The sequence below is a fragment of the Hyphobacterium vulgare genome, assembly GCF_042643335.1.
GTDB lineage: Bacteria > Pseudomonadota > Alphaproteobacteria > Caulobacterales > Maricaulaceae > Hyphobacterium > Hyphobacterium vulgare.
This window is the reverse complement of record NZ_JBHRSV010000001.1, coordinates 221,703-442,045: the sequence shown is the minus strand read 5'-3', so window position 1 is coordinate 442,045 and position 220,343 is coordinate 221,703. Positions and strand designations below refer to the sequence as shown.

235 protein-coding genes and 4 tRNA genes (2 of these 239 cut by a window edge) are annotated in these 220,343 nt (G+C 64.7%); 160 read left to right on the top strand and 79 right to left on the bottom strand.

Annotated elements, in window-relative coordinates; all coding sequences use genetic code 11:
* Positions 1-81, bottom strand: partial view of a DUF1761 domain-containing protein gene (locus ACFOOR_RS02350; protein ID WP_343163825.1) — the 5' end (the start) only. Its footprint begins 324 nt before the window's first position; the window shows 81 of its 405 coding nt (coding positions 1-81); it begins with the start codon at positions 79-81; its stop codon lies off the left edge, out of view.
* Positions 82-199: 118 nt separating this feature from the next.
* Between ACFOOR_RS02350 and metG the strand changes: the two genes are divergently transcribed.
* Positions 200-1,909: a methionine--tRNA ligase gene (gene metG, locus ACFOOR_RS02345; protein ID WP_343163824.1), complete on the top strand. Its 1,710-nt coding sequence runs from the start codon at positions 200-202 to the stop codon at positions 1,907-1,909.
* 3 nt (positions 1,910-1,912) lie between these two features.
* On the opposite strand, the gene ACFOOR_RS02340 is transcribed toward metG, so the two are convergent.
* Entirely contained in the window at positions 1,913-2,638 is a 726-nt protein-coding gene (locus tag ACFOOR_RS02340) for an ABC transporter permease (RefSeq protein WP_343163823.1), read from the bottom strand.
* On the bottom strand, positions 2,635-3,555 hold the full coding sequence (locus tag ACFOOR_RS02335; protein WP_343163822.1) for an ABC transporter ATP-binding protein: 921 nt from the start codon (positions 3,553-3,555) through the stop codon (positions 2,635-2,637). The genes ACFOOR_RS02340 and ACFOOR_RS02335 overlap by 4 nt, the downstream gene beginning before the upstream one ends.
* A 129-nt stretch (positions 3,556-3,684) precedes the next feature.
* On the opposite strand from ACFOOR_RS02335, the gene ACFOOR_RS02330 reads away from it, so the two are divergent.
* Positions 3,685-5,025: a M20 metallopeptidase family protein gene (locus tag ACFOOR_RS02330; protein ID WP_343163821.1), complete on the top strand. Its 1,341-nt coding sequence runs from the start codon at positions 3,685-3,687 to the stop codon at positions 5,023-5,025.
* Complete coding sequence (locus ACFOOR_RS02325) at positions 5,022-5,417, top strand: RidA family protein (protein ID WP_343163820.1); 396 nt, start codon at positions 5,022-5,024, stop codon at positions 5,415-5,417. The genes ACFOOR_RS02330 and ACFOOR_RS02325 overlap by 4 nt, the downstream gene beginning before the upstream one ends.
* Here ACFOOR_RS02325 and ACFOOR_RS02320 read toward each other — a convergent pair.
* Entirely contained in the window at positions 5,414-5,605 is a 192-nt protein-coding gene (locus tag ACFOOR_RS02320) for a hypothetical protein (protein WP_343163819.1), read from the bottom strand. The genes ACFOOR_RS02325 and ACFOOR_RS02320 overlap by 4 nt on opposite strands.
* A 324-nt stretch (positions 5,606-5,929) precedes the next feature.
* Here ACFOOR_RS02320 and ACFOOR_RS02315 point away from each other — a divergent pair, with 324 nt between their 5' ends.
* The 3 genes from ACFOOR_RS02315 (at position 5,930) to ACFOOR_RS02305 (ending at position 8,056) form a co-directional block, all read left to right on the top strand.
* On the top strand, positions 5,930-6,319 hold the full coding sequence (locus ACFOOR_RS02315) for an avidin/streptavidin family protein (RefSeq protein ID WP_343163818.1): 390 nt from the start codon (positions 5,930-5,932) through the stop codon (positions 6,317-6,319).
* Positions 6,320-6,377: 58 nt separating this feature from the next.
* Positions 6,378-7,559 (top strand): DUF819 family protein, encoded by a 1,182-nt coding sequence (locus ACFOOR_RS02310; RefSeq protein ID WP_343163817.1) that lies wholly within the window; start codon positions 6,378-6,380, stop codon positions 7,557-7,559.
* A 77-nt stretch (positions 7,560-7,636) separates the two neighbouring features.
* Positions 7,637-8,056 carry a hypothetical protein gene (locus tag ACFOOR_RS02305; RefSeq protein ID WP_343163816.1) on the top strand — a complete coding sequence of 140 codons (420 nt, stop codon included), beginning with the start codon at positions 7,637-7,639 and terminating at the stop codon, positions 8,054-8,056.
* 3 nt (positions 8,057-8,059) lie between these two features.
* On the opposite strand, the gene ACFOOR_RS02300 is transcribed toward ACFOOR_RS02305, so the two are convergent.
* Both ACFOOR_RS02300 and ACFOOR_RS02295 read right to left on the bottom strand, forming a co-directional pair.
* Positions 8,060-9,421 carry a sodium:solute symporter family protein gene (locus tag ACFOOR_RS02300; RefSeq protein ID WP_343163815.1) on the bottom strand — a complete coding sequence of 454 codons (1,362 nt, stop codon included), beginning with the start codon at positions 9,419-9,421 and terminating at the stop codon, positions 8,060-8,062.
* Between the two features lies 1 nt (position 9,422).
* Complete coding sequence (locus ACFOOR_RS02295) at positions 9,423-9,785, bottom strand: GFA family protein (protein WP_343163814.1); 363 nt, start codon at positions 9,783-9,785, stop codon at positions 9,423-9,425.
* A gap of 116 nt (positions 9,786-9,901) precedes the next feature.
* Here ACFOOR_RS02295 and ACFOOR_RS02290 point away from each other — a divergent pair, with 116 nt between their 5' ends.
* A complete protein-coding gene (locus tag ACFOOR_RS02290) occupies positions 9,902-10,870 on the top strand; it encodes a GIN domain-containing protein (protein ID WP_343163813.1) in 969 nt (322 codons plus the stop codon).
* On the opposite strand, the gene ACFOOR_RS02285 is transcribed toward ACFOOR_RS02290, so the two are convergent.
* Positions 10,867-11,664 carry a TrmH family RNA methyltransferase gene (locus ACFOOR_RS02285; RefSeq protein ID WP_343163812.1) on the bottom strand — a complete coding sequence of 266 codons (798 nt, stop codon included), beginning with the start codon at positions 11,662-11,664 and terminating at the stop codon, positions 10,867-10,869. The two genes, ACFOOR_RS02290 and ACFOOR_RS02285, sit on opposite strands and share 4 nt — an antisense overlap.
* Before the next feature lie 141 nt (positions 11,665-11,805).
* On the opposite strand from ACFOOR_RS02285, the gene ACFOOR_RS02280 reads away from it, so the two are divergent.
* From ACFOOR_RS02280 to ACFOOR_RS02105, 36 genes are all read left to right on the top strand, one after another.
* Positions 11,806-11,890, top strand: a tRNA-Tyr gene (locus ACFOOR_RS02280).
* A gap of 120 nt (positions 11,891-12,010) precedes the next feature.
* Positions 12,011-12,084, top strand: a tRNA-Gly gene (locus ACFOOR_RS02275).
* Between the two features lie 48 nt (positions 12,085-12,132).
* Positions 12,133-12,519 carry a hypothetical protein gene (locus tag ACFOOR_RS02270; RefSeq protein WP_343163811.1) on the top strand — a complete coding sequence of 129 codons (387 nt, stop codon included), beginning with the start codon at positions 12,133-12,135 and terminating at the stop codon, positions 12,517-12,519.
* A gap of 130 nt (positions 12,520-12,649) precedes the next feature.
* Positions 12,650-13,825, top strand: coding sequence for an elongation factor Tu (gene tuf / locus ACFOOR_RS02265; protein ID WP_380213662.1), 1,176 nt, complete (start codon positions 12,650-12,652; stop codon positions 13,823-13,825).
* Between the two features lie 83 nt (positions 13,826-13,908).
* The gene (gene rpsJ, locus ACFOOR_RS02260) at positions 13,909-14,220 is read left to right on the top strand and encodes a 30S ribosomal protein S10 (RefSeq protein WP_039717925.1); all 312 of its coding nucleotides are present in this window, start codon (positions 13,909-13,911) and stop codon (positions 14,218-14,220) included.
* 4 nt (positions 14,221-14,224) lie between these two features.
* The gene (rplC, locus tag ACFOOR_RS02255) at positions 14,225-15,028 is read left to right on the top strand and encodes a 50S ribosomal protein L3 (RefSeq protein ID WP_343163379.1); all 804 of its coding nucleotides are present in this window, start codon (positions 14,225-14,227) and stop codon (positions 15,026-15,028) included.
* Positions 15,025-15,663 (top strand): 50S ribosomal protein L4, encoded by a 639-nt coding sequence (gene rplD, locus ACFOOR_RS02250; protein ID WP_343163380.1) that lies wholly within the window; start codon positions 15,025-15,027, stop codon positions 15,661-15,663. Before rplC ends, rplD begins: the two co-directional genes overlap by 4 nt.
* Complete coding sequence (locus tag ACFOOR_RS02245) at positions 15,663-15,971, top strand: 50S ribosomal protein L23 (protein ID WP_039717928.1); 309 nt, start codon at positions 15,663-15,665, stop codon at positions 15,969-15,971. The genes rplD and ACFOOR_RS02245 overlap by 1 nt, the downstream gene beginning before the upstream one ends.
* A 4-nt stretch (positions 15,972-15,975) precedes the next feature.
* Positions 15,976-16,812, top strand: a complete 837-nt coding sequence (gene rplB, locus ACFOOR_RS02240) for a 50S ribosomal protein L2 (RefSeq protein WP_343163381.1) — start codon at positions 15,976-15,978, stop codon at positions 16,810-16,812.
* Positions 16,813-16,823: 11 nt separating this feature from the next.
* The gene (rpsS, locus tag ACFOOR_RS02235; RefSeq protein ID WP_039717930.1) at positions 16,824-17,099 is read left to right on the top strand and encodes a 30S ribosomal protein S19; all 276 of its coding nucleotides are present in this window, start codon (positions 16,824-16,826) and stop codon (positions 17,097-17,099) included.
* Between the two features lie 4 nt (positions 17,100-17,103).
* Positions 17,104-17,484, top strand: coding sequence for a 50S ribosomal protein L22 (rplV, locus tag ACFOOR_RS02230; protein ID WP_343163382.1), 381 nt, complete (start codon positions 17,104-17,106; stop codon positions 17,482-17,484).
* Entirely contained in the window at positions 17,484-18,188 is a 705-nt protein-coding gene (gene rpsC / locus ACFOOR_RS02225) for a 30S ribosomal protein S3 (RefSeq protein WP_343163383.1), read from the top strand. The genes rplV and rpsC overlap by 1 nt, the downstream gene beginning before the upstream one ends.
* A 15-nt stretch (positions 18,189-18,203) precedes the next feature.
* Positions 18,204-18,617, top strand: a complete 414-nt coding sequence (gene rplP, locus ACFOOR_RS02220; RefSeq protein WP_343163384.1) for a 50S ribosomal protein L16 — start codon at positions 18,204-18,206, stop codon at positions 18,615-18,617.
* A 12-nt stretch (positions 18,618-18,629) separates the two neighbouring features.
* On the top strand, positions 18,630-18,836 hold the full coding sequence (rpmC, locus tag ACFOOR_RS02215; protein ID WP_343163385.1) for a 50S ribosomal protein L29: 207 nt from the start codon (positions 18,630-18,632) through the stop codon (positions 18,834-18,836).
* Between the two features lie 3 nt (positions 18,837-18,839).
* Entirely contained in the window at positions 18,840-19,076 is a 237-nt protein-coding gene (gene rpsQ, locus ACFOOR_RS02210; RefSeq protein WP_343163386.1) for a 30S ribosomal protein S17, read from the top strand.
* Positions 19,077-19,113: 37 nt separating this feature from the next.
* Positions 19,114-19,482, top strand: a complete 369-nt coding sequence (gene rplN, locus ACFOOR_RS02205) for a 50S ribosomal protein L14 (protein WP_039717936.1) — start codon at positions 19,114-19,116, stop codon at positions 19,480-19,482.
* 2 nt (positions 19,483-19,484) lie between these two features.
* The gene (gene rplX, locus ACFOOR_RS02200; protein WP_343163387.1) at positions 19,485-19,802 is read left to right on the top strand and encodes a 50S ribosomal protein L24; all 318 of its coding nucleotides are present in this window, start codon (positions 19,485-19,487) and stop codon (positions 19,800-19,802) included.
* Positions 19,795-20,355, top strand: a complete 561-nt coding sequence (gene rplE / locus ACFOOR_RS02195) for a 50S ribosomal protein L5 (RefSeq protein WP_343163388.1) — start codon at positions 19,795-19,797, stop codon at positions 20,353-20,355. Before rplX ends, rplE begins: the two co-directional genes overlap by 8 nt.
* 49 nt (positions 20,356-20,404) lie before the next feature.
* Positions 20,405-20,710 carry a 30S ribosomal protein S14 gene (gene rpsN / locus ACFOOR_RS02190; RefSeq protein WP_343163389.1) on the top strand — a complete coding sequence of 102 codons (306 nt, stop codon included), beginning with the start codon at positions 20,405-20,407 and terminating at the stop codon, positions 20,708-20,710.
* A 17-nt stretch (positions 20,711-20,727) separates the two neighbouring features.
* Positions 20,728-21,126 (top strand): 30S ribosomal protein S8, encoded by a 399-nt coding sequence (gene rpsH, locus ACFOOR_RS02185; RefSeq protein WP_343163390.1) that lies wholly within the window; start codon positions 20,728-20,730, stop codon positions 21,124-21,126.
* Between the two features lie 12 nt (positions 21,127-21,138).
* Entirely contained in the window at positions 21,139-21,672 is a 534-nt protein-coding gene (rplF, locus tag ACFOOR_RS02180; protein ID WP_343163391.1) for a 50S ribosomal protein L6, read from the top strand.
* A gap of 8 nt (positions 21,673-21,680) precedes the next feature.
* Positions 21,681-22,034: a 50S ribosomal protein L18 gene (gene rplR / locus ACFOOR_RS02175; RefSeq protein ID WP_039717942.1), complete on the top strand. Its 354-nt coding sequence runs from the start codon at positions 21,681-21,683 to the stop codon at positions 22,032-22,034.
* Between the two features lie 10 nt (positions 22,035-22,044).
* Positions 22,045-22,638, top strand: coding sequence for a 30S ribosomal protein S5 (gene rpsE / locus ACFOOR_RS02170; RefSeq protein ID WP_039717943.1), 594 nt, complete (start codon positions 22,045-22,047; stop codon positions 22,636-22,638).
* A 4-nt stretch (positions 22,639-22,642) separates the two neighbouring features.
* A complete protein-coding gene (gene rpmD, locus ACFOOR_RS02165) occupies positions 22,643-22,834 on the top strand; it encodes a 50S ribosomal protein L30 (RefSeq protein ID WP_343163392.1) in 192 nt (63 codons plus the stop codon).
* A gap of 39 nt (positions 22,835-22,873) precedes the next feature.
* Positions 22,874-23,356 carry a 50S ribosomal protein L15 gene (gene rplO / locus ACFOOR_RS02160; protein WP_343163393.1) on the top strand — a complete coding sequence of 161 codons (483 nt, stop codon included), beginning with the start codon at positions 22,874-22,876 and terminating at the stop codon, positions 23,354-23,356.
* A gap of 46 nt (positions 23,357-23,402) precedes the next feature.
* A complete protein-coding gene (gene secY, locus ACFOOR_RS02155) occupies positions 23,403-24,764 on the top strand; it encodes a preprotein translocase subunit SecY (RefSeq protein ID WP_343163394.1) in 1,362 nt (453 codons plus the stop codon).
* Positions 24,761-25,327, top strand: coding sequence for an adenylate kinase (locus ACFOOR_RS02150; protein WP_343163395.1), 567 nt, complete (start codon positions 24,761-24,763; stop codon positions 25,325-25,327). The genes secY and ACFOOR_RS02150 overlap by 4 nt, the downstream gene beginning before the upstream one ends.
* Positions 25,328-25,476: 149 nt before the next feature.
* Entirely contained in the window at positions 25,477-25,845 is a 369-nt protein-coding gene (gene rpsM, locus ACFOOR_RS02145; protein ID WP_343163396.1) for a 30S ribosomal protein S13, read from the top strand.
* 15 nt (positions 25,846-25,860) lie between these two features.
* Positions 25,861-26,250, top strand: coding sequence for a 30S ribosomal protein S11 (gene rpsK, locus ACFOOR_RS02140; protein WP_343163397.1), 390 nt, complete (start codon positions 25,861-25,863; stop codon positions 26,248-26,250).
* A gap of 100 nt (positions 26,251-26,350) precedes the next feature.
* Positions 26,351-27,370 (top strand): DNA-directed RNA polymerase subunit alpha, encoded by a 1,020-nt coding sequence (locus ACFOOR_RS02135; RefSeq protein ID WP_343163398.1) that lies wholly within the window; start codon positions 26,351-26,353, stop codon positions 27,368-27,370.
* 49 nt (positions 27,371-27,419) lie between these two features.
* Complete coding sequence (rplQ, locus tag ACFOOR_RS02130) at positions 27,420-27,839, top strand: 50S ribosomal protein L17 (RefSeq protein ID WP_343163399.1); 420 nt, start codon at positions 27,420-27,422, stop codon at positions 27,837-27,839.
* Between the two features lie 120 nt (positions 27,840-27,959).
* Positions 27,960-28,289 carry an ArsR/SmtB family transcription factor gene (locus ACFOOR_RS02125; RefSeq protein WP_343163400.1) on the top strand — a complete coding sequence of 110 codons (330 nt, stop codon included), beginning with the start codon at positions 27,960-27,962 and terminating at the stop codon, positions 28,287-28,289.
* A complete protein-coding gene (locus ACFOOR_RS02120; protein ID WP_343163401.1) occupies positions 28,286-28,774 on the top strand; it encodes an ArsI/CadI family heavy metal resistance metalloenzyme in 489 nt (162 codons plus the stop codon). Before ACFOOR_RS02125 ends, ACFOOR_RS02120 begins: the two co-directional genes overlap by 4 nt.
* A gap of 4 nt (positions 28,775-28,778) precedes the next feature.
* Positions 28,779-29,288 (top strand): arsenate reductase ArsC, encoded by a 510-nt coding sequence (locus ACFOOR_RS02115; RefSeq protein ID WP_343163402.1) that lies wholly within the window; start codon positions 28,779-28,781, stop codon positions 29,286-29,288.
* Complete coding sequence (gene arsB / locus ACFOOR_RS02110; protein ID WP_343163403.1) at positions 29,285-30,355, top strand: ACR3 family arsenite efflux transporter; 1,071 nt, start codon at positions 29,285-29,287, stop codon at positions 30,353-30,355. Before ACFOOR_RS02115 ends, arsB begins: the two co-directional genes overlap by 4 nt.
* Before the next feature lie 125 nt (positions 30,356-30,480).
* Positions 30,481-31,932, top strand: a complete 1,452-nt coding sequence (locus tag ACFOOR_RS02105; protein ID WP_343163404.1) for a Do family serine endopeptidase — start codon at positions 30,481-30,483, stop codon at positions 31,930-31,932.
* A gap of 61 nt (positions 31,933-31,993) precedes the next feature.
* Here ACFOOR_RS02105 and ACFOOR_RS02100 read toward each other — a convergent pair whose 3' ends face one another.
* Entirely contained in the window at positions 31,994-34,798 is a 2,805-nt protein-coding gene (locus tag ACFOOR_RS02100; RefSeq protein ID WP_343163405.1) for an Ig-like domain-containing protein, read from the bottom strand.
* A 119-nt stretch (positions 34,799-34,917) separates the two neighbouring features.
* Between ACFOOR_RS02100 and ACFOOR_RS02095 the strand changes: the two genes are divergently transcribed.
* The 12 genes from ACFOOR_RS02095 to ACFOOR_RS02040 all read left to right on the top strand — a co-directional run bounded on the left by ACFOOR_RS02095 (position 34,918) and on the right by ACFOOR_RS02040 (position 45,092).
* Positions 34,918-36,225: a replication-associated recombination protein A gene (locus ACFOOR_RS02095; protein WP_343163406.1), complete on the top strand. Its 1,308-nt coding sequence runs from the start codon at positions 34,918-34,920 to the stop codon at positions 36,223-36,225.
* A gap of 59 nt (positions 36,226-36,284) precedes the next feature.
* Complete coding sequence (locus tag ACFOOR_RS02090; RefSeq protein WP_343163407.1) at positions 36,285-36,929, top strand: hypothetical protein; 645 nt, start codon at positions 36,285-36,287, stop codon at positions 36,927-36,929.
* 117 nt (positions 36,930-37,046) lie between these two features.
* Positions 37,047-37,814, top strand: a complete 768-nt coding sequence (locus tag ACFOOR_RS02085; RefSeq protein ID WP_343163408.1) for a DUF3307 domain-containing protein — start codon at positions 37,047-37,049, stop codon at positions 37,812-37,814.
* Positions 37,815-37,940: 126 nt separating this feature from the next.
* Entirely contained in the window at positions 37,941-38,747 is an 807-nt protein-coding gene (locus tag ACFOOR_RS02080) for a PIG-L deacetylase family protein (RefSeq protein WP_343163409.1), read from the top strand.
* A 106-nt stretch (positions 38,748-38,853) separates the two neighbouring features.
* Positions 38,854-39,228 (top strand): TonB-dependent receptor, encoded by a 375-nt coding sequence (locus ACFOOR_RS02075; protein ID WP_343163410.1) that lies wholly within the window; start codon positions 38,854-38,856, stop codon positions 39,226-39,228.
* Positions 39,229-39,302: 74 nt separating this feature from the next.
* Entirely contained in the window at positions 39,303-39,686 is a 384-nt protein-coding gene (gene crcB / locus ACFOOR_RS02070) for a fluoride efflux transporter CrcB (RefSeq protein ID WP_343163411.1), read from the top strand.
* A complete protein-coding gene (locus tag ACFOOR_RS02065) occupies positions 39,683-40,669 on the top strand; it encodes an RluA family pseudouridine synthase (RefSeq protein ID WP_343163412.1) in 987 nt (328 codons plus the stop codon). Before crcB ends, ACFOOR_RS02065 begins: the two co-directional genes overlap by 4 nt.
* Positions 40,670-41,362 carry an HAD-IA family hydrolase gene (locus tag ACFOOR_RS02060; RefSeq protein WP_343163413.1) on the top strand — a complete coding sequence of 231 codons (693 nt, stop codon included), beginning with the start codon at positions 40,670-40,672 and terminating at the stop codon, positions 41,360-41,362. It begins immediately after the preceding gene.
* Entirely contained in the window at positions 41,359-42,105 is a 747-nt protein-coding gene (locus ACFOOR_RS02055) for an ATP12 family chaperone protein (RefSeq protein ID WP_343163414.1), read from the top strand. The genes ACFOOR_RS02060 and ACFOOR_RS02055 overlap by 4 nt, the downstream gene beginning before the upstream one ends.
* 50 nt (positions 42,106-42,155) lie before the next feature.
* Positions 42,156-42,800, top strand: a complete 645-nt coding sequence (locus ACFOOR_RS02050) for a 2OG-Fe(II) oxygenase (protein ID WP_343163415.1) — start codon at positions 42,156-42,158, stop codon at positions 42,798-42,800.
* A 199-nt stretch (positions 42,801-42,999) separates the two neighbouring features.
* Positions 43,000-44,532 (top strand): acyl-CoA carboxylase subunit beta, encoded by a 1,533-nt coding sequence (locus ACFOOR_RS02045; protein WP_343163416.1) that lies wholly within the window; start codon positions 43,000-43,002, stop codon positions 44,530-44,532.
* A 137-nt stretch (positions 44,533-44,669) separates the two neighbouring features.
* The gene (locus tag ACFOOR_RS02040; RefSeq protein WP_343163417.1) at positions 44,670-45,092 is read left to right on the top strand and encodes a hypothetical protein; all 423 of its coding nucleotides are present in this window, start codon (positions 44,670-44,672) and stop codon (positions 45,090-45,092) included.
* On the opposite strand, the gene ACFOOR_RS02035 is transcribed toward ACFOOR_RS02040, so the two are convergent.
* Together ACFOOR_RS02035 and ACFOOR_RS02030 are read right to left on the bottom strand one after the other, a co-directional pair.
* A complete protein-coding gene (locus ACFOOR_RS02035; protein ID WP_343163418.1) occupies positions 45,089-45,460 on the bottom strand; it encodes a VOC family protein in 372 nt (123 codons plus the stop codon). The genes ACFOOR_RS02040 and ACFOOR_RS02035 overlap by 4 nt on opposite strands.
* The gene (locus ACFOOR_RS02030; RefSeq protein WP_343163419.1) at positions 45,457-46,350 is read right to left on the bottom strand and encodes a fatty acid desaturase family protein; all 894 of its coding nucleotides are present in this window, start codon (positions 46,348-46,350) and stop codon (positions 45,457-45,459) included. The genes ACFOOR_RS02035 and ACFOOR_RS02030 overlap by 4 nt, the downstream gene beginning before the upstream one ends.
* A 232-nt stretch (positions 46,351-46,582) precedes the next feature.
* Here ACFOOR_RS02030 and ACFOOR_RS02025 point away from each other — a divergent pair, with 232 nt between their 5' ends.
* Positions 46,583-47,545 (top strand): YncE family protein, encoded by a 963-nt coding sequence (locus ACFOOR_RS02025; protein ID WP_343163420.1) that lies wholly within the window; start codon positions 46,583-46,585, stop codon positions 47,543-47,545.
* A gap of 170 nt (positions 47,546-47,715) precedes the next feature.
* Here ACFOOR_RS02025 and ACFOOR_RS02020 read toward each other — a convergent pair whose 3' ends face one another.
* Positions 47,716-48,564, bottom strand: coding sequence for a hypothetical protein (locus ACFOOR_RS02020; RefSeq protein ID WP_343163421.1), 849 nt, complete (start codon positions 48,562-48,564; stop codon positions 47,716-47,718).
* A gap of 75 nt (positions 48,565-48,639) precedes the next feature.
* Here ACFOOR_RS02020 and ACFOOR_RS02015 point away from each other — a divergent pair, with 75 nt between their 5' ends.
* From ACFOOR_RS02015 to ACFOOR_RS01990, 6 genes are all read left to right on the top strand, one after another.
* Positions 48,640-49,113, top strand: coding sequence for a potassium channel family protein (locus ACFOOR_RS02015; RefSeq protein ID WP_343163422.1), 474 nt, complete (start codon positions 48,640-48,642; stop codon positions 49,111-49,113).
* Positions 49,114-49,190: 77 nt separating this feature from the next.
* Positions 49,191-51,215, top strand: coding sequence for an acetyl/propionyl/methylcrotonyl-CoA carboxylase subunit alpha (locus ACFOOR_RS02010; RefSeq protein ID WP_343163423.1), 2,025 nt, complete (start codon positions 49,191-49,193; stop codon positions 51,213-51,215).
* A gap of 88 nt (positions 51,216-51,303) precedes the next feature.
* Positions 51,304-51,825 carry a hypothetical protein gene (locus ACFOOR_RS02005; protein WP_343163424.1) on the top strand — a complete coding sequence of 174 codons (522 nt, stop codon included), beginning with the start codon at positions 51,304-51,306 and terminating at the stop codon, positions 51,823-51,825.
* A 96-nt stretch (positions 51,826-51,921) separates the two neighbouring features.
* On the top strand, positions 51,922-52,434 hold the full coding sequence (locus ACFOOR_RS02000) for a DUF805 domain-containing protein (RefSeq protein ID WP_343163425.1): 513 nt from the start codon (positions 51,922-51,924) through the stop codon (positions 52,432-52,434).
* 50 nt (positions 52,435-52,484) lie between these two features.
* Positions 52,485-52,856, top strand: coding sequence for a DUF805 domain-containing protein (locus tag ACFOOR_RS01995; protein WP_343163426.1), 372 nt, complete (start codon positions 52,485-52,487; stop codon positions 52,854-52,856).
* A 77-nt stretch (positions 52,857-52,933) separates the two neighbouring features.
* Complete coding sequence (locus ACFOOR_RS01990; RefSeq protein WP_343163427.1) at positions 52,934-53,302, top strand: TM2 domain-containing protein; 369 nt, start codon at positions 52,934-52,936, stop codon at positions 53,300-53,302.
* 52 nt (positions 53,303-53,354) lie between these two features.
* Here the strand turns inward: ACFOOR_RS01990 and lipB are convergent, their stop codons facing one another.
* Entirely contained in the window at positions 53,355-54,041 is a 687-nt protein-coding gene (gene lipB, locus ACFOOR_RS01985) for a lipoyl(octanoyl) transferase LipB (protein ID WP_343163428.1), read from the bottom strand.
* 90 nt (positions 54,042-54,131) lie between these two features.
* Here lipB and ACFOOR_RS01980 point away from each other — a divergent pair, with 90 nt between their 5' ends.
* From ACFOOR_RS01980 to ACFOOR_RS01945, 8 genes are all read left to right on the top strand, one after another.
* A complete protein-coding gene (locus ACFOOR_RS01980; protein WP_039717971.1) occupies positions 54,132-54,380 on the top strand; it encodes a FliM/FliN family flagellar motor switch protein in 249 nt (82 codons plus the stop codon).
* Positions 54,381-54,459: 79 nt separating this feature from the next.
* Positions 54,460-54,546 (top strand) — tRNA-Leu (locus tag ACFOOR_RS01975).
* A gap of 107 nt (positions 54,547-54,653) precedes the next feature.
* Entirely contained in the window at positions 54,654-56,036 is a 1,383-nt protein-coding gene (gene mgtE, locus ACFOOR_RS01970; protein WP_343163429.1) for a magnesium transporter, read from the top strand.
* Positions 56,037-56,070: 34 nt separating this feature from the next.
* Positions 56,071-57,015, top strand: a complete 945-nt coding sequence (locus ACFOOR_RS01965; protein ID WP_343163430.1) for a Kelch repeat-containing protein — start codon at positions 56,071-56,073, stop codon at positions 57,013-57,015.
* A 63-nt stretch (positions 57,016-57,078) separates the two neighbouring features.
* Positions 57,079-58,422, top strand: coding sequence for a glycoside hydrolase family protein (locus ACFOOR_RS01960; protein ID WP_343163431.1), 1,344 nt, complete (start codon positions 57,079-57,081; stop codon positions 58,420-58,422).
* 57 nt (positions 58,423-58,479) lie between these two features.
* Positions 58,480-59,652 (top strand): isovaleryl-CoA dehydrogenase, encoded by a 1,173-nt coding sequence (locus ACFOOR_RS01955; RefSeq protein ID WP_343163801.1) that lies wholly within the window; start codon positions 58,480-58,482, stop codon positions 59,650-59,652.
* A gap of 71 nt (positions 59,653-59,723) precedes the next feature.
* Entirely contained in the window at positions 59,724-60,233 is a 510-nt protein-coding gene (locus ACFOOR_RS01950; RefSeq protein ID WP_343163432.1) for a hypothetical protein, read from the top strand.
* Positions 60,233-60,943 (top strand): flavodoxin family protein, encoded by a 711-nt coding sequence (locus ACFOOR_RS01945; RefSeq protein ID WP_343163433.1) that lies wholly within the window; start codon positions 60,233-60,235, stop codon positions 60,941-60,943. The genes ACFOOR_RS01950 and ACFOOR_RS01945 overlap by 1 nt, the downstream gene beginning before the upstream one ends.
* On the opposite strand, the gene ACFOOR_RS01940 is transcribed toward ACFOOR_RS01945, so the two are convergent.
* Positions 60,940-62,670, bottom strand: coding sequence for a patatin-like phospholipase family protein (locus tag ACFOOR_RS01940; protein WP_343163434.1), 1,731 nt, complete (start codon positions 62,668-62,670; stop codon positions 60,940-60,942). The two genes, ACFOOR_RS01945 and ACFOOR_RS01940, sit on opposite strands and share 4 nt — an antisense overlap.
* A gap of 275 nt (positions 62,671-62,945) precedes the next feature.
* Here ACFOOR_RS01940 and ACFOOR_RS01935 point away from each other — a divergent pair, with 275 nt between their 5' ends.
* The gene (locus ACFOOR_RS01935) at positions 62,946-63,902 is read left to right on the top strand and encodes a hypothetical protein (RefSeq protein WP_343163435.1); all 957 of its coding nucleotides are present in this window, start codon (positions 62,946-62,948) and stop codon (positions 63,900-63,902) included.
* Here the strand turns inward: ACFOOR_RS01935 and ACFOOR_RS01930 are convergent.
* A complete protein-coding gene (locus ACFOOR_RS01930) occupies positions 63,899-64,702 on the bottom strand; it encodes a DUF5694 domain-containing protein (protein ID WP_343163436.1) in 804 nt (267 codons plus the stop codon). The two genes, ACFOOR_RS01935 and ACFOOR_RS01930, sit on opposite strands and share 4 nt — an antisense overlap.
* Before the next feature lie 132 nt (positions 64,703-64,834).
* On the opposite strand from ACFOOR_RS01930, the gene ACFOOR_RS01925 reads away from it, so the two are divergent.
* From ACFOOR_RS01925 to ACFOOR_RS01880, 10 genes are all read left to right on the top strand, one after another.
* The gene (locus tag ACFOOR_RS01925; protein ID WP_343163437.1) at positions 64,835-66,442 is read left to right on the top strand and encodes a carboxyl transferase domain-containing protein; all 1,608 of its coding nucleotides are present in this window, start codon (positions 64,835-64,837) and stop codon (positions 66,440-66,442) included.
* Positions 66,443-66,508: 66 nt separating this feature from the next.
* Complete coding sequence (locus ACFOOR_RS01920) at positions 66,509-66,832, top strand: hypothetical protein (RefSeq protein ID WP_343163438.1); 324 nt, start codon at positions 66,509-66,511, stop codon at positions 66,830-66,832.
* A 230-nt stretch (positions 66,833-67,062) separates the two neighbouring features.
* Positions 67,063-67,455: a hypothetical protein gene (locus ACFOOR_RS01915; RefSeq protein WP_343163439.1), complete on the top strand. Its 393-nt coding sequence runs from the start codon at positions 67,063-67,065 to the stop codon at positions 67,453-67,455.
* A 73-nt stretch (positions 67,456-67,528) separates the two neighbouring features.
* Positions 67,529-67,897 (top strand): VOC family protein, encoded by a 369-nt coding sequence (locus tag ACFOOR_RS01910; protein ID WP_343163440.1) that lies wholly within the window; start codon positions 67,529-67,531, stop codon positions 67,895-67,897.
* Positions 67,898-67,927: 30 nt separating this feature from the next.
* Entirely contained in the window at positions 67,928-68,731 is an 804-nt protein-coding gene (locus ACFOOR_RS01905) for an enoyl-CoA hydratase-related protein (protein ID WP_343163441.1), read from the top strand.
* Positions 68,732-68,801: 70 nt separating this feature from the next.
* Positions 68,802-69,602, top strand: coding sequence for a DUF817 domain-containing protein (locus ACFOOR_RS01900; protein ID WP_343163442.1), 801 nt, complete (start codon positions 68,802-68,804; stop codon positions 69,600-69,602).
* A gap of 5 nt (positions 69,603-69,607) precedes the next feature.
* Entirely contained in the window at positions 69,608-71,599 is a 1,992-nt protein-coding gene (locus ACFOOR_RS01895) for an acetyl/propionyl/methylcrotonyl-CoA carboxylase subunit alpha (protein WP_343163443.1), read from the top strand.
* Between the two features lie 160 nt (positions 71,600-71,759).
* Complete coding sequence (locus ACFOOR_RS01890) at positions 71,760-72,710, top strand: hypothetical protein (protein ID WP_343163444.1); 951 nt, start codon at positions 71,760-71,762, stop codon at positions 72,708-72,710.
* Between the two features lie 68 nt (positions 72,711-72,778).
* On the top strand, positions 72,779-73,576 hold the full coding sequence (locus tag ACFOOR_RS01885) for a hypothetical protein (protein ID WP_343163445.1): 798 nt from the start codon (positions 72,779-72,781) through the stop codon (positions 73,574-73,576).
* Between the two features lie 206 nt (positions 73,577-73,782).
* Positions 73,783-74,217: a DUF1489 family protein gene (locus ACFOOR_RS01880; protein ID WP_343163446.1), complete on the top strand. Its 435-nt coding sequence runs from the start codon at positions 73,783-73,785 to the stop codon at positions 74,215-74,217.
* Between the two features lie 92 nt (positions 74,218-74,309).
* Here ACFOOR_RS01880 and panC read toward each other — a convergent pair whose 3' ends face one another.
* On the bottom strand, positions 74,310-75,176 hold the full coding sequence (gene panC, locus ACFOOR_RS01875; protein ID WP_343163447.1) for a pantoate--beta-alanine ligase: 867 nt from the start codon (positions 75,174-75,176) through the stop codon (positions 74,310-74,312).
* Here panC and ACFOOR_RS01870 point away from each other — a divergent pair.
* The 3 genes from ACFOOR_RS01870 (at position 75,175) to ACFOOR_RS01860 (ending at position 77,232) form a co-directional block, all read left to right on the top strand.
* Positions 75,175-75,807: an SPOR domain-containing protein gene (locus ACFOOR_RS01870; RefSeq protein ID WP_343163448.1), complete on the top strand. Its 633-nt coding sequence runs from the start codon at positions 75,175-75,177 to the stop codon at positions 75,805-75,807. The two genes, panC and ACFOOR_RS01870, sit on opposite strands and share 2 nt — an antisense overlap.
* Positions 75,808-75,887: 80 nt before the next feature.
* Entirely contained in the window at positions 75,888-76,772 is an 885-nt protein-coding gene (locus ACFOOR_RS01865; RefSeq protein WP_343163449.1) for a division plane positioning ATPase MipZ, read from the top strand.
* Between the two features lie 4 nt (positions 76,773-76,776).
* On the top strand, positions 76,777-77,232 hold the full coding sequence (locus ACFOOR_RS01860) for a DnaJ domain-containing protein (protein ID WP_343163450.1): 456 nt from the start codon (positions 76,777-76,779) through the stop codon (positions 77,230-77,232).
* A 7-nt stretch (positions 77,233-77,239) separates the two neighbouring features.
* On the opposite strand, the gene ACFOOR_RS01855 is transcribed toward ACFOOR_RS01860, so the two are convergent.
* The gene (locus tag ACFOOR_RS01855; RefSeq protein ID WP_343163451.1) at positions 77,240-78,559 is read right to left on the bottom strand and encodes a D-alanyl-D-alanine carboxypeptidase family protein; all 1,320 of its coding nucleotides are present in this window, start codon (positions 78,557-78,559) and stop codon (positions 77,240-77,242) included.
* 154 nt (positions 78,560-78,713) lie between these two features.
* Here ACFOOR_RS01855 and ACFOOR_RS01850 point away from each other — a divergent pair, with 154 nt between their 5' ends.
* From ACFOOR_RS01850 to clpA, 3 genes are all read left to right on the top strand, one after another.
* Positions 78,714-79,415, top strand: a complete 702-nt coding sequence (locus ACFOOR_RS01850; protein WP_343163452.1) for a phasin family protein — start codon at positions 78,714-78,716, stop codon at positions 79,413-79,415.
* A 169-nt stretch (positions 79,416-79,584) separates the two neighbouring features.
* On the top strand, positions 79,585-79,914 hold the full coding sequence (clpS, locus tag ACFOOR_RS01845; protein ID WP_343163453.1) for an ATP-dependent Clp protease adapter ClpS: 330 nt from the start codon (positions 79,585-79,587) through the stop codon (positions 79,912-79,914).
* Positions 79,915-79,918: 4 nt separating this feature from the next.
* Positions 79,919-82,252 (top strand): ATP-dependent Clp protease ATP-binding subunit ClpA, encoded by a 2,334-nt coding sequence (gene clpA / locus ACFOOR_RS01840; RefSeq protein ID WP_343163454.1) that lies wholly within the window; start codon positions 79,919-79,921, stop codon positions 82,250-82,252.
* Positions 82,253-82,255: 3 nt separating this feature from the next.
* On the opposite strand, the gene ACFOOR_RS01835 is transcribed toward clpA, so the two are convergent.
* From ACFOOR_RS01835 to ACFOOR_RS01820, 4 genes are read right to left on the bottom strand one after another with little or no spacing between them, the layout of a single operon-like run.
* Complete coding sequence (locus ACFOOR_RS01835) at positions 82,256-82,732, bottom strand: hypothetical protein (RefSeq protein ID WP_343163455.1); 477 nt, start codon at positions 82,730-82,732, stop codon at positions 82,256-82,258.
* Positions 82,732-83,166 carry an HIT family protein gene (locus ACFOOR_RS01830; RefSeq protein ID WP_343163456.1) on the bottom strand — a complete coding sequence of 145 codons (435 nt, stop codon included), beginning with the start codon at positions 83,164-83,166 and terminating at the stop codon, positions 82,732-82,734. The genes ACFOOR_RS01835 and ACFOOR_RS01830 overlap by 1 nt, the downstream gene beginning before the upstream one ends.
* Before the next feature lie 54 nt (positions 83,167-83,220).
* Positions 83,221-84,372: a GNAT family N-acetyltransferase gene (locus ACFOOR_RS01825; protein ID WP_343163457.1), complete on the bottom strand. Its 1,152-nt coding sequence runs from the start codon at positions 84,370-84,372 to the stop codon at positions 83,221-83,223.
* Positions 84,373-84,412: 40 nt separating this feature from the next.
* Complete coding sequence (locus ACFOOR_RS01820) at positions 84,413-84,877, bottom strand: RidA family protein (protein WP_343163458.1); 465 nt, start codon at positions 84,875-84,877, stop codon at positions 84,413-84,415.
* A 120-nt stretch (positions 84,878-84,997) separates the two neighbouring features.
* Between ACFOOR_RS01820 and ACFOOR_RS01815 the strand changes: the two genes are divergently transcribed.
* Complete coding sequence (locus ACFOOR_RS01815; protein ID WP_343163459.1) at positions 84,998-85,858, top strand: alpha/beta hydrolase family protein; 861 nt, start codon at positions 84,998-85,000, stop codon at positions 85,856-85,858.
* Positions 85,859-85,935: 77 nt separating this feature from the next.
* Positions 85,936-86,508 (top strand): hypothetical protein, encoded by a 573-nt coding sequence (locus ACFOOR_RS01810; protein ID WP_343163460.1) that lies wholly within the window; start codon positions 85,936-85,938, stop codon positions 86,506-86,508.
* Here ACFOOR_RS01810 and ACFOOR_RS01805 read toward each other — a convergent pair whose 3' ends face one another.
* Complete coding sequence (locus tag ACFOOR_RS01805) at positions 86,509-87,801, bottom strand: DNA polymerase IV (RefSeq protein WP_343163461.1); 1,293 nt, start codon at positions 87,799-87,801, stop codon at positions 86,509-86,511.
* Complete coding sequence (locus ACFOOR_RS01800; RefSeq protein ID WP_343163462.1) at positions 87,786-88,661, bottom strand: ROK family protein; 876 nt, start codon at positions 88,659-88,661, stop codon at positions 87,786-87,788. Before ACFOOR_RS01800 ends, ACFOOR_RS01805 begins: the two co-directional genes overlap by 16 nt.
* 185 nt (positions 88,662-88,846) lie before the next feature.
* Here ACFOOR_RS01800 and ACFOOR_RS01795 point away from each other — a divergent pair, with 185 nt between their 5' ends.
* Complete coding sequence (locus ACFOOR_RS01795; protein WP_343163802.1) at positions 88,847-89,212, top strand: response regulator; 366 nt, start codon at positions 88,847-88,849, stop codon at positions 89,210-89,212.
* A 12-nt stretch (positions 89,213-89,224) separates the two neighbouring features.
* Positions 89,225-90,592, top strand: a complete 1,368-nt coding sequence (locus ACFOOR_RS01790) for a PleD family two-component system response regulator (RefSeq protein ID WP_343163463.1) — start codon at positions 89,225-89,227, stop codon at positions 90,590-90,592.
* Between the two features lie 40 nt (positions 90,593-90,632).
* Here the strand turns inward: ACFOOR_RS01790 and rpmG are convergent, their stop codons facing one another.
* The 9 genes from rpmG to ACFOOR_RS01745 form a co-directional block, all read right to left on the bottom strand.
* Complete coding sequence (gene rpmG / locus ACFOOR_RS01785) at positions 90,633-90,800, bottom strand: 50S ribosomal protein L33 (RefSeq protein WP_039718003.1); 168 nt, start codon at positions 90,798-90,800, stop codon at positions 90,633-90,635.
* An 84-nt stretch (positions 90,801-90,884) separates the two neighbouring features.
* The gene (locus tag ACFOOR_RS01780) at positions 90,885-92,063 is read right to left on the bottom strand and encodes an MFS transporter (RefSeq protein WP_343163464.1); all 1,179 of its coding nucleotides are present in this window, start codon (positions 92,061-92,063) and stop codon (positions 90,885-90,887) included.
* Between the two features lie 39 nt (positions 92,064-92,102).
* On the bottom strand, positions 92,103-92,759 hold the full coding sequence (locus ACFOOR_RS01775; protein ID WP_343163465.1) for an NUDIX hydrolase: 657 nt from the start codon (positions 92,757-92,759) through the stop codon (positions 92,103-92,105).
* Positions 92,756-95,047, bottom strand: a complete 2,292-nt coding sequence (gene rnr / locus ACFOOR_RS01770; protein ID WP_343163466.1) for a ribonuclease R — start codon at positions 95,045-95,047, stop codon at positions 92,756-92,758. The genes ACFOOR_RS01775 and rnr overlap by 4 nt, the downstream gene beginning before the upstream one ends.
* A 9-nt stretch (positions 95,048-95,056) precedes the next feature.
* Entirely contained in the window at positions 95,057-97,639 is a 2,583-nt protein-coding gene (gene topA, locus ACFOOR_RS01765; RefSeq protein ID WP_343163467.1) for a type I DNA topoisomerase, read from the bottom strand.
* Between the two features lie 336 nt (positions 97,640-97,975).
* Entirely contained in the window at positions 97,976-99,073 is a 1,098-nt protein-coding gene (dprA, locus tag ACFOOR_RS01760) for a DNA-processing protein DprA (protein WP_343163468.1), read from the bottom strand.
* Positions 99,070-99,675, bottom strand: coding sequence for a glycerol-3-phosphate 1-O-acyltransferase PlsY (gene plsY / locus ACFOOR_RS01755; protein ID WP_343163469.1), 606 nt, complete (start codon positions 99,673-99,675; stop codon positions 99,070-99,072). Before plsY ends, dprA begins: the two co-directional genes overlap by 4 nt.
* Before the next feature lie 13 nt (positions 99,676-99,688).
* Complete coding sequence (locus tag ACFOOR_RS01750; RefSeq protein WP_343163470.1) at positions 99,689-100,978, bottom strand: amidohydrolase family protein; 1,290 nt, start codon at positions 100,976-100,978, stop codon at positions 99,689-99,691.
* A complete protein-coding gene (locus ACFOOR_RS01745) occupies positions 100,975-101,943 on the bottom strand; it encodes an aspartate carbamoyltransferase catalytic subunit (protein WP_343163471.1) in 969 nt (322 codons plus the stop codon). Before ACFOOR_RS01745 ends, ACFOOR_RS01750 begins: the two co-directional genes overlap by 4 nt.
* An 85-nt stretch (positions 101,944-102,028) precedes the next feature.
* Between ACFOOR_RS01745 and ACFOOR_RS01740 the strand changes: the two genes are divergently transcribed.
* The 3 genes from ACFOOR_RS01740 to ACFOOR_RS01730 all read left to right on the top strand — a co-directional run bounded on the left by ACFOOR_RS01740 (position 102,029) and on the right by ACFOOR_RS01730 (position 104,060).
* Positions 102,029-102,541, top strand: coding sequence for a GNAT family N-acetyltransferase (locus tag ACFOOR_RS01740; RefSeq protein WP_343163472.1), 513 nt, complete (start codon positions 102,029-102,031; stop codon positions 102,539-102,541).
* Positions 102,541-103,473 carry an MBL fold metallo-hydrolase gene (locus ACFOOR_RS01735; protein WP_343163473.1) on the top strand — a complete coding sequence of 311 codons (933 nt, stop codon included), beginning with the start codon at positions 102,541-102,543 and terminating at the stop codon, positions 103,471-103,473. The genes ACFOOR_RS01740 and ACFOOR_RS01735 overlap by 1 nt, the downstream gene beginning before the upstream one ends.
* A gap of 80 nt (positions 103,474-103,553) precedes the next feature.
* Positions 103,554-104,060, top strand: coding sequence for a DUF1993 domain-containing protein (locus tag ACFOOR_RS01730; protein ID WP_343163474.1), 507 nt, complete (start codon positions 103,554-103,556; stop codon positions 104,058-104,060).
* A 14-nt stretch (positions 104,061-104,074) separates the two neighbouring features.
* On the opposite strand, the gene ACFOOR_RS01725 is transcribed toward ACFOOR_RS01730, so the two are convergent.
* Both ACFOOR_RS01725 and ruvX read right to left on the bottom strand, forming a co-directional pair.
* Positions 104,075-105,001 carry an AEC family transporter gene (locus ACFOOR_RS01725; protein ID WP_343163475.1) on the bottom strand — a complete coding sequence of 309 codons (927 nt, stop codon included), beginning with the start codon at positions 104,999-105,001 and terminating at the stop codon, positions 104,075-104,077.
* Positions 104,998-105,447 carry a Holliday junction resolvase RuvX gene (gene ruvX / locus ACFOOR_RS01720; RefSeq protein ID WP_343163476.1) on the bottom strand — a complete coding sequence of 150 codons (450 nt, stop codon included), beginning with the start codon at positions 105,445-105,447 and terminating at the stop codon, positions 104,998-105,000. Before ruvX ends, ACFOOR_RS01725 begins: the two co-directional genes overlap by 4 nt.
* A 101-nt stretch (positions 105,448-105,548) precedes the next feature.
* Between ruvX and gatC the strand changes: the two genes are divergently transcribed.
* From gatC to gatB, 5 genes are read left to right on the top strand one after another with little or no spacing between them, the layout of a single operon-like run.
* Positions 105,549-105,836, top strand: a complete 288-nt coding sequence (gene gatC, locus ACFOOR_RS01715; protein WP_343163477.1) for an Asp-tRNA(Asn)/Glu-tRNA(Gln) amidotransferase subunit GatC — start codon at positions 105,549-105,551, stop codon at positions 105,834-105,836.
* Positions 105,836-106,318, top strand: a complete 483-nt coding sequence (locus tag ACFOOR_RS01710; protein WP_343163478.1) for a GNAT family N-acetyltransferase — start codon at positions 105,836-105,838, stop codon at positions 106,316-106,318. The genes gatC and ACFOOR_RS01710 overlap by 1 nt, the downstream gene beginning before the upstream one ends.
* A gap of 21 nt (positions 106,319-106,339) precedes the next feature.
* Entirely contained in the window at positions 106,340-107,797 is a 1,458-nt protein-coding gene (gene gatA, locus ACFOOR_RS01705) for an Asp-tRNA(Asn)/Glu-tRNA(Gln) amidotransferase subunit GatA (RefSeq protein ID WP_343163803.1), read from the top strand.
* A gap of 6 nt (positions 107,798-107,803) precedes the next feature.
* A complete protein-coding gene (locus ACFOOR_RS01700; protein WP_343163479.1) occupies positions 107,804-108,049 on the top strand; it encodes a hypothetical protein in 246 nt (81 codons plus the stop codon).
* Positions 108,046-109,539, top strand: coding sequence for an Asp-tRNA(Asn)/Glu-tRNA(Gln) amidotransferase subunit GatB (gene gatB / locus ACFOOR_RS01695; RefSeq protein ID WP_343163480.1), 1,494 nt, complete (start codon positions 108,046-108,048; stop codon positions 109,537-109,539). The genes ACFOOR_RS01700 and gatB overlap by 4 nt, the downstream gene beginning before the upstream one ends.
* Before the next feature lies 1 nt (position 109,540).
* On the opposite strand, the gene ACFOOR_RS01690 is transcribed toward gatB, so the two are convergent.
* Positions 109,541-110,272: a hypothetical protein gene (locus ACFOOR_RS01690; RefSeq protein WP_343163481.1), complete on the bottom strand. Its 732-nt coding sequence runs from the start codon at positions 110,270-110,272 to the stop codon at positions 109,541-109,543.
* Between the two features lie 38 nt (positions 110,273-110,310).
* On the opposite strand from ACFOOR_RS01690, the gene ACFOOR_RS01685 reads away from it, so the two are divergent.
* Entirely contained in the window at positions 110,311-110,460 is a 150-nt protein-coding gene (locus ACFOOR_RS01685; protein WP_343163482.1) for a hypothetical protein, read from the top strand.
* Here the strand turns inward: ACFOOR_RS01685 and ACFOOR_RS01680 are convergent.
* Positions 110,457-111,398 (bottom strand): isopenicillin N synthase family dioxygenase, encoded by a 942-nt coding sequence (locus ACFOOR_RS01680; protein ID WP_343163483.1) that lies wholly within the window; start codon positions 111,396-111,398, stop codon positions 110,457-110,459. The two genes, ACFOOR_RS01685 and ACFOOR_RS01680, sit on opposite strands and share 4 nt — an antisense overlap.
* A gap of 125 nt (positions 111,399-111,523) precedes the next feature.
* Positions 111,524-111,826: a hypothetical protein gene (locus tag ACFOOR_RS01675; protein WP_343163484.1), complete on the bottom strand. Its 303-nt coding sequence runs from the start codon at positions 111,824-111,826 to the stop codon at positions 111,524-111,526.
* A 221-nt stretch (positions 111,827-112,047) separates the two neighbouring features.
* Between ACFOOR_RS01675 and ACFOOR_RS01670 the strand changes: the two genes are divergently transcribed.
* Positions 112,048-112,776: a glutathione S-transferase family protein gene (locus ACFOOR_RS01670; RefSeq protein ID WP_343163485.1), complete on the top strand. Its 729-nt coding sequence runs from the start codon at positions 112,048-112,050 to the stop codon at positions 112,774-112,776.
* A gap of 294 nt (positions 112,777-113,070) precedes the next feature.
* Complete coding sequence (locus tag ACFOOR_RS01665) at positions 113,071-113,343, top strand: SEL1-like repeat protein (RefSeq protein WP_236954657.1); 273 nt, start codon at positions 113,071-113,073, stop codon at positions 113,341-113,343.
* A 15-nt stretch (positions 113,344-113,358) separates the two neighbouring features.
* On the opposite strand, the gene ACFOOR_RS01660 is transcribed toward ACFOOR_RS01665, so the two are convergent.
* Positions 113,359-114,078, bottom strand: a complete 720-nt coding sequence (locus ACFOOR_RS01660; protein WP_343163486.1) for a polysaccharide biosynthesis/export family protein — start codon at positions 114,076-114,078, stop codon at positions 113,359-113,361.
* Positions 114,079-114,168: 90 nt separating this feature from the next.
* On the opposite strand from ACFOOR_RS01660, the gene ACFOOR_RS01655 reads away from it, so the two are divergent.
* The 3 genes from ACFOOR_RS01655 to ACFOOR_RS01645 are packed head-to-tail and all read left to right on the top strand — an operon-like array spanning position 114,169 to position 117,624.
* On the top strand, positions 114,169-115,689 hold the full coding sequence (locus ACFOOR_RS01655; protein WP_343163487.1) for a GumC family protein: 1,521 nt from the start codon (positions 114,169-114,171) through the stop codon (positions 115,687-115,689).
* A 43-nt stretch (positions 115,690-115,732) separates the two neighbouring features.
* The gene (locus tag ACFOOR_RS01650) at positions 115,733-116,374 is read left to right on the top strand and encodes a hypothetical protein (RefSeq protein WP_343163488.1); all 642 of its coding nucleotides are present in this window, start codon (positions 115,733-115,735) and stop codon (positions 116,372-116,374) included.
* Entirely contained in the window at positions 116,371-117,624 is a 1,254-nt protein-coding gene (locus ACFOOR_RS01645) for an O-antigen ligase family protein (RefSeq protein ID WP_343163489.1), read from the top strand. Before ACFOOR_RS01650 ends, ACFOOR_RS01645 begins: the two co-directional genes overlap by 4 nt.
* Here the strand turns inward: ACFOOR_RS01645 and ACFOOR_RS01640 are convergent.
* The 3 genes from ACFOOR_RS01640 to ACFOOR_RS01630 are packed head-to-tail and all read right to left on the bottom strand — an operon-like array spanning position 117,621 to position 120,753.
* Positions 117,621-118,385, bottom strand: a complete 765-nt coding sequence (locus tag ACFOOR_RS01640; RefSeq protein WP_343163490.1) for a polysaccharide deacetylase family protein — start codon at positions 118,383-118,385, stop codon at positions 117,621-117,623. The genes ACFOOR_RS01645 and ACFOOR_RS01640 overlap by 4 nt on opposite strands.
* Positions 118,382-119,299, bottom strand: coding sequence for a glycosyltransferase family 2 protein (locus ACFOOR_RS01635; RefSeq protein ID WP_343163491.1), 918 nt, complete (start codon positions 119,297-119,299; stop codon positions 118,382-118,384). The genes ACFOOR_RS01640 and ACFOOR_RS01635 overlap by 4 nt, the downstream gene beginning before the upstream one ends.
* Entirely contained in the window at positions 119,296-120,753 is a 1,458-nt protein-coding gene (locus ACFOOR_RS01630) for a lipopolysaccharide biosynthesis protein (RefSeq protein ID WP_343163492.1), read from the bottom strand. The genes ACFOOR_RS01635 and ACFOOR_RS01630 overlap by 4 nt, the downstream gene beginning before the upstream one ends.
* 133 nt (positions 120,754-120,886) lie before the next feature.
* Between ACFOOR_RS01630 and ACFOOR_RS01625 the strand changes: the two genes are divergently transcribed.
* Both ACFOOR_RS01625 and ACFOOR_RS01620 read left to right on the top strand, forming a co-directional pair.
* Entirely contained in the window at positions 120,887-121,981 is a 1,095-nt protein-coding gene (locus tag ACFOOR_RS01625) for a GNAT family N-acetyltransferase (RefSeq protein ID WP_343163493.1), read from the top strand.
* A gap of 2 nt (positions 121,982-121,983) precedes the next feature.
* Positions 121,984-123,159: a cellulase family glycosylhydrolase gene (locus ACFOOR_RS01620; protein ID WP_380213608.1), complete on the top strand. Its 1,176-nt coding sequence runs from the start codon at positions 121,984-121,986 to the stop codon at positions 123,157-123,159.
* Here ACFOOR_RS01620 and ACFOOR_RS01615 read toward each other — a convergent pair.
* The 5 genes from ACFOOR_RS01615 to ACFOOR_RS01595 form a co-directional block, all read right to left on the bottom strand.
* Positions 123,156-124,658, bottom strand: coding sequence for an exopolysaccharide biosynthesis polyprenyl glycosylphosphotransferase (locus ACFOOR_RS01615; protein WP_343163495.1), 1,503 nt, complete (start codon positions 124,656-124,658; stop codon positions 123,156-123,158). The genes ACFOOR_RS01620 and ACFOOR_RS01615 overlap by 4 nt on opposite strands.
* A 94-nt stretch (positions 124,659-124,752) precedes the next feature.
* Positions 124,753-125,826, bottom strand: a complete 1,074-nt coding sequence (locus ACFOOR_RS01610; protein ID WP_343163496.1) for a diiron oxygenase — start codon at positions 125,824-125,826, stop codon at positions 124,753-124,755.
* Positions 125,827-125,937: 111 nt separating this feature from the next.
* Positions 125,938-126,882 (bottom strand): sterol desaturase family protein, encoded by a 945-nt coding sequence (locus ACFOOR_RS01605; protein ID WP_343163804.1) that lies wholly within the window; start codon positions 126,880-126,882, stop codon positions 125,938-125,940.
* 10 nt (positions 126,883-126,892) lie between these two features.
* Positions 126,893-127,306 (bottom strand): hypothetical protein, encoded by a 414-nt coding sequence (locus ACFOOR_RS01600; protein WP_343163497.1) that lies wholly within the window; start codon positions 127,304-127,306, stop codon positions 126,893-126,895.
* A gap of 72 nt (positions 127,307-127,378) precedes the next feature.
* Complete coding sequence (locus ACFOOR_RS01595) at positions 127,379-129,847, bottom strand: TonB-dependent receptor (RefSeq protein WP_343163498.1); 2,469 nt, start codon at positions 129,845-129,847, stop codon at positions 127,379-127,381.
* 192 nt (positions 129,848-130,039) lie between these two features.
* Between ACFOOR_RS01595 and ACFOOR_RS01590 the strand changes: the two genes are divergently transcribed.
* The 6 genes from ACFOOR_RS01590 (at position 130,040) to ACFOOR_RS01565 (ending at position 139,184) form a co-directional block, all read left to right on the top strand.
* Positions 130,040-131,257, top strand: coding sequence for a serine hydrolase domain-containing protein (locus tag ACFOOR_RS01590; protein ID WP_343163499.1), 1,218 nt, complete (start codon positions 130,040-130,042; stop codon positions 131,255-131,257).
* Entirely contained in the window at positions 131,244-132,851 is a 1,608-nt protein-coding gene (locus tag ACFOOR_RS01585) for a GMC family oxidoreductase (protein WP_449272385.1), read from the top strand. Before ACFOOR_RS01590 ends, ACFOOR_RS01585 begins: the two co-directional genes overlap by 14 nt.
* Positions 132,852-132,862: 11 nt before the next feature.
* Positions 132,863-134,278: a coniferyl aldehyde dehydrogenase gene (locus ACFOOR_RS01580; RefSeq protein ID WP_343163501.1), complete on the top strand. Its 1,416-nt coding sequence runs from the start codon at positions 132,863-132,865 to the stop codon at positions 134,276-134,278.
* A gap of 3 nt (positions 134,279-134,281) precedes the next feature.
* Positions 134,282-135,034, top strand: coding sequence for an SDR family NAD(P)-dependent oxidoreductase (locus ACFOOR_RS01575; RefSeq protein WP_343163502.1), 753 nt, complete (start codon positions 134,282-134,284; stop codon positions 135,032-135,034).
* Positions 135,035-135,117: 83 nt separating this feature from the next.
* The gene (locus tag ACFOOR_RS01570) at positions 135,118-137,442 is read left to right on the top strand and encodes a penicillin acylase family protein (protein WP_343163503.1); all 2,325 of its coding nucleotides are present in this window, start codon (positions 135,118-135,120) and stop codon (positions 137,440-137,442) included.
* A gap of 59 nt (positions 137,443-137,501) precedes the next feature.
* On the top strand, positions 137,502-139,184 hold the full coding sequence (locus ACFOOR_RS01565; protein WP_343163504.1) for an alkaline phosphatase D family protein: 1,683 nt from the start codon (positions 137,502-137,504) through the stop codon (positions 139,182-139,184).
* Between the two features lie 153 nt (positions 139,185-139,337).
* On the opposite strand, the gene ACFOOR_RS01560 is transcribed toward ACFOOR_RS01565, so the two are convergent.
* Positions 139,338-141,098, bottom strand: a complete 1,761-nt coding sequence (locus tag ACFOOR_RS01560; protein ID WP_343163505.1) for an N-acyl-D-amino-acid deacylase family protein — start codon at positions 141,096-141,098, stop codon at positions 139,338-139,340.
* On the bottom strand, positions 141,095-142,030 hold the full coding sequence (locus ACFOOR_RS01555) for a bile acid:sodium symporter family protein (RefSeq protein ID WP_343163506.1): 936 nt from the start codon (positions 142,028-142,030) through the stop codon (positions 141,095-141,097). Before ACFOOR_RS01555 ends, ACFOOR_RS01560 begins: the two co-directional genes overlap by 4 nt.
* 119 nt (positions 142,031-142,149) lie before the next feature.
* Between ACFOOR_RS01555 and ACFOOR_RS01550 the strand changes: the two genes are divergently transcribed.
* The 3 genes from ACFOOR_RS01550 (at position 142,150) to ACFOOR_RS01540 (ending at position 144,900) form a co-directional block, all read left to right on the top strand.
* Complete coding sequence (locus ACFOOR_RS01550) at positions 142,150-143,379, top strand: parallel beta-helix domain-containing protein (protein WP_343163507.1); 1,230 nt, start codon at positions 142,150-142,152, stop codon at positions 143,377-143,379.
* Positions 143,379-144,500 carry an SO2930 family diheme c-type cytochrome gene (locus ACFOOR_RS01545; RefSeq protein WP_343163508.1) on the top strand — a complete coding sequence of 374 codons (1,122 nt, stop codon included), beginning with the start codon at positions 143,379-143,381 and terminating at the stop codon, positions 144,498-144,500. Before ACFOOR_RS01550 ends, ACFOOR_RS01545 begins: the two co-directional genes overlap by 1 nt.
* Before the next feature lie 88 nt (positions 144,501-144,588).
* Positions 144,589-144,900 carry a hypothetical protein gene (locus ACFOOR_RS01540; RefSeq protein ID WP_343163509.1) on the top strand — a complete coding sequence of 104 codons (312 nt, stop codon included), beginning with the start codon at positions 144,589-144,591 and terminating at the stop codon, positions 144,898-144,900.
* Positions 144,901-144,949: 49 nt separating this feature from the next.
* Here the strand turns inward: ACFOOR_RS01540 and ACFOOR_RS01535 are convergent, their stop codons facing one another.
* The 4 genes from ACFOOR_RS01535 to ACFOOR_RS01520 all read right to left on the bottom strand — a co-directional run bounded on the left by ACFOOR_RS01535 (position 144,950) and on the right by ACFOOR_RS01520 (position 149,984).
* Positions 144,950-146,797 (bottom strand): ABC transporter ATP-binding protein, encoded by a 1,848-nt coding sequence (locus ACFOOR_RS01535; protein ID WP_343163510.1) that lies wholly within the window; start codon positions 146,795-146,797, stop codon positions 144,950-144,952.
* Positions 146,798-146,819: 22 nt separating this feature from the next.
* A complete protein-coding gene (locus ACFOOR_RS01530; protein ID WP_343163511.1) occupies positions 146,820-148,250 on the bottom strand; it encodes a sulfotransferase family protein in 1,431 nt (476 codons plus the stop codon).
* 5 nt (positions 148,251-148,255) lie between these two features.
* Positions 148,256-149,089, bottom strand: a complete 834-nt coding sequence (locus tag ACFOOR_RS01525; protein ID WP_343163512.1) for a sulfotransferase — start codon at positions 149,087-149,089, stop codon at positions 148,256-148,258.
* 109 nt (positions 149,090-149,198) lie between these two features.
* Entirely contained in the window at positions 149,199-149,984 is a 786-nt protein-coding gene (locus ACFOOR_RS01520; RefSeq protein WP_343163513.1) for an enoyl-CoA hydratase-related protein, read from the bottom strand.
* An 84-nt stretch (positions 149,985-150,068) separates the two neighbouring features.
* Between ACFOOR_RS01520 and ACFOOR_RS01515 the strand changes: the two genes are divergently transcribed.
* Positions 150,069-151,283, top strand: coding sequence for a TIGR03862 family flavoprotein (locus tag ACFOOR_RS01515; protein WP_343163514.1), 1,215 nt, complete (start codon positions 150,069-150,071; stop codon positions 151,281-151,283).
* Here ACFOOR_RS01515 and ACFOOR_RS01510 read toward each other — a convergent pair.
* The 7 genes from ACFOOR_RS01510 to ACFOOR_RS01480 all read right to left on the bottom strand — a co-directional run bounded on the left by ACFOOR_RS01510 (position 151,270) and on the right by ACFOOR_RS01480 (position 156,410).
* On the bottom strand, positions 151,270-151,821 hold the full coding sequence (locus tag ACFOOR_RS01510; protein ID WP_343163515.1) for a phosphoribosyltransferase: 552 nt from the start codon (positions 151,819-151,821) through the stop codon (positions 151,270-151,272). The two genes, ACFOOR_RS01515 and ACFOOR_RS01510, sit on opposite strands and share 14 nt — an antisense overlap.
* A gap of 42 nt (positions 151,822-151,863) precedes the next feature.
* Entirely contained in the window at positions 151,864-152,745 is an 882-nt protein-coding gene (locus ACFOOR_RS01505) for a helix-turn-helix domain-containing protein (RefSeq protein WP_343163516.1), read from the bottom strand.
* A gap of 218 nt (positions 152,746-152,963) precedes the next feature.
* Entirely contained in the window at positions 152,964-153,755 is a 792-nt protein-coding gene (locus ACFOOR_RS01500) for an SDR family NAD(P)-dependent oxidoreductase (protein ID WP_343163517.1), read from the bottom strand.
* A gap of 108 nt (positions 153,756-153,863) precedes the next feature.
* Positions 153,864-154,376, bottom strand: coding sequence for a curlin-associated protein (locus tag ACFOOR_RS01495; RefSeq protein ID WP_343163518.1), 513 nt, complete (start codon positions 154,374-154,376; stop codon positions 153,864-153,866).
* Positions 154,377-154,575: 199 nt separating this feature from the next.
* The gene (locus tag ACFOOR_RS01490) at positions 154,576-155,133 is read right to left on the bottom strand and encodes a hypothetical protein (RefSeq protein WP_343163519.1); all 558 of its coding nucleotides are present in this window, start codon (positions 155,131-155,133) and stop codon (positions 154,576-154,578) included.
* Positions 155,134-155,813: 680 nt separating this feature from the next.
* Positions 155,814-156,083, bottom strand: coding sequence for a hypothetical protein (locus ACFOOR_RS01485; RefSeq protein ID WP_343163520.1), 270 nt, complete (start codon positions 156,081-156,083; stop codon positions 155,814-155,816).
* Between the two features lie 234 nt (positions 156,084-156,317).
* Positions 156,318-156,410, bottom strand: a tRNA-Ser gene (locus tag ACFOOR_RS01480).
* Positions 156,411-156,614: 204 nt separating this feature from the next.
* Between ACFOOR_RS01480 and ACFOOR_RS01475 the strand changes: the two genes are divergently transcribed.
* The gene (locus ACFOOR_RS01475) at positions 156,615-157,814 is read left to right on the top strand and encodes a hypothetical protein (RefSeq protein ID WP_343163521.1); all 1,200 of its coding nucleotides are present in this window, start codon (positions 156,615-156,617) and stop codon (positions 157,812-157,814) included.
* An 82-nt stretch (positions 157,815-157,896) separates the two neighbouring features.
* Positions 157,897-159,726, top strand: a complete 1,830-nt coding sequence (typA, locus tag ACFOOR_RS01470; RefSeq protein WP_343163522.1) for a translational GTPase TypA — start codon at positions 157,897-157,899, stop codon at positions 159,724-159,726.
* Here the strand turns inward: typA and ACFOOR_RS01465 are convergent, their stop codons facing one another.
* The 4 genes from ACFOOR_RS01465 to acs all read right to left on the bottom strand — a co-directional run bounded on the left by ACFOOR_RS01465 (position 159,727) and on the right by acs (position 164,609).
* The gene (locus ACFOOR_RS01465; protein ID WP_343163523.1) at positions 159,727-160,098 is read right to left on the bottom strand and encodes a VOC family protein; all 372 of its coding nucleotides are present in this window, start codon (positions 160,096-160,098) and stop codon (positions 159,727-159,729) included.
* A gap of 12 nt (positions 160,099-160,110) precedes the next feature.
* The gene (locus ACFOOR_RS01460) at positions 160,111-161,970 is read right to left on the bottom strand and encodes a M28 family metallopeptidase (protein ID WP_343163524.1); all 1,860 of its coding nucleotides are present in this window, start codon (positions 161,968-161,970) and stop codon (positions 160,111-160,113) included.
* 101 nt (positions 161,971-162,071) lie between these two features.
* The gene (locus ACFOOR_RS01455) at positions 162,072-162,590 is read right to left on the bottom strand and encodes a hypothetical protein (protein WP_343163525.1); all 519 of its coding nucleotides are present in this window, start codon (positions 162,588-162,590) and stop codon (positions 162,072-162,074) included.
* A gap of 69 nt (positions 162,591-162,659) precedes the next feature.
* Complete coding sequence (acs, locus tag ACFOOR_RS01450) at positions 162,660-164,609, bottom strand: acetate--CoA ligase (RefSeq protein ID WP_343163526.1); 1,950 nt, start codon at positions 164,607-164,609, stop codon at positions 162,660-162,662.
* Between the two features lie 154 nt (positions 164,610-164,763).
* Between acs and ACFOOR_RS01445 the strand changes: the two genes are divergently transcribed.
* From ACFOOR_RS01445 to hisIE, 9 genes are all read left to right on the top strand, one after another.
* A complete protein-coding gene (locus tag ACFOOR_RS01445; protein WP_343163527.1) occupies positions 164,764-165,123 on the top strand; it encodes a rhodanese-like domain-containing protein in 360 nt (119 codons plus the stop codon).
* A gap of 101 nt (positions 165,124-165,224) precedes the next feature.
* A complete protein-coding gene (locus ACFOOR_RS01440) occupies positions 165,225-165,548 on the top strand; it encodes a YerC/YecD family TrpR-related protein (protein ID WP_343163528.1) in 324 nt (107 codons plus the stop codon).
* On the top strand, positions 165,545-166,432 hold the full coding sequence (gene hisG, locus ACFOOR_RS01435; RefSeq protein WP_343163529.1) for an ATP phosphoribosyltransferase: 888 nt from the start codon (positions 165,545-165,547) through the stop codon (positions 166,430-166,432). Before ACFOOR_RS01440 ends, hisG begins: the two co-directional genes overlap by 4 nt.
* A gap of 3 nt (positions 166,433-166,435) precedes the next feature.
* Positions 166,436-167,731 carry a histidinol dehydrogenase gene (hisD, locus tag ACFOOR_RS01430; protein WP_343163530.1) on the top strand — a complete coding sequence of 432 codons (1,296 nt, stop codon included), beginning with the start codon at positions 166,436-166,438 and terminating at the stop codon, positions 167,729-167,731.
* The gene (gene hisB / locus ACFOOR_RS01425) at positions 167,728-168,864 is read left to right on the top strand and encodes an imidazoleglycerol-phosphate dehydratase HisB (protein WP_343163531.1); all 1,137 of its coding nucleotides are present in this window, start codon (positions 167,728-167,730) and stop codon (positions 168,862-168,864) included. The genes hisD and hisB overlap by 4 nt, the downstream gene beginning before the upstream one ends.
* Before the next feature lie 4 nt (positions 168,865-168,868).
* Positions 168,869-169,483: an imidazole glycerol phosphate synthase subunit HisH gene (gene hisH, locus ACFOOR_RS01420; protein ID WP_343163532.1), complete on the top strand. Its 615-nt coding sequence runs from the start codon at positions 168,869-168,871 to the stop codon at positions 169,481-169,483.
* Positions 169,461-170,195, top strand: a complete 735-nt coding sequence (locus ACFOOR_RS01415; protein ID WP_343163533.1) for a 1-(5-phosphoribosyl)-5-[(5-phosphoribosylamino)methylideneamino]imidazole-4-carboxamide isomerase — start codon at positions 169,461-169,463, stop codon at positions 170,193-170,195. Before hisH ends, ACFOOR_RS01415 begins: the two co-directional genes overlap by 23 nt.
* Entirely contained in the window at positions 170,177-170,944 is a 768-nt protein-coding gene (gene hisF / locus ACFOOR_RS01410) for an imidazole glycerol phosphate synthase subunit HisF (RefSeq protein ID WP_343163534.1), read from the top strand. Before ACFOOR_RS01415 ends, hisF begins: the two co-directional genes overlap by 19 nt.
* Positions 170,941-171,570 (top strand): bifunctional phosphoribosyl-AMP cyclohydrolase/phosphoribosyl-ATP diphosphatase HisIE, encoded by a 630-nt coding sequence (gene hisIE, locus ACFOOR_RS01405; protein ID WP_343163535.1) that lies wholly within the window; start codon positions 170,941-170,943, stop codon positions 171,568-171,570. Before hisF ends, hisIE begins: the two co-directional genes overlap by 4 nt.
* Here the strand turns inward: hisIE and ACFOOR_RS01400 are convergent.
* Positions 171,537-172,892, bottom strand: a complete 1,356-nt coding sequence (locus tag ACFOOR_RS01400; protein ID WP_343163536.1) for a formimidoylglutamate deiminase — start codon at positions 172,890-172,892, stop codon at positions 171,537-171,539. The two genes, hisIE and ACFOOR_RS01400, sit on opposite strands and share 34 nt — an antisense overlap.
* Positions 172,893-172,947: 55 nt before the next feature.
* Between ACFOOR_RS01400 and hutI the strand changes: the two genes are divergently transcribed.
* The 5 genes from hutI to ACFOOR_RS01375 are packed head-to-tail and all read left to right on the top strand — an operon-like array spanning position 172,948 to position 178,807.
* Entirely contained in the window at positions 172,948-174,159 is a 1,212-nt protein-coding gene (hutI, locus tag ACFOOR_RS01395; protein WP_343163537.1) for an imidazolonepropionase, read from the top strand.
* Complete coding sequence (gene hutH, locus ACFOOR_RS01390) at positions 174,156-175,688, top strand: histidine ammonia-lyase (RefSeq protein WP_343163538.1); 1,533 nt, start codon at positions 174,156-174,158, stop codon at positions 175,686-175,688. Before hutI ends, hutH begins: the two co-directional genes overlap by 4 nt.
* Complete coding sequence (hutG, locus tag ACFOOR_RS01385) at positions 175,685-176,497, top strand: N-formylglutamate deformylase (RefSeq protein ID WP_343163539.1); 813 nt, start codon at positions 175,685-175,687, stop codon at positions 176,495-176,497. Before hutH ends, hutG begins: the two co-directional genes overlap by 4 nt.
* Positions 176,494-178,161, top strand: a complete 1,668-nt coding sequence (gene hutU / locus ACFOOR_RS01380) for a urocanate hydratase (RefSeq protein ID WP_343163540.1) — start codon at positions 176,494-176,496, stop codon at positions 178,159-178,161. Before hutG ends, hutU begins: the two co-directional genes overlap by 4 nt.
* Before the next feature lies 1 nt (position 178,162).
* Positions 178,163-178,807 carry a S1 family peptidase gene (locus ACFOOR_RS01375; RefSeq protein ID WP_343163541.1) on the top strand — a complete coding sequence of 215 codons (645 nt, stop codon included), beginning with the start codon at positions 178,163-178,165 and terminating at the stop codon, positions 178,805-178,807.
* A 161-nt stretch (positions 178,808-178,968) separates the two neighbouring features.
* Here ACFOOR_RS01375 and ACFOOR_RS01370 read toward each other — a convergent pair whose 3' ends face one another.
* From ACFOOR_RS01370 to ACFOOR_RS01360, 3 genes are read right to left on the bottom strand one after another with little or no spacing between them, the layout of a single operon-like run.
* Entirely contained in the window at positions 178,969-180,018 is a 1,050-nt protein-coding gene (locus ACFOOR_RS01370) for a 2-oxoacid:ferredoxin oxidoreductase subunit beta (protein WP_343163542.1), read from the bottom strand.
* A gap of 4 nt (positions 180,019-180,022) precedes the next feature.
* Positions 180,023-181,852, bottom strand: coding sequence for a 2-oxoacid:acceptor oxidoreductase subunit alpha (locus ACFOOR_RS01365; protein ID WP_343163543.1), 1,830 nt, complete (start codon positions 181,850-181,852; stop codon positions 180,023-180,025).
* Entirely contained in the window at positions 181,849-183,657 is a 1,809-nt protein-coding gene (locus ACFOOR_RS01360) for an FAD-dependent oxidoreductase (RefSeq protein ID WP_343163544.1), read from the bottom strand. Before ACFOOR_RS01360 ends, ACFOOR_RS01365 begins: the two co-directional genes overlap by 4 nt.
* A 148-nt stretch (positions 183,658-183,805) precedes the next feature.
* On the opposite strand from ACFOOR_RS01360, the gene ACFOOR_RS01355 reads away from it, so the two are divergent.
* From ACFOOR_RS01355 to ACFOOR_RS01325, 7 genes are all read left to right on the top strand, one after another.
* Positions 183,806-185,011: a glycine C-acetyltransferase gene (locus ACFOOR_RS01355; RefSeq protein WP_343163545.1), complete on the top strand. Its 1,206-nt coding sequence runs from the start codon at positions 183,806-183,808 to the stop codon at positions 185,009-185,011.
* Positions 185,012-185,147: 136 nt separating this feature from the next.
* Positions 185,148-185,831, top strand: coding sequence for a hypothetical protein (locus tag ACFOOR_RS01350; RefSeq protein ID WP_343163546.1), 684 nt, complete (start codon positions 185,148-185,150; stop codon positions 185,829-185,831).
* Positions 185,832-185,898: 67 nt separating this feature from the next.
* Positions 185,899-187,098: a hypothetical protein gene (locus tag ACFOOR_RS01345; protein ID WP_343163547.1), complete on the top strand. Its 1,200-nt coding sequence runs from the start codon at positions 185,899-185,901 to the stop codon at positions 187,096-187,098.
* Positions 187,099-187,180: 82 nt separating this feature from the next.
* Positions 187,181-188,215, top strand: coding sequence for an L-threonine 3-dehydrogenase (tdh, locus tag ACFOOR_RS01340; protein WP_343163548.1), 1,035 nt, complete (start codon positions 187,181-187,183; stop codon positions 188,213-188,215).
* Entirely contained in the window at positions 188,203-188,475 is a 273-nt protein-coding gene (locus tag ACFOOR_RS01335) for a hypothetical protein (RefSeq protein ID WP_343163549.1), read from the top strand. Before tdh ends, ACFOOR_RS01335 begins: the two co-directional genes overlap by 13 nt.
* Positions 188,462-189,160 (top strand): nitroreductase family protein, encoded by a 699-nt coding sequence (locus ACFOOR_RS01330; protein WP_380213581.1) that lies wholly within the window; start codon positions 188,462-188,464, stop codon positions 189,158-189,160. The genes ACFOOR_RS01335 and ACFOOR_RS01330 overlap by 14 nt, the downstream gene beginning before the upstream one ends.
* A 4-nt stretch (positions 189,161-189,164) precedes the next feature.
* Positions 189,165-189,611: a hypothetical protein gene (locus ACFOOR_RS01325; RefSeq protein ID WP_343163550.1), complete on the top strand. Its 447-nt coding sequence runs from the start codon at positions 189,165-189,167 to the stop codon at positions 189,609-189,611.
* Here the strand turns inward: ACFOOR_RS01325 and ACFOOR_RS01320 are convergent.
* On the bottom strand, positions 189,608-189,796 hold the full coding sequence (locus ACFOOR_RS01320) for a superinfection immunity protein (RefSeq protein WP_343163551.1): 189 nt from the start codon (positions 189,794-189,796) through the stop codon (positions 189,608-189,610). The two genes, ACFOOR_RS01325 and ACFOOR_RS01320, sit on opposite strands and share 4 nt — an antisense overlap.
* Before the next feature lie 276 nt (positions 189,797-190,072).
* Complete coding sequence (locus ACFOOR_RS01315; protein WP_343163552.1) at positions 190,073-191,719, bottom strand: long-chain-fatty-acid--CoA ligase; 1,647 nt, start codon at positions 191,717-191,719, stop codon at positions 190,073-190,075.
* Positions 191,720-191,835: 116 nt separating this feature from the next.
* On the opposite strand from ACFOOR_RS01315, the gene ACFOOR_RS01310 reads away from it, so the two are divergent.
* On the top strand, positions 191,836-192,834 hold the full coding sequence (locus tag ACFOOR_RS01310) for a threonine ammonia-lyase (RefSeq protein WP_343163553.1): 999 nt from the start codon (positions 191,836-191,838) through the stop codon (positions 192,832-192,834).
* A 1-nt stretch (position 192,835) separates the two neighbouring features.
* Here the strand turns inward: ACFOOR_RS01310 and ACFOOR_RS01305 are convergent, their stop codons facing one another.
* Positions 192,836-194,881, bottom strand: coding sequence for a lytic transglycosylase domain-containing protein (locus ACFOOR_RS01305; protein ID WP_343163554.1), 2,046 nt, complete (start codon positions 194,879-194,881; stop codon positions 192,836-192,838).
* Positions 194,882-195,026: 145 nt separating this feature from the next.
* Between ACFOOR_RS01305 and dapA the strand changes: the two genes are divergently transcribed.
* Both dapA and smpB read left to right on the top strand, forming a co-directional pair.
* The gene (dapA, locus tag ACFOOR_RS01300) at positions 195,027-195,899 is read left to right on the top strand and encodes a 4-hydroxy-tetrahydrodipicolinate synthase (protein WP_343163555.1); all 873 of its coding nucleotides are present in this window, start codon (positions 195,027-195,029) and stop codon (positions 195,897-195,899) included.
* Entirely contained in the window at positions 195,896-196,360 is a 465-nt protein-coding gene (smpB, locus tag ACFOOR_RS01295) for an SsrA-binding protein SmpB (protein WP_343163556.1), read from the top strand. The genes dapA and smpB overlap by 4 nt, the downstream gene beginning before the upstream one ends.
* Here smpB and ACFOOR_RS01290 read toward each other — a convergent pair.
* Together ACFOOR_RS01290 and ACFOOR_RS01285 are read right to left on the bottom strand one after the other, a co-directional pair.
* Positions 196,357-197,007, bottom strand: coding sequence for a uracil-DNA glycosylase (locus ACFOOR_RS01290; RefSeq protein WP_343163557.1), 651 nt, complete (start codon positions 197,005-197,007; stop codon positions 196,357-196,359). The genes smpB and ACFOOR_RS01290 overlap by 4 nt on opposite strands.
* A complete protein-coding gene (locus ACFOOR_RS01285; RefSeq protein WP_343163558.1) occupies positions 197,007-197,558 on the bottom strand; it encodes a LabA-like NYN domain-containing protein in 552 nt (183 codons plus the stop codon). The genes ACFOOR_RS01290 and ACFOOR_RS01285 overlap by 1 nt, the downstream gene beginning before the upstream one ends.
* On the opposite strand from ACFOOR_RS01285, the gene folK reads away from it, so the two are divergent.
* The 13 genes from folK to ACFOOR_RS01220 all read left to right on the top strand — a co-directional run bounded on the left by folK (position 197,557) and on the right by ACFOOR_RS01220 (position 209,359).
* Entirely contained in the window at positions 197,557-198,096 is a 540-nt protein-coding gene (gene folK / locus ACFOOR_RS01280; RefSeq protein ID WP_343163559.1) for a 2-amino-4-hydroxy-6-hydroxymethyldihydropteridine diphosphokinase, read from the top strand. The two genes, ACFOOR_RS01285 and folK, sit on opposite strands and share 2 nt — an antisense overlap.
* 104 nt (positions 198,097-198,200) lie before the next feature.
* Complete coding sequence (rpoZ, locus tag ACFOOR_RS01275) at positions 198,201-198,566, top strand: DNA-directed RNA polymerase subunit omega (protein WP_343163560.1); 366 nt, start codon at positions 198,201-198,203, stop codon at positions 198,564-198,566.
* A 5-nt stretch (positions 198,567-198,571) separates the two neighbouring features.
* A complete protein-coding gene (locus tag ACFOOR_RS01270) occupies positions 198,572-200,803 on the top strand; it encodes a RelA/SpoT family protein (protein WP_343163561.1) in 2,232 nt (743 codons plus the stop codon).
* The gene (gene pyrE, locus ACFOOR_RS01265) at positions 200,800-201,387 is read left to right on the top strand and encodes an orotate phosphoribosyltransferase (protein WP_343163562.1); all 588 of its coding nucleotides are present in this window, start codon (positions 200,800-200,802) and stop codon (positions 201,385-201,387) included. Before ACFOOR_RS01270 ends, pyrE begins: the two co-directional genes overlap by 4 nt.
* Positions 201,388-201,389: 2 nt before the next feature.
* Positions 201,390-202,136: a pyridoxine 5'-phosphate synthase gene (locus tag ACFOOR_RS01260; protein ID WP_343163563.1), complete on the top strand. Its 747-nt coding sequence runs from the start codon at positions 201,390-201,392 to the stop codon at positions 202,134-202,136.
* Positions 202,133-202,543, top strand: coding sequence for a holo-ACP synthase (gene acpS, locus ACFOOR_RS01255; RefSeq protein ID WP_343163564.1), 411 nt, complete (start codon positions 202,133-202,135; stop codon positions 202,541-202,543). The genes ACFOOR_RS01260 and acpS overlap by 4 nt, the downstream gene beginning before the upstream one ends.
* Positions 202,540-203,229, top strand: coding sequence for a ribonuclease III (gene rnc / locus ACFOOR_RS01250; protein ID WP_343163565.1), 690 nt, complete (start codon positions 202,540-202,542; stop codon positions 203,227-203,229). Before acpS ends, rnc begins: the two co-directional genes overlap by 4 nt.
* Positions 203,219-204,163, top strand: a complete 945-nt coding sequence (era, locus tag ACFOOR_RS01245; RefSeq protein ID WP_343163566.1) for a GTPase Era — start codon at positions 203,219-203,221, stop codon at positions 204,161-204,163. The genes rnc and era overlap by 11 nt, the downstream gene beginning before the upstream one ends.
* Before the next feature lie 17 nt (positions 204,164-204,180).
* Complete coding sequence (gene recO / locus ACFOOR_RS01240; RefSeq protein ID WP_343163567.1) at positions 204,181-204,912, top strand: DNA repair protein RecO; 732 nt, start codon at positions 204,181-204,183, stop codon at positions 204,910-204,912.
* A gap of 65 nt (positions 204,913-204,977) precedes the next feature.
* Entirely contained in the window at positions 204,978-207,251 is a 2,274-nt protein-coding gene (gene parC, locus ACFOOR_RS01235; RefSeq protein WP_343163568.1) for a DNA topoisomerase IV subunit A, read from the top strand.
* A 39-nt stretch (positions 207,252-207,290) separates the two neighbouring features.
* On the top strand, positions 207,291-207,839 hold the full coding sequence (locus ACFOOR_RS01230; RefSeq protein WP_343163569.1) for a LemA family protein: 549 nt from the start codon (positions 207,291-207,293) through the stop codon (positions 207,837-207,839).
* 10 nt (positions 207,840-207,849) lie between these two features.
* Positions 207,850-208,875, top strand: coding sequence for a M48 family metallopeptidase (locus ACFOOR_RS01225; protein WP_343163570.1), 1,026 nt, complete (start codon positions 207,850-207,852; stop codon positions 208,873-208,875).
* Positions 208,876-208,882: 7 nt separating this feature from the next.
* Positions 208,883-209,359 (top strand): hypothetical protein, encoded by a 477-nt coding sequence (locus ACFOOR_RS01220; RefSeq protein WP_343163571.1) that lies wholly within the window; start codon positions 208,883-208,885, stop codon positions 209,357-209,359.
* Here ACFOOR_RS01220 and ACFOOR_RS01215 read toward each other — a convergent pair.
* From ACFOOR_RS01215 to ACFOOR_RS01185, 7 genes are all read right to left on the bottom strand, one after another.
* A complete protein-coding gene (locus tag ACFOOR_RS01215; RefSeq protein ID WP_343163572.1) occupies positions 209,334-209,870 on the bottom strand; it encodes a GNAT family N-acetyltransferase in 537 nt (178 codons plus the stop codon). The two genes, ACFOOR_RS01220 and ACFOOR_RS01215, sit on opposite strands and share 26 nt — an antisense overlap.
* On the bottom strand, positions 209,863-211,455 hold the full coding sequence (locus ACFOOR_RS01210; RefSeq protein WP_343163573.1) for a TRAP transporter large permease: 1,593 nt from the start codon (positions 211,453-211,455) through the stop codon (positions 209,863-209,865). The genes ACFOOR_RS01215 and ACFOOR_RS01210 overlap by 8 nt, the downstream gene beginning before the upstream one ends.
* Positions 211,456-211,458: 3 nt before the next feature.
* Positions 211,459-212,238 carry a TRAP transporter small permease subunit gene (locus ACFOOR_RS01205; RefSeq protein ID WP_343163574.1) on the bottom strand — a complete coding sequence of 260 codons (780 nt, stop codon included), beginning with the start codon at positions 212,236-212,238 and terminating at the stop codon, positions 211,459-211,461.
* Between the two features lie 3 nt (positions 212,239-212,241).
* A complete protein-coding gene (locus ACFOOR_RS01200) occupies positions 212,242-213,363 on the bottom strand; it encodes a TRAP transporter substrate-binding protein (RefSeq protein ID WP_343163575.1) in 1,122 nt (373 codons plus the stop codon).
* The gene (locus ACFOOR_RS01195; protein ID WP_343163576.1) at positions 213,363-214,133 is read right to left on the bottom strand and encodes an arginyltransferase; all 771 of its coding nucleotides are present in this window, start codon (positions 214,131-214,133) and stop codon (positions 213,363-213,365) included. Before ACFOOR_RS01195 ends, ACFOOR_RS01200 begins: the two co-directional genes overlap by 1 nt.
* A gap of 33 nt (positions 214,134-214,166) precedes the next feature.
* Positions 214,167-216,023 (bottom strand): SLC13 family permease, encoded by a 1,857-nt coding sequence (locus tag ACFOOR_RS01190; protein WP_343163577.1) that lies wholly within the window; start codon positions 216,021-216,023, stop codon positions 214,167-214,169.
* Positions 216,024-216,116: 93 nt separating this feature from the next.
* On the bottom strand, positions 216,117-217,016 hold the full coding sequence (locus ACFOOR_RS01185; RefSeq protein ID WP_343163578.1) for a flagellar motor protein MotB: 900 nt from the start codon (positions 217,014-217,016) through the stop codon (positions 216,117-216,119).
* A gap of 87 nt (positions 217,017-217,103) precedes the next feature.
* On the opposite strand from ACFOOR_RS01185, the gene ACFOOR_RS01180 reads away from it, so the two are divergent.
* Genes ACFOOR_RS01180 through ACFOOR_RS01170 form a run of 3 tightly spaced genes read left to right on the top strand, consistent with a single transcriptional unit; the run spans position 217,104 to position 219,475 of the window.
* Positions 217,104-217,568: a flavin reductase family protein gene (locus ACFOOR_RS01180; protein WP_343163579.1), complete on the top strand. Its 465-nt coding sequence runs from the start codon at positions 217,104-217,106 to the stop codon at positions 217,566-217,568.
* An 11-nt stretch (positions 217,569-217,579) separates the two neighbouring features.
* Complete coding sequence (locus tag ACFOOR_RS01175; protein ID WP_343163580.1) at positions 217,580-218,449, top strand: NAD(P)-dependent oxidoreductase; 870 nt, start codon at positions 217,580-217,582, stop codon at positions 218,447-218,449.
* A 21-nt stretch (positions 218,450-218,470) separates the two neighbouring features.
* Positions 218,471-219,475, top strand: a complete 1,005-nt coding sequence (locus ACFOOR_RS01170; protein WP_343163581.1) for a TIGR00341 family protein — start codon at positions 218,471-218,473, stop codon at positions 219,473-219,475.
* A 59-nt stretch (positions 219,476-219,534) separates the two neighbouring features.
* Here the strand turns inward: ACFOOR_RS01170 and ACFOOR_RS01165 are convergent, their stop codons facing one another.
* Positions 219,535-219,864, bottom strand: a complete 330-nt coding sequence (locus tag ACFOOR_RS01165) for a hypothetical protein (protein WP_343163582.1) — start codon at positions 219,862-219,864, stop codon at positions 219,535-219,537.
* Positions 219,865-220,011: 147 nt separating this feature from the next.
* Here ACFOOR_RS01165 and ACFOOR_RS01160 point away from each other — a divergent pair, with 147 nt between their 5' ends.
* Positions 220,012-220,343 carry the 5' portion of a trimeric intracellular cation channel family protein gene (locus ACFOOR_RS01160; RefSeq protein WP_343163583.1) on the top strand. Its footprint extends 295 nt past the window's final position, so only the first 332 of its 627 coding nucleotides appear in the window; the start codon lies at positions 220,012-220,014; its stop codon lies beyond the right edge, outside the window.

Here is a 220,343-nt window from a genome sequence, read left to right as displayed (position 1 = left end):
TCCGTACCAGAGAAAGCCGACCACCATGAAGCCGAGCGCGGCGAGCAACGCGGCAATGATATTGATGCCATGGAATTCCATATGAATGTTCCCTCCCCAGCCGCGGGCAGGTAAGGAGACGCCCGCATCCTGTCACCGGCGTCTTTCGCGCCGGAGGCGAAAGGCTACACCCGACTCAATTCGTGGACGAAGAGAAATCATGGCCCGCTACCTGATCACGAGCGCACTGCCCTACATCAACGGCGTCAAGCATCTCGGCAATCTGGCCGGGTCGATGCTGCCGGCGGATGTCTATGCGCGCTATCTGCGCCTCAGGGGCCATGAGGTGCTCTATATCTGCGCGACCGACGAGCACGGCACGCCGGCCGAACTCGCCGCCGCGGAAGCCGGGCTGGACGTGCGGGCCTATTGCGACCGCGAACACGAGGTGCAGAAGAAGGCGGGCGAGGGATTCTCGCTGTCCTACGACTATTTCGGCCGCACCTCCTCGGCGCAGAATTATGCGCTGACCCAGCATTTCGCCGCCGTGCTGGAAGCCAACGGGCTGATCGAGGAGCGCAGCGATGAACAGGTCTTTTCCATCGATGACGACCGCTTCCTGCCGGACCGCTATGTCGAGGGCACGTGTCCGCATTGCGGGTTCGAGCGGGCGCGCGGCGACCAGTGCGACAATTGCGGGCGGCTGCTGGAACCGACCGATCTGATCGATCCCTATTCAAAGATTTCCGGCAGCCGGAATCTCGAAGTGCGCGAGACGAAGCATCTCTACCTGCTGCAGACGCAGATGGAGGAGACGCTGCGCGCCTGGGTCGATGCCGCCGAGGGCTGGCCGTCGCTGGCCAAGTCGATCGCCTATAAATGGCTCGACGAAGGACTGCGCGACCGGTCGATCACGCGCGACCTGAAATGGGGCGTGCCGGTCGCAGCGGACGGCAAGCCGCGTCCCGGTTTCGAGAGCAAGGTCTTCTATGTCTGGTTCGATGCGCCGATCGGCTATATCGGCGCGACAGCGGAATGGGCCGAGGCCCATGGCGGTGACTGGGAAAGCTGGTGGAAGACCGGCCAGGGCGCGGAGGACGTCACCTATGTCCAGTTCATGGGCAAGGACAATGTCGCCTTTCACACGGTCAGCTTCCCGGCGACCATCCTCGGATCGGGCGAGGACTGGAAGACGGTCGATCGGCTCAAGGCGTTCAACTGGCTCAACTGGTATGGCGGGAAATTCTCGACCAGCGAAAAGCGCGGCGTCTTCATGGACCAGGCGCTGGACCTTCTGCCGGGCGACTATTGGCGCTGGTATCTGACGGCGAATGCGCCGGAAGGATCCGACACGCAATTCACCTGGGAGCATTTCCAGTCGACGGTGAACAAGGATCTCGCCGACGTGCTGGGCAATTTCGTGAACCGTCTGCTGCGCTTCACGAACTCGCGCTTTGACGGACACGTGCCCGAAGGCGGGGAATGGGGTGAGGCTGAAGACTGGCTGGCAGGCGAGGTCGATACGCGCCTCAAGGCGATCGCCGCCCACTACGAGGCGATGGATTACCGCAAGGCGGCGGCGGAAACCCGTGCGCTCTGGGCTGCCGGGAACGAATATCTGACCCGCGCCGAACCGTGGACGCATTTCAAGGCCGACCGCGACAAGGCGGCGGTGGGCGTGCGCACGGGCATCGCGCTGGCCGCGATCATGGGCCGCGTGGCGCAGCCGATCATTCCCGAAGCCGCGGCGAAGATTCTCGATGCCGTGGGCGCGAGCGAACGCGATTGGCCGCAAGGTGATGCCAAGGATATGCTGACGGCGTTCGCGCCGGGCCATCCGATCACGCCGCCGGACGTCCTGTTCGCGAAGATCGCCGACGAACAGGTCGAGGAATGGTCGCAGCGTTTCGGGGGATCGCCGAAGGACTGACCGCTAGTGCCAGTCCCGCCTGGACAGGTAGAGCACGATCAGCGCCAGCAGGGCTGCGCCGCCCAGTCCTCCGAGCATCAGCGCGAATTCGGCGCGTTCCGGCTCGCTCGCCAGCATGTTCACGGGCAGAAGCCACGGGAAGAAGATCCCGTATTCCGACGAGGTCGCGGCGACCGCCACGAAGGTGCCGCCAATGCCGACCGAGACGGGCAGGGCGAAGCTGTTGAAGCGCAGCGCGACGCCGAGCTGGACCGCAATCAGCAGGAATGAGGCGAGATACATCTTGCCGAGCAGCTTGGCCGCGTCCCACCAGGGCGGACTGCCTTCGAGCGCTTCGGCCGGATTGATCCAGCCGGCGATGAATCCGGAGGCGAAGATCGAGCCGTAGATCAGCGCCGTGACGATCGCCATCAGGGCGAGCGCCATCACGATCTTGCCGGTGAAGACCTGCCATTTCGGGACCGGAGTGGCGAGGATTTGCGACCAGGTACCCGGACCATGTTCCATCTGGGCGAGGAGGGCGGTGAGGCCCGTCGCCGTCATCGGCAGGAGGAAATAGGCCCAGATGGCCGAGGTCGACATCATCTGGAAGGCCCAGATGCCCGGCGACTCGCCCGAAAGCTGGATCAGCACGGTCAGAATGAAGGTCATGACCGGTGCGACGCCCATCACGATGATGGCGAGGGAACGTCTGAGTTTCAGCGCCTCGGCGCGCATGACGCCGATCATTGCAGGTCTCCCGTGCTGCCGGTGCGTTCCAGGAAGATGGATTCCAGCGACGGTTTCACCGCGGTCAGTTCCGACACGGCGAATCCGGCCTCGACGAGATCGCGGTTGACTGCGGCGCACTCGGCCGGCGTGAAACGGCCGGGCAGGCGAACGCCGTCTTCGGCCTCCTGGGCATCGGCGTGAGTCGCGCGGATCCGGGACAGGGCTTCGGCGGGACGGTCGAGCCGGATCGTCAGCCCGCCGGGATGCGCGTCCATCAGGGCCGCGATCGTGTCCTGGAAAAGCAGCTTGCCGCGATGCATCAAGGCGACATGGTTTGCGGTCTGCTCGATCTCGCCCAGCAAGTGACTGGACACGAGTACGGTTGCGCCGAAACGCTCGGGTGCTTCGCGGATCAGGGTCCGCATCTCGTGAATTCCCGACGGGTCGAGTCCGTTGGTTGGTTCGTCGAGAATCAGGAGTTTCGGATTGCCGAGCAGGGCGCGAGCGAGGCCGAGGCGCTGGCGCATGCCGAGCGAGTAGCCCTTCACTCGCCGTTTCGCCGCGCCGCCGAGGCCCACGAGATCGAGCACCCGGTCGCGCTCGCGCCGGGGCAGGCCGGCCATGTGGCAGGCAATGTCGAGATTTTCCGCGCCGGTGAGGTGAGGGTAGTGGGCCGGGGTCTCGACCAGCGAGCCGACGCCGGTCAGCGCCTTGCGGCGTTCGCGATGTATGTCATGTCCGCCGAGCCGGATCGATCCGCCCTGCGGCCGGATCAGGCCCAGCAGCATGCGGATCGTCGTGGTCTTGCCGGCCCCGTTCGGGCCAAGAAATCCCGCGACCGCGCCTTGCGGCACGTGCAGGTCGAGGCGGTCAACGGCCTGTATGCTGCCAAAGCGGCGGCTGACGCCCTCGGTTTCGATCACCCAGTCATTCATGCGCACATCAGGCGCGTTTCAGGGAATTTCTCCTACCGGGAACGTTGCACAAAGCGTCCCTCCCGTTGACGGACGGGTGCGGCTCCTTTCGAATGGCCGCAATCTGTCTGACCGGGAAGGGGCCTTCCAATGCGTATCCGCTATCTCGCCGCCTGTGCGGCGCTCGTTTTCACCGCTCCGGCGTTCGCGCAGGACGATCTGCGCAGCTCGATCGCCGAGGACTATGACGCGAATCTCGAAGCGCTCTACCAGCACTTCCATGCCAATCCTGAACTGTCTTTCCGGGAGGTGGAGACCGCGGCCCGCCTCGCCGGGGAATTGCGCGCGCTCGGCTATGACGTGACCGAGAATGTCGGCCAGACCGGGATTGTCGCGGTGCTGGAAAACGGCGAGGGCCCGACATTGATGCTGCGGGCCGACATGGACGGTCTTCCCGTGGAGGAACAGACCGGGCTGGATTTTGCCTCGACGGTGACGGGAACCGACCTGCGCGGTCAGACCTCTCCGGTCATGCACGCCTGCGCCCACGACACCCACATGACGGCGCTGGTCGGAACGGCCCGCCAGTTGATGGACCGCCGCGACAGCTGGTCGGGAACGCTGGTGCTGATCGGGCAGCCCGCCGAAGAGATCGGCCTCGGTGCCCAGGCGATGCTGGAAGACGGTCTCTATGAGCGCTTCCCGACACCCGACGCCGTGATGTCTTTTCATACCTTTGCCGGCGTTCCATCGGGGCAGATCCACTACGCTCCGGGCTATGCGATGGCGAATGTCGATTCGGTCGACATCCTTGTTCACGGCGTCGGCGGTCACGGCGCCTATCCGCACACCACGAAGGATCCGGTCTATCTCTCCGCCCAGATCATCATGGCGCTGCAGTCTCTGGTATCGCGTGAAGTGTCCCCGCTCGAACCGGCGGTGATCACGGTCGGTGCCATTCACGGCGGCACGAAGCACAACATCATCTCTGACCAGGTGCACATGCAACTGACCGTGCGGTCCTATTCCGACGAGGTCCGCAATCATCTTCTGAACGGGATCGAGCGCATCGCCCATGCCCAGGCGCAATCCTATGGCCTGCCGGAAAGCCTGTGGCCGGAGGTGAGCTGGGAAGAGGAATATACCCCGTCGCTCTACAACGAGCCGGGCCTGGCCGAGGAAGCCGCCGGCCTGCTGCGCGAGCGCTTCGGCGCCACCGTCGTGCGAGAAGCTAGCCCGGTCATGGGCGGTGAGGACTTCGCCCGGTATCACCGGACTGACGAAAACGTCCCGGTCTTCATGTTCTGGGTCGGCGGGACACCGCAGGAAGTGCTCGACAGCTATCGCGAGCGCGGCGAGACACCGCCATCCAACCACTCACCCTTCTTCGCGCCGGATGCCGAAGCCTCGATCACGCTGGCGGCCGAGGCCATGACGGTGCTGGCGATGGATTATCTCGCCGCGGGTGACACCGGAGACGGCGCCGAGTGAGCGATTTCAGACGAGCGTTTTCGGGCGCGCCCTGGGAAGCCAAGGTCGGCTATTGCCGGGCGGTTCGTGCCGGTCCCCATGTCTGGGTGACCGGCACCGTCGCTCTGAATGACGACGGAAGCGTTCATGCGCCCGGCGATGCCGGCGCGCAGGCCGCGCGTTGCTTCGAGATCATCGGCAAGGCGCTCGAATCGGTGGGTGCCGGATTGTCGGATGTCGTGCGCACCCGCATGTTCGTCACCGACATTTCCCGCTGGGAAGAGATCGGCGCGGCGCACGGTGCCGTGTTTCGCGATCACCCGCCGGCGACGACAATGGTGGAGGTGTCACGCTTCATCGGGCCCGATTTTCTTGTCGAGATTGAAGCAGATGCGTTTGTCGCGGAAGGCTAGGCGCCTTCGGGAATGCCTTTGGGCGGAGTGCCGTATTTCAAACGGGCCTCGCCCCAGTGCCCCAGTGGCAAATGGCATTTCGAACAATCGATCGGGGTTGTGACCACGATGGCGTTCGACATCACCGAATTGATGGCGCCGCAGTCGGGACATTTGATCTTGTGAATGTCGAATTCGGGTGAAGTCATGGCTACGCCTCCTGACGTTCCAGGCGGGAGCAAGGACCTCTCTCTTTCCCTCAAGAAAAAGCGAACTGTCTCTCAGTCACCGGTATGCCTCCAGAACTCACCGGCGATGGTCTCATTCTAACATCGACGCGATATTGTTTGGCGTATCATATGATATCTACGCCTAACATTTCCTGTAACCGGATGAATTCCTTGCCGTACAAAAATAAGGAAATTTTGTGATCCCCCAAAACGAGCGGAAATTATCCCGCTGCTCCGTACACACTTCTGCTGACCGGAAGCCACCCCGGTCGCGACAAGCCCCATGAAGGACGAGGACGGATCATGACGTTGACGACGCTTTTGATGGCCCTGCAAACCGCCGCAGCCTTCCCGGCCGGCTCGGTCTGGGAGAATCAGGGCGGGTCGATCCTGCATATCGACGAGATGCTCGAGAACGGGCATTTCCACGGCCGCTACATCAACAATGCCGAAGGCTATCCCTGCAGCGGGGTGGAATACCGGGTCGTGGGTGATGTCTACGATCCGCTGATCCAGTTCTCCGTCGTCTGGCGCGCCGAGGAGGAGACCTGCCACTCGATCACAGGCTGGACCGGACGCATCGAGGAGGGCGAGATCGTCACCGAATGGCGGCTTGTGCGCTGGCGCGAGGACGGGTTTTCAGAATTCGCCGGCGAAAGCGTTTTCACGCGGATCGACGATCACGCGGAATAGACCTGCCGTGAACGCGAATCCCGTCTAGTCTGCGCGTCGACGACAAGGGGAGACGGACATGTTCGGAGACGGCAGCCTCATTCCGGCCGGGAATCATTTCGCCGCCATGGCGGGCCTTTTCGTGATCGCGGCGCTGGGCTTCCTGGCGGAAAAGACCCGCATCGGCGCGTTGGTGACCGGCGCTGTGGTCACCATCCTGCTTGCCATTGTGGCGGCCAATCTGAACATCATTCCCGGCGACGCACCGGCCTACGGCTTCGTCTTCAGCTATTTCGTGCCGATCCTGATCCCGCTCTTCCTGATGAAGGCGGACCTGAGGAAGGTGTTCTTCGAGACCGGGCGGCTGACGCTGGCCTTCATGCTCGCGGCCTTCGCGACCGTGGTCGGCGCGATCGTCGCGGTCGGCGTGCTCGACTTCGCCGGGCGCGACGCCGAAGTCGCGGGCGTGTTCACCGCGACCTATATCGGCGGCTCGGTCAATTTCGCGGCACTGCTCGACATCACCGGCTTGCGCCAGGATGCGAATTTCGTCTCGACCTCGGTGGCCGCCGACAATCTCGCCAGCGCGCTTTTCCTCGGACTGCTGGCCATCATGCCGGGCTGGCGCTGGCTGGCGAACCGCTTCCCGATGCGGGATCATTCACAGGGCGAGATCGAGGACGAGGCCGGAGGCAAGGCGACTGCTGCGACGCTCGCCTACACCATCACCTTTGCGCTGGTTGTTGTCGCGCTGGGCGATTTCCTGACGGCGCAACTGGCGAATCTGCTTGGCGCGATCGGGGTCGAGGACGCGGCCAACCAGGCCGGGAACTGGCGCTACGCCATCATCACCGTGCTTGCGGTCATACCGGCGACGGCCTTTCCGAAGACGATGGCAAAGCTGCATGGAGGCTACGAGCTCGGCCTCGGGCTGGCCTTCGTCTTCTTCGCGGCCATTGCCGCCGGGGCCGACATTCCCTCGCTGATCGAAACCGCGCCGATCCTGATGGCGCTGGTCATCATCCTCCTTTCGGTCCACGCCATTGTCCTGTTCGGCCTGGGATCGCTGTTCCGCTTCTCCCTGCCGGAGCTGATCACGGCCTCGAACGCGGCGGTGCTGGGCGCGACGACGGCTCCGGCGCTTGCCGCGGCCAAGGGCTGGAAGGATCTCGTCACGCCCGGCGTGATCGTCGGCGTGTTCGGCTATGCGCTGGGGACGATCGTCGCGACCGGCGTCTATCAGGTCTGGTCGCTGCTCTAGTCCGGCGGCACGATTTTTCGGCTTGAAGCCGAAAATTGATGTAATGTTCGCCTCGCGGGGGAATTCGGGAGGCAATCATGACACGACTTTTCCTGGTGATGGCGGCGCTGATGGCCGGCTTGATGAGCGTCGGAGTAGCCGATGCCCAACAACGCGCGATGGTACGCGCGCAGGTGCAGACCGACACGAGTTTCACGGACGAATTCCAGCAGGCGATGGAGAGCGGCAACTATGCCGCAGCGGCTGCAATGGTCCGTGAGGGCCGTGCGACCGGCATGGCCACCGGCCGCCGTCAACATTCTCCGGCTACTTCGGGGGGCGCGGCGACGAACCTTGCGGCCAATACGCCGCCGCCGGACACAGCCGATTACACCTGCAATTCCGGGAATTGCGCCTGTGCCGGTGCTTCGGACTGCGTCGCCATGGCGCCGATTTGTGCCGAGGGCACGATCGGGTGCAACGACTATGGCTGCACCTGCCAGGAAGCGACCGAATAACGCCTAGCGCGACCGGGTGATCAGGGCGGCGGTCATGTAGGCCGCCGCCGCCATCGCGATCGACAGCATGAAGCCGCCGGGGATCGCAAACACCCAGTCGGCCAGCAGGACGGTTACAAGTCCCGTGACCAGAGCGGCCAACGCCGCGATCTCTCCGCCGAGACGCAGGTAAAGCCCGGCCAGCACGCAGACGAGAATTCCGGCGCTGCCGAAGGACGAGGCGATCTCGACGAGGCCGTAAATGCTCTCGCCCGACAGGGCAATGGTCAGCGCGGTCAGGCCCGCAAGGGCGGTGATCGTGCGTGCGGCGATCAGGCGTTCGCGCGCTCCCGATTGCGGCCGGGCCCGGCGATAGAGGTTTTCCGTGGCCAGCGCCGAGACGGCGAGCAGGGCCGAATCCACGGTCGACAGCACGGCCGAGAACAGCGCACCAGCGAAGATCACGAACAGGGCAGACGGCAGCAGTTCGCGCGCCAGGGTCGGCAGGAAGAGGTCGCCGTCGCCGTGCGCGATCGGCAGGGACGGCGCCATCAGGCCGAAGGCAAGCGGGATCAGGCCGACGCCGAGATAGATTCCCGCCGCGAGCAGTCCGCCATTGCGCGCGGTTTTCGCGGATTTCGCACCGAGGAAGCGGGCAATCGGCTCCTGCGCGACGAGACTGCCGAGGACCGGGATCATCCAGACATCGATCCGCTCGATCCAGCTTTCGCCCGGACCGACAAGGCGGAGGCGTTCGGGGTCGATGCTCGCCAGAGCGGCCGAGGGTCCGCCGAGCGCCGCGACCATCACGACCAGAAGCACGACCAGGCCGATCAGCAGGATGCTGCCCTGAAGCATGTCGGTGATGACATCGCCGAGCAGGCCGCCCAGCAGGGTGTAGACGATGACCAGCGCTGTTGCGGCGACCAGCATGACCGCGACCGGAAACCCGGTAACGACGGCGAGCAGGCTGGCCATCGCCAGAAGCTGGGCGGCGGCCCAGAGCAGCGAGGTCGGAATGGCGACCAGCGCCGCGAGAAATTCGGCCCGGCCGCCGAACCGGTCGCGGAAGAAGTCGGCCAGCGTCATGTAGCCGCGCTTGCGGAACTGGCCGGCGATCAGCAGCGCCATGAAGAGGAGGGTGAGGGCGTAGCCGAACGGCTCGGCGCGCGCGCCGGCGAGGCCTTCCTCGGCGATCGTGGCGGTCGAACCGAGTACGGTCTCGCCGCCGAACCAGGTCGCGAAGACCGACAGGCCGACGGCGAAGACACCGAGCCGGCGGCCGGCAATCAGGTAGTCGGTGTCGCTGGCGGTGCGCCGTGCCGCCCACCAGGAAATACCGATCTGAAGCGCCACATAGGCCGCGAGCGCGGCGATCATCAGCATGTCAGGCGCGCGGTTTCGACCAGTCCAGCGCCTCCGCCGCAAAGGCGTCGCCCTTGGGCGTGAGTGCTGCGGGATCGTCCAGGCTGCCGAGCGTCAGATGGGTCTCGCCGGGCCATTTCTCGCCCTGATAGGACAGGGGTGTGCCGCACTTGGCGCAAAATCCCCGGCGGACGCCGGGCGAACTTTCGTGGAGTGAGCGATCGCCGGTCCATTCGACCTGATCGTCCCGGAATCCGGCCCAGGTCGAGAATGCCGCGCCGGTGTGATGCCGGCAGGATGCGCAATGGCAATTGGCCACGAATTTCGGATCTCCAACCGCGCGATAACGTACCGCGCCGCATCCGCACCCGCCTTCATACGCCATCGGTTCCGCCCCCGAATTCGAAGAATGACCCGGATTTAATCCGTCCTTTTGCATCCAGTCGAGCTAATGTGCGCATCGGAAGGGGTAGCCAATTCTGTCACGAAAGGGACCCACTCATGATGCGTTTCAAGATTGCCGCCTCCGCGCTCGTGCTCGCTGCGGCGCTCGCCCCGGCCGGCTCGGCCCAGTCGTTCGACGCGTCCGCACTGGACATCCGCAACTTCATCGGCCGGATCGAGATCCGCGAAGCGAACGGCCCGATCCTCGTCAATGTCGAAGGCGGCGCGTCCGACATCGAGGCCCCCGCGGTCAGCGAATCCGGCGGCATGGTCCGGGTCGATGGCGGCCATTCGATGCGGAACATGAACTGCAATGTGCGCAACGGAAACATCACCGTGCGCCAGGGCTGGCGCGGCGAACGCCGCCCGTTGGAGGACTATCCGACGCTGGTGATCAGCGCGCCGTCCTCGCTCGCCCTGCATATCGAGCGCACGCTCTTCGTCGGTGAGGCGGGTGATCTGGGTTCGCTCGATCTCGACTTCGATCATTGCGGCGGATTCACCGCCGGCGACATTGCCGGCGATGCCAGCGTCGATATCGACGGGTCGGGCGATGTCCGTATCGGCATGGTCGGCGGCATGGCGGATTTCGGGATCGACGGGTCGGGTGATCTCGTCAGCCTGGGGATCAGCCAGTCCGCCGTGCTCGGCATCGACGGTTCGGGCGACATCACGACCGGCGACATCGGCGGTTCGGTCGATATCGGGATTGACGGATCGGGCGATATCGAGACCGGCCGTGTCGGCGGCGCCGAGATCAATATCGACGGTTCGGGCAATACCGTGCTCGCTTCGGTCGCCGGCGGCGTCAATATCGGAATCGACGGATCGGGCGATGTCGTGATCGGCGCGGGCCGGGCGCAGCCCTTCCATGTCGAGATCGGCGGTTCGGGCGATGTCCGCTTCGACGGAGAAGCGGTCGACCTGAATGTCGAGATCGACGGTTCGGGCGATGTCCGCGTCCAACAGTCGAGCGGCAGCTATTACTGGCGCGAGCACGGCCGCGTCCGCCAGCACAACAATTAGTCGGCCTGGCCTTTCGTGACCCGCGCGCGGTGCGCTTCGTAAAGCGCGACCGCCGCGGCCACGGAGACGTTGAGGCTCTCCACCCGGTCGGTCATCGGGATGCGGGCGAGGGCATCGCAGCTGTCGGCCACGCGCGGGCGCAGCCCCTTGTCTTCCGAACCCATGACGATGACGAGGCCCGGCCCGCCATGCCGCGCGACGAGGTCGTGCAGATCGCCGTCGGCTTCGCCCGCGAGACCGATGGCGAAGCGTCCTGCCTCGCGCAGCTCCAGGATCGTGTCGGCGATGTTGGTGACGCGGATCACCGAAACCGTTTCCGCGGCGCCAACCGCGGCCTTGGCCAGCGCGCCGGACAGGGGCGGGGACTTGCGGTCCTGCATGATGACGGCGCGCACGCCGAAGGCGGCGGCCGAGCGCAGGATGGCTCCAGCATTGTGCGGGTCGGTCACCTGGTCGAGGACGAGCAGCAGGCCATGCGTCGGATCGGCGACGGCGCGCAACGGTTCGCTGTCGGGCTCGGCGCTCTGAAGCGCGAATCCCTGGTGAACGGCACCGGGCGGCAGAAGCCGGTCGATGACCGCCGGGTCCTCCATGTCGTGCTTAGTGCCTTCGGGCAGGTCGCGGGCGGCGTTGCGCGTGACCACGAGGCGTTCGATTTTCCGGCGCGGATTCGCGACCGCCGCGAGGACGGCGTGACGGCCCCAAAGCCAGCCCGGACCACCGGTCCCGGACTTGTCGGACTTGCCTTTGGCATAAGGCGATTTCGGGCGGTTGCGCCGCTCATTCTTCGTCATTATAGTCCGCGCTCCGTTTCACGACGGTCTTCCGGATATGACGGGTTGCGAACTGCAACGCAATGCGGCGTGACGGAGAGCTTTTGTTGCAATCGGGTTTTATCCGGGGATAAGACGCGCTTCGCACATCGTGTGGCCCCTGGAGGGGTGGGAGAGTGGTTAAATCCACCAGACTGTAAATCTGGCGCCTCAGGCTACGCTGGTTCGAATCCAGCCCCCTCCACCAGCCTACGCTCGCTAGCGCGAGCTTCGGCTTGGCGAGCCACCGAATTGCAGACCGGGCGATGGCATGTCCTGCGAGGCCTTGGCGAAGCGGGGCATCCGGCGTATCGCTTGAGGCAGAGTTGCGGGTATAGCTCAATGGTAGAGCAGCAGCCTTCCAAGCTGAATATGCGGGTTCGATTCCCGCTACCCGCTCCATTTGCCGGATGATAGGCAGGGCAGGCCACCCATCGAGGGCCGACGCCGATGCCGAGACTTCTTCTCCTGATTGCCGCGATTGCGACCGTTGCTGTTGCCTTCATGCATGTCGCGCTGGGCGGGCCGCTGGTGGTCGACGCCTTGCGTGCGGAGGGGGACCTGCCCGCTGTTGTCGTCTGGCTGAGCTACTTTACCTGGCATGACGGGACGGTGGCCTTGCTGGTTTGCGCGGCGGCCTTTGTCTACGCCGCCCTGAAACCGGGAAATCGCGCCCTTGGTGTCTTTGCCGGAGTCCTGGTTCTGGGAATCGGACTGCTCGGTCTCGCCACCGCCGTGTTCGGCAGCGGAGCGCTGTGGAGGACGCCGGCGCCCTATGCCTTCGGCGTGATCGGGCTTCTCGCATTGGCAGGAGCCCTGAGCCCATCACGGCGCTAGACAGAGCAGGCGCAAGTCTCTGCTGCCGCAGGGCTTGCCATACGGGCGAGCGGAGGCTATCCCGCGCCATCAAAATCCGGACGCATCCCCGCGTCCTCCCGTTATTGCCTTACGATGAGGACATTGCACGATGGGCAAGGAGAAGTTTCAGCGGACGAAGCCGCACGCGAATATCGGCACGATTGGTCACGTTGACCATGGCAAGACGACGCTGACGGCTGCGATCACGAAGTATTTCGGCGATTTCCGCGCGTACGACCAGATTGACGCGGCGCCGGAAGAGAAGGCGCGCGGGATCACGATCTCGACGGCTCACGTGGAGTATGAGACGGACGGTCGTCACTACGCGCACGTCGATTGCCCGGGTCACGCGGACTATGTGAAGAACATGATCACGGGCGCGGCGCAGATGGACGGCGGGATCCTGGTGGTTTCGGCGGCTGACGGCCCGATGCCGCAGACGCGCGAGCACATTCTTCTGGCGCGTCAGGTCGGTGTTCCGGCTCTGGTTGTGTTCCTGAACAAGGTCGACCAGGTGGACGATCCCGAGCTTCTGGAACTGGTTGAGATGGAAGTGCGCGAGCTTCTGTCGTCCTACGACTTCCCGGGCGACGACATTCCGATCATCGCGGGTTCGGCCCTGGCGGCTCTGGAAGGCAACAATCCGGAGATCGGCGAAGAGAAGATCAAGGAATTGATGGCGGCGGTTGACGCCTACATTCCGACGCCGGAGCGTCCGGTTGACCTTCCGTTCCTGATGCCGATCGAGGACGTGTTCTCGATCTCGGGCCGGGGCACGGTCGTGACGGGCCGGATCGAGCGCGGCATTGTGAAGGTTGGCGAGGAAATCGAGATCATCGGCATCCGCGACACGGTGAAGACGACGTGCACGGGCGTTGAAATGTTCCGCAAGCTGCTCGACCAGGGCCAGGCGGGGGACAATGTCGGCGTTCTTCTGCGCGGCATCGACCGTGCGGGCGTGGAGCGCGGCCAGGTTCTGGCCAAGCCGGGCTCGATCAAGCCGCACGCGAAGTTCGAGGCGGAAGCCTACATCCTGACGAAGGAAGAGGGTGGCCGTCACACGCCGTTCTTCACCAACTACCGCCCGCAATTCTACTTCCGCACGACGGACGTGACGGGTGTGGTGTCGCTGAAAGAGGGCACCGAGATGGTGATGCCGGGCGACAATGTCGAAATCCATGTCGAGCTGATCACTCCGATCGCCATGGACCAGGGCCTGCGCTTCGCCATCCGTGAGGGCGGCCGTACCGTCGGCGCCGGCGTCGTCGCGAAAATCATCGACTAGGCGGACACGTACAGGCGAGGGGGCGGCGCCGGCCTTAAATTGGCGCCGCCCTTTCGCATCTGAGGAAAGACCGGGATCGGACTATGGAACAGAGCATTCGCATCCGCCTGAAGGCATTTGATCATCGCGTCCTCGACAACTCGACGCGCGAGATCGTTTCAACGGCGAAGCGTACCGGTGCGACCGTGCGCGGCCCGATTCCGCTGCCGACGCGCATCGAGCGTTTCACCGTGAACCGCTCGCCGCACGTCGACAAGAAGTCGCGAGAGCAGTTCGAGATCCGCACGCACAAGCGGATGCTGGATATCGTTGACCCCACGCCGCAGACGGTGGACGCGCTGATGAAGCTCGACCTGTCCGCCGGTGTGGACGTCGAGATCAAGCTGGGAGCGTAGAGCCATGCGCACTGGCATTATTGCAAAGAAGATGGGCATGACCCGCGTGTTCGCCGAAGACGGCGCACACATTCCGGTGACCGTGCTCCACATGGACGGCTGTCAGGTCGTCGCGCAGCGTACGCAGGATCGTGACGGCTATGTCGCGCTGCAGCTGGGCGCCGGCACGGCCAAGGCAAAGCGCACCTCGAAGGCGATGCGCGGTCACTTCGCGAAGGCGCAGGTTGCGCCGCGCAAGAAGCTGATCGAGTTCCGCGTCTCGGAAGACAATCTGATCCCGGCCGGCGCCGAGCTGACCGCCGACCATTTTGTCCCGGGCCAGAAGGTGGACGTCGCTGCCAAGTCGATCGGCCGCGGGTTCACTGGCGCCATGCGGCGCTGGAATTTCGGCGGTCTGCGGGCGTCGCACGGCGTGTCGGTTTCGCACCGTTCGCACGGCTCCATCGGTCAGTGCCAGGACCCCGGCAAGGTGTTCAAGGGCAAGAAGATGGCCGGTCACTACGGTGTCGAACGCGTGACCACGCAGAACCTGGAAATCGTGCGTGTCGATGTCGAGCGCGGCGTGATCCTGGTTCGCGGTGCGGTCCCGGGCCCGAATGGCGGCTGGGTTGAAGTCCGCGACGCGGTCAAGGGCGTGAAGGCGGACGATCTGCCGCTTCCGGGCAAGTTCCGCACGCTCGACGAGAAGAATGCGCCGGCTCAGGAAGCCGCTCCGGAAACCGAAGCCCCGGCGGAAGCCGCAGCTCCGGCCGAGGAGGTGGCTGCCGAGGTCCAGGCCGATGCCGGTGAAGAGGAATCGAAGTCATGAAGGTCGAAGTGAAGACGCTCGCGGCCAAGGCGGCTGGTGATGTCGAGCTGGACGACGCGATCTTCGGGATCGCCGACGTCCGGGCCGACCTCCTTCAGCGCGTCGTCCGCTGGCAGCTTGCGCGCCGCCAGCAGGGCACGCACAAGGCCAAGGAGCGTGGTGAGGTCAACATCACCAAGAAGAAGTACGGCCGTCAGAAGGGTGGCGGCGGTGCACGCCACGGTGCGCGTTCCGCCCCGATCTTCGTCGGTGGCGGCAAGGCTCACGGCCCGCGCGTGCGCAGCCACGCCCACGACCTTCCCAAGAAGGTTCGCGCGCTGGCCCTGAAGCACGCCCTGTCGTCGAAGGCCGGTTCGAAGACGCTCTTCGTGATCGAAGATGCGGCGATGAAGGAAGCCAAGACGAAAGCCGTCCGCGAGGCGCTTGCCAAGCTCGGTCTGACCAATGCGCTGATCATCGACGGTGATGCGGTCGACGCGAATTTCTCGCTCGCGACCCGCAATGTCCCGAACGTTGACGTGCTGCCCGCCCAGGGCCTGAACGTCTACGACGTCCTGAAGCACGACCAGCTGGTCCTGACCAAGGCCGCGGTCGAGAAGATCCATGCGCGTCTCGGCGCAGGGGAGGCCGCGTAATGGCGACGAAGACGAAAGCGTCGGCGAAGCACTATGACGCCATCCTGGCGCCCGTGATCACCGAGAAGTCGACCCTCCTGTCGGAAGACGGGAAGGTGGTCTTCCACGTTCCGCTCTCGGCTACCAAGACCGAGATCAAGGACGCGGTCGAGGCGCTGTTCAATGTCAAGGTGACGGCGGTCAACACGCTCGTGACCAAGGGCAAGACGAAGCGCTTCCGCGGCATCAAGGGCCGCCGGAGCGACGAGAAGAAAGCGGTGATCACCCTCGCCGAGGGTGACTCCATCGATGTGACCACGGGGCTGTAAGACCATGGCGCTCAAGACATTCAAACCGACTTCGCCGGGCCGCCGCGCCCTGGTGCTGGTCGACCGGGCGGGCCTGCACAAGGGCGCGCCGGAAAAGAGCCTGACCGAAGGTCTGAACAAGACCGGTGGCCGGAACAACAAGGGCCGCATCACGTCCCGCCGCATGGGTGGCGGTGCCAAGAAGTCGTATCGCATCATCGACTTCAAGCGCCGCAAGCTCGATGTCGCGGCGACGGTCGTGCGCCTCGAGTACGATCCGAACCGCACCGCCTTCATCGCGCTCATCGAGTATGCGGACGGCGAGAAGAGCTACATTCTGGCTCCGCAGCGTCTGGCCGTCGGCGACGAAGTCATCGCGGGTGTCCGCGTCGACGTGAAGCCGGGCAATGCCATGATGCTGAAGTCGATGCCGGTCGGCACCATCATCCACAATGTGGAGATGAAGCCGGAGAAGGGTGGCCAGATCGCGCGTTCGGCGGGCTCCTATGCCCAGCTGGTCGGCCGCGATGCCGGTGTCGCCCAGGTCCGCCTCATGTCGGGTGAGCTTCGTGCAATCCCGGAAAACTGCTTTGCCACGGTCGGTGCGGTGTCCAACCCGGACCACATGAACCAGAATCTCGGCAAGGCCGGACGTAATCGTCACCTCGGCCGCCGTCCTTCGGTTCGCGGCGTGGTGATGAACCCGATCGACCACCCGCACGGCGGCGGCGAAGGCCGCACCTCGGGTGGCCGCCACCCGGTCACGCCGTGGGGCAAGCCCACCAAGGGCCGCAAGACCCGCCGCAACAAGGCGACCGATAAATTCATCATCCGCTCGCGTCACGAGCGGAAGAAACGGTAGGGAGCGCGAACATGCCGCGTTCAGTCTGGAAAGGTCCGTTTGTCGACGGATACCTCCTGAAGAAGGCCGAGGCGTCACACGCCGAAGGCCGCAAGAAGCCGATCAAGACCTGGTCGCGCCGCTCGACAATCATGCCGCAATTCGTGGGGCTGACCTTCCAGGTCCACAACGGCAACAAGTTCATCCCCGTGCTGGTGTCCGAAGAAATGGTCGGTCACAAGCTCGGCGAATTCGCGCCGACGCGGACCTATTACGGTCACGCGGCCGACAAGAAGTCGAAGAGGTAGCGAGATGGGCAAGACCGCCAATCCCCGCCGCGTCGCCGACACCGAGGCGCGTGCCAAGCTGACGATGATCCGGATCAGCCCGCAAAAGCTGAACCTGGTCGCCGCCATGATCCGCGGCAAGAAGGTCGAGAAGGCGCTGGCCGAGCTCGAATTCTCGCGCAAGCGCATCGCCGGCGATGTCCGCAAGGTTCTGCAGTCCGCGATCGCGAACGCGGAGAACAACCACAACCTCGACATCGACTCGCTGGTCGTTGCCGAGGCCTATGTCGGCAAGAATCTGGTGATGAAGCGCTGGCGCGCCCGCGCCCGTGGCCGCGCCGCCAAGATCATGAAGCCGTTCTCCGAACTCACCATCGTGGTTCGCGAAGTCGAGGAGGCCGCCTGATGGGTCAGAAGGTTAATCCGATCGGGCTTCGGCTCGGCATCAACCGCACCTGGGATTCGCGCTGGTATGCGAATACGGGCGAGTACGCCCAACTGCTGCATGAGGATCTCAAGATCCGCAAGCACCTGAAGGCCCGCCTGAAGAACGCCTCGGTCTCGAAGATCATCATCGAGCGCCCGCACAAGAAGTGCACGGTGACCGTTCACACCGCCCGTCCGGGCGTCGTGATCGGCAAGAAGGGCGCCGATATCGAGGTGCTTCGCAAGGAGCTCCAGAAGATCGTTGGTGGTGAGGTGTTCCTGAACCTCGTCGAGGTCCGCAAGCCGGAAATCGACGCCAACCTGGTCGCCGAGTCGATCGCGCAGCAGCTTGAGCGCCGGGTGGCTTTCCGCCGCGCGATGAAGCGTTCGATGCAGACCGCGATGCGCATGGGCGCGAAGGGCTGCAAGATCATCTGCGCCGGCCGTCTGGGCGGCGCCGAGATCGCGCGGACCGAGCAGTACAGCGAAGGTTCGGTGCCGCTGCACACGTTGCGCGCCGACATTGATTACGGAACGGCCGAAGCCGAAACGGCGATGGGCATCATCGGCATCAAGGTGTGGATCTACAAAGGCGAGATCCTCGACCACGACCCGATGGCCCAGGAACGCCGCCTGCAGGAATCCGGCGAGCAGCGTGCCCGTTCGGGCAGCCGCGCCGCGTAAGGGACAAGACACGTTATGTTGCAGCCGAAGCGCACAAAGTTCCGCAAGCAGCACAAGGGCCGGATCCACGGACTGGCCAAGGGTGGCTTTTCGCTGAACTTCGGCTCCTACGGCCTCAAGGCCATGGAACCCGAACGCGTCACCGCCCGTCAGATCGAAGCGGCCCGCCGCGCCGTGACCCGCCACATGAAGCGGGCCGGCCGGGTGTGGATCCGTATTTTCCCGGACGTGCCGGTTTCCAAGAAGCCGACCGAAGTCCGGATGGGTAAGGGCAAGGGCTCGCCCGAATTCTGGGTGGCCAGGGTCAAGCCGGGCCGGATCATGTTCGAGATCGATGGTGTGCCGGACAGCGTTGCGCGCGAAGCGCTGACGCTCGGCGCCGCCAAGTTGCCGGTCAAGACCAAGATCGTCTCCCGGATCGGCGAGTAAGGAGTGAGTTCGATGAATACCGCCGATATCCGCGGAATGACGGACGATCAGCTGAAGGACGAACTCCTGAAGCTGAAGAAGGAACAGTTCAACCTGCGCTTCCAGGGGGCCTCGGGCCAGTTGGAAAACACGGCGCGGATCCGTCAGGTGCGCCGCACGATCGCGCGCATCAAGACGGCCCAGACCGCGCGCACGGCGCAAGCGAAGAAAGGGAGCTAGGCGATGCCGAAGCGAATTCTGCAAGGCGTCGTGGTCAGCGACAAGGGCGACAAGACCGTGGTGGTCCGTATCGAGCGGACCTACCTGCACCCGCTTCTTCGCAAGACGGTGCGCCGGTCCAAGCGCTATCACGCGCACGACGAGAAAAACACGTTCAAGGTGGGCGACCGGGTCCAGATCCAGGAATGCCCCCCGAAGTCGAAGCTCAAGCGGTGGGAGGTCGTCGCCGCGGAAGCCTGAGGGCATTCGTGACGACGCTCCGTAAGGGAGAAACACAATGATCCAGATGCAGTCCAATCTGGACGTGGCCGACAATTCCGGCGCCCGCCGCGTGCAATGCATCAAAGTGCTTGGCGGTGCCAAGCGCCGTTATGCCCACGTCGGCGACACGATTGTCGTGTCCGTCAAGGAAGCGATCCCCCGGGGTCGCGTGAAGAAGGGCGAGGTCCGCAAGGCCATCGTCGTGCGCGTCCGCAAGGACATCAAGCGCAAGGACGGTTCGGTCATCCGCTTCGATTCGAATGCGGCGGTCCTGATCAACAACAATGGCGAGCCGGTCGGCACGCGCATCTTCGGCCCGGTTCCCCGCGAACTGCGTGCCAAGAAGCACATGAAGATCGTCTCGCTGGCTCCGGAGGTTCTGTAGTCATGGCTGCGAAGATCAAGAAGGGCGACAAGGTCGTCATTCTCACCGGCCGCGACAAGGGCAAGTCCGGTGAGGTCCTGAAGGTGATGACTGCGGAAAACCGCGTCCTCGTCTCCGGGGTCAATATGGTGAAGCGCCACAATCGTCCGACCCAGCAGTCGGCGGGTGGCATCGAAACGAAGGAATCCCCCATCCACGTCTCCAATGTGGCGCTGACCGACCCCAAGTCGGGCGAGCCCACGCGCGTCGGTTTCACGACGCTGAAGGACGGCAAGAAGGTGCGGGTGGCCCGGAAGTCCGGTGAGGTCATCGATGGCTGACGTCAAGGAATACACGCCGCGACTGCGCGAACGTTACAACGCGCAGATCGTCGAGCAGATGAAAGAGAAGTTCGGCTACAAGAACCCGATGGAAGTTCCGCGGGTGACCAAGATCGTCATCAATATGGGTGTCGGCGAGGCCACGCAGGATTCCAAGAAGATCCAGGGTGCGTTTGAAGACCTTCAGCGCATCGCGGGTCAGAAGCCGATCAAGACGATCGCCCGTACGTCCATCGCCGGCTTCAAGCTGCGTGAAGACATGGCGATCGGCGTCAAGGTCACGCTGCGGCAGGACCGCATGTGGGAATTCATGGATCGCCTGGTCACGATCGCGCTGCCGCGCGTTCGCGACTTCCGCGGCCTGAATGCAAAGAGCTTCGATGGCCGTGGCAACTTCGCCATGGGCCTGAAGGAACACATCGTTTTCCCGGAGATCGACTACGACAAGGTCGAGAAGGTCCGCGGGATGGATATCGTGGTCTGTACGACCGCGAAGACGGACGAAGAAGCGAAGGCCCTGTTGGCCGAGCTCGATTTCCCGTTTTCGAGCTAACGCAACAGGTGGGCGGGTCCGCGGTGGGCCCGCGCGCAGGAGGAATTAAATGGCGAAGACAAGTGCCATCGAACGTAACCGCAAGCGCCAGGCTCTCGCCAAGCGTTACGCGGCGAAACGTGCCGAACTGAAGGCGATTGCGCGTGATACCGACCGGCCGGTCGAGGAACGCTTTGCGGCCCAGCTGAAGCTGGCAGATCTGCCTCGCAACTCCGCCCCGAACCGGGTCCGGAATCGTTGCGAAGTGACGGGTCGTCCGCGTGCGTTCTATCGCAAGCTGAAGATGTCGCGTATCGCGCTGCGCGAACTGGCCAATAGCGGGATGATTCCCGGCATGGTCAAGTCGAGCTGGTAACCGGGAGAGATTGAGCCATGTCGATGAACGATCCTCTCGGCGATATGCTGACCCGTATCCGCAATGCGCTGATGCGCAACAAGCGGACGGTCGCCACGCCGGCGTCGGAATTGCGCCGCCGCGTGCTCGATGTGCTGAAGTCGGAAGGCTATATCCGCGGCTATGCTGCCGTGGAACATGCCGACGGCAAGCGCGAGTTCGAGATCGAGCTGAAGTATTTCGAAGGTGAGTCCGTGATCGGCGAAATCCGCCGCGTCTCCAAGCCGGGCCGCCGTGTGTATTCCAAGGTGAAGGACCTGCCGCTGGTTGCGAACGGGCTCGGCATCGCGATCGTCTCGACGCCCAAGGGCGTGATGAGTGACGCGACCGCGCGCGAACACAATGTCGGTGGCGAGATCCTCTGCCACATCAGCTAACGGGAGCCGGAAATGTCGCGTATCGGAAAACTGCCGGTTGCCATCCCGTCGGGCGTCGAGGTCAATCTGAACGGGCGGGACCTGTCCGTGAAGGGGCCGAAGGGCACGCTGGGTCTGACGCTGGTCGAGGACGTTTCTGCCTCCAAGGGCGATGACGGCATCTCGATCAAGCCGAAGGACGACTCCAAGCGCTCCCGCGCGATGTGGGGCATGAGCCGTGCGCTCGTCGCCAACATCGTTCAGGGAGTGACGGTCGGCTTCACCCGCACGCTCGAACTGGAAGGCGTGGGTTATCGCGCCGCCATGCAGGGCAATGATTTGAAGCTGTCGCTCGGTTTCAGCCACGACGTGATCTACAAGACGCCGCAAGGTATCCAGATCGCGACGCCGAAGCCGACCGAAATCACGATCACCGGGGCCGACAAGCAGCAAGTCGGTCAGGTTGCCGCGGAAATCCGCCGGTACCGTTCGCCGGAGCCCTACAAGGGCAAAGGCGTGCGTTACCAGGGCGAATACATCCGCCGCAAGGAAGGCAAGAAGAAGTAGGCCGGGCCATGAAGAGCACTCACCACCAGCACCTGCGCCGCGAGCAACGCAATCGCTCGCGTCTTCGCAAGGTCGCGAACGGTCGCCCGCGTCTGTCGGTCTTCCGTTCCTCGAAACACATCTACGCCCAGATCATCGACGATCTGGACGGCAAGACGCTGGCGTCTGCCTCCACCGTGGAGAAGGACAATTCCGCCAAGGGCGCGACGATCGACGGTGCGTCGGAAGTCGGCAAGCGTCTGGCCGAACGTGCGGTGAAAGCCGGCGTCAAGGACGTCGTCTTCGATCGCGGCGGCTACATCTTTCACGGGCGCGTCAAGGCGCTCGCCGATGCCGCTCGCGAGGGCGGTCTGAATTTCTAGGGAGCGACCAATGGCACGCAATGAAGAAAACCGCGGCCGTGGCGGCCGCAATCGCGGCCGGGATCGCGAGGAGCAGGCCGACGAACTCGTCGACAAGCTCGTCCACATCAACCGCGTCGCCAAGACCGTGAAGGGTGGCCGGAACTTCCAGTTCGCCGCGCTCGTCATCGTCGGTGACCAGAAGGGCCGCGTCGGCTTCGGTCAGGGCAAGGCCCGCGAAGTGCCGGAAGCGATCCGCAAGGCGACGGACGAAGCGAAGAAGTCGATGATCCGCGTGCCGCTGCGTGAGGGCCGTACCCTGCACCAGGACACGCCGGGCCATCACGGTGCCGGCAAGGTGATCCTGCGCGCTGCCCCTCCGGGCACGGGCGTGATCGCCGGCGGTCCGATGCGCGCCGTGCTCGAAACGCTCGGCGTCCAGGACGTCGTGGCGAAGTCGACCGGCACGTCGAACCCCTACAACATGATCCGGGCCACGTTCGACGCCCTGAAGCGTCAGCGCAGCCCGCGTTCGGTTGCCGCCAAGCGCGGCCTGAAGGTCGGCGACATCGTCGCCCGCCGCAATGACGGTGCTTCGGCGCCGGAAGCGATCGAGGCTCAGTAGGACCATGGCCGCGAAGAAAACCACGATCCGTGTGCGTCAGACGGGCAGCGCCACCCGCCGCCCCGACGTCCAGCGGAGGATCCTCACCGGTCTCGGCCTCGGCCGCATCGGCAAGGAAAAAGAACTCGAAGACACACCGGCCATCCGCGGCATGATCGCCAAGGTGGCCCACATGGTGACAGTGATCGAAGGATAGGACCCGGTTTCGGGTCCGCTTCCTTTGGAGGAAAACGATATGCGTCTCAATGATTTGCGCGACAACGAAGGCGCCACGAAGAACCGGATGCGCGTCGGACGCGGTATCGGTTCGGGCAAGGGCAAGACCGGTGGCCGCGGCGTGAAGGGTCAGAAGGCCCGTTCCGGCGTCGCGATCAAGGGTTTCGAGGGTGGTCAGATGCCGCTCCACATGCGCCTGCCGAAGCGCGGCTTCAACCAGCCGAACCGTCTGAAGTTCGCCGAGATCAATCTCGGTCGTCTCCAGAAGGCGATCGACGCCAAGAAGATCGATGCCAAGAAGGCGATCGACGCGGCGTCGCTGGTCGAGGCCGGCGTGCTGCGCCGTGCACATGACGGGCTGCGCCTCCTTGCGAAAGGCGAGCTGAAGACCAAAGTCCAGATCACCGTGTCGGGCGCCTCCAAGGCGGCGGTCGAAGCGGTCGAGAAGGCTGGCGGATCGGTGACGATCAACAAGCCGGCTCGGACCGAGGCCGCGGAGTAGGCCAAGGCCGGGTAACTGGGTCGAAGCCGCTTCCTGAGGGGACATCATGGCATCCGCTGCTGAACAGCTTGCGCAGAACATCAATCTCGGATCCTTCGCCAAGGCGAAGGAGCTGCAGAAGCGTATCCTGTTCACTCTGGGTATCCTGGTCGCCTACCGGATCGGCACGTACATCCCGGTTCCGGGTATCGATCCGGTTCAGTACGCGTCCGTCTTCCAGAACCAGCTCGGGGGTAATGACGGCATCCTCGGGATGGTGAACATCTTCGCGGGCGGTGCCGTGGAGCGCATGGCGATCTTTGCGCTCAACGTGATGCCCTACATCTCCGCGTCGATCATCATGCAGCTGATGGCGGCGACGATCCCGTCGCTGGAGAAGCTGAAGAAGGAAGGCGGCGAGGCGGGCCGCAAGCAGATCAACCAGTATTCGCGCTATCTTACCGTCTTCCTGGCGATGGCGCAGGGTCTGGCGATCGCGCTGTCGATGATCCGTCCGGATCCGTCGACCGGTGCCACGATCGCGCTGGAGCCGGGTCTGTTCTTCGTGGTCACGACGGTGACGACCTTTGTCGGCGGCACCATGCTCCTTCTGTGGATGGGCGAGCAGATCACCGCGCGCGGCGTCGGCAATGGCGTGTCGCTGATCATCTTCACCGGCATCATCACGATCCTGCCAGGGACGTTGTTCGGCCTGCTCCAGCAGGCGGAGCAGGGCGCGATCGGAGCCGGCACGGCCTTCCTGATCCTCGCGCTGATGATCGGAACCGTGATCTTCGTGGTCTTCATCGAACGTTCGCAGCGCCGGATCCTGGTGCAGTACCCGAAGCGCCAGATGGGCACGCGCATGGTCGGGGGCGAAACCTCCTTCCTGCCGCTGAAGCTCAACACGGCGGGCGTCATTCCGGCGATCTTCGCGACGTCACTGCTGCTGCTGCCGGCGACGATCGCGAGCTTTGCATCGCAAACCGATATCCAGTGGCTGCAGACGGCGGCGGCCGTGCTCGGCCGTGGTCAGCCGGCCTTCCTCATTCTCTATGCCGCGCTGATCATCTTCTTCACCTTCTTCTACACGTCGATCGTCTTCAATCCGGAAGACACGGCCGACAATCTGCGCAAATACGGCGGTTTCCTGCCGGGCATCCGTCCGGGCAAGCGCACCGCGGAATATCTCGATTACGTGCTGTCGCGACTGACGGTGATCGGCGCGATCTATCTGACCATCGTCTGCCTGGTGCCGGAATTCATTCGCGGCCCGGCGTCGGCCGTGACCTTCGCCCTTGGCGGCACCTCGATCCTGATTGTGGTGTCGGTGACGCTCGACACGGTTGGCCAGATCCAGTCGCACCTGCTGGCGCACCAGTATGAAGGCCTGATCAAGAAGACCAAGCTGCGGGGTCGCCGTCGATGAACCTGGTCCTGTTCGGTCCTCCGGGCTGCGGCAAGGGCACGCAGGCGAAGCGCATCGTCGCGGAGCGGGGCTGGGTCCAGCTCTCGACCGGCGACATGCTGCGCGCCGCCAAGTCTTCAGGTTCGGAACTCGGCCAGCGGGTTGCCGGCATCATGGATCGCGGCGAACTCGTTTCCGACGAGATCGTCATCGCGCTGATCGAGGAACGCCTTCCCGAGGCCGAGGCTGCGGGCGGGGCCATCTTCGACGGTTTCCCGCGCACGGTCGCCCAGGCCGAAGCGCTCGACCGGCTTCTGGAAAGCCGGGGCACTAAGGTGGATGTGGTCATCCGCCTGACGGTCGATGAGGACGAGCTGGTCCAGCGCGTGGTGCGCCGGGCCGAGCAGGAGAATCGCCCGGACGACACCCCCGAGGTGATCCGGACGCGGCTCGCCGTCTACAACAATCAGACCGCACCGCTCATCCCCTATTACGAAGCAAAAGGGATTGTGCGCGAGGTCAATGGAATGGGCACGATGGACGAGGTGGCAGCCGCCATTTCACGCGTGCTGGATAAAGGTTGAAAACTGACTGTCGTCCCGGTTGACGGGACGAGGGTCGAGACTATAGATAGCGCCCTTCGCGAAACGGGCGGCACGCGGCCGGCTCCCACCAGTGGGAACCGGGCAAGGGCCTGACCCGTGATTGGCGCGACCAAGGTAAGGAGAGCATCGTGGCCCGCATCGCCGGCGTCAATATTCCGACGAACAAGCGCGTGGAAATCGCCCTGCGCTATATCCACGGCATTGGTCCAGCCAAAGCGAAAGAGATCTGTGAAAAGGTCGGCATCGCCTCGGACCGCCGTGTCAACGACCTGACCGACGCGGAAGTGCTGCAGATCCGCGAAACCATCGACCGTGACTACATGGTCGAGGGCGATCTGCGCCGTGATGTCGCGGTCAACATCAAGCGGCTGATGGACCTGGGTAACTACCGGGGCCTGCGTCATCGCCGCGGTCTGCCAGTGCGCGGCCAGCGCACGCACACCAATGCGCGCACCCGCAAAGGTCCGGCGAAACCGATCGCCGGCAAGAAGAAGTAGGGGTGAAGGGCTGAGATGGCTAAAGAACCGCAAAAAGTCCGCAAGCGCGAACGGAAGAACATCATTTCCGGTGTTGCGCATGTGAACGCCAGCTTCAACAACACGATGATCACCATCGCGGATGCGCAGGGAAACACGATTTCCTGGTCGTCCGCCGGTGCCAACGGTTTCAAGGGTTCGCGCAAGTCGACCCCGTACGCCGCGCAGATCGCCGCAGAGCAGGCGGGCCGCAAGGCGATGGAACACGGCATGAAGACGCTGGAAGTGAACGTGTCCGGTCCGGGTTCGGGCCGCGAGTCGGCGCTGCGTGCGCTGCAGTCCATCGGGTTCACGCTGACGACGATTCGCGACGTCACGCCGATCCCGCACAATGGCTGCCGTCCGCCGAAGCGCCGCCGCGTCTAGTATCCCCGAGGGGCCGCGCCTGGCGCGGCCTGTCGGCGACCGGATTACATCGCGCGAACGGGCAGGGCCCGTCACCGCGCGCGAGAGAGAGGCAAGACCCGTGATCGAGAAGAATTGGCAAGAGCTGATCCGTCCGATGAAGCCCGAAGTGAAGTCGGGCCACAACCCGGAACGGAACGCGACGATCGTCGCGGAACCGCTGGAGCGCGGTTTCGGCATGACGCTCGGCAACGCGCTGCGCCGTGTGCTGCTGTCGTCGCTTCAGGGCGCGGCCGTGACCGCGATCCAGATCGACGGTGTGGTGCACGAATTCTCGTCGATCCCGGGCGTCCGTGAAGACGTCACGGACATCGTCCTGAACATCAAGCAGGTCGCCCTGCGCATGCATGGCGAAGGCCCCAAGCGCGTCGTTCTGCGCAAGTCGGGTCCGGGCGAAGTGACCGCCGGCGACATCGAAGAGACGGCCGACATCGAAGTGGTCAACAAGGACCACGTGATCTGCACGCTCGACGAGGGCGCGGAAGTCCGCTTCGTGCTGACAATCAATACCGGCAAGGGCTATGTCCCGGCCGAGCGCAACCGTCCGGAAGACGCGCCGATCGGCCTGATCGCCGTCGACTCGCTCTACAGCCCGGTCAAGCGCGTCGCCTACCGCGTGGAAAATACCCGCGAAGGCCAGGTGCTCGACTATGACAAGCTGATCCTGGACGTCGAAACCAACGGCACGATCAAGCCGGAAGACGCCGTGGCCTATGCCGCGCGCATCCTTCAGGACCAGTTCCAGATCTTCATCAACTTCGAGGAAGCCGTCGAGAAGCGGAGCGCCGAGGACGATCGTCCGGAGCTGGACTTCAACCCGGCGCTGCTGAAGAAGGTCGACGAGCTGGAATTGTCGGTCCGTTCGGCCAACTGCCTGAAGAACGACAACATCGTCTATATCGGCGACCTGATCCAGAAGTCCGAGGCGGAAATGCTCCGCACCCCGAATTTCGGCCGCAAGTCGCTCAACGAGATCAAGGAAGTTCTCGCCCAGATGGGTCTCCACCTGGGTATGGAAGCGCCGAACTGGCCGCCGGAGAACATCGAAGAGCTCGCCAAACGTTTTGAGGAACACGTCTGATCCCGCGTCCGCGAGGACCCGGTAATTCGGACCATCAGGAGTATTCGCCATGCGTCACGGCGTCGCCCATCGCAAGCTCGGCCGCACCACGTCTCACCGTCACGCCATGTTCGCCAACATGGCCGCGTCGCTGATCGAGCACGAACAGATCGTCACCACCTTGCCGAAGGCCAAGGAACTGAAGCCGATCATGGACAAGCTCATCACGCTCGCGAAGCGCGGTGACCTCCATGCGCGCCGCCAGGCCATTTCCAAGGTCCGTGACGTGAACCAGGTCGCCAAGCTGTTCGAAACGCTCGGCCCGCGTTATGCCGAGCGCAATGGCGGCTACACCCGCGTCCTGAAGGCCGGTTTCCGCCATGGCGACAACGCTGCCCTGGCCGTGATCGAACTGGTCGATCGTGACCCGGAAGCCCGCGGCGCCGCCGATCGCGCGCGCATGGCCGAAATGGGCGCTTCGGACGAATAGTCCCTGCCGTCCAATCGCATTGCCGCGTTCGCGCGGCCGTGAAACGCCCTTCCCGAAACCGGGGAGGGCGTTTTCGATTCCGGGCTTGCATTTTCCATTAACATCGATATATCGAGAAGTATGGAAACATTAGAGGCGATCGAGGCGCTTGGCGCCCTGGCCCAGGAAACCCGGCTGGAAGCCTTCCGCACGCTCGTCCAGCATGAGCCGGAGGGGCTGCCGGCTGGCGAGATCGCCCGCCATCTGTCCGTGCCGCAGAACACGATGTCCACCCACCTTGCCATTCTGGTGAATGCGGGGCTGGCGGACTCCCGCCGTGAAGGGCGCTCGGTCATCTACCGCGCCCGGCTGTCAGCGATGGAGGGGCTGATCGGCTACCTCCTGAAGGATTGTTGCCGCGGACAGGCCTGCCTCCCCGAAGCCGAAATCAATCAAGGACAATGCCCATGAAGCGCATGCACATGCACCTGTCGGTCGCGGACCTCGATCGCAGTGTCGCCTTCTACAGCGGGCTGTTCGGCACGGCACCGACCGTGCTGAAGGCCGACTATGCGAAATGGATGCTCGATGATCCTCGGGTCAACTTCGCCATTTCCGTTCACGAAGGCACCGCGAAGGGCATCGAGCACGTGGGGCTTCAGGTCGAGAGCGAAGACGAGCTTTCCGAAGTCTATGGCCGCATCAGGCAGGCAGGACAGCCCTTCCTCGAAGAAGGCAAGACGACCTGCTGCTATGCGAAGTCCGAAAAGGGCTGGGTCGCCGACCCCGACGGCGTGCTGTGGGAAGCCTTCCTGACGACCGGCGAGTCGACCGTCTATGGCGACCGCATCCAGGTGGCCCACGCGGCCGCGGCGATCCGGGACGACCAGGCGCCGCAGGGGGTTTGCTGTCCGGCAAAGACCGAGACCGCGCCGCCGGCGCCGTGCTGCGGGTAGAACCATGTCCGACGCGCGTGTGCGGAACGTTCTGTTCCTGTGTACCGGCAACTCGGCGCGCTCCGTGCTCGCCGAGGCCATCCTCAATGCCTCCGCCAAGGGACGTTTCCGGGCCTATAGCGCCGGGAGCCAGCCGAAGGGCGAGGTGCATCCCCTGACGCTCGACACGCTTCGGGTCCTGAAATACCCCGCCGAGGGGTATCGCTCGAAGAGCTGGGACGAATTCGCAGTCGAGGATGGCTCCCAATTCGACTTCGTCTTCACCGTCTGCGACAGCGCGGCAGCCGAAGTCTGTCCGATCTGGCCCGGTCAACCTATGACCGCGCATTGGGGCGTGCCCGATCCCGCCGCCGCCACGGGAAGCGAGGCCGAACGCCGCGCCGCCTTTCTCGAAGCCTTTCGCCAGCTCAACAACCGGATTTCGATCTTCCTGTCGCTGCCGATGGAGAGCATCGACCGGATGAGCCTGCAGCACCGGCTCGATGAAATCGGCCGGACGGGAGACGCGTCTTGACGACCGGTACGCCTGCGTCCGCAATCGCTACGCCGCTCGGCCCGTTCGAGAAATGGCTGTCGGTCTGGGTCGGCCTGTCGATCCTGTCCGGCGTGGTGCTCGGGAATGTGATCCCCGGTGTGTTCCGGTCGATCGCGGGGGTCGAATACGCCTCGGTGAACCTGGTCGTTGCGGTGCTGATCTGGGCGATGATCTATCCGATGATGGTGGCCGTCGATTTCGGCAGCCTCCGACAGGTCGGCGCGAAGCCCAAGGGCCTCATTCTGACCGTTGCCGTGAACTGGCTGATCAAGCCCTTCACCATGGCCGCGCTCGGCGTGCTGTTCTTCGAATTCCTGTTTGCGCCCTTCATCGCGCCTGCCGATGCGCAGCAATACATTGCGGGACTGATCCTGCTCGGTGCTGCCCCGTGTACCGCAATGGTGTTCGTCTGGTCGCAAATGACGAAGGGCGATCCGGCCTACACGCTGGTCCAGGTGTCGGTGAACGACATCATCATGGTGTTCGCCTTCGCGCCCATCGTCGCCTTGCTGCTCGGCGTGACCGACATCGTGATCCCGTGGGAGACCCTGCTGTTGTCGGTGGGGCTCTATGTGGTCGTGCCCCTGCTGGCAGGCGCGATCACCCGCATGGTCGTGCTTCGATCCGCGAACGGCGATGCCGGGGCCATCGACCGTTTCACCGCAAGGCTGAAGCCGGCCTCGGTCCTGGGACTTTTACTGACAGTCGTGCTGCTGTTCGGCTTCCAGGCCGGAACGATCGTGTCGCAGCCCCTGCTGATCGCGCTCATTGCCGCCCCGATCATCGTGCAGAGCTACGGCATTTTCGCGCTCGCCTATGGCGCGGCGTGGCTGTGGCGGGTGCCGCACCGGATCGCCGCGCCGTGCGCGCTGATCGGCACGTCGAATTTCTTCGAGCTGGCGGTCGCGGTGGCGATCAGCCTGTTCGGGCTGGGCAGCGGGGCGGCATTGGCGACCGTCGTCGGCGTGCTGGTCGAGGTGCCGGTCATGCTGTCGCTTGTCGCCATCGCAAACCGGACGCGGGGACGGTTCACGGCCGATTTGTGAGGACACGACTTTTCACACCCGTAATGCGCGTTTCATATTGAATTCATGCGAAAGGCGGCTTTCTTGATCGGAATGCCGCCTTTTCATGATTGAAACGGGCCATCGTCCGAAGGGGAGTCGACGAGATGAACCGCATCGCCATCCTTGCCATTGCGACCGTGATGTTTGCTGCCGCCTGCGGCGCGCAGGAACCGGTCGACGAGGCCCTGACCGGCGCGCCCCAGAGCGAGGCTTTGGGCGAGACCCTGGCCGATGCCGACTTCCGCGAGGTTCCGGCCAGCCAGGGGCAGATGATGCTGTCCTTCGCGCCGATCGTGCGCGAGGCGGCCCCCGCAGTGGTCAACGTCTATTCCACGCGCGTTACGCAGCGGCGCATGGATCCCTTCTTCGAACGCTTCTTCGGGCCGCAGGGACCGCAAAGCGACGTCCAGCAATCGCTCGGTTCGGGCGTGATCGTCGACCCGTCCGGCATCATCGTCACCAACAATCATGTCGTCGAACAGGCGACCGAGCTGCGCGTCGTCCTCAATGACCGCCGTGAGTTCGAGGCCGAAATCCTGCTCGCTGACGACCGCACCGACCTTGCCGTGCTGAGGGTCGTGACCGACGAGCCGCTGCCGACCCTGCCCTATGCCCAGCCCGGCGCGGCGCAGATCGGCGATCTGGTGCTGGCGATCGGCAATCCGTTCGGCGTCGGGCAGACCGTCACGTCCGGCATCGTCTCGGCGCTGGCGCGAACCGAAGTCGGGGTGACGGATTTTGCCTTCTTCATCCAGACCGATGCCGCGATCAATCCGGGCAATTCCGGCGGAGCCCTTGTGAACATGGACGGCCAGCTGATCGGCGTGAATTCGGCGATCTATTCGCGCTCGGGCGGCTCGAACGGGATCGGCTTCGCCATCCCGATCGAAATGGTGCGCCGGGTTGTCGACGCGGCCATGACAGACGGCGAGCTGATCCAGCCCTGGCTGGGTGCGCGGCTGCAGACCGTTACCGGCACGATCGCCGACAGTCTCGGACTCGACCGGCCGCAGGGCGCGCTGATCGCCGATCTCTATCCGGGCTCGGCGGCCGCCGCGGCCGGGCTGGAGCAGGGCGATATCGTCCTCGCCATCGACGGGGTCGATGTGAATGACGAGGCCGGTGCCAATTTCCGCTACGCCACACGCGCCATCGGCGAGGAGGCCGAATTCAGCGTGATGCGCGACGGCCGCCGGATCGATGTCGGCATCCCGGTGCGCATCGCCCCGGCCGATCCGGACCCGGACCGGCAGGTGATTGGCGGCCGCAATCCGCTCGCCGGAGCCGAGCTGGCGAACCTCTCGCCGGCCTTCAATGACGAGCTGGGAATTGACCCGTTCGCCCGCGGCGTGATTGTGCTGGCGGTGCAGCGCGGCAGTGCGGCGGACTATTTCGGCCTCAGGCCCGGCGACCGGGTGCTGATGCTGCAGGACCGCCGGATCGACCGCGTCGAGGACGTGACCGACGTGATTTCAGGCGAGAACGACAGCAAGTCGTCCTGGCCGATCGCGATCGAGCGCCGCGGCCAGCGCGTGGAGCGCACGCTGCGGCTTTAGGCGGTCGTGTCAGCGGCGCGCGGCCCGCATCCAGAGCCACGCGCCGCAGCACTGGGGTCTACTAGCGCGTGTAGGTTTCGCACTCATTCATCACGGCCTGGCCTTCCACCTTGCAGATCTGGACCGACGTGAAATCGGGCAGGTTCGGACCGCGGTAATTCACGACGTAGAAGGGAAGGGGACCGCGCGATTGTTCGGGGAACACGCCCATCGCGAGAGACCCGCCCTCGTTTTCGCCAAAGATGATGAAGTCGAGACGGTCCGTCACGGTCAGGCAGAGGTGGGTAATGATCGCCTCGGCCTCGGTCAACGAGACCGTTCCGGTGGCGTCGCCATTGAAGGTCGCCAGACGGCGCAGCATGCGGCTGTTCGTCGGCCGGTTCGGCATGCAGTTTGTGAACGGCTCCATTTCGACCGTGCCCGTTGCCGTTGACGAGTTGCCGGAGGCATTGACGGCCTGGAATTGGAAGCTCACCGACGCGCCGCTGTCGGGAAGGTCGATCTCGAGCATGCCTGTCAGATCGTTGAACGTGTAGGGCGCGGATGGCGGTGCGGTGAGCACGAAGCGTTCGATATCGCCCGACGCAAAGTCGTCGAGATCGACCCGGTAAGTCCCGTCGATATCGTCGGCTTCGGTAAAGTTCGACACGGTGGGCAGGGGCAAGGCCGTGACGGAGATATCCGCCGTGGCGGCTTCTGACGCACCTGAACTGTTCACCGCGCGGAAGGTGAAGCTGTCCGATCCGCCGATGGACGGCGCGGTGTAGGTGTATTCCCCCGTCGCGGTATTGAGCGTGACCGAGCCGAGCGTCGGCTGGGTGACAATCTCGAATGACGAGGCATAGCCGGTCAGATGATCGGCCAGGGAGCCGGTCAGCGTCTTCGTCGCCTCGACGCTGCCGCCAAAGCCGGAAACGGTCGGGGGTTGAAGACCCGCTTCGTCACGGATGGCGACCGAGGTGGAGCCGCGGACCACGCCGCCGACTTCCATCTGAACCTGGAAGCGATGGCGCGACACGAAGGGCGTCGGCCATGTGGTGCGGACGAAGACACCGAAGGTCGGGGTTTCGCCGGGGCCGACATTGAGTGTCACGCTCGCTGCAGGCGTGGCCATGCACGCGCCCGAAGTGTTCGTCTGACAAACCTCGCCGGTGGCGGGCAGGGCCGGGTCGAGCGAACGGGCGCTGACGGTCACTTCACCCGCGCCGCCGATATTCGCGGTGGCGACCGAGAAGACACCGCGGCGGCCGGCCGGCACGTCGACAATGCCATTGGCGTTGATGGTGGCGGCAAGGGCGACGAGGTCCGGGCCACCGGTCGCGTCGGATCCGAGATTGACGGTGTTCAGCCCCGCGGTGACCTCCGCCATCGGCACGTTGGCGCAGGATACGAACGGCGCGAAGGACACGCCGGACACGTCGGTCGACGGCGTCAGGGAGATCACAAAGGTCTGGAAGGCGCGCGCCGGAATGTCGACCGGCGTGTTCGGGTCGCCGATGGCGCCATTCGTGGCCGGGTCTGTGCGCTGGTAGGTGAAGGCGTTGCGGTCCGGACCGTGGTGCTGCACCCGGCAGGCTTCGGCGGTCACATCATTGGGGTTCACGACGGTCATGAAGACGGTGGCCGGCGATCCCGTCTGGACGAAGCGGCTGGTCGGCAGGACAGCCGACCGCATGCGATTGAGCGGTACAGCGGTCTGGCGATTGCCGCCCACACTGTATTCGCGTAGCGCCCGCGAGGCATCGGCTTCGTTCGGCTGACCAACCGGGATGCCGCAGACGCTGCCGCGTTCCGGGCAGGGACGTGTAGCATCCGAGAATTCCAGCTGTGGGAATTGGCCATACGACATGACCGAGCCATAAACTCCGCCGAGCGCGAAATCGTTGCTGATCATGTATCCGCGCGCCCAGTCGACTGGCAGGCCCGCCGTACCGTCGGTTTCCACACCGTGCGCGAGCCCGAGATTGTGACCGGTCTCGTGAGTGAGCACGTGACTGTTGTGGCAGACATTGTATTGCGGGGCGATACCGTACTCGAGCGTCGGGTCCAGCAGCAGCGCGATGCCGCAGAAGGTGTCGCGGCCGGGGACCTGGATCCGGTTGATCGAGTAGATGTCCGCCCCGAGCGTGTCCATCCGGTCGCCGAGACCCTCGAAGCCGTTGATCTGGTCGAAAATTTCACTGATCAGCGTAAAGCCGCCGCGATCAGCCGTCAGATCGACGAAGCCCATATCGGTGATCGAGGCGGACATCGGGACGTCGGAGTTTTCGAAGGCCGTGGTCGCGCGGCCAACATCGGCCGCCGCCAGATCGACCAGGCCCCAGCCATATTGGTCGATCATGGTCTGGTCGTAGGCGTAGAACATGTCCACGACGCCATTGCCGGCCTGGGGCGACGCCGTGGACGGACGTCCGGCGGATGCCGGCGGGAGGACATGGTCCGTTCCGAAGGCCGTGTCCGGCGCGGGCCGCAGTATGAGTTCGCCCTGAACCGGTCCTTCGACCTGCCAGGACTGTCCGTCAATCACGACCGAGCCGAAAACGGCGTTCAGACCGCGAACCAGATAGAGTTCGCCCTCGCCATCGGTGGCGTGGGCAAAGACGGACGTGCCGCCAGCGACGGTGGACTGAACCGCACCGATCCGCATCCGGGCGATTTCGCCGTCCGGCAGGGGAAGGACCAGTGTCCGCCCTGCGCGTTCGGCGAAGACCGCTTCGTTCAACCTGAGTGTGTGTGGCGGCGATTCCCCGGCGGCGGCATCGGCCGCCACGCCATCGGACCCGATCGTCCAAACGGCGATATCGTCTGCCATTGCTGTCGCGGAAACCGACAGCATACCCAACGCACACACAAATCCACGGATCATTTATCACTCCCCTTTGTGGTCTTATAGACCAGCAAAATCACAGACTTGCAACACTGCATGGTTAAAAGCTGCCGATATCCGTTTCAGCCAATGCCCGAACCCGCCTAGTCTCGTAGGCGATGAGCAATCTGTTCGAAGCGGCCGGTATGGATGACGGGGCGCCGCGGCCCCTGGCCGACCGGCTGCGCCCGCGAATGCTCGACGAGGTTGTGGGGCAGGATCATCTCCTGAAGGGCAAGGGACCGATCGCGCGGATGCGCGATCAGGGCCGGATCGCCTCGATGATATTGTGGGGCCCGCCGGGGGTCGGCAAGACCACGATCGCGCGCCTTCTGGCGCAGGATTCGGGCCTCGAATTCGAACCGCTCTCGGCGGTGTTTTCCGGCGTCGCGGACCTCAAGAAAGTGTTCGAACGCGCCCGCGCGCGGCGGCAGGCGGGCCGGGGCACGCTCCTCTTCGTCGACGAGATTCACCGCTTCAACCGGGCGCAGCAGGACGGCTTCCTGCCGGTCGTCGAGGAAGGCGTGATCACGCTCGTTGGCGCGACGACGGAAAACCCGTCCTTCGAACTCAACGCGGCCCTTCTGTCGCGCTGTCAGGTGCTGGTGCTGAAGCGGCTCGGTGATGAGGCGCTGGGTCAGTTGCTGGACCGGGCGGAGGCGGACTATGGCCGCGACCTGCCGGTCACACCCGAGGGCCGGGCAACGTTGACGGCGCTGGCGGACGGGGACGGGCGCTATCTCCTGAACCTCGCCGAGGAAGTGTTCGAGAGCGAACCGGACCACAAGCTCGAACCGCGTGAGATCGCCGAACTCCTGCAGAAGCGCGCCCCCGCCTACGACAAGGACCGGGAGGAGCACTACAATCTCATTTCCGCGCTGCACAAGGCGGTGCGCGGGTCGGACCCGAATGCGGCGCTCTACTGGCTGGCGCGCATGCTGGGGGCAGGGGAAGATCCGCTCTTCCTCGCGCGGCGGATCGTGCGGATGGCGAACGAGGATATCGGCCTGGCTGACCCGACCGCCATCCATGCCGCGCTCGCGGCCAAGGACGTCTACGATTTCCTGGGTTCGCCCGAAGGCGAGCTCGCGTTGGCGCAGGCGGTGGTGCACCTGGCCTGCGCGCCGAAGTCGAACGCGGTCTACACCGCCTGGAAGGGCGCGATGAAGACGGCGCGGGAAACCGGCAGCCTGATGCCGCCGAAACACATTCTCAACGCGCCGACCAAGCTGATGAAGTCGGAGGGCTATGGCTCGGGATACGAGTACGACAATGATGCCGAGGGCGGCGTCTCGGGGCAGGACTATTTCCCCGACGAGATGCGGGAGCGGCCGGTCTTCTACCGCCCGACCGACCGCGGACGGGAGGCGGTGATTGCCGAACGGCTCGAGCGCTGGCGGGCGCTGCGGAACAATCGGCGGGGCTAGACCTTGGGCGCGTTAGCGGAGATGAATGGGCTGTCGCAGTGCTTTGGCTAGGGTGATTTGTGACCGAACTTTGCGCAGTCCTGACCGGAGATCTCGTCGGTTCGAGTCAAGCCGATCCGCATCTGGTGTCGCGAGCCTTCGAGGCTCTGGCGTCAGCTGATGATGAAGTGCGATCCTGGTTTGGTGCTGCGTCTTCTTCCGCGCTTCAACGCCATCGCGGCGATGGGTGGCAGGCCTTCGTGCCACTATCCGTATACGCCCTGCGGGCAGCATGCGTTTACAGTGCTGCTGTAGCCGCGGTCGATAAGCGCATGGCCACTCGTATTTGCGTCGGTATAGGACGGATTGCCGAGCTGTCCGTTGACGGTTTGGGCGCGTCAAGCGGACGCGCGTTCGAACTTTCCGGGCGCGGTCTGGAGCAAATGGGAAAGTCCAGTCGCCTCTCCGCCCGCGCCGATGAGACGGTGCTTCACAGTGGGTGGATCGAAGCAGTGTTTGATCTTGCCGATGTGATCGTTTCAGGCTGGACGCCGCGTCAGGCGGTGGTTGCCCAACACCTTCTTGTCCGGAATGCACCGTCTCAGTCGGAGTTGGGGGATAGGCTGGGTATTTCTCAACAGGCCGTTCAGGACCATTTCAGCCGAGCCCACGGCATGGCGCTTTCCGCCGCGTGCGATCGGTTAGAGAGTGGCCTCAACAAGTGAAAAGGGTTGTATTTTTGACAAACAACACATTTCGCTTGTTGGTTCTGTCTCCACTCACCGAAAAAGCGGCTGTAATCGCTTCGAACAGCCAAAAAAGGTTGTTGAATGGATGACGTGATGGCCACCGTCATCGCCCTTTTTGCGGCCCATATGGTTGGAGACTTTCTGCTTCAGCCAAGCTGGATGGTGCGAAACAAGCATCGCTTGCATGTATTCACACTGCATATCGCGATCACTGCCATATTGACCGTATTTTTCCTGGGGGGCCTGTCCACCGCCCAAGTCTGGATTGCCGCATCAACCATTGTTCTGTCCCACGCTCTACTCGACGGGCTAAAGACCTTAGCGATGCTGAAGGGCTGGTTGGCACGGGAGCCAAGATCGGCGTTCATCGCATTTATTGCCGATCAGGCCGGGCACATCTTCTTCATTGTCTTGGCTGCGATCGTCGCGCCCGAAGCTTTCGCTTCGGGACTGTGGACAACGTCCGGCATGTTCCTTCCCGGGGCAGTGCTCAGCGTATTCGCCATCGGGGCCGGCGCCATAGCAGCGACGCGTGCAGGCGAATTCATGATCGCCCTTTTCATGCAGCGCTTTGTCTTGCCATCGATTGAGAAAAAGGATGCCACTGCAGACAACGGATTGGTGGCCGGAGGCGCTTGGATCGGTCTTCTTGAACGCAGTCTGATCTTCCTGCTGATCCTGATCGGTCAGTTTGAAGCCATCGGCTATCTGCTGGCAGCAAAGTCCATTCTGCGCTTCCAGTACGCGAAAGACCGCAGCCACAGTGAATACGTGATCATCGGAACGCTCGCCAGTTTCAGCTGGGCCATCGGGTTGGCACTGATCACACAAACTCTGCTGTCGCGCATTGCCGGCAACTAGGCCAACAGGCCTCGCCGTACATCCCGATCAGGCGTGCGCGGTAGTGTGCGCTCTTCCTCCGCGACTTACCGGTATCGTGACAACGTGAGCAGGGCCGTGGCAACCGGCCAAGTGGCGAGGCGCGTGATGAAACTGAACCCGTTCCATGTAATCAGCTCGGTTCTCGCCGGTGTGTTGGTGCTGACGCTCGCTGCGCTGGTCATCGGACGAATGATGTTCGCCGAGCCGGGCGTGCCGGAGATCCGCTCGGTGCGCAGCGCGCTGGAGGCGGACCGGATCCTGTTCGTCTTTGCGCACCCCGATGACGAGATCCTCGTCACAGAGCTGATTGCGCGGGCGGTGGATGAAGGCATCGAGGTCACGACACTGACCGCGACGCGCGGCGAGGCCGGGACGCAGTATCCGCCCGTGGTCGATCAGCAATATCTGGGCGTGGTGCGGGAAGCGGAGTTGCGGCGCCATGGTTTTGCACTCGGTGTCGCGCGCCAGATCGTGCTTGGCCTGCCCGATGGCGGCGTGCCGGAAACGCCGGACGCACAGCTGGCCGGCATGGTGCGCGCCGTGATCGACGAGGTTCAGCCGGACCTGATCGTCGGCTTTCATCCCGCCAGCGGGATTTCGATGCATCCCGATCACAGGGCGATGGGGCGGGCGGCGGAACTGGCGGCGGGCGAGATCCCGCTCCTTTACGTGCTGGGTCCGCGGCCCGGCTTCCGCCGCTTCGGCGGCGAGGCGCAGCACCAGGTCGCCGATCTCCAGCCCGATCCCGATTTCGCGATCGACGCCGATCCGCGCCTGAAGCTGCGAGCGTGGAATATCCACCAGTCGCAGACGCGCTACATCCAGGGCACGGCGGGCCTGCCCGCCTGGCTGCTCTATTCCTTGTGGCGGCAGGAATACTATGCCTGGGCGGCGCAACCGGGGACGCGCTGAACCGTCCGTCTTCCAGGAATGCCTCGCGTTCGCGATCCCGCTTGTGACGATTTCATGATAGAGCCAGAAACCGTGCGCGCAGGGGGCGCATCCTGGAGGGATTATCATGAAAATCGAACGCATTCACCTGACGCTGGGACTCGTCTGGCTGCTCGCCGGCATGGCGCTGGGCGAGCATATGGGCCGGACCGGCGATCACGGTCAGATGCCGACCCATGCGCACATCATGCTGCTCGGCGGCGTGCTGTCTCTGGCCTGGGCCATTCTGTACAAGGTGTTCAGCCTGCCGAAAGGCATTCTGGCGCTGATCCAGACCGCGGCGCACCACATCGGCGCAATCGTCATGATCGTGTCGCTCTATCTACTCTACGAGCAGATGGGCGATCCCGACGCGCTTGGTCCGATCCTCGGCGTCTCGGCGCTTCTGGTCATGCTGTCAGTGCTGCTGATGCTGATCCTCAGCTTCCGCGCCAAATCCTGAACGTGATGCAGGGGGCGGGGCGTTCAGCCTCGCCCCTTGCACCTCCGCGCGCCGGAGCGTATCCCGCGCGGGGCATGACCCAGCTTCTTCTCATCGGTCTCGGCGGCGCGATCGGCGCGGTGTCCCGGCATCTGTTCGGGCAATGGACGCTGCGCGCCATCGGGCCGGAATGGCCCTATGGCACGTTCGGCGTGAATGTGATCGGCGGGCTGGTCATGGGCCTGTTCATCGGCTGGCTGGCCGGGGCGGGCCGGGCCGATGCCAATGCCCTGCGCAGCTTCGTCGCGGTCGGCGTGCTGGGCGGGTTCACGACCTTTTCCGCCTTCTCGCTCGACCTCGTGGTGATGATCGAGCGCAAGGCCTATGCGGGCGCGCTGGGATATGCGCTCGCCAGCGTGATCGCCTCGGTGGTGGCGCTGTTTGTCGGACTTCTGATCGCGAGGCGGTTGATCGCATGAGCCAGGTACAGACGGTAACGGTCGGTCAGGGCGACGATGGCGCGCGGCTCGACCGCTGGTTCAAGAAGCGCTTCCCGCATGTCGGACACGGCCAGGTGCAGAAGCTGCTGCGCACCGGTCAGGTCCGCGTCGATGGCGGCCGGGCCAAGCCCGACACGCGCCTTGTGGCCGGCCAGGAAGTGCGCATCCCTCCCTTGCCCGAACCGACGGAGGCGAAGGTCAAGGACAGTATCAGCCGCGAGGACGCGGCCATGGTGCGCAGGATGGTGATCTACGAGGATGACGACCTGATTGCGTTCAACAAGCCGTATGGCCTTGCCGTTCAGGGCGGCACGAAGACGACGCAGCATCTCGACCGGCTGCTGACCGCCTTCGGCAAGGACGACATGAAGCCGCGCCTCGTTCACCGGCTCGACCGCGACACGTCCGGCGTGATCGTTGCCGCGAAATCGCTCGACAGCGCGTCGCGCCTCGCCAAGGCGTTCCAGAACAAGGCGGCGGAGAAGACCTACTGGTCGGTCGTTCTGGGCGTGCCACGTCCGAAGACCGGCGAGGTCAAGGGCTTCATCAAGAAGTCCTCGGCCGGCAAGGATGGGGCCGACCGCGAGGTCATGGTTCCGGCCGAGCATGGCGATCCCGACGCGCAATATGCGCGCACGCTTTACACCACGGCCGGCGAGGCGGGGCAGAAGGCGAGCCTCGTCGTGCTGCGCCCGGTCACCGGACGCACGCACCAGCTACGCGTCCACATGGCGGGCATTGGTCACGCCATTCTGGGCGACGGGAAGTACACGTGCGACCGGGAAACGCCGGGCGGTCTGGAGCGCAAGCTGCACCTGCATGCGCGCCGGCTCGTCCTGCCGCTGGGCAAGCGCAACCTGGTGCTGGAGGCGCCGCTGCCCGAACACATGCAGCGGACCTTCGAGCGGCTCGGCTTCGATCCCGACACGATCGACGAAAGCGCGATCGAGGACCTCCTGTAGATGCCGGCGCCGAAGCTTGCCCTGTTCGACCTCGACGGCACGCTGGTCGATTCCCGCCAGTTGATCCATGCCTCGATGGACGAGGCCTTCCGCACCTGCGGTCTCGGCGGCTGCGAGTACGACCATGTGCGCAAGATCGTCGGGATCGAACTGACGCAGGCGGTGCGCATGCTGCTGCCCGCAGATTATCCGGAGGAGGGCGCGACGAAGGTGACGCAGACCTTCCGCGAAAGCTTCGTGCGACTGCGCGCCGACGGCACGCATCTCGAAGGCCTGTATGACGGCGTGCTCGATCTGCTGGCGCATCTGCAGGCCGAGGACTGGACGCTGGGCGTGGCGACCGGAAAGCCGCGGCGCGGGCTCGACCACATCCTCGACACGCACGATCTGCACGGCTTCTTCGTGACGCTGCACACCAGTTGCACCGGACCGGGCAAGCCCGATCCGCGCATGGTGCTGGAGGCGATGGCGGCGACGAAGACGACGCCGGACCGGACCGCCATGATCGGGGATTCCACGCACGACATCACGATGGCGATCAATGCGGGAGTGCGGGCCAAGGGGGTCACCTGGGGCTTTCACACCGCCGAGGAATTGAGCGGCGCGGGCGCGCACGCGGTGTTCGACCGGTTCGAGGATCTGCGGACCGGGCTCGACCGGTTCGGAAGCGGAATCGGAGTGGCAGCGGAATGAGTGGTTTCGAGACCAAGCCCGGCGTGCGCATCCCGACGCAGAAGGATCATCTGCCGAAGCGCTTCTACAAGGCGGCGGGAGTGGCCGAAGGCGAGGGCGGGTTTGCCGTGACGCTGGACGGGCGGCCCGTGCGCACGCCCATGAAGCGCCCGCTGGCCTTCCCGACGGCCGCGCTGGCCGCCGATGTCGCCGCGGAATGGGAGGCGCAGGCCGAACGGATCAATCCCGTCACCATGCCGCTGACGCGTCTGGCGCATGGCGCGATCGACGCCGTGCCGGGTAACCGGGATGCGGTGGTCGCCGAAGTCCTGAAATACGCCGGCACTGATCTGACGCGGCACCGCGCCGATGAGCCTGCGGACCTCGTCGTGCGCCAGGCGCGCGCCTGGGACCCGGCGCTGCGCTTTGCGGAGGAGACGCTGGGCGCACACTTGCCGGCCGTGACGGGCATCCTGCCCGCCGCCACATCCCCCGCCGCGCTCGCGGCGCTGAAAGACCGGGCCGACGGGTATGACGACTGGCGGCTCGCCGTTCTGGGCCATGCAACAGCGGTGACCACCTCGGCTGTGCTGGGCTTCATGCTGTGCGAAGGCGTGCTGTCGGGCGAGGAGATCTTCGCCGCGAGCCGGGTCGACGAGATCTGGCAGGCCGAGCATTGGGGCGAGGACAGCGAGGCGGCCGAGCGCGCCGACGTGCTGCGCACCGAACTCGTCGCCTGCGCGCGACTTCTCGCCGCGCTTTGACGCGGCGCGGCAAGGCGCTATTGAGTCTGCGGACTTCAAGGGAGGCCGAGATGGCCAAGACCGGACCGGGCGGCATGCTCGATTTCGACGCGTTGCGTTCCGCCGACAAGCGCACCCAGCCGTTCAACTATTTCATCGCCAAGGGCGCCGTCACCGAGGACGAGGCCGAGGCGGTGCGCACCGACTATCCCGCGATCAACAAGCCGGGCTATCTGCCGCTGTCGAAGCTGGAAGCGTCCGGCGCGTTCAAGCGGCTGACCGACGATCTGAACAGTCCGGAACTGGCCGAGGTCCTGACCGAGAAATTCGGTGTCGATTTTACCGGCAAGCCGCGCATGATCACCGTGCGCCGCCTGTCGCAGAAATCGGACGGGCCGATCCACAACGATTCCAAGTCGAAAATCCTGACCATGCTGATCTATCTCAACAAGGAGTGGGACGGCACGGGCGCGGGCTGCATCCGGGCGCTGAACGGTCCGGACGATTTCGACGATTTCGCCGAGGAAGTGCCGCCGCTGTCGGGCTATGTCTTCGCCTTCCTGCGCGACGAGAATTCCTGGCACGGCCATCTGCCCTATGAGGGCGAGCGCTATGTGATCCAGACGACCTTCCTGACGAGCCAGGAAGAGCTGGACCGCAAGGAAAACCGCGGCGGTCTGCAATACTTCCTGAAGAAGCTGAACCCGTTTCAGTAGGGCGAGGTCATGGGGTCCCCATGAAAATGGGGACCTGAAGCATGCACCCTGTTTCGGATTCCCGCTTTCGCGGGAACCTCGTGGTGATGTGTATGCTTTCCCCGGAATGACGACACCGAAAAGCACCGGAAAATTGCCCCGCCGCCCCTGGCGGTGCTAACTGGCGTCGAAGCCGGAAACGCAGGGGCGATACATTCCGATGAAAGACATTCTCGAAGAGCTGGAACAGCGGCGCGAGCGCGCCCGGATGGGCGGCGGCGCGGACCGGATCGCCAAGCAGCACGAGAAGGGCAAGCTGTCCGCGCGCGAGCGGATCACGCTGCTGCTCGACGAAAACAGCTTCGAGGAATGGGACATGTTCGTGGAGCACCGCTGCACGGACTTCGGCATGGAAGGCAAGACCATCCCCGGCGACGGCGTGGTGACCGGCCATGGCACGATCAATGGCCGTCTGGTCTATGTCTTCTCCAAGGATTTCACCGTATTCGGCGGTTCGTTGTCGGAAACGCACGCGCAGAAGATCGTGAAGGTGCAGAAGGCCGCAGTGCAGAATGGCGCGCCGATCATCGGCATTTTCGACGCCGGCGGGGCGCGCATCCAGGAGGGTGTCGCCTCGCTGGGCGGTTATGCCGACATCTTCCTGCAGAACACGCTGGCCTCCGGCGTGGTGCCACAGATCTCGGTGATCATGGGGCCGTGCGCGGGCGGGGATGTCTATTCCCCGGCGATCACCGACTTCATCTTCATGGTCCGCGACACGTCCTACATGTATGTGACCGGCCCGGATGTGGTGAAGACCGTCACCAATGAAGAGGTGACGCACGAGGAACTGGGCGGGGCGTCGGTCCATGCCCGGAAATCCGGCGTCGTCGACGGCTCGTTCGAGAACGACCTCGAAGCGCTCGTGCAGATGCGCCGGCTGATCGATTTCCTGCCGCTGTCGAACCGGGAGGCCCCGCCGACGCGGCCGGTCTACGATCATCCTGACCGGTCCGAGCCCAGCCTCGACACGCTGGTGCCGAACAATCCCAACAAGCCCTATGACATCAAGGAGCTGATCGAGAAGGTCGCCGACGAGGGCGACTTCTTCGAGATCAGCCCGGAATTCGGCAAGAATATCGTCGTCGGCTTCGGGCGGCTGGAAGGCCAGCCGGTCGGTTTCGTCGCGAACCAGCCGATGAGCCTGGCTGGCGTGCTCGACATCGATGCCAGCCGCAAGGCGGCGCGCTTCGTGCGCTTCTGCGACGCCTTCAACATCCCGATCGTCACCTTCGTGGACGTGCCCGGCTTCCTGCCCGGCACGAAGCAGGAATATGGCGGCCTGATCAAGCACGGCGCGAAACTGCTCTTCGCCTATGCCGAGGCGACGGTGCCGAAGCTGACCGTGATCACGCGCAAGGCCTATGGCGGCGCCTACGACGTGATGAGCTCAAAGCACCTCAGGGGCGATGTGAACTATGCCTGGCCGACGGCTGAAATCGCGGTGATGGGCGCGAAGGGGGCGGCGGAGATCATCTTCCGCGCCGACGCGAACGACCCGGAGAAGATGGCCGAGCACGCGAAGAATTACGAAGACCGCTTCGCCAATCCCTTCGTGGCGGCGGGACGGGGCTATATCGACGACGTGATCCAGCCGCGCAATACGCGCCGCCGCCTGGTGCGCGCGCTCCGGACGCTGAAGCACAAGAAGGCGTCGAACCCCTGGAAGAAGCACGACAATATTCCGCTCTAACGGTCGTCACCCCGGCGGAAGCCGGGGTCCAGATTGGCGGTCGTTCTGGATTCCGGCGTTCGCCGGAATGACGGATTGAGCGCGCTGGCTAGGCCCCCGCTTCAATCCGGGGCAAAAGAGAGCGGGGAGGGGTTTGCATGACACCCTATGAAGCCGCATCGCTGTTCGTGGCGTTCGCCGAAGCCGCGCAGACCGGTTTCGCGAACTATATCGCCATTCTGTCGGGCATGCTGGCGGCGAGCTGGTTCTTCGCCCACCGGCTGACGCGGCTGATGGCGGCGATCCTGATCTTCATCTTCACCGTCGCGGCGGCCGGGTTCGGCAATGAGGTCTTCTCGATCTATTCCGATCTGGCGCGGCTCGGGGCCTATCTCCACGAGATCGGTCAGGCGCCGGAAGCAGGCCTCGGCTGGCTCGGTCCGGTGCGCGGACCGGCCGGGTCGATGGCGCCAATCCCCTATATCGTGCTGAGCCTGTGTCTGATGGGCTATGTCGCGGCACTGTGGTTTTTCTTCCACGTGCGCAAGATCCGGCGCGAAGAGGTGACGGAGAGCGCCTAGCGTTTGGGCAGGTCGTGCCCGATGCGCCAGAGGACGCCGGTGGGGTCGGAGATCGGGAAATCCCGCCTGCCCCACGGGCGATCGGCGGGCGGCTCTGCAAGAACGCCGAACCGGTCCGCCAGTTTCTGATCGACTACGCGGTGCCACCACGCGTCAGCGTCATCGACCGTCAGCGCCATCATCAGATGCCCGTCGGTATCAGAAGAATAGTAGCGCTGGAGAAGGAAAGCGGCGGGGCCGGCCTCGATGCGGGCCAGATCGCCGGACGACCAGGCGACGGTGAATCCCAGATCGGCGTAGAAGCGTTTCGAGCGCTCGAAATCCTTCGCGGGCAGAAAGAAAAGCGCCTCCTGCGCAGTGACGCTCACGCCGCCATCTCCGGCTGGCGAACCGCCTTGCGGATCACCGCCGCATAGCCGGGGCTGATGCAGTCATAGCCCTCGTAATAGCCGCGCTCGGAAAGCAGTCGATGCAGGCGGGGCAGGTGATAGGGCGGGACCGCCGCGAACATGTGGTGTTCGAGGTGGTAGTGGACGTGGTTCGGCGCGACGAGCAGACGTTCGAGCCAGCCCGCCCGCGTCGTGTGCGTGTTGCGCCGGGGCTCGGGATCGTAGCGGTCCATGGCGACGCCGTGCTCGCCGATATTCCTGAGGCGAATGATCGCCGGATAGACGAAGAGGCGCGCCGCCCACCACAGCGCCAGCGCCCAGGGCGCCTGCGCGGCGACCAGCGCGCCAAGCAGCACGAGCTGGAAGACGATGGGCGGGATGCGGCGCTCCCAGTCCGACTTCGTCCACAGGAAGATCATCTCCTTCACGCCGGTCTGGCCGGTGAAGTCGCGGATGAATTTGCGCCGCAGGCTGTCCTTCGTGACCGGATAATCCCTCACGAGGCCCTGATCGGGGTCCTTGTCGGTGCCGGCATATCTGTGGTGGTCGAGATGATAGGGGCGGTAGTCGCGCAGCGGCACGCCGACCGCCGCGCCGCCCAGCCAGTTGCCCGCGAAGTCGTTCATCCAGCGCGTACGGAAGAGCGAATGGTGCGCGCAGTCATGCATCACGATGGCGAGCGCCAGCTGGCGTCCCGCGAGGATGAAGACGCTGATGGGCGAGAACCAGGGATTCCAGATTGCCAACGCGAAGGCGGCGGCGATCAATGCGTAGTCCCCGGCGAGCATCAGCGCGCCGCGCCAGTTCTCTGCCTGGGAAAGGGCGCGCAATTCCTCGCGGGAGAGGGCGTCTGACAGCTTCATCGTCATGACGCGGAATCTAGCATGGGGCGGCGCGTTGCCAAACCGGCTTCCCCCTCACCCTGACGCGCGCCTCCTTCGGAGCCGCACGTCTTTCCCTCTCCCTCAAGGGAGAGGGAGGGGACCCGGCCTGAGCCGAAGGCGAAGGTTGGGGAGGGTGAGGGGTACCTTTCGCCGATTTCACTCCAAAGCGCGGCGCGCCGCGTTATCCTGGCCGGCGGAAACGCTGGGAGGCTTCATCATGAAAACGCTTCTGACCGGACTGTGCGCCGCCGCGCTGATCACGGGTGCGGCGCTGGCCGACGATCTCTTGCTGGTGGTCAACAAGGGCGAGGACACGCTGGCGCTGGTCGATCCTGAGACGCTGGAGGTCATCGCCACGGTGCCGACCGGCGACAATCCGCACGAGGTCTACACCTCGCCGGACGGGTCGATCGCCTATGTCTCGGACTATGGCGGGGCGCAGGGCACAACGGTGACGGTGGTCGACCTGGCCACGGCCAGCGCCGCCGCGACCTGGGACATCGCGCCCAATCGCGGACCGCATGGCATCTGGGTGTCGGGCGACGGATCGCTGGTCTGGGTGACGACCGAAACCAGCGGCACGGTCACCGAGATCGATGCGGCGACCGGCGAGATCACCCATGTCTGGGAGACCGGACAGGCGGTGAGCCACCAGCTGGTCCCCACGCCGGACGGGGCGAAGCTCTACATCGCCAATATCGGGTCGGGCTCGGTGACGGTGATCACGCGCGCGACAGGCGAGGTCGTGTCGATCCCGACCGGAGCGGGGGCGGAAGGCATCGACGTGTCCCCGGATGGTTCGGAAGTCTGGGTCACCAACCGCAGTGCCGACACGGTGTCGATCATCGATGTCGCGACCGATACCGTGTCGGCGACCATCCCGTCGGGCGGCGATTTCCCGATCCGCGCGCGATTCACGCCGGACGGCAGCGAGGTCTGGATCTCCAACGCGCAATCGGGTTCCGTCGCGGTGATCGACGCCGAGACGCATGAGGTGCTGGCGACGGTCGATACCGGCGCGGTGCCGATCGGTCTGCTGATGGACCCGGCGGGTGAGCGCGTCTTCGTGGCGAACACGCAGGACGATTTCGTCACGGTGATCGATCGGGCGAGCCGCGAAGTGACCGGGCGCGTCGAGACCGGTGACGAGCCCGACGGGCTCGCTTGGGTGACGCGCTAGCTGGATTGCATTTATTGCCCTCCCCCTTGAGGGGAGGGCCGGGAGGCTGCGCGTCAGCCAGCCGACCGGGGTGGGGGTATCAAGCGAGCCGTCACCCCACCCCGCTCCCGTCTTCCTGACGGAAGCCGCTCGCGTCCCTCCCCCTCAAGGGGAGGGGAATCCGATCGGGTTCAGATCTTCCGTTTCGGCATGGCACGGCCCTCAATCACGCCGGCGAGCGCGGCCCAGACGGGCAGGGTCGCGAACAGCATGGCCGGTCCGCCGAACAGGCTGGCGATCGCGCCGGCGAGCGCGAGCGCCATGCCGGCCTGGATGCGGCGCTTCTGCAGCTTTTCCTCGAGCCGGACGTCGCAGCATGATTGCGGCTCGGGCGTGGTGAAGATCATCAGCAGGAAGAGTCCGCCGGCAACCGTGGCGGCGACGAGCCAGCCGCGTTCGATCAGGACGACGTTCTCCGGATGCGGAGCGCCGTTCATGGCCATGGCGTATAGCCCGGCGATGAAGGCGACGCCGGCGGCCATGAGATTGTTGCCCTGGGTGCGGTCGAACACGGTGTCGATGGTCAGCGCCGCGGCAATCAGGAAGCAGGTCCACCACGGTGCGCCGAGGACAGCCAGGCCGATGGCGAACAGGCCCATCATGATCAGGTCGATCAGCTTCAGCGGATTGCCAACGGTCCGGTTGACGATGCGCACCGCGAACAGCACGGCGGCGATATTGAGAATGGACGTGTTGTATCCGAGCGCGATCGCGGCGAGGGCGAGGGCCATGGCGACAAAGGCCGACTGGTTGATGTCGGGGTCGAGTTCCCGGCCGAGTGCCCAGGCGAGGAAAGCGATGAACATCGCCTCGACCGCGAGGATCACCGCGTCGCCGATCCCCATGATGTTGGTCGTGTAGGCATAGAGCGCGACAGCGATTCCGCCGAGTGGCGCCAGCACGATGACCGCCAGATTCGTCCTGAATTTCGGGTCGAGCGGCCGCGCCAGCGACGAATAGCTGTAGACCTTGTGCGTCATCGGATTTCCCTCGCATGTATCGGCGACCAGACTAACCGTGTTCGGCGCGGTGAAAAGACCGGCTAGTGTGGGGTCATGATCGAGTCGGGTTCCGCCCATATTCTGCCGCCTCTTGCGCTCGCCACCGGCATGATCGTGGCGACGGTGATCATCCACATGATCGGGCTGATCGTGTTGATGGCCCTGCTGCAGTCGCGTTCGCACAATCTGAAACCGATGCAGAATGCGCTTCGGCAAGGCGTTTTCATCGTGCTGGTCGTACTGGGCCTGGTCGCGATCCACGCGGTCGAGATCTGGCTCTATGCGCTGGTCTATCTGGCGCTTGGCGAACTGCCGACCCTTGAAGCGGCGCTGTATTTCTCGACCACGACCTTCACCACGGTCGGCTATGGCGATGTCGTGCTGGACGAACGCTGGCGCATGGTCGCCGCGCTCGAAGGGTTCAACGGATTCCTGCTGATCGGCTGGTCGACCGCCTTCCTGGTCTCGGTCATCGGCAAGCTGCGCGCCGCGGAACTGGCCTGGCTCGACCGCATGCGCGACAGCTGAGACGCGTTCACACCTTGCCGCTGCGACACCACGCGGGCTAAACCGGCATATCGAATTGGGGCTCCCGAAGGGCTGGAATGTTCAAGAAAATCCTGATCGCAAATCGCGGCGAGATCGCTGTCCGCGTCATCAAGACCTGCCGCCGTCTGGGGATCCAGACCGTTGCGGTCTATTCCGAGGCCGACGCCGATTCCAAGGCCGTCGACATGGCCGACGAGGCCGTCTTCATCGGGCCGCCAGCGCCCGGCGAAAGCTATCTGCAGATCGACAAGATCGTGCAGGCCGCGAAGGATACCGGCGCGGAAGCGGTGCATCCCGGTTTCGGCTTCCTGTCGGAAAACCCGAAATTCCCGGCGGCGCTCGAAGCCGCGGGCATCGTCTTCATCGGGCCGAATGTGCACGCCATCGAGGCGATGGGCGACAAGATCACGTCGAAGAAATTCGCCGCAGAGGCAGGCGTGTCGACCGTGCCGGGGCATATGGGACTGATCGAGGATGCCGACGAGGCCGCGAAGATCGCCGCCGAGATCGGTTTCCCGGTTATGATCAAGGCGTCGGCCGGCGGCGGCGGCAAGGGCATGCGTATTGCCTGGGACGAGGCAGAAGCGCGCGACGGCTTCAAATCGGCGCGCAGCGAAGCCAAGTCGAGCTTTGGCGACGAACGCATCTTCATCGAGAAATTCGTGGTGCGGCCGCGCCATATCGAAATCCAGGTGCTGGGCGACAAGCACGGCAATATCATCCACCTGAACGAGCGCGAGTGTTCGGTCCAGCGCCGGAACCAGAAGGTTCTCGAAGAGGCGCCGTCGCCCTTCCTCGACAAGTCGACCCGCGAGGCGATGGGCGCGCAGGCCGTCGCGCTGGCCAAGGCCGTGGACTACGACAGCGCCGGCACGGTCGAATTCATCGTCGATGCCGAGCGGAATTTCTACTTCCTCGAAATGAATACCCGCCTGCAGGTCGAACACCCGGTCACCGAACTGACCGTCGGGCTCGACCTCGTGGAGCAGATGATCCGCGTCGCGGCCGGCGAGGAGCTGAAGCTTCGCCAGAAGGACGTGAAGATCAATGGCTGGGCGGTCGAGGCGCGTCTTTATGCCGAAGACCCGTATCGCGGTTTCCTGCCGTCGATCGGCCGGCTGAAACGCTACAAGGAGCCGGCGGAAGGCAAGCTGGGCGAGGGCATGCTGCGGATCGATTCCGGCGTGCGCGAGGGCGACGAGATATCGATGTTCTACGACCCGATGATCGCCAAGGTCATCGGTCATGGCGACACGCGGGAAGCGGCGATCGACACGCTGCTCGCCGGACTCGACCGCTACCATGTCGAGGGCGTCACCGCGAATGCGCCCTTCCTGGCCGCTTGCCTGGGCGAGAAGGATTTCCGCCGCGGCGACATTCATACCGGCTATATCGAGGAGCATTTCCCCGAAGGCTTCCACGGCACCGCACCGACCGAGGATCAGCTGCGCTATCTGACGGCGGCGGCGGCCTTCATCCATACGGTGAACATCCGTCGCGCGGCGCAGACCAGCGGCCGCATCACGCCGCCGCCGGTTGCCCACGCCCAGGAGTGGGATGTGCTGCTCGACGGCCGGCGCATTCCGGTCGAGATCGATCTGCCCGACGCGGCGATCGGCGGCGGGGGCGAGGCGACGCTCTGGATGCCGGAACTGGTCGGTGACCCGGTCACGCTGAAATCGGCCTGGCGGCCCGGCACCCACCTGTTCGAGGGTCGCCTCGGCGAGGAGCGTTTCGCGGTGTCCTTCTCCGACCGGACGGAAGGCTACTGGCTGCGTCATCGCGGCTTCACCTGCACGGCCATCGTCTGCACGCACACATCGGCGGACCTGCATGCCCTGCTGCCGGAAAAGCAACTTGGCGCTTCGGCGAAACTGGTGGAAAGCCCGATGCCGGGCCTCGTCGTGTCGATCGATGTCGCGGTCGGCCAGGAGGTCAAGGCGGGCGAGCCGCTGATGGTGATCGAGGCGATGAAGATGGAAAACGTGCTGCGCGCCGAAATCGACGGCACGATCAAGGCGCTTCACGCCAGACCGGGCCAGTCGGTCGCGGCCGACGAATTGCTGGCCGAGTTCGAATAGGGGGGATCGCGTCCCGGCGTTTTCCCGCTTGGCCTGCCGCCGTGCCGCGCTAGCTTCCGGCGCTGGATAACCCACCTGGGAGGGACACATGAATCCTGTAGCCTGGTTCGTACCCGGCGTTCGCGCCAACGGGGCGACATACTTTTTCGGACTGCTCGTCTTTCTGGCGGCCCACGCAGCCCTGACCGCCGTCCAGCTCTACACCGACATCGCTCTGCCGGACGGCGCTGGACTGATCTTCCTGATCGTTCTGTTGGTGTTGCTGGTTTTCGTTCACATCAACCGGCTTAACGATGCCGGCCGCAGCTGGACCTGGATCTTCCTGCCCATCCCGCTGGCGCTGCTCGCCTTCTTCATCGTGGTGATGATCTTCGGCACGATGTTCTTCTTCCAGCAGCTGGGCGTGTATGCCGAGGCCAACAGTCTCGACGCACAAACGGTCATGCAGGACCCCGCGCTGATGCAGGAGTTCCAGACCTGGATCGAGAACAGCGAAGCCGACCTCGGCGGCCTTCAACTGGTCGCGGCCTGGGGCAGCACGGGCGCCTTCTGGGCAGTGATTCTGCTGTTCGGCCTGTGGTTCCGCGGAATGCCCAGCCGCGAAGGCTGATCGGCCTGAAAGGCGAAATCGCCCCACCGGCGATTGACACCATGCAGATTCGCCCTCCACGGTAGCCCCATCGGGATAGCCGTGGAGGGCATCACCATGGATCAGTCAAAGGTTCAGGGATTTCAGGATCTCTTGTTGAAGTTCGAGGGGCGGATCGGCCCCAATTCGCTCTGGCAGGGCGCCATCCTCATTCTCGCGGTTGCGATTGTCCTGCAGGTGCTGACATTCCTGCTGGGCGCGCTCGGCATGATCTTCGGCCTGTTGAGTCTGGCGCTTCTGTATCCGTTGTTCTGCATCTACGCGAAACGGTTCCACGATGCCGGCAAGCCGGCGGTCTGGACGATCGCGGTTCTGGCGGGCATCTGGGTCGGCGCCTTCGTCCTCGGCCTGCTTCTCGCGCCGCTCTACATGGGCAACGCGATCGCGGCCGCTCAATCGGGCAATATCTACAGCTTCGGGCTAACAGCGATGCTGGTGAACATCGTCGTCGCGATCATTCTGCACCTGGGTGCGGCCTTCGTGGTGAACCAGGTCCTGAAGGCCGATCCCGGACCCAATGCCTATGGCGAGCCGGTTGCGGATGCCGCTTCGCCCAATCCGCTGGCCTGACACGCCAGCGGCAGACCAAGCTTCAACAAGGGGGGAATGCCATGGGGTTCATGGACGCCGTCAAATCGGTCTATTCGAACTACGCCAACTTCAACGGCCGCGCTCGCCGCAGCGAGTACTGGTTCTACGTCCTGTTCTACATGATCGCCTATACGGTCCTGTTTACGGTTGAAAGGGCGATCGGCGGATACGGGATCCTCGCGGGGCTGTTCGCGCTCGCGAACATCATCCCGATGCTCGCGGCCGCGGTTCGCCGTCTGCACGACACAGGCAAGAGTGGCTGGTGGGTTCTCATCAGCCTTGTTCCGCTCGTCGGCTTCATCGTACTGCTGATTTTTTACGTGAAGGACAGCGATCCGGGCGCCAATGCCTATGGTGCGAACCCGAAAGGGGTCGAGAGCGGCGCAACTGTCACGGGCTGATTGTCACATTCTTCGATCAAATTACGCTTTCCGTTCGGCGGGCCGGTCATGGCCCGCCGAATTCATAGGGGGACTGCATGAACCAGCGCGCCTACACACTCGAACTTCACTCGATCATCAACTCGATCCCGGAGGCCAACCGGAACAATTTCCTGACCGCTTTCCAGGCGTCGGAGAAAAATCCGGTCCTGCTGTTCGGTTTCAATATCTGGCTCGGTGCGCTCGGCATCGACCGCTTCCTGGTCGGCGATATCGTCGCCGGGGTTCTGAAGCTGATCACGCTGGGCGGTTTCGGTATCTGGCAGTTGATCGACTGCTTCCTGATCGGCGGCCGTGCCCGCGACAAGAACATCCAGCTCGCGCGTCAGATGCGCGACACCTACCGCACGCCGAGTGTCGCCGCGCCTGCAGCGCCGGCAGCCGAGCCGGCTCCGCCGTCGGCCTGAGGCCAGCGGTTCCAGTCCTGGAAAGGCCCGGCCGGTTGCGGCCGGGCCGTTTCTAGTCGGGCAGGTCGGGCGGCGCGGCGTCTTCAAGCTCGCCAAAGACTTCGGCGAAGGCGGCACGCATCGCTGCGGTGACGTCGTCCATCGAGGCGTTCACGCCGAGATCGGCGAGGCTGGTCACGCCGTATTTCCGCTCCGAAATTCCGCACGGCGTGATGCCGGAAAAGTGCGACAGGTCAGTCGTGACGTTCAGCGCGATGCCGTGAAACGACACCCAGCGTCTGAGCCGCACTCCAATGGCCGCGACCTTGTCCTCGTATCCCTCGCCCTTGTCGGGCCGGGCGACCCAGACGCCGACGCGTTCACAGCGGCGCTCGCCGGTGACCTCGAAGGCGGCGAGGGTGCGGATGATCCATTCCTCCAGCCCGCGCACAAATTTGCGCGCGTCGCGGCCGCGCTCGGTCAGGTCCAGCATGACATAGCCGACCCGCTGTCCGGGGCCGTGATAGGTGTATTCACCGCCGCGGCCGGTCTTGTGGACGGGGAAGCGGTCGGGCTGCAGCAGATCGCCCGAATCGGCGCTGGTGCCGCCGGTGTAGAGCGGGGGGTGTTCCAGCATCCAGACCATTTCGGGGGCCTCGCCCGCCGCGATCTTCGCGGCACGGTCTTCCATGAAGGCGACGGCCGGTTCGTAGGGAATATGGCCGGGCGAGACCGCCCACTGGGTTTTTGGCTGTGTCATTGTTATCGTGGTTAACCCGCCGGAAACGGCGTCTGGTCGAACATTGTACGTGACATGTCGAGTGGCAAGTGCCTGTGAGGGGGAAGTCCGTTGAGTCAGCTGGGTGCGGTGAAGGTGGAAGTGACGGTCGTTCTCGGGCGCTCGTCCATGCCGATTCAGCAATTCCTCCGGATGGGCCGTGGCGCGGTCATCCCGCTCGATGCCGAGGAAGACGACGAAGTCTGGATCCTCGCCAACAACCACCCGATCGCGCGCGGCGAGATCCAGATCCAGGGCGATCGGGTCACGGTCAACATCACCGGCCCGGCGGACGTCAACGCCTTCTATGCGGCGGCCTGACGCCGCGCCTGACTTTCCGCCGCATCGCGCACTTCACAAGCCGCATTTCCGCTGCTATCTCGCACGGCCCTGACACGATGCGGTCGTGGCGGAACTGGTAGACGCGCAGCGTTGAGGTCGCTGTGGGGTAAAACCCGTGGAAGTTCGAGTCTTCTCGACCGCACCATCATTCGGAAACGCCGCCCCCCGGGGCGGCGTTTTCGGTTTCAGACCTCTCGAAAACGCCGCACTTCATGGCTACTGTCGCCGCGCAGCCCCCGAGCAGGAGATTCCATGAGCGAAACCGCCGACATCCCGACGGAAGACACCCCGCAGGGTGAGGTCGACGTCTCGAAGGCGGTGGCGCTGGCAATCCTGATCGAGGAAGGCGATGGCGCGGGAATCGGCCGGCTTCTCGAAGGCCTCCATCCCGCCGACATCGCCGACCTGATCGAGCAGCTGAACAGCGAGCAGCAGGAAAAGCTGGCGCGGATCGCACCGGACGTGCTGACCGGCGACGTGCTCGCCAATCTGCAATGGGACACGCGCGAAGTCGTCGCGGCGGAACTCGACCCGGCGCACCTCGCGGCAGCGATCCAGGAACTCGATTCCGACGATGCGACGCTGCTGATCGAGGAACTCGACGACGCCCTGCGCCAGCAGGTGCTGGCCGAAGTGCCCGAGGAGAACCGGGCGGCGCTGGAATCGAGCCTTTCCTTCGACGAGGAGACGGCCGGCCGCCTGATGCAGCGCGAATTCGTCGCCGCGCCGGATTTCTGGACGGTCGGCCATACGATCGACCACATGCGCGCTGCCGGTGACGAACTGCCGGAACTGTTCTTCGACGTCTATGTCGTGAATACCGGTTTCGAACCGGTCGGCGCGGTGCCGGTCAGCCGGCTGATGCGCTCGCGCCGCGACGTGAAGCTGGCCGACATCATGGAAGAGGTGCGGATCCGCATCGAACCGGATACCGACCAGGAAGACGTCGCCTACTATTTCGAGAAATACCACCTGATTTCGGCGCCCGTGGTCGATGCATCGGGCCGGTTGTCCGGCATGCTGACCGTCGACGACATGGTCGAGGTCATCCAGGAAGAGAACAAGGAAGACCTGCTGGCGCTCGCCGGCGTGAACGAGGCGGGGCTGACCGACACCGTTTTCGAATCGGTGAAGTCGCGTGCGCCCTGGCTGCTGGTCAATCTGGGGACGGCTGTGCTGGCGTCGGGCGTGATCGCGCTGTTCGACGCGGCGATCACGCAACTCGTCGCACTGGCCGTGCTGATGCCGATTGTCGCGTCGATGGGCGGCAATGCCGGTACCCAGTCGCTTGCCGTTGCCGTGCGTGCGATCTCGTCGCGCGACCTGACCTCCGCCAACGCCCGCCGGGTGATCATCCGCGAGATGCTGACAGGCACGTTCAACGGGCTGATCTTTGCGGTGGTGATGGGGGTTGTGGCCGGGCTTTGGTTCCAGAACTGGGCCCTGGCGGCGGTGATCGCGATCGCCATGGTCATCAATCTCGCCTGCGCGGGGCTGGCGGGAATCCTCGTGCCGATGGGTCTGAAGCGATTCGGCGCCGACCCGGCCGTGTCGTCCTCGGTCTTCGTCACGACTGTCACCGATGTGGTCGGGTTCTTCGCCTTCCTCGGACTTGCCGCTATGGTGCTGCTCTAGCGGGGGTCTGTCAGTCAGATCGGGTGTTGAGAAAATGCGTCACTGGTTCGTTTCCGGCGTTGCTGCCGCCTTGTTCCTGCCTGCCGCGGCATTGGCCGAGGGACAATGGTCCGATGGTCCCCGCCTGCAGGATCCACGCTCCGGTCTTGCGGCGATCGAATATGAAGGCCGGATCTATGCGGCCGGCGGGGCGGGGCTGACCCAGCCGCGCGAGGAAGTCGAAGTGCTCGACCTGACGCTCGGGGAATGGCGCGACACGACGGCGCTTCCCGCGGGTCTGGAACGCTTCGGCCTGGCCGCCATCGGCGGACGCATCTACGCCGCCGGTGGCTACGCTGCACGCGAGGGCGTGCGTCCGATCGCCGACATGTGGTCGTTCGATCCTGCCGCCGGAATCTGGGCACGCGAGCCGGCCATGCCGGGCCCGAAAGCCTCTTTCCAGCTGGTGGCTGCGCACGACCGGCTGTTCGCCATCGGCGGTGAAACCGGCGCCAATGAAACCTATGTCTTCGATCCCGAAGACCAGTCCTGGGAAACGCTCGAAGCGCCCGAGGGGATCGCCCGCCGCGGCGCCGCGTCGGTCGTGGCCGATGGTCTGATCTACCTCATCGGTGGCGCGCGCGAAGGCGCGGCCAGCACGCGGGTGGATGTCTACGACCCCGAGGATGACAGCTGGTCGCAGCTGACCGACCTGCCGACTCCGCGGGCCGGGCATGCGGCTGCGATCCTGAATGGCCGCATTCACGTCTTCGGGGGACGCGGCGCGGACCTGAGCCAGACGCTCAACGACCACCTTGTCTACGACATTGCCGGCGACCGCTGGGACACCGCCGAAGGACTGCCGGCGCCGCGTACGGATGCGTCCGCCGCGGTGATCGACGGGCAGATATTCCTGATCGGCGGCGGCGCGGGCGGCGGCTTCTTTGCGCCGTTCACGGCGGTCGACGAAACCGACATTTACTCGGAAGCCGGCGAGTAAACGGCGTCCGGCTTGCAAGATGCTTCCGTGTCGCCCGCAAAGGCGTCCCGGATTGGAACATCGATGAAGCTGCGTCTGAAATCCACGCCCGCCGCGCGCGCCCTGGTCAGGGAGTACGAGCCGTTCCGCGGCTCGGCCGAACGCGATGCCAATGGCCGCTGGACCGTGGGCTATGGCCATCGCGCCGGTGCGCGCGAAGACACCACGGTGTCGCGCGACGATGCCGAACTTCTGATGATCTACGACGTGCTTCAGGCCGAGAAAGCCGTCGACGAAAGCCTCAATGATCCGCTGCAGGCGGCCCAGCGCGACGCGCTGGTGTCGTTTGCGCTGGGGATCGGGCTGACGGCGTTCCGCCAGAGCGCCGTGGTCCGACTGATCAACAAGGGCCGCTGGCGCGCAGCCGCCGATGCGATTGCCGCCTGGGGCGGGGGCGACAATCCGCGCCACGAGGCCGAGCGCGCCCTGTTCATGACTGACCTGCCGGCCGATATCAGCGGACGTCCGGTCGAACTCGTCATCGAGGTCGAGCATCCCGATTTCGACGAGGATGAAGACGGGTTCGCCCAGCCGGTCGAACCGGTCGCCGAGGAGCCCGCAACCGTCGAAGACGTTCCTGATGACGAAGTCGTCGTCGAGACGGCCGAAGCAGCGATCGAGGAACCGGTCGAGGATAACGCCGAGCCTGAAGAGCCGGTCATCGAGGAACCGGCCGCACCTGAACCCGCGTCGCGGCCGTCCATCATGCATTCCGCCCCCGTGCGCAGCGCCGTGGCCGAGCGTGTGATCGCTCGGATGCGCGACCAGCTGGCCATTCGCGAGGAAGCTCCGGTCGTCGCCCCGGTCGTCGAACCCGCACCACAACCGGTTTCCGGACCGGTGGGCTATGTGTTCGCCGAAGCTGCGGATCCTGCCGATGCCGATGCCGAAGACGCCGATGCGATCGAAGCCGTGGCCATCCGGCCTGTCGAGGACATGCCGCCGCTGACCGGCGTTGCGGCGAGCGCCGGGGCGAGCGGTGAAATCGGCGGGTCCGGCCAGCGAGATTCCGTCGAGGCCGAAACAGACTCCGAGAACAGCGCGATCGCGGCCGACGAGAGCTTGCCGCAACCCGAGGACATCGCGCCGGAATTCGAAGCAGGCGGTGTCGTGCCGAGGCGCAATGGCTGGACCAATGGCGACGATTCTCCCGCACCGGCCGCCGGCGGTTTCCCGGCTGGAACCGTGTCGGTGCTGGGCCTGGGCGTACTGGCCTTCGGCGTGGGCGTGTGGGACACGGCCTCGCGCTGGGAGGCCTACAGCGCCGGCGATCTCTGGCCCTTCGGTCCGGCGACTGCGGCCGCCGGATTCGTATTGACGGGTGCCGCAGCGATCGGGCTGATCAGCCGCGGCATGCGCAAAAACTGACGCAAACGTCACCTTCGTTTGCTTGACCCTCCTGGGGGAATGCGCCATGTCCCGCGCATGATCCCGAACCAATACCCCTCGATGAATTTCGACCTCGGCGACACCGCCGAGATGATCCGTGACACGGTCCGCAGCTTTGCTTCGGACGAATTGGCGCCGCGCGCGGCCGAAATCGACAAGTCGGATGTGTTTCCCGCCGACCTCTGGAAGAAGATGGGCGATCTCGGCCTGCTCGGCATCACGGTCGAGGAGGAGTGGGGCGGTACCGGGCTCGGCTATCTCGAGCATGTCATCGCGATGGAAGAGATTTCGCGCGGATCGGCCTCGGTCGGCCTGTCCTATGGCGCGCATTCCAATCTCTGCGTGAACCAAATCCGCCGCTGGGCCTCGAAGGAACAGAAGGAAAAATACCTTCCCGGCCTGATTTCCGGCGACAAGGTCGGCGCGCTGGCCATGTCCGAACCGGGCGCGGGCTCCGACGTGGTGTCGATGAAGCTGCGCGCCGACAAGCGAGGCGATCACTACGTCCTGAACGGCTCGAAGATGTGGATCACCAACGGTCCGTCGGCCGATTACCTGGTGGTCTATGCCAAGACCGATCCGGGCGCGCGCTCGCGCGGGATCACCGCCTTCCTGATCGAGAAGGGGATGAAGGGTTTCTCCGTCGCGCAAAAGCTGGACAAGCTCGGCATGCGCGGGTCGGAGACCGGCGAGCTGGTCTTCGAGGACTGCGAAGTGCCGGAAGACAATGTCATGGGCCCGGTGAATGACGGCGTCCGCGTTCTGATGAGCGGGCTCGACTATGAGCGCGCCGTCCTGTCCGCCGGACCGATCGGCATCATGCAGGCCTGCATGGATGTCGTGCTGCCCTATGTTCACGAGCGCCGCCAGTTCGACCAGCCGATCGGAAACTTCCAGCTGGTCCAGGGCAAGCTGGCCGACATGTATGTGCGGATGAATGCGGCGCGGGCCTATGTCTACGCCGTCGCCAAGGCCTGCGACCGGGGCGAGACGACCCGCAAGGACGCCGCCGGAGCCATCCTCTATGCCGCGGAAACCGCGACCCAGCTGGCGCTCGACGCGATCCAGCTGCTCGGCGGAAACGGCTATATCAACGAGTATCCGACCGGACGCCTTCTGCGCGACGCCAAGCTTTACGAGATCGGCGCGGGTACGAGCGAGATCCGCCGCTGGCTGATCGGCCGCGAGCTGTTCACCGAGACGCGGTAAAAAATTTCTCCGGACGGCGGAACCGATCCGCTAGCTTACCCCTTGAACAAGGAGTTCAAGGGGAGAAGCCCATGCGCAAGATTCTGATGCTCACCGCCGCCGGCCTGTTCGCCGTTGCGTGCAGCGAGTCCGACATGCCGTCCGGCGAGCAAATGGAAGCCGACGCCGAACAGGCGATGGACGAGACCGGCGAGGCGCTCGAAAATGCCGGTGACGCGATCCAGGAGGCAGCCGAAGACGCGGAAGCGGAAATGGACGAGATGGGCGAGGACATGCCCGTCCGCGACGTCAACGGCCGCTGGGGCATAGCCGAGATGGCCTGTCGCGAAGACAATGACATGCGCGACGGCGTGATCGTGATTTCCCGCTACACGGTCGATGTCGGCCTCGACACCTGTTCGATCCAGAGCGTCGACCAGACCAACGGCTATACGCATTTCGTGACGCAGTGCGAAAGCGGCGAGGGCGGCGATCCCTACATGCAGGAATTCCGCTTCATGGCGGACGGCGACACGCTGACCTGGGACAACCGCGACATGGCCCGCGAAGAGACCTATGTCCGCTGTGGTGATGCGGGCTGATGGCTTTTGACGATCTCAAAGCGGTTTTCGTCAATTGCACGCTCAAACGTTCGCCGGAGACCTCGAACACCGACGGGCTGATGGCGGTCGCGAAGGCGATCATGGACAATCAGGGCGTTCAGACCGAGATGATCCGGCTCGTCGATCACCCGGTCGCGCCCGGCGTCTATCCCGACATGACCGAGCATGGCTGGCCGGCCGACGCCTGGCCGGAACTGTGGACGCGAATACGGGCCGCCGACATCCTCGTTGTCGGCACGCCGATCTGGCTGGGTGAGGAAAGCTCGGTCTGCCGCGTGCTGATCGAGCGGCTCTACGGGCAATCCGGCGACACCAACGACAAGGGTCAGTACGGCTTTTACGGCAAGGTCGGCGGCTGTGTGGTGACCGGCAATGAGGACGGAATCAAGCATTGCAGCCAGACCGTGCTCTACGCGCTTCAGCATATCGGCTACACCATCCCGCCGCAGGCCGATTGCGGCTGGATCGGCGAGGCGGGGCCGGGGCCGTCCTATTGCGATGAAGGCAGCGGCGGTCCGGACAATGAATTCACCCAGCGCAACACCACCTTCATGGCGTGGAATCTCATGCACATGGCGCGGATGCTGAAGGACAATGGCGGCATCCCGAACGAGGGCAATTCGCGCGAGGCCTGGGACAAGGGCGAGCGCTTCGGCCACCCGAACCCGGAATACCGGTCGGGAAACTAGACGAAAATCTTCGCGCGGGTTTCCTCGTCGGCTTCGTCGAGGGCGCGCATGGCCGCGGCGTAGCCGGACTCGATCGTGTCCTCGAACCGCTTCCATTCCCTCAGATCGGTGTCGATTTCGGGCAGGGCGACGAGGTCGACGGCCTTGAGGTAGGATTCATGGCGGTCGACCATGGTCCCGGCCGTTGCCGCGCGCATCAGAAGCGAGGCGATGGGGGGCGGGTCGCCCAGGCCGTGCTTTCGCACCCAGCCGAAGAAGCTGGGCGGATCGACGAAATCCTTCGGGTCCACCCCGCGGGCGCGGGTCACGTCACAGCCGACATTCGCTCCGCGGTGGAAGGCACGCATCTGTTCCGACGGGAAGTTGGTGAATACCGCCCCGTCGACCAGCAATGCGTCGCCCTGAACGACCGGCGGCAATATGCCGGGCAGGGCGATCGAGGCGCGCAGCGCATGGCGCAGAATGCCGCGCCGGTGCACGAAGGGCTTGCCGTCCGACAGGTTGGACGAGACGCAGAAGAAAGGCCGGCGCATGTCGGCGATCTCGACTTCGCCAAAATGCTTTTCCAGACGCTTGTCGACCTTGTCGCCGCGCGCCAACGAGACGACGGGCAGATGCCAGTCCGACAGCGGATTGGAATCCACGAAGGCATCGCGCGTGCGCTCGACGATCTCCTCGTGCGTCCAGTCGAGCGCCTCGCTGGCGGCGAGGATCGCGCCCATCGATGCGCCGCCGAGGAAGTCGAACTGGAGACCTGCTTCCTCGAAGGCGCGCATCGCCCCGATATGGGCATAGGCGCGCGCGCCGCCGCCCGACAGGACCAGGCCCAGCGAACGCCCGGCGAGGGTGCGCGCGAGCCGCAGCACGTCGGCGGTCGAGCCCTGGCGCCAGTGAAACAGGCGGGCAGCCTCGACCGCGTCCATCCATTCCTGTGGCCGTGCGGCCTTCGCCACGCCTTCGTGATGAAGGAGGACGACGTCGATCAGTTTCAGGTTGGCGGCGGGCGACGGGTCCGGCGGTAGCAGCGGAATCGACGGCCGCGCATCGGACCGCGCGAACAGCCAGACCCGATCGGCGCGGCCCATGGCCCGGCGTGCCCAGAGCGGGTCACCCAGCTTGGCGGTCAGGAAAACGAGGTCGTGGGAGTGCTCGAACTCGTCGAGCTTGGTGCCCGGCATTTCGGCACATTCTTCGCCGCCGATCGCGACCGTGATGCCGAGATTTTCGAGCGCGTCCTTCAGGGCGCGCGCGCGGTATTCGAGATCGATGGTCGGCGAGGACGAGATCAGCGCGAAGACGCGCGGCTCGGACCCGCCGCGCTGCGGCCCGGAGCGCAGGCGGCGCAGCATCATCTTCGCGAGTTCGCGCATCAGCGACGGGTGCTTGTCGGCGATCCGGTCGAAGCTGGCGCGCGGCAGGCGGACGACCTCGCTGTCGCGCATGGCATAGACGCTGGCCGAATGCGGGCGTTCCTCGAGCATCGACATTTCGCCGACCGGCTCGCCCTGGCGGATATAGCCGAGCAGGTTGGGGCGACCGAGCGCGCCATTCCGGAACGCGGCCAGCGCGCCGGAACGCAGGAGGTAGAAGGCGTCGGCGGGCTCGCCTTCGCCGAACAGCATCGCACCGGCAGGCAGGCAGAACCATTCCACCTCGTGCTCGACGGCTTTCAGCGCCGCCTTGCCGATATCGTCGAAGAAGCCGAGGAAGGAGAGGGTGAGGGGCATGATCCGGATGTGAGTCTCGTACGTTGTTGCGACGCTAGCGCAGACGCGCGACAGGCGCCACGGGACTTGGCTTACATACCCGGGGTTCCCGCGATCCCCGCCGACACGGGGACAGGCATTGGGAACCTGAAGCTTGGTGCGGACTTCAGGTCCCCATTTTCATGGGGACCCTAGGCAATGGAGGGAGCGCTGCCACCGCGCCATTCTCACCAAAGCTTCAGTTGGCGCAAAGCCGGGCCGGTGCCAGTCTGCCCGAAACGACCGGGGAGAGTTTCATGCGCCTGTTTCTGACCGGACTGATGGCGTCTGCGGCGGCGGCCGCGTTTTCTGCAACGGCGGATGCAGCTGACTACGTCTTTGCCACGCCGGACGAGGCCTATGCCATCCTTTCCGCTGATGACGAGTTCACGCTGCGCCTGCAACCGATGGAGATCGGCCTGCGCCTCGCGGATAATGCGCAAACGTCGCGTGAAGCGCTGAACGCGCTCTATCGCGACTCGGTGCGGAACTTCACGGACGAGGAGCGCGCGCGGCTGGAGGCGCTGCTCGCCGAGGATGCCGCGCTGCTGGACAGCCTGTCGCCACTCCTGCCGGATGATGTCCTGTTCATCGCTACCAATGGCGGGCTCGATGGCGGATTTCCGCACACGCGCGGCAATGCGATCGTGTTCACGCCGGGTTGGCTGGCGGGCGGCGATGCCGGCTTCCGCCAGACCTTCTATCACGAGCTCTGGCACGTCTTGTCGCGTCACAACCGGGACCGCGCCGACGAGATTTTCGGGCTGATCGGTTTCGAGCCGTGCGAGGTGATCCTGCCCGAGAGCCTGTCGGAGCGCCGCCTGACCAATCCCGACGCGCCGTTCAATGCGCATTATGCGCCGCTGGAAATGGACCAGGCGGACGGCGTCGTGCCGGTCCTGTTCCTGCCGGAAGGCGGCTATGATCCCGCGCTTGAAGGCGGGTTCGGCGCGCATCTGGGCTTTGCGCTGATGGCGGTCGATGCCGTGGACGGGACGTGCCGGGCGGCCACGGACGCCGACGGCAATCCGATGCTGATCGCGCCGGGAAACCTGCCGCAATATCTCGACCTGATCGGGCGCAACACCGGCTACATCATCCACCCGGAAGAGACGCTGGCCGACAATTTCGTGCTGTGGGTCAATGGCGCCGAGGGCGTGCCGGACCCGGAGGTCGTGGAGCGGCTCGGCGCCTGGATCGAGGCGAACCGCTAGTCTTCGAGATAGTCGAGCGCATCCACCCATTCCATTTCGACCGCGTCCTGAATGAATTGATCGAACAGGAATTTGTGGCCCGACCCGTAGATCACGAGCACGCGTTCGCCTGGCTCGGCGATCCAGGAAATCTGCGCGAAAATCTGCAGATTGCGGCCCCACCAATTGGTCATTTCGCGCGCGCCGGCCGGGTCCTCGACACTGCCGAGCTGAGCCAGTGTCAAATAGATGTTGTGCAGTTCCAGAAAGTCCGGTGCGTTCGCCGCAATCAGGCGCTCTGTCACGCTGATTTCGGGCCGGTTCAGGCGCGCGTCCTCGGCCTCGATCGCGGCGCGGAGTTCGTCCATCCGGGCCATCAGGCGGTCCTGACCGTTTGCCTGTCCCGCCGCCATCATGGCGTCGAAGTCCATGCCGGACGAATAGTCGGCCGCGTAGAGCCGTTCATGGCCAAGGCGTGCAGCGAGCCGCATGCCGATCTGTTGACGCTCGTTGACGGTAAGAGTGTGTTCGCCGCGCCGGTAGGCGTCATATAGCGCATTGAACCGGTCTTCGGCCTCGGGATCGAGCTCGACCACAATGCGCGTCGGGTTGAATTCGGCGAGGCGTTCGACGACGGCCTCGATCTCGGCCTGGCGCGCCGGAGCGAGATAGTCGTCGACCTCCGGGTTCAAATAGTCCTGGCCGCCGCCGGTGAAGTGGAAGGTTCCGAGCACCATGACCTGTGCTGGTGGCTCGTCGTGCTGAGCGATTGCGGCGGAGGGGCTCAATAGAAGCGAAAGCGCGGCGAGTGTGAATTTCATGTCCAGTCTCCTTTGGGGTCTGCCCCAAAGGATGCCCGTTCGCGCCCGAATGGATGCAGCGCGTTGCCCGGACGGGCGTTTAGCGGCTAAGAGCGTGGGAGTATTCGACACCCACCCAAGAGTGATCCCCGCATGAGCCATCTGACCTCGCAGATCAATCCCGCTTCCGACGCCTTCAAGGCCAATCGCGACGCGATGGGAAAGCTGGTCGAGGAGTTGCGCGCCCGCACCGCCGAAGCAGCGATGGGCGGGCCGGAACGGGCGCGGGAAAAGCATGTCAGCCGGGGAAAGCTGTTGCCGCGCGAACGGGTCGAGCGCCTGCTCGATCCGGGTTCGCCCTTCCTCGAGATCGGCGCGCTGGCCGCGAACGGTATGTATGAGGGCGACATTCACGGCGCCGGCATGATTGCCGGCATCGGCCGGGTGTCGGGCCGCGAAGTGATGGTGGTGTGCAATGACGCCACGGTGAAGGGCGGCACCTATTATCCGATGACGGTGAAGAAGCATCTCCGCGCCCAGGAGATCGCGCGCGAGAACCGTCTGCCGTGCGTCTATCTGGTCGACAGCGGCGGGGCGAACCTGCCGCACCAGGCCGAGGTCTTCCCGGACCGCGAGCATTTCGGGCGCATCTTCTACAACCAGGCGCAGATGTCGTCCGCCGCCATCCCGCAGATCGCGGTGGTGATGGGCAGCTGCACCGCCGGCGGCGCCTATGTCCCGGCGATGTCGGACGAGACGATCATCGTGCGCCAGCAGGGCACGATCTTCCTCGGCGGACCGCCGCTGGTGAAGGCCGCAACCGGCGAAGTCATTTCCGCAGAGGACCTCGGGGGCGCAGATGTGCACGCCCGCAAGTCAGGCGTCGCGGACCACTATGCCGCCAATGACGACCACGCGCTGTTCCTGGCGCGCCGCAGCGTCGGCACGCTGAACACGCGCAAGCCGGAATGGCCGGATCTGGCCGAACCGGTCGCTCCTGCCTATTCGCCGGACGAGCTCAATGGCGTGGTGCCGACTGATCTGCGCACGCCCTACGATGTGCGCGAAGTGATCGCGCGGATCGTCGACGGTTCGGAATTCGACGAGTTCAAGAAACTCTATGGCGAGACGCTGGTGACGGGCTTTGCCCGCATCGAGGGCATGCCGGTCGGCATCATCGCCAACAACGGCATCCTGTTCTCGGAGAGCGCCCAGAAGGGCGCGCATTTCATCGAGCTTTGTGCGCAGCGGAAAATCCCGCTCGTCTTCCTGCAGAACATCACCGGCTTCATGGTCGGGTCGAAATACGAGGCTGGCGGCATCGCCAAGGACGGCGCCAAGCTGGTCACGGCCGTGTCCTGCTTCGCCGGACCGAAGGTCACGATCATCATCGGCGGGTCCTATGGCGCCGGCAATTACGGCATGTGCGGCCGGGCCTACTCTCCGCGCTTCCTTTTCATGTGGCCGAATGCCCGCATCTCGGTGATGGGCGGCGAGCAGGCGGCGAGCGTGCTCGCCACCGTCAAGCGCGACGGCATGGAAGCGCGCGGCGAAACGTGGTCAGCCGAGGACGAGGCGGCCTTCAAGGCGCCGATCCGCGAGACCTACGAGGCCGAGGGCTCGCCCTATTACTCGACGGCGCGGCTGTGGGATGACGGCATCATCGCCCCGGCGGATACGCGTACCGTGATCGCCCTGTCGCTGTCGGCGTCGCGCAATGCCGAATTCGGCGACACGAAATTCGGCGTTTTCCGGATGTAGAACAAAATCGTCCCTCAGCCGTTATGGTGAGGCGTTAACCTTGTTCCGGTGCCTGGGGAGGGCGGGATGATGGAAAGCTTCTTCAACGACGCGCTGGATTTCGCGCGGACGGGTTTTGCCGAGGTCAATGCGGTTCAGGGCCTGATCGTTGCGATCATCGCCGTGCTGTTCATGAGCCAGTGGAGCCGGTGGCTGGCGATCACCGCCGGGGCGGTCGTGGCGCATGTCGCGCTCGATATCCTCGCGCCGGTGTTCGCCGAAAGCGGGCCTTTCCGCCTGCCGCCGGTTCTGGAGGCCGGTTTCTGGCGCTATATCGGGTTGTTGCTGGTGGGATATTTCATTGTGATCGGCGTGCTGTTTCTTCTGAAGCGAACGCTGATCCGAAGCTGATGCCGTCCGGGAAGTCCGCGCGGAATCAACCGAATTTTGCGTCGGAGCTCAGGTTTGCAGCACTTTTGCAACAATCGCCCCTGCGCCAGCCGCAGGTAACGTCCTGAGCATGCGTGTTTTTCGCGTCACAGGAGAACACGCTTCACATCGGAAGCATTAACAAGAAGTTTTCGTTCCAAGCGCGTCTTGGGGTATGGTGGACGCAGCAGGCGAACTGAGGGGAAGACGCCATGGAAGATTTCATGAACACGCTTGAGGGCTGGTTTGCGCCGGTCTGGAACTGGTTCGAACCCGGACTGGTCACCTATGCCGGCAATGGGGAGGCGGTGTCGTGGATGCCGTTCCTCATCCAGCTCGGCGTGATTGCACTTGTGCTCGCCATTCTGATGCGCGGCGCCGGGGCGATCCTGATTTTCACGATCGTGGGCGTTGTGATCCACGTCGTGGTCGATCTCGTCATGCCGATGATCCGCGATGGCGCACAATTCGCCATGCCGCCGGTGATGGCCGAGGGCGGCGTCAACATGCTCTACATGCAGTATCTCGCGGCGCTGGCCGTGGGCTATCTGATCGCGATCATCATCTTCTCGATCATCAAGGGCATGATCTTCCGCGGCGACTGATGGTCAATTGCGGGACTGACATTTCGAGGGGCCGCCGGATCAACCGGCGGCCCTTTCGATTCGGGAGACCGACATGACGGAAGGCTTCAAGGTTCACCCGGTCTTGCCGGTTACGGACATGGCGCGTTCGCTCGCCTTCTGGAGCCGGCTGGGGTTTTCGGTGTCGTTTGCCGACGCGAAGCCGGCGGAGCGGGCACAGTATGCGGGCGTGGTGCGCGGCGATCTCGAACTGCACCTGCAGACCTTCACGCCCGGCCAGATCAAGACCACACAGACGATGGCGCTGCGGATTGAAACCGATGCGGTCGAGACGCTTTATCAGGACTGGAACGCTCTGGGCGTGATCACAGCGCCGCTGGAAGCCAAGCCCTGGGGCAATTACGAATTCGGCCTGCGCGATCCCGATGGAACGCCGTTTTTCTTTTACCGGGAGACGGGCTAGACACGACCGACAACACGAAAGGCTCTCTCCATGACCGACGCTGACACCAATCCCGTCCTGTTTCAGGTCACGCGCGGCCAGACAGCGGTCATCACGCTGAACCGACCCGAAAGGCACAATGCCTTCAATGCCGAGGTCATTTCCGGCCTGACCGAGATTTTCGACCTGCTGGCGAAGAACACCGATGAGGTGCGGTTCGTGATCCTGCGCGGGGCCGGCAAGAGCTTCTCCGCCGGGGGCGATCTCGAATGGATGAAGGACCAGAGCTACAACACGCTCGACGCCAACCGCGAGGATGCACAGGCGCTCGCCGACATGCTCTACAAACTCTACGCGCTGCCGCAGCTGACGGTCGCGCTGGTGCAGGGCGCGGCGATGGGCGGCGGGGCCGGCCTGGTCGCCGCCTGCGACGTCGCCGTCGCGGTGAAGGACACGAAGTTCAAATTCTCGGAAGTGAAGCTGGGCCTGACTCCGGCGACGATTTCGCCCTTCGTGATCCGCGCCATCGGGCCACGCTGGGCCCGGGCGCTGTTCGCGAGCGGCGAGGGTTTCGATGCGCAATTCGCGCACCAGATCGGTCTTGTCCAGTACGTGATCGGTTCGGCCGACGAATTCGCCGGCATGGAAGAACATCTGGCGTCGCTGGCCTTTGCCGCCGCGCCGGGCGCGGTCGAGGCTGCCAAGACGCTGGTGGATGACGTCGCCGGTGAGGAGATCAATCACGGGCTGATGAAGACGCTGGCCCACCGGATCGCCGACCGCCGCGCCAGCGACGAAGGCAAGGAGGGCCTGACCGCCTTCCTCGAAAAGCGCAAGCCGAGCTGGGCGGAGTAAGCGTCTGAGCCTGTTTCGCGACCCGCGCGCCTGGCTGCATGCGCGTCACGACGCTTGGCGTGCGGCCTTCGTGCGCGGGCCGGTGACGCAATTCGCGTTCGAATTCGTCAGCTTCGGGGTGAAGCAGGCCTGGGCCTGCCTGTTCGGCGGGTTGATGCTGGCCCTCTTGATGGGCACCTTCCTGTTCTACCCCGAGGATGCGCCGCTGGGGCGCTACGACTTCCTGACGCTGTCGGCACTGGCGATCCAGATCGGCATGCTGGCGACGAAGCTGGAGAGCTGGGAGGAGGCGCGGGTCATCCTCGTCTTCCACGTCGTCGGCACGGCGATGGAAATCTTCAAGACCCATGCGGGGTCGTGGATCTATCCGGAGGAGGCCTTCCTGCGGATCGGCGGCGTGCCGCTCTTCTCCGGCTTCATGTATGCCGCCGTCGGCAGCTATATCGCGCGGGTCTGGCGGATTTTCGACTTCCGCTTCGACCGCTTTCCGCCGCTCTGGCTGCAAGGCCTGCTCGCCGCGGCGGTCTATATCAACTTCTTCACCCACCACTACACGGTCGACATACGCTGGGGGCTTTATGCCGCGACGCTGGCGATCTACGGGCCGTGCGTGATCTGGTTCCGCCCCGACCTGAAGCACCGCTTCATGCCGCTGGTCGTGGGCCTGTTGCTGGTCGCGCTGTTCATCTGGTTTGCCGAGAATATCGGGACGTTCGCGCGGGCCTGGGCCTATCCGAACCAGAATGGGGAAACATGGCAGCCGGTGTCTTTGCACAAGCTCGGTTCGTGGTATCTCCTGATGATCATTTCCTTCGTGCTGGTGGCCGTTGTCCACAAGGCGAAGGGCTTGGAAAAGCCGGACGAAAGCTGAGCGCCATGTTCAAGAAAATCCTGATTGCCAACCGGGGCGAGATTGCCTGCCGCGTGATGCGCACCGCCCGGGACATGGGCATCCGGACGGTGGCGGTCTGTTCCGAGGCTGACGCGAAGGCGCCGCATGTGAAGATGGCGGATGAGGCGGTTCTGATCGGTCCGGCGCCCTCGTCCGAGAGCTATCTGAAGGGCGACAAGATCCTCGATGTCGCCAGGCAGACCGGCGCGGAGGCCATCCATCCGGGCTATGGCTTCCTGTCGGAGAATGCCGGTTTCGCCGAGGCTTGCGCCAAGGCCGGGATCGTCTTCATCGGGCCGTCGCCGGACGCGATCCGGGCGATGGGTCTGAAGGACCGGGCCAAGGCGCTGATGGAGAAGGCGGGCGTACCCGTCACCCCCGGCTATCACGGCGAGGACCAGGACCCGGAGCATCTGAAGGCGGAAGCGAACCGGATCGGCTATCCGGTGCTGATCAAGGCGGTCGCCGGCGGCGGCGGCAAGGGGATGCGCAAGGTCGACGCGGAGAAGGACTTCCTGTCGGCGCTGGAAAGCTGCCAGCGCGAAGCGTTGAAGAGCTTTGGCGATGACAATGTCCTGATCGAGAAATTCATCACCAGCCCGCGCCATATCGAGGTGCAGGTGTTCGGCGACAGCCACGGCAATGTCATCCACCTGTTCGAACGCGACTGCTCGCTGCAGCGCCGCCACCAGAAAGTGATCGAGGAAGCGCCTGCGCCCGGCATGACGGACGCGGTGCGCGCGGCGATGACGAAGGCTGCAGTCGATGCGGCGAAGGCGGTGAACTATTCCGGCGCGGGGACGGTGGAATTCATCGTCGATGGGTCCGGCGCGCTGAAGCCCGACGGCTTCTTCTTCATGGAGATGAATACGCGGCTTCAGGTCGAGCATCCGGTGACCGAAATGGTGACGGGGCTCGACCTCGTGAAGCTGCAGCTGGAAGTCGCCGCGGGCGGCAAGGTGCCGTCGCAGGACGCCGTCACGCTGACGGGTCACGCCATCGAGGCGCGGCTCTATGCCGAAGACCCTCAGAGCGGGTTTCTGCCGTCGACGGGACCGCTGACCCATCTGCGCCTGCCGTATAACGGCAAGGGCGTTCGGGTGGATACCGGTGTCGAGGAAGGCGGAGAAGTCTCGCTGCACTATGATCCGATGATCGCCAAGGTGATCGGCTATGGGGCGACCCGGGAAAAGGCCATCGATGCGCTGGCCGACGCCATCGAGGGCGGTGTCGCGGCCTGGCCGGTTCGCGCCAATGGGGGCTTTTTGCGCCGGGCCCTGCTGCATCCGGGCTTCGTTTCGGGAGACGTTTCGACCCATTTCATCGAGCAGAATCTCGAAGCGCTGGTCCCGGCCGGGGCGCGCCCGGAAGCCGTCGCGGCCGCGGCGCTGACAGTGCTGGCCGGCAAGGGGAGTGACCCCTGGAGCTCGCGCAGCGGCTGGCGCATGAATGCGGTTCCGCGCCGCCGCGCCGCCTTCGAGCTGGACGGTGAGCGCCTGGAAACCGGACTCCTGTCGGATGGCGACGTCACGACGGTCGCCTCGCCATGGGGTGACGCGATGCTGAGCCGGGCGCGGACCTCCGATCTCGGCGATTCCGTGAAGGTGAGCTGGTCGGCGGGTCATGAAACACATGGTGCCGAAGTGATCCGGCGCGCCGAAGGTCTGGTGGTTCTGTTCGGCGGCGAAGGCCGCCTGTTTGCCTGGCCGCGCCCCGATGCGCTCGCCGATGCGCTGGAAGCGGGCAATCTCGTGAAGGCGCCGATGCCGGGCAAGGTGCTGGCCGTGCATGTGAAACCGGGGCAGGCGGTGTCGAAGGGCGATCCGATGGTCGTGCTCGAAGCGATGAAGATGGAACACGCCCTGACCGCGCCGCGCGACGGCGTGGTCGACACCGTCACCGCCAGCGCCGGCGCGCAGGTCGGTGAGGGCGATGCCCTGATCACGCTGGCGGCTGAGGAAGACGCGGCGGCTTGATCCACCGTCGACATGGGGTTCCCATGAAAATGGGAACCTGAATTCGGACTCCCGCTTTCGCGGGAGCCCCGGTTCAATGGATTGATTTTGACGGGACGACGCTGAACGCGTCACTTGGCCCGATTCCTGCTCGCGTCAGACGCGAACCAGGGAGTTGGCCATGAACGGGACAGGCGAAACCCATACCAAAGTCGTGACCGAATGGAGCCCCGAGGCGAAGGCGGATTTCCGTCAGCGCGTTACGGTGGGACGTCACAATCTGCATGAACGTCCGGAATTTTCCGATGCAGCGCTGGCGCGCCTGATCGACCGGCATCCGCGTGAGCTGACTGACTTTTGCACAATGGGCGAACTTGCCGACGGCAAGGACAGCTGGCGTGCGGGCGATCCGGGCGACTTTGGCGGCGAGGAGCTGCTGGAGGCCGTGCGCCGCGGCAAGCTGTGGATCAATCTCCGCCGCGCGATGACCGACGACCCGGAACTCAACCCGCTCTTCGAGGGCATGATTTCCGACCTGCAGCGTCTCAAACCGGGATACCGGCCGCTGAATTTCGAGAGCGGCATCCTGATCTCTTCGCCCACGGCGCAGGTCTTCCTGCATTCCGACGTGTCGGAAACCGTGTTGTGGCACGTGCGCGGCAAGAAGCGGATCCGGATCTATCCGGCCACTGAACCTTATGTTTCCGACGCGCACATGGAAGCCATCCTGCACCATGAACAGACCGAGGATCTGCCCTTCGATCCGCGCTGGGACGCGGACTGCGAGGCGGTCGATCTGGAACCGGGCATGTTCACCTCCTGGCCGCTGCACGGCCCGCACCGGGTGCAGAATCTCGATGGCCTGAACGTGTCGGTGACGATGGAAGTCGTGACCACGGATTCGCTCGTCAAGAACAACGTCCTCTATGCGAATGGCGTGATGCGCCGGAAGTTCGGCTGGACTCCGAAGTCGGCGAAGACGACCGGGCCGGGCGCGCTGATGAAGCTCGGCCTGTCGAAACTCGCCAAGACGATGTGGAAAGAGGACAAGCCGATGCCGAAGAGCGAACGCACCTTCGACATCGATCCGGACGCGCCGACCGGCTTCCGCGAGCGCCGCAAGGCAGGTTGAACGCGGTAGACAGGCCGGACGCGGCTTCGTATCTCTCCGGCCACGCGGGGGCGTGACGGAGAGACATGATGCGTTCGATTATGCTTGCCGCGAGCCTCGCGCTTGCCCCGGTCATTCCCGCCTTTGCCGATAGCCCGGAAGTTCCGAATGACTGGCCGCCCCTGGTGCGCCAGGCCCTGACGGCCGCGCACGACGGTGGTGAGGACGATGTCTGGCGCTTCACGCTGCGCGCCGACTATGGCGATGCGGGTGAATTCACGGCGCGCTTCGACTCGACCCTGCCGGAAGGCGAACAGTGGACGCTGATCAGCCCGGCCTCGGCCTCGGCGATGAGCGCAGAGCTGCGCGATCAGTGGAACGACCTTTCGACGCCGGATGAGGACGAGGCGGAGGCGCCTGCCGAGGGCGAGGACGCCGAAGAGGAGACCGGGCAGTCCTTCGGCATCGGCGGTGACGGCAGCGGGCTGTTCTTCAGTGCCGATACGGCAGACCTGATTTCCGGCGAGGTGCGCGAACTGCGCCGCTCCGGGGGGCGGGCCGTTTTCGCCTTCGCGCCGAACATGAGTGACGGCGAGGATGATGCCGAGGCCGACGCCTTCGGCGAGCATCTGAGCGGGGAACTGACCGTGTCCGAAGGCGATGCCTTCGTGGAACGGATCCGAATCTACGCACCGGCCAGCTTCAAACCGCATCCGATCGCGCGCGTGCATGCGTTCGAGATGGTGATGGACTTCGCCCGCGAGGACGGCCTGCCCGGACCGATCGTGCGGAATTTCTCCACGCAGATCGACATCAGCGCCATGTTCCAGCGCCAGAGCCAGGATATTAGCTTCACCTTCTCGGACGTGGAATACGAGGCTCGCTAGGGGGCTATCCTCCACCGTCCTCCTTGAGGGGAGGGCCGGGAGGCTGCGCGTCAGCCAGCCGACCGGGGTGGGGGTGTCTTGCGGGAAAACTCACCCCACCCCGCTCCCGTCTTCCTGACGGAAACCGCTCGCGTCCCTCCCCTTCGAGGGGAGGGAATGAACTTTGTGACTTTGACCTTCCGGCGATTCCGCCCTAGCTCGACGTCATGCCGCTGCATCTGATCAAGCTTTGCGTCGGGGTCGACACGGTCGAGGAGCTGGAACGCTTCCGCGACATGCGCGTCGCCGAACGTGCCGCGCGCGGCGAGCCCGAAGTGTCGCGTCACGTCACCCGCATGGCGCCGAAGCGTGCCGAGGAAGTGCTCGACGGCGGCAGCCTCTACTGGGTGATCAAGCGGGTGATCCAGTGCCGCCAGCGCATCATCGGGCTCGACGAGGTGATCGATGCCGAGGGGACCAAGCGCTGCGCCATCGTGATGGATCCGGAAATCGTCCGGACCAATCCCTCGCCGAAGCGGCCCTTCCAGGGCTGGCGCTATCTGACCGACAGCGACGCGCCGGCCGACCTGACCGAAGCGACGGGCGGGGCGGACCTGCCCGACGAATTGCGGCGCAAGCTGATCGAGATCGGGGCGTGGTAGCTTGAATTTTGGGGTCCCCATGAAAATGGGGACCTGAAGTCAGCACCCGGTTTCGGATTCCCGCTTTCGCGGGAACCCCGTGTATTCACCTGCTAGGCCGGATTCGCCGCGACATTGTCGATGAGCCGCGTGGTGCCGAGCTTCACGGCCGCCAGCAAGCGGGCCGGGCGATCGAGCACCGGACCGGGCAGGGGGGCGAGGGTTTTCGCGCAGCGGACCTCGACATAATCGACCATGTCGAAGGCGCTCTCCGCGACCATGCGGGCGGTCTTCAGCGTGGCGGCGATCAACTCACCCTTTTCGAGCGCCTCGGCGCAGGCGAAGAGCAGGGCGTTGAGGCGCACCGCGCGCACGCGATCTTCCACAGACAGGTAGACATTGCGCGAGGACATGGCGAGGCCGTCGGCCTCGCGCATCACGGGACCGGGGATGATCTCGACACCGAGGTCGAGGTCGGCAGCGAGCCGCTTCACCACGAGCAATTGCTGATAGTCCTTCTCGCCGAACACGGCGATGTCAGGCCGGACCTGGGTGAAGAGTTTCGTCACCACGGTGGCGACACCGTCGAAGAAGTGCGACCGGAAATCGGTTTCGAGTCCTTCAGACGGGCCGCCGACATGAATGGTGGACGCGAAGCCGTCCGGGTACATTTCCGGACCGTTCGGTGCGTAGAGCAGGTCGCAGCCGGCCTCCGCCAGCTTCCGCGCATCGTCCGGCAGGGTCCGGGGATAGGCCCCGAAATCCTCACCCGGTGCGAACTGTTTCGGGTTCACGAAGACGCTGGCGACGGTTTTCGTGGCGCGGGTTTTCGCGATATCGATCAGCGAGACATGTCCGGCGTGCAGCGCGCCCATCGTCGGGACAAACCCCACAGTCTCGCCGGCCGCTTTCCAGCCGGAGACGATGGCGCGCAAATCGGCGACGGTGTGGGCGGTCGGGATCGGGAAGTCCTGGTTCATGGCCCGCCGTCTAGGCCGGACCAACGGGCGAGGCAAGCGCGCCGACTCGCGTTACAGGAGACACATGCATCGCTTCTTGATGATTCCTCTCGGTCTGCTGATGACCGCCTGTGCGACGACGGGCGCGCCGAATGTGCCGCCTGCCGGCTCCATGGTCGCGGATCACCCCGACGCCCGGCTGGCCGCGGCGCTCGCCGCCGAACTGGAGGCGCGGGCCGCCCATCCTTCGCAGGTCGCCCCGATCCGGCCCGAGATGGAGGCACTCGCCGCCGCGATCTGGGGGCAGCCGAGCCGCGAAGCTCCGCCATCCGGGACCGAGGAATCCGAGACAATTCCGCCCGGCCAGAGCCTGCTTCATGGCGTGCACATCGCCAGCTACCGCACGATGGATCACGTCGTTCAGGGCTGGGACACGATGCGGGCCATGTTGCCGGATGTGCTGGGCCCGCTGGAGGCGCGTGTCGAGGCGGCTGATCTCGGCGACCGGGGCGTCTATCTTCGGCTGAAGGCGGGGCCGTTTGCGACCCGGGCGGAGGCGCTTTCGGCCTGCGCCGAATTGAGCCAGAGCGCCATCTACTGCCAGGCGATGGCGTTTACCGGCGACCCGCTGGACGCGGACTCTGAAAATTAATCTCTGCGCCATCAGCTTTAACGCATTCGCGAATACCCTATCTTCCGCTGCGCCACCCGGCGTAGTGCCCGGAACCCATGATGAACGAAACGGCGAAACCCTTTGCGAGCGGTCTGAAACTGCCCGGACGCGGTGCGGGACAGCCGGCGCATATCATTGTGGTCGGCAATGAAAAGGGCGGTGCGGGCAAGTCGACCGTGGCCATGCATCTCGTCGTCGCCCTGATGCGGATGGGGCGGGTGGTCGGCGCGATCGATCTCGATGTCCGTCAACGCAGCTTCTCGCGCTATCTGGCCAACCGGAAACGCTGGTGCGAGACCTATCAGGCCGACCTGCCGTCACCCGTGGAAGAGATCATCGAACCGAGCGTGGAGCGCCATCTCGACCGCGCCGAGGCGGAAGAGGGCGAACGTTTCCGTGAGGCGATCACGCGGCTGAAGGGGCAGTGTGATTTCATCGTCATCGATGCGCCGGGCAGCGACACGCACTATTCCAGGCTCGCTCACGCTGCAGCCGACACGATCATCACGCCGGTCAATGACAGCTTTATCGACTTTGATCTCCTCGCCGAGATCGACCCCGATACCTTCCAGGTCGGACGGCCCAGCCTCTACGCCGAAATGGTCTGGGAGTGCCGCAAGAAGCGGGCGCAGCGTGAAAAGAAGTCGATCGACTGGGTGGTGATGCGCAACCGCGTCTCGATGCTGGACGCCCGCAACAAAAGGCGTGTGGGCGAGGGGCTGAAAAAGCTGTCGGAGCGGATCGGCTTCCGCCTGGCCCCCGGGTTTGCCGAGCGCGTGATCTACCGCGAACTCTTCCCGCTCGGGCTCACCCTGCTCGACCTGACCGAGGACGGGTCGACCGTGCCGTTCACGATGAGCCATGTCGCCGCGCGGCAGGAGCTTCGCGACCTGCTGATCATGCTGAAGCTGCCGAGCCTCGCCGGCGAACGCATTCCGTTCTGACGCGATGCCGTTTCTCCTCGCCGGCCTCCTTCTTCTTGTGCTCGCCTATTTCGGGCTGAAGGCGTTCGCCCGCATGAGGCCGAACGAAGCGAAAAAATGGAGCCGGGCCGTGCTCGGCGCCGGAGCCATCGCAGTGGGCGGCGTGATGACGCTTCGCGGGCTGGCGGTGCTCGGCATTCCGGTGATCGGCTTCGGCATGGGATTGATCGGCGTCGCCTTCGGGCTTCGCCCGAAACCCGGCGGCAATCGGGGTGAACCCGGTGGCAATGCACCGACCTCATCCGGGGCCATGACCCGGCGCGAGGCGCTGGAAATCCTCGGTCTTGAAGACGGGGCGGGGGAGGAGGACATCCGGGCCGCCTATCGCGCGCAGATGAAGCGGAACCACCCGGATATGGGCGGATCGCCGGCACTGGCGCGCCGCATCCAGGAAGCCCGGGATATTCTCCTGAGATCGTGAAACCGGCCTAGGCGCCGGGGGCGACAGCGAAGCAGGCTTCCCCTCGCTCGGCGAGGAGGCGGCAGACTGCGCGCGCAGTGTCCGCCGTTACCCCTTCGAACCGCGCGCGGAACAGGCGGCGGCCATTGGTGTCGACGGACGGTGTGGCGAGCGCGGCCGAAGACAGGTCCGACGCCAGCGTGCGAACGGTTTCCAGCCGGGCAAGGGCGGCGGCTTCGCCGGCATAGGCCCCGACCTGGATCGCCCACTGGCCGGACGGGGCGTCCGCCGCTGTGGTGCGGACCGTCGCGGGCAAGGCAGCCGGTTCGGACTGCCGCACAGCCGGTGTTACCGGTTCACGGGCCGGGGCCGGACTGTCATCGAGCACGACACGAAGCGCCGGCATGTTGTCGGCATCGCCCTGGGCGACCGGACCACGCAGGTCGAGCTGGGCGATCTCCACGGCGATCTGATCCTGCATGCGGATCGGGTTCATGCGCGGGGCGATGTCGTTTGCGGCCATCAGGATCTGTTCACGACGCTCGAACGAGCGAAAGGCCGCGTTGACGAGTTCCTCGGCGTGATTGTCCCGGGAGGCTGCAGACGGGCCGCCCATCACGACCGTCACGATGCGGTGACCGCCGCGTTCGGCGGTCACGGCGATGTTGAACCCCGATGCGCGGATATAGCCGGTCTTCATGCCATCGACGCCGTTGACGCGTCCGACGAGATTGTTGTGGCTGCGCCAGGTCCGGCCGTCATGCACGAAACTGCGCTCGCGAAAATAGTGGAAATATTGCGGGAAATCGCGATGCAGCGCGATGGCGAGCCGGGCCATGTCGCGGGCCGTCGTCATCTGGCGGCTGTTGGGCAGGCCCGAGGCATTGCGGAATGTGGTTCGCGTCAGACCAAGTTCGCGGGCGCGCGACGTCATGCGCGTGGCGAAGGCGGTCTCGGTGCCCGCCAGGTGCTCGCCGACAACGACGGCAATGTCGTTGGCGCTGCGGATGATCAGGGCCCGGATGGCAGTTTCCACCGTGACGGTGTCACCGCTTTCGACGCCCAGCACGGAAGGTGACTGGCCGGCGGCATGCCGTGATACGGTCATCGGCGTGGACAGCGTGACCTCCCCGCGTTCGAGCGCCTCGAACAGCATGTAGAGCGTCATCATCTTGGTCAGCGATGCGGGATAGCGCGCGTCATCGGCGCGGCGGGCGTGCAGGACTTCGCCCGTGGTCTCATCAACGACAAATGCAGCGTAGCGGGGATTGTCGGCCGCCGCGGAACCCGCGTGCCCGACCGTGAAGAGGGTGGCCAAGACCACCAGAAAGACCCGCAATCCGCCCATGGTGCGGCATTCCAGCGTGCGGGTATTACCGGGGGCTTAATTTAACGTTTGTGATGATTTTGTGCAGTGCAACATTTCTGTTGACGCGAGTGCGAAGAATCCCTATCTGTTTGCTGCAACCGCGAAGAGCGGATTCGAAGAGACAATTGGAACCATGACCGAGAACGCTGCGAAAACCGAACCGCAAATCGCTGTCGAGGCCGCGACCGAAACCGTGAAGACCACGGCTGACGCTGCGACCGAAACCGCCAAGACGACCGTCACCAAGACGGCTGCGGCCCCGAAAAAGGCAGCCAAGACGGTTGAAGCAAAGCCGGCCCGCGCTGATCGCGCCAAGGCCGTCCCGACCAAGAAGCCGGCTCGCCTCAAGGCTGCCGCGAAACCCAAAGCGACCTCCCCGCGCAAAGGACTGAAGAAAATGGCTACCTCTACCAAGACTGCCCGCGACACCGTCGAAACCATGACCGCCGCCGGCAATGAAGCTTTCAAGGAAGGTTTCGAGAAGACGATCAAGTCGTTCAACGAAGCCGGTTCCTTCCACAAGGAAAACCTCGACGCCGTGATCGCGTCGGCCACCGCCGCCGGCAAGGGCGCGGAAAAGCTGAACGCCGACACGATCGCGTTCGCGAAGAAGTCGATGGAAGACACCGTCGCCGCCTCGAAGGCGCTGACCTCGGCGAAGTCGGTGCAGGAAATGGTCGAAGTTCACACGAACTTCGTGAAGTCCTCGATGGACGCCTACCTGGCTCAGATCAACACCGTCACGGACCTCTATGCCGGTACCGTGAAGGACTCGATGGCGCCGCTGAACGCCCGCGTTTCGGCCGCCGTCGAAATGGTTCAGTCGCAGCGCTAAACGCGCCGCCGACTTAACAAGTGTACCTCCCCGACTGGCCCGGCACCCTCAGGTGCCGGGCCTTTTCTTTTGGTCGATCAGCACCGCTTTTCCCGTGTTTCGCACAGCTGGGGGCTTCCCCAAGGGGGCGGGTTGCCTATCTACTAGGACCGGACCGCAGGCGGATTCGATGACTGAACGCGAGAAAGGCCCAGCAGCACCGGGACGCGAAACAGGCGTTGCCACGCGAACGCGCCCGAAGACCAAGAAACCGACACTTTATCGGGTTCTGCTGCTGAACGACGACTACACGCCGATGGAGTTCGTGGTGGAGGTGCTGGTGCGCATCTTCAACAAGACGCCGGAGGATGCGGCCCGGATCATGCTTCATGTTCACCAGAATGGTGTCGGAGTGTGCGGCGTGTTCACATACGAAGTGGCCGAAACGAAAGTCGCCCAGGTCATGGACGCCGCGCGCCGCGCGCAGCATCCTCTGCAATGCACGATGGAAAAGGAATAGTTCGTTGCCCTCCTTCTCACCCGCTCTCGAAGACTCGCTCCACCGCGCCCTCGGCTTTGCCAATGAGCGCGGCCATGAATACGCGACGCTGGAGCACCTGCTGCTTGCCCTTGTCGACGACGAGGATGCGGGCGCGGTGATGCGGGCGTGCGAGCTCGATCTCGAAGAGCTTCGGGCGACTTTGACCGATTATGTCGACAACGAGCTGGGTGAGCTTGTGGTCGATGACGACGAGGACGCCAAGCCCACTGCCGGATTCCAGCGCGTGATCCAGCGCGCCGTGATCCATGTCCAGAATGCCGGGCGGGAGGAAGTGACCGGGGCGAATGTGCTGGTCGCGATCTTTGCAGAGCGCGAGAGCCACGCCGCCTACTTCCTCGCCGAGCGCGACATGACCCGGTATGATGCGGTGAATTTCATCTCGCACGGCATCGCGAAGAAGGCCGGTGCCGCCGAGCCGCGCGCAGTGCGCGGCGCCTCGGAGGGCGAGGGCGAAACGCCGGGAGCCGCCAAAAGCGACGGCGACGCGCTGAAATCCTACTGCATCAATCTCAACGAGAAGGCCCGCAAGGGCGATGTCGATCCGCTGATCGGACGCGAGTCCGAGGTGGAGCGCTGCGTTCAGGTGCTGTGCCGCCGGCGCAAGAACAACCCGCTTCTGGTCGGCGATCCCGGCGTCGGCAAGACCGCGATCGCGGAGGGCCTGGCACGCAAGATCGTCGAGGGCGATGTTCCCGACGTGCTCGAGGACGCGACGATCTACTCGCTCGACATGGGCACGTTGCTCGCCGGCACGCGCTATCGCGGCGATTTCGAGGAACGCGTCAAACAGGTCGTGAAGGAGCTGGAGCAGCTCGACAATGCGGTGCTGTTCATCGACGAGATCCACACCGTGATCGGGGCCGGCGCCACGTCGGGCGGGGCGATGGATGCGTCGAACCTGCTCAAGCCCGCGCTGCAGTCGGGCACGCTGCGCTGTATGGGGTCGACCACCTACAAGGAATACCGCCAGCATTTCGAGAAGGACCGGGCCCTGGCCCGGCGTTTCCAGAAGATCGACGTGGTCGAACCGTCCGTGGCCGACACGATCAAGATCCTTCAGGGGTTGAAGACCTATTTCGAGGACTTCCACGACGTGAAGTTCACGAATGAGGCGCTGAAGACCGCGGTGGAACTATCGGCGCGCTATATCGGCGACCGCAAACTGCCGGACAAGGCGATTGACGTGATCGACGAGGCCGGGGCGCGGATGCGTCTCCTGCCGGCGTCGAAGCGCAAGAAGACGATCAACGTCAAGGAGATCGAGGACGTGGTGTCGAAGATCGCCCGCATCCCCGCCAAGACGGTGACGCAGGACGACGCGATCGCGCTGAAGTCGCTCGACAATGACCTGAAACGCGTCGTGTTCGGCCAGGACGAAGCGATCGAGAAGCTGTCCGCCGCGATCAAGCTGGCCCGTGCGGGCCTGCGCGAGCCGGAAAAGCCGATCGGCAATTATCTGTTCTCCGGTCCGACCGGTGTCGGCAAGACCGAGGTGGCGCGCCAGCTGGCCTCGATCCTCGGCGTCGAACTCGTGCGCTTCGACATGTCGGAATACATGGAACGCCACACGGTCAGCCGCCTGCTCGGCGCGCCTCCGGGCTATGTCGGCTACGACCAGGGCGGGCTGCTGACCGACGCCATCGACCAGCATCCGCATTGCGTGCTGCTGCTCGACGAGATCGAGAAGGCGCACCCGGACCTGTTCAACGTCCTGCTTCAGGTCATGGACCATGGAACGCTGACCGATGCGAATGGCCGCAAGGTCGATTTCCGCAATGTCGTGCTGATCATGACAACGAATGCGGGCGCGTCCGATGCAGCCAAGGAGGCCATCGGCTTTGGCCGCGACCGCCGGGAAGGCGAGGACCAGGCGGCCATCGAGAAGCTGTTCACGCCGGAATTCCGCAACCGCCTCGACGCGATCATTCCGTTCGCGGGCCTGTCGCAGAAAATCGTCGGCCGTGTGGTCGAGAAATTCGTGCTGCAGCTGGAAGCCCAGCTGTCCGATCGTGGCGTGACCTTCGAATTGAGCGAGGCGGCGACGGAATGGCTGGCGCAGCGCGGCTATGACGAGAAATTCGGTGCCCGGCCGTTGTCCCGCGTGATCCAAGAGTACATCAAGAAGCCGCTCGCCGAGGAGATCCTCTTCGGGCAGCTGAAGGAAGGCGGACTGGTGAAGGTGGATGTCGATGCGGCCGATGCCGGCCGGCTCGATTTCGACATCACGCCGGGCGACCGGATCAATCCGAAGAAGTCCGGCGGCAAGTCGAAGAAGTCGAAGGAACCGGTGCGTTAGCCGTCAGGCGACCGTGCCGTCTGACGGGGCGTAGATTTCTGCCAGATAGCGCCGCAGGTCGGGTTTTTCCGGCCAGGCGAGGATGTGGCGGACATAGGCGTCGCGTTCCGCCGCGATGATCTGCAGGTCCCAGACGCAGATCGATTCGTGCTCATTGGCGGGGCGCCAGCCCTGGCCTTCGTCGACGACGACGCGGATCGGCAACTCGTTTTCCCGGTCCCACCAGGCGATCACGACATGGTTCTGGTCGCGGCCCTGGTGGCGGATCACGATGGCCGCGCCGGGCCGGTCGTCCGCGATAGCGGGAGTGGGCAAAAGGCCGCGGGCCATTGCCTCGCCTTCGACGAAGCGGGGATCATCCATCGCCGAGCCGTCCCAGGACAGCGAGTAGCGCTTGAACTGCCAGCCATCGGTTTCCTCAAGCCCGTCATAGACGACGGTGCGGGCGGCATAACGGTGGTGAACCCTGAACTGTCCCATCAGTCGGTGAGGGCTCCTGCGATCCGTTCGGCCTGCGCCTTCAACTCGTCCATGTCGGCTTGCGTTCCGCCATGGCGGCCGAGCGGCTTGTCCTCCCAGCGCGGGATGATGTGGAAGTGGATGTGAAACACGGTCTGCCCGGCCGGCGCGCCGTTGAACTGGGTGATCACGATGCCGTCGGGATCGAGCGCGGTCCGGACCGCCGTTGCGATCTTCTTCACCCGAACCATGGCGGCCTGCAGCGCGTCGTCGTCGAGGTCGAGCAGGTTGCGTGCGGGCGATTTCGGAACGACCAGCGTATGCCCCGGCGATTGCGGGAAAATGTCCATGAAGGCGAGGACGGCATCGTCCTCATAGACCTTCACGCAGGGCATCTCGCCCTTCAGGATTTTCGCGAAGATATTGCCGCTGTCATAGGCGCCGTCGAGGCTCATGGCCGGACTCCGGATTGGTGACTCCTGTCCAGACTATCGCCCTCATGCGTGCGTTCAACCGGTGGCATCCGCCTTGAACGGGCTTTCCGCGTCGATCGCGGCGATCTCGTATTCGACCGCTTCGCGCTCGCGATCGAGATAGTCGGCGACGGCCGCGCGGAAGCCCGGATCGGCGATGAAGTGGGCGGAGTGGACCGCCGTGGGGCGGAAGCCGCGCGCCAGCTTGTGCTCGCCCTGCGCGCCGGATTCGAAGCGCGAAAGGCCGCGCTCGATCGCGAATTCGATGCCCTGATGGTAACAGAGCTCGAAATGCAGGGCCGGGCGATCATCGAGCCTGCCCCAGTAGCGGCCGTAGAGCGCGTGCGATCCGACGAAGTTGAGCGCCGCCGCGATATAGCGCCCGTCATGCTTCGCCATCACCATGAGGATGTCGTCCGCCATCCTTGGATGGATCAGGTCGAAGAAGGTGCGGTTGAGATAGGGCGAACCCCATTTCCGGCTGCCGGTCTCCTGATAGCAGGCGAAGAAGACATCCCAGTGCCCGGCGGTCAGATCGGCGCCGGACAGGCGTTCGATTTCGATCCCGTCCTGCGCGTCGCGGCGTTCCTTCTTCAGCGCCTTGCGCTTGCGCGAGGACAGGTCGGCGAGGAAGTCGTCATAGGTCGCATAGCCGCGGTTTTCCCAGATGAATTGCCGGTCGGTGCGCGCCAGCAGGCCGGCCCCGTTCAGGGCTTCGCGGTCGGTCGTCGACGGGAAATTCACATGCCAGGACGAGACGCCCCATTGCCCGGCCAGCTGGCGCGCGCCATCGATCAGCGCGCGGCGGACGTCCGGGTCAGGCGACAGCAGGCGCCGCCCGGTGACCGGGGTGAACGGGATGGCGGTCAGGAGTTTCGGGTAGTATCGCCCGCCCGCGCGCTCATAGGCGTCGGCCCAGGCATGGTCGAACACGTATTCGCCCATGGAATGGGTCTTGGCGTAAAGCGGCATCACGCCGAGCAGGCGTCCGTCCTCGTCTTCGGCGAGCAGGTGACGCGGCAGCCAGCCGGTTTCGTCGCCGACGCATCCCGAGGCTTCCAGCGCTTCGAGAAACGCCCAGCTCAGGAAGGGGTCGCGCTCCTCGCCCGGCGGGTTCGCGAGCGCGTCCCAAGCCTCGGGGTCGACACCGGACAGGCCCGGCACGGCTTTGATCGTCAGGGAGGTCACCCCCCTGATCTAGTGCGCTCTGCGGGAGCCGGGAAGGGGGCTATTCCGCCACCTCGATCACCGCATCGATCTCCACCGCTGCACCGAGGGGCAGGACCGGGCAGGACACTGCCGAGCGGGCGTGGCGGCCGGCATCGCCAAAGGCCGCGACCATCAGGTCGGAGCAGCCATTGATGACTTTCGGGATGTCGGTGAAGTCCGGCGCGGCGCAGACGAAGCCGCCCAGCTTCACCACGCGCACGACTTTCGACAAATCGCCGCCGCAAGCGGCCTTGAACTGGGCGATCAGGTTGATGGCGCAAAGCCGGGCGGCGGCCTGGCCGGCCTCGATATCCATGTCGTCGCCGAGACGGCCCTTCACCAGCCCGTCGGGCCCCATGGAGATCTGACCCGAAACGAAGACCTGATTTCCCGAACGCACCCAGGGCACGTAATTGGCGACCGGGGCGACCGGCGCAGGCAGGGTGATGCCCAGTTCGGACAGACGGCGTTCGGCGTCGGACATGGTGTGTCTCCCTCGGGTATGAAACCGGAATAGGCGCAGACGCCGGTCCGGTGCAAGCGGCTTGACTTGACGCGCGCGTCATCCGGCACAGTGCGGCCCGTCCTTCCCGGAGCGCCTGCGATGAGCGGTATCACGACCCGATCCCTGACACTCGAAGCACTCGACGGTTATCCGCTGTCGGCGCTGAGCATCGTGCCGGAACAGCCCAAGGCCGCGGTCCTGATCTCGTCGGGGACGGGTTTCCCGAAGGAATTCTACCGACGATTCGCCGAGGCTGGAGCGGCACGCGGCTATGCCTGTCTTCTCTATGACTATCGCGGGATAGCCGGGTCGGCGCCGAAGCGGCTGCGCGGTTTCAGGGCGTCGACGGTGATGTGGGGCAAGCGCGACATGCCCGCCGCGATCAATGCCGCTATCGCGTTGGCGCCGGGCAAGCCCCTGTTCACGGCGGGACACAGTGTCGGCGGGCATCTGATCGGCTTCTGTCCGAACAGCGACCGGGCGCGGGCGCATGCCTTCATCAATGTCGGGTCGGGCTATTGGGGTCAGCACAAGCCCCATTACCGCCCGCAGGTCCTGTTCTTCTGGCTGGTCTATGGCCCGGCATGCCTGGCCGCGCTGGGACATATTCCGGCGGGCGGGCCGTGGGGCGGGACGGCGCTTCCGAAGGGCGTCTTCACCCAGTGGCGGCGCTGGTGCTTCAATCCGCGCTATTATGGCGGCGAACTCGACCGGCTGCTGCCGAACTGGTTCGCTCGCGTCCGGCAGCCGATCCGGTCGTGGGGCATGACGGACGATCCGATCGCGACCCAGGCTGCGTCGGAAACGATCCTGCGCCTCTATGAGAACGCAGTATCCGAGGAAGTGTGGCTGTCGCCAGGTGATCTGGGACAGGCATCGGTCGGCCATCAGGGCCTGTTCACACGCAAGGGCGAAGCCTTCTGGCCTCAGCCCTATGACTGGTTCGACAGCCAGCTTTAGCGCGCGGCGGCAGTCCGGCACTTGATTGCGCGACCACCGCGGTTCCATCATGCGGGCCGGGACCGGTGGGGGGATGGATGCGATTACTGACAGGGTTTGTGTTGTCGATTGCCTTGGCGGGCACCGCGTTCGCGCAGGAAGACGGGTGCGCCTATGATGCGCAGGTCTTTGCGGTCCAGGGCTATGAGACATTCAACACGACGGCCGATGGCTGGCAGGCGCTTGCCATCAACGATTGCTATGTCGAGGCCGCCGAGGCGATTTCCGGCTGGCACCGGACGCATGCGGCCACGCTGACGGCGGAGCAATTGCGGACCCTGACCTGGAATGCCGGTCTGATGCGCGGCGCCGGCGGCGATTACCAGTCGGCCATCTTCCTGTTCCGGCAGACGTTTCCGGAGCGCGGCGAAAATGCGGCCCAGCATTACTATACCTATGCGATGATCGCCTTCCTCGAACGTGACCGCGACGGCCTGCAGCGCATTCGCGACGCCCTGGCCAGCATGCCCGCGCCGGAAGGTGGTTTGCCGGATGGTGCGGAGTGGCCGCCGAACCTGCAATCGGTCGACAATCTGGTGACCTGTTTCGACAGCCCGTTCGGCTGGGCGATCGTCGGATATTGCGGCGACGAGGTCGAAGCGGCCGAGTAGTCAGTCGCGCTTGGGATCCGGTAATCCGCGCCCCTTGATGATCGCACTGCCACCGAATCTGGCCCGCGCGGCATCCATCGCGCGTTCCGCTGCGGCGCGCTTGGTCGCACCCGGGTCGAGCAGATCGGCGGCATCGCCTCCCGCTGTTTCGAGACCCGACAGGCCGATGCCAATCAGACGAAAGCGCGTTCCGTCAGCTTCCTTCGCCAACAATTCGCGGCCGACGCGGAACAGTGTGTCGGCCAGCTGGGTCGGGGCGTTGAGTGTGCGGCGCCGGGTGACAGACTTGAAATCGGCGGATTTGAGTTTCAGCGTCACCACACTGCCGGAGGTCGCCTTGGCCTTGGCGGCGTCAGCCACTTTCACGCATAGCGACCAGAGTTGTCTTTCGAGTACCACGAGTTCCGAAATGTCGGAGTTGAACGTGGTTTCCGACGAAATACTCTTGCGCTCCCGGTCCGGCCTGACCTTGCGGCTGTCCTCGCCTCGGGCGAGCCGCGCGAGGTGCAGACCCGACTCGCCGTAGCGTGCGGCCATGGTCCGGTCGTCGATGCGCCGGATCTGCGACAGGGTTCGAAGCCCGTCGCGCTCAAGGCGCGAAGCGAAGGCGGGACCGACGCCATAGACGCTGCCGACCGGGCGCGGGGCCAGGAAATCGAGCGTCTCGGCCTTGCCGATCACGGCGAAGCCATCCGGCTTGTCGAGGTCGGACGCGGTCTTGGCGAGAAACTTGTTGTGCGACAGTCCGACCGAGACCGTGATCCCGACCTCCTGCCGGATCCGGCGTTGCAGCCGAAGCAGGCTGAGCGCGGGCGACGCGCCGTGCAGCCGCCGCGTCCCGGTCAGATCGAGGAAGGCCTCGTCGATCGACAGGGGTTCGACCATGGGAGTGAGGTCGAACATCATGTCGCGGATCCGCTTTCCCTCGGCGGCATAGACGCTGCCGCGCGGCTTCACGACGACGGCATCGGGGCACAGCCGCAGGGCCTGGAACATGGGCATCGCCGATTTCACGCCGTACAGGCGCGCGACATAGCAGGCGGTCGCGACCACGCCGCGCTGGCGGCCGCCGATGATCACCGGCTTGTCCTCGAGCGCGGGGTCGTCCCGCTTCTCGATCGCGGCATAGAAGGCATCGCAGTCGATGTGCGCGATCGACAGGGTTTCGAGTTCGGGGTGACGCAGGAGCCGGCGCGACCCGCAGGCCGGGCAGGTCTTGCGCGGCTCCGGCGGCAATGGCGCCAGGCAGGTCCGGCAATAGCCGGGCGCAGGGGGCGTCAGTTCGCCGGCCATAGCCAGGCCGCTCCGCGAACGCCGCTGGAATCGCCATGCAGGTGACGGCGTACAAGCGTCGTCACCCGGTCGTTGAAGACATGCCGGGGCAGGGCGGATTCGACCGCTTCGGCGAGCCCGGGCGTGTTCGATACCCCGCCGCCCAGCACGATCACTTCCGGGTCAAGGAGGTTCACGACGTGTGCGAGGGCCCGGGCCAGACGCGAGGCATAGCGGTCGAATTCCTCAGGATGCGCCAGAATTTCTGACGGGGTCATTGTCTCCCCCGTTCGTCCGTAGCGGTCGGCGGCGATGCCTGGCCCCGACAGCCAGGTTTCGATACAGCCCGATTGTCCGCACCAGCAATCCGGCCCGGGAAACTCGTCCGGCAGCAACCAGGGCAGGGGATTGTGACCCCATTCGCCGGCAATGCCCTGGGCGCCTGCCAGGAGTTGGCCATCGACGACCATGCCGCCGCCGACCCCGGTGCCGAGGATCACTCCGAACACGCTTGCCGCGCCGGCTCCACTCCCGTCGATCGCCTCCGACAGCGCAAAACAGTTCGCGTCATTCGACAGGCGCACCTCGCGCTCCAGGGCCGCGGACAGGTCGGCGCGCAGGGACCGGCCGTTCAGCCAGGTCGAGTTGGCGCCGCGAATCAGTCCCGAATCGCGGTCCTCCGATCCGGGGTGGCCGACCCCCACCGGGCAGGTTTCTGCAGCTTGCGGCTGCAATTCACCGACAAGTCCGGTCAGGGCGTTCACCATGCCCTGATAGGAGGCCGGCGTCGAAATGCGTTTGCGGGACTGGATGTTTCCGGCCGAATCCATCGTTGCGGCTTCGATTTTGGTGCCGCCAAGATCAATCCCGATCCGGATCATGCTTTTGCCACCAACCGCCTTATGATTAACATCAGCGTTCTTATCTTGTTCCGGAAAGGGAGAAAAGCGCGGCGCCGACTCATTCTTTGTTTAGGAAGATCGGCTTGAATGTCACGCGGGGTGTCATAAGGCGCATAAGAACCGCGCCACCATCGCGAAGGACGTTTCAGCGCATGCTTCAGGTCATGTCGAAGAAAGTTCTCATCGTCGAGGACAACGAGCTGAACATGAAGCTGTTTCATGATCTGCTCGAAGCGCATGGCTATGAGGTCACCGGAACCCGTGACGGCCTCAAGGCCCTGGAAATGGCGCGCGAGCACCGGCCCGATCTGATCCTGATGGATATCCAGCTCCCGGAAGTTTCCGGACTGGAAGTCACGAAATGGATCAAGGAAGACGACGAGCTGGCCGCGATCCCCGTTGTCGCGGTTACCGCCTTCGCGATGAAGGGCGATGAGGACCGGATTCGTGCCGGCGGCTGCGAAGCCTATCTCTCCAAGCCGATCACGGTCTCGACCTTCATCGAAACCGTCCAGAAATTCCTCAGCTAGGGGGCGGGCAAGATGAGTGCGCGCATCCTGGTCGTTGACGATCAAGAGCCGAATGTCCGCCTGCTCGAAGCCAAGCTGAAGGCCGAATATTTCGAAGTGATCACGGCAACGTCCGGCGCGAAGGCCATCGAGGCCGCGCGCAAGGACCAGCCGGATGTGATCCTGCTCGACGTGATGATGCCGGAGATGAACGGTTTCGAAGTGTGCCGGCGTCTCAAGGCGGATGGCGCGACCCGGCATATCCCGATCGTCATGGTCACGGCGCTCGATCAGCGCGAGGATCGCGTGGCGGGTCTGGAATGCGGCGCCGACGATTTCCTGACAAAGCCGGTCGACGACGTGACGCTGTTCGCGCGTGTGCGCTCGCTGTTGCGCCTGAAAGTGGTGCTCGACGAACTGCGCATCCGCGAAGTGAACGCTCCTGCCGACTTTCTTGTCGGAGAGGCCGAAAACCCCGCAGGCAACTGGATTCTCGTCGTGGCCGGGGACGCCCGCGCCGGCGAACATCTGAGGATGAAACTGCCATCGAGCGTGCAGTCCAAGGTGGTGACCGATCCGGGCCTGGCCAGCCGGGTTGCGGTCAGCGGCATCGACCTGATGCTGATCGATCTCACAACGAGCCAGTTCGACGGGCTGCGCCTGTGCGCGCGGGTGCGTTCCGAGGCAGCGACACGTCATGTCCCCATCGTCGCCGTGGTGAGCCCGGACGAGATCGAACGCAGCGTTCGCGCGCTTGATCTCGGCGTGAATGACATCATTCACCGTCCGGTCGACTCCGGAGAGCTGAACGCCCGTGTTGCGACGCAATTACGGCGCAAGAATTATGCGGACCGCCTTCGCAATCGGCTCGACGAGAGCCTTGAAATGGCGATCACCGACCCGCTGACCGGTCTGCACAATCGGCGCTATTTCGCATCGCGCCTGCAGCAGATGGTCGAAGCCCGTGCCAATGGCGGCCCGCCCTGCGCGGTGCTGATCGCCGACCTCGATCATTTCAAGCGGATCAATGACACGCACGGTCATGCGGGCGGCGACGCAATCCTGACCCAGTTTTCCGACCGCTTGCGCGGCGGGTTGCGGGCGATGGATATCGCGGCACGTTACGGCGGTGAGGAATTCGTGCTGGCGATGCCGGAAACCGATCTGCAGCAGGGGATCGTCGCGGCGGAGCGGCTGCGCAAGGCCGTGGCGAAGGACTGCTTCCGCCTGTCGGACGGCGATGTCGCCAAGGCCGTGACGGTTTCGGTCGGCGTTGCCGAGGTCTTCCCGGGCGAATCGCCGGAATCGGTGATGAAACGAGCTGATGCAGCGCTGTACCGCGCGAAGGCCGAGGGGCGGAATCGCACAGTGGCCGCCAAGCGTGAAAGCCGGGCGGCCTGAAAAGGCGACGGGAAGGCGGCGCGGCGGACCGCGCCGGACCTTACTTGATCTTGGCTTCCTTGAACTCGACGTGCTTCTTCGCGACCGGATCGTACTTCTTCAGCACGAGCTTCTCGGTCATCGTACGGGCATTCTTCTTCGTCACGTAGAAATAGCCCGTACCGGCGGTCGAGTTGAGGCGGATCTTGATGGTCGTCGGTTTGGCCATGACGAAAACACCCGAATAAGCTTAAGGCGCAGGGCAATGCCGCCCGGCGAGGAGCGGCGGAACATACGCATGGGCACGGGGTTGTCAACCGTTCCGGCTCTGCACGATGCGTGCGGTCAGCACTCCGATGAAGACCAGTGCGAAACCGGACAGGACGATCAGCACGCCTTGAGGGTCAACAATATCCATCGCCATGCCGGCCACGGGCGGTCCCGCGAAAGACCCGACGCCATAGGCCATGACGAAGGCGGCGTTGGCCGCGGCGATCGCGCCCCCGGTAAAGCGGTCGCCGATCATCGCCAGGCCCAGAGTGTAGAGCGTCGTCGCCAGCCCGACATAGACAAACATCACGGCATAGAGGGCGAGGGCGGTATTCCCGGCCATCCAGACGAAGGCCGGGCCGGCGAGGCAGACGAGGCTGACCGCGGCCACGACCGGGCGCTTGCCGATCGAGTCGGCCAGCCGACCGACCGGGACCTGCATCATGATGCCGCCGACCGCACCGCAGGCCATGATGATGCCGATGGCCGCTTCGGCGAGGCCGATCCGTACGCCATAGACCGGCATCAGCGAGAAGAAGATCGTCTCGGTTGCGCCGAACAGAAGTCCGGCCCCGATCGCGGTCGGTGCAATCGCCGCCGCCCGGAACATCGCCAGCGTTCCGGCATCGGACCGCGACGGAGGCTCGATCTCGGGGCCACGCAGGGCCATCACGGGGATGGTGCCGAGCGAGAACAGCAGCGTGCCGGCGATCCACGGTGCCCAGCCCTGGGAACCGAGCACTGACAGAAGCAGGCCGCCGAGGCCGAAGCCGCACGCCAGCGCGGTGGCATACATCGCCAGAATGGTGGCGCGCCGGGCCGGGGTGGCGATCTGGTTGATCCAGGTCTCCGACGCGACGAACACGATGGTGATCGCAACGCCCATCGCGAAGCGCAGGACGAACCACGCCGTCACGTCGGGGAAGATCCGGAAGAGTGGCAGGCAGACGGCGGCGAAAATCAGGCTCAGCACGATCAGCGGCCGACCCGGCAAGCGAGACAGCAGCCCCGGCACGAAGGGGGTGGCGATGATGGTCGAGAGCGCGGCCGCCGCGCCATTGAGGCCGACCAGCGCGCCCGATCCGGTCATCATTTCCAGATTGATCCCGATCACCGGCATCAGCAGCGTGAAGCCGCAACCGGACAGCGTCGCGCAAACGATCGCCGCTGCGAGAGAGCGATTGCGGGCGAAGTCTGGCGAGAGGAACAGCCGGGCGATCATGGCCGCGCTATAGCGGCCCTCGCCTGAATTGTCGCCTGCCTAGAGTGGATCGATGCGGACCTTGCGCGCGAGTTCGCGGATATGACGCGGCTGGGCCTTCGCATCCTTCAGCTGCCGGTCGAGTTCGTTGAGCACGAAACGGGTGACATGGGGCAGGGGCAGGTCGCAAGTCCTTTCGAACGGAACCCAGAGGATGTCTTCCAGTTCCGGATCGGTGATCTCGACACGCTCGTCGCACAGGGCCGAAGCCTCGGCGTGAAAGAACCAGGCATCGAAGCGGCGCACGCGTCCCGGCGGGGTGATCGCCCGCGCGATCAGGCGCAAGGCCGACAGGTCCGGCGCCACACCGTGCTGGCGGAACGGGGTCCAGGACGCGTGGCGGCTGCGAATCTCGGCGGGTGCCGCCAGCAAGTAACCGGTCTCTTCTGCCGTCTCGCGCACTGCAGCGACCGCGACGGCGCGCGCCCGGCGCTCGGGAAGCGATTTCGTCATGCAGCCGAGTACGGGATGCGGCAGGTCACCCGCGAGCGGGGCGAAGGCATCGGCCCGGTCGGCGCGGCCGCCCGGAAAGACATAGCGGTCGGGCATGAAGGCGTGCCTGGCGGAGCGCCGGCCCATCAGGATTTCGATGCTGTTGCCGGCCGGGCGCGTCAGGATCAGCGATCCAGCGAGCTTCGGACGCAGAAGCGGGGTCACCGGCGCTTGCCCTTTTTCGGCTTGCCGCCGGTCTTGCCGCCTTTCCGGCCAGCCGGACCGCCGCGGCCGCGATGCCCGCCGGGGCGGCCTCGCCCGCGTGCATGGCGCGGCGGCTTGCCGTCTTCCGGGGGCGTCGTCAGTTCCAGCAGCAGGCCGCCCGTGATCGGCGCGGCTTCAAGGATCCGGACCTTCACAGGCATGCCGAGGCGATAAGTGTCGCCGCTTCGTTCGCCGACCAGGGCATGAGCCGTCTCGTCATGGTGGAAACGCTCATGGCCCAGCTGGCTGATCGGGACGAGGCCGTCCGCGCCGGTCTCGTCCAGTCGGATGAAGGCCCCGAACCGGGTGACGCCTGTGATCCGTCCGGGAAACTCGCTGCCGACATGCTCCGACATGTAGAGCGCGACATAGCGGTCGACCGTGTCGCGTTCGGCGGCCATGGCCCGGCGTTCGGCGGCGGTGATGTCTTCCGCGATCGCCTCGAGCTGGCTCGCCTCGGCTTCGGTCTGGCCATCCTGGCCGAACTTGCCGGCGCGGATCAGGGCGCGATGGACGGTGAGGTCGGCATAGCGCCGGATCGGTGAGGTGAAGTGGGCGTAGCGGCGCAGGTTGAGACCGTAATGGCCCTGATTGTCCGGGGAGTAGACGGCCTGCGACTGGGTCCGCAGCACGACCTCGTTGATCGTCGCGTAATGCGGCGTGGACCTGGCGCGTTCGAGCAGGCGATTGAACCGCTCCGTGCGCGGGGTCTCGCCCTTGGCCCAGCTCATGTCCAGCGTACCGAGAAAGTCGGCCAGTGCCTGTAGTTTCTCGGCGCTCGGCGGTTCGTGGACCCGGTAGATCAGGGAGAGGCGCGCCTGCTCCAGCGTTTCCGCCGCGCAGACATTCGCCTGGATCATGCATTCCTCGATCAAGCGGTGGGCATCGAAGCGCTCACGGGTCTCGACGCCGATCACCTTGCCGTCCTCGCCGACGCGGACCTTGCGTTCCGGCGAGTCGATATCGAGCGGCTGGCGCTGCTCGCGCGCCTGTTTCAGCGCAGCATAGGCGCCCCAGAGCGGCCTCAGGACCGGTTCGAGCAGCGGTCCGGTCTTGTCGTCGGGCTTCCCGTCGATCGCAGTCTGCGCCTGGGTGTAGCTGAGCTTGGCCGCCGAGCGCATCCAGCCGCGCACGAAGCGGTGCGAGCGCTTGTGGCCGGTTTTGTCGAACACCATGCGGACGGCCATGCACGGCCGGTCCTCATTCTCCCGCAACGAGCACAGATCGTTTGACAGGCGTTCGGGCAGCATCGGCACGACCCGGTCAGGCAGATAGACCGAATTGCCGCGTTTGAGTGCGCCGCGGTCGAGCGCCGAACCCGGCGTGACATAGGCCGCAACATCGGCGATCGCGACAATGACAACCCAGCCGCCCTTGTTGCCGGGATCATCGTCCGGCGCGGCCCAGACGGCATCGTCATGGTCCTTGGCGTCGTCGGGATCGATGGTCACAAGCGGAATGGAGCGCAAATCCTCGCGATTGCCCTGGCTGGCGGGTTTCACGTCCCGGGCCTGACGGAACTCCTCCTCGCCGAATTCGGTGGGAATGCCGTGGGAATGCAAAGCGATCAGGCTGCCGGCGCCCGGTGAATCGGCGCGGCCGATGACCTCGATGATATGGGCCGGCTTCGGCCCGCCGCGGCGTTCGGCCTTCGCGATCCGGCAGAGGACCAGGTCGCCGTCCCTGGCCTTCTCGGCCTCGCCCTTCATCGGGACGAGATCGTCCTTCGACCGACGGTCGACCGGCTTCAGGGCGGGGCGGCCGCGATCCTTCCTGAGCACGCAGAGGATGGTGTGCGCGCTCTGGCCCAGCTTGCGGATCAGCCGCGCTTCCCAGCCGCCCTCATCGTCGCGTTCCAGCCGCACGAGCGCGCGGTCGCCAATGCCGAGCGCAGGACCGGAACGGCCACCCGAGCCTTCGCCCGGAGCCAGACGAATGCGGGCCGCCGGCGCGCCGGGCTTGGTCAGCCGGGCAAGGAGTTCGCCATCGGTATCACGGTCGTGAATTTCGACCACGGCGACGTCCGGAAGCGCATCCGACAACGCCCAGCCATTACGCCCCTCGCGGTGGATGGCGCGCTCGTCTTCGAGCATGCGCAGGGCGGTTTTCAGGAAGGCCTTCTGGTCGCCGGTGAGTTTCAGCTCCCGGGCGAGATCGCGCTTCGAGGCGCGGCCCTGGCCGAGGCGGATCGCCTCGAGCAGGGCATCGCGGGTGAAGCCGGTTTCCCTCGGATCAAAGTCCGTTGACAAGTTCTGTCTCTAGCCTTTTGCCTTCGCTGCAGTTTTCTTCTTGGCCGGAGCCTTCTTCTTCGGACTCGCAGCGGATTTGCCGGCTGGCTTCCGGCCACCCTTCTTGCCGCCCTTCGAGTCGCGCTCCTTGATGAGCTCGACGGCCTTTTCCAGGGTCACGTCTTCCGGCGCGAGCCCCTTGGGCAGGGTGGCATTGACCTTCTTCCATTTCACATAAGGACCGTAGCGGCCTTTCATGACACGGATCTGGTCACCGTCATATTCCCCCAATTCCTTCAAGGGTTCGGAGGTTGCACCGCGCCCGCCACCGGCTTTCTTCTCGGCAATCAGGGCCACCGCGCGGTTGAGACCGATTTCAAATACTTCTTCGATATCTGATACATTCGCATATGTCTTGCCGTGGCGCACGAATGGGCCATAGCGTCCGAGGCCCGCTTCTATCATCTCCCCGTCTTCCGGGTGGGGACCCACTTCGCGCGGCAGCGAGAGCAGTTTTGCCGCACGTTCGAGATTGATCGTGTCCCTGGACCAGCCCTTCGGCAGGGAGGAGCGCTTGGGCTTCTCCTCGCCGGCCACCGCCATCTCAAGGTAGGGCCCGAAGCGGCCGTCCTTCAGATAGATCGTTTCGCCCGTGACCGGGTCCTCGCCGAGTGCGCCGTCGCCTTCAGCGGCGGGCGCCTCGTCGGTCGCACCTAGCGGACGGGTGAACTTGCAGTCGGGATAGTTCGAACAGCCCACGAAGGCGCCGAACTTGCCGAGGCGGATCGACAACGTGCCCTGTTTGCACGACGGGCATTCGCGCGGATCGGTCCCGTCCTCACGCTCGGGGTAGATGTGCGGGGCAAGTGCCGTGTTGAGCGCTTCCAGCACCTCACCGATCCGCAAGTCGCCGATCTCGTTCACCGAGGCGGAGAATTGCGTCCAGAAATCGCGCAGCAGCTGCTTCCAGTCGAGATCGCCGGCTGAAACCTTGTCGAGTTGGTTTTCGAGTTCCGCGGTGAAATCGTATTCGACATAGCGCGAAAAGAAATTCTCGAGGAAGGCGGTGACGACCCGGCCCTTGTCCTCCGGAATGAAGCGGGTCTTGTCCATGCGGACATAGTCGCGTTCACGCAGCACGGTCAGGACGGAGGCATAAGTGGAAGGCCGGCCGATGCCGAGTTCTTCCATCTTCTTGACCAGGGACGCCTCGGTGTAACGCGGCGGCGGCTGGGTGAAATGCTGGTCGGCATGGGTTTTCTTGACGTCCGCCGGCGCGCCCTGGTCGACCCTGGGCAGGCGGGTATCGTTCTCGTCTTCCTCGTCGTCGCGGCCCTCGGTGTAAAGGGTGAGGAAGCCATCAAAGAGCAGGACCGACCCGGTCGCGCGCATGGCGAGCGTGCCGTCGGCATTCTCCATGTCGATCGTGGTGCGCTCGAAGCGCGCGCTTTCCATCTGGCTGGCGACGGCGCGCTTCCAGATCAGGGCGTAGAGCCTGGCCTCGTCGCCATCGAGATGCAGGTTTTCCGGCAGGCGCGAAAAGCTGGTCGGGCGGATCGCTTCGTGGGCTTCCTGCGCATTCTTCTGCTTCGAGGTGTACACGCGCGGGCTGGACGGCAGGTAGAGCGCGCCGTGGCGGTCGCCGATCACATGGCGGGCCTCGCTGATCGCCTCGCCGACCATGGAAATCCCGTCGGTCCGCATATAGGTGATCAGGCCGACCGTCTCGCCGCCGAGATTGACGCCTTCATAGAGTTTCTGCGCGGTGCGCATCGTGCGTTGCGCGTTGAAGCCCAGCTTGCGTGCGGCTTCCTGCTGCAGGGTCGAGGTCGTGAAGGGCGGTGCCGGATGGCGCTTGGTCGGCTTGGCCTCGACGGCACCGATCCTGAAGCTCGCGGCTTCGATCGCAGCGACGGCGGATTTCGCCATCGCCCGGTCGCCGATCGACATCTTGTCGATCTTCCTGCCCTCGAACTTCGTCAGGCGGGCGCGGAAGGAGTCCGACTTGCCCGAGACCATGTCGGCTTCAACCGACCAGTATTCCTCCGGACGGAATTTCTCGATCTCGAGTTCGCGGTCACAGACGAGGCGAAGGGCGACCGACTGCACCCGGCCGGCCGATCGCGCGCCCGGAAGCTTGCGCCAGAGCACCGGTGAGAGGGTGAAACCGACCAGGTAATCGAGCGCGCGGCGGGCGAGGTAGGCTTCGACCAGCTCCATGTCGATCGCGCGCGGATGCCGCATCGCTTCGGTGATCGCGGTCTTGGTGATGGCGTTGAAGGCGACGCGTTCGACCGCCACGCCTTTGAGCACCTTTCGCTTGGTCAGGGCTTCGAGCAGGTGCCAGGAAATCGCTTCGCCCTCGCGGTCCGGGTCGGTCGCCAGGATCAGCTTGTCGGCGCCCTTCACGGCGTCGGCGATGGCCTTGATCCGTTTCGCGGACGCCGGCTCGATCTCCCATTCCATTGCGAAATCGTCGTCGGGACGGACCGAGCCATCCTTGGGCGGCAAATCGCGGACATGGCCGAAGCTGGCGAGGACTTCGAAGTCCTTGCCGAGATATTTGTTGATGGTCTTGGCCTTGGCCGGGGATTCGACGACGACAACGTTCATTCTGATTCCGTTATGGAAAGCGGCTTCTACCGGTCGGGCAGCGGCGCGGGAACGTGGGGGAGGGTCAGGCAGGTGTCAACGGGCGGTTCGGCTTGCAAACTTAAATTCCATCATGCAAAAATACCCTCACAGGTAGAATATGGGGGACGGGATGCAACCGACCGGAGAGGCGGAGCGAGCGAATCTCGCGGCCGAGGCTGCAGACTTTACCGCTGAATTGCTGTCAGACCTTGCGGAGATTGCGCGAACGGCGGGGCTAAATCAGTCCGCCGCCGTGATCGGAGCTGCGATCGAGGTCATACGGCTTGAGTCGGCTGCAGCGCGAGGCCCGCAGTCCTAGGCCGACCTGACCTGTCCGCCCGGCGCGATCTCCGCCCGGCCGGCGAGCTCGAGTTCCACGAGTGCCGCCATCACCAGCTGAACCGGGCATCCGGCCGCTCGGGCCAGCTCATCGACGCTGACCGGTGAGGGTGACAGCAGTCCGGCCACGCGCTCCCGGACGGCGTCGACGTCGCTGTCATCCGGCCTTTCGCCATCGGAGGGCGGCGGCATCCATCCGTCACTGTCTTCCTCGGCGACGCGGCGCTTCAGTTGGCCGAGAATGTCGAGCACGTCGTCGGCGCTTTCGATCAGCGCGGCGCCTTCGCGGATCAGCTTGTTGGTGCCTTTGGCGCGAGGATCGAGCGGCGAACCGGGCGTCGCCATGACCTCGCGGTTCTGCTCGGCGGCGAGGCGGGCGGTAATCAGAGATCCGGATTTGAGCGCGGCCTCGACGACGACCGTGCCGAGCGACAGTCCGGAAATGATCCGGTTGCGGCGCGGAAAGTCGCGGGCGGTCGGCGACAGGCCGAAACGCGATTCCGTGACGAGACAGCCGCGCCGCGCGATCTCGGCTTGAAGCTCCCGGTGCTCCGGCGGGTAGATGTGGTTGATGCCCCCGGCCAGCACGGCGACCGTTCCGGTCTCCAGCGACCCGGTGTGGGCGGCCCCGTCGATGCCGCGCGCCAGACCTGAGACCACGGTGACGCCGCGCGCCCCCAGGCCCTGGGCCAGCTCCCGTGCGAACTTCATCCCGATGGCGGAGGCATTGCGCGACCCGACGATGGCGCAGGAGGGGCGGTCGAAGCCAAGTGGTCCCATCAGCGTCAGGACCGGGGGTGGCGGGTCGAGTTCCAGCAGGAGCGGGGGATAGTCCGCATCGGAGGCGATCGCGATGCGGGCGCCGAAATCCTCGGTCGCCGCGATCTCGCTTTCGGCCTCCTCGCGGGAGGGCATGCGCGGGGCCTGCGCGCGTCCGGCCTTGCGAGCGAGACCGGGCAGGGCGTCGAGCGCGGCCTCGGCTTCGCCAAACCGTTCGATCAGCTTGAAGAAGGTGACGGGACCAACCCCGTCGGTGCGGGCGAGCCGCAGCCAGGCGGTGCGGTTTGCGCTCACGCCTTGGCACCGCCGATCTTCGGCTCGCTGCCGTCCAGCAGGCGGGCGATGTTGGCGCGGTGCCGCCAGTAGATGATGGCGGCGAGGAAGAGGCAGAGGATCCCCACGTCACCGCGTCCGAAGGCGTAAGCGATGATGGGAGAGGCGGCCGCAGCCACCAAAGCACTGAGCGAGGAAATCCGCATCATCAGCGCCATGCCGATCCAGGTCAGCGCGGCCAGCACGCCGACCGGCCAGGCGACGGCGAGGATGGTGCCGTAGAAGGTCGCGACACCCTTGCCGCCCTTGAATCCCAGCCAGACCGGGAAGCAGTGGCCGAAGAATGCCGCGCCGCCGGCAACGAGGCCCGCCTCGGTCCCGATCAGCCAGGTAAAGATCAGCGCTGCGAGACCCGCCTTGCCCGCGTCGAGTACCAGCGTGGCGAGGGCGAGATCCTTGCGGCCCGTGCGCAGCACATTGGTCGCGCCGATATTGCCCGAGCCGATCTGGCGGATGTCGCCCAGGCCCGCCAGATTCGTGATGACAAGGCCGAAGGGGATGGAGCCGAGAAGATAGCCGCCGCCCGCGGCCAGGGTCATCGCTGCCAGCGTCCAGATCGACATTTGCGCTCGCCTTCTAGTTGTTGCCCGAGTGGATCATCGCCCCGGCGACGAAAGTCTTCAAGACCCGGCCCTGGAAGCGGCGGCCTTCGAGCGCGGCATTGCGCCGGGCGGAGAGGCCGTCGGCGGCGCGGTAGACCCAGGGCGCATCGCCGTCGATCAGGACAAGGTCGGCGGGGGCGCCTTCCTCCATGCGGCCTTGCGGCAGGCCGATCAGGTCGGCGGGGCCGGAGGTGACGACGCGCAGCGCGTCGATCAGTTCGAGCTGGCCGTCATGGACCAGCGAGAGGAGGGCGGCGAGCAGGGTTTCCACCCCGGTCGAACCCGCAGCGGCTTCCGGCCAGGGTTCGGATTTCGCCTCGACCGACAGCGGACGATGGTCGGACACGACCGCGTCCACGAGCCCCTCGGTGATGGCACGGACCAGCGCTTCGCGGTCGGCTTCGAAACGCAGCGGCGGGACGAGGCGCATGCTGGCGTCGAAACCGCCGGCATCGACCTCATTGAGCAGGAGGCTGTTCACCGACGCGGTGGCGCCGATCTCCAGCCCCTTGCGTTTGGCGCGGGTGAGGGCGTCGAGACCTGCTTCGGTCGAGATCCGGTCGATCAGGACACGCCCGCCGGTCAGCTCCCCCAGGGCGGCGAGGCGTTCGATCGCCATGCGTTCGGCGACGGCCGGTTCGGCCGGAATGCCGTTGCGGGCCGCCCATTCGCCCTCCGTGGCCGCCGCGCCCGCGGACAGGCAGGCATCGGCCGGGCGCAGGGCGACCCAGGCCTCGAAATGGCTGGCATAGGACAACAGGCTGCGCAGGACGCGCGTGTCGGCGATCGGCGCGTCGCCATTCGAGACGAAGAGCGCGCCGGCATCGTGCATCAGGCCGATCTCGGACATGCTCTCGCCGGCAAGGCCGCGCGTCGCGCCGCCCGCGACCGGCATACGCACCCGCATGGGCCGGGTTTCGTGGCCGAGCGCGCGGACGGTTTCCGGCGTGTCGAAGGGCGTTGCAGCCTGCGGGCCGAGCACCAGCGTGCCGATCCCGCCCGCGGCCGCAGCGGCAGACAGGCTGGAGATGGTCTCGCCGCCCGGCGTGAAGGGCGGTTCGATCCCGGCGCGCAGATCGATCAGCGCCGGGGCGAGAATCGCGCCGCGCGCGTCGATCACCTCGACATCGTCGAGATTGATGCCGCGCACACCGGGCCCGAATTCGGCGATGTGGTGATCCTCGACGAGGACACCGCCGGCTTCGTCCATCCCGCTGGCCGGATCGACGAGGCGCGCATTGACGATGGCAAATCGCTGGCTCATCGGCGGCGCTCCGTGTTGCGGCGCGTCTGTTCGCCGAGCATTTCCAGAACCGCCATGCGCACCGCGACCCCGGCCTCGACCTGATCGAGGATCAGGCTGACTTCCTCGTCATCGGCGAGTGCGCCGTCGATCTCGACGCCGCGATTCATCGGCCCGGGGTGCAGGACGAGCGCGCCGGACTGGGCGGCCTCCATGCGGCGATGGGTCAGCCCGTAGAAGCGGAAGTATTCGCGCTCCGACGGGATATAGCCGCCGGACATACGCTCCTTCTGTAGGCGCAGCGTCATCACCGCGTCGCAGCCCTCGATCGCGTCGTCGAGATCGTGGAAGACCTCCACGCCCCACCGGTCGGCATCCGCCGGCAGCAGGGTGGGCGGGGCGCACAGGCGGATCTGCGCGCCCAGCAGGCTGAGCAGGAGGACGTTCGAACGGGCGACCCGTGAATGAAGAATATCGCCGACGATCAGGATGCGCCGCCCGCCGACATCGCCGAGGCTTTCGGTGAGGGCGAAGGCGTCGAGCAGGGCCTGCGTCGGGTGTTCGCGCGTGCCGTCCCCGGCATTGATCACCGACAGGCCGGTTTCCCGCGCGATGAAGTCCGGCGCGCCCGACGCCTTGTGGCGCACGACGAGCAGGTCCGGGTTCATCGCGGCGAGCGTGCGCGCGGTGTCGGCCAGCGTTTCGCCCTTGGCGGTGGACGACGCCGAGACCGAGAAATTCAACACATCCGCGCCGAGCCGCTTGCCGGCGAGTTCGAAGCTCGCCTGGGTGCGGGTCGAGTTCTCGAAGAAGAGGTTGATCTGGGTCAGACCTTTGAGCGGGTCATGCTTCTTGTCGGGCGTGCGGTTGATGGCGTGCCAGTGGCTGGCGCGCTCCAGCAGCATCTGCACGTCGAGCGGATTGAGGTCCGCGATCGACAGAAGCGATCTGTGGGGAAAGTCGTAGTGAAAGTCCGCGCGGCCCATGGACGCCCTCTCGCGATTTTTGGCGGTATACGGTTTGACCGGGACTCGGGCAAGATGGCCAGACGTCAGGCCTGTGGAGAGCGCCATGATCCGGATACGCGCGATGCGGGAGGAGGACGCCGATCCCGTCCTCGCCATCTATGGCGAGGGCATCGCCACCGGGCACGCCACTTTCGAGACGGATATTCCGAGCTGGGACAAGTTCGACGCCTCGCGCCTCGACAAGCCGCGCCTTGTTTCGCTCGATGCGCGCGACAATGTCACGGGCTGGGCGGTGATGAGCGGCGTCTCGTCTCGCTGCGTCTATGCCGGGGTAGGGGAAAGTGCCGTCTATGTCGCCGAGGCCGCACGGGGGCAGGGCGTCGGGCATGCCCTGCTGAGCGCCTTCCTGCTGGCCGCCGAGCAAGCCGGTTTCTGGTCGGTGCAGGCGGGCATCTTTCCGGAGAATACGGGCTCGATCCGGCTGCATGAATCCTGTGGCTTCCGGCCGGTCGGGACGTTTATCCGCCAAGGCAAGATGAATCATGGCCCATTGACCGGCGAATGGCGCGACGTGTTCTACATGCAGTGGCGCAGTCGGCGCGTGGGAGTGGATTGATGATTGCAGAACTTCTGGCCCTGACGCTGCAGGCCTCCTGCCAAATCGAGCTTGTCGTGCTCGGCGTTGGGCAGGATGGCGGCGCGCCGCAGCTGGGGCGCAATGACGACCCGGCCTGGGATGACCCGTCACTGGGGATGCGCACCGTATCGCTGGGTGTCGTGCATCACGAAACGGGGGAGCGCTTCCTGTTCGAAGCGACACCGGACATGCGCGAACAACTCCATGACCTGGACGCCGTGGCGGGCACGACCGGGCCGCGCGCGCCGGATGGCATCTTCCTGACGCATGCGCATATCGGCCACTACACCGGGCTGATGTTCCTCGGGCATGAGTCGATGGGGGCGCAGGGCGTGCGGGTCCATGCGCTGGAGCGGATGGCGGAGTTTCTGCGCACCAACGGCCCGTGGAGCCAGCTGGTCGAATACGGGAATATCGATCTCGTCACCATTCCGGAGGAGGACGCCTTCGGCATCGCACCGAACCTGATGGTGCAGGCCTTCACCGTGCCGCACCGGCAGGAATTCTCCGAGGTGGCGGGCTACCGCATCATGGGGCCGCAGCGCAGCGTGCTCTTCATCCCGGACATCGACAGCTGGGAGGAATATGACCCGGAGGGCGGGCAGATCGAGCAGATGATCGCCAGTGTCGACCGCGCCTATTTCGACGCCACCTTCTTCGATGATGGCGAAATCCCGGGCCGCGACATGAGCGGCTTCCTGCATCCCTTCATTCGGCATTCGATGGCGCGTTTCGCGCACCTGCCGGACGCGGAGCGGGCAAAGATCCGCTTCATCCATTTCAATCACACCAATCCGGTGCGGTTCCCGGAGAGTCCGGAACGGGCGATTGTCGAGGCGGCGGGCTATGGCGTGGCGGTGCGCGGCGAAAGATTCTGCCTGTCTGGGCCTTCGCTGCGGTATCCTGAATAGCGGTCATTCAGAGCGTCCCTCTCGCGCCGACACGCCGAACGCCCTAGCTCTGGTGCATAACCAGAACCGGGAGTTTCAGAATGTCCCATTCCACCTCCAGCGTCGCGCTCGCGCAGATCGGGCAATACTACCGCGCCATGGGCGGCGTGCTCGCCAAGGGCGCGCAGCATGCCAAGGACCGCGGCGTCGACGAGCAGACCTATCTGAACTGGCGGCTGGCGCCCGACATGTTCACGCTGACCCGTCAGGTGCAGCTGGCATCCGATTTCGGCGTGCGCGGCATGTCGCGCCTTGCCGGTGTTGAGCCGGTCAGCCTGCCCGATACCGAGACGACCTTCATGGAATTGCAGGCGCGGCTGGCGAAGGCGTGGGAGATCGTGTCCGGCCTCGATGCCGAGGCCATGGCGGCCGATCCGGACGGCGAGATCACCTTCCCGGCGGGGCGCGACCAGACGATGACGCTGCCGCGCGGCGTCTATGCCTGCAACATGATCGTGCCGAATGTCGGTTTCCACGCCGCGATGAGTTACGCCATCCTGCGCCATCTCGGAGTGCCGCTGGGCAAGCGCGACTTCATGGGCGGGTAATTCGCCCTGATCGGCTAACCCACAAGCTGGGCGATCCACACCGCCGCAGGAAGCGTGAAGAAGCTGAGCAGCGTTGTGGCGGTGACATCGCCGGCGGTGAGCTGGCGGTTGCCGCCTAATTGCTGGGCGAGGACATAGGCCGATGCGGCTCCGGGGGAGGCGCCGACCATCACCACGATGGCGAGCGCCTCGCCCCGGACGCCGAATGTCCAGGCGATCAGGCCGAACACCACTGGAGCGAGGATCAGTTTCAGCACGACCGTCAGCGCCAGCAGCCAGCGATTGGCCCTGAGCGCGGTGAAATCGAGACCGGCCCCAACTGCGAGCAGGATGAGGGGCAGGGCGGCCCGGCCCATCAGTTCGACGACTTCCGACACGGTGCCGGTCTGGAACCAGCCCAGCAAATTGGCGACGCCGCCGGCGATACAGCCGAGGATGAGCGGGTTGGTCACGATCCGCCGCATCACGGTCGGCACGTCCGGCTTGCGGCCATTGGCGCCCCAGACGGTCAGCACGGTCACGACCTGGATGTTCACGATCGGAATGGTGACCACCATGATCAGCGAGATCAGCACCTCGCCCTCGACGCCATAGGCGAGCGCCGCCAGAGCGAGAATGACGAGGCCGTTCCATCGGCAGGCGCCCTGAAACACGCTGGTGAAGGACGGGCCGTCGGCGCGGATCAGCGGTTTCAGCGCCAGCACGATCACGCCCATCACCACGAAGCCGAGCGCCGAAGCGGCGACCGCCGGGCCGACACTGATTGTGGAGAAGTCGGCCTTCGAGATCACCGAGAAGAGCAGGGCCGGCGACAGGCCGACATAGGTCAGGCGCGAAATCCCCGGCCAAGCGCTTTCCTGAACGAGATTGGTGCGCCGCAGGACCCAGCCGAGGCCGATCACCGCGAAGATCGGGAGGAGCGCGCCGAGAATGAGGGTCATGACTGCGCAGCCCGGTTTCTGAGGGCGCTTTCGAGGATGACGGCGGCGGCGTGGGCGTCGATCACCTGTTCGCGCTGTTCGCGGCGCATGCCGGCGGCAATCAGGCGGTCTTCCGCCTCCTCGGTCGACAGACGTTCGTCCTCGAAGGCGATGGGAATGTCCCGGATGCGCAGGAGGTTGGTGCCGAGCGACCGCGACGATTGCGCGCGGGGGCCGAGCGAGCCGTCCATGTTCACGGGCAGGCCGATCACGAGGCCCACGCAGCCGAATTCGTCATAGAGGGCGAAGACCCGCTGGGCGTCGGCGGTGAATTTCGTCCGCGCGATCGTCTCGACCGGGGTCACGACGCCGCTGCTTGTCGAGACCGCGATACCAATCGTCTTCGATCCGGGATCGAGGGCGAGGAGGGGGCCATCGGGCAGGGCTGTGAGGTCGGCAAACGGCATCTTTCCCGCCTGCGCCCATGCGGCTTTGCCGTCAAGTCATCTTGCGCCGCAACATCGCGGTTGATACTCACGCCGGATCACGAATTTCCGGGATACGCCTCATGTCCGTCACGACCGAAGACGTCCGCCGCATCGCGCGCCTCGCCCGCATCGCCGAGCCGACCGAAAGGCTGGAAGCCCTGACGCAGGAGCTGAACGGCATCCTGACGTGGATCGCGCAGCTGGACGAGGTCGATACCGCCGGCGTGGAACCGATGACCACGCCGGTGAAATTCCCGCTGCCGCAGCGTGAGGACACGATCACCGACGGCGGGATCCGCGACGACGTGCTGGCCAATGCGCCGAAGTCCGAAGAGGGCTTCTTCGTCGTTCCGAAATCGGTCGAGTGATGACGGAGCCGGTCTCCATAAAGGCCGAGGATCCGCGCACGGCGGACGGGGCGCGCCTGATCGGCGCGCTCGATGCGCACCTGTCCGCGCTCTATGACCCGCAGTTCAACTATTTCCTCGATCTGGACCAGCTGGCGCAGCCGGACATCACCTTCCTCGTCGCGCGCAATGCGGCCGGCGAGGCGCTGGGCTGCGTCGCGCTGCGCGAATATGCCGACTTCGCCGAGATCAAGCGGATGTATGTCGACGAGGCGGCGCGGGGTCTCGGGATCGCCAAGGCGCTTCTCAAGACCGCGCACGACCTGGCGCTGTCCAAGGGGTTCGAGACGGTCCGGCTTGAAACCGGCGACCGCCAGACTGCGGCAATCGGCCTCTACGAACAGGCGGGCTACCGCCCCTGCGGCTGCTATGGCGACTACCAGCCTGACAGCCCGCACAATCATTTCTTCGAAATCCGGCTTTCGCCGGCCGCGACGGTGTAACCGATGTCCGACCTGCTTTCCCTGTCCCTTGCCGATGTCACCGCCAAGCTGAAAGCGCGCGAGGTCTCCGCGACCGAACTGGCAGAAACGGCGCTCAACGCTGCCGAGGCCTCGCAGCCGGCGCTGAATGCCTTCTGCGCCTTCGACCGCGACCTGACGATGACCATGGCCCGGGCGAGCGACGCGAAGCTGGCGCGGGGCGAGGGCGGCCTGCTCGAAGGCGCGCCGCTGGCGATCAAGGACCTGTTCGCGGTGAAGGGGGTCGAGACCACCGCCTCGTCGAACATCCTGAAAGGCTTCAAGCCGCGCTACGAGTCGACCGTCACCGAGAAGATGTGGGCCGAGGGCGGCGTCTTCCTGGCCAAGACGGCGATGGACGAATTCGCCATGGGCTCGTCGAACAAGACGGCCTGTACCGGCCATGTGGTCAGCCCGTGGCGGGCCGAAGGCTCGGACAAGGGCCTGACGCCGGGCGGGTCGTCGGGCGGGTCCGCGGCGGCGGTTTCGGCCGATCTCTGCTTCGGCGCGACCGGCACCGACACGGGCGGCTCGATCCGCCAGCCGGCGGCCTTCACCGGTACGGTCGGCGCGAAGGGGACTTATGGCCGCTGCTCGCGCTGGGGCGCGGTGGCGTTCGCGTCCTCGCTCGATCACCCCGGTCCGATCGCCAAGACGGTCAGGGACAGCGCCATCCTGATGCAGGCGATGGCGGGGCATGACCCGAAGGAATCCACCTCACTGCCGAACGACGTGCCGGACTTCGTCGCCGCCTGCGGGCGCAGCGTGAAGGGGTTGAAGATCGGCGTCGCGAAGGAATACCGCGTCGACGGCATGCCTGAAGAGATCGACGCGCTGTGGCAGCAGGGGATCGACTGGCTGAAGGCTGCGGGCTGCGAAATCGTCGACGTGACGCTGCCGCACACGAAATACGCGCTGCCGACCTATTACATCATCAATCCGGCCGAGGCGTCGTCGAACCTGGCGCGCTATGACGGCATGCGCTTCGGCCAGCGCGTCGAGGGCGCGGACCTGACCGACACCTATGAGAAGACGCGCGGTCAGGGCTTCGGCGCGGAAGTGCAGCGCCGCATCCTGATGGGCACCTATGTGCTCTCTGCGGGGTATTACGACGCCTATTACCTGAAGGCGCTGAAAGTTCGCCGCCGTATTCTGGAAGACTTCGAAAATGCGTTTGAAAAGGTCGACGCGATCCTGACGCCGTCGACGCCGAGCGCGGCGTTCGCGCTCGATGCGCAATTCACCGACCCGATCCAGATGTATCTCAACGACGTCTTCACCGTGACGGCGAACATTGCGGGCATTCCGGCGATGTCGGTGCCCGCGGGGCTCGACGCGTCCGGCCTGCCGCTGGGCCTGCAGGTGATCACCAAGGCGCTCGACGAGGAAACCATGTTCGCCGTGGGCGCGGCGCTGGAAGATTCCGCCGGCTTCACTGCCAAGCCGAAGACGTGGTGGTAGGGCGAGATGCGTGAGCCCGCGGTTCTCAGCTTCACCAAGCCGGCCATCCTCCTCGGCGCGCTGTCGGCGCTGTTCGGGGCGGGTCTGTTCGCCGGCGTGGTGGCAATCGAGAACGCGACGGCCTGGGGCATTGTCGCCCTGTGCCTCGGCTTCGGCCTCGTCATCTTCGGCGTGATGACGCAAGCGCTCTGGCGCGCTGTTTCCATGGCCGCCCAACAAGACAACGACATTCCTTCCGAGGACGCGAAATGACCGACCACAGCTATCGTCTTCCCGGCGCGACCGGGGATTGGGAACTCGTCCTGGGCCTCGAAGTCCATGCGCAGGTGATGTCGGAATCGAAGCTGTTCTCCGGCGCGGCGACGGCCTATGGCGCGGCGCCGAACACGCAGGTCTCGCTGGTCGATGCGGCGATGCCGGGCATGCTGCCAGTGATCAATGCGCATTGCGTGGAACAGGCGATCCGCACCGGGCTCGGCCTGAATGCCCAGATCAACACCTATTCGCGGTTCGACCGGAAGAACTATTTCTATCCGGACCTGCCGCAGGGCTATCAGATCAGCCAGTTCCAGTATCCCATCGTCGGCGAAGGCGAGATCGAGTGCGAACGCGAGGACGGTTCGCTCTTCACCGTGCGGATCGAGCGGCTGCACCTGGAACAGGATGCGGGGAAATCGATCCACGATCTCGATCCGAACGCGACCTATGTCGACCTCAACCGGTCGGGCGTGGCGCTGATGGAAATCGTGTCGAAGCCGGATATCCGCACGCCTGCCGATGCGGCGGCCTATGTGAAGACGCTGCGCTCGATCGTTCGCTATCTCGGCACGTGCGGCGGCGACATGGAAAAGGGCCAGCTGCGCGCCGACGTAAACGTCTCGGTCTGCAAGCCGGGCGCTTACGAGAAATTCCGCGAGACCGGCGAATTCAAGCATCTCGGCACGCGCTGCGAGATCAAGAACGTCAATTCAATGCGCTTCATCGTGCAGGCGATCGAGTACGAGGCGCGCCGCCAGATCGATATCATCGAGGACGGCGGCAAGATCAATCAGGAGACCCGCCTGTTCGACGCCGGCAAGGGCGTGACCCGCTCGATGCGGTCGAAGGAAGAGGCTCACGATTACCGCTACTTCCCCGATCCCGACCTGCTGCCGCTGGAAGTGCCGCAATCGCGCATCGACGAGATCCGCGCCGGTCTGCCGGAACTGCCGGCCGACAAGCGCAAGCGCTTCGTCGAGGTGCTCGGCCTGACCGAATACGACGCCAGCGTGCTGGCCTCCGACAAGGACCGGGCGGACTACTTCGAGACCGCAGCGAAGGGCCACGACGCCAAGCTGACGTCCAACTGGGTCAATAACGAGCTGTTCGGCCGCCTGAACAAGGAAGGCCTCGACATCACGGAAAGCCCGGTCAGCGCTGAGCAGCTGGGCGAGCTCGTCGCCCTGATCGAGAGCGACGTCATTTCCGGCAAGATCGCAAAGGACGTGTTCGAAATCCTGTGGGACGAGGGCGGCTCGCCGGCGAAGATCGTCGAGGATCGCGGCCTGAAACAGGTCACCGATACCGGCGCGATCGAGGCGGTCATCGACCAGCTGATCGCGGAGAATCCGGACCAGGCCGAGCAGGTGAAGGAAAAGCCCAAGGCGATGGGCTGGTTCGTCGGTCAGGTGATGAAAGCCATGCAGGGCAAGGCAAATCCGCAGGCAGTGAACGAGATCCTGAAGAAGAAGCTGGGCGTCTGACCTATCCGCGATAAGGGTGGTGACCGGTAACGGTCCATTCCCCGTCGCTGCCGCGTTCGAGCCGCATATGGCCGTCGGGGGGAGCCAGGTGGCCCCGAAATGGGTCAAGCATGTTCAAGTGATCCAGTCGCGTTGGCTCTATCCTGACGATCGCAAAGGATTGATCCTGACTGAGATACACGCGGCTGAATGCGAATTCGTTCGTATACATCACTTCCAGACCGTCCCCCGAAGAGGGCGGCAGAACCCACGCATAGCGATCCTCGTCGACTTCGATTCTTTGCCAGTCAGACAAACGACGCATCGAGCAATCTGACAGTTGCACGTATGGGCCGCGAAAGGCCTCGAGTTGGGAGAGGGCACCGGAACGCTCTGATCCTCTGAGTATGACATTCCAGTCGTCCCAGTCGGGCGCCTGTTCAATCACGATATTCGGATCGACTAACGCGAAGGTGATCGGTTGAATTGTCTCAGCCGACGCGAAAATCGTTTCAAGTTCCAGAAGTGCGGCTTCGTAGATTGCACATGACGCCACTTGCTCTTCCGACAACCTCGGGGCCGGTTGGCAGGCGGCCGAGAACAGCGACAAGCCGGCAAAAACGGCGGTCAGGTATCCGGGTAGTTTCATCGCATTGATCTGGGAAGCCGCCGTCGTTCCAGCAAGGCTGACCGGAACCCTGGCCCGTCCCCTTTCGTTGATGCAGTGCGGCACGGCATGGGTTTGACCCGTCATCGGGCCGCGCTAGCTGAAGTCAGCGAAAGGAGCGCACAATGGAACAGCATGTCGAAAAGACCGAAGCCCGTCAGGGCGAGCGCCGCCGCTGGCAGGAGCATGTCCTCTACCTGTCGACCTTCGGCGCTGCCGTCGTGCTCGGCGGTGCGGCCCTGATCTTCATCTTCGCCACCGGTGGTAACGGCTAGGCGAGGCGGATTTCCCGCAGTCTTTCCATGAGATAATCCTGCGCCGTCAGCGGTTCGGGATAACGGTCCGGATTGTCCGGCGTGACGCAGCTCTCCAGCGTCTTGATCAGATAGTCGGGCCGGAAATGCAGGAAGAAGGGCATGGAATAGCGTGCATAGCGCTGCCGTTCCGGTGCCGGATTGACGACGCGGTGGCTCGTCGAGGGCAGGACGTGATTGGTCAGCCGCTGCAGCATGTCGCCGATATTCACCACCAGGCAGCCCTGCGGTGGATTGATGTCGAGCCACTGGCCCGACCGGTCCTTGACCTGCAGGCCGGCTTCTTCGGCCCCGAGGAGCAGGGTGATCGTGTTGATGTCCTCGTGGGCTGCAGCACGGATCGAGCCTTCAGGAGCGGGCGCCGTCTGCGGCGGATAATGCAGCAGGCGCAGAATGGAATTTCCGTCGCGCACCGGGTCCGCGAAGAAATCATCCCGTAGACCCAGATCGCGGGCGATGGCCGCCAGCAGACGCAGGCCAAGCGCATCGAGCGCCTCGAAGAGCCGGTAGACAGCATCCCAGTCGTCGATCTCGGCCGGGTTCAGATTGTCCGGCATGAATTCGCGATAGGGATGGCCGTCCAGCAAGTCCCGGCCGACATGCCAGAATTCCTTCAGATCGATCGCGTCAGCGCCCTTGGCGGCTTCGCGGCCAAAGGGCGTGTAGCCGCGCTGGCCGGCCCCGCCGGGGACGAAGTAATGCTGTTTCACGCAGTCGGGCAGGGCGAAGAATTCCTTCGCGCGGGCCAGCGCCGTATTGATGACCGACTGATCGAGCCCATGATCGCTGACCACGGCGAAGCCGTAGCGCCGGAAGCTGCCGCCCAATGCGGACGCAAAGGCATCCGGGTCTTTCGCGGCCATCGTCATGGAGACGGGATCGAACGCGTTTGTCGGCATGGCTCAGCCCTGATCTTGTCGGGCGGGTGTCATACTCCCCGCGATGCGCTGCGCCAATGCCGGGCACAGAAAAACGCCGGCGCGGATTGCCGCACCGGCGTTTTCAGTTCGTCAGGCCGCAAGAGTTACTGCGGTTCGCCTTCAGCAGCGGCTTCGGCGTCGCTCGCGGCTTCTTCCATGGCATCGCCCGCGTCTTCAGCGGCGTCTTCCATCGTGTCGGCCGCGTCGTCCGCAGCCTCTTCCATGGCGTCGCCAGCGTCGTCCGCCATTTCGCCGGCGTCTTCGGCTGCGTTTTCCATCGCGTCGCCGGCGTCATTGACCATTTCTTCGGCTTCGGTTTCGGTTTCCGTCTGTTCGGCAGGCGTGCAAGCCGCCAGGGCGAGGGCCAGGGCCGTGGCCGAGGTCGCGCCGAGAAGAATTCTGAGCATTGGGTCGTCTCCCTCCTGAGAAAAACAGCGCGCCATTCGATGCGAAGAGCGCCCGCTGATTCCTGTGCAGTAGCAGCATTTTCCCCGTTTACGCGGCGAATCGCAAGAGACATGAAATATCGGAAAGGTTGGAAGGACGAGAATTCGGCGCGCCGGATCGCTTGATCGGGACCCTGCTGATAGCGATATGCCTTTCAAGCCGCTGAAACGAGGGTTGTATCATGCCGGACCAAAAGCCGATCGAGCTCTACTACTGGCCGACACCGAATGGATGGAAAGTCTCTATCGCGCTTGAGGAAATGGCACTGCCCTATGTTCTGAAGCCGGTAAACATCGGTGCGGGCGAGCAATTCGAGCCGGGCTTCCTGGCAATCAGTCCGAACGGCCGCATGCCGGCAATCATCGACCCCGACGGCCCGGACGGTGAACCGATCTCGGTGTTCGAGTCCGGTGCGATCCTGCAATATCTCGCGCGCAAGTCGGGCCGGTTCCACGGGTCGAACGCGCGGGAACAGGCGGCGGTCGAGCAATGGCTGTTCTGGCAGATGGGGGGTCTGGGGCCGATGGCCGGCCAGGCGCATCACTTCCGCAGCTATGCCCCGAAGATCGAACCGGACCTGAGCAAGCTCGAATACGGCAAGACCCGTTACACCAACGAGGTGAACCGGCTTTACGGTGTCCTCGAGCGCGGGCTGTCGGATGGCCGCGACTTCATCGCCGGGCCGTATTCGATCGCCGACATGGCGATCTGGCCGTGGATCCTGCCCGAGGGGCAGGGGCAGAATCTCGACGATTTCCCCAAGCTGAAGGCCTGGGTCGACCGGGTGTGGGAGCGCCCGGGCGTGCAGGCAGGCCGGAAGCTGGGCAAGGATCTGAGATCGAATCTCGGCGCCGACGACAAGAAGGCCGAGGAGGCCCGGAAAATCCTGTTCGGCCAGCGCGCGACGTGAGTGCGCCGGCCTTCGGTTCGGAATGAGCCCCGTCTTCCGGTCCGGACGGCGGGGTTTCTTCATACCTGATTCACCGCGCTTAACCGATCGAAACGGAGTCTAACGGAATTCAACAAAGCCTAATCGAATTAAACCATTAAGGCGCGATAACCCTGATTTTCCTTTACCTTATGGCAAGCATCCGGGGTGAATCTCCACCTGTCCGCCGGAAGCGGGCATTGGGTGGAAAACCCGGCCGAGAGACCATCAGCCAAAAAGGCGAGGCCCGGCCGGATACATGGATGGGGTGCCAAAATGGCCTTCACTGACGTGGAAACGGCGCAGGCTCACAGCGCCATCGAGACCAACGCCAATGGCGAGGATCTCTGCAAGCTCGGCCTTCTGTATTCGACGGGACAGGGCGGCACGATCGACTACATCGAAGCGCACAAATGGTTCAACCTGGCGGCCCTGATGGGGTCGGAGCCGGCGAAGCATTACCGCCGCGAGATTTCCGAGGAAATGTCCTCGTTCGAAATCGCCGACGCGCAGCGCGCCGCCCGGGAATGGCTCGCCACGCGTCACTAGGCCGGGCCAACGCGATCAGTTGTTATTGATCGCGTTCGCAATGGCGTAGGAGAAGGCCTGGTCGAGGGGCAATATGCCGTAGACATATTGCTCGACCCAGAGCGTGACTTCGGAAATCGTCGTGCGCGGCACGAAGACGATGTCGTGCCGCCGGAGCGGGATCGGGTCGCCGCTGCCATCGCCGCGCAGCACGTCGCGCAGATTCACGACGCGCATCATCACGCCGCCATTGCGGGCGCGCCGGAGGATGACGACTTCGCCGCGCGCGGCGTCGTCCTTGAAACCGCCCGCGAGCATCACCGCCTCGAGCGCGCCGATCCGCGTCGGCATCTCGTACAGGCCCGGACTGTTCACCTGGCCTCCGATGATGATGTTCTGCGGGCCATAGCTGTCCACATTCACTTCGACGATCGGGTCGCGAAGCATCGCGGTATAGGCGTCGGCCACCGCGCTGGCGGCTTCCGCGTCGGTGCGTCCGGCGACCATGACCGGGCCGGCGAGGGGCAGGTTGACCCGACCGTCGGGGCCGATGGTTGCGGTGCGGTTCAGCTCCGTCGCGGTGTGCACCGTGACCTCGATGGCATCGCCGGGGGCCAGAAGAAAGCCCGGATCATCATCGCGCCAGTCCTGATAGGACACGGCATTCCAGCTCGAAATCTGCTGATGGCGGTCCGGCTGCGACGTGCCGCATGCGGCGAGGATGAGACAGCCGATGACGATGCCTGTGCGCTTCATCACGCAAACTCCCGGAATTCCTTGTTCGAATGTGACGTTCGGCCGGTTTGGATAAGGAAAAATTAAGCCGCCCGACGGCCATATCGCCCCATGTCGCACGCCGACTCTCCCGCCGGGAGGCCGGCCGCGCCGACGGGGCCGGAACGGGGCCGTGATCGGGGTGAGCTGGACCTCTACGATCTGATCGAACTCGCCTGGGCTCAGCGCGTGCTGATTATCCTTGTCTTCTCGGTGCTATTCGCTGTGGGGGCAGGCGCGGCGATCGTTTTCCTGCGGCCGAGCTACGAAGCGCAGGCACGCCTCCTGCTGATTCTCGATGACGCCGACCCGACGCCCGGGACGGCCGGTGCGGGCGGGGCCTTCGTGCTCGATCAGGTGCTGCAGTCGGAATCGGAAATCCTGAACTCCGATGCGGTGCGGCGGCTGGCGGTTCAGGATGTCGGCATTGCCGCGCTTCTTCCCGAGGGCGGTAGCGAGGCCGATGCGGTGAAAATGCTGCGGGACGGGTTTTCGATCGCGCGGGCACCGAATGCGTCGATCCTGGTCCCGACCTTCGAAGGCGGAGATCCGGAGATTGCCGCCTTGGCCGTCAATGCGATGGTCGAGGCCTACACCGAGTACCGGACATCCCTGCTGATCGGAGATGGCGCCGAAACCGCTGCGCAGCAGGCCAATGCCGCTGCAGCGCTGAATGACGCCCAGATCGCACTCGACGTGTTTCTCGATGCCCACCGCTTGACGAACTACACGAGCGATGTCGACGCGGCGGTTGCCCAGGTCACGACACTGTCCGGCAATCTCGCCACGGCGGAATCCGAGCGCGCCGCGGCCCTGGCCGGAATTGCGGCGCTCAATGAACGCCTGGCGAATGTGCCCGTGTCGATCGAGGAATATGTCGAGAACGATGCCGGCAATCAGTTGCTGCAACGCCGGATCGAGCGCGAGTCACTTCTCGCCCGCTATCAGCCGGATGCTCCCCCGGTTCAGGCCATCGACCGGGAGATCGAGGCGATACAGACCTTCATTGCCAGCGGCGCTGCCGAAGGACTTGGCCAGCGCCGCGTCGGCGCGAATCCGGTCCGGCAGGATATGGAATCGGAGCTTTCGACCCTGCAGTCGCAGGCCGCTGCCGAAGGGCAGCGCATCACGACCTTGCAGCGCCAGATCCGGGAAGCCCGCAGCGAAGTGGCCCGGTTGCGCGCGCTGAACCCGCAATACCGCGAACTGGCGCAGGAAGTGTCGGCGAATGAAGAGGCGCTGGCGCGCCTCGCGACCCAGCATGTCGAGGCGCAAACCCGCCGGGCGTCTGCGGTCGGAGCCGCCGATACGGTGCGCGTCGTGGAATGGGCCATGCCGCCCACGGAGGGCTCTTCGCTGAAGAAGGTCGCGGTTATCGCTGCCTTCATGTTCGCGGCGGGTGTGGCGGTGCTGACGGGTCTGCTCTGGGGCTTCTGGTCACGCCACCTTCGGTCGCCATCCCCGCGCGGCGGCCGACGTTTCGACGTCGTCAGGACGCAGGCGAGCCCGGCCCAGCCGATCCGTACGAATGAGTCGAGCGGAGTGCCCGTCCTTGCCCGTGTCTCGGATCGGGGTTCGTTCGCAAGGCGTTAACCGGTTCGGCGCAGCCTTGAATGTCAAAAGGAGCGAGTCGGTCGTGCCTTACATCGACCTCACAGCGGAACTGATCGAACTGGTCGAAAGACTGGAACCGATCGCGCGCCCGGGCGGGCGCGGCCGCACAATGATGATCATGGGGACGGGCCGCCAGACCGGTGCCTCCACCGTTGCGCGTGAATTCGCCCGGATCGCAGCCGCGCGTTCGAAGCGGGGGGTCTGGCTGTTTGATCTCGATCTGGCCAGCAATCCGCAACGCAGGCTTCTGGTGCCGCAGAAGGGCACGGCCTTCGACGCCGGGTTCGGGCGCAATCCGTTCTGGCGGGTTGAACCGGAAGTGGCGCGCGCCCGTCTCGTCGCGCGCCAGGCCGAGCAACGACTTTATGTCACCGAATTCCAGCGCGCGCCGGGCGAGGTCCAGCGCCTCAGCCTGCGCAGCGCGCCGGACTACTGGAATGCGGTGCGCCAGTCGATCGACCTGGCAGTCGTGGATGCGCCGGGAAACAATCGCGCCGTTCTCGCCCTCGCGGCTGATATGGACGGCGTCATCCTCGTCAGTGACGAACGGCGGCCCAATCCCGACGCCATCAACGCCCGGCGCGAGGCGATCGAGTCCCGCGGCGGTGTCGTCGCCGGGTTGATCCTCAACCGCGCACCCGACCGGGGGCAGTGGGCGGCATGAGTTTCGTCGCCGGCACGATCGGCCGGCTGCGGCAGGCTCCCCGGCTCGGCGTTCTCGAACCCCTTGAAGCTGGCGCGACAATCCTCGTCTTCCTCCTGATGTCGCAGGCCCTTCTGGGTCCGCTCCTGACCAGCGAGACTGATCCCGACGGCCCCGTCCTGTTGCGGGTCATGTGGCTGCCGGTCTACGCGCTTGGTCTTGTCTGGCTGGTCTCGCGGCCGATGCAGGGGCTGAAGTCGGTGTCCCGGGCGCCGCTGATGCTTGTGCTGGCTCTGATGTGCATGGCATCGGCGCTGTGGTCGCTCGACCCCGGACTGTCGATGAGGCGTGGCTTTGCGGTCGTGATGTCGGTGCTGTTCGGTTTCGCCGTCGCCGCGCGGTGGGACTGGAAGCAGTTGATCACGCTGCTTGCCATCACCTATGCCATTCTGGCCTTCGGCAGCCTGCTCGCCGTGGTCGCAGCGCCGTCCTTCGGCATCCAGCAGGACATCCATGTCGGCGCGTGGCGCGGTCTGTGGGGCGAGAAGAACACGCTCGGCGCGATCATGTCCTACGGCGCGTCGGCGAGCCTCGGAGCGGCGGCGGTCATGCCCCGGCGCAAGCTGTTCTGGTGGTGCGTGGCGGGGCTGCAGGCGGGACTCGTCCTGATGTCGACCTCGAAGACCGGGCTGCTGGCCCTTCTTCTCGTTGTCGGCGGCGCGACCGGAATCGCGCTCGTTCGGCGCGGTTTCGGCTTTGCGGCACTGATGATCTTTGCGCTGCTTCTGGGCGGAAGCCTGGGGGCGCTGATCCTGACGATGGCACCGGTCGAGTTTCTCGAAATGCTGGGACGCGATGCAACACTGACCGGGCGGACCGACATCTGGGAAGTCCTGGTCGGCCAGGTCTTCGACCGTCCGTGGACCGGCTACGGATACGGCGCATTCTGGACGGTGGAGAACGGCCCCGTCTTCTGGGTGCGTCAGGCGACGAACTGGCCGGTTCCGACGGCGCATAATGGCTGGCTGGAAGTCGCGCTGGCGATCGGCCTGCCCGGATTGGCCATTCTGGTTCTCGTGTATCTGGGCACGGTCGGGCGCGCTGCCGGGCGCCTGTTTCGGGGGCGCGAGGTCTACTTTCTCCTGACCTTCTTTGCGGTGGTCACCACGGTGTCGATATCCGAGAGCAATCTGCTGCACCGGAACAGTCTGATGTGGGTGGTCTTCGTCGCGGCCGCGTCGAAGCTGGCCGTGCGCGAGGACCGGGTCTAGGCGCGGATCGCCTTTGCGGCGTCGCGGACCGTCATGACATCAGCGCCGCTGCGGCTGACGGCTTCCAGCACCATTTCGAATTCGCGGGGTGTGCAGCCCCAGTCGGTCGGCTGATCCTGAATGTCATGGACATAGAGGATCAGCCAGCCCGGCTTTTTCCGAGCGTCCGCGATCCAGTCGAGCACACGGTCCATCCCGTCCTGCCCGCCATCGATGCCCACGGCTTTCAGAAGATTCAGGTCATCGCCGGTCCGGTTCACGCCAGGGCGCACACCGCGCAATGTCTCGAACCGGCTCTGCAAGGCGGACTTCGCGGCCGGTGAGGATTCTCCGTAGGGAAAGGCGAAATTTTCGAGCGTCGAACCCGGAACGGCGGCGTTCAGCACGTCCGCATTGCGGTCGATGTCTGCCAGAAGCGTATCGACCGGTGTCCGCGCCGCATCGGTGTGGGAATGGGTGTGACACGCGATCTCGTGACCAGCGTCTGCGAGCGCGCCTACATCGACGTGTGTCATCATCGCACCGTGATGCGTGTCAGTGCCGATGAAGCCTGCCGCGGCGTACCAGGTGCCATGCCAGCCGCGCCTTCCAAGCGCGGCACGGCCGTACGTGACGGCGGAGCGGGGGAAATCATCGAAGGTGATCGAGACAATCGGGTGATCGAGCGCGAAGGTCAGCGGACGGCGTATGCGCAGGCGAGCATTCAGCCGCACCAGCTTTCCGGCCAGACCGCCGGACGGGATGTAGGCCTGGTTGGTCATGGTCCGATCACCTCCGCAGCCCAGCTCGCCCGCCAGAGCTTCAGTGCCAGCGCGCGCAGGCGCAGGGGCAGTCCTTCATTGCGGGCAAGTCCTTGCCACACGCTGCGTAGCGCCCCCTGTCCGGGAACAGCGCGGAGTGTCCGCGCGGCCTTCGCGCCTGGCAGGGCGGCGAGTTCGGGATGTTTGCGCAAGAGAAGCGCATAGTTAGCCGCGGCGTCGCGGTAGCGCGCCAGTAATTGTTCGACCGATTGCCAGCCGCGGTGACCGGCCGGGTTGTCGACATGCTTCAGGCGGCCGGCCTGAGCCGCTCGAACGGCCCAGTCGACATCCTCCCAGCCCCAGCCCTTGAACGCCTCATCGAAGGGCACGTCCGGCATGACGTCGGCGCGTACGAGAAGATTGCTGGTGCAGAAGGCGGTCGCGCCACGACGGCCCCGGTCCGAAGCAGCGCCGATGTCTGACGCGGCGGCGATGGCGGCGTGAACCCGGCCTTCCCGGGATTCCGGGGGTTCGGCTTCGAAGCCGCCGAAGGCCGCGTGGAAGTCACCGGCCCCGATTTCGGTCAGCCAGTTGGCGACAAATCCGGCGGGAAGCGTCATGTCGGCGTCGAGGAACAGGACCCAGGATCCGTTTGCGGCCCGGGCCAGTGCATTGCGTGCGGCTGCCCGGCCTTCGTTCACGGGTTTGGTCACCAGGATCAGCGGTGTGGCGATTTCCGATTGCAGCGCTTCGAGCGCTCGAGTCAGGCCAGGATCGGCGCTCCCGTCATCGCACAACACGATTTCGACGCTGGCATTCGTCTCGCGAACCTGCGCGTCGAGTGCCCGGACAAGCGGGGCCGGGTCGTCGCGGTAGAAGGGGATCAGGACCGAGAGACACGACCGGTCCGATATACTGATTGCAGCGGCCGTCATGACGCGGCCTCTGCCGTCTTGAGCCAGCTGCGCGCTTCACCGATCCAGCCGCGGCAGCCGCCCGCATCAAGCAGAACGGCAAGAGCGCCGTAGGCCAAGACACCGGCCAGCACCGAGATGAGAAGGTCGAGGAAATTATTCGCGATCGCCGGCACAAGCAGGACGGCGGCCGCCATCCCCGCCGTAGCCAGTGCCGTCTTGCCCCAGTCGCGCCAGGGCAGGGGAAGGGCGAAGATCTTGCCGCCGATGAGGGCGCAGGCGAGGAGGCTGGCCGCATAGGCAATCACGGTGGCGGCCGCGGCCCCGGCAATTCCGAACATCGGCAGGAAGACCAGGTTGAGCCCCAGATTGAGCAGTGCCGCCGCGCCCATGATCCCGGCCATGGCGCGGGTGCGCCGGCCGAGGATGAAGGATTCGTGGAAGTAATAGGTCATCACGCCTTTCATCAGCCCCGCCAGGGCGATCCAGGGCAGGATGAGCGTGGCGCCCGCACGGAAATCTTCCCCGACCATCACACCCGCCAGAGGCGCAGCGACCAGTGCGAGTCCGGCCGCAGCGGGGAAGCCGATCAGAGCCATGATGCGGGCGGTGCGGGCCGCGACCTCGCGCGCGGCTTCGGGCCCGCCGCGCTCGAGCGCGGCCACCGTCAGCGGCGTGGCGGCGGCCCCCAGCCAGACAAAGATGATGTCGAGCGACCGATCGGCGAGGCTGTAGCCGGCGGCGTAGACGCCGACAGCGGCGTCGCCGAGAAATCCGGCGATCAGAAAGCGGTCGCCGGCCGACAACAGGTGTTCGAACACGAGCGAGATCGAGATGGGCAGACCATAAGCGAAATACAGCGCAAGGCGGCGATTGTTGGTCTTGCCGCCCTTGGCACGGCGCCGCTGTCCGGGCAGGTCGAAGACCAGGGCAATCAGCGAGCCGAGGGCCATGCCTGCGATCGGACCGGCAGCGCCAAGCGGCGTGGCCATCAGGATGCCGATTCCGAGACCGAAGCCCAGCAACAGGTTGAATGTGCCGATTGCGGAATAGGCGGCCACAGCCCCGGCGGCGCGGCGCGTTTCCTGACCGATCTGGAGCAGGGACTGAACACTCAGCGCGGCCAGCGCGAAGCCGAATGTCGTCTTCAGCCCCACCGGCAGAGGCAGCAGCCAAAGCAGCAATGCGCCGAGGACAATGACAGCGCCGACCAGCGCAAAAAACGTCCGGTAGGCCGTAGTCAGATGTGCGGCGAGTGCGCCTCGCGCATCGGCCCGAGCATGGAAGCGGGCAACGGCGGCATCGAGCCAGGTGAACAGCGCCATCGAAACCAGGTGCATCGCCGTTATGGCGAGCGCGTACTGGCCATACATGTCGGGCGGCATCAGGCGCGTCAGGACCGCCACGCCGCCGAAACCGACGATCGCTTGCGCGGCCTGGACCGGCAGATATCCGAACAGATGGCGGCCAAGCATGCCTGGATCAGTCCTTCCCGGTTTCGAAACCGGCAGGGACCGTAGCGTCAAGCGCCTAAAATGCGGTGAACGCCCGTGTGGCAACGAAAACTCAAGGGGTTTCTGTCATCACTATCGCGACACAGGGGGCCGCATGACCGAACGCATGATCCAGACCGAGCTGAAACGCCCGAGCGAATTGACGGATGCCGAACGCGGAGCCTGGCTGGAATTCGTTGATGGTTCGGGTCTGTTCGACAGCCCCTATTTTCGGCTGGAGTTTGCAGAATGCTGTGAGGAAGCGCGCGGGGATACGCGAGTCCTCGTGGGCCGCAAGTGTGGACAGATTCTCGGCTTTTTGCCGCTCCAGCTCGGGAAGGTCGGATATGCCCGGCCGCTCAGCGGACCCTTGTCGGACGTGCACGGCGTGATCACGCGGCAGCCCGAGGAGGTCTGTCTGCCCGACTGGCTGAAGTCGGCCGGCATTCCGTTGTTCGAGTATCATTCCGCCCTGGCACTGCAGCCGTGCTGGCATGAAAGCGAACAGGTGCGCGACGGATCAGCCGTGGTGGACTGTTCAGACGGTTATGACGCATTCGAGGAAGATCGGAAAACGGCCGAGCCGAAGGCTTTCAAGAACATCCGGGCGCGCCGCCGCAAGCTGGAAGCCGAGGAGGGCGGGTTCGAGTTCAGAATGGATGATTTTACGGGCGAGGCGTTCGACGCGATGCTTCACTGGAAACGCGCGCAATACCACACCACCGGCGTGTTCGACGTGTTCTCTGTTGCCTGGACCAACCGCCTGGTCCACGCGATCAGCCGGAAGCAGACGGAACGTTTTGCTCCGGTCTGTGGATCACTGCGGGTCAATGGCAAGATCATCGCCGCGCATTTCGGCATGCGCAGCGAGAACCGGGTCCAGTACTGGTTTCCTTCCTATGACCCGGCGTTCAACCATGTCAGCCCGGGGCTGTTGCTTTTGCTCGAGACGATCCGGCATGCCGGCGAGACCGGGATCGCGACCGTCGAACTCGGGCCTGGAGACTACGATTTCAAGCGCCATCTCGGCGCATGGCAGGTTCCTTTGGCGGGCGGCTGCGTGGTGACCCGCTCCGCGGTCACGGCCCTGCGGTCCGCGGCGCGTGCCTTGGCTGCTGCGAGCGAGCGCGCGCCGATCGGACGGGCTGGCGGAATACCGCGCCGCGCGCTGAAGAAGGCCGATCGTCTCGCGTCTTTCTACGCGGTTTGATCATGGCACCGAGCCGCCGGGACATACTAGCGGGCGGGGCGGGACTGATGCTCGCGAACGGCTGTGCGGCGGCGCAGACCCAGACGGGCAAGCTGGATCTCTGGACCAATGCGACGGGACCGCATCTGCGCGGTGCGGTATTCAGCCATCGCCGGATCGTGCCGTCGCTGGATGGCGACTTTCTCGGGCCGGGAGCTGTGGGGTCGCCGACCTCGGACAGCGCGATCGCGTTCTTGCGCTCGGCAGGGGCCAATCTGGCCCTGCTGAGCCATCCCGGTATATTCACTGAAGCGGCGCCCTGGCGGATTGACCAGCCGGTCCTCGAGCATCTTGATGACATGGTGACGCGCTGCGAAGCCGCGGGCCTGTTCACCGTCATCGGATTCCGTAGCGGTCCCGGCCGTTCCGAATTCTCGATCCAGCGGGATTCCGCAGGCGACTGGTTTCCCGCCGAACTCGTCAATGAACGGGTCTGGTTCGACATGGATGCGCAGGACGCCTGGGCCGAGATGTGGCGCGAGACGGCGCGCCGTTTTGCGCAGCGCCGCGGTGTCGCGGGTTTTCTGCTGATGGTCGAACCGAATGCCAACCAGGCGGCTCTGCCGGCCGGCGGCGAGATCTGGGATGCGAGTGAACTGGACCGCAGGACTGCCGGATCGCCGGGAGACTGGCCGTCTTTCGCCGCGCGCCTGTGCCGGACGATCCGGTCGGTCGATGCCGATATCCCGATACTCGTCAGCCCCGATGGCTACGCCAACGCGGTCTTTGCCCGCCTGCTCGACCTCGACGCCGTGCCGGGCTGCGTGCTGGCGATCCACGATTATCATCCGCGCGCCTTCACCCATGCCTGGGGGCCGATGTCCGCAGCGTCCTTCAGTCCGGGCGACGCGATCGTGTCACCACCCAGCTATCCGCGCTGGATGCTCGGCGAGTATGGCGTGCGGCGTTGGGCCGTGGGCGCGGAAGACTATGTCCGGCAGCGCCTCGACGGGCTTGAACGCGCCGGCGCGAACTCGGCCTATTTCCGGTGGGATAGCGGCTGGCGCCGATACGAGGCGCAGGAGAATGGCTGGAACCCGGTTTACGGGGCCGATCCCGATGCCGATACGCCGGCCCGGGAAACGCCGATCGTGAGCGCGCTTTCCGCCGCGTGGGCGGCAAATGCGCGACGCCCCTAGCGGATATTGATCCTGTCGCCGAGCAGGGCCGGCAGGGTGCGCAGCATGATCCACAGATCGAACCAGAGATTGGCCCGCGCGATGTATTCCACGTCGAGCTGGACGCGTTCGCGGGCGGCTTCGGGCGTGTGAAGCGGACCACGCGAGCCGTTGACCTGGGCCCAGCCGGTGAGGCCCGGCTTCACACGGTGACGGTGGGCATATTCGGCCACCAGATTCGAGGTCAGCGTGGCGCCCGTCTTCATGCCGGGGGCGTGCGGGCGCGGACCGACGAGCGACATCTCTCCCTTGAGCACGTTCCAGAGTTGCGGCAATTCGTCGAGGCTGGTCGCGCGGAGGATCTTGCCAACCGGAGTGACCCGCGGATCGTCTCGCTCGACCTGGCGCACGCCGGACTTTTCACCTTCCACACTGTGCCGCATCGAGCGGAATTTCAGGACGCCGATCGGACGGCCATTGAAGCCCTCCCTGACCTGACGGAACAGGATCGGACCGGGAGAGTCGAGGCGGACAAGAAGGGCGATTACCGCCATGACCGGCAAGGCGGCCGCGAACATGAGCGATCCGATCACGAGGTCTTCGAGACGCTTGACGATCAGCCAGTCCGGATTGGCCGGCCGGCCCGACAATTGCGCAGCAGGCGTGTCGGCGATTGAGGCCAGCGTGGAGCCAGAGGCCGCGTCGTCACCGAATTCCAGTGACAGGGCGATGGGCTGGGGCAGCGGGCTCAACTTGCGCAGGAGATCGCGGACCCGGGCGATCGCGTCGGGCCGGACCGTGATCAGAATGCGGTCGACTTCCGGAAGCGCGGTCCAGTTCGCGAGGTCGCCGAGCGTTCCGAGATAGGGAACACCGGCAAGCCGGGAGGGGCTGCGCGACTGACGATCGTCGAAGATGCCGACGATGTTCACTTCGCGGGTACGTCGGTTGGCGTCGATCATGCGCCGGGCATTCGCGGTCGCGCCGACGATCACGATATTCGCCGCCAGCCGGCCGGCGCGCGCCCAACGGCAGATCGCGACCGCATAGATGATCTGAAGCGCCAGCAGTGCCGCGCCGCCGGCCACGGTCTGCCAGGCTGCGACCGGCAAGACCGCCGGATCGAATATCCGAGCCGAGAGCAGGGTGAACAGGCCGCCGAGGCCGATCGCGATCACGGAACGCGCGAGCCGGTCCCAGGGGGGGACGGTCGGTGAAATCCGGTAAAGCGCGAAGGCGTGGAGCCCGCCCGAAGCGAGCACCAGGAAGAGGGCCACAGGCCAGACGGTCCGGGGATCGAGCGCGAGCGCCGCGAAGGCAATCAGCGCCGCTGCACAGAGATCGGTGAACTGAAAGACGCGCGACAGGGCTGCGCGGTCGATCCGGTGGGTCGGTGTGCGGGCGTTGGCCCGGTTCTCGGCCAGCATGGCCGCGCTCACGCCGCGCACCTCCGCCCCGAAGCGGGCGGAAAAATCGTTGGCAGGGGCTTGTCGGCCCGTCTCGGATTTGCGGTCACTCATTCTGTCCACCGGTTCCATTCCGGCGGTCAGACTGACAGATCGGGACAAATATCCCGTTGCCAAACGTGGTTGGCAGCGGGTTAACGCCTCGCCGCTACTCCGCCGCTCCCGCGACCGCGTGGACATAGGCGCGGCGCGCGTCGAAGTCCTGAGCGGCCTTCTCGTCGTCACGGCCCAGCTGGTCGGGGTCGAGGTCGGCGAAGTGCATTACGCCCATGTCCTCGTAGCATTTTCGGATTTTCGGACCCCAAAGCCCGATGTCCTTCACGATCGGGACGATGCGCTGGAAGAGCAGGGTGCGGTAGAGCTTGGTGATCTCCGAATTCTCGGCCCACTCGACGCATTCCTTCTCGGGCAGGCCGAGCGCGCGGTAAACTTCGCGGGCATCGGTCATCCGTCCGCGCATCAGCCAGCAGGCCTCGACCAGAAATTCCTCGCGCTCGTCGCGTTCGGCCTGGGTCAGTTGCGGGTAGAAGTCCCGCAGGGACAGGCGTCCGAAGGCGACGTGGCGGGCCTCGTCTTCCATCACATAGGCATTGACCATCCGCGCCAGCGGGTTCTGGGCGATGTCGCGGATCGTACCGAAGGCGGCCAGTGCCAGGCCTTCGATCACGACCTGCATCGCCAGATAGGTCATGTCCCAGCGCGAATCGCGCATCGCCTGGTCGACCAGTTCCTGCAGCGGGCCGGTCATCGGATAGGCGACGCCGAATTTCTCGAGCAGCTTCTTGTAGGCCTCGACGTGACGGGCCTCGTCCATCACCTGCGTCGCGGCATAGAATTTCGCGTCGAGGTCGGGGACCTGGGTGACGATCTTGGAGGCACAGAGCAGCGCCGCCTGCTCGCCCTGCAGGAATTGCGAGATATTCCAGGCCTGGGCGTGGGTCGTCAGCTCGATCCGGTCCTTTTCCGACATGCGGTTCCAGATCGGAGAGCCGTACAGGCCGCCGGCTTCAGGCGGCAACTGCATCGGGTTTTCGGGATCGAGCTCGAGCGACCAGTCGATGCGGTTGACCGCATCCCACTGCATGTCCTTGCCCTTCTGGTAGAGGTGCATGAGCGAGGCGCGGCCCTCGTCGAATTCCCAGTCGAACAGGGCATTGTATTCTTGGGGTACAGACCAGCAGGGGTCGATATCCGGAATCGGATAGAGGTCGCGCAGGCTCATATCGTCTCTCCCTTCGCATGCACCGGCGTTTCGTTCTCAAAAAGTGAACGCCGTTTACTTGATGGCAGAGTGATAGAAAAACTCGCCCGGCGCAAGGGGGCGGCGTGTCAGCTATTCGGCAGGCAGACGGCTGCCGGTACTGGCCTCTGACGAGGCTCGAGCTTCGCCGTGCCGACGTTCCGCGTCCCAAATTTCCTTGATCCGCTTCGACGTCATCCGGCTGCCGTCGGGTGACCAGCCGGGCGGGGCGAAGATATAGCCGAGCGCTTCCTTCGGGGATCTCGACCCGGCGACGTCCCTGGCGATTCCCCACCATTCATGCAGCGAGATGCGCAGCGGATTCCAGGTGCCGAGATTCTTCACGATGCCATAGCGGCAGCGTTCGTCCTCGAGTTCGGGCTGGAAGGTGCCGAACATCTTGTCCCAGATGATGAAGACGCCGGCATAGTTGCGGTCGAGATAGACCGGGTTGGTCGCGTGATGGACCCGATGGTGCGAAGGCGTGTTCATCACCGCCTCGAACCAGCGCGGCATCCGGGTAATCGCCTCGGTGTGGATCCAGAACTGGTAGATCAGGTTCAGCGAGCCGACGAAGGCAATCATCACCGGCGGGAAGCCGAGCAGAACGAGCCACGACCCGAGCCACATGAATTTCAGCGTGAACACGCCGAACCAGGGCTGCCGAAGCGCCGTGGTCAGATTGTAATGCTGCGACGAGTGGTGAACGACGTGGTCGGCCCAGAACCAGCGCACGGTATGGGCCCAGCGGTGCGACCAGTAATAGGTGAAGTCGTCGAGCACGAAGGCAGCGATCCAAGCCCACCAGACATAGCCGAAATCGAACAGGGCGAATTGCTGGATGAAGGTCAGCCAGGTTGCCGTGATGCCGGCAAAGACAACGCCGGCGACCGTATTGCCCAGCCCCATGGCAAGGCTGGCGGCGCTGTCGCGCGGCTCGAAGCGCGCCTTGCCGGTGGTCCGGGCATAGACCATCTCGGCGATGATGAAGGCCGCGAAGAAGGGGATGGCGATATAGATCGGCTCGATCAGTTCGATATCCACGCCGCTACTCCGTGCTCAGCCGAGCCGCCCATTCGCGGGCCGCATTGTCATCGCCCAGTGTGATGCGGGCGGACGGAAAGGTGAAGTCCTTGAAGTGCAGCATGATGACGCCACCGTCACGCAGGTCGGCGCGGGCGACGCTGCCCGGCTCGATCAGGCGGGAAACGAATGTGTCGCCACGGGCGGAGAGATAGCCCACTGATTTGCCGTCTTTCGATTCGATCAGTGCGGCGAGGCCGTCGGCGGCCAAGACGCCGGTCACGCCCGGTTCAAAGATGAGAAGGTCCTGCGTCAGGACGCGTCCGGCGTCTTCGATGCTGTCGATGCGGGACGTCGACCATCCGCCGATCCAGACATTGATTCCGACTAGCGCGGACACCGCGGCAAAGGCGCCGATGAGGATGAGAAGCGTGGTCATCCCTGACTCCAAAAAGAAAAGGAGCGGAGACCGAAATCTCCGCTCCCGATCCTAGCAGATTTGCGCGGCTGACTAGCGGCGCAGACGCAGCGTCACACCGTAGGTGCGCGGGTCGCCCGGATAGCCATTGAGGCTGCCCGGCTGACCAACGGAGCTGAACTCGCCGACGAGGTATTCCTCGTCGTTCAGGTTGCGGCCCCAGAACTGCAGGCCCCAGCTCTCGTCCTCGGCACCGAAGCCGAAGGAGCCATTGAACAGGGTGATGGCTTCCTGAAGCTTGCGGGGGTCGAGATCGCCGCCGAGATTGCGCTCGGAGGAGTAGAAGACCTCGCCGCGGACGAAGCCGCCCCAGTTGCTGCCCAGCGGGAAGAACCAGGTACCGGTCGCCGTCGCGGTGGTTTCCGCAGCGCCGGCCAGTTCACGGCCCGACAGATCCTGCGTGCCGTTGATCAGGCAGGGGCCGGACGTGTTCAGGTCGTCGCAGGGTGCGTTCGTGTAGGTTTCATATTCGGCATTGAACAGGTGCGTGACGCCGCCCGTGAACATGAAGCTCTCGTTCGGGCGCCACATGGTTTCGATCTCGACGCCGCGGACGAGCACCTCACCGGCATTGTCGAGCACGAAAGCCGTGCCGTTGAAGTTGTTCGACTGGAAGTCTTCCAGGGTCTGGTGGAAGGCAGCGATGTCGAGACGCATCGTGTTGTCGAACAGCGTCGTCTTCAGGCCGATCTCGTAATTGGTCGAGATTTCCGGGTCGAACTCCAGCGCGTTTGCCACGGCTGCCGTCGAGGAGACGTTGAAGCCGCCGGCCTTGTAGCCGTTGGAGTAGCTGGCGTAGATGTTGACGTTGTCCGACACGTCATAGGACAGGATGATGTTGCCCGACGTGTTGTCCTCGGAGCGGGCCGACGCGTAGTCCGGGGCCGGCGGCGAGAACTGCAGCGGCGTGAGGCCGAGCAGCGGGTTGACGTTCGGATCGGTCGAACCCGCGGCTGCAATCGCCTGAGCCTGAGCGGCCGCAGCCGGGTTGGCCGCAATGTTGCCCGGAGTCGCCGGCAGGCCGGTCAGCTGGAAGAAGACGGTCGCGAAGATCTGCTGGAAGCCGATCTGCACCATGTCCAGCGCCGAGAACGGGTCGTTGACGTCGAGATCGGCGTCGATCGTCTTGTCTTCCTCGGTGTAGCGCAGACCGCCCGTGATCGTGAAACGATCGGTGACGTGCCAGTCGAGCTGACCGAAGACCGACCAGCTTTCCGTGGTCAGCGAGTAGTCTTCCTGACGACCCTGGCCGGCTGCGAGGAAGGTGCCGGCCGGGAAGCCGAGACCGCCTTCAAGCGCGGTGATCGCGCCGCCCGACACCAGATCGGCGAACGGACGCAGGTCCGTGCCGTAGCGTGTGATGTCCTGGTGGCTCATGTCCTGGTCGAAGAAGTACACACCAGCCAGCCAATCGACCATGTTGTCGCCGGTCGAGGTCAGGCGGAATTCCTGGGTGAAGGTATCGTACCGCGTGTCGAGGGCCCGCGTGCGGGACAGGTCGAGATCGGTGAAGTCGGCGTCGATCTCGTTGTCGTCACGGAAGTGACGGTACGCCGTGATCGAGGTCAGCTGGAAGCCGTCGAAATCGATGTCGACCTGGCCGGACAGACCGCGCGTATCGATTTGCGTGATGACTGGCGAGTTGGTGGCAATCTGGCGAGCATAGGGGTCGGCCGGAAGCACCGTGGCGCCGAGAAACGCGAGCGCGCCGGCATTTTGCGGCAGGTTGAAGGAGAACGGCGCGGCGCAGCAATTCTCGTCGACCGTGCCGAGGTCGCCGATCAGGCGGACGGACACGTTCTCGCCGAGATCGGCCGCGAACTGGCCGCGGAAGCTCCAGCGGTCGCGGTTGTTCAGCGTGCCGCCGGTGGCGACGTTGTCGAGGAAGCCGTCACGCGTGTTGCGGTTGAAGTCGAAGCGAACCGCTGCATTGCCGTCCATCACCGGACCGGTGACGGTGCCGCGGAAGATGCGGCCATTGTAGTTCGACAGGGTGACTTCGCCGACTGCGCCGAATTCATATTCCGGCGCCTGCGTGATGAAGTGGACCACGCCGGCCGGAGAGTTCTTGCCGAACAGGGTCGACTGCGGGCCGCGCAGGACTTCGACGCGTTCCAGCGACAGGAAGTCGTTGATCGCGGCACCCTGGCGGGAGCGGTAAACGTTATCGACGAAAATGGCGACCGACGGCTCGAGGCCGACATTGTCGGCTGACGTACCCAGGCCCCGGATTGCGAATTCCGTAACGCCGGAACGCGAGAACTGGGCAACGCGCAGGGAAGGCACGAGCTGCTGCAGATCGCGAACATCGCGGATCTGGCCGAGCTGGAGCTGTTCTTCCGGAACGGCGGACACCGCCACCGGGGTTTCCTGCAGTGTCTGTTCGCGGCGTTGTGCCGTCACCGTGATGGTGTCGACCTGAGCCATGGCCGTGCCGGCCGAGATAAGGCTTGCGCCAAGCGCGGTCGACGCCATGGCGATGGTGCGGAACGAAGTCTTCATGTCACTCCCCCTGAGACGCCGGGATCCCGTCCGGCGCAATTGGTTTATCGGGCCATAACACCACCGATTGATCGCGGTGTCAGTAGCGAACGCGCAACAGGCGAACAACGAATAACCGTTGCACTTTGCTGGTGTTCGTCGTGACACTGGAAACTGAACAACCCGTAACCGTCATGGGGGAAGGATATGGTCGTGAGAATTGTGGGGGGCGCGCTGCTGGCATTGGTGCTCGCGATTACCGCTGCTGCAGCATGGTATTTCCGGCCCTGGTCGGACTATTCGCCGGCAGAAATCAATCGGCTTTCGGACCCGGCGCGATACACCGAAACCTTCCAGACGATGGATTCGATTTTCCCATACCGCACCATCGAAGCGACCGATCCGCAATCACTTGACGGTGCATCCCAGCCCCTGTCGGTCACCTATGAATGGGACGGCGAAGCCCGAACGATCGAGCAATATCTCGACGAGTCGCACGCGCTCGCGCTTGTCGTGCTGCACGACGGGGCGCTCGTTCACGAGCGCTATCTGAACGGAGCAAACGCGGGAACGCGGCTGACGTCCTGGTCTGTCGCGAAAAGTTTCGTTGCGACGATGATCGCCATGGCGCTCGATCAGGGCCGGATCGAGTCGCTGGACCAGATGGCACAGGAATTTGCGCCGCAGTATGCCGGCAGCCCGATGGGCGAGACCAGCCTCAGGCATCTTCTGATGATGTCGGCGGGTATCGACTTCAACGAAGACTATTCCGGACCGGATTCAGACATCCGTCCGCTCTTCTTCAACACCTTCATCCTGGGCCAAAGCGTCGACGAGCAGATCGCCCGGATCGAACGCAATCGCGAGCCGGGTCAGGACCTGCATTACACCAGCCCGAACACGCATGTGCTCGGCGCGGTGCTGCGCGGGATTTATGGCGAGAACCTTGCTGCCATCACGCAGCAGCAAATCTGGACGCCGTTGCAGATGTCTTCGGATGCCTACTGGTCGCAGAATGTCGAGGGCGAGCAGGCGGAAGCGATCGGCTATTGCTGCCTCAATGCGACCGCGCGCGACTATGCCCGTTTCGGCCAGTTCCACCTGCAGGACGGGGTCTGGGACGGGGAGCGGCTGTTGCCGGAAGGCTGGGTCGAGATGGCGACAAGGCCGAATGCGCCTTTCCAGGAGCCGAACGAAACCATCCCGCTGCGCGGCTATGGCCTGCACTGGTGGATGCCGGAAAATCACGAGGGCGAGTATTTCGCCGCCGGGGTCTATGGGCAGTATATCTGGGTCGATGAACGCCGGGGCGTGGTGATCGCCCGCTTCGCCGGCGACCCCGAATGGGGGGCGCGGACCGGCGAAACTCTCACCGTGATGCGCGCCATCGCCGAGGTCGTTTCGCCGCTTTCGGAGAATGTCGATGAGTGACGTCCGCGAATTCGACTACATCATCGTCGGGGCAGGGTCGGCGGGGTGCGTGGTTGCCGAAAAGCTATCGCGCGACCGCGATGTCTCCGTCTGCCTTGTGGAAGCCGGCAAGCCCGACAAGGCGCCCGCCATCCGTACCGCCATGATGCTGGCGCAGGTCGTTTCCGGTGGCCCGTACAACTGGTCCTACGAGACCGAACCCCAGAGCCAGCTCAATGACCGCCGGCTGTTCTGGCCGCGCGGCAAGACGCTCGGCGGTTCGTCGTCGATCAATGCCATGCACTACATGCGCGGCGCGGCGGAGAATTTCGACGAGTGGGGCGCGATGGGCGCCGAGGGCTGGGACTGGACCGATGCGCTCGCGCGCTTCAAGGCGATGCAGTGCCAGCAGCGTGGCGCGGACGAATTCCACGGTGTCGACGGACCGCTGCATGTTCAGGACATCCCGGTCCTCAACCCGCTGACCGAGGCCTTTTTCGAAGCCGGTGAGCAGCTGCAATACCCGCGCAATCCCGATTTCAATGGCGCCAAGCAATTCGGCTTCGGTCCCTACCAGGTGACGATGAAAGGGCCGCGCCGCTGGAGCGCGGCGGACGCCTTCCTCCGGCCAGCGCTGGAGCGCGGCAATATCACGGTGATCACCGAAGCGCTGGCGCATCGTGTGATCCTCGAGAATGGCAGGGCGGCCGGGGTTGCGCTCGACATCAGGGGAGACGCAACGACGCTGACCGCGCGCAAGGAAGTCATCCTCGCCGGCGGGGCGATCAACTCGCCGCAATTGCTGCAGCTGTCGGGTATTGGTGATCCGGACTGGCTGAAAGCCGCCGGCGTGACGCCCGAGGTCGATCTTCCCGGCGTCGGACGCAATCTTCAGGACCATCTCGATATCGCCGCGCTGATGCGCACGAAGAGCGCAACATCGCTCGGCTGGTCATGGGCGACGGTGGCGAAGAATTTCGGCGATCTGTTCCGCTGGATGCTGCGCGGCGACGGACCCCTGACGAACAACCCGGTTCAGGGCGGGGCCTTCCTGTCGTCGTCGCGGGCGGGCGACCTGCCGGACCTGCAGCTTGTCTTCATTCCATCGCTGTCGAAGAACCACGGCAAGGAGCAGGTCTGGGGGCATGGCGTGACGCTGCATGTCTGCCACCTCTACCCCGAAAGCCGCGGCGAGATCCGGATCCGAAGCGCCGACCCGCGCGAATACCCGGCGATCGACCCCAATTATCTCGACAAGGAAGGCGATCTCGTCGCGCTGATTGACGGGCTGGAGATCGTGCGGCGGATTCTTGCGACTCCGGCGTTCGACTTTGATCGCGCCGAGGAATGGCTGCCGGGACCGGGCGCGAAGACGCGCGCCGATCTCGAAGCCGACATCCGGGCGCGCGCGGAGACTCTCTACCATCCGACCTCGACCTGCACGATGGGCAAGGGCGAGCTGGCGGTGGTCGATCCGCACTGCCGGGTCTACGGTGTCAGCGGACTGCGTGTCGTCGATGCCTCCGTCATGCCGCGCCTCGTCGGCGGCAACACCAACGCGCCAACCATGATGATTGCCGACAAGGCTGCGGACATGATCCGCGCCTCGGCCTGAAGGAGACTGCCATGAGCGAGACCGACGCCCGCCAGATCGAACGCCTGAAGACGCTGCTGGCGCGCCAGAAGGAGGCATTCTCCGATCAGCGCCATCGTCCGATCGACCAGCGCAAGGCCGACATCCAGAAGGTCGCCGACCTGACAAGGAACCACGCCCAGGACATCATGGCCGCGATCTCGGCCGATTACGGTGTCAGGTCCTGCGCGGAAACCCAGATCGCCGAGATCGGCTTCGTGATCAGCGCGGCCAAGCATGCGAAATCGCACGTCGGGAAATGGGCGAAGGCGAAGCCCGCCTCCGTCCCGATGACGCTGGCGCCCGGCAAGGCCTATGTGCGCCGCGAAGCCAAGGGGGTCGTCGGCATCGTGTCGCCGTGGAATTACCCTTGGCAGCTGGCGATCGCGCCGCTGATTGCTGCTCTCGCGGCGGGCTGCCGGGCGATCATCAAGCCATCGGAACTGACGCCGAAAACCGCCGACCTGATGAGCCGACTTCTGGCCGAGGCTTTCGACGAAAGCCAGGTCGCGGTCGTGACAGGCGGGCCGAAGGTGGGCGAGGCCTTCACGCAGCAGAAATTCGACCACCTCTTCTATACCGGTTCGACGCATGTCGGCCGTCTCGTCGCGCTGGCCGCAGCGGACAATCTGGTGCCGGTCACGCTGGAGCTTGGCGGCAAGTCGCCTGCCATCCTCACCGAGGACTATGATCCGGCCGATGCCGCATCGCCGCTGGCCTGGGGCAAGTTCTTCAATGCCGGGCAGACCTGTATCGCGCCGGACTATGTTCTCGCCCCGCGTTCGAAGGTCGATGCCACGGCCGAGGCGGTTCTGGAACAGGTCGGGACCTTCTTCCCGGACTTTGCGAGCGACGCCGACTACACGGCGATCATATCCGATCGCCATCATGCCCGGCTGACCGCGATGATCGAGGAAGCGCGTGCTGCCGGTGCCCGCATTCTCCAGCCGAAGGGCAGCGAAAGCGGCAATGCCCGCAAGCTGGCCCCGACGATCGTGATCGATCCGCCGGTCGACAGCCAGTTGATGACGGAAGAGATCTTCGGGCCGATCCTGCCGATCCTGCCCTACGACACGCTCAATGATGCGATCGCCTTCGTGAACGAACGCGACCATCCGCTGGCGCTTTACGTCTATGCGAAGGACAAGGCGCTCGCCCGCAGCGTGCTCGACCGGACGATCTCCGGCGGGGCCAGCGTGAACGCCTCCATGCTGCACATGTCGGTGGAAGGCATGCCGTTCGGCGGCGTCGGGGCTTCGGGGCAGGGCGCCTATCACGGCGAGCACGGCTTCCTGACCTTCACGCACGAACGCGCGGTGTTCGAGGCGCCGAAATGGCACCCGTCGCGCCTGATCGCGCCGCCCTACGGCAAGACGTTCGACTTCATCTCGAAGCTGCAATCGAAATAGGCCATGCCCGGACAATTGAACGGAAAGCGGATCCTCGTGACCGGTGCGTCGCGGGGGGCCGGCAAGTCCATCGCGCGCGCCTGCGCGGCCGATGGCGGCGATGTGGTGATCCACTACAATGCGCAGCGTGAGGCGGCCGATGCGCTGGCGCAGGAGCTGGGCAACAGGGCTCCGGGCGTGATCGGAAAGGACCTCGGCGAGGCTGGGGCCGGCGCGGCGCTCTGGGCCGAGGCCGAGGCTCAATTCGGACCGCTCGACGCGCTGGTCAACAATGCCGGAATCTACCGCGCGACGCCGCTCAATGATGACGCGCAATGGGAGGCTGGCTGGACGGAACAGCTGGCCGTCAATCTGCGCGCGCCCTGCGACCTGATGCGCGCGGCCGTGACTGCTTTCCGGACGCGCGGCGGGGGTTCGATCGTCAATATCGCCTCGCGCGCGGCCTATCGCGGCGACGGGCCGAACCATTGCGGTTATGCCGCGGTGAAGGCGGGCCTGGTCGCGGCGGCGAAGACGCTGGCCCGGGCTTATTCCGGTGACGGGGTTCTGATCTACACGCTGACCCCGGGCTGGATCGAGACCGACATGGCACCGAGCCGGGTCGAGGCGCGCCGGGCCGCCGTCGCCGAAATACCGCTCGGAGCCGTCGCGCAGCCTGACGAAATCGGAGCGGTCTCGGCCTTCCTGTTGTCGGGCCTGTGTCCTTCGGCGACCGGTACGGTGATGGATATCAACGGCGCCTCCTACGTCCGTTAGTCACAATGCAGACCCGCACTGGCGCGGCGCGGCGGTCCTGTTACTCTCCCGCGTGAACGGTGTTCACATTGGGGGTGGGTCGCATGCGTATTCTGGTTCGGATTATCCTGTTTTTCGGGGGGCTGGTTGCCGCCCTGATGCTGATCGGGGCCGGGTTCTGGCTCTGGGCCTTCTGGGGCACAAAACCGGATACGAGCGGCCAGGTCCGCGTCGCCGGCCTGAGCGGCGACGTGACGATCGTGCGCGACGAACACGGCGTACCCCACATCTTCGGCGAAACGGAAGCCGATGTGTTCTTCGGGCTCGGCTATGCCCACGCCCAGGACCGCTTCTTCCAGATGGACATGATGCGCCGTTATGTGCAGGGGCGACTGTCCGAAGCACTCGGAGAACGAACCGTACGCGTCGATGCGCGCAACCGCATTCGCGGCTATCCGAATGTCGCCGCTGCCGCTGTCGCCAATATGGACGCCGAGACGCTGGCCGCGGCCGAAGCCTACACCGCCGGTGTCAATGCGCGCCTCGCGCGCGGTACGCCGTCGCCGGAATACCGGGTCATGATGTTCAACCCGTCGACCTGGATGTTCCGCCCCGAGGAATGGCGGCTGGTCGATACCGCCTCGGTGGTCGTCTACATGGCGGACTCGCTGGCGGCCGGCGAGGACAGCGAGATGTCCCGCCGCCGACTCGAAGAAATCCTGATGCCGGACCAGCTTGCGGAATTCCTGCCGGAATATCCCGACTGGGCGCCAACCATGCTGCAGGCCGAGGACTATGCCGAACGCGCCGCGACTCCTGCGGACAACGGCCTGCCGGCGAACGAAGTCCAGCCGGACGTCGATGAAGGCTCCAATGCCTGGGTGCTTTCGGGCGAACACACGGCGAGCGGCGCACCGCTTCTGGCCAACGACCCGCATCTGTCACTGTCCGCGCCGGGGATCTGGTATTTCGCGCACCTCGCCCTGCCTGACGGGCATGTGGTCGGCGCGACCGTCGCCGGTGCGCCACTGGTCGTGCTCGGCCGTAATGACGTGTCGGCCTGGGGCTTCACCAATACCGGGTTTGACGTGATCGACCTGCAGGTGTTCGAACGCGGCGAGCTGGAGATCGCGGAACGCACCGAGATGATTCCGGTTCGCGGCGGCGACCCCGTGGAACTGACAATCCGGCAGAGCCCCATCGGACCGCTGCTTGATCCCGACTATTTCGCGATCGACGCCTATGGCGATGTCGATGTGGTGCTGCAATCGACCGCGCTCGACATGTCGAATGACGTCGCCGGCGTCGCCTACCGCATCATGAAAAGCCGGAGCTGGGAGCAATTCGTCGAGGCAGGCCGGGGCTACACTGCGCCGATGCAGAACATGCATTACGCCCATATCGACGGGACGACTGGCTACACGACAGCCGGACTGGTTCCGCTGCGTGACGGGAATGGCCGCTGGACCGGCTATATCCCGTATGACGAGCTGCCGCGGGTGCGAAATCCGGTTTCAGGCCGCGTCGCCAGCGGCAACAACCGGATCGCGCCGGACAATTACGCCCATCCGACACCGGGCGAGTACGCGATCTTCCGCGCGGTCCGGATCAATGAACAACTCGATCTGACGGCCCGCCATGATCTGGACAGCTACGAGACGCTTCAGATGGACGTGCTGTCGGCGCAGGCGGCGCGCCTGATCCCGGCGATTGCGGCCTCCGAGCCGCAGACCGTTGAAGGACAACGCGCCCGCGACCTGCTGGCGGACTGGGACGGGTCGATGCCGGTCTATTCCAACGAAGCGTTGATCTATGCACTGTGGTACCGCGCATTTGCCCGCGCGCTCTACGGTGACGAGCTCGGCGAGGATTTTCCGCGTTTCATCGGCCGCCGCGAAGGCCTGGTCGATAACGTCCTCGTCGGCGGCGAGACGCGCTGGTGCGACGATGTCACCACGCCTGCGGCGGAGAACTGCGCCGTGACGGTGGGTGTTGCGCTCGATGCGGCAATGGCGACCGGGATCGCCCAATTCGGCCCCGATATCGACAACTGGTCCTGGGGCAGCGCGCATGCGGCGGTGTTCGATCACCCGGTTTTCACGGGTATGCCCCTGCTCGATGGCATGTTCACGGTGCGCCAGCCGGTCGGCGGGGATGGCTCTACGGTGAATGTCGCGGTCTATCCGATGCGCGGCGACAGTTTCGACGTATTCCACGGGCCATCCTTGCGGGCGATCTACGACATGTCCGATCTCGACGCGTCCCGCTTCATGCATGCGCCGGGGCAGTCGGGGCATCCCTGGTCGGGGCATTACCGCGATCTGGCGCCGATGTGGGCAGCGGGCGAAAACTTCGAGATGCGGACCGACTGGACGCCGGAGAATGCGCCCGAGGGGTCGAACACGCTGGTCTTGCGGCCAGGAAACTAGGCGTCGCGCTTTTGTCGTGAGACGGTGGCAATACCGCGTCTGACGAGGGGAGACTCACCATGCCACTTCGCTTGAACCGGCGTCATCTCTTGCTGGGCTCGACGAGCCTGGCGCTGACCGCTGCCGCTTGCGGCACGCCGAACCGGCCGCTGCCGCCGGCGCCGACCGGACCGTTCCGGCACGGTGTGGCTTCGGGCGAACCGGATGCAACCAGCGTGGTGCTCTGGACTGCGGTCACCGAGGATGGCGGCGGCGAATTGAGCTGGCAGGTTGCGACTGACGAAGCTTTCGAGGATCTGGTCGTCGAGGCTAGCGAAATTCGCGAATACATCCGGATGAATCCGGTTTCGACCTACAAGTTCGTCGCGACGGGGCTCGAGCCCGATCGCTGGTATTTCTACCGCGCGCTGCACAATGGCGAGGCCTCGCCCGTGGGGCGGACGCGAACCCTTCCGGTGCAGCCGCGCGCATCGTTCAACATCGCATTCTGTTCCTGTTCGAACTATCCGGCGGGCTATTTCAACGCCTACCGCGAAATGGCGAACACGCCGGATCTCGATCTCGTCCTGCACCTTGGTGACTATATCTACGAATACGGGCACGGCGGTTATGCGACCGAGGACGCAGAGGATATGGGCCGGGTCCCGGACCCGAGGCATGAATGCCTGACCTATGCCGACTACGCGGCGCGCCACGCCCAATACAAGTCCGATCCCGACCTTCAGGCGGCGCATGCCGCCGCACCCTGGTTCATCACCTGGGATGATCACGAAGTGGCCAACGACACCTGGTCCGGCGGCGCGGAAAACCACAATGACGGCGAGGGCGAGTGGTCGAGCCGGCGCAGTGAGGCGTTGCGGGCCTTCCATGACTGGAACCCGACACGCGAACCGGCCGACATGATTGGTGGTCTGAAAACCATCGAGATCGCCGGTCTTGCAACGATCGTCCTGACCGAGAGCCGGCACACGGCGCGAACCGAGCAGCTGACGTTTGACAGCTTCCCGATCGCGTATGACGCCGAGGACACTCCGGAGAACCGCGCGCTTGTGGCCGAATGGCTGCGCGATGTGGTGGGCGATCCGTCACGCGAGATGCTCGGCATGGCGCAGATCGAGGCGATCGCCGCGGCTTTCCGGACGTCGCGCGAGGGCGGCACGCCGTGGCAGGTGCTGGGCGGGCAGGTGTTGCTCGGCAAGCTGAACATGCCGAACTATGTCGAGGCCTTGCCGGGCTGGCTGAAATGGATCGTGCGCAATCGCGAGCCGCTGGCCTGGGAATATGTGTTGCGCTCGCGCTTCGACAGCCCGTTCAGCTTCGACAGCTGGGACGGGTATCCGGCCGAGCGCGAAAGGCTCTACGCGGCTGTTCTGGATGCCACGGACGGCATGATCGCTCTGGCCGGTGACACGCACAATTTCTGGACCTGCGCGCTGGCCACGGAGGCCGGCCGGTCGGTCGGTTACGAATTCGGCACGACGTCGATTTCGAGCCCTTCCGAGTTCGAGGGCATTCCGGCGCCGGGCGTGCATTTCGGCCGCATCACCGAAGCCGCCAATGCGGAAATCCTGCACCATGAGCCCTATCGGCGCGGCTTCATCCGGCTTTCACTGACCCGCGACGCGGTCGAGGCGGACTATGTCGAGGTCTCGACCGTCAAACGCACGGGCTATGACGCCGGGATCGACAGCCGCTGGCGCGTGACGCGCGGCGCGGGCGGTCTGGTGCTGGACGCGATCTGATTTCTCCTCGCCCTTTCCCCGCCTCCGCGGGGACAGGCGAGAGATCACAATTGTTTCATGGGTTTCCCGCGAAAGCGGGAAGCTGAAACCGGGTGCCAGCTTCGGGTCCCCACTTTCGTGGGGATCCCAGGGGTTACAAGCAGTCCCGAGGCATCACCGCCCAGCCCGCACCAGACGACCCGGACGTTCATCCGTCACGACATCGTTGAGCACCACCGGCACGCCCGAGACCAGTGTTGCGCGATAGCCCTTCGCCTTCTGAAGCAGGCGCTGACCACCCGCGGGCAGGTCCTTGACCATGTAGGGCGGCAGCACGTTCAGCCGGTCATGATCGATGACGTTCAGGTCTGCCTTCTGGCCGATCTTGATCCGGCCGCGATCGTTGAGACCGAGATAATCCGTGATGTCCGAGGTCAGCATCTGTACCGCGCGCGGCAGGGGTATGCGTGGTCCCCGGGTGCGGTCCCGTGTCCAGTAACTCATCAGATAGGTCGGGGTGGAGGCATCGCAGATCGTGCCGACATGGGCGCCGCCATCGCCCAGACCCTGCAGCGCCTGGGGGTGGGTCATCATGGCGTGGACGTTGCCGTAATCGCCCTCGGTGTAGTTGTAGATCGGGAAGTAGATCAGTTCCTGACCGTCGCGCTCCAGCACGGTGTCGTAGAGCTTTTCCATCAGCGGAATGCCTTCGCGCGCGGCCTGCGCGGCGAGCGATTGTTCGGGCGGCTGTTCGTAGTCCGGATTGTCGCCCAGCCGGAACAGCTTGGTCGCGACGAAGTCGATGTGCTCCATCAGGAGGTCGGCGAGCGGCGGTACGGATGAGCCCGGACCGGACAGCTTGTCGGTCTTCTCCGCCAGGATCTGCGCCTTGAATTCCGGTGTCTTCATGACCGCGACCCGCTCCTCGAAGGGCAGGTGGGCGATCGTCTTGTAGCTCGGATAGCCCATGAAGAAGTGGAAGGTGCATTGCAGGCCGAGAAAGACGCCGATGCCGCGCGGGGCGACCTGCACGCGCATGTCCACGCCCTGGCGTTTCATCTCCTCGGCCTTGGCGAGAATCCGTTTCCACTGGTCGGGGGCGAAGTCGCGCTGCATCAGCGACATTGAGAAGGGGCGCCCGCCGGCGGCCTTCACATAGGCTTCCAGGACTTTCCACTCGGCCTCGAAGCGGTCGCCCTCGCGTTCGAGGTCGAAATCACTGACCGCCTGCACCACGCCATGGCCGAGACCTTCGAAGGCGGAGGCGATGCCCGACAGTTCGCGCGCGGTGGCTTCAGATGACGGCGTGAAATCACCATCGGCGGTCTTGTGGACGTCGCTGCGGCCGGTGGAGAAGCCGATCGCCCCGGCCTCCATCGCGGCGCGGACGAGGTCGCGCATGGTCGCGATGTCTTCGTCGGTTGCGTCCTCATCGGCGATGGCGCGGTCGCCCATTACATAGACGCGGAGCGGGTCGTGACCGATATGGACCGCGATGTCGATGGTGCGGTTCTGCGCTTCGAGTGCGTTCATGTATTCGGGGAAGCTGTCCCAGTTCCACTTCAGGCCCTCGGCCAGCGCCGTGCCGGGAATATCCTCGACGCCTTCCATCAGCTTGATCAGGCGCTCGTGATCGCTCTGATGCACGGGCGCAAAGCCGACGCCGCAATTGCCCATGACCGTCGTGGTGACGCCGTGGCAGACCGAAGGCTCCAGCCGGTCGTCCCAGGTCGCCTGGCCGTCATAGTGACTGTGCAGGTCGATGAAGCCCGGCGTGACGATGCAGCCCGCCGCATCGATCGTGCGGTTCGCGTCGCCCAGATCCGAACCGATGCCGGCGATCCGGCCGCCGGTGATGCCGATATCGGCCCTATAGGGTTCGCCGCCATCTCCGTCATGGATCAGGCCGCCGGTGATTTTCTGATCAAACGTCATTCTGCCGAACTCCCCGAAGCGGTGCGCCTGGCATTCCAGGCGCGAAAAGCTGTGGCCAGCGACAAGCCGGCGACAAGATGCCAGATGGCCCAGGTCGCCGTCACGGCGGCTGCGCCCCCGAGGCCGTTGAACTGAGCCAGAAGGATGACGAGGCCGAGGCCGGAATTCTGGATGCCGATCTCGAAGGTCAGGGCGCGGCGCGAGGGCGGGTCGAGGCGCAGGACGCGGCCGGAAGCGGCCCCGAGCGAGAAGGCGACGGCATTGTGGATCACCGCCACGGGGACGATGATCAGGCCGGTCGCCATCACGATCGCCCAGTTTCCCTTCAGCCCGATGACGATCAGGGCAAGAATGATGAGTATGGCCAGCGTCTGGAAGACGGGCTGTAGCCGGTCGGCGAGCCCGGGCAATTTCGCACGCACCCACATGCCGAGTGCCAGCGGCACGGCGAGCATGGTCGCGACCTGAACGAGGAAGGGCAGCGGATCGACATCGATCTGGTGGATCAGTTCGGCGGTCGGGGGATAAAGGCTCGCCCAGAACAGGATGGAGAGCGGCGTGACCAGGAAGGCCATTGCGCTCGACATGCCCGTCAGCGCGACCGAGTAGGCCACGTTTCCGCGCGCCAGCATGACGAAGAGGTTCGAGACATTGCCGCCCGGACAGCACGCCACGACGATCATGCCGAGCGCGACCGACGGTGTCGGCGCGATCAGTGCGGCGAGGGCGAGCGTAACCAGCGGCAGGCCGATCACCTGGGTGGCGACACCGCCGAAGAACATTTTCGGATGGGTTTTCAGAAAGGCGAAATCGGAGACACGAAGTGACAGCGCGACCGCGAACATCATCACGGCCAATGCGATCGCGAGTCCGATCTCGCTGCCCTGGCCGAGCGTGACATTCGCGGAATCGATCAAGGCCGTGTCCGTCATCTCTCCCCGTTTCCGCACCGTTTGCCGGTGTCATCTGCGAGGGTGACGGACGCCCGACTCCTCGCCTAGAGTGAACGCAGTTCACCATGCGAGTGAGCAGGAACAAAGGGGGAGAGCGCATGAAAGCGCACTGGATCGCCATTCTGGCCGGATCGGGGCTGCTCGTGACCGCCTGCGGCGGTGAGCCGCAGGGCCGCGACGTCTCGGACGCCGATACCGGCTACCAGACCACGTTGATGGAGCAATTGCTGGACGCCCAGCCCGGCGACGTGATCGAGATCCCCGCCGGCGTGTTCAGCTTCGACCGCTCCCTGTCGCTGACGGTCGACGGGGTGACGATCCGCGGTGCCGGCATGGACGAGACGATCCTGTCCTTCGCGAACCAGGCATCCGGGGCGGAAGGCCTCCTCGTTACCGCCAGCGATTTCACCATCGAGGACCTCGCCATCGAGGACACGAATGGCGACGCCCTGAAGATCAACGAAGGCGAGAACATCATCATCCGCCGCGTCCGCACCGAGTGGACGAACGGACCCGACACCGACAACGGTGCCTACGGCATCTACCCGGTCCAGACCACCAATGTGCTGATCGACGGCGCGGTGGCGATCGGGGCGTCGGATGCCGGCATCTATGTCGGCCAGTCGCGCAATGTGATCGTCCGCAACAGCCGCGCCGAACGCAATGTCGCCGGGATCGAAATCGAGAACACGGAAGGCGCCGATGTCTACGGCAATGTCGCGACGGAAAACACCGGCGGCATCCTGGTGTTCAACATGCCGAACCTGCCCCAGCCGGGACGTCAGACCCGCGTGTTCGACAATCAGGTGTTCAACAACAACACCCGCAATTTCGGCCATCCGGGCACGCCGGTCGCAAGTGTTCCGGCCGGCTCGGGCATCGTGATCAACTCCAATGATGACGTGGAGATCTTCAACAACGATATCCGGGATCACCGGACGGCCAACATCATCATCTCCAGCGTCTATTCGACGGGCTATTCCGACCTCGGTACCCGTGAGGATTTCGACCCCTATCCGGAAGGCATCTACATCCATTCCAACACGCTCGGGGAGGGCGGGAACAATCCCGACAATCTCGAGCTTCAGGCGCTGCGGCTGGCCATGTTCGGCATCAATGGCCGCATTCCCGACGTGCTCTGGGACGGCTATTTCGATGCCGGCAAGCAGGTGAACGGAACAATGCCGGACGCGCTTCGCATCTGCATCGACAACGGCGATGCGGAGATGCTCAACGCAGACGGTCCGGGCGGCTACGGCAATCCGCGCATGGCGGAGGATTATCGCTGCCAGCTCGATCCGCTGCCGGAAATCAACCTGCCCTTCTGATGCGCCGGATTCTCGCTGTTCTCGGCTTCGTTTTGCTGGCGTCCTGCCAGTCGGATGAGGGTGCGCCGACGCCGCAATTTCATGCGACCGAGAACCCGCAATCGCTGAGTGAATGGGGCATGTTGCGCGCCACGCGCGACACGCTGCTGACCGGGTCCGGCGTCGAGCCCTACGACCTCAACACGCCGTTGTTTTCGGATCATGCCGGCAAGTTCCGCACGATCTGGATGCCGGAAGGGGCGAGCGCTCGCTACAGTGAGGAGGAGGTTTTCGACTTCCCGGTCGGGACGGTCATCACCAAGACATTCTATTATCCGGTCGCGGAAGACGGGCAGCTGTTGCGCGGTGACCGTCCCGCGGACATCTGGGCCGCGCCGGACACGCTCGACCTTGCCAGCGTTCATCTGGTCGAGACCCGCATTCTCGTGAGGCGCGAGACTGGCTGGGTCGCACTGCCCTATGTCTGGAATGAAGACCAGACTGATGCCGTCCTGATGCGGACCGGCGACATGCAGCATTTCGTGCTGGCCGATGGCGGCGGGGAGATCGAGGTGAATTACCTCGTCCCCAACGCCAACCAGTGCCAGGGCTGCCATGCGACCAACAACACGACACGCGAGATCCAGCCGATCGGTCCGGCGGCACGGCATCTCAATCGCGACTTCGATTATGGCGACGGACCGGTGAACCAGATCGATCACCTGGTCGCGGCCGGATATCTGACCGGTGCACCGTCACCGGACGAGGCGCCGCAGGCCCCGGACTGGACCGATACGCGCGTGCCGGTTGAGGCGCGCGCCCGGGCGTGGCTCGACATCAATTGCGCGCATTGCCACAACCCGGCGGGGTCGGCGGATACGTCCGGGCTGTATCTCGATCCGGGAACGCCGATGGGGCCGAATTTCGGCCTGTGCAAGGTGCCGATCGCGGCCGGACCGGGGTCCGGTGGCCACCGCTTCGACATCGTTCCGGGACGGCCCGAAGAGAGCATCCTGATCTTCCGGATGGAGTCGCTCAGGCCTGACGTGATGATGCCGGAGCTCGGCCGGTCGGTGATCCATGAGGAGAGTTTGGCGCTTCTCCGCGACTGGATTTCGGGCCTCGAGGGCGACTGTTCATAAATTCGCGATTGATCGCCGGTTCGGTCCTGCTAGCTTCGTGTCAGGCGCGAGGGACTGGGGAAAATTCGCGCAACAGGGGAGAATCCAAATGTTTCTGACCACCATTCTGGCCGTACTGACGCTTCAGACCTCCGGCATGGAGGCGCTGCTGCAGTTCGATCTGCATGTCGCGTCGCCGTCTGGCGAATATACCGTCACGTTCAACGAAGACGGCACGTACACATCCAATGCCGGCATCGAGGGCACGTGGGAAGTCGTCGAGGGCGAGCTCTGCACGACCCGCTCCACCGGCGAACATGCCTGCCAGCCGCTTGCCGACGCACCGGCCGAGGCGGGTGCCAGCTGGACCGGAACGAACACGGCCGGCGAGACGGTGACCTTCACGCTCGTCGAGCGGTGATCGATCCAGACCTGCATGACTGGAAGGGGCCGCCATCGCGCGGCCCTTTCTATTTCGCGCCGGCTCCGCTCTCGCGGTAGAACTCGCCCTGCTGGTCGAACAGCTTGCGATAGCGGCCACGGCGGGCAATGAGCTCGTCATGTGTGCCGGTCTCGACGATCCGACCCTTGTCGAGCACGACGATCCGGTCGCAGTGCTGCAGGTTGGACAGGCGGTGGCTGATCAGGATGAGCGTGCGCTGCTCCCGGCGTGCAAGTTCCAGGAATTCCGCCTCGGCCTCGGGGTCGAGCGCAGCGGTGGGCTCGTCGAGGATCAGGATATCGGCATTCGTGCGCAGCATGGCGCGGGCGAGGGCAAGGCGCTGCCACTGGCCGCCCGAAAGCTCGCGCCCGTCTAGAAATCGCTTCGAGAGACGGGTTTCGAGGCCCTCGGGCAAATCAGCAACAAGCGGGCCGGCGAGACCGCGTTCAGCCGCCGCGAGCAGGGCGGCCGGGTCGGTGATGCGCAGGCCCTCGCCCATGGCGATATTCTCGCCGACGGTCATCTTGTAGCGCTGAAACGGCTGGAACAGTGTCGCCGTACGGGCGGCGAGGGCGGTCCAGTCCCAATCCTTCAGTTCGGTACCGTCGAGTGTGATGCGACCGGATGTGGGCGTGTACAGTCCCATGAGAAGCCGGACGAGTGTGGTCTTGCCCGATCCGTTTGCCCCAACGAGACCAAGCTGGGTGCCTGGGGCAACGTCGAAGCTGATCGCTTCCAGCGCCGGCCGGTTCGCGCCCGGATAGGCAAAGGCGACATCTTCCAGACGGAATCCTTCGCCAGGGCGGACCCCCTGTTTCGCGGTGCCGGTGCGTTCGGGTTCCGCGATGGCGAGAAGATCGTAGAGGTTGGAGATGTAGAGCAGGTCCTCATATCCCCCGCCCACGGAGGTGAGCATGGATGACAGCGTGTTCTGGCCCTGACGCAGCACGGTCACCAGCATGGTCATCTGCCCGAGCGTGGTGGCCCCGCCAATGGTGACGAGGACGATCCAGACCTTGCCGCTGAAGAAAATCACCGAGGAGACGACACCGAGCGCAACGGCCCAGCTGGCGCGGCGCGCCTGCAGCCGGCGGTCCTGTCCGAACAGCCATGAGAAGAGGTGTTCGTATCGCGACAGGATCTGTGGATCCGCGGCGGAATGGATGCGTTCCGGCGCCGAGGTGTCGCTGGTCATCAGCGTCTCGAGATAGGAGCGCTCGCGCATCTCGGGCGTTCGGCCGGTATGGAAGCGAAAGAGGTGACCCGAGAAATTCACCTCGCTGAAGAAAAGCGGCAAGCCGCCAGCCAATACGATCAGCACCGCCCAGGGCGAAAACGTCCACAGCACGGCCGCAAAGGCAACCAGCGTGATGGCATGCTGCGCCGTCTCGAAGATGCGGTTCACAAGACCATAGGGCCGGGAGGCCGCGTGCTGTTTGGCGAGGAGTATCTGCTGCTGGATCGCGGCGTCCTCGAGCTGCGGCAGATCCATGCGCAGCGTTTTTTCATAGATGAGGTGGCTGACCGCATAGCCCAGACGTGCGGCGAGCAGACTCTTCAGGAAGGTCAGACCGCGGCGCACCGCGAACATCGAGGCCAGCACGCCCGCCTCCACCGCGACCCAGTAAAGCGCGGTGTTCCTATCGGCTGCGGCACCGCTGTCGATCGCAGCCAGAACCGAGTCGATGATTTCCTTTGCCACCCAGGCGGCCGCTGCGGGCAAAAGCGCGAGGACGACGGTCAGGCCCGCAATGCCGATCGCCAGCCAGCGGTCATTGGCCCAGACGAGGCCGAGCGCCCGCAGGCCGTAGCCGATCCCGTCCCGGAGGGACGGGGTCTCGATATCGTCGAATGGCGTGTCGGCCGCGCGGGCCATGGGCATTCGTCCTTGCAGCGGGTCAGGCGACCGCGACTGCCGCCTCGGCCCGGGCCTGATCGACCTTCTGGCTCATCACTGCCCCCTTGTGCGGGAAAGGTTGGGCAGGTTTCGGGCGGTTGAGGAAGGGGGCCAGTTTTTCGAACCCTTCGCCGCCGACCACGTCGATGATGAGCAGATCGCCGGGACGGTCCTTGAAGTATTCCTTCACCTCGGCCACGTGGCGGTCATAGACCCAGGAGAAGCGGTCGGGCACGAAAGTGTAGCAACCGAAAACGGCCGAACGCAGGAATTGCCGCATCAGAAGATGGGTTTCCTCGTCGGGATCGTCGGTCGGTGCAAAGGCCGGGCGGTTGAACCAATGGTTCTGGCACGAGCGCAGCCAGCTGTCCTTGTCGCGAACGGTGAGGATGAATTTCGACCCGGGATACTGTTTGTCGAACTGCTGGTAGAAGGGAACGGTCGTGATGTCGGTCAGGCCGTCATAATCCTTGAACAGCGACAGATCGTACTGGCCGTTCGACAATTCGGTGTAGGTGTCCTCGTCGATCGGGTAGTGGCTGCAGTCCCAACCGAGAATCTGAAGTGCTGACGTCAGGCTGCGCGTGCCGGTACGGCTGAGGCCGATGCCGAACACCTTGGGCTTGTCGGGATCCGACCCGAAGCCGAGCCGGTGTTCGTTGCGCGAGATCCATGTGTCGAGCTCGGCCATCGTGAACTCGCCTTTTTCGGCAATCCCCAGACGCGCCATTTCCGCTGCGGCGTGTTTCGGAAGGTCCTTGATGAAGGCATGGACTTCTTCGGACGACGACCCGTGCGGGCACATCTTGCGGGCAAATTCGATCGCGTCGCGGGCAATCTTGTAATCGTCGGCTTCGCCATTGGGGGCGGGCCAGCGTTTCATCGCCATCGAAAGGCGTCGGTATTGCTCGTCAGTACGACTGCGCAGTTCGCGCAGCGCGTATTTCTGGAAGACGTGCCGGTAATACTGGAAGTGGTCGTGGAGGATTTCGAAATTCCGGAATTGTTTCGACAGGCGCAGCGGCTTCATCGCCAGATTGCGCAGGCGCGATTCCGGGCGAAGCACGTATTTCAAATCGTCCTGGGGCACCGGCGTGGCAGCCATCTGACGGACAAGGTCGATGCGAGTGATGTGAAGACCGCAATGGATCCGCCCGCGGAAACGATCCGAAACATAGGCGTCGACATAGGCCGCATCGCACTGGTCGATGAATTCGCGCATTTCCTCAAGGATGAGGCAGTCCGCGTCGAGATAGACGACATAGTCGCACTCGTGCGGGATCTGCAGCATCTGGTTCACGCATTCGGTGAACGGACGCACATCGTCCATGATAAAGATGTTTTCCGGACGGATATGCTTCTTGGCGAGTTCGAGCGCGATGTCTCGCGTGCGTTCGTCGACTTGCCGGAACACCAGATCAACCTTGGCCATGCGTCCTATTCCCCCCACTTCAGGGATGTGTTGAAGCGTCCCGCGACCTGCTCGAACAGGGCGGCGTGCTCGGGTTTCATTTCTCGCTTCCAGCGAAGATCGAGGCTGATCCCGCCGGAATGATCCTTGTAGTAGTCTCGCGTGCGGTTCGGCAGCGACACGAAGCTGTCAGCCGACTGCTGACGCGCCACCAGAAACTGGGTGCCGTTATTGCCGCCGAGCGGATGGTGCGGCCGGGCAGCGAAATCGAGCATTTCAGGCTGAAACTCAATGCCCGCCACGTCGCAAATCTGCCGCGCCGCCGTTTCCGGGTCGCTGGCAAATTCCTCGTATCGGATACGGATCTTCGGCCCCTCGAAGCCCGAAAAAAGAGCTTCGGACCGATCGACCTGAGCCATCCAGTCGAGGATTTGCTGTTCTGGATCGCGATCGGGGTATTTGCGCAGACGGGAATTGATTACCGCGCGGCCGTCGCGCAGCAGAAGCACCAGAGCGGCGCGGTCGCCCGTGGCCTTCAGTTCGTCGGTGCGCGCCTCGATCCAGTCCGGATTCTTCGTCGAGTCGACGATGATCGACGAAGCCGTGTGCGCCGCAATCTGCCGGTAGAGCGGCTGGCTCCGGTCCCAGTGAAAGCTGGACCAGACTTCGCAGGGCTCGCCGCAGATCTTGCAGACACGCTTCTTGAGAGGCTTCTTTTCGTCGTGCAGGTAACGGATTTTCGCGCCTTCGCCGACATAGAAAGCGCCCGGCGCACTGCCGAGCACCATGCCCAGAAGGGTCGAGCCGGAATGACCGGCTCCGCAGATCGAAATGCCCGTAATAACTTTACCCGGCGCCATGGCGCTCGCCCGCACGGCTCGGCCGGTCCCACACCGCCAAGCGTCCCCTCGCGTGGCCTCTTGGACGGCGTTTCGTATAAAAACGCAAGCGGATTCAGCCGAAACGCGACTAGCGTCCGTGAAAATTTGCAGGGCGCTTTTCCAGGAAGGCTGCCACGCCTTCAGCGAAGTCCGCCGTGCGGCCGGCATCGCGTTGATCCCGGCGTTCGCAGGCGAGATGGTCTTCAAAACCCGATTGCAGCGCCGACCAGGCGGCCCGCCGTGTCCGTCCGAGCGCAAAGGTCGGACCGGCGGCGAGGCGGGCAGCGATTTCCAGTCCAGTTTGCTCGACTGTCGCGTCGGGGACGACCCGGTTGACCAGCCCCCAGTCCAACGCGGTCCGGGACGGGATTTTTTCAGCCAGAAGCATCGCTTCCAGAGCCCGGGCCTTGCCGGCACCGGATGTCAGCAGAAAGGCAGCTCCACCGTCCGGCACCAGTCCGATACGTGTGAAGGCCTGCAGGAAATAGGCGCTCTCGCCTGCCACGATCAGGTCGCAGGCCAGGGCAAGCGAACATCCGACCCCTGCCGCCGGACCGTTGACGGCGGCGACGATCGGAACGGGAAGGTCCCGGATCGTCAAAAGCAGCGGATTATATCCCTGTTCGAGAGTCGCCCCGAGATCGGGACCGTTCTCGTCAGCTGGAACCGGATCGCCCGAGGCCAGGTCGGCGCCCGACGAGAAAGCCCGATCGCCGCCGGTGAGCAGCACCGACCGTGCATCGCCGATTTCGTTCAGCGCCGCGCGAAGCTCCGCGACGGTCCTTGCCGCCATCGCATTCATGCGCTCCGGGCGGTTGAACCGGACGACCGCGACATCGCCATGGCGCTCGACAAGGATATGGGCATCAGACATCGGGACCTCCTGCTATGGGCAAGGCTAGCGTTCGAAGGCCCGACTGTCTTGCGTCACGGATGAAGCCCGTCCAGAACCGCGCGAATGACGATCAGCGCACCCGACATCGCCATCATTGGAGCCGGTCCGGCCGGACTGTTCGCTGCCGAATACCTGTCATCGAGGGGCTTCTCCGTTCGGATATTCGACCGGATGCCGACCCCTGGCCGGAAATTCCTGATGGCGGGGCGCGGCGGGCTCAATCTCACGCACAGCGAGGAACTGGACGCATTTCTCTCTCGCTACCGGCCTTCCCATCCACTGATCGAAACGGCGATCCGTGCCTTTCCGCCCGCCGCGCTTCGACAATGGTGCGAAGATCTGGGTCGGGACACCTTCATCGGATCGTCCGGCCGGGTTTTCCCGAAGGTGATGAAGGCGTCGCCTCTGCTCAGGGTGTGGCGTGCGCGGCTCGAGGCGCAAGGTGTCGAACTGGCCCTGCGCCATGACTGGACGGGTTGGGACGGGCTCGGCGCGCTGACCTTTGATACGCCGGATGGCGCCGTTGCCGTAAAACCCCGGGCGACGCTGCTGGCACTGGGCGGTGCCAGCTGGCCGCGACTGGGCAGTGATGGCGGCTGGGCGGGCTTGCTCGCGCAACGCGGCGTCGCGATAGCGCCGTTTCAGCCGTCCAATTCCGGATTCCTCGCCGATTGGTCCGCCGAGTTTCGATCGCGCCATGCCGGACAGCCGCTGAAACACGTAATCCTGTCGTTCGGCGGCCGTCAGGTCACGGGCGACGCGATGATTTCGGCCTACGGGATCGAGGGCGGGGCGGTCTATGCCCTCTCGGCCGAACTCCGGGACGCCCTGAAATCGGGGACCGTCACCCTCCATGCCGATCTGCGACCCGGGGTGGAGCGAGCGATTCTCGCGTCGCGCCTGGCGTCGGGCCGGAAGGGTGAATCCATGGCCAATCGGCTTCGAAAATCAGCGGGATTGTCCCCGGTTTCGGCTGGCCTGCTGCGGGAGGCGATCCATCCCCTGCCGAGGGCGGCCGATGCACTGGCGTCATTGATCAAGGCCTGTCCGATCCGGCTGACAGGGGTGACCGGCCTTGATCGGGCGATCTCATCGGCGGGTGGCATTCAATTCGCGGCGATTGACGACGACTTCATGTTGAAGCCAGTTCCCGCAGTCTTCGCGGCCGGTGAAATGCTCGATTGGGAAGCGCCGACCGGCGGCTATCTGTTGCAGGCCTGTTTCGCGACGGGCGTTGCCGCAGCGAGGGGAATCGAACGCTTTCTCAGCGATCGATGAGCCCCGCCGGCTTGTGTATCGCGATCTCGTCATCGCCAAGGCCGCAAAGTTCATGCGGAAAGACCAGCCACTCGTCCGATTCCCGGACGAAATAGTCGGGCTTGCGATCGGTTCTGTTCCGGCTCGGCTTGTACCAGACCGTCGCGATCCGGATGCCGGCAGGTTCGTTGTCGCCGCATCGTTCATGCAGCGCGGCCTCGAGCGCCACCGCGCTGCGACCGGTATCGAACACGTCGTCGACAAGCAGCACCCGGTCATCCGGACCCAGTTGTTCGACGAAATATCCGAGGCCATGGATCCGGACTTCGGGATGGCTCTGGTCGATCCCGTAATAGGCCGAGGTTCGCACGGCGATATGGTCGGTCGCCAGCCCTTTCCAGGCGAGAAATTCCTGCACCGCGATGCCGGGAAGTGCGCCTCCACGCCAGACCCCGATGATGTGCGTGGGCTCGTAGCCGCTCTCAAGCACCTGCCGCGCCAGCGCAAAGGAATCGCGGAGCAGGTCTTCGGCGCTGATGAATCGTTTCGTGAGCGTCATCGCTGTTTTATGAAGCCGGCCTGCCGGGTCGGCAATGCGCGGTCAGAGATCGGGTGCCTCGACGACATAGGGTTTGAAGCGCGGATGGGGTTCGGTCCCCGTGACCCGTGCCCCGAGCCGCCGCATCGCGTCCCGGGATTCCTCGTTTTCGGGCAGGGCCACTGACAGGCGATAGCCCGGGTAGAGCGGTTCTGCATAGGACGCGGCGACGCGCAATTCGAGCGTGGGTATGCGCAGCGAAATTCGCTCCTCTCCGACCTTGATGTGCAAGGGAATGATCTGAGGGGCGCTTGCCATCGAACTCGGCTGCGCCCATTCGCTCCGAATGCCCTTGAAGGTTCGGACCTTGCGCAGCAGGACATCGAATGTCTCGGGTTCGCGAAGGCGGTCGCGAACAATCGCCTGGATCAGGGCCTCGGCATAAGGCTCCCAATCGCGCGCGATGCTGCGTGTCCCGTCGGGATGCAGACAACCGAGGATGAAGCTGAACAGGCCGCCATCCCAGACCTCGTCAATGTCCGCGGCCACGGCGAAGATTTCCGCCGCGCTGCGGTTCATGCGCACCACCCGGCTTCGCGTATCGAGTATGGCAGCCGGTGCCGGCATGCTGCCGGCCAGAACCTGATTGGCCCAGCGGATGAACAACTCGCTCGTGCCGCCGGCCGGTTCGGGGTTCTGGAAGGCCTCCGCGTAACCGGCGAGCACCAGCAATCGATTGCTGTCGAGCGATTTCATGCCGAGTGCGCCGGTCAGGCGCAGAACCAGTTCCCGGCCGGGATTGGCGCGGCCATTCTCGATAAAATTGAGGTGCCGGGTCGAGCATCCGACGCGCGCTGCCAGCGCGCGCTGGCTCAAACGCTCGCGAGTTCGCCACTGGCGAAGCAGGGTCCCGAATTCCGGACCGCTCGTCTTCCCTATCGTCATGCGTATTCCCTGTCCGGGTACGGTGATTACCCGAAACGTAACGAGATGGCGATGCGCGATTGAGCGCAGGCTGAAATGCGCGCCAAATCGCTCCGTCGTCCCGGGTGGGTTCGAGCACTCACCACCACCCCTTGGACCCGGTACCGGGGCGCCACTCGCGCGGCTCTGCCGCGCGCTATCAGGGAGCCGGCGTTCAGGGGGGGCGCCGGCTCTTTGATTCACGGACTGGCCAATCGCGAAAGCCGTGTCCAGTAGCTATCGGGGAAGATTCGCTCGATCAGGGCGGCGATTTTCGCATCGCGGCCGATCAGGACGCGGCGCTTGCGGCGTTCGATACCGTCGAGAATGATCAAGGCGGCCTGCTCGGGCGGCATTTTCAGAAAGGCATTCATACGGTCGCGGTCGTCCTGCGCGTCATTCATGCCGGCGGGCAGGCGCGCGTCGTCGGCGATGGCCGTGCGGACTCCGCCCGGATGCACGGTCATGACGTGAACCGTGGAAGCGGACAATTCGTGACGCAGCGCGTCGGAAAAACCGCGGAGACCGTATTTGCTGGCGCAATAGGCCGTCTGACCCGCGGGAGCGATCAGGCCGAACAGGCTGGAAATGTTCACGATCACCGATTCGGGCGCAGTCCGGAGCACCGGCAGGAAGGCACGCGTCATCCGGATCGGGCCGAACAGGTTGATCGACAACAGCCAGTCGAAATCGGTCTCGGAGACCGCCGTGAAGTCACCCCCCACCGCCACGCCGGCATTGTTGAACAAAAGGGTTGGTTGCGATGACAGCTTCGAGGGCAGGTCCGATATCGCATCGCGGTCCGTGACGTCGAGCCGAACGGTTTCCACTGCTGCGGATCCCGTCAGTTCCGATGCGACCTGTTCAAGCCGGGCGTGGTCGATTTCGGTGAGGATCAAGGCGCAGCCGCGCGCGTGGAGCGCGTGGGCGAGGGCGCGCCCGATGCCGCTGCCCGCGCCGGTGATCAGCGCCGTGTGTCCGGTCCAGTTCATCGTCGTCTCCCGCGTTCGGAATGCGACGTTAATCGCGGGTCGCAAAAAGCGAAACGCCCGGTGCGATGCACCGGGCGTTCGACGGCCCCCCAGCCGATTTGTGGCAGTCTAGTGCTCGCCCTGGATGACGAGGGTCACATTGCCGCGGCCGGACTGGTTGACGTTGGCATTGTTGCCGTTGCCGACCTGGATCACGCCCGACATGTTGTGGCTGCCGGACTGGGTCGTCACCGCGGTGTTGTTCGATCCCATCTGGTAGACGCCGGATTCGTTGCGGTAACCCGACTGGTAGGTGTCGGCGTAGTTGTTGTAGCCATCCTGGCCGACGACAGCGCTGTTGCGGCGGCCGTTCTGGTCGATGATCGCGCCATTGTAGGCACCGTTCTGATAGGCGGTCGTGCCGTTACCCGTGCCGTCCTGATAGACCGTGACCCACTGGCGGCGGCCATTCTGGTCGACGACCATGACGTTGCGGTAGCCGTTCTGACGGCCGCCGACTTCATTGGCGACGCCGCGCTGATCGACGCGAACCTGGTTGCGATACTGGGCGTCAGCGATCTCGGTCGTGCCGAGGATCGAAACCACAGCGGCGGCGCCTGCGATGAAAAGACGAATGCTCATGTCTGTCTCCGTTTCGTTGGGCCGGACGCTTCGTTGCGTCGCCGGCTGTGTTCGTGTGTAGCGGGACACGGATGAGGCGATGCTGAGCGCCGGGTTCATTTTCCTTTCATCTGTCGGAAAGGTCTCGAACCCTTGTTCCGCAACGAAAACGCCCGGGCGGGGCCCGGGCGCTTCAGTGCGTGGATTCGGTGGGTCCGGATCAGTACCAGGGGGTACGGGCCGGCGTGCCGTGCTGGGCGCGGCGTGCCGCGAGGCGGCCGCCGAAGGGAAGCGCGACATTCTCGTAGCGGTAGTCCGTCTGGCGGCAGATCAACCGGCCGGACGAATCCCGGACTTCGAAGTCGACCAGAAGCCGGGCGTCGTCGCCATAGACCCCGTCGCGCAGTTCGCTCAGCGGGCGGCGCGGAGCGTCCGGGCGGCCATTGATCGGCGAGTTGGCGTCGTTGACATAGGTCGTGGACAACAGCGTGCTCACGACCGTGGTCGGATATCCGGCGCGGCCGGAAAACCCGCCAGACAGGTTGGCCAGGACTGCGTTGCCCGGCGTCGCCGACCGGACCAGAAGGCGATAGGTGCCGGAATAGCCCGGTGCGACCGTGGCGCTCAGCATGCCGCCATTGGGTTCGCCCTGGAACATGATCGAGCAATGGTTGCTGCCGAAGTCGGAAGCATGGGCCGGGGCACCCGCGACGGCGATGAAGGCCGCTGCGGCCGCTACAGCCGTCGAAAGGCTGGAAAGAAGGGCTTGGGTCTTCATCGCTTGTCTCCTGGGTTGGACGAAGGATGAAGGCGTTCTGACACGCGCGCGGTGAGCCAATGCTGAGGGCCGCGTTCAGGTGGCGTTTAGGTGAGGCGCGGATGGCCTGAGGCAAACGGGTCTGGCGGAGAGGATGTCATCAGCGTGCAACGCGTGCGCAGAACGCGGCAGACCCGACCGGTTCGGCAGCGCCTCTAAAATCTGGACACGATTAGAACTTACCTCGAAAGTTGGAGGTAAAATTGCCTTCCCGGCTTCCACCAATCATTGTGAACGGGGAAGGGCGCGAGCATACCTGTACGAGGCTGGCGCAAATGAGCGCCTTCGTGCCCAAGACTATAACTTTAAGGGAGAAAAAAGTGGCGGCTCAATGGACGGATTGGGTAATTATTGGATTGCTCGTTCTTATAATGGTTCAACTTCTCGTATCTGCTAACACTCGGTTTCGAGTTCTTGGTGCGGCCGATCAAGCCTTCAACGGCTTATTCGACTCACTTGCACGGGTTGAGCAGAAATTGAATGACATTGAGATACAGATAAATGAGGGAAATCGTTGTCGCTACCGACGAGATACTGGAGGACAGGATTTTTAGGTCGAGGTTGGCGCATAATCGCGGTCGTCGCTACGGCGACGAATACGAGGCCGATCCGATTGCGGCGGTTGAGGGAGCGATAGTTGTTCATTGCCGGCCGGCGATGACGAGAGTTTTGTCGGATACACTGAAGATCAGCGCGCAGGGTCCGCATTTGTAGTGGTCTTCGGTGCGCTCGGTAGGCGGACTGCATGGCCTGGCCACATGAAACGCGCCCCTGATCGCGCCGGCCGGACACCAGCAGTCGCCTTCTAATTCGTCGAAAGATTTGTTGAACCGATCCTCGATGTCGTCGATGCGGTCCTGAGTGAGTCCGCTTTCACAGATGATGTCATAGGCGGAAGGGTAGGTGGTCATTGGGCCTCCGTTGCTGCGGTTTCAATTATACCACAGCTGAATCGGCGACTCGGCGACATCGGTTTTTTTGAACTAGCTCCATCGCGCCACTTATAGCTAGTCGTGATACACTGTTCATATCTGGCAATTGATTCAGGCTACTTTTGCAAACCTTCCTTCTTGCGCGCACCGTTGCAGGCGCATTTATAAGCGACTGGCGCTCAATCGTAAAAAGTCTAAGCTTCTCAAAAGTTATGGCGGAGAGGATGGGATTCGAACCCACGGTACGGCTTTTGACCGTACAACGGTTTAGCAAACCGCCGCCTTCGACCTCTCGGCCACCTCTCCGGCAGGCGCGTTCCTTACCCAATGCCGGGGGCGATAATCAAGCGATTGCTGCGGCTCGCCGCCGAATCACACAGCTGCAATTTCACCGGCACGGTGAAATCTTTGTTTACGCCTCCGGCTTAGCCTCCACCTGAACAAAAGCCCGGCAGGGGTGAGGTGGTGGTCAAGATGGTGTCTCGTGGAACAGCCGGATCAATGTCCGGCATGCTGCTCATCGTTTCGGTGGCGTTGGTGATCGGCCTGGTCGTGGCGGGCGGCGTTTTCCTGCTGACCCGGCACAACGGTCAAACCTGGGCCCTGCATTCGGCCGAACGCGTGATCGCGCAACAGGCGGAAACCCAGACGCGCCTGTTCGACGATGTGCGGATCGATCACGAGGCCGCGGATTCGGTCCTGATGCAGCGGTTCGCCGCACTCGAAGGGGCCGATGTCGATCGCATCTTCGATCGCATTTATCCGCTGCGGGAGGATGGCACGCGCCGCAGCGCGCCGGAATTCTTCGACGGGTTCCGAACCGAGGGCGGTGCATTTGTCGAAGGCATGGGCGCTTTCATCCAGCGCGGGAACGACATCAGTCAGGACGAGAAGCGGATCCTGATCGCGGCATTCCAGACGGTTCACGAATTCGGCGCGGGCATGCGCGGCCGGGTCGACAATTTCTACTTCTTCACGCCGGGCAATTCACTGGTCATCTATGCGCCGACGCGCGACGACCGGCTGGAATTCTATCGCGAGACCGCGCCTGCCGACTTCGATATCCAGGCGCTCCAATTCGCGGCCATGATGCGTCCCGAGAACAATGGCACCGGACAGATGGTCTGCACCGGGCTCGAAAATGTGGTCTACCAGCAGGGCGGTCCGGCAGTGTCGAGCGCATGCGGCTCGCCGGTACGGGCCCGCGGAGTGCATCTTGGCGCGTTCGGAAACTCGATCTATCTGCACACTTGGCTGACCCGGGCGGTGATCGAGGCGCCCGAAGGAACCAATGGCTTCGTGCTCAATGCCAATGGTGACGTGATCGCGCATCGCAGCCTGATGACACTCGACGCGATCACGCCCGAAGCCATGGCGACGGCGAATGCCGAAGTGGATGCCGGCGATATTCGCGCCACGATCATGGCCGATGGCCGGAGCCACGGCGCCCTGATTCACGACGGCTCGATCGTTTCCTATGTGCGGATCGACGCGCCAGGCTGGTATTATGTGAATGTCCGTCCGGCAACGGCGATCATGGCGCGGGCCTTGCGGTTTTCGGCTCTGGCCGGGGTCCTGGCCGCGCTGATGGTGATGATCGGAGCGTTCAGCCTTGCTGCGACGGCGCTGCGTCTCCGGCGACATGCGGCCCGTGCGCTGGCCGGTGTATTTGAAGACGTACGCGGCAATGAGGAACCGGCTCTGCGATAATATACGGCGGAGTGCGCTGGCCACGGGAGGCAGACGCCTGTAATAGGGCGCCGCCTCTTCCCCCGCCGGAGCTTCGCATCCCATGTCCGTTTCCGCAGATCGTTTGCGCAATATCGCCATCGTCGCGCACGTCGACCACGGCAAGACCACGCTGGTCGACCAGCTGCTGAAGCAATCGGGCACGCTCGGCGAACGGGCGGAAATATCCGAGCGCATGATGGATTCCAACGACCTGGAAAAGGAACGCGGGATCACCATCCTCGCCAAGAACACGGCTGTGACCTGGCGCGACTGGCGCATCAACATCATCGACACGCCGGGACACGCCGACTTCGGCGGCGAGGTCGAACGGGTTCTGTCGATGGCCGATTCGGTGCTGCTGCTGGTCGACGCCGTTGATGGCCCGATGCCGCAGACCGCGTTCGTGACCCGCAAGGCGCTGGAGCGCGGCCTCAACCCGATCGTCGTGGTGAACAAGGTCGACCGTCCGGGCGCGCGTCCCGATTGGGTGGTCGATCAGACCTTCGACCTGTTCGACCGGCTCGGGGCGAACGACGACCAGCTGGATTTCCCGATCGTCTATGCCTCGGCCCTGCAGGGCTGGGCCAGCCTCGACAGCGACGCGCGCAGCGGCGACATGAATGCGCTGTTCCAGATGATCGTCGATCGTTGTCCGCCGCCGCCGGTCGATGTGGACGGTCCGCTTCAGCTCCAAGTCTCCGCGCTCGATTATTCGAGCTATACCGGCGTGATCGGCATTGGCCGCATCCGGCGCGGCACTCTGGCCCGCAATCAGACGGTCAGCGTGATTGGTGCGGACGGCAAGACCCGCAAGGGCAAGGTGCTGCAGGTGTTCGGATTCCACGGGCTGGAGCGTGTCGAAATGCCGTCGGCCAGCGCCGGCGATATCGTGACCTTTACCGGACTTGATCCGCTCAGCATTTCCGACACGCTGTGCCATCCCGATGCCATCGAGGCGCTGCCGCCCCTGTCGGTTGACGAACCGACGATCGCGATGACCTTCCAGGTGAATGATTCCCCGTTCGCCGGCCGGGATGGAAAATACGTCACCAGCCGCAACATCAAGGACCGCCTTGACCGGGAATTGATCCACAATGTCGCCCTGCGTGTCGAACAGCTCGACGATGCCGACAAGTTCCGCGTATCGGGTCGCGGCGAACTGCATCTGTCCGTGCTGATCGAAACGATGCGGCGCGAGGGTTTCGAACTGGCGATCTCGCGTCCGCGTGTCGTGACCAAGGAAATCGACGGCGTGATCCATGAGCCGTGGGAAACCCTGGTGGTCGATCTGCCCGAGGACAGCCAGGGCGCGATCATGGAAAAGCTCGGTGAACGCCGCGGCGAGCTGAAGAACATGGTGCCCGACGGGCAGGGGCGGGTTCGTCTCGACTACAATATCCCGACGCGTGGCCTGATCGGTTTCCGGTCGGAATTCATGACCGCGACGTCCGGTGCGGGCTTGATGTATCACACCTTTGACCGGTTCGCGCCGCGGACGCCGGGCGAGATCGGGCAGCGCCACAATGGCGCGCTGATCTCGATGGTCGATGGCAAGGCGCTCGCCTATGCGATCTGGAATCTCCAGGAGCGCGGGCGCATGTTCATTGGCCACGCCACCGATGTGTATGAAGGCATGGTGCTGGGTATTCACAGCCGGGACAACGATCTGGCCGTGAACCCGACCAAGGGCAAGCAGCTGACCAATATCCGCGCCGCGGGCGCCGACGAGGCGGTCGTGTTGACGACGCCGATTCGGGTCACGCTCGAGTTTGCGCTGGAATTCATCAATGATGACGAGCTGGTCGAAGTCACACCGAAATCGATCCGGATCCGCAAGCGCTGGCTGAAAGAGCACGAGCGCAAGAAGGCGAGCCGGGCCGCCGAAGCCTGATCAGTTCATGTCGATGAAGACGATGCGGTGTCCGTCCGGGTCACGGAAGGCGAAATAGCGCCGTCCGTCAGGGGACCAGCCGAGGCTTTCCTCGATCTCGACGCGATTCTTCAGCAGGCCGTAAAGTCCCGTCGGGTTGTCGACGCGGATCGTCACCGTGGCTTCACCGCGCGGATCGCCGCGGGGTTCAGGTTCGGCGACCAGACGCAGATGGGCGTCATTCTTCGAAACCAGCGCTTCGGTCGGGGCGTTTTCCGGCCAGATGTCGATGGTCCGAAAGCCAAGTTGGCTCGCATAGAATTCGAGTGACCTCTGCAGGTCGCCGACCGGCAATTGCGGCGCGGCGGACTTGATATCCGTCAGATCCGCCACGCCACCACTCCGTCATTCGTCTCCGGCATCTCCGGCGTCACTGCCATCGCCATTCATCATGGCATCGCGGAGGGCGCGGAATTCGTTGCCCTCATACCAGTTCGGCCAGTCATTCGAATTGGCGATCGCCAATCCGACATTGGCCATCAGCTGAACGTCCCGCGCCAGGCCGTCGAAATCCCAGTCATGGGAGAATTCGTCGGCCGTGCCGTGATAGGCGCGCTCGCGATAGGCGCTGTCGACCTCCTCACCGAAGGCGGCGCCGTATTCCACGTGCGTGGTGCCACCATCGGCGTAAAGCATCGGCACGCCGCGCTTGGCCAGCGAGATATGGTCCGAGCGATAGAAATAGCCGGCGGCCGGATTGGGGTCGGGTGCGACAGTGCGGTCCTGTCCGGCGGCCACTTCGGCGAGGATGTCCTCCAGCTCCGAAGATCCGTAGCCGATCACGACGACATCGCTGGTCGGCCCGACCGGCATCATGCCGTCCATGTTCACGCCGCCGACAATGCGGTTCAGCGGGACCAGCGGGTTCTCACCGAAATAGGCCGAACCGAGAAGGCCGGATTCCTCAAGCGTTACGGCGACGAAGAGGGCACTGCGCTCCGGCGGCGAATTGGCCATCATCTCCGCGATCTCCATGATCGCGCCGGTTCCGGTCGCGTTGTCGACCGCGCCATTGTAGATGCCGTCCGAGCCGTCAGCGCCGGCTTCACCGCCGAGATGGTCCCAGTGAGCCATATAAAGCATGTATTCGTCCGGCCGCTGTGTGCCCGGAACGACACCGGCGACATTCCGCGATTCGAGACGATTGATCTCAGTGTCGAAGGCTGCGTCGAGCGTCGCGCCCTCCATGGGCACCGCCTCGAAGCCCGGCTCGTGAGCGGCTGCAGTCAGGACGTCGAAATCGAGCCCCGTGGCCTCGAACAGGCGGCGCGCGGTCTCCTCGGTGATCCAGCCCTCGAGTGCAGCGCGATCATTGGCGGTCTCGGTCTCGAGATCGTATTGCGCGCCCTGCCAGGACGACGAGACGACGTTCCAGCCATAGCTGGCCGGGGCGGTCTGGTGGATGATGATCGCGCCTTCCGCGCCCTGGCGCATCGCCTCCTCATACTTGTACGTCCAGCGCCCGTAATAGGTCATCGCATTGCCGTTGAAGAGGTCCGGATCGCCTGTGGCATAGCCCGGGTCGTTGACCAGGATGACGGCCGTGCGGCCGGTCATGTCGATGCCTTCATAGTCGTTCCAGCCGTATTCCGGGGCGACGATGCCGTATCCGACAAAGACGAGGTCGGAGGCGTCGATTTCCTGGCGGCCATTGAGACGCTTGGTCCAGAACACGGCGTCGTCGCCAACGTTCAGACCCAACGGTCCCCCATTCACCGAGATGTCGAATTCGGCGGTCTCGGTGTCGAGCGTCGCTTCGACCAGCGGCACGCGCTGGAAGTAGCTGCCGTCATCGCCGGCCGGTTCCAGCCCCATGCGGGCGAACTCGTCGGCAATCCACTGGCTGGCGGCCCGGCCGCCGGGCGTCGAGGGTGCCCGGCCACCAAACTCGTCCGAGGCGAGGGTCTGAACGCGCCAGGCCATGTCGGCCCCGGTAATCTCCGGCGACGTGTCGCAGGCCCGCGGGCGGCTGGTATCGGTATTGGCGAGCGCTTCCTCGCTGAAGGGCAGGGGCGGGTTTTCGCTTCCGCGGCCGGCATAGAGCGCGGCGCAGCTGCCGTCGTCATTCATCGCGACGTCGTTCGCGGCGTCCATGTCTGCGCCCGCGGTTTCGTCGGTCGCAGGGTCAACTTCGCCCACCGGTTCGGAACAGGCGGCGAGCGCGGCGCCGGACATCAGCGCTGCGAGAAAGATACGAGTCGTCATTGTACTGCCTCCCACGCCGCTCTTGGCGGCGGCGTTTCAAACTTGCGCTGCTATCCTGCATTTCACCGGGCGCCGCGCAACCGGGCGGGTGGATCGACGGCTTACCCGGTCGGGGACTGGGCGGTGACCAGCGAGCACAAATCCGTCATGCGCCAGCCTTCGGCGGTGTTGACGAAGCCACATTCGATGTAGTCGCGCCGATGGTAGCCGTAAGGCTGATAGCCCGTTTCCGGCAGGACCGGGACGGCGGGACGGAGCTGGTCGTAGCGCGCCTGAGAATAGACCGTGATCGAACGCTGCGTTTCCGGTGTCGCCGACGGAAGGTCGATCACGCACAGCGGCGGATCGGAGAGGATGCCCAGCAGCGTGCCGCTGGTATAGCCCTGCGAGCCCCACATATGGCCATTCGCATAAGGGTCCTCGGCGATCAGCGCGCTGCGCGCCGGACCCTCCGCCGAATTCCGGATCAGGGTCTGGCGGTCGCGCGCGACGATGGCGCGGAAAATCTCGAATTCCTGCGCGTTCGGTGCGCGGCACAGCGGCTCCACCGGGCCGGTTTCGGTTGTGGCACAGCCGGCCAGCGGAAGGAGAGCCAGGGCGGCGAGAACGGGCAGACGCATCGGAACACTTCCTCTCGAGAACAGGGCGTCAGTATCGCCGCTTGCGAGAGCGCTGCAAGGGCCTCGATGTCAGGCAGATTTCCGGTTGGCGAGGAGATCTTCGACGACACCGGGATCGGCGAGCGTCGTCGTGTCGCCGAGATTGTTCAGTTCACCCTCGGCGATCTTGCGCAGGATGCGCCGCATGATCTTTCCCGAACGGGTCTTCGGCAGGGCCGGGGCGAACTGGATCGCGTCGGGCGAGGCGATCGGCCCGATATCGTCGCGGACCCACTGTCGCAGCTCCGCTTCGAGCATCTCGTCGGGTTCGACGTCCTGGTTGACGGTGACATAGCAATAAATGCCCTGGCCCTTGATATCGTGCGGGAAGCCCACGACGGCCGCTTCCGCGACCTTTGGATGGGCGACGAGTGCGCTTTCAACCTCGGCGGTGCCGAGGCGGTGGCCGGAAACGTTGATCACGTCGTCCACCCGGCCGGTAATCCACCAATAGCCGTCGGCGTCGCGCCGGGCGCCATCGCCGGTGAAATAGAGGCCCGGATAGGTCGAGAAATAGGTGTCGATGAAGCGCTGGTGGTCACCGTAGACCGTTCGCATCTGGCCCGGCCAGGAGGTCTTCAGCACGAGATTCCCGCTCGCCGCGCCCTTGAGGAATTTCCCGTCGGCATCGACGAGGTCTGGCTGGATTCCGAACATCGGGGTCGACGCGGAGCCAGGCTTCAGATCGGTCGCGCCGGGCAGGGGGGTGATCAGTGCGCCGCCAGTCTCGGTCTGCCACCAGGTGTCGACGACCGGGCAGCGCCGGTCGCCGACCACGTCCCAATACCAGGTCCAGGCGGCCGGATTGATCGGTTCGCCGACGGTGCCGAGCAGGCGCAGGGACTTGCGCGAATGCTTTTTCACATGCGCGTCGCCCAGGCGCTCCAGTGCGCGGATCGCGGTCGGCGCGGTGTAGAAAATCTCCACCTTGTGCTTGTCGATGATCTGCCAGAAGCGGTCGGGTCCCGGATAGGTCGGGATACCCTCGAACATCAGCGTCGTCGCCCCGTTCGCGAGCGGGCCGTAGACGATGTAGGTGTGGCCGGTGACCCAGCCGACATCGGCGGTGCACCAATAGATCTCGCCCGGGCGGTAGTCGAAAACGTATTCGTGCGTCATCGAGGCCCAGACCAGGTAGCCGCCCGTGGTGTGCAGGACGCCCTTCGGTTTTCCGGTCGAGCCCGACGTGTAGAGGATGAAGAGCGGATCCTCGGCCTGCATCGGCTCGCAGGGGCATTCCAGATCCACCCGTGCGGCGACGTTGTCGTACCACTGGTCACGCCCGACATTCATCGCGACCGACGCCCGCGTGTGCCGGACGACAAGCACACCCTTCACGCCTGACACCTTCTCAAGCGCCTTGTCGACATTGTGCTTGAGTGCGATCGTCTTGCCGCCGCGCAGGCCTTCATTGGCGGTGATCACCCATTCCGATCGGCAGTCCTCGATGCGTCCGGCAATCGAGTCGGGAGAGAAGCCGCCGAACACGACCGAATGAACCGCGCCGATCCGCGCGCAGGCGAGCATGGCGTAGGCGGCCTCGACGATCATCGGCAGGTAGATCGTGACCCGATCACCCTTCTTCACACCCATGTCCTTCAGGACATTGGCAAAGCGGCGCACCTCGTCGTGCAACTGGCCGTAGGTGACTTTCCGATCCATCGACGGGTCGTCACCTTCCCAGATGATGGCGACGTCGTTCTGCCGTGCCGGCAGGTGCCGGTCGACGCAATTGTAGCAGGCGTTCAGAACGCCATCGGCGAACCAGCGGATGTGCAAATCATCCTTCGACCAGGATACGTCACTGATCTCGGTCGGGGCCTTGATCCAGTCGATCCGTTTCAGCTCCTCCGCCCAGAAGGCGTGCGGATCGTCGACCGACTGTCGGTATTTGAGCGTGTAGGTTTCGGCATCGATCTTCGCGCGTCGCGCCCACTCGGCCGGGACGGGAATCAGGGTCGGGGAGGTGTCGTGCGTCACGGGGAATACTCCGGCTGGGCTGCGGATTTGCTGCAGGCTAGCGAGGTCGCCAAAGGGCCGCAAATGCCGATCCGCATCGGGCGTGACCACGAGTGTTGCCAGAGGCGTGGAGGCGGCCAATGATGGCCGCATGTCGAGGGAGGACGCGCCAGCGATGAACGGACTGGAAGATCTGACACCGAAACAGGTGGCTGAGGGACTGAAAGCCGGGACCATGATCCTGATTGACGTGCGGGAGCCGCGCGAATTCGCGATCGAACGCATTCACGGCACGCTGAACCATCCGCTGTCGACGCTCGAACCGGTTGTCATGCCGGTCGACGGCCAGCGCCGTGTCGTGCTGAGCTGCGCGGGCGGCCGCCGGTCTGCGGTCGCGGCGATCCACTGCCAGGATGCCGGGATCAATGTCGATGCCCACATGGCGGGCGGCTTGGGTGCGTGGAAAGCGGCCGGCCTGCCGATCATTGCCGTTGACCCGGACACGGGCGAGATCATAAACACCGGAAAAGAATAACCATTTCAAACAATAACCGAATGGCAGATATCGCTGACTTTGCCCTCCTGTTTTAGCGTGCTAAAACGATATATGTCCGTCCCGAAGCGAGGAGCGGACCCATGTCGTCAGCCAAAACCACCGATCCCAGAGCCCGCCGCATAGAGGACAGGGATGCCCTGTGCGATGCCTTCCTGCAGATCAGGGACCGGGGCGAGGCCGAGCGCTTCCTGAAGGATCTCTGCACGCCGGGAGAGATCGAGGCGCTGGCGGAACGCTGGCGTGTGGTTCGCCTGCTCGATGGCGGCGGCAAGACCTATCGCCAGATCGCCGAAGAAACGGGCGCTTCGACTGCGACGGTCACTCGGGTCGCGCGCTTCCTGATGCAGGAGTCCAATGAGGGCTATCGCCTCGTGCTCGACCGGCTGAAAGGCACGCAGCGATGAGCGACACCCGTCTCAAACTCGCCGTCCAGAAATCCGGACGGCTTGCGGAAGGTGGCCTGAAGCTGCTGGAGCGTGCCGGGCTTCGCTTCGCCTATGGCCGAGATGCGCTGCACCGCCGGGCCGAGAACATGCCGGTCGACCTGATGCTGGTGCGCGATGACGACATTCCCAGCTTTGTCGCCGGCGGGGCCTGCGACTACGGCATTGTGGGCGAGAATGTGCTTCACGAGATGCAGGCCCGCTCCAGCCGGTATCGCGAGGTCGAAACGGCGCTGAAGCTCGGTTTCGCCAGGTGCACGCTGAAGCTCGCGGCTCCGAAGGGCGGCGACATCCGGTGCGCGGCCGATCTCGCGGGCAAGTCGGTGGCGACGTCCTATCCGGGGCTGACCCGGGCCTGGCTGACGGAACGCGGAATCGAGGCGGAAATCGTCGAAATGCGCGGGTCGGTCGAGGTGGCACCGCGGATGAAGATCGCGGACGCGATCTGCGACCTGGTGTCGTCCGGCGCGACGCTGGAAGCCAACGGTCTAGAGGCGTTCGAAACGGTTCTGGAGAGCGAGGCGGTGCTGATCCGTCGGCGCAACGGCCGAAACGGCGAGGTCGAGGCGACGGCGAAGCTTCTGATTCAGCGCGCCGAAGGCGTGATTGCGTCGGCGCAGACCAAATACATCCTGCTGAACGCTCCGACCGACCGGCTCGCCGAAATCAAGTCGATCCTGCCCGGCTCCGATGCGCCGACCGTGGCGCAGATTGCCGGCCGCGACGATGTCGTCGCGGTCCACGCCGTCTGCCGCGAGCAGGTGTTCTGGGAGACGCTCGAGCGCCTGAAGTCAGCCGGCGCGCGCGCCATCCTGGTTCTTCCGATCGAAAAGATGATGGCCTGAACCATGCTCGACCCCATCAAATGGTCCCGTCTCGGTTCGGCGCAAGCCGAAGCGCTGTTCGCGCCGGCACGGTCGCTCGTCGATGCCGACGCGGCTGCGATCGAGATCGTTGAAGGCGTCCGGCGCGGCGGCGAGGCGGCGCTGAAATCCTATGCCCGCCAGTTCGACGGATACACGCATGACCGGTTCCGCGTGCCGGGCGAAGTCATTCGCACGGCAGCAGCGGCGCTGGACCGCGCCGATGCAGACGCCCTCCAGTCAGCCATTGGTGCGGTCCAGCAGTTTCACCAGGCACAGGGCTTTCCCGAAATCCGGGTCGAGACCTGGCCCGGGCTTGTGGCGCGCCGGAAGACCGTGCCGATCGGCACGGTCGGGCTTTATGTTCCCGCTGGCAGCGCCCCCTTGGTTTCGACACTGATCATGCTGGCCGTGCCGGCGCAGATCGCAGGGGTCGGACGGATCGCCGTGGTGGTTCCACCGACGCCAGACGGATCGGTGAATGCGTCCGTCCTGGCTGCTGCCGGCCTGCTCGGACTCGACGAGATCTACGCCGTCGGCGGAGCGCAGGCGGTCGCCGGCCTGGCTTTCGGAATTGGAGAATTGCCGCGCGCCGACAAGATTTTCGGACCGGGCAATGCCTGGGTTGCGGCGGCCAAGGCCTATGTCTCCCGTCTGCCGGGCGGACCGGCCATCGACCTGCCCGCAGGTCCGAGTGAGGTCATGGTCGTTGCGGATGAATCGGCCGATGCGGATTTCGTCGCGGCGGACCTTCTGGCGCAGGCGGAGCACGACCCGATGGCGCGCGTCGTGCTGGTGTCTCGCGATGCCGATCTTGCCGCGATCCGGAACGCCGTCGCAACCCAGCTTGCGGGACTGCCCCGCCGGGCCATCGCCGCGCAAGCGATGGCGAATGCGATCTGCGTGCAGACGGACAGCGATGACGAGGTCTTGGCGGTCATCGACACTGCCGCGCCAGAGCACCTGATTTTTCTGACTGCCACGGCAAAAGGGCTCGCCGAACGCGTCCGCAATGCCGGTTCGATCTTCGTGGGACCGTGGACGCCGGAATCGGCGGGCGATTACGCCGCCGGTCCCAATCACACGCTGCCGACCGGGCGGGCGGCCCGGGCCTGCGGCGGTGTCACGGTCGAGGCTTTCCAGAAAACGATAACGCTGATGGAAGCGACGGCGGAAGGCGCGCGGAACATCGCGCCGACGGTCGAACGGCTGGCGGCGCTTGAGGGCCTTGAAGGTCATGCGGCCGCGATGCGGCTTCGCCGCGAAAGGGCAGGGTCATGACCCCAGACCTTCGCCTCGACGATCCGCGCCGGTCCGTCATCGACCTGCAAGAGCGGCTGCGATCGCGCGTGGCCGCCGTGCTCGGTGTTCCGGCAGATCGCATCGTGTTGTCGCCGACGCCTGAGGCGCTTGCGCTCGCGGGATTTGATCGCGACCAGGCGATTCCGGTAGGCCGGGCCGACAATCCGGTGTCCGCGCTCGTCACCGACACTTCGGTGGAACAGGCAAGACGGCTGGAACTGGCGCTCAGCGAAGTTGCGCTTCGCGCCGCGCTCGATGCGATTTTGCCGGTCGGCATGGCGGCGCGCGAGGCTGAGTCCGCCCGCCACGCCGATCTGCTGCAGCGCGCTGCCGATCGACTTCGTTCGTGGCCGGAAATTGCATCCGCAGCGGCCGAAGACCGGCGGATTTCACTGACCGCTCGCGAACCGCTGGCGCTGCGGCGCAAGCTGGCCGCCGCGGGTATTGTTGCGGCCGAAGCGGAGGAGGGCGGCTTCACGCTCTTCTGTCCCTCCCCTGCGGATGCGGAGGCTCTCGCGGAGCGCCTGACAAGCGCATCATCCCGCTCGGCCCTGATCCGGCGCACGACGAAGGAAACCGATATCGCCGTGTCGCTCGATCTTGATCGCGACGGACCCGTTCGAGCCGAAACCGGGATCGAATTCTTCGACCACATGCTTGATCAGATCGGCCGCCACGGCGGGTTCGCGCTCGGCGTCACGGCCGAAGGCGATGTCGGCGTTGATGCCCACCACACGATCGAGGATGTCTGCCTGGCGCTTGGGGAAGCCCTTCGCCAGGCCCTCGGCGACAAGCGCGGCATTGCGCGGTTCGGATTCGAACTGCCGATGGACGAGACTCGCGCGGGCGTGTGGATCGACCTGTCGGGCCGGCCCTTCTGCAAATTTGAAGGCACGATCCCGGGCGAACGGGTGGCCGGCTTCCCGGTGGAGATGACGCCGCACGCCTTCCGGTCCCTCGCCGAAGCGATGAAGGCCTCCATTCATGTCCGCGTCGACGGCGAGAATGCCCACCACATGATCGAAGCGTGTTTCAAGGCCTTCGGGCGCGCCTTGCGTCAGGCGATCCGGGTCGAGGGCGATGCCATCCCGTCGACCAAGGGCGCGCTGTAAGCCCATGTCCGTCGCTCTGATTGATACCGGGTGTTCGAACCTGTTTTCCGTGCAGGCCGCGCTCGACCGTCTCGGGGCCGCGCATGCGCTGGCGAGGACGCCCGACGAGGCCTTCAAGGCGGACCGTCTGATCCTGCCCGGCGTCGGGGCGGCCGGGCCGGCGATGGACCGGCTGTCCGCGTCGGGCTGGGACGACGCCCTGCGCACCGAAAGCCGCCCGCTGCTTGGTATCTGTCTGGGGATGCAATTGCTGTTCGAGCGCTCCGAGGAAGGCGATGTCGAGACGCTCGGCCTGATCCCGGGAACGGTCCGGCGGCTTCCCCGGCCCGATGGCGGCGTGTGGCCCCACATGGGGTGGAGCCGGCTGCGGATTGAACGCAGCAGCCCGTTGACCCGGGCGATGGCCGACGGAGCCTATGCCTATTTCGTGCACGGTTTTGCTGCCGGTCTCGGCGCGGCCACTCTTGCGTCGGCCGGGCACGGTCTCCGCTTCAGCGCGATCGTTCAGCAGGGGAATGTGTTCGGCTGCCAGTTCCACCCGGAGCGGTCAGCGGCGATTGGATCAACAATATTACGCAATTTCATAGAGTTGAGTGATGCAGCTTTATCCGGCAATTGATCTTCTGGACGGGCAGGTGGTGCGTCTGCGTCACGGCGCCTTCGATGCTGTCACGGCCTATGGCAGTGACCCTTTGGCGGTCGCTGAAGCCTGGCGCGACGAAGGCGCGGACTGGCTGCATGTCGTCGACCTGTCGGGCGCACGCGATGGCGCACGCCGTCAGGGAGAGGCCGTCGGCCGGTTATGCCAGACCGGTCTCAATGTGCAGACCGGCGGCGGCGTGCGCTGCGCGGATGATGTCGAGGCCCTGCTCGGGGCAGGTGCCAGCCGGGTGATCGTCGGGAGTGTCGCGGTCACACATCCCGACCTGTTTGCGTCCTGGCTGGACGCCTATGGCGGCGACCGTCTTGTTGCCGCGCTCGATGTCCGGATCGAAGGCGGCGTCGCCATTCCGGTCGTGAAGGGCTGGACCGAAGCGTCCGGCACGACGCTCGGGGAGCTGCTTGCCACTTACCGGCATAGCGGGCTGCGTCATGTCCTGATCACGGATGTGGGCCGCGATGGCGCGCTCGCCGGTCCGGCGACCAGTCTATACGCGGATCTCGCCCTGCGTTGGCCGGATCTGGCCTTTCAGGCGTCGGGCGGTGTGTCGTCGCTCGCCGACCTCGCCGCGTTGGCAAAGTCCGGCCCCGATGGGGCCATTGTCGGCAAGGCGCTCTACGAGAACCGCTTCACGGTCAGGGAGGCGATCGCATGCCTGCGCGGCGGATAATTCCCTGTCTCGACGTGAGGGACGGCCGGGTCGTCAAAGGCGTCCGCTTCCGCAATCACGAGGATGTCGGCGATATTGCCGAACTCGCCGCGCGCTACAGCGCAGCGGGCGCGGACGAGCTGGTCTTCTACGATATCGCCGCGAGTCCGGAGGCCCGCGCGGTCGAGCCGGAATGGGTGTCGCGCGTTGCGCGGCTGATCGATATTCCGTTCTGCGTCGCGGGCGGCATCCGAAGCGTCGACGACGCCCGGGCGCGGCTGTTTGCCGGGGCAGACAAGATTTCGGTCAATTCGCCCGCGCTCGCCGATCCGTCACTGATCGACCGGCTGGCGCACGAATTCGGGTCGCAATGCGCCGTGGTCGGCATCGACAGCCGGCCGGTCGAGGGCGACTGGCGGGTGCACCAGTTCACCGGTGATCCGGACAAGACCACCGCCCTGACGCGACGAACGCTCGACTGGGTGTGCGAGGCAATCGAACGCGGGGCCGGAGAGATCGTGCTCAACTGCATGGACAGCGACGGGGTCCGCGAAGGCTATGACATCGAGCAACTCGCCGTCGTTCGCGACATCTGCACCGTGCCGCTCATCGCCTCGGGCGGCGCCGGGGCAGTGCAGCATTTCGCCGACGTGTTCAGCGAGGCCCGTGTCGACGGTGCGCTTGCGGCCAGCGTTTTTCACAAAGGCATCATTGCCATTCCCGATCTGAAGACCTTTCTGACGCGGGAAGGTATCGAGGTGCGGCCATGACTGACATCAACGCAATCGACTTTGCCAAGTCCGGTGGCTTGGTTCCTGTCATCGTCCAGCACGCCCGGACGCGGCAGGTGCTGATGCTCGGCTACATGAACGAGGATGCCCTGCGCCAGACTGTCGAAACCGGGCAGGTGACCTTCTTCAGCCGGTCGAAGAACCGGTTGTGGGTGAAGGGCGAGACAAGCGGCCACACGCTGCGCCTGGTTTCGCTGCGGACCGATTGCGACCGCGATGCGCTGCTGGTCGAAGCCGAACCCGCCGGGCCGGTCTGTCATCTCGGGACCACAGGGTGTTTCGACGATGGCGAGGCACCCGGGGTCGGCTTTCTTGAGGCCTTGGCGTCCATCATTCATGCGCGCCGCGAAGCGGATCCGAAGGAAAGCTATGTCGCACGACTGCTCGCCGCCGGACCGCTGAAGGCGGCGCAGAAGGTCGGCGAGGAGGGTGTCGAAGTGGCTCTGGCCGCCGCCGCGCAGGACGATCACGCACTGACCGAAGAGGCCGCTGACCTGGTGTTTCACCTGATGGTGGCGCTTGAGGCGCGCGGCGTGGCGTTTTCGGACGTGGTCGAAACGCTGCGGTCGCGTCACGCCAGCAGTCTGGCCATCACCGAACGATAGCGCGCGGCGACCGCATCCCGGTCGACATGCGCGCCGTCCTTCACGGTCAGTCGGCCCGCCGACCAGAGCCGATCCACGCACGACCGGTCCCCGGCAAAGATCCAGCTGTCGAGAATGTCGTCGCCGGTCTTGCCGGTGAGGGTGGGGTGGTCCGCATCGAGCGCGACGAGGTCGGCCCACTTGCCGGTCGCGATCGCCCCGCTGTCGCGCCCGAGCGCCTGTGCTCCGCCTGCGAGCGTGGCGTCGAACAGGGTCCGGCCGGTCGAACCGTTCGGAGGGGCGGCGATGTTTCTGGCGCGCTGCGTCAGGCGCTGCGCCCATTCCATCAGCCGGATTTCCTGCGCCGCGTCGGTACCGATATGGCTGTCTGTTCCGATGCCGAGCGCGCCACCCGCTTCGGTAAAGGCGCGGAACTGGAAGATGCCGTCGCCGAGATCGGCTTCCGTCGAAGGGCAGAGGCCCGCGACACCACCGGTCCGGGCGAGTCGGATCGCTTCGTCCTCGGTCATGTGGGTGGCGTGGATGTGGCACCAGCGGGCGTCGGGCCCGGCATGGTCGAGCAGCCATTCGACCGGGCGCTGGCCGGACCAGGTGAGGCAGGCGTCGACTTCCCTGGTCTGCTCGGCGATGTGGATGTGAATCGGCCCGCCTGGGTCGTTCGACAGGATGGCATCGAGATGCTCCGGCGTCACCGCGCGCAGCGAGTGCGGGGCGATGCCGAGCCGGTCGTCGGCGCGCGTCAGATATTGCGGCATCGATTCGACAATCCGGGCAAAGCTTCCGGGATCGTTGAGGAAACGGCGCTGCCCCTCGCCGGGCGGGACGCCGCCGAAGTCGCCCTGCGCGTAGTAGACCGGCAAATGGGTCAGGCCGATGCCTGTCGACTGCGCCGCTGCCGCGATGCCCGCGCCGGTTTCCGCCGGATTGGCGTAGCGCGAGCCGTCCGGCGCGTTGTGGACGTAGTGAAACTCCGCCACGGACGCGAAGCCGGACTCCAGCAGCTCGACATAGAGCATCGCCGCAACGGCTTCGAGCTCTTCCGGCCCGAGGCGCTGGAGAAAGACGAACATCACCTCGCGCCAGCTCCAGAAATCGTCGCGGCCGGGGCCACGCCGTTCGGTGAGGCCGGCGAGGGCGCGCTGGAAGGCGTGGCTGTGTACGTTTGAGAGCGCGGGCAGGAGGATCGCCACGGCTTCTGGATCCCGCGAGCGCGGTGCGCCGTCGGCCACTGAGGCAATGCGGCCTTCATCGCCGATTGCGATTTCGACGTCGCGTTTCCAGCCTGTCGGCAGGAGAGCGGTTTCAGCGTGAAGCTTGCGCATCCATTCCATCCTCTGACAGAGAGGTAGCCGGGATTCGTACAGGAAGGGAGAGTGCGTGCGTTACGACCGGCTGTTCGTCAACGGACGGCTCGCCACGATGGTGGCGGGCGGAACGCCCTATGGCGTGATCGAGCCAGGCTATGTCGCGGTCCTGGATGGTAAGGTCGCAGCAGTCGGCGCGATGGCGGACCTGCCGTCGGACGCAACCGGTGAGCGGATCGACCTTGAAGGCCGGTGGGTGACGCCGGCCCTGATCGACTGCCACACGCACCTGATCTTCGCCGGAGACCGGTCGGAAGAGTACGAGCAGAAGCTGGCCGGCGTGCCCTATCAGGAGATTGCCAAGGCCGGTGGCGGCATACCGAAAACGGTCGAGGCCGTGCGGGCGTCGAGCCCGGCCGACCTGGCCGCAGGCGCGATGAAGCGGCTCGATGTCTTCGCCATGGAAGGCGTCGGAACGATTGAAATCAAAACGGGTTATGGCCTGAACCTCGAGTCCGAAGTGAACATGATGAAGGCCGCACGAAGCCTCGGCCTGATCTCCGGGATGCGTGTCGAGGTGACACTGCTCGCCGCCCATGCTGTGCCGCCCGACTACAAGGGCCGCGCCGACGCCTATGTCGACGAAATCTGCATACCGCTGATCGAGAAAGCCGGTCGCCGCGGTCTGGCCGATGCCGTCGATGCCTATTGCGAAGGGATTGCCTTTACGCCGGAGCAGACGCGGCGCGTGTTTGAGGCGGCAAAGAAAGCCGGACTGAAGATCAAGCTGCACGCCGACCAGTTTTCCGACACCGGCGGGGCTGCTTTGGCGGCCGAATTCGGCGCGCTCAGCGCCGATCACCTCGAATACACGGACGCGGCCGGGATTGCGGCGATGGCCAGGGCCGGGACGGTCGCCGTGCTGCTGCCGGGCGCCTTCTACGTGCTGGGCGAAACCACGAAGCCGCCGGTCGCCGCGCTGCGCGAGGCAGGCGTGCCGATGGCGGTGGCGACCGATGCCAATCCCGGGACCAGCCCGCTTCTGTCGATCCTGACCGCGGCGAACATGGCCTGCCATCTGTTTGGTCTGACGGTGGAGGAAGCCATTGCTGGCATGACGCGCGAAGCGGCGCGGGCGCTTGGCCTTCACGATGAAATCGGCACGATCGAGCCGGGAAAACGCTGCGATCTGGCGGTCTGGGACATTGAGCGACCTGCCGAGCTGGTGCAGTGGATCGGGGCGCGGCCGCTTCACGGCCGGATCCTCGCAGGAGAATGGGCATGACGACGGTGACGATCCGTCCCGGTGCAATGACGCTGGCCGACTGGCGCGACGTGTGGAATGGCGCGGATATCACGGTCAGCGGCGACGCGCGGCCGGCTGTCGACAGGGGCGCGCAGGCGGTGCGCGACCTGCTGGCGTCCGGCCGGGCCGTCTATGGAATCAATACCGGCTTCGGGAAGCTCGCCCAGACGCGCATCGCGCCGGGTGAGCTGGAGGAGCTTCAGAAACGCCTCGTCCTGTCGCACGCCTGCGGTGTCGGCGCGCCGCTGCCGCGCCGGGTCGTGCGTCTGATGATGGCACTCAAGATCGCTTCGCTCGGGCAGGGCAATTCCGGCATCCGGTGGACGACGATCGAGGCGCTCGAAACGCTGCTGACGGCAGGCGTTGATCCGGTCATCCCGTCGCAGGGTTCGGTCGGCGCATCGGGCGATCTCGCGCCGCTTTCACACCTCGCCGCGGTCCTGATGGGCGTTGGCGAGGCCGAGATCGGCGATGAGCGGGTATCGGCGGTCGAGGCCCTGAAGCGCGCGGGACTTGAACCTCTGGTGCTCGGGCCGAAGGAAGGCCTCGCGCTGCTCAACGGCACGCAATTCTCCACCGCGTGTGCCCTGGCCGGTGTGTTCGAGGCGGAGACCGCCTTCCGCACCGCCCTGGTGGCCGGCGCACTGAGTGTCGAGGCAGCCAAGGGGGCCACCGCGCCGTTCGATCCGCGCATTCATGCCGTACGGAGACACCAGGGTCAGATTGATGCGGCGGCCGCCTATCGCGGCCTGCTGGAGGGCAGCGCCATCGTGGAAAGCCATGCCAGGTGCGACAAGGTCCAGGACCCGTATTGCCTGCGCTGCCAGCCGCAGGTGATGGGCGCGGCCCTCGGCGTGCTGCGCCAGGCGGCGCACTCGCTCGAAGTCGAGGCCAATGCCGTCACCGACAATCCGCTGATCTTCGCGGAGGGTCCGGACGCGATATCGGGCGGAAATTTCCATGCCGAGCCGGTCGCTTTCGCCGCCGACATGATCGCGATGGCGGTGTGCGAGATCGGATCGATCAGCGAGCGGCGGCTGGCCCTGCTGATGGACCCGGCACTGTCCGGTCTCCCGGCTTTTCTGACGCCGGCTCCAGGACTTAACTCGGGTTTCATGATCCCGCAGGTGACCGCTGCCGCTCTGGTTTCGGAGAACAAGCAGCGCGCCATGCCGGCCAGCGTCGATTCCATTCCGACATCAGCGAACCAGGAAGACCATGTCTCGATGGCGGCGCACGGCGCCCGGCGTCTGCTCGACATGACGGCCAATCTGCACTGCGTGATCGGGATCGAGCTCCTCGCCGCGGCGCAGGGCATTGATTTCCATGACGGGCTGACATCGTCCCGGCCGCTCGAAGCCGCGCGGCGGACGATCCGGTCGGCGGTGGCGCGCCTCGAGGATGACCGCTATCTCGCGCCCGACCTCCAAGCCGCGACCGAGCTCGTGCGTTCCGGTGCCGTAGTCGCTGTGGCTGGCGATCTGCCTGGGCTGGAGAGCGCCCGATGAGTGAGGTTTTCAGCCTCCGCCGGGGTCAGGAACCGCTGGTCATTTCGATCCCCCATTCCGGGACCGACATTCCGGACGACATCGCCGCTCGGCTCGGTGAGACGGCGAGAAGTCTGCCGGACACGGACTGGTTCGTCGATCGGCTCTATGGCTTTGCCGAGGAGCTCGACGCCACGATTCTTTGCGCGAAATATTCACGCTACGTGATTGATCTTAATCGTGATCCGAGCGGTACGAGTCTCTATCCAGGGCAGGCAACGACCGGCCTTGTTCCGGTCGAACGCTTTGATGGCACCCCGCTCTATCGCGCCGGCGCGGAACCGGATGAAGCCGAGATCGAACATCGCCGCTCGCGCTATTTCGACCCCTATCACCGGGCGATTGCCGAGGAATTGTCGCGTGTCCGGACGCTGCACGGCTATGCCTTGCTCTACGACGCGCATTCGATCGCCTCGGTCGTGCCGCGCCTGTTCGAGGGCGAATTGCCGGTGCTCAATCTCGGAACCAATTCCGGAACGACCTGCGCGCCGGAGATCGAACGCGCGGCGGTGCGCACGATTCTCGCACAGGACGAGTATGAGGCGGTCTCGAACGGCCGCTTCAAGGGCGGCTGGATCACGCGCAGCTTTGGCCGGCCGCACACCAATGTCCACGCGCTCCAGATGGAGCTGGCGCAGCGCGCCTATATGGACGAAGCCGCAAAATCCTATGACGAGGCCAAGGCCGCCATGCTGCAGCCGGTCCTGAAATCCATTCTCGAGGCGGCGGTCGATGCCGCCGAGAAACTCCATTGGGAGGTATCGAAATGACCGGCACGCGGCTCGACAATGCACGCGTCATCCGCGCGAAACGGGGTCCGGAGCTGGACGCGAAGTCCTGGCTGACCGAAGCGCCGCTGCGCATGCTGATGAACAATCTCGACCCGGAAGTGGCCGAGAAGCCGGAAGAGCTCGTCGTTTATGGCGGGATCGGCCGCGCGGCGCGCGACTGGGAGAGTTTCGACCGTATCGTGTCGACGCTGAAGCGCCTGAACGATGACGAGACGCTGCTGGTGCAGTCGGGCAAGCCGGTCGGGGTGTTCCGCACCCACGCCGACGCGCCGCGCGTCCTGATCGCGAATTCCAACCTCGTGCCCGCCTTTGCCAACTGGGAGCATTTCCGCGAGCTCGATAAGAAGGGGCTCATGATGTACGGCCAGATGACGGCCGGGTCGTGGATCTATATCGGCAGCCAGGGCATCGTTCAGGGCACATACGAGACCTTCGTCGAGGCCGGGCGCCAGCACTATGGCGGCGATCTCAAGGGCAAGTGGATCCTGACCGGCGGTCTCGGCGGCATGGGCGGAGCGCAGCCGCTCGCCGGCGTTATGGCCGGGGCGTGCGTGCTGGCCGTGGAATGCCGTCCGTCACGGATCGAGATGCGCCTCAAGACCCGCTATCTCGACCACCGCGCCAACACGATCGACGAGGCGCTGGAACTCATCGGGGACGCCACCCGCGAAGGCCGGGCGATCAGCGTCGGCCTGCTCGGCAATGCGGCGGAGGTTTTCCCGGAACTGGTGAAGCGGGGCGTCAGGCCGGACATGGTCACCGACCAGACTTCGGCGCATGACCCGGTGAATGGCTATCTGCCCGCTGGCTGGTCGCTGGAGGAGTGGGATGGCGCCAAGGAGAGCGACCCGGACCGGGTTGCGAAGGCGGCGAAGGCCTCGATGGCGGAGCAGGTGAAGGCCATGCTGGCCTTCCATGAAATGGGTATTCCGACTTTCGATTACGGCAACAATATCCGCCAGATGGCGAAGGAAGTTGGCGTAACGAATGCGTTCGATTTCCCGGGTTTCGTGCCGGCCTATATCCGCCCGCTCTTCTGCAAGGGGATCGGCCCGTTCCGGTGGGCGGCGCTGTCAGGCGATCCGGAGGATATCTACAAGACCGATGCCAAGGTGAAGGAGATCATCCCCGATGATCCCCAACTGCACCGCTGGCTCGACATGGCGCGCGAGCGTATCGCGTTTCAGGGCCTGCCGGCGCGGATCTGCTGGGTCGGTCTGGGTCTGCGGCACAAGCTCGGCCTTGCGTTCAATGCGATGGTCGCATCAGGTGAACTCTCGGCGCCGGTCGTGATCGGCCGCGATCACCTCGACAGCGGTTCGGTGGCCTCGCCCAACCGCGAGACTGAGGCAATGATGGACGGGTCGGACGCGGTGGCGGACTGGCCGCTGCTCAATGCGCTCCTGAACACGGCGTCGGGCGCGACCTGGGTGTCGCTGCATCATGGCGGCGGAGTCGGCATGGGGTGGTCTATCCATTCCGGGCAGGTGATCTGTTGCGACGGTTCGCCGGAAGCGGCGAGGCGCGTCGAGCGCGTGTTGTGGAACGACCCGGGCACGGGCGTGATGCGCCATGCCGATGCTGGCTACGATATCGCGAAGGATTGCGCGCGGGAGCAGGGGCTGGATCTGCCGAGTTTGTGAAATGACCCAAACAATAATAAACCTCGACCAATATACTTTGACCAGCGTTCCGTTGACATTATTTTGCAACGGTCACGAAATTGGCAAGGCAACGGGATTTTTTTATAAATCTAATGGAGAAGTATTTCTAGTTTCTAACTGGCATGTGTTCTCCGGACGGAACTGTAATGATGGTCAACCACATCATACGTCTTCGGCAATACCAGACACTATAAAGTTTCCCATTTGCAAGAAGGGTGAGATTGGGAGATTTATTGACGCATCAATTAATTTATATGAAAACGAAAGAGCGGTTTGGTTTCAGCATGGCGAGCTGGGACAGGACTGCGACGTAGCAGTTTTAAGAATGATAGGTGCGAATTCTGATGAAGTAGAATTTTACTCATTACCGGTAGAGGATGATCAATCCAATATGATGCTTCGGGTATCGATGGATGTATTTATTTTGGGTTATCCAGAAGGAGCAACGCATTGGGGAGCAATGCCAGTATGGAAGCGTGAAAGTATTGCAAGTGAGCCAGAATTTCGGCTCGGTGGGCGTCCATTCTTCTTGGTAGATTCAGCAACCCGGCCCGGAATGTCTGGTTCGCCAGTTATCTTAGAAGTTTTGGTGGCTATTTCTCTCGCGATCGCCGTTTTATTATGACTGGTGGCATGCCTTCGCGATTTGTAGGTATTTATTCAGGGAGACAGCTACCAGTCCGACCTAATGAGGCACAGCTCGGGCGCGTTTGGCACGCTTCGGTAATCGACGAAATTCTCACTGAGGGCGTCCCAGGCAACTTCGAACTACGATAATCGGGACGCCTAGCTATACCCCTTCATGATCTCGGCGAGTTTCGCCGAGCCGGGGCAGAGTTTCGCATAGTCCATCTGGTTCAGCGGCGCGTCGGGAAGGCGGTTCATGTCGCCCATGTCGGGCCGGGTCTCGTCGATATAGAGCAGGCCGGTCAGCACTTCCGAGCCCTCGCGCGTGCGCAGGAGCTGGAAGGCCTGGTCGCGGTCGCGCGGATCATAGTCGCGGTCGAGCTTGCGAAGCGTAACATTGCCGCCGTGGTGCATCGGCACGGTGATGGCGCCGCCGTCCTGATATTCCGCGGTGATCTCGGCTTCTTCCGGCACGAAGTCGGCGTGGATGACCGGGTGATAGTATTCGTAGGTGTGGGCGTAGCTCTTGGTCGAACCCGCGTGGTCGTTGAAGGTCACGCAGGGGCTGACGATATCAATCAGGGCAAAGCCCTTGTGCGCCAGAGCCGCCTTCATCAGCGGCACGAGCTGTTTCTTGTCGCCGGAAAAGCCGCGCGCCACGAAGGTCGCGCCGAGCGACAGGGCCAGGAGGACCGGGTCGATTGGCGGCTGTTCGTTGACTTCGCCGTATTTCGCCCTGGTGCCGATGTCGGCGGAGGCAGAAAACTGGCCCTTGGTCAGGCCGTACACGCCGTTGTTCTCGATGCAGTAGAGCATGTTGAGATTGCGGCGGATGGCGTGGGCGAACTGGCCGATGCCGATGGAGAGCGAGTCTCCGTCGCCCGACACGCCGATATAGTAGAGTTCCGGATTGACCGCGGCGGCGCCGGTCGCGACCGACGGCATGCGGCCGTGGACCGAGTTGATGCCCGAGGACTGGCCGAGGAAATAGGCGGTGGTCTTGGACGAACAGCCGATGCCGGACACTTTGGCCGCGCGGTGCGGCTCCAGATTCATCTCGTGGAAGGCCTGCACGAAGGCGGCGGTCACACTGTCATGGCCGCAACCGGCGCAGAGCGTCGACATCACGCCTTCATAGTCGCGGACCGTCAGGCCCAGCTTGTTTCGCCGCAGATGCTTGTCGATGCGCGGTTTGACGATCGAGGTCATGGGATCAGCCCTGATTGGCGATGTGTTCGCGGACCCGATCGACGATCAGGTGTGGATTGGCCGGCATGCCGGCATAATCGAGGATGGAGACGAGCTGGTCCTTGCGCGCCGCCGTCTCGGTGACGAGCAGGGTGCGCAGCTGGGCATCGCGGTTCTGTTCGAGCACGAAGACCGTGTCGTAATTGGCGATGAAGTTCTCGATCTCCGGGTGGAAGGGGAAGGCGCGGACGCGCAGATAGTCGATGTCGAGATCGTCCTCGGCATTGAGGCGCGCAATCGCTTCCTTCGCCGCGCCGTCGCAGCCGCCGACGGTCAGGATGGCGATCCGGGTCGGCTTGCCGCAGCGGACGATCTCCGGACCCGGCACCTTGGTCGCGGCGTTCTTCCACTTTTGCAGGATGCGGTCGAGCACGTCCTGATAGGCCGCGCTGTCCTCGGTATAGCCGCCGAATTTCGTGTGGCCGGAACCGCGGGTGAAATAGGCGCCCTTCGGGTGTTCGCCCGGAATGGTGCGGTAGGGGATGCCGTCGCCGTCGACATCAAGATAGCGATAGAATTTCTCGATCTTTTCCAGATCGGCCGCGTGATAGACCTTGCCGCGGTCGGGACGGCGGCTGTCATCCCATTCCAGCTTCGGCGTCATCCAGTCATTCATGCCGATATCGAGATCGGACAGGACGAAGACCGGCGTCTGGAAGAGTTCGGCCAGATCGAAGGCCTCGACGGCGAAGTCGAAGCATTCCTTCGGGTTGGCCGGGAACAGCACGAGATGCTTGGTGTCGCCGTGGCTGGCATAGGCGGCGAGCAGGATATCGCCCTGCTGGGTCCGGGTCGGCATGCCGGTGGACGGGCCGACGCGCTGCACGTCGAACAACACGGCCGGGACTTCGGAATAATAGGCAAAGCCGATGAATTCGCTCATCAGCGAGATGCCGGGTCCGGAGGTCGGGGTGAAGGCGCGCGCGCCGTTCCACGAGGCGCCGATCACCATGCCGATGGCCGAGAGTTCATCCTCCGCCTGAATGATGCAGTAATTGTTGCGGCCGGTTTCCGGATCGACACGAAGCCGCTCGCAGAAGCTCTTGAAGCCGTCCATCAGCGAGGTCGACGGTGTGATCGGATACCAGGCGCCGAAGCTCGCCCCGGCATAGACACAGCCGAGCGCGGCGGCGGTGTTGCCGTCGATCATGATGCAGCCGGACGTCTTGTCGAGCGCCTGCAGCTTGAAGGCGAGGGGCTGGGTGAAGTTTTCCTTCGCGTAGTTGTAGCCCATCTCCACCGCCTGCATGTTGGGCGGGATGAGCTTCGGCTTGGCGCCGAACATTTCCTCGACGAGGGACTGGATCACGGCCATGTCGACGCCGGTCAGCGCGGCGACCACGCCGACATAGGCCATGTTCTTCATCAGCACGCGGGTGCGGGCGTTGGCGAAATTCTCGTTGCACATCCGCGCCAGCGGAATGCCCAGAACGGTGACGTCGTCGCGCGCGAGAAGCGAGGGGCGTGGCCAGGTGCTGTCATAGATCAGCACGCCGCCGGGCGAGACGTCCTTCAGGTCGCGGGCATAGCTCTCCAGATTCATCGCGACCATGATGTCGACTTCGCCGGACCGGCCGGTCCAGCCGTCGCCGGTGACGCGGATCTCGTACCAGGTCGGCAGGCCCTGGATATTCGACGGGAAGAGGTTCTTTCCCACGACCGGGATGCCCATGCGGAAAATGGCCTTCATGAGCAGGCCGTTGGCACTGGCCGAGCCGGTGCCGTTCACATTGGCGATCTTGATGACGAAGTCGTTGACGCGGGTCCGGGCGGACGTCCCGGTGACGGCATTCATTCGGCAGCTCTCCGGCGGGCGCGCTCGGCGGCTTCATCGTCCGCGTGCGGCAGGAAGATTTCGGACAGGGCCATGTCCCACGCCGCCGTCGGGCAGCGTTCGGCACACAGACCGCAATGCAGGCAGAGGTCCTCGTCCTTGACCATGACCCGGCCGGTATTCGGCAGGTCCTCGGACACGTAGAGGGCCTGGTCGAGATTGTCGGCGGGCGCGGACAGGCGCTGGCGCAGATCGGCTTCCTCGCCATTCACCGTGATCGTCAGGCAGTTGACCGGGCAGATGTCGATACAGGCGTCGCACTCGGTGCAGGCGCTGGCGGTGAAGACGGTCTGGACGTCGCAGTTCAGGCAGCGTTCCACCTCGACGGCGGTCTGCTGCGGGTCGAAACCGAGCTCGACTTCGGTGTCGAGATCCTTGAAGCGCTTGGCCAGTTCGACATGCGTCATCTGGCGGCGCTGCGACGGGTCGTAGCCGTTGGAATAGGCCCACTCATTGTGGCCCATCTTCGCGGTTTCGAGATTGAGGCCGCGCGGCAGGCGCTCCGACACGTCGAGGCCCTGGCAATGCTTGTCGATCGAGATCGCCGCCTGGTGGCCATGCTCGACCGCCCAGATGATGTTCTTCGGGCCGAACGCGCTGTCGCCGCCGAAGAAGACGCCGGGGCGGGTGCTCTCGAACGTCGTCTCGTCGACGACCGGCACCTCCCATTTGTCGAACTCGATCCCGAGATCGCGCTCGATCCAGGGGAAGGCGTTTTCCTGGCCGATGGCGAGGATCACGTCGTCGCACGGAATGGTCTTTTCGCCGACGATGCGGGTGTCGGTGATCCGGCCGCGCGCGTCGGTGTCGTATTCCATCAGTTCGAACGTCATGCCGACCAGCTTGCCGTTCTCGACCACGAAGGCCTTGGGCGAGTGGTTGACGACGATCTCGACATTTTCCTCTTCGGCGTCTTCCAACTCCCACGGGGAGGCCTTGAAGAATTCGCGCGGCTTGCGGGCCATCACCTTCACATCATCGGCGCCGAGGCGCAGCGAGGTACGGCAGCAATCCATCGCGGTGTTGCCGACGCCGATGATCAGGACGCGCTTGCCGATCGACTTGACGTGATCGAAGGCGACCGATTCCAGCCAGGAAATGCCGATATGAATGTTGGCGTCGGCCTCCTGGCGGCCGGGCAGGTTCAGCTCCTTGCCCTTCGGCGCGCCGGAGCCGACGAAGACGGCGTCATAGCCTTCCGAGAGCAGGTCGTTCAGGGAATTGATGCGATGACCGGTCTTCAGCGTCACGCCCATGTCGAGGATGTAGCCGATCTCCTCGTCCAGCACGCGCTCCGGCAGGCGGAAGGACGGGATGTTGGAGATCATCAGACCGCCGGGCTTTTCCAGCGCTTCGAAGACGGTGCAGTCATAGCCGAGCGGGGCGAGGTCGTTGGCGACGGTCAGCGAGGCGGGTCCGGCCCCGATCAGCGCAATCTTCTTGCCGTTCTTCGCGATCGGCGCGCGCGGCAGCAGGTCTGCGACCTCGTCCTTGTGGTCGGCGGCAACGCGCTTCAGCCGGCAGATCGCAACCGGTTCGTCCTCCACGCGCGTCCGGCGGCAGGCCGGTTCGCAGGGCCGGTCGCAGACGCGGCCGAGAATGCCCGGAAAGACGTTGGAGCGCCGGTTGACCATGTAGGCGTCGGTAAAACGCCCCTGGGCGATGAGCCGGATATATTCCGGCACCGGCGTGTGCGCCGGGCAGGCATGCTGGCAATCGATGACCTTGTGGAAATAGTCAGGATCGGCCGTATCGGTCGGCTTCATGCGATATCCCCGCGAGCCTTGTCGGCCCCTCGGTTTCCCCTCCAAACGTCTGACGACACCATAGGCCTGTTCCGGGGGGCGACCGCAAGACTTTCCTTCGCTCCACGACAGGACTATTGGCAGGGGCGAGCGACCTGACGAGGACAAGATGAGCGACGCTTTCTATGCCCACCTGCGCGAGACGCTGAAGGAGATCGAGGCGGAAGGGCTGTACAAGCGCGAGCGCGTGATCGCCTCGGAGCAGTATTCCGAGATCGATGTCGTGCGGAACGGCAAGACCGATCACGTCATCAATTTCTGCGCCAACAACTATCTCGGCCTGGCGAACCGGCCGGAACTGGTCGCTGCCGCGAAGGACGCGCTCGACACCTATGGCTATGGCGTTGCGTCGGTGCGTTTCATTTGCGGCACGCAGACGGTTCACCGCGAACTGGAAAAGGCGATCGCCGAGTTTACCGGGCAGGAGGATTCGATCCTTTATGCTGCGGCGTTCGACGCCAATGGCGGCGTGTTCGAACCGCTGCTCGACGAAAATGACGCGATCATCTCCGACGCGCTGAACCACGCCTCGATCATCGACGGCGTCAGGCTCTGCAAGGCCAAGCGCTTCCGCTACGCCAATTCCGACATGGACGATCTCGAGACACAGCTGAAGGCCGCCGATGCGGCCGGGGCGCGCCACAAGCTGATCGTCACCGACGGCGTGTTCTCGATGGACGGCTATATCGCTAACCTGAAAGCGATCTGCGATCTCGCCGACAAGTATGATGCGATGGTGATGGTCGATGACTGCCACGCGCACGGCTTCATGGGCGCGAAGGGGCGCGGGACGCCGGAACATTGCGGCGTCATGGGAAGGGTCGACATCATCACGGGCACGCTCGGCAAGGCGCTTGGCGGGGCGATGGGCGGTTTCACCGCGGCGAAGCAGGAAGTCGTGGACCTGCTGCGCCAGCGCTCGCGGCCTTACCTCTTCTCGAACTCGCTGGCTCCCGCCATTGCGGGCGCGTCGCTGAAGGCGCTGGAAATGGTCCGCGAGGGCGACGATCTGCGCGCGCGACTGTTCGACAATGCGAAACGTTTCCGCGCGGGGATGAGCGCGGCGGGCTTCGACCTTCTGCCCGGCGAACACCCGATCATCCCGGTCATGCTGGGCGATGCGAAGCTGGCGCAGCAGATGGCCGCCGATCTGATGGATGAGGGCGTCTACGTGATCGGCTTCTTCTATCCGGTCGTGCCCAAGGGCAAGGCGCGGATCCGCACACAGATGAGCGCCGCCCACACGCCGGAACAGATCGACCGCGCCATCGCGGCTTTCACCAAGGTGGGCAAGAAGCTAGGGGTTGTTTCCTGATCGGGACGCGCGCCTTTTCCTCCCCCGCTTGCGGGGGAGGTGGGCCGAACAGCGTTCGGGCCGGAGGGGGGATTTCCCCCCTCAGTCTCGCGCGATGCGCTCGACAGCTCCCCCGTAAACGGGGGAGCAAACACCCATGAAACCCGCAAACCTCGCCTTCCTGTCCGCCTTCGGTTTCACTGCCGCGGTGATCGTCTTCGTCGTCCTGTTCGGACAGACGATGCCGCAGACGGCGGCGGGCATGGCGGAGGGGTATGAGACGCCGATCCTGGCGCTGGAATTCGCCAACTCGCGCGATGACCTCGCCTTCGTCCGCGCTGAAGACGCCGGTGAGCTTCGCGCGGGCTTCATCGCGGGCCAGCGGCTCGATGTCTGGTTTCCGCTCGCCTATGGCGGGCTGATGATCGTTGTGCTGGCAGGTCTCGCCTTGCGCGGCCGGCCGCTGGCCTGGGTTGGCGTTCTGGCCGCGGCGATCGCGATCCCGGCGGACTGGTGGGAGAATGCCGTGATCCACCAGATCCTGACCGATCCCGAGGGCGCACCGGCGCATCTGCCCGCGCTGGCAGCGTCGACCTTCACGAAATGGTTCGCGATTTCCGGCGCGGCTGAGATCTTCGCCCTGGCGGTTTTGCGGCAGGGCTGGTGGCCGCTCGCCATTCTCGCCTTGCCCTGTTCCATCGCCTGGCCTGTCGTCGCGGTCATGGGCGCGCCGGGTGGGCTGGCCGAATTGGGTTCGACCGCGACGACGCTTTTCTTCCTGACACTGCCGGTCACGGCAGGCTGGGCGCTTTACCGGGGACGGCGGGAAAAAATCGCCTGAGGGGCGAGTGCATCCGAATTTCGCCCCATTGGCATCTCAGGGTTAACGCCAAGGACAGGAGGGCGAGATGACCAATGCCACCATGACGATGGAGGAGGGTGTCCGCGTATCGGACAATGCCCGCCCCCAGGACGAACTGCTTCCATTCCTCAACAACTTCCACGACATCTTCACGACGATCGGTGTCGTGCTGCTCGGAGGCGGTCTCGCTTTCGGCGCGGCGCAGGTCTTCCAGGCGTCGGGACAGGACATCGAGACGTTTTCCGGCCAGGCCCTGCTGATGGGGCTGATCGCCGGGATCGGCGTGATCCTGTGGCTGATTTCGGCCGTTCTGGTCGGAAGCCAGCGGCGCATCCTGCCGGGGATCGTGCTGTCGCTCGGTTTCGTCGGGGCCGCCGCGACGGTGCTCGTCTGGCTCTATATCCGCTTCCTGATGGACGGGTCGGGCATTTCCTTTGACGCGATCGAAGCGCGCTTCGACGCGATGGATGACCCGGAGACATTCACAAGGGCGGCGACAAACGAAATCGCGGGCGCCTTGCCCTGGGCACTGCGTATCGCGCCGATCGTTGCGGGCATCGCCGTGCTGATCCCGATCGCGCTCTACTATTTCAGCTTCCGCCTGCCATTCACCGGCGGCCTCTTCGGGGTCGCGCTGGTGAGCCTGGCGGGTCTGACCCTGCTGACCTTCGAGCCCTATTACTACGTGGTCTACATGCCGACGGTGAATGTGGTGCTCGGTGGCCTTTTGCTGTTCGCGGGCATCGTGTTTGACGCGCGGGACCCGAACCGGCAGACGCGAATCGCCGGAACGGCCTTCTGGCTGCATTTCTTTGCCGCGCCGATTCTCCTCAGTGCGGTCCTGAACGTCACGCAGATGGGCTGGACGCTGACCGAGGCCGACTTCAACGAGACCACGATGCTGGGCGTCTTCGGTGCGCTCGGCGGGAATGGCGAAAACGCGACGCAGATTGCGATCACCGCGCTGATCGTGATCGGTGTATTTGCGCTGGTCTCGCTGCTCATCAATCGCCGGGCATTGATTGTCTCCGGACTGCTGACCGCGGGCATCTCGATCGGGATCATCGTCAACGGGGCCGGTCTCGGTGCGGGTGCCGTTGTCGCGATCACGCTTGTGCTGCTCGGCGGCACGGTCGTGCTGCTCGGGGCGGCGTGGAATCCGGTGCGGCGGGTTCTGCTGGCGCCGTTCCCGTCGGACGGACCGCTGGCGCGAATCTTCCCGCCGGTCGGGACGCATGCCGGCTAGGCATCTGCAGGACGGATTGTAACGGGGGCGGGGGGTGCGCTAGATCACCCCTCGCAAACCCGCGACACAAAGGCCGTCCCCCATGAAAGCCCTCGCCAAGCTGAAACCCGAAACCGGCATCTGGATGATCGAGGATGCGCCGAAGCCCGAGATCGGGCCGGACGACGTCCTCATCAAGGTCGGCAAGACCGCGATCTGCGGCACCGATATCCACATCTACAACTGGGATGACTGGGCGGCCGCCAACGTGCCGACGCCGATGGTGGTGGGCCATGAATATTCCGGCGTGGTCGAGGCGGTCGGCCGCGACGTGACCCGGGTGAAGGTGGGTCAACGGGTCTCCGGCGAGGGCCATGTCGTGGGCGAAAAGTCGCGCGCGGCGCGGGCCGGCAAATTCCACCTCGACCCGGAGACCAAGGGCGTCGGGGTCAACATCACCGGCGCGTTTGCCGATTATGTGAAAATCCCGGCCTTCAACGTCGTGCCGCTGCCCGATGACGTGCCGGACGAGATTGGCGCCATCCTCGACCCGCTTGGCAATGCGGTGCACACCGCGCTGCAATTCGATCTGGTGGGCGAGGACGTGCTCGTCACCGGCGCGGGACCGATCGGCATCATGGCCGCCGCCGTCGCCCGCCATGTCGGCGCGCGCCATGTCGTGCTGACCGACATCAATTCCGATCGCCTGAAACTGGCCGAGGGCGTCGTGCGCAATCTGCGCACCGTCAACACGGCGGAAGAAGACCTCAAGGCCGTCATGGCCGAACTGAAAATGACCGAGGGTTTCGATGTCGGCCTTGAAATGTCGGGTGCTGCCCCGGCCTTCAACCAGATGCTCGACAGCCTCGTCATGGGCGGAAAGATCGCCATGCTCGGCCTGCCCTCGAAGCCGATCCCGGTCGATTTCGGCAAGCTGGTGCTGAAGGCCATCACGCTGAAAGGCGTCTATGGCCGCGAGATGTTCGAGACCTGGTACAAGATGCTGGCGATGCTGCAGTCGGGGCTCGACGTGTCGGGCATCATCACCCACCGCCTGCCGGCGAACGACTTCCAGAAGGGCTTCGACGCGATGCGGTCGGGCAAGTCCGGCAAGGTGGTTCTGGATTGGACGCAATAGCCGAACGAACGATCTGGGTCGTAGCATTTCTGGCCCAGATTGCGGGGTGGTCAGCCCTGATCTGGTGGGACTACGACTTCCGCCAAAAGCTTCGCTATTCGCGGTGGGACAACAATCCGGCGCTCGGTATTCCGTTCAGCGTCCTTTATGGGGTCGGCTATCTCATCGCGTTTCTGGTATTGCCCCTGATACCGACGGCTATCCTGGTCGGAGCGACAGTGTTGATATTCAAGGCTTTAGGCGCCGATGTCGGCTTCTGAACGGAGACAGGACTTGACCATTCCCTCCCGCCCTCTCGACTTCTCGGAAAAACCCGAAGCGGAGATGCGCGCCGAGGCGCGCGCCTTCTACGAGGATATGAAGCGGCGGCGGACGGTGCGCGAGTTTTCCGGCCGCGACGTGCCGCGCGAGATCATCGAAAACGCGATCCTCGCCGCCGGTACCGCGCCTTCAGGCGCCAATCACCAGCCCTGGCATTTCTCCGTCATCGGCAAGGGCGAAGTCCGCTCCCGCCTGCGCGAAGCGGCGGAGGCCGAAGAGCGGGCCTTCTACACCGAGAAGGCCAGCGCGGAGTGGCTCGAAGCCCTGGCCCCGCTCGGGACGGACGATCACAAGCCCTATCTGGAGATCGCGCCCTGGCTGATCGCCGTCTTCGCGCAGCGGCGCGGCGGCGTGACGGCGGGCGAGAACAAGAAGAATTACTATGTCAGCGAGAGCGTCGGCATTGCCTGCGGCTTCCTGCTGGCGGCTCTACACCGCGCCGGACTCGCCACACTGACGCATACGCCAAACCCGATGGGCTTCCTGTCGGAGATTTGTGGCCGGCCAGAGAATGAGAAGCCTTACATGCTGATTGTCGCTGGCTATCCAGCGGAGGGCGCGACGGTCCCAGAACACGCGCTGATCAAGAAGCCTCTGTCCGACATCTGCGACTTCATCGAGTAGGTCCATGCCGCGCGAGATCATCATCGAGCGCGACTATGCGCTGGACGCCGACTCGCATTTCGCCCGCATCGTCCGCTATGACGAACTGGCCGAGGCGATGTCGGGTCAGGTCCGCTACGAAGGTATGCCCGAGGGCGAGGTCACCAAGGGGCAGAGTGTCGATCTGAAGCTCTTCCTCCATGGCTGGCTGCCGATGGGGCGCTGGCACATTGATGTGATGGACCGGAATGATGCCGAGCGGCGGCTGGAAAGCCGGGAACATGGCTGGATGGCGAAGCGCCACGACCATGTTCTGACGGTGACGCCGTTACCCGGCGGGGGATGCCGGCACCGCGACCATCTGATCGTCGATGCCGGGCTGATGACCGGCTTCTATGCCCGGACGGCGAGGCGCATGTACGAGCAGCGCCATGATCAGCGCCAGAAGCTGCGCGGGCAGGAGACCGCCTAGTTCTGCACCTGCACGCGGTGGATGATCGCCGTGGTCGACCAGATCAGCGTGATCAGCCAGCCGATGACGGTCCAGCCGAACAGCAAATTCGTCAGGAAGATCGCGAAGGCGTTGTGATGCCCGCGCAGAAGCGCGACGAGCGTCGGGATGAAATAGAGCAGGGCGGGGATCAGCAGGATTTCCATGTCCGGCACTCCTTATCGAATTTCGATAAAGAAATAGCGCGCGCGGGGCCACTCCGCAATGGGCTGCGGGAGGGATTTGCGGGGCGGGAGTCCCGTAATCATTGACATGGGGTTCCCGCGAAAGCGGGAATCCGAAACCGGGTGCTAGCCTCAGGTCCCCATTTTCATGGGGACCCCAGGTTCAAGTCTTCGACGCTCCCCGGTTTCGCGTGAGTGAAGACCGGAGTCCTGCTGGATCCCGGATCGGCTTCGCCGTCCGGGAAACGTCTTGGGGTCCTAAACCCCCGGATCGTCGGGGAAGCGGTAGTCGGCGTAGATCTCGCGCAGCTTGGTCTTGAGGATCTTGCCCGTCGCGCCGATCGGCATCTGGTCGATGAAGACGATGCCGTTCGGGATCCACCATTTGGCGACCTTGCCCTCGAGATATTCGATGATGGATTCCGGGTTCGGTTCCTTGCCCGGCAGCAGCTGAACCACCAGAAGCGGGCGTTCCTGCCACTTGGTGTGCGGCATGCCGACGGCGGCGGCCATGGCAATGTCCGGATGTCCCATCGCCGCGTTTTCCAGATCGATCGAGCTGATCCATTCGCCGCCGGACTTGATCACGTCCTTGGAGCGGTCGGTGATGGTCATGAAGCCGTCGCGGTCGAGATGGGCGACATCGCCGGTCTTGAACCAGCCATCGTCGGTGAAGCTCTCGCGTCCGGCACCGCGGAAATAGCCCGAGGCGATCCACGGGCCGCGAACATGGACGTGTCCGGCCGACTGGCCGTCCCAAGGAAGCTCCTTGCCCTCGTCGTCGACGATGCGCATGTCGACGCCATAGACGAGACGGCCCTGCTTCAGCTTGACCTTCACTTCCGCTTCGCGGTCGAGCCCCTCATGCTTCGGCAGCGGCGTGTTGACCGTGCCGAGCGGGCTCATTTCGGTCATGCCCCATCCCTGCTGCATGCGGACGCCGTAATTGTCCTCATAGGCGCGCAGGAGGGCTTCGGGCAGGGCCGAGCCGCCGATCAGCACGCGTTCGACGCTATCGATGCGCTTGTCGTTCTCGCGCAGATACTGCAGCAGTCCGAGCCAGACGGTCGGCACGCCGGCCACGTAGTTGACCTTTTCGGTCTCGATGAGCTCGTGCAGGCTGGCGCCGTCGAGCTGTGCTCCCGGCATGACGAGCTTCGCGCCGGTCATCGGCGTGGCGTAGGGGATGCCCCAGGCGTTGACGTGGAACATCGGCACGACGGGCAGGGCAACGCCCTTGGCGCCGACCCCGATTACGTCGGAGGCACAGGTTGCCATCGCGTGCAGCACGGTCGAGCGATGCGAATAGAGCACGCCCTTCGGATCGCCGGTGGTGCCCGATGTGTAGCACAGGCCGGCGGCAGCATTCTCGTCGAATTGCGGCCAGTCGAAATCAGCCTTGTGCGCACCGATCAGGTCCTCGTAGGCGGTGCTTTTCACCTTGGTTTTCGACGTCAGTTCGGAACCGCCGAGAATAACCCAGTGCTTCACGCCCTTGGCGTGCGGCGCGATCGCGTCGACCAGCGGCGCGAACTGGACGTCGAAGAAAACCGCCTTGGACTGGGCGTGTTCAAGCATCCAGGCGATCTGGTCGGGCGCGAGGCGCGGATTGACGGTGTGGACCACGGCGCCGATGCCGGAAATCCCGTAGTAGAGTTCGAAATGCCGATGCGAGTTCCAGGCGATGGTGGAGACCCGGTCGGTCGGCTTGATCTTCAGCGCTTTGGTCAGCGCATTGGCCAGCTGACCGGTCCGCGTCCAGGCGTCGCCGTAACCGTAGCGATGGATCTGTCCGCTTTCGGGCAATCGCGTCACGATTTCGCGCTCGCCGTGGCAGCGCGCGCCGTGCCGCAAGATGCCCGAGATCATCAAGGGCATGTCCATCATTTCGCCACGCATCGTCATGTAATTCCTCCCCTTGGACGCATTTTGCCGGTCCGTTACCGGCATGAAACGCGGGATGACCGCCCCGCGCAATCCTTTTAGAAAATGGATTGCAACGGCTTGCAGTCGAGTCGGCGATGGAAGGACGATTGAACGTGCAGCAACTGCCTGAATATTCGGACATTCTGGATGCCGCGCGGCGGATTGCAGCCGAGGCCGTCCATACCCCGCTTTTGGAAAACGAAGTGCTCAACGCGCGAACCGGCGGCCGGGTGCTGATCAAGCCGGAATGCCTGCAGCGTACCGGATCTTTCAAATTCCGCGGTGCGTACAACAGGCTCTCGGTCATTCCCGCGGCGGATCGATCCAGAGGCGTCGTCGCCTTTTCCTCTGGAAACCACGCCCAGGGCGTGGCCTGTGCGGCCAAGCTTCTGGGCATTCCGGCCATCATCGTGATGCCGTCGGATGCGCCGAAGGTGAAGGCCGACGGCGTGCGCCGCTATGGTGCCGAAATCGTCGCCTATGACCGCGAAAGGGACGACCGCGAAGCCATCGCCGCGACCTATGTCGAGGAACGCGGCATGACGCTGGTGCCGTCCTATGATGACCCCTTCATCGTCGCCGGGCAGGGCACATGCGGCCTTGAGATTGCCCGCAGTCTCGAGAATTTGAACCTGACGCCCGACGCGCTGGTTTGCTGCACAGGCGGCGGCGGACTGATCGCCGGCATCGGCCTCGCCATGAAGCATCACTTCCCGCAGGTCGAGATCTGGGCGGCGGAACCGGAAGGCTTTGACGACCATGCCCGGTCGCTCGCTGCGGGAGAACGCGTGTCGAATGCGCGCCTCGGCGGATCGGTTCAGGATGCGCTGCTGACCCCGTCACCCGGAAAGATCACCTTCGCGCTCAACCAGCGCCAACTGACCGGTGCGGTGCAGACGACGGATGATGAGGCGCTCGATGCGGTGGCGTTCGCTTATGCGCATCTGAAGCTGGTCGCCGAACCGGGCGGTGCCACCGCGCTCGGTGCCATTCTGGCGGGCAAGATCGACGTCAAGGACCGCACGGTCGTTTGCGTCCTGACCGGCGGCAATGTCGACCCGGATATCTACCGGCGCGCGCTCGACCGTCTGTGATCTAGCGCCGCCAGTTCGGTGAGCCGCGATTGAGGTCGTCCATGATCCGCAAGGGGACGGGAGATCCGTCGCCCAGGCGGTAGCGGTAGACCTGCGTGTTCTCGATGATGCGCTGGACGTAGTTCCGGGTTTCGGAGAACGGGATCATCTCGATCCAGTCAATCGGGTCGATGCCCGCGGCCCGCGGATCGCCATAGGCCTCGATCCAGGCACGGGAACGGTGCCCGCCGGCATTGTAGGCGGCGAAGGACAGGATGTAGGAGCCGTCGAATTCGTCGATCACTTCCTGCAGGTGATAAAGGCCGAGCCGCATGTTGTAGTCGGCGTCATAGCTCAGCCATTCGAAATGATAGGGCAGGCCCACGTCGCGGGCTGTCGCGCGTGCGGTTGCGGGCATCATCTGCATCATGCCGCGCGCGCCGGCGCTCGAAATCGCCGTGGCGTCGAATTCGGTCTCCTGGCGGATGATGCCGTGCACGACCGCAGTTTCCGGCGTGGCGTAGGACACGTCCGGCAGCTCGATAACGGGATAGGAATCACTGGTCAGGACGTGCCAGCGGTAGCCAGCGGCCTTGGCGGCGCGGACGGCTTCGCGATTGTTGAGATATTCCCGGGCCAGTCCGGCGAGCAGCGCGCTTTCGGCGGGGTCTTCAAGTTCGTCGTCGAGATGGAAGATGAAGACGCGGAAAAAGTAGTCCTCGTTCATCTCGCCCAGAAGGTGCAGTGCCCGAGCCACGGGCCGGGATTCGAAGACCTGCCGCGTTTCCTCGGACGGCTCGGGATCTGGCGGCATCGACAGCATGGCGTTCTCGCCTTCGAGCGCGACGATGGCCAGCTGGCCGTAATAGGCGGTCTGGTGCTCGGCGGCCTGGCGGTAATAGGTTTCCGCGAGCTCGGCATTGCCCATCGCTTCGGCAGCGCGGCCCTGCCAGTAGCGGCCCCGCGAGACCGAGACCGGATAGGAAACACCGTCGAGCAACCGGGTGAAATGCTCCAGCGCGACCGCAGGCCGGTCAAGGAAGCGCAAGGCAAACCAGCCGGCCAGGAATTCGGCGTCCGCGAAATCGGCGCCTTCCGACATGCCATTGGCCGAAGCCAGGTCGTAGGCGGTCTGGAAGTCGCGGTCGCGGATCAGGTTCAGGATGGCCAAGCGGCGCTCCAGCCAGATCGCTTCCAGCGCGTCGTGGTTGGGATATTCGGCCGGGATCTCGAGCAACAGCTCAAGCGCGCCGTCTTCAAGGCCGGCACGCCGCCGCCAGCGGGCCCGCTCGTAAAGCAGGCTTGTGTGGTTGGAGAGCGAGGCCGGGACCGCCTCGACGGCGGTGTCCACTCCGCCCGACCGGCCGGCGAGGCGGATTCGGGCGTCGACCAGCCGCCGCCATCCCGGCTCGAGCACGGGAAGCAGGGCAGTCGCGGCCGTGCGCTGGTCCTGCCACAGCAGCATGTCGGCGCGGGCCTGATGGTCGTCGGTGCGCAGGCGGCGCCGATGTTCGGTGAGGATTTCGGCTTGCCGGTAGAGGCGGAAAGTGTTCTGGCGCCAGGCTTCGCGGATCAGTTCGGTGCCCTGCGCCTCCGCACCCGAGGCGATGAAAGCTTCTCCGAGCGCGATCCGACCTTCGCCTGATTGCGGAGGATTGCCCTGAAACCAGCCTGATATGAAGACCGGCGACAGGCCGGAGGTTGCAATCTTGAACTCGGCTTCGCGGCGGATGAAGTCGTATTGCGGCCAGCCCTGGAGTTCATCGAGCGCGAGGTCGAGCTCCATGAAGGTCGCGCTCTCGTCGGACGTCGCGATGCGCCAAAGAAGGATGTTGCGCGCGATCGGGTCGGACAAGCGGCCGCGGATGTCGCGCACCCGGTCCCATTCGCCGTCGGATGCAGCGCGCAAGCCGCTCCGGAACAGGGTGAAGTCGTGGTCGTCGAGATAGGCCGAATGGTTCGGCACGTCAGGCTTCAGCCTCGGAGCCGGTCCGCCGTCCTGGGCGAAGGCGGGGGAGGCGAGCGCAATCGAAAACAGTCCGATGAAGGCAAGCACACGGATCAACATGGGGGCGAAACGTTCTTTGCGCGCGGAATGTTGCGCATCATGATGCAGCCACACCGCGTCTGTCCACAGCGATCCCGGTCCCTTGGCGGGCGGCGTGCAGATGGATATGGTCCGCGCCCTTCGTTCCGAGCCAGAGGTCTGACACATGTTTCGCGGTTCCCTGACTGCACTGGTGACGCCGTTCAAGAATGGTGCCGTCGATGAGGGCGCTTTCGAGGCGCTGGTCGAGCGTCAGATCGCATCGGGCACGCATGGGCTTGTCCCGATGGGGACCACCGGAGAATCGCCGACGCTGTCGAAGGACGAACACTTCCGGGTGGTGGAACACTGCCTGCAGATCGCGGACGGCCGCGTGCCGGTGATCGCCGGCACCGGGTCGAATGCCACGGACGTCGCGATCGGTAACCAGCGCAAGGCGAAAGAGCTTGGCGCGGCGGCCGGCCTCGTCGTCTCGCCCTATTACAACAAGCCGTCGCAAGCCGGGCTGTATGAACATTTCAAGGCGATCAACGACGCCGTCGACCTGCCGATCATCGTCTACAACATTCCGGGCCGGTCGGTGGTGGATATCTCCAACGAGACGATGGCGCGCATTGCCGGACTCTCGCGCGTGATCGGAGTCAAGGACGCCACCGGCGACCTGACGCGGGTCAGCGCGCTGCGTCATCTGATCGGTCCGGACTTCGTCCAGCTGTCGGGAGAGGACGCTACGGCACTGGCCTATAATGCAGCGGGCGGCGTTGGATGCATCTCGGTCACATCGAACGTGGCGCCGGAATTGTGCGCGCGACTGCAGGAGGCGACTTTGGCGGGCCGGTTCGCCGATGCTCTTGAGATACAGGACAAGCTCTGGCCGCTGCATCGGGCGCTGTTCCTCGCACCCAGCCCGGGTCCGGCGAAATACGCGCTGTCGCTGCTGGGCCTGTGCCGGGAGGAGTTGCGCCTGCCGCTGGTCGGACCGGATGATGCGGTGAAGGCCGAAATTCGCGCCGCGATGGACCATGCGGGGCTGTTGTGAGCCAGGCCGACAACAATGCCATTGCGGTCAACCGGCGTGCGCGTTTCGACTACGAGGTCCTGGAAACGTTCGAAGCCGGGATCCAGCTCGTCGGCAGCGAGGTCAAATCCCTGCGTGACGGGCGCGCCAACATCGCCGAGGCCTATGTCGGGCCGGACGGTGACGAGATCTATCTGATCAATGCCGATATTCCGCCTTACAGCCACGGCAACCAGTTCAACCATGAACCGCGGCGCAAGCGGAAACTCCTGCTCAACCGCAAGGAAATCAACAAGCTGGCGGGTGCGGTGCAGAAGGAGGGCCTGACGATCGTTCCGCTGCGGCTCTATTTCAATGGCCGCGGGCTGGTGAAGCTCCAGATCGGGCTCGCCAAGGGCAAGAAGACGATCGACAAGCGCGAGACGATCAAGCGCCGCGACTGGGACCGCAACAAGCACCGCCTGATGAAGAATTTCGGCTAGCGGCCGAGCCAGGACCGGATCGCGTCGAACACGTCGTCGAACATGGCAACGGTCAGCCTTCCGGTATTGGTGTTGTACCGGGAGCAGTGATAGCTGTCGAAAAGCCGGACCGGCCCGTGCGGGCCGTCCAGATCGGCCTCCGCGCCATGGGCGAAGGTTGCCGCATTCAGCTTGTAACCCAGTGTCTTCAGCGTGTTGTCGTGCGCGATCTTCCCGAGCGCGAGGATGGCTTTGAGCCGAGGCAGGGCGGCAATACGCGCCTCCAGATAGGGCCGGCACTGGTTCGCTTCGACGGTCTCGGGCTTGTTCTGCGGCGGCACGCAGCGCACGGCGTTAGTGATCATCGCCCCGTCCAGCGTCACGCCGTCGCCGGCATGGGCGGCATAGGTGCCGCGCGAGAAGCCGTGCTTTTCCAGCGTCGCGTAGAGCAGATCCCCGGCATAGTCGCCGGTGAAGGGGCGGCCGGTCTGATTGGCACCTTTCAGGCCCGGGGCCAGGCCGACGATCAGGAATTCCGCGTCCGGATCGCCGAAGGAGGGGACCGGAGCGTTGAAGAAGGTCGGATAGGCCGTTGCATTCGCTTCCCGGAAGGCCACGAGGCGCGGACAGAGCGGGCAGTCGAGCGGTGGCTCGGGCGGGACCGGCATCACTCGGCGTTGCGCGGTTCGCGGGCTTCCCGGCCGATCAGCTTTTCGAGATCGGCGACGTCGATGAAGGCGTCGGCCTGACGGCGCAGATCGTCGGAAATCATCGAGGGCTGGGATTTCATCGACGACACGACCGAGACGCGGGTGCCGCGGCGCTGGCACGCCTCGACCGCGGCGCGGAAATCGCCATCGCCGGAGAACAGGACGATGTGGTCGAGCCAGGCGGCTGCCTCGATCAGATCAACGGCCATCTCGACGTCCATGTCGCCCTTCACGCGGCGGCGGCCGGTGTCGTCGGAATATTCCTTGGCCGGCTTGGTCACGACGTTGAAGCCGTTATAGGCGAGCCAGTCGACGAGGGGGCGCAGCGGGGTGTAGTCCTCGGTTTCGAGTAGCGCCGTGTAGTAGTTTGCGCGGATGAGACGTCCACGTTTCTTGAATTCTTCCAGAAGCTTGCGGTAATCGATGTCGAAATCGAGGGCTTTCGAGGTTGAATAGAGATTGGCCCCGTCGATGAAGAGACCAATGCGGTCATTGGGATAAAAGGTCATGGGAATCGATCCTCAAATGGGTCAACAAACACGGCCGGTCCGCGCCCTGATCGCGCTTGGCGGGAACCTGCCGTGGCAAGACATAGCGCCCGAATTGCTTTTACCCAAGGTGTTCGACGCACTCGATGGCGACGAAATCCGCGTGCTTGCCCGGTCGTCTCTGTGGCGGACGCCGGCCTGGCCCGATCCGTCCGCGCCGGCTTACGTGAATGCTGCGGCCGCGATCGAGACGATCATGAACGCGGAGGCACTGCTGCAGCGGCTGCATGCCATCGAGTGGGAATTCGGGCGCGTGCGCGGCGAAGGCCGCAATCAGTCGCGCACGCTCGACCTTGATATCGTCGACTTTGGCGGGCAGCAGATCGACATGCCGGACCTGACGCTTCCGCATCCTCGCGCGGCCAGCCGGGCCTTCGTGCTGTTGCCCTTGCAGGAAGTGGCCCCTGACTGGTGCGATCCTGTGTCAAGGCAGGAGATCGGCGCATTGATCGCGGCTTTACCGGACAGCGATGTCAGCGCCTGCGTCCGGATCGGCTGAATTCTTCCGTTGTGCAATGCGGCAGACCCCTTGCCGGACAGGGCAAGGGGGTCTAAACAGCGCGGTTCCAAGCCACCGGGCTGACAAGCAAGGAGACCGCGCGCATGGCTCGCGTCACCGTCGAAGACTGCATCGAAAAAGTCCCGAACCGCTTCAAGCTGGTTCTGCTCGCCGCGCATCGCGCCCGCAACATCTCTGCGGGTTCGGCGCTGACCATCGACCGCGACAACGACAAGAACCCGGTCGTGGCGCTGCGCGAGATTGCCGATGACACGGTCGATCTCGACGTGCTTGGCGAGAGCCTGGTGTCCGGCCTGCAACGTGTCCTGCCGAGCGAGGATGACGATCAGGATTCGGACGACAATGTTCCGCAGATTGACGCCCGGCCGGCCTTGGCCGAGCCCGATGAGGCGGAAATGCTGAAGGCGCTGCAGAGCGACCGCGACGGCGCTCCGGACACGCGCTTCTAACGGGCTTGAGCGCGGTCACCACGAGTCTCGCGCCCCCTGAAATCGCTGCTGCACCGAGCGCGGACGATCTGATCGCCCGCGTTCATCGCTATGATTCGCGCGCCGACGCGGACATGATCCGCCGCGCCTTCAATTTCTCGAAAGAGATGCACGCGCCGCAGAAACGCTATTCCGGCGAGCCGTACCACAACCATGTCGTCGGCGTGGCGATGAACCTCGCCGATCTGCGCATGGACACGGCGACCATCTGCACCGGGTTGCTGCACGACACGGTCGAGGACACGCCCGCGACACTCGACGACATCCGCACCCAGTTCAGCCCCGAAATCGCGGCGCTGGTCGACGGGGTGACCAAGCTCGGCCAGATGGAGCTGAGCTCGAAGAAGACCAAGCAGGCAGAAAACCTGCAGAAGCTGGTCGTGGCGATTTCGTCCGACGTGCGCGTGCTGATCGTGAAGCTGGCTGACCGGCTGCACAACATGCGCACGCTCTACCACATTCCGAGGCCGGAAAAGCGCGAGCGGATTTCGGCGGAAACGCTGGACATTTACGCGCCCCTGGCGCGCCGCATCGGCATCAACCGGGTGTGTGTCGAGCTGGAAGACCTGGCCTTCCAGCACATCAATCCGGCGGCGTTTGAATCGATCACCAGGCGCCTGGCCGAACTGCGCGAGCGCCAGAGCAAGCAGGTCGGCGCGATGTCGGCCGCCATCCTGGAGCGGCTTTCACAGTCGGGGATTGAAGCCCGCGTCTTCGGACGCGTGAAGCGGCCCTATTCGATCTGGCGCAAGCTGGAGCGCAAGGGCGTCACCTTCGACGAGATTGCCGACATCTATGCCTTCCGCGTGATCGTCGCGACGCCGGACGATTGCTACCGCGCGCTCGGGGCGATCCACCAGACCTGGCGCAGCCTGCCGGAACGCTTCCGCGACTTCATCTCGACCCCGAAGCCGAACAATTACCGCTCGCTTCACACGACGGTCGTCGGCGGCGGCAATGTCCGCGTCGAGTTGCAGATCCGCACGGAAGAAATGGAAGACATCGCAGAAAGCGGCGTTGCCGCGCACTGGCGCTACAAGGGGCACAGCTATGGCTATGACCCGGCGGCGGCGCGTGCGGCGGGCGGTGATCCGCTGGAACGTCTACGGCCCTTCGTCGAAATTCTCGAACAGGGCGGCGATCCGGAAGAATTCCTCGAACACGCCAAGCTCGAGATGTTCGCCGACCAGGTCTATTGCTTCACGCCGAAGGGCGAGCTGATCGCGCTACCGATGGGGGCCACACCGCTCGACTTCGCCTATGCGGTCCACACCGAACTCGGTCACACCTGCGTCGGGGCCAAGGTCAATGGCAGCGACCGGCCGTTGCGCACGCGTCTGAAGAACGGCGATGTGATCACCATCCTGCGCGGCACAGTGCGCCAGCCGCCGCCGGGCTGGGAAGATCTCGTCGTTACCGGGCGCGCCCGCGCCGCGATCCGCCGCTTGATCCGCTCCTCGGAGCGCGACGAGTTCGAACGTATCGGCAAGATCATCGCCGAACACGCCTTCCGCCGCGACGGGAAGACCTTCCGCGAGGACCTGCTGGGCGAGGCCCTGCAGCGGCTTGAGCTCGCGAATGCGGGTGATCTCTACATCGCGCTCGGCCGTGGACGGGTCACAGGCAATGACCTGCTCGAAGCCGCCTTCCCGGGGCGCAAGGACGAACGCGAGGAGACGACCTCTACCCGCGAACTGATCCAGGACGACAAGGCGCGGCTCTATGTCCGCGCGCGCGGCCTGACCCCCGGCGTGTCACTGCACTTCGCGGCGTGTTGCTCGCCGCTCCCGGGCGACCGGATCGTCGGCGTTCTGGTGCCGGACAAGGGTGTCGAGATCCACACGATCGATTGCGAGCGCCTGTCGGATTTCGACGAGGGTGACGAAGACCAGTGGATTGATCTCGGCTGGACGCCCGAGGCGGAAGAAAACGCCGTGTCGCTCGGCCGCGTACACGCGACCATGCACAACGAACCCGGCGCGCTCGCTGAGGTCGCCAAGGCCGTGGGCGAGAACCGGGGCAATATCGCCAATCTGAAGACGCTGAAGCGGGCGACCGACTTCTTCGAGATGCAGTTCGACATCGAGGTGTTCGACGCGAAACACCTGTCCAACATCGTCTCCGCGCTCAAGATGTGCGAAAGCGTCGTCGATGCGCAGCGAATCCGCGGCGACACCGAAATCGAGGACGACGAATGAACAAGGACGAGGTGCTGGACGAGTTCCGGGCGGCGGGCGCGCTGAAGGAAGGGCATTTCATCCTGTCGTCCGGCCTCAGGAGCCCGGTCTTCCTGATGAAGGCGCTGGTCTTCGCCGACGCCAGGCGCACCGAGAAGCTGTGCGCGGCGCTGGCCGACAAGGTGCGCGGCGAGCTGTCCGATCAACCGACCATCGTCGTGTCGCCCGCCGTCGGCGGCATCGTGCCCGGCTACGAGATGGGCCGGCAGATGGGCTTGCCGGCGATCTATGTCGAGCGCGAGGAGGGCGAGTTCCGTCTCCGCCGCGGCTTCGAACTGGGCCCCGAAGACAAGGTGCTGGTGGTCGAGGACATCGTGACGACCGGCCTGTCCTCGCGCGAATGCATCGACGCGATCAAGGCGACGGGCGCGACGGTGCTGGCTGAGGCCTGCCTCGTCGACCGTTCGGGCGGCGAGGCCGATGTCGGTGTGCCGCTGATCTCGCTCGCCCAGGTGAAATTCCCGGCCTATGCGCCGGACGATCTGCCCCCCGAACTGGCCGCCATTCCCGCAACCAAGCCGGGCAGCCGCGGACTGAAGGCCTGACCATGCTGCGCCTGGGCGTCAATATCGATCACGTGGCGACGATCAGGAATGCCCGGGGCGGGGCGCATCCCGACCCGGTGCGCGCCGCGCATGCCGCCGCCGAAGCGGGGGCTGACGGGATCACCGCGCATCTGCGCGAAGACCGGCGGCATATTTCCGACGCCGATATCGACCGTTTGTCGCGCGAGATATCGCTGCCGCTCAACCTCGAGATGGCGGCGACCGACGAGATGCTGGCGATCGCGCTGCGCCATACGCCGCATGCGGTGTGCATCGTGCCGGAGAAGCGCGAGGAGCGCACCACCGAAGGCGGTCTCGACGTCGCCGCGCAGCACCGCCATATCGCGCCCTTTGTGGACCAGCTTGGTGCTGCGGGTTGCCGCGTCTCGCTCTTCATCGAAGCCGATCCGGTGCAGATCGCTGTGGCGGAAGCGCTCGGAGCAGCAGTCGTGGAACTGCATACCGGGGCCTATGCCGAAGCCTGGCTCGCCGGGGACCGCGAGGCCGTTGAGCATCACCTGACGCGTCTGCGCCGCAGCGCGGAAGAGGGTCAGAAGCGCGGGCTCGAAATCCATGCCGGGCACGGCCTGACCTTTGACTGCGTGAAGCCGGTCGCGGCGATCCCGGAAGTCGCCGAACTGAATATCGGGCATTTCCTCGTCGGCGAGGCGATCTTCTCCGGACTTCATGCTGCGGTGAAGCGCATGCGCGCGCTGATGGACGAAGCCCGCAGAGAGGCGGCGGCGTGATCGTCGGGATCGGATCCGACCTCATCGACATCCGCCGGATCGAGCGGACTCTGGAACGCCATGGCGAGCGCTTCACCCAGCGCTGTTTCACCGAGGTCGAACGGGCGAAGTCCGACAAGCGCCGTATGCGCGCAGCCAGCTATGCGAAACGCTATGCCGCCAAGGAGGCGGGGGCCAAGGCGCTCGGGACCGGGATTGCGCGCGGCGTGTCGTGGAAGGAAATCGGGGTCGTGAACCTGCCGGGCGGCAAGCCGACACTGGAACTGAAGGGCAGGGCGCTTGACTGGCTCGCGCGCCTGACACCGCCGGGTCACACGCCGGTGGTGCACATCACCATCACCGACGATCATCCGTGGGCGCAGGCCTTCGTGGTGATCGAGGCGCTGCCGCACGCACCCAGCGCATGAGCGATCTGGCCCAGCTCCAGAAACGGCTCGGCTACGCCTTCCGGGACGAGACGCTGTTGCAGCGGGCGTTGACCCATGGGAGCTATCTGTCGCTGCCGGGCCAGTCCGAGACCCGCTCCAATCAGCGCCTCGAATTCCTCGGCGACCGGGTGCTGGGGCTCGCCGCGGCCGAATGGCTGTTTGCCGAGCGCGGCGAAGCGGACGAGGGCGATCTGACCTCGGCCTTTCATCCGCTGGTGCGCAAGGAGGCCTGCGCGCACATTGCCGAGAAAATGGGACTGGAGCCGCATCTGCTGACCGGTGCGATCGAAACGCACGGGTCGAAGACGCGCGTGTCGATCCTCGGCGATGCCTGCGAGGCCGTATTGGGCGCGATCTATCTCGACGGCGGCTATGATGCGGCGCGCGGCGTGTTCGAACGCTTCTGGATCCCGGAAGCGGACAATCTGTCCTATACGGAGAAGGACGCCATCGTGATCCTTCACGAATGGGCGCTGAAACGGTTCCGCAAGGCGCCGGACTACATCACTATCGGCCAGACGGGCGAGGCCCATACGCCCGTCTTCGAGGTCGAGGTTCGGATATCCGACATCGCCCCGGCCCTCGGAACGGGCCGGAGTCTCAAACAGGCGCGCCGCGAAGCGGCGGAAGCCTTCATCAAGCGGGAGAAGCTGCGTGAGCGGTAACCAGACGCGGGCCGGCTTTGCCGCCGTCATCGGCGCCCCGAATGCGGGCAAGTCGACACTCGTGAACGCCCTCGTCGGCGAGAAGGTGTCGATCGTCACCCAGAAGGTGCAGACCACGCGCTTTCCGATCCGGGGCGTGGCGATGCACGGCACGACCCAGATCGTGCTGGTCGATACGCCCGGCGTGTTCGCACCGCGCCGCCGGCTCGACCGCGCCATGGTCCGCGCGGCCTGGACCGGGGCCCAGGACGCTGACGTGGTTGTTCACGTGATCGATGCCGCCTCGCGCGCCGATGTCGAGGACGGGCAGGGCAAGGCCGGGCAGAAGCGCTCGGTCGAGGACGATGACCGGGTGATCGAGGGGCTGAAGGCATCCGGCCGCAAAGCAATCCTGGCCCTGAACAAGGTCGATCTGATGCGCCGCGACCGCCTGCTGGCGTTGTCGCAGGATTTGTTCGGAACCGGGGTCTATTCCGACGTCTTCATGATCAGCGCGGAAAAGGGTCATGGCGTTGCCGATCTCAAGGCCGTGCTGGCCGACCGCATGCCGGATGGCCCCTATTTCTTCCCGGAAGACCAGTCCGCCGACGTGCCGCAGCGGGTCATGGCGGCCGAGATCACGCGCGAGAAGCTCTATCTGCGCCTGCACAAGGAATTGCCCTATGCCAGCCATGTCGAGACCGAGGGCTGGCAGGTCAAGAAGGACGGCTCGGTCCGGATCGACCAGATCATCTATATCGAACGCGAGACGCAAAAGCCGATCGTGCTGGGCAAGGGCGGGGCGACGATCAAGAAGATCGGCGAACTGGCCCGCGCCGACATGGAGGATCTGTTCGGCTGCAAGGTGCATCTCTTCCTGCAGGTGCAGGTGAAGCCGAACTGGGCCGAGCGGTCCGAGCACTACACGTCGATCGGACTCGACTTCAATTCGTGAGGCGCTAAGCCCGGCAGATGGAATGGACGGGTGACGGCATTGTTCTCGCGGTCCGGCCGCATGGCGAAACCAGCGCCATTGTCGACCTGCTGACGGAATCGCAGGGGCGGCATACCGGTCTCGTGCGGGGCGGGCGTTCGCGCACGGCCCGGCCGGTCCTGCAACCGGGGAACCGGGTGCATGCCACCTGGCGGGCGCGGCTGTCCGACCATCTCGGGAATTTTGATGTCGAGGCCGACCGGCTTGTCGCCGGCGAGTTGATGGAGGACCGGCTGGCGCTCGCCGGACTCAATGCCGCCTGCACGATGGCCTGTCTCGCCCTGCCTGAGCGGGAGCCGCATGCAGCGGTCTATCGCGCTTTCTCCATCCTGCTGGATTCCTTTGCAAAACCGGATATCTGGCCAGCGCTCTACGTGAGGTGGGAGGCCGGCTTGCTGACCGATCTCGGCTACGGGATCGACCTGACGCGGTGTGCAATCACCGGCGAGCGCGAGGGGCTGAGCCATGTCAGTCCGAAATCCGGGCGGGCAGTGACGGCGTCTGCCGCCGAGCCCTATATCGACAAACTGTTGAAACTGCCAGCCTTCCTGACTGGTTCAGATCAGGAAGTGGGCGAGGGGGATGTCGCCGCCGGGCTCGCCCTTACCGGGCATTTTCTGCAGCGCCGGGTGCTCTGGCCGCACGACCGCGACCTGCCGGAGGCGCGCCAGCGCATGATCGACCGGCTGGCCGAGGCGGGGCGGCTGTAGACGGGCGCGTATCACCGGTCAGACCCGCTACACTTACCGGCAACGCGAATCAGGGGGCCTGACCCATGGGCGAGCTTGTCACACCGGATGGCGGCGAGATCTTCGAAGAGCCGTTCGATGAAGCGCTGTCGAAGCGCTATCTCGCCTATGCGCTGTCGACCATCACCCAGCGCGCGCTGCCCGATGCACGCGACGGTCTGAAGCCGGTTCACCGGCGCATCCTGCATGCGATGCGTCTTCTCAAGCTCGACCCGGAAACCGCATTCAAGAAGTCGGCGCGGGTGGTCGGCGATGTGATCGGCCGCTTCCACCCGCATGGCGATCAGGCCGTCTATGATGCCATGGTCCGGCTCGCGCAGGATTTCGCCTCGCGCTATCCCCTGGTCGACGGGCAGGGCAATTTCGGAAATATCGACGGCGATAACGCCGCCGCCTACCGCTATACCGAGGCCCGCCTAACCGAGACGGCGCGGCTGCTTCTGGAAGGCCTCGACGAAGGCGCCGTCGATTTCCGCAAGACCTACAATGAGGAAGACGACGAACCCGTCGTCCTGCCTGCGGCCTTCCCCAACCTGCTGGCAAACGGCTCGTCCGGCATCGCGGTCGGCATGGCGACGAACATTCCGCCGCACAACGCCTATGAACTGTGCCGCGCGGCGCGCCAGCTGATCAACAATCCGGATGCCTCCGTGGCGCAGCTCTGCCGTTCGGTGAAGGGGCCGGACTTTCCCACCGGCGGGATCTGCGTCGAACCGGCGGAGGCCATCCGCGAGGCCTATGAGACGGGCCGCGGCGGCTTCCGCGTCCGTGCCCGATGGGAACAGGAAGACCTTGGGCGCGGCACCTGGCAGATCGTCGTCACCGAGATTCCCTATCAGGTCCAGAAGGCCAAACTGGTGGAGCGGATCGCCCAACTGCTCGACCAGAAGAAGCTGCCGCTCCTTGAAGACGTGCGCGACGAGAGTGCGGAAGACATCCGCCTCGTGCTCGAGCCGAAGAACCGGAATGTCGATCCGGCGGTGCTGATGGAGTCGCTGTTCAAGCTGACCGAGCTGGAATCGCGGATATCGCTCAATCTCAACGTGCTCGATCCGTACGGTGCGCCGCGCGTTATGAGCCTCAAGGACGTGCTTCGCGTCTGGCTCGATCACCGCCGCGAGGTCGTTGTCCGCCGCGCGAGCAACCGGCTCGCCAAGGTCGAGGACCGGCTGGAAGTGCTGGCCGGTTACATCATCGTCTATGCCGATCTCGACGAGGTGATCCGGATCATCCGCTTCGAGGACGAGCCGAAGCAGACGCTGATGAAGACGTTCAGCCTGACCGAACGCCAGGCCGAAGCCATTCTCAACATGCGCCTGCGCGCCCTGCGCAAGCTGGAAGAGATCGCCATCCGCGAGGAGGAGGCGAAGCTCACGGCCGAGCGCAAGACGCTGAAAACGCTGATCGCGTCGGATGCGGAACAGTGGGCGAAGGTCGATGGCGAGATTGCCGCCGTCGAGGAGGCCTACGGTCCGAAGACTCCGCTCGGCCGCCGCCGTACCGAATTCGCTGACGCGCCGGACACCGATCTCGACGCCGTGGCCGAGGCCTTCATCGTGAAGGAATCCATCACGGTCGTGGTTTCCGAAAAGGGCTGGATAAGGGCGCTCAAGGGCCATTCGATCGACCTGTCCTCGGTGGTCTTCAAGGAAGGCGATCGGGGCATGTTTGCCGAGAAATGCGAAACGACTGACAAGCTGATCCTGTTCGCCACGGACGGCCGCTTCTACACGCTGGACGCGTCGAAACTGCCGGGGGGGCGCGGCCATGGCGAGCCGCTGCGCCTGCATGCCGGTCTGCCGGATGCTGCGGCACCCGTTGCGCTGTTCAGACACGAACCGGAACGCATGTTGCTGGTTGCATCGCGCGCTGCCCAGGGCTTCCGGATCAAGGAATCCGAAGTCTTCGGCATGAAGAAGGGCGGCAAACAGGTGCTGAATGTCGGGGACGGTGAGGCGCTGGTCTGCATCCCGGCGCGCGGCGACATGGTTGCGGTGCTCGGTGCCAACAAGAAGCTGCTGGTCTTCGCGCTGGAGGAAATTCCGGAAATGACCCGCGGCAAGGGGGTTCGCCTGCTCGGCGGCAAGGGTGCCGAACTGTCTGACGCGACCGTGTTCAGCGCCGAGGAAGGCCTCAGCTGGATCGATGGCGCGGGCCGCCGCCAGAGCCTGCCGGACTGGCCAAACTGGCTCGGGAAACGCGCCCAGGCCGGCCGGATTCAGCCGAAGGGTTTACCCAAGAACCAGAAATTCGCACCTCGCGATCCCGCCATCGTGGCGCGGGCCGCAGATTCGGCGTAAGAGGGCGTTCAAAGCCCAATCCATCGGAGACCGATGCCCATGTTGATCACTCTCGGCGTTATTGCCGTTCTCGTTGTCATCCTCGTCCTCATCTACAACCGGCTCGTCGCGCTGCGGCAGACGACGAACCAGGCGTGGGGCGATATCGATGTCCAGCTGAAGCAGCGTCAGGACCTGGTTCCGAACCTGGTCGAGACGGTGAAGGGCTATGCCAGCCACGAGAAGGACACGCTTGAAAAGGTCGTTCAGGCACGCAACGCCGCCGTGTCCGCCCATTCGGTGAAGGATCAGGCACAGGCGGAAAACATGCTGTCGGGTGCGCTGCGACAGCTGTTCGCCCTGTCGGAAGCCTATCCGGACCTGAAGGCGAACGAGAACTTCCTGAAACTGCAGGCCGAACTCGCCGATCTGGAAAACAAGATCGCCGCGGCGCGCCGCTTCTTCAACAATGCGGTCAACGAATACAACACCGCGATCGAGCAATTCCCCGCCGTCGTGCTGGCCAGCCCGATGGGCTTCAAGCCGCGCGAATTCTTCGAAGTGGCCGACCGGGCCGCGGTGGAGAATGCTCCGGCGGTAAAGTTCTAGGGAGGCGCTGATGCTCGGCGCCACCGGGCTCAGAACGCATATCTGGAACAACAATCTGAAGTCCGTCCTGTTGCTGGCGGGCTTCCCGTTTCTCCTGATGCTGCTGGCGCTGGCCGCGTCACTGGTTCTCGTCGCCTTCACGGGCGGCGAGGGCGGCAGTTATGCCTCGAAATCGGGGGGATATTCCTCTTCCACCTTCGACGCGGTGATGGCGAACTGGCCGCAAATGGCGTTGTGGTCCGTGATCATCGCAGGCATCTGGTTCATCATCGCATGGTTTTCGCACCAGGCGATGATCGACGCGGCGACGGGCGCGCGGAAAGTCACCCGCGAGGAGCAGCCGGAACTCTACAACCTTCTGGAAAATCTCTGCATTTCGCGCGGCATCACGATGCCGTCGCTGCGCATCATCGAGACGCCGCAGATGAATGCCTATGCCAGCGGCCTGACCGAGAAACAGTATTCGGTGACCGTGACTTCCGGGCTGATGCAGCGGCTCGACCGCGACGAGCTGGAGGCGGTGCTGGCGCACGAGCTGACGCACATTCTCAATCGCGACGTTCGTCTTCTCGTCATCTCCGTCATCTTCGTCGGCATCTTCTCCTTCGTGGCGCAGATCGGCGTGCGCGCGATGTTCCACGGCGCCGTCGTCCGGTCCGGCCGCTCGCGGCGCGGGGGCGGCGGCAATGCCGCGGTCCTGATGCTGATCGCGGTCGGAATCGTCGCGCTGGCCTGGTTTCTGGCGATCGCGATCCGCTTCGCGCTTTCGAGGAAGCGCGAATACATGGCCGATGCCGGGGCGGTCGAACTGACCAGGAACCCAGATGCGATGATCGGCGCGCTAGAGAAGATATCCGGCCACGCGGCAATGGATGAAGCGCCGTCGGAAATCCGCGAAATGATGATCGAGAACCCGAAATCCGGTTTCTCCGGCATCTTCATGACGCACCCGCCGATCGAGAAGCGTATCGAGGCGCTCGAAAAATTTGCTGGCGGCCGGCGCGAACCGGGCTATAGCGCCGTGCCGACGGTGTGAGCCTTTCGTGATGCTGACTACCCTGATCCTGCTTGCCGCCATCCAGACCGCGCCCGACGGGTGTGCGGTGACGGCTTCCGACGGCATGCCGCCCGACATGCGCCGCCCGAATGGCGTTCAACAATGGAATGACTGGGCCAGCAGCCGGGTCGCGCAGGGCTGGATGGCCCAGACCGTCGAACGGGCGGCCACCGAGGACGATGCCGAAGTCATCGCCGCGGTGCGCGCGGCCTATGAAGCCGAGCATGGACGCCAGCCGGACCCTGTCTTCGATCCGCGCCGGGCGTGGTTCGATGCCGAGGGGGACGAGACCTTCGTGCTCTTTGTTGCGCCGCAGGGATGCGCGGCCGGCCCGGCTCCGGATTATGTCGCGGCACTGATCGACGGCGAGACCAGCGAGGTTCGCGAGATCACGGGCGATGTGGTGATCGTGCGCGGCAGCTATCGCCCGGTCCGGCTCACGGGCGGCGCTCGTACACAGTGACGGGCTTGCCGCCGAACTCCGTTTCCTGCCAGGCCGTATAGCCCGCCTTCACCGCGACCCCGATCGACGCCGTATTGTGCGGGTTGATGATCGCGACGCAGCGCGGCCGGTTGCGCGCGCGGTCGATCCAGGCTTGTGCGCCCAGTACCGCCTCGGTGGCGTAGCCCTTGCCGTGCGCGTCCGGCGTGATGGCGTAGCCCAGCTCAGGCAAGCCGCGGATCGACGGCGTCATGGCGCGGCAGAAATCGGCAAAACCGCATTCCCCGACGAAACGTCCGCAGTCCTTCTCGATGACCGCCCAGAAGCCGAATCCGAGGATCGCCCAAAGGCCCGGATAGCGCAGCATACGCAGCCAGGCGTCGCCAGGGGACGACGTCATTGACCCGATATAGCGCTGCGTCGTTTCGTGCGCCCACAGGGCGTAGGAATGGGGTGCGTCCTCGGCCCGGTGCCCGCGCAGGATCAGACGTTCGGTCTCCAGGACCGGGATCGAGAAAGTGTCCTCAGTCATAGAGCAGGCCCGGCAGTCCGGTCGCGAGCCAAGGCAGGAAGGCCACGATCGCGATCACCACGATCTGGATCGCCACGAAGGGCATGGCCCCGCGATAGATCGCCCCCGTCGTGACCTCCGGCGGTGCCACCCCGCGCAGATAGAAGAGCGCAAAGCCGAAAGGCGGGGTCAGGAAGCTGGTCTGCAGGTTGAGGGCCATCAGGACGCCGAGCCAGACCGGATCGATGCCCATCATCAGCAGGATCGGCGCGACGATCGGCACCACGACGAAGGTGATCTCGATGAAGTCGAGGAAGAAGCCGAGCAGGAACATCACCGCCATGACGACAGCGAGCGCACCCCATTTGCCGCCGGGTACGGCCTCAAGGGCGTGCTGGACCGTGGCGTCACCGCCCAGTTCGCGGAAGATCAGCGAGAACAGCGAGGCGCCGATGAGAATGACAAAGACCATGGACGAGATCTGCGCCGTCGTGGTCATGACGTCGTCGAGCACGCTCGATCGGTAGAGCCGGAACAGGGCGACCGCCGAGCCCGCAACGGTCAGGGCAACGAGGGCGAAGGCCAGTGTGATGCCGAGCTGGTCACCGGCCGAGGCCGCTTCCCTGCCAAGCCGAAGATCGACGAATACGGTCAGTGCGATCAGCGAGATCAGCGCCAGGGCACCGACACCGGTGACGATGCGTCCGCCGACCGGGTTGCCGCTTGCGCCGGCATTGCGGAAGGCGGCGAGGAAGGTGGCTCCGACCGCACCGACACCCGCCGCTTCGGTCGGGGTCGCCAGACCGGTCAGGATCGAGCCGAGCACGGCGACGATCAGGGCGAGGGGTGGGATCAGGGCATGGAACACCTGGGCCCAGTCTGTCTTCGCCTCGTCGCGCGGCACCGCCGGCGCGGCGGACGGTTTCAGTATGGCGATCACAACCTGATAGCCAACATAGGCGCCGACCAGGATCAGGCCCGGGATCAATGCGCCGGCGAACAGGTCGCCGACCGAAACGATGTCCGGCGAGAAAATGCCCTGGGCACGCTGCGCCTCCTGGTAGGCGTTGGACAGCTGGTCACCAAGCAGCACAAGAACGATCGAGGGCGGAATGATCTGCCCCAGCGTGCCGGCCGCGGCGATCGAACCGGAGGCGAGGGCAGGCGAATAGCCGCGCTTCAGCATGGTCGGCAGGGAGAGCAGGCCCATCGTGACGACCGTGGCGCCGACAATCCCCGTCGATGCGGCGAGCAGCGCGCCAACCACGACGACGGAAATGCCGAGCCCGCCGCGCATCGACCCGAACAGCTTGCCCATCGCTTCGAGCAATTCCTCGGCGACCTTCGATTTTTCGAGCATCACGCCCATGAAGACGAAAAGCGGCACCGCGACGAGGATCTGCTTGTCCATCTCCATCATGTTTCCGTAGATGCGCTGCGGAAAGGCACGAAGATGGATGGTGTCGAAGACGCCGAGCGCCATGCCGATCAGGGCAAAGACGAGCGCCACGCCGGCGAGGGTGAAGGCGACCGGGAAGCCGCGCAGCAAGGCGGCAAAGGCCGCCAGGAACATCACGAAGGGCAGAAGTTCGATCAGGAGCGTCATCGCCTAGAGCTCCCGCTCGACGGCGCGCGGATGCGCGGGAGCCGGCCGCCCGGAAATCGTCAGCGCCGACTGCGCCGCCATCGAGATGCCCTGCAGGATCAGCATCACCGCGAAGACCGGAATCGCCGCCTTCAGGAGAAACACGAAGGCGAGGCCGTCGCTTTCGCGGGATCGCTCGAGAATGCGCCAGGACGCGTTCACATAGGGGCTGGACATGACGAGGATCAGCCAGCCCATCGGGATCAGGGCGAGATAGACACCGAACAGGTCCGTCCAGGCTTTCCCGCGTGCAGTCATCTTTGAATAGACGATGTCGACCCGGACATGGCCGTCCGCGAGGAGGGTGATGCCGGAGGACAACAGGAAGAGCAAAGCGTGCATGTAGATCACGCTCTCCTGCAGGCCGGTCATGGCGATGCCGAAGACATAACGCTGGACCACGACGACTGCGGTCACGATGACCAGGCCGAGGGCGAACCAGCGCGCTGCGTCGCCGATCGCCGTCGTCACCGCGTCAATGACGCCGATGACGATGCGCAACAAGCGGTCGAACGGGCCTGGCAGGGCGGCGAACCGGCCCCAGAGCGCGGCGATCAGCGGCAGGAGCAGGAGCGGGGACAGGGCCAGGCCGAGCCAGCCGAGTGCCGATGCGGTGCCCGCTGCCAGTCTGTAGAGATTGGCCTGGGACCATGCCGAAACGCCGCCTCCGGTCGCGGAATCGATCAGCGACAGGACCAGGCCGGTACCTATCACGGCGAGGAGTAGGGCGTCCCCCGCGCGCATCGCCTATTCGCCGAGCACGCGTTCGCGCTGCATGAAGTAGTCCGGCTCGGAAATCCGGCCCCATTCGCGCCCGCGGCGGCGGCCTTCGAGATAGCTCTCATAGATCCGACGACCGAGCGCATCGTGATTGCCGACATCGGCGACGACCTGTTCGGAAATCTCGGCGATCCGCATCCACATCTCGTCGGAGAAGCGGCGCAGTTCGACGCCGTGGTCCTCGACGAGGACGCGGAGCGCGACGGCATTCTGGTGCGCGAATTCGGCCAACGACTGGTTGTTCGCCGCCCGGCAGGCGGCGCGCAGGATCGCCTGGTGGTCGCTTTCGAGGCTGTCCCAGACGCCGCGATTGATCCCGACGCCGAGCGCGGAACCCGGTTCGTGGAAACCGGGGCCGTAATAATACGGTGCCTCGCGGTAGAAGCCGAAGGCGAGGTCATTCCACGGCCCCACCCATTCGGTGGCGTCGATCGTACCCGATTGCAGGGCGGGATAGATTTCGCTGCCCGACAGCGCGACGGCGGCGCCGCCCAGTTCGCGCAGAACGGTGCCACCGAGGCCGGGTATGCGCATGCGCAAGCCGCGGAAGTCTTCCAGCGTGTTGATCTCGCGCTTGAACCAGCCGCCCATCTGCAGGCCGGAATTGCCGGCCTGGAAGGAGATGATGCCAAACTGGCCAGCGAGTTCTTCCCAGAGTTCCTGCCCGCCGCCAAACTCGCACCAGGCCATGATTTCGGTCGCGGTCATGCCCAGCGGCACGGCGGTGAAGAAGTTGAAGGCCGGGTGTTTGCCCTGCCAGTAGTATTCGGCCGCGTGATACATGTCCGCCGCGCCGGTCGAGACGGCGTCGAAAACTTCGAACGCGCCAACGATCTCGCCCGCGCCATAGACGCGGATATCGAGCGTCCCGCCCGACATCTCGTTACAGAACTGAGCGACACGGTCGGCCGCGGTGCCGAGGCCGGGAAAGTTGGCCGGCCAGGTCGTGACCATGCGCAACTGGCGTGTGCGCCGGCGGTTGACGGCCGGAGCGGCCGGACCGCTGGTCTGGCTGTCCTGCGCGCCACAGGCGGTGGCGACGGTGGCGGCTGCGATCGACGCTCCGCTCAGAAATGTGCGGCGGTCCATTAGTCCTCCCCTTCGTCCGCACCGGGTTCGTCCCCGATGTCGTTCAGAATGTTCTCCAGCGACTGCCAGCCGGCGCTGGTCAGCACTTCGAGCGGCCGGAAGCGCGACTTGTAGTCCATTTTCCGGCTGCCCGGCACCCAATAGCCCAGATAGACGTTGGAAAAACCGTTCTGTCCTGTCCAGCGGATCGCGTCCAGCACGATGAATGTGCCGGGGCTCCGCGGCGCATCGTCTGGATCGAAGAAGCTGTAGAGCAGGGACGGACCGTCGCGCAGCCGGTCGATGAGCGCGCAGGCGCGCAAGCGACCGGCGGGATCGCGATACTCGACGAGATCCGTGCGCTGCGCGCCGTCACTGACCATCAGCACATATTCGCCATAGCTCATCCCGGCCATGTCGCCATCGCCATGCCGGGCGTCGAGATAGCGGGTCAGCAGGGCAAATTGCTCGGCGGTCGCTTCGGCAGGCTTTTCGTGCCGGACGAGATCGTCATTGCGCTTGAGGACGCGGCGAAAGCTGCGCGACCAGTCGAAGGTTTCGACCGGAATCCGGGCGGAATGACACGCGTCGCACTGTTCGCACGCCGGGCGGTAGAGCACGCCCTGCGACCGGCGGAAGCCGGCATGGGTCAGGGCGTCGTTCAGGCCCGGCCCTTCACCCGGATCGATCCGGGTAAACAGTTTCCGTTCCTGACGGCCCGGCAGATAGGGGCAGGGCCCTGCCGCGGTCAGGTAGAAGGGAATCTGCCGTGTCGAGAAGGGATGCGTCACGCCCCCGCGCCTCCGCTCCGAATCCGCCCTGTGTCAGGTGGAGGCTAACGCGCCAGAGCCGAAGCCGAAATGGAAGGCCGCATAAAGCGTGAAAATGATCCACATGATGATCACCAGCGGGGCGCCTGCCTTGATGAAATCGGTGAATTTGTAATGTCCCGGCGACATCACCAGCAGATTGGTCTGATAGCCGATCGGTGTGGCGAAGGAGGTGTTGGCGGCGAACAGGACGGTAAGCGCAAACAGCGTCGGATCCGCACCGAGCTGGTTCGCCGCACCGATCGCGATCGGGGTAAACAGGATCGCGGTCGCATTGTTCGACAGGATGTTGGTGAGAAGCGCGACCAGAATGAACAGGGCGGACAGCAGTGCGACCGGACCGAAGGGCGCGAACGCATTGACCACAAGCATCGCGAGATAGTCCGCGGCTCCGGTCGACTGGAGCGCCGTGCCCAATGCGAAGGCCGACCCGACCAGGAGATAGACGCGGTTGTCGACGGCGCGGGCGGCCTGACGCACATTGAGGCAGCCCGCAGCGATTACCGCGACCGCGCCGAGCACGGACGCATGAACAATCGGCAGGAGGTTGGTCGCGGCCAGCACGACCACGCCGCCGAAGATCAGCAAGGAGGCGGTGGCGCGGCGCGGGTCGGGCAGGTCGGTTGTGGCCCAGGCCATGAGCAGAAGATCGCGGTCGTGGCGCAGCTTGCGCAACGCTTCGGCGGTGCCGAAGAGCAGGAGGACATCGCCGGGCTCGAGCCGGATTTCGCCCATCCGCTTGCGGATCATGCGCGAACGCCGCTGCACGCCCAGCACGATCGTATTGGTCTGGTGACGGAACCCGACCTGTTCGACGAGCCGTCCGACCAGGCGCGAGCCCGGCGGGACGACCGCTTCGGACAGCGCCAGCCGCTCGCCCGGGCTTGGATCCTCGCCCGGTCCGGCCGTCTGAAGCATGCCGCGAAGGAATTCTGCCCGCGTCGACAGAAGGTCCGACAGGGTCTTTCGCGTTGCTGCGACGATGACGAGATCGCCGGACTGCAGGACGATGTCGTCGAAGGGCGGCAAATAGGCGTGTTCGCCGCGCTGGACCATGCGCACGGTCATGTTCGGCAGATCCGAGAACATGCCGGCCACCGGCGTGACACCGACCAGAGGATGATCGCGAGTAACTTCGATCTGGGCGATGAACTGCTTGCCGTCGCCGCCCGCGATCTCGGTTTCCATCGTGGCGCGTTCCGGCAGGAGGTGCGGCAGCACGAAGGCGATGTAGACGATACCGCCGAGGACCAGGAACAGGCCCGGCATGGTCGGTTCGAAAAAGTCGAGACCCGAGCCGGTCAGGCTGCGCATCGAATCCGAGACGAGGAGGTTGGTGGAGGAACCGATCAGGGTCAGCATGCCTCCGAGGATGCAGACATAGCTGAGCGGGATCATGATCTTGGCCGGGCTGCGTCCCATGCGGGCGGCGATCGCGACCAGGATCGGAATGAACATCACCACGACCGGCGTGTTGTTGATGAAGGCCGAGACGACGAGCACGAATGCGAAGATCGCCAGCAGCGTCAGCAAGGGCCGCTTGTCGTAACTGGCCAGGAGTCGCTGAGTGGGCCCTTCCATGGCGCCGGTCTGGAAAATGCCCTGTCCAACGACCAGGAGCGCCATGATGGTAATCAGGGCCGGATTGGCGAAGCCTGACAGCAGTTCGCCCGGACCGGGATTGCCTTCAGTGAGCGGGAAGACCTGAAAGAAGACGAGGACAATCGCGACGATCGCCGCCGAGACCATCTCGATGGAAAAGCGTTCCCAGCAATAGAAGACGATGGCGAGTACCGCGCCCGCCAGTACCGCCCACATTTGCCACTCGCCCGGAGACGTAGCGTCGATCATGCGGCGAAGTTACCGGATTCGTGGTCGAGGTCCCTCATCGGGGGAACGCTAGCAGTGATATCTCCGGCCGCGAAGCCCGAATTGGCGTCGCTCTCACAAGCCCCCGGACGGCAGAACCGGCGCTTCGCGCAGAAGCACGATCGACAGACGGCGATTGCCCGGCAGATAGGGATCGTCAGGGTAGAGCGGCTCGGTTCCGGCGCGGCCCTGGACTTCGGCAATACGGTCGTCCGCAAGGCCGGAGGATTGCAGGATACGGCGCGCAGCATTCGCCCGGTCGGCCGACAGATCCCAGTTCGTGTAGTCGGGGGCCGGCGACGGACCGGAGTCCGTATGTCCCGAGATCGACAGGCGGTTGGGCAATTGCTGGGCGATCTCCGCGACGGCGCGCAGAAGCACGACTGCGCGTTCATTCGGCTCGGCCGAGCCGGGGCGGAACATGGCGCGGCCTTCCTGGTCAACCAGCTGGATGCGAAGGCCTTCCGGCGTCTGGTCGATCAGCAGCTGACGCGACAATTCCGCGATTTCCGGCATGTCCTGCATGGCCTGGCGCAGCGATTGTTCGGCGGCGTCGAATTCGGCCTGCTCGCGGCGCGCCATGGCGCTGGCCATGGCGTCGGTCGAGGCCTGCGGCCCGTCGGACGCATCCGGGGATTCGTTTTCCTGGGTGTTGTTGTCGCGGCGGGCATCGGGCGCGAGGCGTTCGATCACCGAGGACGAGCCCCGGCCCTGCGCGCCGTCTTCGCCCAGTGCGGTGCCGCCCAGTACGCCGCCATTGCCCGAAGTCGAGGGGCTGACGCTGGCCGGCGCGAAATAGTCGGCAATGCCGCGGCGCTGTTCCGGCGTCGTGGTGTTGATCAGCCACATCAGCAGGAAGAAGGCCATCATGGCGGTCACGAAGTCGGCGTAAGCGACTTTCCACGCGCCGCCGTGGTGACCATGGCCACCGCCCTTCTTGACTTTCTTGATGATGATCGGTTGATCGCCGGCCATACCGAACCACCTCTTCCACCCTGAGACAGGGCTTGTAACCCGGACAGCGTTAAGGTCCGGTTTCGAACCACCGATTCGGAGCAGTGAGTGATCGATACGACCGCCCAGCGCGCGCTTCTGAGCCGCTACCCGACCGGTGTGACGGTGGTTTGCACCATGACCGATGCCGGTCCCATCGGCATCACGGTCAATTCCTTTGCCTCGGTTTCGCTCGATCCGCCGCTGGTTCTGTGGTCGATCGGCAAGGCGTCTGACCGCTATGAAGCCTTCCGGTCCGCCAAGGCTTTCACGATCAACATCCTGAATGCGGACCAGGCCGATCTGGCGCAGTACTACGCCCAGAATTCGATGCTGATCGACGGACAATGGGAGATCGCGGGCAATGGCGCGCCGCGCATCTCGGGGGCCGCCGGGACGCTGGAATGCTGCCAGCATGCGGTCCATCCGGGCGGCGATCACGACATTCTGGTCGGAGAGGTGACGGCGCTGCACCAAGGGCCGGCGGCGGCATCGCTGACCTTTTTCAAGAGCGGATACGGCCGCATCGGCTGAGGAGTTTCATCATGGCGACATGCGCGTTTCTGGGTCTCGGCGTGATGGGCTTTCCGATGGCGGGCCATCTCGTCGCCAACGGCCACGGCGTGACGGTTTGGAACCGGACCGGGAAGAAGGCCAGGGACTGGGCTGCGAAGCATTCCGGCCTCGCCAAGGCCGAGGTCGCCGACGCGGTTGCAGGCTGCGACTTCGTCTTCATGTGCCTGGGCGATGATCCCGATGTGCGCGAGATCGCCTTTCCGGCGCTGGACGCGATGAAGTCCGGCAGCGTGCTGGTCGATCACACGACGGCGTCGGCCGAGCTGGCGCGCGAGCTTCATGCCGCGGCCAGGGAAAAGGGCATCGGCTTCGTCGATGCGCCGGTCTCGGGCGGGCAGGCGGGAGCCGAGAAGGGCCAGTTGACGATCATGTGCGGCGGCGACGCGGCCGATTTCGCCAGGGCCGAGCCGGTGATGGCGGCCTATGCCAAGGCCTCGACCCTGATCGGCGAGGCGGGGGCGGGCCAGCTGTGCAAGATGGTCAACCAGCTGTGCATCGCTGGCGTGGTCCAGGGTCTCGCGGAAGGCATTCACTTCGCTCACCAGTCCGGCCTCGACGTGTCGAAGGTGATGGGCGCGATTTCGAAGGGTGCGGCGCAGTCCTGGCAGATGGAAAACCGCTGGCAGACCATGGACAAGGGCGAGTTCGAATTCGGCTTCGCCATCGACTGGATGCGCAAGGATCTGCGTATCACGCTCGAAGAAGCCCGGCGCAATGGTGCCCGGCTTCCGGTGGCGGCGCTGGTCGACCAGTTCTACGCTGACGTCCAGGCGATGGGCGGCAACCGTTGGGACACGTCGAGCCTGATTGCCCGTCTGGAGAAGACGAACCGCGACTGACGCGGGCGAGGGGGAGATGACATGCGCCTGATTGAGGTCACCTTCCCGGACGGCGTCGACACCAAATCGCTCCTGAGTGCCTGCATGAAGGCCGAGCCGATGGATTACCGGCTTGAACCCGCCGATGAGCGCGGCCGCCGGCTGTTGCGCCTCGTCTTCCGGACGGGAGACGGGCAGGACGCAATCGATGCAATCCAGGGCATTCTGGCCAATGAAGAGGGCTGGCGTCTGGTCGTCGTGCCGGTCGAGGCGGCGCTGCCCAAACCCAGGGACACCGAAGAAGACGAGGAAAAGAAGAAGCAGACCAAGACTCTGGCGTTGCGCGAGGAGTTGTTCGAAGACATCTCCCGCGGGGCCCATCTCAACCGCGACTTCCTGCTTCTGACCGTCCTGTCAGCCGTCGTGGCGGCGCTCGGGCTCAACGCCGACAATGTCGCGGCCGTGATCGGGGCGATGGTGATCGCGCCGTTGCTGGGGCCGATCCTCGCCTTTTCCTTTGGCTCCGCGCTCGGCGATCTCGATCTGATGCTGCGTTCGGCCCGGACCGCCCTGGCCGGCCTGATGACAGGCCTCTTTGTGGCCATGGCGCTCGGTGCGGCGACCAGCGCCAATCTCGGCAGCGGTGAATTGATCTCGCGGACCTTCGTCGGCGTGGACTCGGTGGCGCTTGCGCTGGCGGCCGGGGCGGCGGCGGCGCTGTCGATCTCGACCGGGATTTCCGCGGCGCTCGTCGGCGTGATGGTCGCGGTGGCGTTGTTGCCGCCGTCGGCGGCGGTGGGCCTCTTCCTTGGCGACGGGGAATGGTCGATGGCGCTTCGTGCCGCGCTGCTGCTGGCGATCAATGTGACCAGCGTGATCCTGGCCGCGCTCTTCGTCTTCCGGGTGAAGGGTGTGCGCCCGCGGACTTGGCTTGAACGCCGCTCGGCGAAGCGGTCCGTCTTCGTGAACTATGCCGTCTGGGTCGTCTGCATCCTGGTGCTGACCCTGATCGCATGGCGCATCGCGCCCGTGAATGTGCTGCCCTGAAACGACAGACGGCCCCGCGGTGGGATGGCGGGACCGTCCGGCGGTGTGGCAGTCAGGGGTTATGAGGCGCTACTGCCACCAGGGATAAGGCGTTCGACCGTGGCCATCACGATGACCATGATCGACGCGGCACCGAGCACGGCGCCGTAATTGGTGAAGATGCTGGTCAGGTATTCGCCGACCGCCGGGATCGGGCCCAGCGCACCGGCACCGCCGGCGATCAGGAAGATCGCGGCAAGGATGAGAGCCTTGCGGTGATCTCCCTTGACGAAGAAGCCGCTGGCCAGGCCGAGCGCGACCAGGATCAAGCCGGCATAGTCGAAAGTGAAGAAGGCGAAGACGATGGCGGCGAGCAGGCTCACAGCCCAGATGATCTTGTCGAGTGACATTGATTTCCCTCCCTTGCTGAAGTGTTCTGACCTCAGAGGTCCCTCCAGACATTCAAAGGGCTAGGACGAGTCTATTGAAATGAACAAGTCTTTTCCTTTCGACTGTCACGAATCTCTAACCAACCATATTGCGGTGCAGCAAATATAATGAGCGTCGAAACCCTCTTTCTTTTCTTGGACTTTGGCGGAATTGCGCTGTTTGCGTTCTCGGGTGGAATGCTGGCGGCGCGAAAGGAACTCGATCCGTTCGGCGCGGCCATTCTGGGCGCGGTGACCGGCATGGGCGGCGGGACGCTGCGCGACGTTCTGCTCGGGACTTTGCCGGTCTACTGGGTCGAAGCGCCGATCTATCTCTGGATCGCGCTCGGCGGCGCTCTGGCCGGCTATTATTCGTCGGGATGGGCGCAGGCGGTCGCCAATCGCCGGATCGTGCTGGTCTGGGCCGATGCGGTCGGCATGGCGGCCTTTTGCGTGATCGG

What these genes read in the sequence shown, in the direction of transcription:
- metG (WP_343163824.1), top strand. Translation starts at nt 200, where the DNA reads ATGGCCCGCTACCTGATCACGAGCGCACTGCCCTACATCAACGGCGTC.
- ACFOOR_RS02340 (WP_343163823.1), bottom strand. Translation starts at nt 2,638, where the DNA reads ATGATCGGCGTCATGCGCGCCGAGGCGCTGAAACTCAGACGTTCCCTC.
- ACFOOR_RS02335 (WP_343163822.1), bottom strand. Translation starts at nt 3,555, where the DNA reads ATGAATGACTGGGTGATCGAAACCGAGGGCGTCAGCCGCCGCTTTGGC.
- ACFOOR_RS02330 (WP_343163821.1), top strand. Translation starts at nt 3,685, where the DNA reads ATGCGTATCCGCTATCTCGCCGCCTGTGCGGCGCTCGTTTTCACCGCT.
- ACFOOR_RS02320 (WP_343163819.1), bottom strand. Translation starts at nt 5,605, where the DNA reads ATGACTTCACCCGAATTCGACATTCACAAGATCAAATGTCCCGACTGC.
- ACFOOR_RS02315 (WP_343163818.1), top strand. Translation starts at nt 5,930, where the DNA reads ATGACGTTGACGACGCTTTTGATGGCCCTGCAAACCGCCGCAGCCTTC.
- ACFOOR_RS02310 (WP_343163817.1), top strand. Translation starts at nt 6,378, where the DNA reads ATGTTCGGAGACGGCAGCCTCATTCCGGCCGGGAATCATTTCGCCGCC.
- ACFOOR_RS02305 (WP_343163816.1), top strand. Translation starts at nt 7,637, where the DNA reads ATGACACGACTTTTCCTGGTGATGGCGGCGCTGATGGCCGGCTTGATG.
- ACFOOR_RS02300 (WP_343163815.1), bottom strand. Translation starts at nt 9,421, where the DNA reads ATGCTGATGATCGCCGCGCTCGCGGCCTATGTGGCGCTTCAGATCGGT.
- ACFOOR_RS02295 (WP_343163814.1), bottom strand. Translation starts at nt 9,785, where the DNA reads ATGGCGTATGAAGGCGGGTGCGGATGCGGCGCGGTACGTTATCGCGCG.
- ACFOOR_RS02290 (WP_343163813.1), top strand. Translation starts at nt 9,902, where the DNA reads ATGATGCGTTTCAAGATTGCCGCCTCCGCGCTCGTGCTCGCTGCGGCG.
- ACFOOR_RS02285 (WP_343163812.1), bottom strand. Translation starts at nt 11,664, where the DNA reads ATGACGAAGAATGAGCGGCGCAACCGCCCGAAATCGCCTTATGCCAAA.
- ACFOOR_RS02270 (WP_343163811.1), top strand. Translation starts at nt 12,133, where the DNA reads ATGCCGAGACTTCTTCTCCTGATTGCCGCGATTGCGACCGTTGCTGTT.
- tuf (WP_380213662.1), top strand. Translation starts at nt 12,650, where the DNA reads ATGGGCAAGGAGAAGTTTCAGCGGACGAAGCCGCACGCGAATATCGGC.
- rpsJ (WP_039717925.1), top strand. Translation starts at nt 13,909, where the DNA reads ATGGAACAGAGCATTCGCATCCGCCTGAAGGCATTTGATCATCGCGTC.
- rplC (WP_343163379.1), top strand. Translation starts at nt 14,225, where the DNA reads ATGCGCACTGGCATTATTGCAAAGAAGATGGGCATGACCCGCGTGTTC.
- rplD (WP_343163380.1), top strand. Translation starts at nt 15,025, where the DNA reads ATGAAGGTCGAAGTGAAGACGCTCGCGGCCAAGGCGGCTGGTGATGTC.
- ACFOOR_RS02245 (WP_039717928.1), top strand. Translation starts at nt 15,663, where the DNA reads ATGGCGACGAAGACGAAAGCGTCGGCGAAGCACTATGACGCCATCCTG.
- rplB (WP_343163381.1), top strand. Translation starts at nt 15,976, where the DNA reads ATGGCGCTCAAGACATTCAAACCGACTTCGCCGGGCCGCCGCGCCCTG.
- rpsS (WP_039717930.1), top strand. Translation starts at nt 16,824, where the DNA reads ATGCCGCGTTCAGTCTGGAAAGGTCCGTTTGTCGACGGATACCTCCTG.
- rplV (WP_343163382.1), top strand. Translation starts at nt 17,104, where the DNA reads ATGGGCAAGACCGCCAATCCCCGCCGCGTCGCCGACACCGAGGCGCGT.
- rpsC (WP_343163383.1), top strand. Translation starts at nt 17,484, where the DNA reads ATGGGTCAGAAGGTTAATCCGATCGGGCTTCGGCTCGGCATCAACCGC.
- rplP (WP_343163384.1), top strand. Translation starts at nt 18,204, where the DNA reads ATGTTGCAGCCGAAGCGCACAAAGTTCCGCAAGCAGCACAAGGGCCGG.
- rpmC (WP_343163385.1), top strand. Translation starts at nt 18,630, where the DNA reads ATGAATACCGCCGATATCCGCGGAATGACGGACGATCAGCTGAAGGAC.
- rpsQ (WP_343163386.1), top strand. Translation starts at nt 18,840, where the DNA reads ATGCCGAAGCGAATTCTGCAAGGCGTCGTGGTCAGCGACAAGGGCGAC.
- rplN (WP_039717936.1), top strand. Translation starts at nt 19,114, where the DNA reads ATGATCCAGATGCAGTCCAATCTGGACGTGGCCGACAATTCCGGCGCC.
- rplX (WP_343163387.1), top strand. Translation starts at nt 19,485, where the DNA reads ATGGCTGCGAAGATCAAGAAGGGCGACAAGGTCGTCATTCTCACCGGC.
- rplE (WP_343163388.1), top strand. Translation starts at nt 19,795, where the DNA reads ATGGCTGACGTCAAGGAATACACGCCGCGACTGCGCGAACGTTACAAC.
- rpsN (WP_343163389.1), top strand. Translation starts at nt 20,405, where the DNA reads ATGGCGAAGACAAGTGCCATCGAACGTAACCGCAAGCGCCAGGCTCTC.
- rpsH (WP_343163390.1), top strand. Translation starts at nt 20,728, where the DNA reads ATGTCGATGAACGATCCTCTCGGCGATATGCTGACCCGTATCCGCAAT.
- rplF (WP_343163391.1), top strand. Translation starts at nt 21,139, where the DNA reads ATGTCGCGTATCGGAAAACTGCCGGTTGCCATCCCGTCGGGCGTCGAG.
- rplR (WP_039717942.1), top strand. Translation starts at nt 21,681, where the DNA reads ATGAAGAGCACTCACCACCAGCACCTGCGCCGCGAGCAACGCAATCGC.
- rpsE (WP_039717943.1), top strand. Translation starts at nt 22,045, where the DNA reads ATGGCACGCAATGAAGAAAACCGCGGCCGTGGCGGCCGCAATCGCGGC.
- rpmD (WP_343163392.1), top strand. Translation starts at nt 22,643, where the DNA reads ATGGCCGCGAAGAAAACCACGATCCGTGTGCGTCAGACGGGCAGCGCC.
- rplO (WP_343163393.1), top strand. Translation starts at nt 22,874, where the DNA reads ATGCGTCTCAATGATTTGCGCGACAACGAAGGCGCCACGAAGAACCGG.
- secY (WP_343163394.1), top strand. Translation starts at nt 23,403, where the DNA reads ATGGCATCCGCTGCTGAACAGCTTGCGCAGAACATCAATCTCGGATCC.
- ACFOOR_RS02150 (WP_343163395.1), top strand. Translation starts at nt 24,761, where the DNA reads ATGAACCTGGTCCTGTTCGGTCCTCCGGGCTGCGGCAAGGGCACGCAG.
- rpsK (WP_343163397.1), top strand. Translation starts at nt 25,861, where the DNA reads ATGGCTAAAGAACCGCAAAAAGTCCGCAAGCGCGAACGGAAGAACATC.
- rplQ (WP_343163399.1), top strand. Translation starts at nt 27,420, where the DNA reads ATGCGTCACGGCGTCGCCCATCGCAAGCTCGGCCGCACCACGTCTCAC.
- ACFOOR_RS02125 (WP_343163400.1), top strand. Translation starts at nt 27,960, where the DNA reads ATGGAAACATTAGAGGCGATCGAGGCGCTTGGCGCCCTGGCCCAGGAA.
- ACFOOR_RS02120 (WP_343163401.1), top strand. Translation starts at nt 28,286, where the DNA reads ATGAAGCGCATGCACATGCACCTGTCGGTCGCGGACCTCGATCGCAGT.
- ACFOOR_RS02115 (WP_343163402.1), top strand. Translation starts at nt 28,779, where the DNA reads ATGTCCGACGCGCGTGTGCGGAACGTTCTGTTCCTGTGTACCGGCAAC.
- ACFOOR_RS02105 (WP_343163404.1), top strand. Translation starts at nt 30,481, where the DNA reads ATGAACCGCATCGCCATCCTTGCCATTGCGACCGTGATGTTTGCTGCC.
- ACFOOR_RS02100 (WP_343163405.1), bottom strand. Translation starts at nt 34,798, where the DNA reads ATGATCCGTGGATTTGTGTGTGCGTTGGGTATGCTGTCGGTTTCCGCG.
- ACFOOR_RS02095 (WP_343163406.1), top strand. Translation starts at nt 34,918, where the DNA reads ATGAGCAATCTGTTCGAAGCGGCCGGTATGGATGACGGGGCGCCGCGG.
- ACFOOR_RS02085 (WP_343163408.1), top strand. Translation starts at nt 37,047, where the DNA reads ATGGCCACCGTCATCGCCCTTTTTGCGGCCCATATGGTTGGAGACTTT.
- ACFOOR_RS02080 (WP_343163409.1), top strand. Translation starts at nt 37,941, where the DNA reads ATGAAACTGAACCCGTTCCATGTAATCAGCTCGGTTCTCGCCGGTGTG.
- ACFOOR_RS02075 (WP_343163410.1), top strand. Translation starts at nt 38,854, where the DNA reads ATGAAAATCGAACGCATTCACCTGACGCTGGGACTCGTCTGGCTGCTC.
- crcB (WP_343163411.1), top strand. Translation starts at nt 39,303, where the DNA reads ATGACCCAGCTTCTTCTCATCGGTCTCGGCGGCGCGATCGGCGCGGTG.
- ACFOOR_RS02065 (WP_343163412.1), top strand. Translation starts at nt 39,683, where the DNA reads ATGAGCCAGGTACAGACGGTAACGGTCGGTCAGGGCGACGATGGCGCG.
- ACFOOR_RS02060 (WP_343163413.1), top strand. Translation starts at nt 40,670, where the DNA reads ATGCCGGCGCCGAAGCTTGCCCTGTTCGACCTCGACGGCACGCTGGTC.
- ACFOOR_RS02055 (WP_343163414.1), top strand. Translation starts at nt 41,359, where the DNA reads ATGAGTGGTTTCGAGACCAAGCCCGGCGTGCGCATCCCGACGCAGAAG.
- ACFOOR_RS02050 (WP_343163415.1), top strand. Translation starts at nt 42,156, where the DNA reads ATGGCCAAGACCGGACCGGGCGGCATGCTCGATTTCGACGCGTTGCGT.
- ACFOOR_RS02045 (WP_343163416.1), top strand. Translation starts at nt 43,000, where the DNA reads ATGAAAGACATTCTCGAAGAGCTGGAACAGCGGCGCGAGCGCGCCCGG.
- ACFOOR_RS02040 (WP_343163417.1), top strand. Translation starts at nt 44,670, where the DNA reads ATGACACCCTATGAAGCCGCATCGCTGTTCGTGGCGTTCGCCGAAGCC.
- ACFOOR_RS02030 (WP_343163419.1), bottom strand. Translation starts at nt 46,350, where the DNA reads ATGACGATGAAGCTGTCAGACGCCCTCTCCCGCGAGGAATTGCGCGCC.
- ACFOOR_RS02025 (WP_343163420.1), top strand. Translation starts at nt 46,583, where the DNA reads ATGAAAACGCTTCTGACCGGACTGTGCGCCGCCGCGCTGATCACGGGT.
- ACFOOR_RS02020 (WP_343163421.1), bottom strand. Translation starts at nt 48,564, where the DNA reads ATGACGCACAAGGTCTACAGCTATTCGTCGCTGGCGCGGCCGCTCGAC.
- ACFOOR_RS02015 (WP_343163422.1), top strand. Translation starts at nt 48,640, where the DNA reads ATGATCGAGTCGGGTTCCGCCCATATTCTGCCGCCTCTTGCGCTCGCC.
- ACFOOR_RS02010 (WP_343163423.1), top strand. Translation starts at nt 49,191, where the DNA reads ATGTTCAAGAAAATCCTGATCGCAAATCGCGGCGAGATCGCTGTCCGC.
- ACFOOR_RS02005 (WP_343163424.1), top strand. Translation starts at nt 51,304, where the DNA reads ATGAATCCTGTAGCCTGGTTCGTACCCGGCGTTCGCGCCAACGGGGCG.
- ACFOOR_RS02000 (WP_343163425.1), top strand. Translation starts at nt 51,922, where the DNA reads ATGGATCAGTCAAAGGTTCAGGGATTTCAGGATCTCTTGTTGAAGTTC.
- ACFOOR_RS01995 (WP_343163426.1), top strand. Translation starts at nt 52,485, where the DNA reads ATGGACGCCGTCAAATCGGTCTATTCGAACTACGCCAACTTCAACGGC.
- ACFOOR_RS01990 (WP_343163427.1), top strand. Translation starts at nt 52,934, where the DNA reads ATGAACCAGCGCGCCTACACACTCGAACTTCACTCGATCATCAACTCG.
- lipB (WP_343163428.1), bottom strand. Translation starts at nt 54,041, where the DNA reads ATGACACAGCCAAAAACCCAGTGGGCGGTCTCGCCCGGCCATATTCCC.
- mgtE (WP_343163429.1), top strand. Translation starts at nt 54,654, where the DNA reads ATGAGCGAAACCGCCGACATCCCGACGGAAGACACCCCGCAGGGTGAG.
- ACFOOR_RS01965 (WP_343163430.1), top strand. Translation starts at nt 56,071, where the DNA reads ATGCGTCACTGGTTCGTTTCCGGCGTTGCTGCCGCCTTGTTCCTGCCT.
- ACFOOR_RS01960 (WP_343163431.1), top strand. Translation starts at nt 57,079, where the DNA reads ATGAAGCTGCGTCTGAAATCCACGCCCGCCGCGCGCGCCCTGGTCAGG.
- ACFOOR_RS01955 (WP_343163801.1), top strand. Translation starts at nt 58,480, where the DNA reads ATGATCCCGAACCAATACCCCTCGATGAATTTCGACCTCGGCGACACC.
- ACFOOR_RS01950 (WP_343163432.1), top strand. Translation starts at nt 59,724, where the DNA reads ATGCGCAAGATTCTGATGCTCACCGCCGCCGGCCTGTTCGCCGTTGCG.
- ACFOOR_RS01945 (WP_343163433.1), top strand. Translation starts at nt 60,233, where the DNA reads ATGGCTTTTGACGATCTCAAAGCGGTTTTCGTCAATTGCACGCTCAAA.
- ACFOOR_RS01940 (WP_343163434.1), bottom strand. Translation starts at nt 62,670, where the DNA reads ATGCCCCTCACCCTCTCCTTCCTCGGCTTCTTCGACGATATCGGCAAG.
- ACFOOR_RS01935 (WP_343163435.1), top strand. Translation starts at nt 62,946, where the DNA reads ATGCGCCTGTTTCTGACCGGACTGATGGCGTCTGCGGCGGCGGCCGCG.
- ACFOOR_RS01930 (WP_343163436.1), bottom strand. Translation starts at nt 64,702, where the DNA reads ATGAAATTCACACTCGCCGCGCTTTCGCTTCTATTGAGCCCCTCCGCC.
- ACFOOR_RS01925 (WP_343163437.1), top strand. Translation starts at nt 64,835, where the DNA reads ATGAGCCATCTGACCTCGCAGATCAATCCCGCTTCCGACGCCTTCAAG.
- ACFOOR_RS01920 (WP_343163438.1), top strand. Translation starts at nt 66,509, where the DNA reads ATGATGGAAAGCTTCTTCAACGACGCGCTGGATTTCGCGCGGACGGGT.
- ACFOOR_RS01915 (WP_343163439.1), top strand. Translation starts at nt 67,063, where the DNA reads ATGGAAGATTTCATGAACACGCTTGAGGGCTGGTTTGCGCCGGTCTGG.
- ACFOOR_RS01910 (WP_343163440.1), top strand. Translation starts at nt 67,529, where the DNA reads ATGACGGAAGGCTTCAAGGTTCACCCGGTCTTGCCGGTTACGGACATG.
- ACFOOR_RS01905 (WP_343163441.1), top strand. Translation starts at nt 67,928, where the DNA reads ATGACCGACGCTGACACCAATCCCGTCCTGTTTCAGGTCACGCGCGGC.
- ACFOOR_RS01895 (WP_343163443.1), top strand. Translation starts at nt 69,608, where the DNA reads ATGTTCAAGAAAATCCTGATTGCCAACCGGGGCGAGATTGCCTGCCGC.
- ACFOOR_RS01890 (WP_343163444.1), top strand. Translation starts at nt 71,760, where the DNA reads ATGAACGGGACAGGCGAAACCCATACCAAAGTCGTGACCGAATGGAGC.
- ACFOOR_RS01885 (WP_343163445.1), top strand. Translation starts at nt 72,779, where the DNA reads ATGCGTTCGATTATGCTTGCCGCGAGCCTCGCGCTTGCCCCGGTCATT.
- ACFOOR_RS01880 (WP_343163446.1), top strand. Translation starts at nt 73,783, where the DNA reads ATGCCGCTGCATCTGATCAAGCTTTGCGTCGGGGTCGACACGGTCGAG.
- ACFOOR_RS01870 (WP_343163448.1), top strand. Translation starts at nt 75,175, where the DNA reads ATGGCCCGCCGTCTAGGCCGGACCAACGGGCGAGGCAAGCGCGCCGAC.
- panC (WP_343163447.1), bottom strand. Translation starts at nt 75,176, where the DNA reads ATGAACCAGGACTTCCCGATCCCGACCGCCCACACCGTCGCCGATTTG.
- ACFOOR_RS01865 (WP_343163449.1), top strand. Translation starts at nt 75,888, where the DNA reads ATGAACGAAACGGCGAAACCCTTTGCGAGCGGTCTGAAACTGCCCGGA.
- ACFOOR_RS01860 (WP_343163450.1), top strand. Translation starts at nt 76,777, where the DNA reads ATGCCGTTTCTCCTCGCCGGCCTCCTTCTTCTTGTGCTCGCCTATTTC.
- ACFOOR_RS01855 (WP_343163451.1), bottom strand. Translation starts at nt 78,559, where the DNA reads ATGGGCGGATTGCGGGTCTTTCTGGTGGTCTTGGCCACCCTCTTCACG.
- ACFOOR_RS01850 (WP_343163452.1), top strand. Translation starts at nt 78,714, where the DNA reads ATGACCGAGAACGCTGCGAAAACCGAACCGCAAATCGCTGTCGAGGCC.
- clpS (WP_343163453.1), top strand. Translation starts at nt 79,585, where the DNA reads ATGACTGAACGCGAGAAAGGCCCAGCAGCACCGGGACGCGAAACAGGC.
- ACFOOR_RS01835 (WP_343163455.1), bottom strand. Translation starts at nt 82,732, where the DNA reads ATGGGACAGTTCAGGGTTCACCACCGTTATGCCGCCCGCACCGTCGTC.
- ACFOOR_RS01830 (WP_343163456.1), bottom strand. Translation starts at nt 83,166, where the DNA reads ATGAGCCTCGACGGCGCCTATGACAGCGGCAATATCTTCGCGAAAATC.
- ACFOOR_RS01820 (WP_343163458.1), bottom strand. Translation starts at nt 84,877, where the DNA reads ATGTCCGACGCCGAACGCCGTCTGTCCGAACTGGGCATCACCCTGCCT.
- ACFOOR_RS01815 (WP_343163459.1), top strand. Translation starts at nt 84,998, where the DNA reads ATGAGCGGTATCACGACCCGATCCCTGACACTCGAAGCACTCGACGGT.
- ACFOOR_RS01810 (WP_343163460.1), top strand. Translation starts at nt 85,936, where the DNA reads ATGCGATTACTGACAGGGTTTGTGTTGTCGATTGCCTTGGCGGGCACC.
- ACFOOR_RS01805 (WP_343163461.1), bottom strand. Translation starts at nt 87,801, where the DNA reads ATGGCCGGCGAACTGACGCCCCCTGCGCCCGGCTATTGCCGGACCTGC.
- ACFOOR_RS01800 (WP_343163462.1), bottom strand. Translation starts at nt 88,661, where the DNA reads ATGATCCGGATCGGGATTGATCTTGGCGGCACCAAAATCGAAGCCGCA.
- ACFOOR_RS01795 (WP_343163802.1), top strand. Translation starts at nt 88,847, where the DNA reads ATGTCGAAGAAAGTTCTCATCGTCGAGGACAACGAGCTGAACATGAAG.
- ACFOOR_RS01790 (WP_343163463.1), top strand. Translation starts at nt 89,225, where the DNA reads ATGAGTGCGCGCATCCTGGTCGTTGACGATCAAGAGCCGAATGTCCGC.
- rpmG (WP_039718003.1), bottom strand. Translation starts at nt 90,800, where the DNA reads ATGGCCAAACCGACGACCATCAAGATCCGCCTCAACTCGACCGCCGGT.
- ACFOOR_RS01780 (WP_343163464.1), bottom strand. Translation starts at nt 92,063, where the DNA reads ATGATCGCCCGGCTGTTCCTCTCGCCAGACTTCGCCCGCAATCGCTCT.
- topA (WP_343163467.1), bottom strand. Translation starts at nt 97,639, where the DNA reads ATGAACGTTGTCGTCGTCGAATCCCCGGCCAAGGCCAAGACCATCAAC.
- plsY (WP_343163469.1), bottom strand. Translation starts at nt 99,675, where the DNA reads ATGTCGATCTGGACGCTGGCAGCGATGACCCTGGCCGCGGGCGGCGGC.
- ACFOOR_RS01750 (WP_343163470.1), bottom strand. Translation starts at nt 100,978, where the DNA reads ATGAGCCAGCGATTTGCCATCGTCAATGCGCGCCTCGTCGATCCGGCC.
- ACFOOR_RS01745 (WP_343163471.1), bottom strand. Translation starts at nt 101,943, where the DNA reads ATGGGCCGCGCGGACTTTCACTACGACTTTCCCCACAGATCGCTTCTG.
- ACFOOR_RS01740 (WP_343163472.1), top strand. Translation starts at nt 102,029, where the DNA reads ATGATCCGGATACGCGCGATGCGGGAGGAGGACGCCGATCCCGTCCTC.
- ACFOOR_RS01735 (WP_343163473.1), top strand. Translation starts at nt 102,541, where the DNA reads ATGATTGCAGAACTTCTGGCCCTGACGCTGCAGGCCTCCTGCCAAATC.
- ACFOOR_RS01730 (WP_343163474.1), top strand. Translation starts at nt 103,554, where the DNA reads ATGTCCCATTCCACCTCCAGCGTCGCGCTCGCGCAGATCGGGCAATAC.
- ACFOOR_RS01725 (WP_343163475.1), bottom strand. Translation starts at nt 105,001, where the DNA reads ATGACCCTCATTCTCGGCGCGCTCCTCCCGATCTTCGCGGTGATCGGC.
- ruvX (WP_343163476.1), bottom strand. Translation starts at nt 105,447, where the DNA reads ATGCCGTTTGCCGACCTCACAGCCCTGCCCGATGGCCCCCTCCTCGCC.
- gatC (WP_343163477.1), top strand. Translation starts at nt 105,549, where the DNA reads ATGTCCGTCACGACCGAAGACGTCCGCCGCATCGCGCGCCTCGCCCGC.
- ACFOOR_RS01710 (WP_343163478.1), top strand. Translation starts at nt 105,836, where the DNA reads ATGACGGAGCCGGTCTCCATAAAGGCCGAGGATCCGCGCACGGCGGAC.
- ACFOOR_RS01700 (WP_343163479.1), top strand. Translation starts at nt 107,804, where the DNA reads ATGCGTGAGCCCGCGGTTCTCAGCTTCACCAAGCCGGCCATCCTCCTC.
- gatB (WP_343163480.1), top strand. Translation starts at nt 108,046, where the DNA reads ATGACCGACCACAGCTATCGTCTTCCCGGCGCGACCGGGGATTGGGAA.
- ACFOOR_RS01690 (WP_343163481.1), bottom strand. Translation starts at nt 110,272, where the DNA reads ATGACGGGTCAAACCCATGCCGTGCCGCACTGCATCAACGAAAGGGGA.
- ACFOOR_RS01685 (WP_343163482.1), top strand. Translation starts at nt 110,311, where the DNA reads ATGGAACAGCATGTCGAAAAGACCGAAGCCCGTCAGGGCGAGCGCCGC.
- ACFOOR_RS01680 (WP_343163483.1), bottom strand. Translation starts at nt 111,398, where the DNA reads ATGCCGACAAACGCGTTCGATCCCGTCTCCATGACGATGGCCGCGAAA.
- ACFOOR_RS01675 (WP_343163484.1), bottom strand. Translation starts at nt 111,826, where the DNA reads ATGCTCAGAATTCTTCTCGGCGCGACCTCGGCCACGGCCCTGGCCCTC.
- ACFOOR_RS01670 (WP_343163485.1), top strand. Translation starts at nt 112,048, where the DNA reads ATGCCGGACCAAAAGCCGATCGAGCTCTACTACTGGCCGACACCGAAT.
- ACFOOR_RS01665 (WP_236954657.1), top strand. Translation starts at nt 113,071, where the DNA reads ATGGCCTTCACTGACGTGGAAACGGCGCAGGCTCACAGCGCCATCGAG.
- ACFOOR_RS01660 (WP_343163486.1), bottom strand. Translation starts at nt 114,078, where the DNA reads ATGAAGCGCACAGGCATCGTCATCGGCTGTCTCATCCTCGCCGCATGC.
- ACFOOR_RS01655 (WP_343163487.1), top strand. Translation starts at nt 114,169, where the DNA reads ATGTCGCACGCCGACTCTCCCGCCGGGAGGCCGGCCGCGCCGACGGGG.
- ACFOOR_RS01645 (WP_343163489.1), top strand. Translation starts at nt 116,371, where the DNA reads ATGAGTTTCGTCGCCGGCACGATCGGCCGGCTGCGGCAGGCTCCCCGG.
- ACFOOR_RS01640 (WP_343163490.1), bottom strand. Translation starts at nt 118,385, where the DNA reads ATGACCAACCAGGCCTACATCCCGTCCGGCGGTCTGGCCGGAAAGCTG.
- ACFOOR_RS01635 (WP_343163491.1), bottom strand. Translation starts at nt 119,299, where the DNA reads ATGACGGCCGCTGCAATCAGTATATCGGACCGGTCGTGTCTCTCGGTC.
- ACFOOR_RS01630 (WP_343163492.1), bottom strand. Translation starts at nt 120,753, where the DNA reads ATGCTTGGCCGCCATCTGTTCGGATATCTGCCGGTCCAGGCCGCGCAA.
- ACFOOR_RS01625 (WP_343163493.1), top strand. Translation starts at nt 120,887, where the DNA reads ATGACCGAACGCATGATCCAGACCGAGCTGAAACGCCCGAGCGAATTG.
- ACFOOR_RS01620 (WP_380213608.1), top strand. Translation starts at nt 121,984, where the DNA reads ATGGCACCGAGCCGCCGGGACATACTAGCGGGCGGGGCGGGACTGATG.
- ACFOOR_RS01615 (WP_343163495.1), bottom strand. Translation starts at nt 124,658, where the DNA reads ATGAGTGACCGCAAATCCGAGACGGGCCGACAAGCCCCTGCCAACGAT.
- ACFOOR_RS01610 (WP_343163496.1), bottom strand. Translation starts at nt 125,826, where the DNA reads ATGAGCCTGCGCGACCTCTATCCGATTCCGGATATCGACCCCTGCTGG.
- ACFOOR_RS01600 (WP_343163497.1), bottom strand. Translation starts at nt 127,306, where the DNA reads ATGACCACGCTTCTCATCCTCATCGGCGCCTTTGCCGCGGTGTCCGCG.
- ACFOOR_RS01595 (WP_343163498.1), bottom strand. Translation starts at nt 129,847, where the DNA reads ATGAAGACTTCGTTCCGCACCATCGCCATGGCGTCGACCGCGCTTGGC.
- ACFOOR_RS01585 (WP_449272385.1), top strand. Translation starts at nt 131,244, where the DNA reads ATGTCGATGAGTGACGTCCGCGAATTCGACTACATCATCGTCGGGGCA.
- ACFOOR_RS01580 (WP_343163501.1), top strand. Translation starts at nt 132,863, where the DNA reads ATGAGCGAGACCGACGCCCGCCAGATCGAACGCCTGAAGACGCTGCTG.
- ACFOOR_RS01575 (WP_343163502.1), top strand. Translation starts at nt 134,282, where the DNA reads ATGCCCGGACAATTGAACGGAAAGCGGATCCTCGTGACCGGTGCGTCG.
- ACFOOR_RS01570 (WP_343163503.1), top strand. Translation starts at nt 135,118, where the DNA reads ATGCGTATTCTGGTTCGGATTATCCTGTTTTTCGGGGGGCTGGTTGCC.
- ACFOOR_RS01565 (WP_343163504.1), top strand. Translation starts at nt 137,502, where the DNA reads ATGCCACTTCGCTTGAACCGGCGTCATCTCTTGCTGGGCTCGACGAGC.
- ACFOOR_RS01560 (WP_343163505.1), bottom strand. Translation starts at nt 141,098, where the DNA reads ATGACGTTTGATCAGAAAATCACCGGCGGCCTGATCCATGACGGAGAT.
- ACFOOR_RS01555 (WP_343163506.1), bottom strand. Translation starts at nt 142,030, where the DNA reads ATGACGGACACGGCCTTGATCGATTCCGCGAATGTCACGCTCGGCCAG.
- ACFOOR_RS01550 (WP_343163507.1), top strand. Translation starts at nt 142,150, where the DNA reads ATGAAAGCGCACTGGATCGCCATTCTGGCCGGATCGGGGCTGCTCGTG.
- ACFOOR_RS01545 (WP_343163508.1), top strand. Translation starts at nt 143,379, where the DNA reads ATGCGCCGGATTCTCGCTGTTCTCGGCTTCGTTTTGCTGGCGTCCTGC.
- ACFOOR_RS01540 (WP_343163509.1), top strand. Translation starts at nt 144,589, where the DNA reads ATGTTTCTGACCACCATTCTGGCCGTACTGACGCTTCAGACCTCCGGC.
- ACFOOR_RS01535 (WP_343163510.1), bottom strand. Translation starts at nt 146,797, where the DNA reads ATGGCCCGCGCGGCCGACACGCCATTCGACGATATCGAGACCCCGTCC.
- ACFOOR_RS01530 (WP_343163511.1), bottom strand. Translation starts at nt 148,250, where the DNA reads ATGGCCAAGGTTGATCTGGTGTTCCGGCAAGTCGACGAACGCACGCGA.
- ACFOOR_RS01525 (WP_343163512.1), bottom strand. Translation starts at nt 149,089, where the DNA reads ATGGCGCCGGGTAAAGTTATTACGGGCATTTCGATCTGCGGAGCCGGT.
- ACFOOR_RS01520 (WP_343163513.1), bottom strand. Translation starts at nt 149,984, where the DNA reads ATGTCTGATGCCCATATCCTTGTCGAGCGCCATGGCGATGTCGCGGTC.
- ACFOOR_RS01515 (WP_343163514.1), top strand. Translation starts at nt 150,069, where the DNA reads ATGACGATCAGCGCACCCGACATCGCCATCATTGGAGCCGGTCCGGCC.
- ACFOOR_RS01510 (WP_343163515.1), bottom strand. Translation starts at nt 151,821, where the DNA reads ATGACGCTCACGAAACGATTCATCAGCGCCGAAGACCTGCTCCGCGAT.
- ACFOOR_RS01505 (WP_343163516.1), bottom strand. Translation starts at nt 152,745, where the DNA reads ATGACGATAGGGAAGACGAGCGGTCCGGAATTCGGGACCCTGCTTCGC.
- ACFOOR_RS01500 (WP_343163517.1), bottom strand. Translation starts at nt 153,755, where the DNA reads ATGAACTGGACCGGACACACGGCGCTGATCACCGGCGCGGGCAGCGGC.
- ACFOOR_RS01495 (WP_343163518.1), bottom strand. Translation starts at nt 154,376, where the DNA reads ATGAGCATTCGTCTTTTCATCGCAGGCGCCGCCGCTGTGGTTTCGATC.
- ACFOOR_RS01490 (WP_343163519.1), bottom strand. Translation starts at nt 155,133, where the DNA reads ATGAAGACCCAAGCCCTTCTTTCCAGCCTTTCGACGGCTGTAGCGGCC.
- ACFOOR_RS01485 (WP_343163520.1), bottom strand. Translation starts at nt 156,083, where the DNA reads ATGACCACCTACCCTTCCGCCTATGACATCATCTGTGAAAGCGGACTC.
- ACFOOR_RS01475 (WP_343163521.1), top strand. Translation starts at nt 156,615, where the DNA reads ATGCTGCTCATCGTTTCGGTGGCGTTGGTGATCGGCCTGGTCGTGGCG.
- typA (WP_343163522.1), top strand. Translation starts at nt 157,897, where the DNA reads ATGTCCGTTTCCGCAGATCGTTTGCGCAATATCGCCATCGTCGCGCAC.
- ACFOOR_RS01460 (WP_343163524.1), bottom strand. Translation starts at nt 161,970, where the DNA reads ATGACGACTCGTATCTTTCTCGCAGCGCTGATGTCCGGCGCCGCGCTC.
- ACFOOR_RS01455 (WP_343163525.1), bottom strand. Translation starts at nt 162,590, where the DNA reads ATGCGTCTGCCCGTTCTCGCCGCCCTGGCTCTCCTTCCGCTGGCCGGC.
- ACFOOR_RS01445 (WP_343163527.1), top strand. Translation starts at nt 164,764, where the DNA reads ATGAACGGACTGGAAGATCTGACACCGAAACAGGTGGCTGAGGGACTG.
- ACFOOR_RS01440 (WP_343163528.1), top strand. Translation starts at nt 165,225, where the DNA reads ATGTCGTCAGCCAAAACCACCGATCCCAGAGCCCGCCGCATAGAGGAC.
- hisG (WP_343163529.1), top strand. Translation starts at nt 165,545, where the DNA reads ATGAGCGACACCCGTCTCAAACTCGCCGTCCAGAAATCCGGACGGCTT.
- hisD (WP_343163530.1), top strand. Translation starts at nt 166,436, where the DNA reads ATGCTCGACCCCATCAAATGGTCCCGTCTCGGTTCGGCGCAAGCCGAA.
- hisB (WP_343163531.1), top strand. Translation starts at nt 167,728, where the DNA reads ATGACCCCAGACCTTCGCCTCGACGATCCGCGCCGGTCCGTCATCGAC.
- hisH (WP_343163532.1), top strand. Translation starts at nt 168,869, where the DNA reads ATGTCCGTCGCTCTGATTGATACCGGGTGTTCGAACCTGTTTTCCGTG.
- ACFOOR_RS01415 (WP_343163533.1), top strand. Translation starts at nt 169,461, where the DNA reads ATGCAGCTTTATCCGGCAATTGATCTTCTGGACGGGCAGGTGGTGCGT.
- hisF (WP_343163534.1), top strand. Translation starts at nt 170,177, where the DNA reads ATGCCTGCGCGGCGGATAATTCCCTGTCTCGACGTGAGGGACGGCCGG.
- hisIE (WP_343163535.1), top strand. Translation starts at nt 170,941, where the DNA reads ATGACTGACATCAACGCAATCGACTTTGCCAAGTCCGGTGGCTTGGTT.
- ACFOOR_RS01400 (WP_343163536.1), bottom strand. Translation starts at nt 172,892, where the DNA reads ATGCGCAAGCTTCACGCTGAAACCGCTCTCCTGCCGACAGGCTGGAAA.
- hutH (WP_343163538.1), top strand. Translation starts at nt 174,156, where the DNA reads ATGACGACGGTGACGATCCGTCCCGGTGCAATGACGCTGGCCGACTGG.
- hutG (WP_343163539.1), top strand. Translation starts at nt 175,685, where the DNA reads ATGAGTGAGGTTTTCAGCCTCCGCCGGGGTCAGGAACCGCTGGTCATT.
- hutU (WP_343163540.1), top strand. Translation starts at nt 176,494, where the DNA reads ATGACCGGCACGCGGCTCGACAATGCACGCGTCATCCGCGCGAAACGG.
- ACFOOR_RS01375 (WP_343163541.1), top strand. Translation starts at nt 178,163, where the DNA reads ATGACCCAAACAATAATAAACCTCGACCAATATACTTTGACCAGCGTT.
- ACFOOR_RS01370 (WP_343163542.1), bottom strand. Translation starts at nt 180,018, where the DNA reads ATGACCTCGATCGTCAAACCGCGCATCGACAAGCATCTGCGGCGAAAC.
- ACFOOR_RS01365 (WP_343163543.1), bottom strand. Translation starts at nt 181,852, where the DNA reads ATGAATGCCGTCACCGGGACGTCCGCCCGGACCCGCGTCAACGACTTC.
- ACFOOR_RS01360 (WP_343163544.1), bottom strand. Translation starts at nt 183,657, where the DNA reads ATGAAGCCGACCGATACGGCCGATCCTGACTATTTCCACAAGGTCATC.
- ACFOOR_RS01355 (WP_343163545.1), top strand. Translation starts at nt 183,806, where the DNA reads ATGAGCGACGCTTTCTATGCCCACCTGCGCGAGACGCTGAAGGAGATC.
- ACFOOR_RS01350 (WP_343163546.1), top strand. Translation starts at nt 185,148, where the DNA reads ATGAAACCCGCAAACCTCGCCTTCCTGTCCGCCTTCGGTTTCACTGCC.
- ACFOOR_RS01345 (WP_343163547.1), top strand. Translation starts at nt 185,899, where the DNA reads ATGACCAATGCCACCATGACGATGGAGGAGGGTGTCCGCGTATCGGAC.
- tdh (WP_343163548.1), top strand. Translation starts at nt 187,181, where the DNA reads ATGAAAGCCCTCGCCAAGCTGAAACCCGAAACCGGCATCTGGATGATC.
- ACFOOR_RS01330 (WP_380213581.1), top strand. Translation starts at nt 188,462, where the DNA reads ATGTCGGCTTCTGAACGGAGACAGGACTTGACCATTCCCTCCCGCCCT.
- ACFOOR_RS01325 (WP_343163550.1), top strand. Translation starts at nt 189,165, where the DNA reads ATGCCGCGCGAGATCATCATCGAGCGCGACTATGCGCTGGACGCCGAC.
- ACFOOR_RS01320 (WP_343163551.1), bottom strand. Translation starts at nt 189,796, where the DNA reads ATGGAAATCCTGCTGATCCCCGCCCTGCTCTATTTCATCCCGACGCTC.
- ACFOOR_RS01315 (WP_343163552.1), bottom strand. Translation starts at nt 191,719, where the DNA reads ATGACGATGCGTGGCGAAATGATGGACATGCCCTTGATGATCTCGGGC.
- ACFOOR_RS01310 (WP_343163553.1), top strand. Translation starts at nt 191,836, where the DNA reads ATGGAAGGACGATTGAACGTGCAGCAACTGCCTGAATATTCGGACATT.
- ACFOOR_RS01305 (WP_343163554.1), bottom strand. Translation starts at nt 194,881, where the DNA reads ATGTTGATCCGTGTGCTTGCCTTCATCGGACTGTTTTCGATTGCGCTC.
- dapA (WP_343163555.1), top strand. Translation starts at nt 195,027, where the DNA reads ATGTTTCGCGGTTCCCTGACTGCACTGGTGACGCCGTTCAAGAATGGT.
- ACFOOR_RS01290 (WP_343163557.1), bottom strand. Translation starts at nt 197,007, where the DNA reads ATGCCGGTCCCGCCCGAGCCACCGCTCGACTGCCCGCTCTGTCCGCGC.
- folK (WP_343163559.1), top strand. Translation starts at nt 197,557, where the DNA reads ATGGGAATCGATCCTCAAATGGGTCAACAAACACGGCCGGTCCGCGCC.
- ACFOOR_RS01285 (WP_343163558.1), bottom strand. Translation starts at nt 197,558, where the DNA reads ATGACCTTTTATCCCAATGACCGCATTGGTCTCTTCATCGACGGGGCC.
- rpoZ (WP_343163560.1), top strand. Translation starts at nt 198,201, where the DNA reads ATGGCTCGCGTCACCGTCGAAGACTGCATCGAAAAAGTCCCGAACCGC.
- pyrE (WP_343163562.1), top strand. Translation starts at nt 200,800, where the DNA reads ATGAACAAGGACGAGGTGCTGGACGAGTTCCGGGCGGCGGGCGCGCTG.
- ACFOOR_RS01260 (WP_343163563.1), top strand. Translation starts at nt 201,390, where the DNA reads ATGCTGCGCCTGGGCGTCAATATCGATCACGTGGCGACGATCAGGAAT.
- rnc (WP_343163565.1), top strand. Translation starts at nt 202,540, where the DNA reads ATGAGCGATCTGGCCCAGCTCCAGAAACGGCTCGGCTACGCCTTCCGG.
- recO (WP_343163567.1), top strand. Translation starts at nt 204,181, where the DNA reads ATGGAATGGACGGGTGACGGCATTGTTCTCGCGGTCCGGCCGCATGGC.
- parC (WP_343163568.1), top strand. Translation starts at nt 204,978, where the DNA reads ATGGGCGAGCTTGTCACACCGGATGGCGGCGAGATCTTCGAAGAGCCG.
- ACFOOR_RS01230 (WP_343163569.1), top strand. Translation starts at nt 207,291, where the DNA reads ATGTTGATCACTCTCGGCGTTATTGCCGTTCTCGTTGTCATCCTCGTC.
- ACFOOR_RS01225 (WP_343163570.1), top strand. Translation starts at nt 207,850, where the DNA reads ATGCTCGGCGCCACCGGGCTCAGAACGCATATCTGGAACAACAATCTG.
- ACFOOR_RS01215 (WP_343163572.1), bottom strand. Translation starts at nt 209,870, where the DNA reads ATGACTGAGGACACTTTCTCGATCCCGGTCCTGGAGACCGAACGTCTG.
- ACFOOR_RS01210 (WP_343163573.1), bottom strand. Translation starts at nt 211,455, where the DNA reads ATGACGCTCCTGATCGAACTTCTGCCCTTCGTGATGTTCCTGGCGGCC.
- ACFOOR_RS01205 (WP_343163574.1), bottom strand. Translation starts at nt 212,238, where the DNA reads ATGCGCGCGGGGGACGCCCTACTCCTCGCCGTGATAGGTACCGGCCTG.
- ACFOOR_RS01200 (WP_343163575.1), bottom strand. Translation starts at nt 213,363, where the DNA reads ATGGACCGCCGCACATTTCTGAGCGGAGCGTCGATCGCAGCCGCCACC.
- ACFOOR_RS01190 (WP_343163577.1), bottom strand. Translation starts at nt 216,023, where the DNA reads ATGATCGACGCTACGTCTCCGGGCGAGTGGCAAATGTGGGCGGTACTG.
- ACFOOR_RS01185 (WP_343163578.1), bottom strand. Translation starts at nt 217,016, where the DNA reads ATGGCCGGCGATCAACCGATCATCATCAAGAAAGTCAAGAAGGGCGGT.
- ACFOOR_RS01175 (WP_343163580.1), top strand. Translation starts at nt 217,580, where the DNA reads ATGGCGACATGCGCGTTTCTGGGTCTCGGCGTGATGGGCTTTCCGATG.
- ACFOOR_RS01170 (WP_343163581.1), top strand. Translation starts at nt 218,471, where the DNA reads ATGCGCCTGATTGAGGTCACCTTCCCGGACGGCGTCGACACCAAATCG.
- ACFOOR_RS01165 (WP_343163582.1), bottom strand. Translation starts at nt 219,864, where the DNA reads ATGTCACTCGACAAGATCATCTGGGCTGTGAGCCTGCTCGCCGCCATC.